Origin of the sequence: Streptomyces sp. NPDC127129 (genome assembly GCF_042671585.1) — a bacterium.
Taxonomy (GTDB): Bacteria; Actinomycetota; Actinomycetes; order Streptomycetales; family Streptomycetaceae; genus Streptomyces.
Window position 1 is genome coordinate 273,884 of sequence record NZ_JBHXTV010000001.1, and the last position, 226,469, is coordinate 500,352.

193 protein-coding genes, 3 tRNA genes, 3 pseudogenes and 1 riboswitch (2 of these 200 running past the window's edge) are annotated in these 226,469 nt (G+C 72.2%); of the genes and pseudogenes, 85 read left to right on the forward strand and 114 right to left on the reverse strand.

Features of this window, described 5'->3' with window-relative positions; genetic code table 11:
• A protein-coding gene (locus ACFVGW_RS01140; RefSeq protein ID WP_385850229.1) for a SpoIIE family protein phosphatase crosses the window boundary here: on the forward strand, window positions 1-1,269 show its end. The gene continues 1,320 nt to the left of window position 1, outside the view; 1,269 of the gene's 2,589 nt are visible here — the last part of the coding sequence; the start codon falls outside the window, past its left edge; it ends in the stop codon at window positions 1,267-1,269.
• Window positions 1,270-1,290: 21 nt separating this feature from the next.
• On the opposite strand, the gene ACFVGW_RS01145 is transcribed toward ACFVGW_RS01140, so the two are convergent.
• From ACFVGW_RS01145 to ACFVGW_RS01155, 3 genes are all read right to left on the reverse strand, one after another.
• Complete coding sequence (locus ACFVGW_RS01145; protein ID WP_385850230.1) at window positions 1,291-2,556, reverse strand: acyltransferase; 1,266 nt, start codon at window positions 2,554-2,556, stop codon at window positions 1,291-1,293.
• Window positions 2,557-2,558: 2 nt separating this feature from the next.
• Complete coding sequence (locus ACFVGW_RS01150; protein ID WP_385850231.1) at window positions 2,559-4,709, reverse strand: bifunctional polysaccharide deacetylase/glycosyltransferase family 2 protein; 2,151 nt, start codon at window positions 4,707-4,709, stop codon at window positions 2,559-2,561.
• Window positions 4,710-4,867: 158 nt separating this feature from the next.
• Window positions 4,868-5,104 (reverse strand): hypothetical protein, encoded by a 237-nt coding sequence (locus tag ACFVGW_RS01155; RefSeq protein ID WP_352191748.1) that lies wholly within the window; start codon window positions 5,102-5,104, stop codon window positions 4,868-4,870.
• Between the two features lie 350 nt (window positions 5,105-5,454).
• Here ACFVGW_RS01155 and ACFVGW_RS01160 point away from each other — a divergent pair, with 350 nt between their 5' ends.
• Entirely contained in the window at window positions 5,455-6,405 is a 951-nt protein-coding gene (locus ACFVGW_RS01160; RefSeq protein ID WP_385850232.1) for a glycoside hydrolase family 16 protein, read from the forward strand.
• Between the two features lie 163 nt (window positions 6,406-6,568).
• On the opposite strand, the gene ACFVGW_RS01165 is transcribed toward ACFVGW_RS01160, so the two are convergent.
• A tRNA-Pro gene (locus tag ACFVGW_RS01165) sits at window positions 6,569-6,642 on the reverse strand.
• Between the two features lie 147 nt (window positions 6,643-6,789).
• On the opposite strand from ACFVGW_RS01165, the gene ACFVGW_RS01170 reads away from it, so the two are divergent.
• Window positions 6,790-7,251: a DUF309 domain-containing protein gene (locus ACFVGW_RS01170; RefSeq protein WP_385850544.1), complete on the forward strand. Its 462-nt coding sequence runs from the start codon at window positions 6,790-6,792 to the stop codon at window positions 7,249-7,251.
• A gap of 18 nt (window positions 7,252-7,269) precedes the next feature.
• Here ACFVGW_RS01170 and ACFVGW_RS01175 read toward each other — a convergent pair whose 3' ends face one another.
• The 3 genes from ACFVGW_RS01175 to ACFVGW_RS01185 form a co-directional block, all read right to left on the reverse strand.
• Window positions 7,270-8,520 (reverse strand): cytochrome P450, encoded by a 1,251-nt coding sequence (locus tag ACFVGW_RS01175; RefSeq protein WP_385850233.1) that lies wholly within the window; start codon window positions 8,518-8,520, stop codon window positions 7,270-7,272.
• A 79-nt stretch (window positions 8,521-8,599) separates the two neighbouring features.
• Window positions 8,600-8,974: a DUF488 domain-containing protein gene (locus ACFVGW_RS01180; protein ID WP_385850234.1), complete on the reverse strand. Its 375-nt coding sequence runs from the start codon at window positions 8,972-8,974 to the stop codon at window positions 8,600-8,602.
• A gap of 29 nt (window positions 8,975-9,003) precedes the next feature.
• Complete coding sequence (locus tag ACFVGW_RS01185) at window positions 9,004-9,621, reverse strand: TetR/AcrR family transcriptional regulator (protein WP_352192047.1); 618 nt, start codon at window positions 9,619-9,621, stop codon at window positions 9,004-9,006.
• A 146-nt stretch (window positions 9,622-9,767) separates the two neighbouring features.
• Between ACFVGW_RS01185 and ACFVGW_RS01190 the strand changes: the two genes are divergently transcribed.
• The 5 genes from ACFVGW_RS01190 to ACFVGW_RS01210 all read left to right on the forward strand — a co-directional run bounded on the left by ACFVGW_RS01190 (window position 9,768) and on the right by ACFVGW_RS01210 (window position 14,511).
• Window positions 9,768-10,688, forward strand: a complete 921-nt coding sequence (locus ACFVGW_RS01190; RefSeq protein WP_385850235.1) for a phosphatase PAP2 family protein — start codon at window positions 9,768-9,770, stop codon at window positions 10,686-10,688.
• Window positions 10,685-11,677 carry a DMT family transporter gene (locus ACFVGW_RS01195; protein WP_385850236.1) on the forward strand — a complete coding sequence of 331 codons (993 nt, stop codon included), beginning with the start codon at window positions 10,685-10,687 and terminating at the stop codon, window positions 11,675-11,677. Before ACFVGW_RS01190 ends, ACFVGW_RS01195 begins: the two co-directional genes overlap by 4 nt.
• Window positions 11,678-11,810: 133 nt before the next feature.
• A complete protein-coding gene (locus ACFVGW_RS01200; protein WP_385850237.1) occupies window positions 11,811-12,485 on the forward strand; it encodes a MerR family transcriptional regulator in 675 nt (224 codons plus the stop codon).
• Between the two features lie 53 nt (window positions 12,486-12,538).
• Window positions 12,539-13,546, forward strand: a complete 1,008-nt coding sequence (locus tag ACFVGW_RS01205; protein ID WP_383220247.1) for an SPFH domain-containing protein — start codon at window positions 12,539-12,541, stop codon at window positions 13,544-13,546.
• Window positions 13,543-14,511: a hypothetical protein gene (locus tag ACFVGW_RS01210; RefSeq protein WP_385850238.1), complete on the forward strand. Its 969-nt coding sequence runs from the start codon at window positions 13,543-13,545 to the stop codon at window positions 14,509-14,511. Before ACFVGW_RS01205 ends, ACFVGW_RS01210 begins: the two co-directional genes overlap by 4 nt.
• 39 nt (window positions 14,512-14,550) lie before the next feature.
• Here the strand turns inward: ACFVGW_RS01210 and ACFVGW_RS01215 are convergent, their stop codons facing one another.
• Complete coding sequence (locus ACFVGW_RS01215; protein WP_385850239.1) at window positions 14,551-15,612, reverse strand: winged helix DNA-binding domain-containing protein; 1,062 nt, start codon at window positions 15,610-15,612, stop codon at window positions 14,551-14,553.
• Window positions 15,613-15,841: 229 nt separating this feature from the next.
• On the opposite strand from ACFVGW_RS01215, the gene ACFVGW_RS01220 reads away from it, so the two are divergent.
• The 6 genes and pseudogenes from ACFVGW_RS01220 to ACFVGW_RS01245 all read left to right on the forward strand — a co-directional run bounded on the left by ACFVGW_RS01220 (window position 15,842) and on the right by ACFVGW_RS01245 (window position 25,395).
• Entirely contained in the window at window positions 15,842-16,705 is an 864-nt protein-coding gene (locus tag ACFVGW_RS01220; RefSeq protein ID WP_383220244.1) for a GNAT family N-acetyltransferase, read from the forward strand.
• A 671-nt stretch (window positions 16,706-17,376) separates the two neighbouring features.
• On the forward strand, window positions 17,377-19,074 hold the full coding sequence (locus tag ACFVGW_RS01225) for a S8 family serine peptidase (protein WP_383220975.1): 1,698 nt from the start codon (window positions 17,377-17,379) through the stop codon (window positions 19,072-19,074).
• A 243-nt stretch (window positions 19,075-19,317) separates the two neighbouring features.
• A pseudogene (locus tag ACFVGW_RS01230) lies at window positions 19,318-22,461 on the forward strand (LuxR C-terminal-related transcriptional regulator); the annotation flags it as partial.
• 22 nt (window positions 22,462-22,483) lie between these two features.
• A complete protein-coding gene (locus ACFVGW_RS01235) occupies window positions 22,484-23,407 on the forward strand; it encodes a DNA/RNA non-specific endonuclease (RefSeq protein ID WP_385850240.1) in 924 nt (307 codons plus the stop codon).
• 157 nt (window positions 23,408-23,564) lie between these two features.
• Window positions 23,565-24,260 carry a type 1 glutamine amidotransferase domain-containing protein gene (locus ACFVGW_RS01240; protein ID WP_385850241.1) on the forward strand — a complete coding sequence of 232 codons (696 nt, stop codon included), beginning with the start codon at window positions 23,565-23,567 and terminating at the stop codon, window positions 24,258-24,260.
• 103 nt (window positions 24,261-24,363) lie between these two features.
• Window positions 24,364-25,395, forward strand: coding sequence for a LysR family transcriptional regulator (locus ACFVGW_RS01245; RefSeq protein ID WP_385850242.1), 1,032 nt, complete (start codon window positions 24,364-24,366; stop codon window positions 25,393-25,395).
• A gap of 6 nt (window positions 25,396-25,401) precedes the next feature.
• Here the strand turns inward: ACFVGW_RS01245 and ACFVGW_RS01250 are convergent, their stop codons facing one another.
• Window positions 25,402-25,794, reverse strand: a complete 393-nt coding sequence (locus ACFVGW_RS01250; RefSeq protein WP_352192072.1) for a nuclear transport factor 2 family protein — start codon at window positions 25,792-25,794, stop codon at window positions 25,402-25,404.
• 138 nt (window positions 25,795-25,932) lie between these two features.
• Window positions 25,933-26,700 carry an SDR family NAD(P)-dependent oxidoreductase gene (locus tag ACFVGW_RS01255; protein ID WP_383291465.1) on the reverse strand — a complete coding sequence of 256 codons (768 nt, stop codon included), beginning with the start codon at window positions 26,698-26,700 and terminating at the stop codon, window positions 25,933-25,935.
• A gap of 326 nt (window positions 26,701-27,026) precedes the next feature.
• Between ACFVGW_RS01255 and ACFVGW_RS01260 the strand changes: the two genes are divergently transcribed.
• The gene (locus tag ACFVGW_RS01260) at window positions 27,027-29,153 is read left to right on the forward strand and encodes a SpoIIE family protein phosphatase (RefSeq protein ID WP_385850243.1); all 2,127 of its coding nucleotides are present in this window, start codon (window positions 27,027-27,029) and stop codon (window positions 29,151-29,153) included.
• Complete coding sequence (locus ACFVGW_RS01265) at window positions 29,150-31,741, forward strand: SpoIIE family protein phosphatase (RefSeq protein ID WP_385850244.1); 2,592 nt, start codon at window positions 29,150-29,152, stop codon at window positions 31,739-31,741. Before ACFVGW_RS01260 ends, ACFVGW_RS01265 begins: the two co-directional genes overlap by 4 nt.
• 93 nt (window positions 31,742-31,834) lie before the next feature.
• On the opposite strand, the gene ACFVGW_RS01270 is transcribed toward ACFVGW_RS01265, so the two are convergent.
• Window positions 31,835-32,632, reverse strand: a complete 798-nt coding sequence (locus ACFVGW_RS01270; protein WP_385850245.1) for a VOC family protein — start codon at window positions 32,630-32,632, stop codon at window positions 31,835-31,837.
• Window positions 32,633-32,876: 244 nt separating this feature from the next.
• Here ACFVGW_RS01270 and ACFVGW_RS01275 point away from each other — a divergent pair, with 244 nt between their 5' ends.
• Window positions 32,877-33,692, forward strand: coding sequence for a DUF899 domain-containing protein (locus tag ACFVGW_RS01275; RefSeq protein WP_385850545.1), 816 nt, complete (start codon window positions 32,877-32,879; stop codon window positions 33,690-33,692).
• Between the two features lie 18 nt (window positions 33,693-33,710).
• Here the strand turns inward: ACFVGW_RS01275 and ACFVGW_RS01280 are convergent, their stop codons facing one another.
• Together ACFVGW_RS01280 and ACFVGW_RS01285 are read right to left on the reverse strand one after the other, a co-directional pair.
• Window positions 33,711-34,232 carry a DUF3291 domain-containing protein gene (locus ACFVGW_RS01280; protein WP_385850246.1) on the reverse strand — a complete coding sequence of 174 codons (522 nt, stop codon included), beginning with the start codon at window positions 34,230-34,232 and terminating at the stop codon, window positions 33,711-33,713.
• 32 nt (window positions 34,233-34,264) lie between these two features.
• Window positions 34,265-34,990, reverse strand: coding sequence for a helix-turn-helix transcriptional regulator (locus ACFVGW_RS01285; RefSeq protein WP_385850247.1), 726 nt, complete (start codon window positions 34,988-34,990; stop codon window positions 34,265-34,267).
• 222 nt (window positions 34,991-35,212) lie between these two features.
• Here ACFVGW_RS01285 and ACFVGW_RS01290 point away from each other — a divergent pair, with 222 nt between their 5' ends.
• From ACFVGW_RS01290 to ACFVGW_RS01300, 3 genes are read left to right on the forward strand one after another with little or no spacing between them, the layout of a single operon-like run.
• Window positions 35,213-39,136 (forward strand): Pls/PosA family non-ribosomal peptide synthetase, encoded by a 3,924-nt coding sequence (locus tag ACFVGW_RS01290; protein ID WP_385850248.1) that lies wholly within the window; start codon window positions 35,213-35,215, stop codon window positions 39,134-39,136.
• 43 nt (window positions 39,137-39,179) lie between these two features.
• Window positions 39,180-40,574: a M1 family metallopeptidase gene (locus tag ACFVGW_RS01295; protein WP_385850249.1), complete on the forward strand. Its 1,395-nt coding sequence runs from the start codon at window positions 39,180-39,182 to the stop codon at window positions 40,572-40,574.
• Between the two features lie 40 nt (window positions 40,575-40,614).
• Window positions 40,615-41,049: a VOC family protein gene (locus tag ACFVGW_RS01300; protein WP_385850250.1), complete on the forward strand. Its 435-nt coding sequence runs from the start codon at window positions 40,615-40,617 to the stop codon at window positions 41,047-41,049.
• A gap of 77 nt (window positions 41,050-41,126) precedes the next feature.
• Here the strand turns inward: ACFVGW_RS01300 and ACFVGW_RS01305 are convergent, their stop codons facing one another.
• The 4 genes from ACFVGW_RS01305 to ACFVGW_RS01320 all read right to left on the reverse strand — a co-directional run bounded on the left by ACFVGW_RS01305 (window position 41,127) and on the right by ACFVGW_RS01320 (window position 46,006).
• The gene (locus ACFVGW_RS01305; protein WP_385850251.1) at window positions 41,127-42,302 is read right to left on the reverse strand and encodes a Gfo/Idh/MocA family protein; all 1,176 of its coding nucleotides are present in this window, start codon (window positions 42,300-42,302) and stop codon (window positions 41,127-41,129) included.
• Window positions 42,299-43,960: a hypothetical protein gene (locus tag ACFVGW_RS01310; protein ID WP_385850252.1), complete on the reverse strand. Its 1,662-nt coding sequence runs from the start codon at window positions 43,958-43,960 to the stop codon at window positions 42,299-42,301. The genes ACFVGW_RS01305 and ACFVGW_RS01310 overlap by 4 nt, the downstream gene beginning before the upstream one ends.
• Window positions 43,961-44,048: 88 nt before the next feature.
• Window positions 44,049-44,981: a carbohydrate ABC transporter permease gene (locus tag ACFVGW_RS01315; RefSeq protein ID WP_383220970.1), complete on the reverse strand. Its 933-nt coding sequence runs from the start codon at window positions 44,979-44,981 to the stop codon at window positions 44,049-44,051.
• A gap of 2 nt (window positions 44,982-44,983) precedes the next feature.
• Window positions 44,984-46,006: an ABC transporter permease gene (locus ACFVGW_RS01320; protein WP_385850253.1), complete on the reverse strand. Its 1,023-nt coding sequence runs from the start codon at window positions 46,004-46,006 to the stop codon at window positions 44,984-44,986.
• Window positions 46,007-46,422: 416 nt separating this feature from the next.
• On the opposite strand from ACFVGW_RS01320, the gene ACFVGW_RS01325 reads away from it, so the two are divergent.
• Both ACFVGW_RS01325 and ACFVGW_RS01330 read left to right on the forward strand, forming a co-directional pair.
• Window positions 46,423-47,571, forward strand: coding sequence for an ROK family protein (locus tag ACFVGW_RS01325; protein WP_385850254.1), 1,149 nt, complete (start codon window positions 46,423-46,425; stop codon window positions 47,569-47,571).
• A gap of 91 nt (window positions 47,572-47,662) precedes the next feature.
• Complete coding sequence (locus tag ACFVGW_RS01330; protein WP_385850255.1) at window positions 47,663-49,570, forward strand: hypothetical protein; 1,908 nt, start codon at window positions 47,663-47,665, stop codon at window positions 49,568-49,570.
• Between the two features lie 333 nt (window positions 49,571-49,903).
• Here ACFVGW_RS01330 and ACFVGW_RS01335 read toward each other — a convergent pair.
• The 3 genes and pseudogenes from ACFVGW_RS01335 to ACFVGW_RS01345 form a co-directional block, all read right to left on the reverse strand.
• A pseudogene (locus ACFVGW_RS01335) lies at window positions 49,904-50,167 on the reverse strand (enolase C-terminal domain-like protein); the annotation flags it as partial.
• 255 nt (window positions 50,168-50,422) lie between these two features.
• Entirely contained in the window at window positions 50,423-51,019 is a 597-nt protein-coding gene (locus tag ACFVGW_RS01340; protein ID WP_385850256.1) for an NADPH-dependent F420 reductase, read from the reverse strand.
• Between the two features lie 42 nt (window positions 51,020-51,061).
• Window positions 51,062-51,880, reverse strand: coding sequence for a 3'(2'),5'-bisphosphate nucleotidase CysQ (locus ACFVGW_RS01345; RefSeq protein WP_385850257.1), 819 nt, complete (start codon window positions 51,878-51,880; stop codon window positions 51,062-51,064).
• A gap of 139 nt (window positions 51,881-52,019) precedes the next feature.
• Here ACFVGW_RS01345 and ACFVGW_RS01350 point away from each other — a divergent pair, with 139 nt between their 5' ends.
• The gene (locus ACFVGW_RS01350; RefSeq protein ID WP_385850258.1) at window positions 52,020-52,922 is read left to right on the forward strand and encodes a LysR family transcriptional regulator; all 903 of its coding nucleotides are present in this window, start codon (window positions 52,020-52,022) and stop codon (window positions 52,920-52,922) included.
• Between the two features lie 38 nt (window positions 52,923-52,960).
• On the opposite strand, the gene ACFVGW_RS01355 is transcribed toward ACFVGW_RS01350, so the two are convergent.
• Entirely contained in the window at window positions 52,961-53,905 is a 945-nt protein-coding gene (locus tag ACFVGW_RS01355; protein ID WP_385850259.1) for an alpha/beta hydrolase family protein, read from the reverse strand.
• Window positions 53,906-54,156: 251 nt separating this feature from the next.
• Between ACFVGW_RS01355 and ACFVGW_RS01360 the strand changes: the two genes are divergently transcribed.
• Window positions 54,157-54,747, forward strand: coding sequence for a TetR/AcrR family transcriptional regulator (locus tag ACFVGW_RS01360; protein WP_385850260.1), 591 nt, complete (start codon window positions 54,157-54,159; stop codon window positions 54,745-54,747).
• Between the two features lie 376 nt (window positions 54,748-55,123).
• Here ACFVGW_RS01360 and ACFVGW_RS01365 read toward each other — a convergent pair.
• Window positions 55,124-55,200: transfer RNA gene (locus ACFVGW_RS01365), tRNA-Pro, on the reverse strand.
• 127 nt (window positions 55,201-55,327) lie between these two features.
• On the opposite strand from ACFVGW_RS01365, the gene ACFVGW_RS01370 reads away from it, so the two are divergent.
• Both ACFVGW_RS01370 and ACFVGW_RS01375 read left to right on the forward strand, forming a co-directional pair.
• Window positions 55,328-56,014, forward strand: a complete 687-nt coding sequence (locus tag ACFVGW_RS01370) for a transketolase (protein WP_385850261.1) — start codon at window positions 55,328-55,330, stop codon at window positions 56,012-56,014.
• A 23-nt stretch (window positions 56,015-56,037) separates the two neighbouring features.
• The gene (locus ACFVGW_RS01375; RefSeq protein ID WP_385850262.1) at window positions 56,038-56,931 is read left to right on the forward strand and encodes a transketolase family protein; all 894 of its coding nucleotides are present in this window, start codon (window positions 56,038-56,040) and stop codon (window positions 56,929-56,931) included.
• Window position 56,932: 1 nt separating this feature from the next.
• Here ACFVGW_RS01375 and ACFVGW_RS01380 read toward each other — a convergent pair whose 3' ends face one another.
• The gene (locus ACFVGW_RS01380) at window positions 56,933-57,301 is read right to left on the reverse strand and encodes an MmcQ/YjbR family DNA-binding protein (protein ID WP_385850263.1); all 369 of its coding nucleotides are present in this window, start codon (window positions 57,299-57,301) and stop codon (window positions 56,933-56,935) included.
• A gap of 590 nt (window positions 57,302-57,891) precedes the next feature.
• Between ACFVGW_RS01380 and ACFVGW_RS01385 the strand changes: the two genes are divergently transcribed.
• On the forward strand, window positions 57,892-59,091 hold the full coding sequence (locus ACFVGW_RS01385; RefSeq protein ID WP_385850264.1) for an acyl-CoA dehydrogenase family protein: 1,200 nt from the start codon (window positions 57,892-57,894) through the stop codon (window positions 59,089-59,091).
• A 122-nt stretch (window positions 59,092-59,213) separates the two neighbouring features.
• Here ACFVGW_RS01385 and ACFVGW_RS01390 read toward each other — a convergent pair whose 3' ends face one another.
• From ACFVGW_RS01390 to ACFVGW_RS01415, 6 genes are all read right to left on the reverse strand, one after another.
• Window positions 59,214-59,783, reverse strand: coding sequence for a GAF domain-containing protein (locus ACFVGW_RS01390; protein WP_385850265.1), 570 nt, complete (start codon window positions 59,781-59,783; stop codon window positions 59,214-59,216).
• Window positions 59,780-60,403 (reverse strand): ATP/GTP-binding protein, encoded by a 624-nt coding sequence (locus ACFVGW_RS01395; protein WP_383291450.1) that lies wholly within the window; start codon window positions 60,401-60,403, stop codon window positions 59,780-59,782. The genes ACFVGW_RS01390 and ACFVGW_RS01395 overlap by 4 nt, the downstream gene beginning before the upstream one ends.
• Window positions 60,381-60,752 (reverse strand): DUF742 domain-containing protein, encoded by a 372-nt coding sequence (locus tag ACFVGW_RS01400; protein WP_352186157.1) that lies wholly within the window; start codon window positions 60,750-60,752, stop codon window positions 60,381-60,383. Before ACFVGW_RS01400 ends, ACFVGW_RS01395 begins: the two co-directional genes overlap by 23 nt.
• Window positions 60,753-60,754: 2 nt before the next feature.
• A complete protein-coding gene (locus ACFVGW_RS01405; RefSeq protein WP_352186158.1) occupies window positions 60,755-61,189 on the reverse strand; it encodes a roadblock/LC7 domain-containing protein in 435 nt (144 codons plus the stop codon).
• A 6-nt stretch (window positions 61,190-61,195) separates the two neighbouring features.
• On the reverse strand, window positions 61,196-63,097 hold the full coding sequence (locus ACFVGW_RS01410) for a sensor histidine kinase (protein ID WP_385850266.1): 1,902 nt from the start codon (window positions 63,095-63,097) through the stop codon (window positions 61,196-61,198).
• Window positions 63,098-63,681: 584 nt separating this feature from the next.
• Window positions 63,682-64,884 (reverse strand): MBL fold metallo-hydrolase, encoded by a 1,203-nt coding sequence (locus ACFVGW_RS01415; RefSeq protein WP_383308259.1) that lies wholly within the window; start codon window positions 64,882-64,884, stop codon window positions 63,682-63,684.
• Between the two features lie 122 nt (window positions 64,885-65,006).
• Between ACFVGW_RS01415 and ACFVGW_RS01420 the strand changes: the two genes are divergently transcribed.
• A complete protein-coding gene (locus ACFVGW_RS01420) occupies window positions 65,007-66,185 on the forward strand; it encodes a Glu/Leu/Phe/Val dehydrogenase dimerization domain-containing protein (protein WP_385850267.1) in 1,179 nt (392 codons plus the stop codon).
• Window positions 66,186-66,265: 80 nt separating this feature from the next.
• Window positions 66,266-66,922, forward strand: a complete 657-nt coding sequence (locus tag ACFVGW_RS01425) for a TetR/AcrR family transcriptional regulator (RefSeq protein WP_385850268.1) — start codon at window positions 66,266-66,268, stop codon at window positions 66,920-66,922.
• 161 nt (window positions 66,923-67,083) lie between these two features.
• Here the strand turns inward: ACFVGW_RS01425 and ACFVGW_RS01430 are convergent, their stop codons facing one another.
• The 3 genes from ACFVGW_RS01430 to ACFVGW_RS01440 all read right to left on the reverse strand — a co-directional run bounded on the left by ACFVGW_RS01430 (window position 67,084) and on the right by ACFVGW_RS01440 (window position 69,493).
• Window positions 67,084-67,899 (reverse strand): SIMPL domain-containing protein, encoded by an 816-nt coding sequence (locus ACFVGW_RS01430; RefSeq protein ID WP_385850269.1) that lies wholly within the window; start codon window positions 67,897-67,899, stop codon window positions 67,084-67,086.
• A 120-nt stretch (window positions 67,900-68,019) separates the two neighbouring features.
• The gene (locus tag ACFVGW_RS01435; protein WP_385850270.1) at window positions 68,020-69,033 is read right to left on the reverse strand and encodes a DUF6745 domain-containing protein; all 1,014 of its coding nucleotides are present in this window, start codon (window positions 69,031-69,033) and stop codon (window positions 68,020-68,022) included.
• 133 nt (window positions 69,034-69,166) lie between these two features.
• Window positions 69,167-69,493: a hypothetical protein gene (locus tag ACFVGW_RS01440; protein WP_352186165.1), complete on the reverse strand. Its 327-nt coding sequence runs from the start codon at window positions 69,491-69,493 to the stop codon at window positions 69,167-69,169.
• 164 nt (window positions 69,494-69,657) lie between these two features.
• Between ACFVGW_RS01440 and ACFVGW_RS01445 the strand changes: the two genes are divergently transcribed.
• Genes ACFVGW_RS01445 through ACFVGW_RS01465 form a run of 5 tightly spaced genes read left to right on the forward strand, consistent with a single transcriptional unit; the run spans window position 69,658 to window position 74,986 of the window.
• Window positions 69,658-70,620, forward strand: a complete 963-nt coding sequence (locus ACFVGW_RS01445) for an STM4015 family protein (RefSeq protein WP_385850271.1) — start codon at window positions 69,658-69,660, stop codon at window positions 70,618-70,620.
• A complete protein-coding gene (locus tag ACFVGW_RS01450; protein ID WP_385850272.1) occupies window positions 70,617-71,909 on the forward strand; it encodes an STM4014 family protein in 1,293 nt (430 codons plus the stop codon). The genes ACFVGW_RS01445 and ACFVGW_RS01450 overlap by 4 nt, the downstream gene beginning before the upstream one ends.
• Before the next feature lie 20 nt (window positions 71,910-71,929).
• Entirely contained in the window at window positions 71,930-72,751 is an 822-nt protein-coding gene (locus ACFVGW_RS01455) for an STM4013/SEN3800 family hydrolase (RefSeq protein ID WP_385850546.1), read from the forward strand.
• Window positions 72,748-74,115 (forward strand): STM4012 family radical SAM protein, encoded by a 1,368-nt coding sequence (locus ACFVGW_RS01460; RefSeq protein ID WP_385850273.1) that lies wholly within the window; start codon window positions 72,748-72,750, stop codon window positions 74,113-74,115. Before ACFVGW_RS01455 ends, ACFVGW_RS01460 begins: the two co-directional genes overlap by 4 nt.
• A 10-nt stretch (window positions 74,116-74,125) precedes the next feature.
• The gene (locus ACFVGW_RS01465; protein ID WP_385850274.1) at window positions 74,126-74,986 is read left to right on the forward strand and encodes an STM4011 family radical SAM protein; all 861 of its coding nucleotides are present in this window, start codon (window positions 74,126-74,128) and stop codon (window positions 74,984-74,986) included.
• Here ACFVGW_RS01465 and ACFVGW_RS01470 read toward each other — a convergent pair.
• Window positions 74,973-75,785: an SGNH/GDSL hydrolase family protein gene (locus ACFVGW_RS01470; protein ID WP_383220049.1), complete on the reverse strand. Its 813-nt coding sequence runs from the start codon at window positions 75,783-75,785 to the stop codon at window positions 74,973-74,975. The genes ACFVGW_RS01465 and ACFVGW_RS01470 overlap by 14 nt on opposite strands.
• Before the next feature lie 159 nt (window positions 75,786-75,944).
• A complete protein-coding gene (locus ACFVGW_RS01475) occupies window positions 75,945-76,889 on the reverse strand; it encodes a peptidoglycan DD-metalloendopeptidase family protein (protein WP_385850275.1) in 945 nt (314 codons plus the stop codon).
• Between the two features lie 4 nt (window positions 76,890-76,893).
• Window positions 76,894-77,080: riboswitch (cyclic di-AMP (ydaO/yuaA leader) on the reverse strand.
• A 361-nt stretch (window positions 77,081-77,441) separates the two neighbouring features.
• Here ACFVGW_RS01475 and ACFVGW_RS01480 point away from each other — a divergent pair.
• Window positions 77,442-78,254, forward strand: a complete 813-nt coding sequence (locus tag ACFVGW_RS01480; protein WP_383566746.1) for a tyrosine-protein phosphatase — start codon at window positions 77,442-77,444, stop codon at window positions 78,252-78,254.
• A gap of 15 nt (window positions 78,255-78,269) precedes the next feature.
• Here the strand turns inward: ACFVGW_RS01480 and ACFVGW_RS01485 are convergent, their stop codons facing one another.
• From ACFVGW_RS01485 to ACFVGW_RS01575, 19 genes are all read right to left on the reverse strand, one after another.
• Entirely contained in the window at window positions 78,270-78,425 is a 156-nt protein-coding gene (locus tag ACFVGW_RS01485) for a DUF6126 family protein (protein WP_352186173.1), read from the reverse strand.
• A 19-nt stretch (window positions 78,426-78,444) separates the two neighbouring features.
• Window positions 78,445-79,092 carry a helix-turn-helix domain-containing protein gene (locus ACFVGW_RS01490; protein ID WP_385850276.1) on the reverse strand — a complete coding sequence of 216 codons (648 nt, stop codon included), beginning with the start codon at window positions 79,090-79,092 and terminating at the stop codon, window positions 78,445-78,447.
• 76 nt (window positions 79,093-79,168) lie between these two features.
• Window positions 79,169-80,554, reverse strand: coding sequence for an aspartate aminotransferase family protein (locus ACFVGW_RS01495; RefSeq protein WP_383220045.1), 1,386 nt, complete (start codon window positions 80,552-80,554; stop codon window positions 79,169-79,171).
• Window positions 80,551-82,434, reverse strand: coding sequence for a 1-deoxy-D-xylulose-5-phosphate synthase (dxs, locus tag ACFVGW_RS01500; RefSeq protein WP_385850277.1), 1,884 nt, complete (start codon window positions 82,432-82,434; stop codon window positions 80,551-80,553). Before dxs ends, ACFVGW_RS01495 begins: the two co-directional genes overlap by 4 nt.
• A 78-nt stretch (window positions 82,435-82,512) precedes the next feature.
• Complete coding sequence (gene hpnH, locus ACFVGW_RS01505) at window positions 82,513-83,535, reverse strand: adenosyl-hopene transferase HpnH (RefSeq protein WP_383220043.1); 1,023 nt, start codon at window positions 83,533-83,535, stop codon at window positions 82,513-82,515.
• A gap of 7 nt (window positions 83,536-83,542) precedes the next feature.
• Entirely contained in the window at window positions 83,543-84,202 is a 660-nt protein-coding gene (locus tag ACFVGW_RS01510) for a 1-hydroxy-2-methyl-2-butenyl 4-diphosphate reductase (protein ID WP_385850278.1), read from the reverse strand.
• Entirely contained in the window at window positions 84,202-86,184 is a 1,983-nt protein-coding gene (gene shc, locus ACFVGW_RS01515; RefSeq protein WP_385850279.1) for a squalene--hopene cyclase, read from the reverse strand. Before shc ends, ACFVGW_RS01510 begins: the two co-directional genes overlap by 1 nt.
• 107 nt (window positions 86,185-86,291) lie before the next feature.
• The gene (locus ACFVGW_RS01520; protein WP_352186180.1) at window positions 86,292-87,392 is read right to left on the reverse strand and encodes a polyprenyl synthetase family protein; all 1,101 of its coding nucleotides are present in this window, start codon (window positions 87,390-87,392) and stop codon (window positions 86,292-86,294) included.
• A complete protein-coding gene (gene hpnE / locus ACFVGW_RS01525; RefSeq protein WP_385850280.1) occupies window positions 87,389-88,798 on the reverse strand; it encodes a hydroxysqualene dehydroxylase HpnE in 1,410 nt (469 codons plus the stop codon). The genes ACFVGW_RS01520 and hpnE overlap by 4 nt, the downstream gene beginning before the upstream one ends.
• An 82-nt stretch (window positions 88,799-88,880) precedes the next feature.
• A complete protein-coding gene (hpnD, locus tag ACFVGW_RS01530) occupies window positions 88,881-89,831 on the reverse strand; it encodes a presqualene diphosphate synthase HpnD (protein WP_385850281.1) in 951 nt (316 codons plus the stop codon).
• Window positions 89,828-90,745 (reverse strand): squalene synthase HpnC, encoded by a 918-nt coding sequence (hpnC, locus tag ACFVGW_RS01535; RefSeq protein WP_383308281.1) that lies wholly within the window; start codon window positions 90,743-90,745, stop codon window positions 89,828-89,830. Before hpnC ends, hpnD begins: the two co-directional genes overlap by 4 nt.
• Window positions 90,746-91,042: 297 nt before the next feature.
• On the reverse strand, window positions 91,043-91,714 hold the full coding sequence (locus ACFVGW_RS01540) for a TetR/AcrR family transcriptional regulator (protein ID WP_385850282.1): 672 nt from the start codon (window positions 91,712-91,714) through the stop codon (window positions 91,043-91,045).
• Window positions 91,715-91,833: 119 nt separating this feature from the next.
• Window positions 91,834-92,619 (reverse strand): ABC transporter ATP-binding protein, encoded by a 786-nt coding sequence (locus tag ACFVGW_RS01545; RefSeq protein WP_361440282.1) that lies wholly within the window; start codon window positions 92,617-92,619, stop codon window positions 91,834-91,836.
• Window positions 92,612-93,541 (reverse strand): ABC transporter permease, encoded by a 930-nt coding sequence (locus ACFVGW_RS01550; RefSeq protein ID WP_352186186.1) that lies wholly within the window; start codon window positions 93,539-93,541, stop codon window positions 92,612-92,614. Before ACFVGW_RS01550 ends, ACFVGW_RS01545 begins: the two co-directional genes overlap by 8 nt.
• A gap of 48 nt (window positions 93,542-93,589) precedes the next feature.
• On the reverse strand, window positions 93,590-94,468 hold the full coding sequence (locus ACFVGW_RS01555; protein ID WP_385850547.1) for a glycosyltransferase family 2 protein: 879 nt from the start codon (window positions 94,466-94,468) through the stop codon (window positions 93,590-93,592).
• Between the two features lie 77 nt (window positions 94,469-94,545).
• Window positions 94,546-95,325, reverse strand: a complete 780-nt coding sequence (locus ACFVGW_RS01560; RefSeq protein WP_352186187.1) for a CDP-alcohol phosphatidyltransferase family protein — start codon at window positions 95,323-95,325, stop codon at window positions 94,546-94,548.
• Window positions 95,303-96,364: an iron-containing alcohol dehydrogenase family protein gene (locus ACFVGW_RS01565; RefSeq protein ID WP_352186188.1), complete on the reverse strand. Its 1,062-nt coding sequence runs from the start codon at window positions 96,362-96,364 to the stop codon at window positions 95,303-95,305. Before ACFVGW_RS01565 ends, ACFVGW_RS01560 begins: the two co-directional genes overlap by 23 nt.
• On the reverse strand, window positions 96,352-97,089 hold the full coding sequence (locus ACFVGW_RS01570; protein WP_352186189.1) for a phosphocholine cytidylyltransferase family protein: 738 nt from the start codon (window positions 97,087-97,089) through the stop codon (window positions 96,352-96,354). The genes ACFVGW_RS01565 and ACFVGW_RS01570 overlap by 13 nt, the downstream gene beginning before the upstream one ends.
• Window positions 97,086-98,909 carry a DUF5941 domain-containing protein gene (locus ACFVGW_RS01575; RefSeq protein WP_385850548.1) on the reverse strand — a complete coding sequence of 608 codons (1,824 nt, stop codon included), beginning with the start codon at window positions 98,907-98,909 and terminating at the stop codon, window positions 97,086-97,088. Before ACFVGW_RS01575 ends, ACFVGW_RS01570 begins: the two co-directional genes overlap by 4 nt.
• A gap of 402 nt (window positions 98,910-99,311) precedes the next feature.
• On the opposite strand from ACFVGW_RS01575, the gene ACFVGW_RS01580 reads away from it, so the two are divergent.
• From ACFVGW_RS01580 to idi, 3 genes and pseudogenes are all read left to right on the forward strand, one after another.
• Entirely contained in the window at window positions 99,312-100,253 is a 942-nt protein-coding gene (locus ACFVGW_RS01580) for a cation diffusion facilitator family transporter (protein WP_385850283.1), read from the forward strand.
• Between the two features lie 170 nt (window positions 100,254-100,423).
• Window positions 100,424-101,673, forward strand: a pseudogene (locus ACFVGW_RS01585) (GNAT family N-acetyltransferase).
• 142 nt (window positions 101,674-101,815) lie between these two features.
• Window positions 101,816-102,424 carry an isopentenyl-diphosphate Delta-isomerase gene (gene idi, locus ACFVGW_RS01590; RefSeq protein WP_352186192.1) on the forward strand — a complete coding sequence of 203 codons (609 nt, stop codon included), beginning with the start codon at window positions 101,816-101,818 and terminating at the stop codon, window positions 102,422-102,424.
• Here the strand turns inward: idi and ACFVGW_RS01595 are convergent.
• Window positions 102,390-102,926 carry an ATP-binding protein gene (locus ACFVGW_RS01595; RefSeq protein ID WP_385850284.1) on the reverse strand — a complete coding sequence of 179 codons (537 nt, stop codon included), beginning with the start codon at window positions 102,924-102,926 and terminating at the stop codon, window positions 102,390-102,392. The genes idi and ACFVGW_RS01595 overlap by 35 nt on opposite strands.
• A gap of 347 nt (window positions 102,927-103,273) precedes the next feature.
• Here ACFVGW_RS01595 and ACFVGW_RS01600 point away from each other — a divergent pair, with 347 nt between their 5' ends.
• Window positions 103,274-104,026 carry an enoyl-CoA hydratase/isomerase family protein gene (locus tag ACFVGW_RS01600; protein ID WP_385850285.1) on the forward strand — a complete coding sequence of 251 codons (753 nt, stop codon included), beginning with the start codon at window positions 103,274-103,276 and terminating at the stop codon, window positions 104,024-104,026.
• Between the two features lie 27 nt (window positions 104,027-104,053).
• Here ACFVGW_RS01600 and ACFVGW_RS01605 read toward each other — a convergent pair whose 3' ends face one another.
• Window positions 104,054-104,695, reverse strand: coding sequence for a DJ-1/PfpI family protein (locus ACFVGW_RS01605; protein WP_352186195.1), 642 nt, complete (start codon window positions 104,693-104,695; stop codon window positions 104,054-104,056).
• Between the two features lie 10 nt (window positions 104,696-104,705).
• A complete protein-coding gene (locus ACFVGW_RS01610) occupies window positions 104,706-105,689 on the reverse strand; it encodes a GlxA family transcriptional regulator (RefSeq protein ID WP_385850286.1) in 984 nt (327 codons plus the stop codon).
• A 126-nt stretch (window positions 105,690-105,815) separates the two neighbouring features.
• Here ACFVGW_RS01610 and ACFVGW_RS01615 point away from each other — a divergent pair, with 126 nt between their 5' ends.
• Window positions 105,816-106,679, forward strand: coding sequence for a hypothetical protein (locus tag ACFVGW_RS01615; RefSeq protein WP_385850287.1), 864 nt, complete (start codon window positions 105,816-105,818; stop codon window positions 106,677-106,679).
• Between the two features lie 93 nt (window positions 106,680-106,772).
• Entirely contained in the window at window positions 106,773-109,205 is a 2,433-nt protein-coding gene (locus ACFVGW_RS01620) for a Tex family protein (RefSeq protein ID WP_385850288.1), read from the forward strand.
• A gap of 70 nt (window positions 109,206-109,275) precedes the next feature.
• Here the strand turns inward: ACFVGW_RS01620 and ACFVGW_RS01625 are convergent, their stop codons facing one another.
• From ACFVGW_RS01625 to ACFVGW_RS01635, 3 genes are read right to left on the reverse strand one after another with little or no spacing between them, the layout of a single operon-like run.
• Complete coding sequence (locus tag ACFVGW_RS01625) at window positions 109,276-109,683, reverse strand: hypothetical protein (protein ID WP_352186199.1); 408 nt, start codon at window positions 109,681-109,683, stop codon at window positions 109,276-109,278.
• Window positions 109,680-110,408 carry a 2-phosphosulfolactate phosphatase gene (locus ACFVGW_RS01630; RefSeq protein WP_385850289.1) on the reverse strand — a complete coding sequence of 243 codons (729 nt, stop codon included), beginning with the start codon at window positions 110,406-110,408 and terminating at the stop codon, window positions 109,680-109,682. Before ACFVGW_RS01630 ends, ACFVGW_RS01625 begins: the two co-directional genes overlap by 4 nt.
• A complete protein-coding gene (locus tag ACFVGW_RS01635; RefSeq protein WP_352186201.1) occupies window positions 110,408-112,045 on the reverse strand; it encodes an ABC-F family ATP-binding cassette domain-containing protein in 1,638 nt (545 codons plus the stop codon). The genes ACFVGW_RS01630 and ACFVGW_RS01635 overlap by 1 nt, the downstream gene beginning before the upstream one ends.
• 162 nt (window positions 112,046-112,207) lie before the next feature.
• Here ACFVGW_RS01635 and ACFVGW_RS01640 point away from each other — a divergent pair, with 162 nt between their 5' ends.
• Window positions 112,208-113,164, forward strand: a complete 957-nt coding sequence (locus ACFVGW_RS01640; protein WP_385850290.1) for an FAD-dependent oxidoreductase — start codon at window positions 112,208-112,210, stop codon at window positions 113,162-113,164.
• 62 nt (window positions 113,165-113,226) lie between these two features.
• Here ACFVGW_RS01640 and ACFVGW_RS01645 read toward each other — a convergent pair whose 3' ends face one another.
• From ACFVGW_RS01645 to ACFVGW_RS01655, 3 genes are all read right to left on the reverse strand, one after another.
• Window positions 113,227-114,897 (reverse strand): BCCT family transporter, encoded by a 1,671-nt coding sequence (locus ACFVGW_RS01645; protein WP_385850549.1) that lies wholly within the window; start codon window positions 114,895-114,897, stop codon window positions 113,227-113,229.
• Window positions 114,898-115,060: 163 nt separating this feature from the next.
• Window positions 115,061-116,380: a M14 family metallocarboxypeptidase gene (locus ACFVGW_RS01650; protein WP_385850291.1), complete on the reverse strand. Its 1,320-nt coding sequence runs from the start codon at window positions 116,378-116,380 to the stop codon at window positions 115,061-115,063.
• Complete coding sequence (locus ACFVGW_RS01655) at window positions 116,377-118,377, reverse strand: Xaa-Pro dipeptidyl-peptidase (protein WP_385850292.1); 2,001 nt, start codon at window positions 118,375-118,377, stop codon at window positions 116,377-116,379. Before ACFVGW_RS01655 ends, ACFVGW_RS01650 begins: the two co-directional genes overlap by 4 nt.
• A gap of 216 nt (window positions 118,378-118,593) precedes the next feature.
• Here ACFVGW_RS01655 and ACFVGW_RS01660 point away from each other — a divergent pair, with 216 nt between their 5' ends.
• The 7 genes from ACFVGW_RS01660 to ACFVGW_RS01690 all read left to right on the forward strand — a co-directional run bounded on the left by ACFVGW_RS01660 (window position 118,594) and on the right by ACFVGW_RS01690 (window position 127,331).
• Entirely contained in the window at window positions 118,594-120,126 is a 1,533-nt protein-coding gene (locus tag ACFVGW_RS01660; protein ID WP_385850293.1) for a M1 family metallopeptidase, read from the forward strand.
• A gap of 96 nt (window positions 120,127-120,222) precedes the next feature.
• Window positions 120,223-121,209, forward strand: a complete 987-nt coding sequence (locus ACFVGW_RS01665) for an ADP-ribosylation family protein (RefSeq protein ID WP_385850294.1) — start codon at window positions 120,223-120,225, stop codon at window positions 121,207-121,209.
• A gap of 112 nt (window positions 121,210-121,321) precedes the next feature.
• Window positions 121,322-122,350: a LacI family DNA-binding transcriptional regulator gene (locus ACFVGW_RS01670; protein WP_385850295.1), complete on the forward strand. Its 1,029-nt coding sequence runs from the start codon at window positions 121,322-121,324 to the stop codon at window positions 122,348-122,350.
• Between the two features lie 159 nt (window positions 122,351-122,509).
• Complete coding sequence (locus ACFVGW_RS01675) at window positions 122,510-123,817, forward strand: ABC transporter substrate-binding protein (RefSeq protein ID WP_385850296.1); 1,308 nt, start codon at window positions 122,510-122,512, stop codon at window positions 123,815-123,817.
• Window positions 123,818-124,036: 219 nt separating this feature from the next.
• Entirely contained in the window at window positions 124,037-125,005 is a 969-nt protein-coding gene (locus tag ACFVGW_RS01680) for a carbohydrate ABC transporter permease (protein WP_383220018.1), read from the forward strand.
• Window positions 125,002-125,841, forward strand: a complete 840-nt coding sequence (locus ACFVGW_RS01685) for a carbohydrate ABC transporter permease (protein ID WP_352186210.1) — start codon at window positions 125,002-125,004, stop codon at window positions 125,839-125,841. The genes ACFVGW_RS01680 and ACFVGW_RS01685 overlap by 4 nt, the downstream gene beginning before the upstream one ends.
• Window positions 125,842-125,963: 122 nt before the next feature.
• Entirely contained in the window at window positions 125,964-127,331 is a 1,368-nt protein-coding gene (locus ACFVGW_RS01690) for a GH1 family beta-glucosidase (RefSeq protein ID WP_385850297.1), read from the forward strand.
• Here the strand turns inward: ACFVGW_RS01690 and ACFVGW_RS01695 are convergent.
• Window positions 127,306-128,133, reverse strand: a complete 828-nt coding sequence (locus tag ACFVGW_RS01695) for an oxygenase MpaB family protein (protein WP_385850550.1) — start codon at window positions 128,131-128,133, stop codon at window positions 127,306-127,308. The two genes, ACFVGW_RS01690 and ACFVGW_RS01695, sit on opposite strands and share 26 nt — an antisense overlap.
• Window positions 128,134-128,388: 255 nt before the next feature.
• A complete protein-coding gene (locus ACFVGW_RS01700; RefSeq protein WP_383289830.1) occupies window positions 128,389-128,877 on the reverse strand; it encodes a hypothetical protein in 489 nt (162 codons plus the stop codon).
• 174 nt (window positions 128,878-129,051) lie between these two features.
• Between ACFVGW_RS01700 and sph the strand changes: the two genes are divergently transcribed.
• Window positions 129,052-130,026, forward strand: a complete 975-nt coding sequence (sph, locus tag ACFVGW_RS01705) for a sphingomyelin phosphodiesterase (protein ID WP_385850298.1) — start codon at window positions 129,052-129,054, stop codon at window positions 130,024-130,026.
• A 373-nt stretch (window positions 130,027-130,399) separates the two neighbouring features.
• Here sph and ACFVGW_RS01710 read toward each other — a convergent pair whose 3' ends face one another.
• Both ACFVGW_RS01710 and ACFVGW_RS01715 read right to left on the reverse strand, forming a co-directional pair.
• Window positions 130,400-130,906, reverse strand: coding sequence for a hypothetical protein (locus ACFVGW_RS01710; protein ID WP_385850299.1), 507 nt, complete (start codon window positions 130,904-130,906; stop codon window positions 130,400-130,402).
• 104 nt (window positions 130,907-131,010) lie between these two features.
• The gene (locus tag ACFVGW_RS01715; protein WP_385850300.1) at window positions 131,011-131,493 is read right to left on the reverse strand and encodes a macro domain-containing protein; all 483 of its coding nucleotides are present in this window, start codon (window positions 131,491-131,493) and stop codon (window positions 131,011-131,013) included.
• Between the two features lie 121 nt (window positions 131,494-131,614).
• On the opposite strand from ACFVGW_RS01715, the gene ACFVGW_RS01720 reads away from it, so the two are divergent.
• Complete coding sequence (locus ACFVGW_RS01720) at window positions 131,615-132,388, forward strand: MerR family transcriptional regulator (protein WP_385850301.1); 774 nt, start codon at window positions 131,615-131,617, stop codon at window positions 132,386-132,388.
• Here ACFVGW_RS01720 and ACFVGW_RS01725 read toward each other — a convergent pair.
• From ACFVGW_RS01725 to ACFVGW_RS01745, 5 genes are all read right to left on the reverse strand, one after another.
• The gene (locus ACFVGW_RS01725; protein ID WP_385850302.1) at window positions 132,385-133,263 is read right to left on the reverse strand and encodes a hypothetical protein; all 879 of its coding nucleotides are present in this window, start codon (window positions 133,261-133,263) and stop codon (window positions 132,385-132,387) included. The two genes, ACFVGW_RS01720 and ACFVGW_RS01725, sit on opposite strands and share 4 nt — an antisense overlap.
• A gap of 498 nt (window positions 133,264-133,761) precedes the next feature.
• Window positions 133,762-135,936 (reverse strand): 3-hydroxyacyl-CoA dehydrogenase NAD-binding domain-containing protein, encoded by a 2,175-nt coding sequence (locus tag ACFVGW_RS01730; protein WP_385850303.1) that lies wholly within the window; start codon window positions 135,934-135,936, stop codon window positions 133,762-133,764.
• A 34-nt stretch (window positions 135,937-135,970) separates the two neighbouring features.
• A complete protein-coding gene (locus ACFVGW_RS01735; protein ID WP_352186220.1) occupies window positions 135,971-137,188 on the reverse strand; it encodes an acetyl-CoA C-acetyltransferase in 1,218 nt (405 codons plus the stop codon).
• Window positions 137,189-137,233: 45 nt separating this feature from the next.
• Window positions 137,234-138,376, reverse strand: coding sequence for an acyl-CoA dehydrogenase family protein (locus ACFVGW_RS01740; protein ID WP_385850304.1), 1,143 nt, complete (start codon window positions 138,374-138,376; stop codon window positions 137,234-137,236).
• Complete coding sequence (locus ACFVGW_RS01745) at window positions 138,373-139,530, reverse strand: CaiB/BaiF CoA transferase family protein (protein ID WP_385850305.1); 1,158 nt, start codon at window positions 139,528-139,530, stop codon at window positions 138,373-138,375. Before ACFVGW_RS01745 ends, ACFVGW_RS01740 begins: the two co-directional genes overlap by 4 nt.
• Before the next feature lie 147 nt (window positions 139,531-139,677).
• On the opposite strand from ACFVGW_RS01745, the gene ACFVGW_RS01750 reads away from it, so the two are divergent.
• Complete coding sequence (locus tag ACFVGW_RS01750; RefSeq protein ID WP_385850306.1) at window positions 139,678-140,175, forward strand: hypothetical protein; 498 nt, start codon at window positions 139,678-139,680, stop codon at window positions 140,173-140,175.
• Window positions 140,176-140,245: 70 nt separating this feature from the next.
• A complete protein-coding gene (locus ACFVGW_RS01755) occupies window positions 140,246-141,451 on the forward strand; it encodes a saccharopine dehydrogenase family protein (protein ID WP_385850307.1) in 1,206 nt (401 codons plus the stop codon).
• Between the two features lie 56 nt (window positions 141,452-141,507).
• On the opposite strand, the gene ACFVGW_RS01760 is transcribed toward ACFVGW_RS01755, so the two are convergent.
• From ACFVGW_RS01760 to ACFVGW_RS01770, 3 genes are read right to left on the reverse strand one after another with little or no spacing between them, the layout of a single operon-like run.
• The gene (locus tag ACFVGW_RS01760; protein WP_385850308.1) at window positions 141,508-141,882 is read right to left on the reverse strand and encodes a VOC family protein; all 375 of its coding nucleotides are present in this window, start codon (window positions 141,880-141,882) and stop codon (window positions 141,508-141,510) included.
• Window positions 141,879-142,013, reverse strand: coding sequence for a morphogenic membrane protein MmpA (gene mmpA, locus ACFVGW_RS01765; RefSeq protein WP_352188190.1), 135 nt, complete (start codon window positions 142,011-142,013; stop codon window positions 141,879-141,881). The genes ACFVGW_RS01760 and mmpA overlap by 4 nt, the downstream gene beginning before the upstream one ends.
• A 57-nt stretch (window positions 142,014-142,070) precedes the next feature.
• Window positions 142,071-142,766: an endonuclease V gene (locus ACFVGW_RS01770; protein WP_385850309.1), complete on the reverse strand. Its 696-nt coding sequence runs from the start codon at window positions 142,764-142,766 to the stop codon at window positions 142,071-142,073.
• A 103-nt stretch (window positions 142,767-142,869) separates the two neighbouring features.
• Between ACFVGW_RS01770 and ACFVGW_RS01775 the strand changes: the two genes are divergently transcribed.
• Complete coding sequence (locus tag ACFVGW_RS01775; RefSeq protein ID WP_352188189.1) at window positions 142,870-143,169, forward strand: YciI family protein; 300 nt, start codon at window positions 142,870-142,872, stop codon at window positions 143,167-143,169.
• Between the two features lie 9 nt (window positions 143,170-143,178).
• On the opposite strand, the gene ACFVGW_RS01780 is transcribed toward ACFVGW_RS01775, so the two are convergent.
• Window positions 143,179-144,288: an oxidoreductase gene (locus ACFVGW_RS01780; protein ID WP_385850310.1), complete on the reverse strand. Its 1,110-nt coding sequence runs from the start codon at window positions 144,286-144,288 to the stop codon at window positions 143,179-143,181.
• A 178-nt stretch (window positions 144,289-144,466) separates the two neighbouring features.
• Here ACFVGW_RS01780 and ACFVGW_RS01785 point away from each other — a divergent pair, with 178 nt between their 5' ends.
• The 3 genes from ACFVGW_RS01785 to ACFVGW_RS01795 all read left to right on the forward strand — a co-directional run bounded on the left by ACFVGW_RS01785 (window position 144,467) and on the right by ACFVGW_RS01795 (window position 148,153).
• Window positions 144,467-144,877, forward strand: a complete 411-nt coding sequence (locus ACFVGW_RS01785) for an SsgA family sporulation/cell division regulator (protein ID WP_361666873.1) — start codon at window positions 144,467-144,469, stop codon at window positions 144,875-144,877.
• Between the two features lie 288 nt (window positions 144,878-145,165).
• Window positions 145,166-146,800, forward strand: a complete 1,635-nt coding sequence (locus tag ACFVGW_RS01790) for an ABC-F family ATP-binding cassette domain-containing protein (RefSeq protein ID WP_385850311.1) — start codon at window positions 145,166-145,168, stop codon at window positions 146,798-146,800.
• Window positions 146,801-147,178: 378 nt separating this feature from the next.
• Window positions 147,179-148,153 (forward strand): acyl-ACP desaturase, encoded by a 975-nt coding sequence (locus ACFVGW_RS01795; protein WP_383220000.1) that lies wholly within the window; start codon window positions 147,179-147,181, stop codon window positions 148,151-148,153.
• Between the two features lie 27 nt (window positions 148,154-148,180).
• Here the strand turns inward: ACFVGW_RS01795 and ACFVGW_RS01800 are convergent, their stop codons facing one another.
• From ACFVGW_RS01800 to ligD, 4 genes are all read right to left on the reverse strand, one after another.
• The gene (locus tag ACFVGW_RS01800; protein WP_383219999.1) at window positions 148,181-148,462 is read right to left on the reverse strand and encodes a WhiB family transcriptional regulator; all 282 of its coding nucleotides are present in this window, start codon (window positions 148,460-148,462) and stop codon (window positions 148,181-148,183) included.
• 143 nt (window positions 148,463-148,605) lie between these two features.
• Window positions 148,606-149,412, reverse strand: coding sequence for a VOC family protein (locus ACFVGW_RS01805; protein ID WP_385850312.1), 807 nt, complete (start codon window positions 149,410-149,412; stop codon window positions 148,606-148,608).
• A 76-nt stretch (window positions 149,413-149,488) separates the two neighbouring features.
• The gene (locus ACFVGW_RS01810) at window positions 149,489-150,238 is read right to left on the reverse strand and encodes a class I SAM-dependent methyltransferase (protein WP_385850313.1); all 750 of its coding nucleotides are present in this window, start codon (window positions 150,236-150,238) and stop codon (window positions 149,489-149,491) included.
• A gap of 232 nt (window positions 150,239-150,470) precedes the next feature.
• Window positions 150,471-151,490, reverse strand: coding sequence for a non-homologous end-joining DNA ligase (gene ligD / locus ACFVGW_RS01815; RefSeq protein WP_385850314.1), 1,020 nt, complete (start codon window positions 151,488-151,490; stop codon window positions 150,471-150,473).
• A gap of 52 nt (window positions 151,491-151,542) precedes the next feature.
• Here ligD and ACFVGW_RS01820 point away from each other — a divergent pair, with 52 nt between their 5' ends.
• Window positions 151,543-152,601, forward strand: a complete 1,059-nt coding sequence (locus tag ACFVGW_RS01820; RefSeq protein ID WP_385850315.1) for an ATP-dependent DNA ligase — start codon at window positions 151,543-151,545, stop codon at window positions 152,599-152,601.
• A gap of 3 nt (window positions 152,602-152,604) precedes the next feature.
• Here ACFVGW_RS01820 and ACFVGW_RS01825 read toward each other — a convergent pair whose 3' ends face one another.
• Complete coding sequence (locus ACFVGW_RS01825) at window positions 152,605-154,527, reverse strand: AMP-dependent synthetase/ligase (protein WP_385850316.1); 1,923 nt, start codon at window positions 154,525-154,527, stop codon at window positions 152,605-152,607.
• Between the two features lie 450 nt (window positions 154,528-154,977).
• Between ACFVGW_RS01825 and ACFVGW_RS01830 the strand changes: the two genes are divergently transcribed.
• Both ACFVGW_RS01830 and ACFVGW_RS01835 read left to right on the forward strand, forming a co-directional pair.
• A complete protein-coding gene (locus ACFVGW_RS01830; protein WP_383289863.1) occupies window positions 154,978-155,229 on the forward strand; it encodes a hypothetical protein in 252 nt (83 codons plus the stop codon).
• Window positions 155,230-155,384: 155 nt separating this feature from the next.
• The gene (locus ACFVGW_RS01835) at window positions 155,385-157,472 is read left to right on the forward strand and encodes an MDR family MFS transporter (protein ID WP_385850317.1); all 2,088 of its coding nucleotides are present in this window, start codon (window positions 155,385-155,387) and stop codon (window positions 157,470-157,472) included.
• 50 nt (window positions 157,473-157,522) lie between these two features.
• On the opposite strand, the gene ACFVGW_RS01840 is transcribed toward ACFVGW_RS01835, so the two are convergent.
• Complete coding sequence (locus tag ACFVGW_RS01840) at window positions 157,523-157,984, reverse strand: YchJ family protein (protein WP_385850318.1); 462 nt, start codon at window positions 157,982-157,984, stop codon at window positions 157,523-157,525.
• 144 nt (window positions 157,985-158,128) lie between these two features.
• On the opposite strand from ACFVGW_RS01840, the gene ACFVGW_RS01845 reads away from it, so the two are divergent.
• Window positions 158,129-159,922: an FAD-dependent oxidoreductase gene (locus tag ACFVGW_RS01845; protein ID WP_385850319.1), complete on the forward strand. Its 1,794-nt coding sequence runs from the start codon at window positions 158,129-158,131 to the stop codon at window positions 159,920-159,922.
• 13 nt (window positions 159,923-159,935) lie between these two features.
• Here the strand turns inward: ACFVGW_RS01845 and ACFVGW_RS01850 are convergent, their stop codons facing one another.
• The gene (locus ACFVGW_RS01850; protein WP_352188176.1) at window positions 159,936-160,322 is read right to left on the reverse strand and encodes a VOC family protein; all 387 of its coding nucleotides are present in this window, start codon (window positions 160,320-160,322) and stop codon (window positions 159,936-159,938) included.
• A 17-nt stretch (window positions 160,323-160,339) separates the two neighbouring features.
• Between ACFVGW_RS01850 and ACFVGW_RS01855 the strand changes: the two genes are divergently transcribed.
• Window positions 160,340-161,683 (forward strand): 6-phospho-beta-glucosidase, encoded by a 1,344-nt coding sequence (locus tag ACFVGW_RS01855; RefSeq protein WP_385850320.1) that lies wholly within the window; start codon window positions 160,340-160,342, stop codon window positions 161,681-161,683.
• Between the two features lie 69 nt (window positions 161,684-161,752).
• On the forward strand, window positions 161,753-163,657 hold the full coding sequence (locus tag ACFVGW_RS01860) for a M64 family metallopeptidase (RefSeq protein ID WP_385850321.1): 1,905 nt from the start codon (window positions 161,753-161,755) through the stop codon (window positions 163,655-163,657).
• 151 nt (window positions 163,658-163,808) lie between these two features.
• Here ACFVGW_RS01860 and ACFVGW_RS01865 read toward each other — a convergent pair whose 3' ends face one another.
• The 3 genes from ACFVGW_RS01865 to ACFVGW_RS01875 all read right to left on the reverse strand — a co-directional run bounded on the left by ACFVGW_RS01865 (window position 163,809) and on the right by ACFVGW_RS01875 (window position 165,793).
• A complete protein-coding gene (locus ACFVGW_RS01865) occupies window positions 163,809-164,615 on the reverse strand; it encodes an SAM-dependent methyltransferase (RefSeq protein WP_385850322.1) in 807 nt (268 codons plus the stop codon).
• Window positions 164,616-164,692: 77 nt separating this feature from the next.
• Window positions 164,693-164,929 (reverse strand): DUF397 domain-containing protein, encoded by a 237-nt coding sequence (locus tag ACFVGW_RS01870; protein WP_137992288.1) that lies wholly within the window; start codon window positions 164,927-164,929, stop codon window positions 164,693-164,695.
• Window positions 164,930-165,793: a helix-turn-helix domain-containing protein gene (locus ACFVGW_RS01875; RefSeq protein ID WP_385850323.1), complete on the reverse strand. Its 864-nt coding sequence runs from the start codon at window positions 165,791-165,793 to the stop codon at window positions 164,930-164,932.
• A 260-nt stretch (window positions 165,794-166,053) separates the two neighbouring features.
• Here ACFVGW_RS01875 and ACFVGW_RS01880 point away from each other — a divergent pair, with 260 nt between their 5' ends.
• From ACFVGW_RS01880 to ACFVGW_RS01890, 3 genes are read left to right on the forward strand one after another with little or no spacing between them, the layout of a single operon-like run.
• The gene (locus ACFVGW_RS01880; RefSeq protein ID WP_352188171.1) at window positions 166,054-166,491 is read left to right on the forward strand and encodes an ATP-binding protein; all 438 of its coding nucleotides are present in this window, start codon (window positions 166,054-166,056) and stop codon (window positions 166,489-166,491) included.
• A 5-nt stretch (window positions 166,492-166,496) separates the two neighbouring features.
• Window positions 166,497-167,003 carry a hypothetical protein gene (locus ACFVGW_RS01885; RefSeq protein WP_385850324.1) on the forward strand — a complete coding sequence of 169 codons (507 nt, stop codon included), beginning with the start codon at window positions 166,497-166,499 and terminating at the stop codon, window positions 167,001-167,003.
• Entirely contained in the window at window positions 166,972-167,685 is a 714-nt protein-coding gene (locus tag ACFVGW_RS01890) for a class I SAM-dependent methyltransferase (protein WP_385850325.1), read from the forward strand. Before ACFVGW_RS01885 ends, ACFVGW_RS01890 begins: the two co-directional genes overlap by 32 nt.
• Window positions 167,686-167,852: 167 nt before the next feature.
• On the opposite strand, the gene ACFVGW_RS01895 is transcribed toward ACFVGW_RS01890, so the two are convergent.
• Window positions 167,853-167,937, reverse strand: a tRNA-Leu gene (locus ACFVGW_RS01895).
• Window positions 167,938-168,209: 272 nt separating this feature from the next.
• On the opposite strand from ACFVGW_RS01895, the gene ACFVGW_RS01900 reads away from it, so the two are divergent.
• Window positions 168,210-169,478 (forward strand): DUF2254 domain-containing protein, encoded by a 1,269-nt coding sequence (locus ACFVGW_RS01900; RefSeq protein ID WP_385850551.1) that lies wholly within the window; start codon window positions 168,210-168,212, stop codon window positions 169,476-169,478.
• A gap of 15 nt (window positions 169,479-169,493) precedes the next feature.
• On the opposite strand, the gene ACFVGW_RS01905 is transcribed toward ACFVGW_RS01900, so the two are convergent.
• The 3 genes from ACFVGW_RS01905 to ACFVGW_RS01915 form a co-directional block, all read right to left on the reverse strand.
• Window positions 169,494-171,101, reverse strand: coding sequence for an aldehyde dehydrogenase family protein (locus ACFVGW_RS01905; protein ID WP_385850326.1), 1,608 nt, complete (start codon window positions 171,099-171,101; stop codon window positions 169,494-169,496).
• Between the two features lie 159 nt (window positions 171,102-171,260).
• On the reverse strand, window positions 171,261-172,163 hold the full coding sequence (gene sucD / locus ACFVGW_RS01910; RefSeq protein ID WP_385850327.1) for a succinate--CoA ligase subunit alpha: 903 nt from the start codon (window positions 172,161-172,163) through the stop codon (window positions 171,261-171,263).
• A gap of 25 nt (window positions 172,164-172,188) precedes the next feature.
• A complete protein-coding gene (locus ACFVGW_RS01915; protein WP_385850328.1) occupies window positions 172,189-173,400 on the reverse strand; it encodes a succinate--CoA ligase subunit beta in 1,212 nt (403 codons plus the stop codon).
• Window positions 173,401-173,545: 145 nt separating this feature from the next.
• Here ACFVGW_RS01915 and ACFVGW_RS01920 point away from each other — a divergent pair, with 145 nt between their 5' ends.
• From ACFVGW_RS01920 to ACFVGW_RS01935, 4 genes are all read left to right on the forward strand, one after another.
• Complete coding sequence (locus ACFVGW_RS01920; RefSeq protein ID WP_385850552.1) at window positions 173,546-175,240, forward strand: thiamine pyrophosphate-binding protein; 1,695 nt, start codon at window positions 173,546-173,548, stop codon at window positions 175,238-175,240.
• A gap of 16 nt (window positions 175,241-175,256) precedes the next feature.
• The gene (gene frc, locus ACFVGW_RS01925; RefSeq protein WP_385850329.1) at window positions 175,257-176,501 is read left to right on the forward strand and encodes a formyl-CoA transferase; all 1,245 of its coding nucleotides are present in this window, start codon (window positions 175,257-175,259) and stop codon (window positions 176,499-176,501) included.
• Window positions 176,501-178,657, forward strand: a complete 2,157-nt coding sequence (locus ACFVGW_RS01930; RefSeq protein WP_385850330.1) for an acetate--CoA ligase family protein — start codon at window positions 176,501-176,503, stop codon at window positions 178,655-178,657. The genes frc and ACFVGW_RS01930 overlap by 1 nt, the downstream gene beginning before the upstream one ends.
• A 112-nt stretch (window positions 178,658-178,769) precedes the next feature.
• Entirely contained in the window at window positions 178,770-180,155 is a 1,386-nt protein-coding gene (locus ACFVGW_RS01935) for an OFA family MFS transporter (protein ID WP_385850331.1), read from the forward strand.
• 18 nt (window positions 180,156-180,173) lie between these two features.
• Here the strand turns inward: ACFVGW_RS01935 and ACFVGW_RS01940 are convergent, their stop codons facing one another.
• The 19 genes from ACFVGW_RS01940 to ACFVGW_RS02030 all read right to left on the reverse strand — a co-directional run bounded on the left by ACFVGW_RS01940 (window position 180,174) and on the right by ACFVGW_RS02030 (window position 203,314).
• Window positions 180,174-181,259 carry a sugar phosphate isomerase/epimerase family protein gene (locus ACFVGW_RS01940; protein ID WP_385850332.1) on the reverse strand — a complete coding sequence of 362 codons (1,086 nt, stop codon included), beginning with the start codon at window positions 181,257-181,259 and terminating at the stop codon, window positions 180,174-180,176.
• Between the two features lie 49 nt (window positions 181,260-181,308).
• Window positions 181,309-182,706 carry an alkaline phosphatase family protein gene (locus ACFVGW_RS01945; RefSeq protein ID WP_385850333.1) on the reverse strand — a complete coding sequence of 466 codons (1,398 nt, stop codon included), beginning with the start codon at window positions 182,704-182,706 and terminating at the stop codon, window positions 181,309-181,311.
• A complete protein-coding gene (gene eboE, locus ACFVGW_RS01950) occupies window positions 182,703-183,872 on the reverse strand; it encodes a metabolite traffic protein EboE (RefSeq protein WP_385850334.1) in 1,170 nt (389 codons plus the stop codon). The genes ACFVGW_RS01945 and eboE overlap by 4 nt, the downstream gene beginning before the upstream one ends.
• A 12-nt stretch (window positions 183,873-183,884) precedes the next feature.
• Window positions 183,885-184,733, reverse strand: a complete 849-nt coding sequence (locus ACFVGW_RS01955; protein ID WP_385850335.1) for a TatD family hydrolase — start codon at window positions 184,731-184,733, stop codon at window positions 183,885-183,887.
• Entirely contained in the window at window positions 184,733-185,287 is a 555-nt protein-coding gene (locus tag ACFVGW_RS01960) for an EboA domain-containing protein (RefSeq protein WP_383219976.1), read from the reverse strand. The genes ACFVGW_RS01955 and ACFVGW_RS01960 overlap by 1 nt, the downstream gene beginning before the upstream one ends.
• On the reverse strand, window positions 185,281-186,171 hold the full coding sequence (locus ACFVGW_RS01965) for a sugar phosphate isomerase/epimerase family protein (RefSeq protein ID WP_385850336.1): 891 nt from the start codon (window positions 186,169-186,171) through the stop codon (window positions 185,281-185,283). Before ACFVGW_RS01965 ends, ACFVGW_RS01960 begins: the two co-directional genes overlap by 7 nt.
• Window positions 186,168-187,178, reverse strand: coding sequence for an SCO3242 family prenyltransferase (locus ACFVGW_RS01970; RefSeq protein WP_385850337.1), 1,011 nt, complete (start codon window positions 187,176-187,178; stop codon window positions 186,168-186,170). Before ACFVGW_RS01970 ends, ACFVGW_RS01965 begins: the two co-directional genes overlap by 4 nt.
• Window positions 187,175-188,287 carry an inositol-3-phosphate synthase gene (locus ACFVGW_RS01975; protein WP_385850338.1) on the reverse strand — a complete coding sequence of 371 codons (1,113 nt, stop codon included), beginning with the start codon at window positions 188,285-188,287 and terminating at the stop codon, window positions 187,175-187,177. The genes ACFVGW_RS01970 and ACFVGW_RS01975 overlap by 4 nt, the downstream gene beginning before the upstream one ends.
• Window positions 188,288-188,369: 82 nt before the next feature.
• Window positions 188,370-192,053, reverse strand: coding sequence for a ThuA domain-containing protein (locus ACFVGW_RS01980; RefSeq protein WP_385850339.1), 3,684 nt, complete (start codon window positions 192,051-192,053; stop codon window positions 188,370-188,372).
• A 302-nt stretch (window positions 192,054-192,355) separates the two neighbouring features.
• The gene (locus ACFVGW_RS01985; protein ID WP_383219971.1) at window positions 192,356-193,360 is read right to left on the reverse strand and encodes a sugar phosphate isomerase/epimerase family protein; all 1,005 of its coding nucleotides are present in this window, start codon (window positions 193,358-193,360) and stop codon (window positions 192,356-192,358) included.
• A 13-nt stretch (window positions 193,361-193,373) separates the two neighbouring features.
• Complete coding sequence (locus ACFVGW_RS01990; RefSeq protein WP_385850340.1) at window positions 193,374-194,600, reverse strand: Gfo/Idh/MocA family protein; 1,227 nt, start codon at window positions 194,598-194,600, stop codon at window positions 193,374-193,376.
• Window positions 194,601-194,689: 89 nt separating this feature from the next.
• Window positions 194,690-195,727, reverse strand: coding sequence for a substrate-binding domain-containing protein (locus ACFVGW_RS01995; protein WP_385850341.1), 1,038 nt, complete (start codon window positions 195,725-195,727; stop codon window positions 194,690-194,692).
• A 93-nt stretch (window positions 195,728-195,820) separates the two neighbouring features.
• Window positions 195,821-196,828, reverse strand: coding sequence for an ABC transporter permease (locus ACFVGW_RS02000; RefSeq protein ID WP_385850342.1), 1,008 nt, complete (start codon window positions 196,826-196,828; stop codon window positions 195,821-195,823).
• Complete coding sequence (locus tag ACFVGW_RS02005) at window positions 196,825-198,345, reverse strand: sugar ABC transporter ATP-binding protein (protein ID WP_383219968.1); 1,521 nt, start codon at window positions 198,343-198,345, stop codon at window positions 196,825-196,827. Before ACFVGW_RS02005 ends, ACFVGW_RS02000 begins: the two co-directional genes overlap by 4 nt.
• Window positions 198,346-198,556: 211 nt before the next feature.
• Window positions 198,557-199,738 carry an ROK family protein gene (locus ACFVGW_RS02010; protein WP_383219967.1) on the reverse strand — a complete coding sequence of 394 codons (1,182 nt, stop codon included), beginning with the start codon at window positions 199,736-199,738 and terminating at the stop codon, window positions 198,557-198,559.
• Between the two features lie 165 nt (window positions 199,739-199,903).
• Window positions 199,904-200,548 carry a class F sortase gene (locus ACFVGW_RS02015; protein ID WP_385850343.1) on the reverse strand — a complete coding sequence of 215 codons (645 nt, stop codon included), beginning with the start codon at window positions 200,546-200,548 and terminating at the stop codon, window positions 199,904-199,906.
• Between the two features lie 74 nt (window positions 200,549-200,622).
• On the reverse strand, window positions 200,623-201,402 hold the full coding sequence (locus ACFVGW_RS02020; protein WP_385850344.1) for a hypothetical protein: 780 nt from the start codon (window positions 201,400-201,402) through the stop codon (window positions 200,623-200,625).
• A gap of 133 nt (window positions 201,403-201,535) precedes the next feature.
• Window positions 201,536-202,213 (reverse strand): GntR family transcriptional regulator, encoded by a 678-nt coding sequence (locus tag ACFVGW_RS02025; RefSeq protein ID WP_383289933.1) that lies wholly within the window; start codon window positions 202,211-202,213, stop codon window positions 201,536-201,538.
• Window positions 202,214-202,366: 153 nt separating this feature from the next.
• On the reverse strand, window positions 202,367-203,314 hold the full coding sequence (locus tag ACFVGW_RS02030) for a beta-ketoacyl-ACP synthase III (RefSeq protein WP_352188152.1): 948 nt from the start codon (window positions 203,312-203,314) through the stop codon (window positions 202,367-202,369).
• Window positions 203,315-203,585: 271 nt separating this feature from the next.
• Here ACFVGW_RS02030 and ACFVGW_RS02035 point away from each other — a divergent pair, with 271 nt between their 5' ends.
• Genes ACFVGW_RS02035 through fdhD form a run of 5 tightly spaced genes read left to right on the forward strand, consistent with a single transcriptional unit; the run spans window position 203,586 to window position 210,356 of the window.
• On the forward strand, window positions 203,586-204,563 hold the full coding sequence (locus ACFVGW_RS02035) for a 2-dehydropantoate 2-reductase (RefSeq protein ID WP_385850345.1): 978 nt from the start codon (window positions 203,586-203,588) through the stop codon (window positions 204,561-204,563).
• The gene (locus ACFVGW_RS02040; protein WP_385850346.1) at window positions 204,560-206,500 is read left to right on the forward strand and encodes a molybdopterin oxidoreductase family protein; all 1,941 of its coding nucleotides are present in this window, start codon (window positions 204,560-204,562) and stop codon (window positions 206,498-206,500) included. Before ACFVGW_RS02035 ends, ACFVGW_RS02040 begins: the two co-directional genes overlap by 4 nt.
• Window positions 206,481-208,646, forward strand: coding sequence for an NADH-ubiquinone oxidoreductase-F iron-sulfur binding region domain-containing protein (locus ACFVGW_RS02045; protein ID WP_385850347.1), 2,166 nt, complete (start codon window positions 206,481-206,483; stop codon window positions 208,644-208,646). The genes ACFVGW_RS02040 and ACFVGW_RS02045 overlap by 20 nt, the downstream gene beginning before the upstream one ends.
• Window positions 208,643-209,503: a 2Fe-2S iron-sulfur cluster-binding protein gene (locus ACFVGW_RS02050; RefSeq protein ID WP_385850348.1), complete on the forward strand. Its 861-nt coding sequence runs from the start codon at window positions 208,643-208,645 to the stop codon at window positions 209,501-209,503. Before ACFVGW_RS02045 ends, ACFVGW_RS02050 begins: the two co-directional genes overlap by 4 nt.
• A 4-nt stretch (window positions 209,504-209,507) precedes the next feature.
• Window positions 209,508-210,356, forward strand: a complete 849-nt coding sequence (fdhD, locus tag ACFVGW_RS02055) for a formate dehydrogenase accessory sulfurtransferase FdhD (RefSeq protein WP_383289942.1) — start codon at window positions 209,508-209,510, stop codon at window positions 210,354-210,356.
• A gap of 86 nt (window positions 210,357-210,442) precedes the next feature.
• On the opposite strand, the gene ACFVGW_RS02060 is transcribed toward fdhD, so the two are convergent.
• The 3 genes from ACFVGW_RS02060 to ACFVGW_RS02070 form a co-directional block, all read right to left on the reverse strand.
• Window positions 210,443-210,859: a (2Fe-2S) ferredoxin domain-containing protein gene (locus tag ACFVGW_RS02060; RefSeq protein ID WP_383289945.1), complete on the reverse strand. Its 417-nt coding sequence runs from the start codon at window positions 210,857-210,859 to the stop codon at window positions 210,443-210,445.
• Window positions 210,856-211,377 carry an isochorismatase family protein gene (locus ACFVGW_RS02065; protein ID WP_385850349.1) on the reverse strand — a complete coding sequence of 174 codons (522 nt, stop codon included), beginning with the start codon at window positions 211,375-211,377 and terminating at the stop codon, window positions 210,856-210,858. The genes ACFVGW_RS02060 and ACFVGW_RS02065 overlap by 4 nt, the downstream gene beginning before the upstream one ends.
• Before the next feature lie 102 nt (window positions 211,378-211,479).
• Window positions 211,480-212,568 (reverse strand): bile acid:sodium symporter family protein, encoded by a 1,089-nt coding sequence (locus tag ACFVGW_RS02070; RefSeq protein ID WP_385850350.1) that lies wholly within the window; start codon window positions 212,566-212,568, stop codon window positions 211,480-211,482.
• 128 nt (window positions 212,569-212,696) lie between these two features.
• Between ACFVGW_RS02070 and ACFVGW_RS02075 the strand changes: the two genes are divergently transcribed.
• The 6 genes from ACFVGW_RS02075 to ACFVGW_RS02100 all read left to right on the forward strand — a co-directional run bounded on the left by ACFVGW_RS02075 (window position 212,697) and on the right by ACFVGW_RS02100 (window position 221,493).
• The gene (locus ACFVGW_RS02075; protein WP_385850351.1) at window positions 212,697-213,587 is read left to right on the forward strand and encodes a LysR substrate-binding domain-containing protein; all 891 of its coding nucleotides are present in this window, start codon (window positions 212,697-212,699) and stop codon (window positions 213,585-213,587) included.
• A 237-nt stretch (window positions 213,588-213,824) separates the two neighbouring features.
• Window positions 213,825-215,648, forward strand: a complete 1,824-nt coding sequence (locus ACFVGW_RS02080) for an AMP-dependent synthetase/ligase (protein WP_385850352.1) — start codon at window positions 213,825-213,827, stop codon at window positions 215,646-215,648.
• Between the two features lie 122 nt (window positions 215,649-215,770).
• Entirely contained in the window at window positions 215,771-217,039 is a 1,269-nt protein-coding gene (locus ACFVGW_RS02085; RefSeq protein WP_385850353.1) for an ABC transporter substrate-binding protein, read from the forward strand.
• A 12-nt stretch (window positions 217,040-217,051) separates the two neighbouring features.
• The gene (locus ACFVGW_RS02090; protein WP_385850354.1) at window positions 217,052-219,799 is read left to right on the forward strand and encodes an ATP-binding cassette domain-containing protein; all 2,748 of its coding nucleotides are present in this window, start codon (window positions 217,052-217,054) and stop codon (window positions 219,797-219,799) included.
• On the forward strand, window positions 219,796-220,548 hold the full coding sequence (locus tag ACFVGW_RS02095) for an ABC transporter ATP-binding protein (protein WP_385850355.1): 753 nt from the start codon (window positions 219,796-219,798) through the stop codon (window positions 220,546-220,548). Before ACFVGW_RS02090 ends, ACFVGW_RS02095 begins: the two co-directional genes overlap by 4 nt.
• Window positions 220,549-220,653: 105 nt before the next feature.
• Complete coding sequence (locus ACFVGW_RS02100) at window positions 220,654-221,493, forward strand: aldo/keto reductase (RefSeq protein ID WP_352188197.1); 840 nt, start codon at window positions 220,654-220,656, stop codon at window positions 221,491-221,493.
• A 117-nt stretch (window positions 221,494-221,610) separates the two neighbouring features.
• Here the strand turns inward: ACFVGW_RS02100 and ACFVGW_RS02105 are convergent, their stop codons facing one another.
• Window positions 221,611-222,567, reverse strand: coding sequence for an NADP-dependent oxidoreductase (locus tag ACFVGW_RS02105; protein ID WP_385850356.1), 957 nt, complete (start codon window positions 222,565-222,567; stop codon window positions 221,611-221,613).
• Window positions 222,568-222,672: 105 nt separating this feature from the next.
• Between ACFVGW_RS02105 and ACFVGW_RS02110 the strand changes: the two genes are divergently transcribed.
• Entirely contained in the window at window positions 222,673-223,707 is a 1,035-nt protein-coding gene (locus ACFVGW_RS02110) for a GlxA family transcriptional regulator (RefSeq protein ID WP_385850357.1), read from the forward strand.
• Window positions 223,704-224,168: an RICIN domain-containing protein gene (locus ACFVGW_RS02115; protein ID WP_352188140.1), complete on the forward strand. Its 465-nt coding sequence runs from the start codon at window positions 223,704-223,706 to the stop codon at window positions 224,166-224,168. The genes ACFVGW_RS02110 and ACFVGW_RS02115 overlap by 4 nt, the downstream gene beginning before the upstream one ends.
• A 14-nt stretch (window positions 224,169-224,182) precedes the next feature.
• On the opposite strand, the gene ACFVGW_RS02120 is transcribed toward ACFVGW_RS02115, so the two are convergent.
• Window positions 224,183-225,046 carry a class I SAM-dependent methyltransferase gene (locus ACFVGW_RS02120; RefSeq protein WP_385850358.1) on the reverse strand — a complete coding sequence of 288 codons (864 nt, stop codon included), beginning with the start codon at window positions 225,044-225,046 and terminating at the stop codon, window positions 224,183-224,185.
• A gap of 62 nt (window positions 225,047-225,108) precedes the next feature.
• Entirely contained in the window at window positions 225,109-226,041 is a 933-nt protein-coding gene (locus tag ACFVGW_RS02125; protein ID WP_385850359.1) for a cupin domain-containing protein, read from the reverse strand.
• A gap of 118 nt (window positions 226,042-226,159) precedes the next feature.
• Here ACFVGW_RS02125 and ACFVGW_RS02130 point away from each other — a divergent pair, with 118 nt between their 5' ends.
• A protein-coding gene (locus ACFVGW_RS02130; RefSeq protein WP_385850360.1) for an NmrA family NAD(P)-binding protein crosses the window boundary here: on the forward strand, window positions 226,160-226,469 show its 5' portion. It continues 527 nt past the right edge of the window; the window shows 310 of its 837 coding nt (coding positions 1-310); its start codon is at window positions 226,160-226,162; its stop codon lies beyond the right edge, outside the window.

Consider the following 226,469-nt stretch of genomic DNA (forward strand, 5'->3'; position numbering starts at 1 on the left):
AAGGCCAGGGGTGTCGTGCTCGGGGTGGTCAACTTCTGGCGGTCACAGAAGCCGGAGCCCTTCGACGAGGACGACCTGTCCCTGGCCGAGGAGCTCGTCGGCCGCGCCGCGGTCACCATGGACAACGCCCGCCGCTACACCCGCGAACACAATCTCGCCGTGACGCTCCAGCGCAGTCTGCTGCCGCAGGATCTGCCCGAGCAGAGCGCCGTGGACGTCGCGCACTTCTACCAGCCCGCCCAGTCCGGGGTGGGCGGGGACTGGTTCGACGTGATCCCGCTGCCGGGCAGCCGCGTCGGGCTCATCGTCGGGGACGTCGTCGGGCACGGCCTGCACGCAGCGGCCACCATGGGGCGGCTGCGCACGGCGGTGCACAACTTCTCCTCCCTGGACCTGCCGCCCGACGAACTCCTCGCCCGTCTCGACAACCTCGTCCAGCGCATGGACCAGGAGGGCGACAGCGCCGCCGTGAACGGTGGCGTCCTCGGCGCGACCTGCCTGTACGCCGTGTACGACCCGGTCTCCGGGCACTGTGCCATGGCGCGGGCAGGGCACATGCCGCCGCTCGTGGTCGCCCCGGACGGCACGACGACGATCTCGGAACTGCCGGCCGGCCCTCCGCTGGGGCTGGGAGGCATGCCGTTCGAGACCATGGAACTGCACCTGGAGGAAGGCAGTCAGCTCGTCCTGTACACCGACGGGCTGGTCGAGGAGCGGAGCCGCGACATCGCTGAGGGCCTGGAAAGGCTGCGCACGGCGCTGAGCCACCCCGACCGGGACCCTCACGCCACCCGCCGCTCCGTACTGGACGCCCTGCTCCCCAGCCGGCCGTCCGACGACATCGCGCTGCTCATCGCCCGGACCCGGATTCTGAGCCCCGACCAGGTCGCCCAGTGGGACGTGCCGTCCGACCCGAGCGAAGTCGGCGCGGTGCGCAGCCTCGCGGCCAAGCAGCTCGAGGAGTGGGGCCTGGAGGAGCTCGCCTTCACCACGGAACTGATCCTCAGCGAGCTCATCACCAACGCCATCCGGTACGGCGCGGCGCCGGTGCGCGTCCGTCTGCTGCACGACCGCACCCTGACCTGCGAGGTGTGGGACGGCAGCAGTACCGCCCCGCATCTGCGGTACGCCGCCACCACGGACGAAGGAGGCCGCGGACTGTTCCTGGTGGCGCAGCTCAGCGAGCACTGGGGCACCCGCTACACGCCGGAAGGCAAGGTCATCTGGGCCGAACAGCTCCTGCCCGCCGACGGCGGTGCCCCCTCCTGAGGCGCGGTCGGGCGGTCCGCGTCAGGCGCCGGCCCGGCGCCTGCCCCGTACGCGGCGCGGGTACGGGAAGAGCCGCGGAGAGCGCTTCGCGGCCACGTCCTCGACCCAGCCGAAGGTCAGCACCAGCAGTCCGGTCAGCGGGATCGCCACCAGCAGCGGGAACCACTGGCTCATCAGCAGCCACTGGAAGTGCTCGTAGAAGAAGCCGACGGACCAGAGGGGATCGATCAGCGGGATGGCGGCCACCAACGCGACCTGGTGCCAGAGGTAGACGCTGACCGCGCGTGCGTTGAGCAGGCTGATCAGGCCGTTCCAGCGTTCCAGCGGTCGGGGCCACTGCTCCCAGGAAGGACTGACGTGGAGCAGGATCGCGACGAAGCCGAAGGACCACAGCGCCTGGGCGATCGGCCAGCTCTCGATGTCGGTGGGCACGGTCGGATCGACCGGCCGGGTCTGCAGGTACCACCAGCCGGCCACCATGATCAGCGGCGCGACGGACGGCACGACGTACTGCGGGATCTTCTTGAGCAGGCCCTCCTGGTGGGCCATGCCGAGGATCCAGCAGGAGCCGAACATGGCGAAGTCGCTGAGGTTCTCCCAGACCCGGCCGTAGAGGAACTCCTGGTCGATGAGGAACGTGTTCAGCACGACCGTCACCGCGAGCGGCACGGACAGCGTCACCACCGGCATCCGCCGCAGCGCCCACAGCATCAACGGGGAGAGCAGGACGTACCAGAGGTACGCGCGGAGGTACCAGAGCGGGACGACGACCTGCACCGCCCAGCCCGGCCCCACGAGACCGTCGAAACCGTTCAGCGAGTCGGCGTACGGCGGAGTGCTCAGGGGCACGAGCCAGAACAGCAGCTTGCCCCACCACCAGTCGGGATGCCCCTCGGCCTCGGGCCCCCAGCCGTCGACGATCTCGAGGGTGAGGACGACCGCGCCGAACAGCCACATCGGCGGCAGCAGTCGGCGCAGGCGGCCCCGGATGACGCCGGGGGCGGGCCGGCTGAGGGAACGGGCCATCAGCGACCCGGCCAGGGCGAACATCACGCCCATCGACGGGAAGACGACGGGCAGCCAGAACCAGCCGAAGTTGTGGTAGAGCACCACGCGAGCCAGCGCCAGGGCGCGCAGCAGGTCGAGATAGCGGTCCCGGCCGCCCTTGGCTCTGGACGGTGCCGTGGGGTCCGGCTCCGGCTGGTGCGCCGGTTCCCGTCGCAGAACGGCGGGGACGCGCAGCCGGAGGGTGTCCTGGGAGCCCCCGTAATCGAAGGATGCGGTCATGGTCAGGCCTCCACCGGTGCGGCGACCTCGCCGGTGCGCCGGAGCTTCTGCCAGCGCAGTCGGCCACCGGTCAGCGCCGTGATCGTGGACTGCAGCAGGACGATGTACATCAGCTGCCGGTAGACCAGCTGCTGGATCGGCAGGCTGATCAGATGCAGGGTCTTCTCGCCGTCGAGCCGGAAGGCGTACCACGACAGCACGGCCTGGAGCAGGATGAAGCCGCCCCAGCTGGTGAGGGTGATCGGGGCGTCCGCGAACAGCACGCCGTACAGCAGGAACATGTCGACCAGCGGCGCGAGCAGCGGGGCGACCACGCCGAACATCACGACGAGCGGCAGCCCGAGCCGGCCGAAGCGTCCCGCCGGGCCGCGGGAGGTCACGGCGCGGCGGTGCTTCCACATCGCCTGCATGGAGCCGTAGCTCCAGCGGTACCGCTGGGACCAGAGCTGCTGGAGGCTGGCGGGGGCCTCGGTCCAGGCGCGGGCCCGCTCGGCGTAGACGATCCGCCAGCCGTCGCAGAGCACCGCCATGGTGATGTCGGTGTCCTCGGCGAGGGTGTCGTCGCTCATTCCGCCGACCCGACGCAGGGCCTCCTTGCGGAAGGCGCCGACGGCGCCGGGGATGGTCGGGATGACGTTGAGCATGTCGTACATCCGGCGGTCCAGGTTGTGGCCGAGGACGTACTCGATGTGCTGCCAGGCGCCGATCAGGCTGTCGCGGTTGCCGACCTTGGCGTTGCCCGCGACCGCGCCGATCGCCGGGTCGCCGAACGGCTGGACCAGCTCGCGCACGGTGGACGGCTCGAAGACGGTGTCGCCGTCCATCATCACGATGATGTCGTGCGACGCGGCCGCGATGCCGAAGTTGAGCGCGGTGGACTTGCCGCCGTTGGCCTTGCGGATCAGCCGGACGAACGGCAGGGCCATCGCCTCGACGATGTCCGCCGTGCCGTCCGTGGAGCCGTCGTCGATGACGATGACCTCGATCGGATAGTCACTGGCGGCCAGCGAGTTGAGGGTGTTCGCGATGCATTCGCGTTCGTTGTAGGCCGGGACGAGGACGGTGACCGGCTCGGTGACGGGTGGTCCCCACGCGTCCCGCCGACGGGAGCGCCGGGCGTGGAGCGGCGCGAGGACCAGCATCAGCGCGAACCGGCCGAAGTTGAGGAAGCCGACGACAGCCAGCAGCGCGACCAGCACCGGCAGGGTGAGCACGGCGGCCTGGCTGGCCCAGATGAAGCACTTGCCCGCCCACAGCTGGTAGCCGTGCACCGGCACGGTGGCGTCGGTGGCGCCGAGCGCCTCGGAGACGGTGGCGAAGCGGTACCCCTCGCCCTGCAGCTTCTCGATGATCTGCTCGAGCGCGGCGAGGGTCTCGGTACGGTCGCCACCCGCGTCGTGCAGCAGGATCAGCTCGCCCGCGCCGGGCTTGCGCGGCATCGCCGCCTTGACGATCGCGTCGACGCCGGGACGCTTCCAGTCGTCGGTGTCGCGGTCGATGAACGCGGTGAGGTAGCCGTGGGAACCCACGTACTTGATCACCGGGTAGTTCCAGTTGTCGAGCGCCGAGGCGTCGGAGGAGTACGGCGGGCGGAACAGGGCGCTGTGGACGCCCGCGACTCCGGCCAGCGCCAGCTGCGTCTGTGCCAGCTCCCAGCTGATCCGGGCTTCGGACTGGTACACCAGATCGGGGTGGGTGAAGGTGTGCACGCCGATCTCGTGGCCGCCCGCGACGATCTGCCGGATCAGCTCCGGGTGGCGCGTGGTCATCGCACCGGTCACGAAGAAGACCGCGCGGATGTCGTGGGCCGCGAGCACGTCCAGGATCTTCGGGGTCCACTCCGGCGAGGGGCCGTCGTCGAAGCTCAGGACCACGGTGCGGTCGGGGACCCGGTAGCTCACCGGGCGCTCGTTCCTGTCGCCGCGCGCGTCGATGATCGGGCCGCCCTTGAGCAGGTGGCGCGGCACCATCGTCTTGTCGACCGAGGTCGCGATCCGGTCGTCGTGGAAGGCCTCGTTGGTGGCGAGGCCGCGCAGGACGAGGAGCGCGAGCAGGCAGGCCAGCAGGGACAGCGGCATGAAGAAGCGCAGCGGCGGCGCAGCCAGTCGGCGCGGTCTCAGCAGGGACTGCCGACGACGCTGGTGGCGGGACAAGGACGCTCCTGGAGATGGGTGGTGCGGAGGATCAGGCACGCTCGGCGGGCCCGCAGGCGTCGCTCCGGGCGGCACGACGGTCGCGGTATGCCGTGGAATGTCACGGTGTCCGGCGTGATGGCCGAACGTGTCGGGTGGGGTGTCGCCGACCGCGCCCTCTAGGGCCAGGAGGGAGACAGAGGTCCCCTGGTGGGCAGGTACGCGGGCTTCGGGGGAATCTCCATCGCCGGGGCGTCCGACTGCATGCCGATCAGGCTGCCGCCCATGGCGGCCGCCAGGATCGCGCCGACCACGGAGACCGGCCAGCCGAAGCGCCGGAACAGACGGCTGCGCAGACCCGACTGGTCGACGAACACCGGTGCCGGAGCAGGCTCCTCCTGACGTGATTCGGCCACGCCGGGCTGTGCCGAGTAGACCGATCCACGCCCGGGATATGTGGCGACTTGGCGCATACTTGTGGCCTTTTTGTGCAGAGTATGGAGACCGCTGAAGCGTAGAGCGGACCGTAACTCATGACCGCCATCGATTGGTGCGCGATGTACGTATTTGGCATAGTCCGATCAAGTGTCGTGACCGGATCGGTATCTCAACGGGCGTCTCCTGACCCTTGGATGGCCAGGTCGCGAACACGAGGCGGGGTGGCTTGAATCCTTCGCTAGGATGACCGCTCGATTCCTGCGATCAGCGATCGATCCGCATGCAACGGGCGTGTCCAGTCACCGCCTCTACGCCCCAAGGAGCCTGTGTGAGCCAGCCTCGCCGCACCTCTCGTCGCCGCGCGTGGACCGCGCTCACACTGCCCGCCCTCCTGTGCGTACTCGCCGCGTGTTCCGCCGACCCCGCGACCGGCGGGGGCGCCGACGCCGCCGGGCCCGCGCACGACGCCTCGCCGACGCCCACCGGACCGCCGGGAACGCTGTTCGACGACTTCAACTACACCGGCGCCGACGACCCTTCCCTCGCCGCGCACGGCTGGGAGGTCCGTACCGGCGGGGGCGGCCCGGGGATCAAGGACACCTGGAGCGCCGACGGCGCCGACTTCCTCTCCGACCCGACGGCCGAGGGGGGCAAGGTCCTACGCCTGCGCTCCTCCACCGACGGCACCGCGCAGGGCACCACGCAGGCCGAGGTGCAGACCACGAGCCGGAACTTCTTCTGGGGAACCTTCGCCGCCCGGGTCCACCTCAGCGACAAGCCCACGGACGGACGCGACGGCGACCACGTCGTCCAGACCTTCTTCCCGATCTCCCCCTCGGACTCCTCGGAGAACTACAGCGAACTCGACTTCGAGTACCTGCCGAACGGCGGCTGGGGTTCGGTGGGTCCGCAGCTCGACAACGTCAGCTGGTACAGGGCCGACCCGCCGGACCGGGTCCACAAGACCCTCGAGCGGCGCCTCGATGGCTGGCACACCATGATGATCACCGCCATGGACGGAAAGGTCACCTACTCCCTGGACGGCAAGAAGCTCTTCACCAGCTCCGGCAAGTACGTCCCGCGCGAGCAGATGGACATCCACTTCAGCAACTGGCTCATCGACCTCCCCTTCGCCGGCGGCCGGCGCATCTGGGACATGAAGGTCGACTGGGTCTACCACAAGGCCGACGAGGCCGTCTCCCCGGCGGACGTCCAGAAGACGGTGGACGGCTTCCACGGCACCGGCACCGACTACGTCAACACGGTCCCGAAGCCCTGACGAACCGAGCGGGCGCCGACGCCCCGCCCCACGGAGCGCACCTCGACCGGGTCGAGGTGCGCTCCGGTCGGTCGACTGCGCTGTCCCGAACAGTCCCCGGAAACGATCGAGGGGCCGTTTCAGATTGCTCTGAAACGGCCCCTCGATCTGCGACTCCTTCGAGTCGGGACGACAGGATTTGAACCTGCGACCCCTTGACCCCCAGTCAAGTGCGCTACCAAGCTGCGCCACGTCCCGATGCCCGTGCCCCCGGTTTGTTCCCGGCGGCGGCGTGCAAGAGAACATTACCCCACTCCGTGCGGCTCCGGGGCGCACCCCCTGCCGGGTCGCGGGTGGTATCCGCCCAGGCGGGGCGGGCTCGGGGAGAATGGGAGCGTGGGCAGGATGCCGAGGGACCGGGACACGGAGGGGCGGGCGCGCAGTGGGCGGCCCCGGGACGGGCTGGGGCGGCCGTTGCCGTACGGGGCCGAGGGGGTGCCTCGGCAGCCCGAGGGCGTCGTGCGGACCCCGGAGGCGACGGTGCGCGAGGCCCAGCGGCTCCTCGACGCGGGGATGCCGTTCCACGCGCACGAGGTCTTCGAGGACGCCTGGAAGAGCGGTCCCGCCGACGAGCGGGATCTCTGGCAGGGGCTCGCCCAGCTGGCGGTGGGGCTGACGCACGCGGCACGGGGCAACGCGGCGGGCGGGGCGCGGCTGTTGCTGCGCGGCGCCGGGCGGATCGACGGGAAGCCCGACCCGTACGGGATCGATGTCGGCGGACTCGTACGGTGGGCCCGTGCGCTGGCCGGCCGCACGGACGGCGTGACGGACGCCGCCGCCGAGGCGCCGCGTCTGCTCGGGGAGTGACGCGGCGCCTCGCGGGGGTCACCAGGTGACCGGGAGTTCCAGGGGCGAGCGGTGGATCATGGTCGGCCGCATCACGACCTCCTGGTCCTTCGCGAGCCGCAGACCGGGGAACCGGCGGGTGAACAGCTCCAGGGTGAGCCGGAGTTGGGTGCGGGCGAGCTGGGAGCCCGGGCAGCCGTGGGCGCCGTGGCCGAAGCTGACATGGCGGGTGGGGCTCGCGGGCCGGGTGATGTCGAAGGTGTCGGCGTCCTCGTGGCGCGCCTGGTCGCGGTTGGCGGAGCCGTAGGCGACGAAGACGGTGGCTCCTGCGGGCAGTTCGGTTCCGGAGAGCACGACCGGGCGGGTGGCCGTACGACGGAATCCCTGGACGGCGGTGTCGAAGCGGGCCGCTTCCTCCACCGCCCCGGGTATGAGCTCGGGCCGGGCGCAGAGCAGCTCCCACTGGTCGCGGTGGGACAGCAGGTGGAACAGGGCGGTGCCGATCAGCGCGGTGGTGGTCAGGTGGCCGGCGATGAGGAGGTTCTGCAGGTTGGAGACGAGTTCGTGCCGCTGGTCGTCGGTGAGTTCACGCGTGCCGGGCCCGAGGCCGGTGTCGGGGGCCAGGGCGGCGACCATCGCGGAGCAGAGGTCGTCGCGCGGCTCGGCGCGCCGGTCGCGGGCGTAGCGGTCCAGGAGGTGCTGGAGCGCGACGACGTCCTCGGCGGCGGCGAGCTGTTCGTCCTCGGGCATCGGGCGGAAGAGGAGTTGCTCGGCGCGGTGTCCTCCGTGCACCGCGGCGGGCACGTCCTCGGGGTCGAAGCCGATGAGCCGGCCGATGACGGCGCCGGGCAGCTCGCGCGCGTAGGAGGCCATCACCTCGGTGCGGCCGTCCGGGGCGAAGCCGTCGGCGAGTCGGCCGGCGACCTCGGCGGCGTACGACGTGAGGGCCGCGACGCGCGCGGCCGAGAGACCGCGGTTGATCGGGCCCCGGTGGCGGCGGTGCGCGGCGCCGTCCGTGGAGACGACGGTGGGCCGCTTCCCGAAGCCGCGGGCGAGGACGCCGAGGACGGCGGGCGCGGGCAGGACGTCGGGCCGCAGGGACTGGGCGGAGGAGAAGTCGTGGGCCCGCAGCAGCACTTCGCGGACGTCGGCGTCCCGGGCGACCAGCCAGGCGTCGAGCTCGGGGACGAAGGTCAGACCGTCGGTCTGCCGCGCACGTGCGTAGAGGGGGTAGGGGTCGCGCTGCAGCGCGTCGAGCAGCTCGTGAGGTGCGGATGTCTTCGGGTCCACGCGGCGCCTCCGGAACGGGAAGGTGCGGAACTCGGGCAGGGTGCTGTCACGTCATGGTGACCGGCCCGCGTGTCCCTGGCTACGACGCGGAGTCGGCCAGCGCGCGTTCGAGGACCGAGGTGTGGCTGACGGAGGGGTCCTTGGCGGCGGTGAGAAGGGTGACGGGTCCCCGGGCGGCGAGGGTGCGCAGCCGGTCGAGCGCCTCGGCGGCCCCGGGTTCGGCGAGCTCGTCCTCGTACCGCCGGCAGAACTCCTCGTACGAGCCCTCCGGGCCGTGGTACCAGCGGCGCAGTTCGGTGGAGGGGGTGAGCGCCTTGGGCCACTCGTCGATCCGCGCGTCCGCCTTGGCGAGGCCGCGCGGCCAGAGGCGGTCGACCAGGACCCGTACGCCGTCGTCGGGCGAGGGGGCTTCGTAGATCCGTCGGACGCGTACGTCGGGGCTGGCGGTAGGCATGGGTCCAGGGTGCCGGAGGGGACGGGCGGTCACACCTCGGCGCGCCCCGCGGCGGGCATCAGGGCGGGCAGGAGGACGGAGTCGACGAAGGCGCGCATGGTCGACGCGTCGGCGAACCTCTCCTCGAAGAGCCGCTCGATGCGGAGCATGCCGAGGAAACAGGGGGCGACGAAACCGACCGCCGGGTTGTCCGGGTCGATCTCGCCGCGTTCCGCCGCCCGCCGGAGGATCTCGTCGAGCGCGGCGATCTCGGGGCTGATGACGGTCTCGCGGAGCGCCTCGCGCAGGTCGGGGTACTGGACGTACGCCTGGCTGACGGCCTCCATCAGCTCGGCGTCGTGGTCGCGGCGGGTCGAGGCGAGGCGGGCGGCCTCGCGGAGGTCGCCGGCGAGCGAACCGGTGTCGATGCCGGCGAAGAACACGCAGCGCTGCTTGGACAGGGCGGCCGTGACGAGCTTCGGCTTGGTCCCCCACTGCCGGTAGAGCGTCGCCTTGCCGCACTTGGTGCGGGCCGCGACGCCCTCCATGGTCACCGCGTCGTATCCGCCCTCGCGGAGCAGGCAGAGCACGGCCTCGTACAGCTCGGTCTCCCGCTCGGGGGTGATCTTGCTGCGGCGGGCGGCTTCGGTCGCGGCCTGCGTGGACATGGCTTCCTCCCGGACAGCTCTCTGCACATACGAGAGTAGGGGGTGCACAATCGAGACGCAAACGTATCGAGACGCTTGCGTCTCGATGAATTCGGATCTAGGCTTCCTCCGTTTGCTGGCGTTTTGACGGAAAAAGGGGCCGCGGCATGGCTGCCGGGATACGCGGGACACGTCCCACCGGACCGGGGCCGGCCGCTACCCCGGACCCGTCGCGCACCCCGAGGCCGCCCCTGGGGCGCGAGCTGCTGCTCGTCTCCGCACTGTTCCTCGTCTACAAGTTCGGCCGGCTCTTCGCGAACGGGCACGAGCTGCGGGCCTTCCACAACGCCGACCGGATCTGGGAGGCGGAACGCGCCGTCCATCTGCCCGGCGAAGGGTCCGTGCAGGCCCTCCTGATGCACGGCGAAGCGCTCGTACGGACCGCCAACACCTACTACGCGGCCGTGCACTTCCCGGCCACGATCGCGTTCCTCGCCTGGCTCTACTGGCGGCGGCCGGACCACTACCTCTGGTCCCGGCGCGTCCTCGCGCTCCTCACCGCCGCCGCGCTCGCGCTGCACCTCCTGATGCCGCTCGCCCCGCCGCGGATGCTCGACGCGACGGGTCTCGTCGACACGGCGCGGGTCTACGGTCCGTCGGTGTACGGCGCGACCCCCGCCACGGACTCGATGGCGAACCAGTTCGCCGCGATGCCCTCGCTCCACTTCGGCTGGGCGCTGATGGTCGCGATCGGCCTGATCGCCGCGACCCGTACGCGATGGCGGTGGCTGTGGCTGCTCCATCCGGCGCTGACCCTGCTGGTGATCGTCGGCACCGCCAACCACTACTGGTTCGACGCCCTCGCGGCGGCGGCCCTGCTCGGTGTCGCGCTCGCGGTCGTCCGGACCCCGGGCACCGGACCCTCCGTTTCCGGACCCGCCACGTCCGGCCAGGCCGCCTCCCGTGCCGCCGCCCCCGGGTCCGCAGCCTCCGGGGTCGCCGCCCCCGGGTCCGCCGCCTCCGCCGCCACCACCCCCGAGCCGGTCCTGCGCGCCGCGGCTCCCCGTCCGGCGGAGGTCCTGCGATGAACGGCCTCCAGGGCACGCTGCTGGCCGTCCTCCTGTCCCTGGTCTCGACGGCCGGTTACGCGCTGGCCGCCGTCGCCCAGTCGCGGCTCGCCTCGTCCACCCACGGCGGAAGCGGCGCGCTCCGCGCGCTGCTCGCCCGTGGCCAGTGGTGGTCGTCGGTCGGCCTCAACGCGGCGGGCGCGCTCGCCCACGTGGCCGCGCTGCACTACGGCCCGCTGACCCTCGTTCAGCCGCTCGGCGCGCTGACCCTGGTGGCCGCGCTGCCCCTGGGGGCGCACTACGCGCGGCGGCGCGTGACCCGGGCGGAGTGGCGCGGCGCGCTGTGGACGCTGGCCGGCCTCGTCGGCCTGATCTCGGTGACCGGACCGGCGACCCCGGGCGACGCGCTCAGCCCCCGGGAGGCCCTCGTCGTCGCGGCGGTGACGGCGCTCCTGATCGCCGCCCTCGCCTCGGGCGGACGGCGTCGGCCGGGCCGCGGCCGGGGGCTGGGGCACGCCACGGCCTCGGGGATCGCCTCCGGGGTCGGCTCCGCGCTGACGCAGACGCTGACGGCCGCGCTCGCGCGCGAGTTGCCGGGCGGACCGGCGGCCTGGTGGCAGACGGCGTTGATCGCCGTCCTGATCTCGGCCTTCGCCGTGGGCGGGCTGCTGCTCTCGCAGACCGCCTACCGGGGCGGCCTCGCCGCGCCGCTGGCCGTCGTGAACCTGTCCAACCCGGCCGCCGCCGCGGTCATCGGCGTGGCGCTGCTCGGCGAGACGTTCCGCGCGGGCGTGTGGGGCTGGCTGGTCGCGGCAGCCGCCTCGGCGGTGGCGGCACGCGGGGTCGTACTCCTGACGACCGGGCCGGGGACCCTGCCCGTACCCCCGAACACCCCGGGCCCGTCTCCGGTCGTCGCCTCCGGACAGCCACTGCCCCTCCCCCGTACGGACGAGGCGACCACCGTCCCGGCGGCCTCCCCCGCCACCGCCCCGGCGGCCGTCGTCGGCTGACGGCGGGGCAGCCCGTCCCGGGCAGCCACCGGCCCCTTTTGGATAGCTGCCCTATCCTCGATGGCCGGAGCGGACGGCCCGGAGCGGAACTCCCCGGTGCGCGTCCCGAGACGACGGGAACGGTGAACCGCTTGTGCGCCTCTCCGAGTTGAGCGACCGCGGGGGCGTGTCGGTGGCCACCGTGAAGTACTACCTCCGTGAGGGGCTCCTGCCCCCGGGAACGCCGGTCACGGCCCGTCAGTCGGCGTACGGCGAGGAGCATCTGCGCAGGCTGCGCCTGGTGCGGGCGCTCCTCACGGTGGGCGGGATGACGGTCCAGCAGGCCCGGGACGTCCTGGCGGTGGCGGACGACCCCGCCTCCGGGCGCCACGAGCGCGTCGCCGTCGCCGCGTACATGCTCGGCCCTCAGATCTCGCCGCCCGAGCCCTCCGACCCCGAGCGTGCGCGCTGGGACGAGGTCTTCGCCGAGATGCGCGACCTGCTCGCCGAGATGGGCTGGCGGGTGAGCGACGGGGCGCCGGCGCTCGCCGCGCTGACCCGGGCGGTCGTGACGCTCCGCGCCCTGGGCTACCGGGGCGGCGTCGAGCACATCCGGCGGTACGCCGAGGTGATGCACCCGATCGCCGCCGAGGAGTACGCGGTGATGGAGGACTACCCGGTCGTGGAGGAGGCGATCGAGGCGGCCGTCGCGTACACGATGCTCTACGAGCCGATCCTGCTGGCCCTGCGCCGCCTGGCGCACGAGGACGTCTCGGCACATCGGCACGACACGGCCCCACCGCCGGAAGCTCCACTTTCGTCACCTTGACGAAAACGAACGGATCCCGCTATCGTCAACATGACGACAAGGGGGAGTTTCTCATGGCCGACATCACCCGCCGCGCCGGCTGGCGCCATCTGCGGTCCGCGCCCACCGCGCACATCCGTCACCACCGGCGCGGACGCCTCGTCCACGACGGGACGGGCCTGAGCTTCTGGTACCGCTCCCTGTCCGCCGCGCTCTCCGAAGTACCGGTGAACGACCGGGAGCTGGCGATGGCGTTCCACGCGCGGACGGCCGACTTCCAGGACGTGAGCGTGCAGTCCACCGTCACGTACCGGATCGGCGAACCGGAGGCGGCCGCCACCCGGCTCGACTTCTCCATCGACCCGGACACGGGCGCGTGGCGCGGTGCGCCGCTGGAGCAGATCGCCACGCTGCTGACCGAGACGGCCCAGCAGCACGCCCTCGACGTCCTGGCGCGCACTCCGCTGGCGGCGGCGCTGGTCGACGGCGTGGCGGCGGTGCGCGACCGGATCGCCGACGGGCTCGCGGCCGAGCCGCGACTGCCGGCCACCGGCATCGAGGTGGTGGCGGTACGGGTGGTGGCGATCCGTCCCGAGCCGGAGGTGGAGCGGGCGCTGCGCACCCCGGCCCGCGAGCAGATCCAGCAGGAGGCGGACCGGGCGACGTACGAGCGGCGGGCCGTGGCGGTCGAGCGTGAGCGGACCATCGCCGAGAACGAGCTCGCCAGCAAGATCGAGCTGGCCCGGCAGGAGGAGCGGCTCGTCGACCAGCGCGGTACCAACGCCCGCCGCGAGGCCGAGGAGAGCGCTGCCGCCGACTCCGTACGGGCGGAGGCCGAGGCGGTACGGAAGGTCCGGCTCGCGCGCGCCGAGGCGGAGGCGGCGCGGGAGGTCGGCGAGGCACGGGCGGCCGCGCAGGCGGCGTGGCTGCGGGTGCACGGGGAGGTCGACGCCGGGACACTGCACGCGCTGGCGGCGACCAGGGCGGCGGAGAACCTGCCGCGGATCGAGAGCGTGACGGTCTCCCCCGACGTGCTGACCGCGCTGCTCGGCAGGCTGGGCGGCGGCGGGTCGTCGTCGTGAGCCTGGCACCGCGCGCGGTGCTCGTGCACCGCGTCACGGAGTACGAGGGGCTGCTCGCGCGTCACGGCACGCACGGGCAGGCGGAGTTCTTCCTGTCCAGCCGGGGCCGGAGCATCGAGGACGTACGGCGGCGGCACGAGCGCAACCGGCGGGCGCTGGCGGAGGTCGCGGCGGCGGTGCCGCTGTCGTGGCGGCAGGCGACGGTGGAGCGGACGGACCTGGACCGGTTCCTGTTCGGTCCCGAGGACGTGGTCGTGGTGGTCGGGCAGGACGGGCTGGTGGCCAACGCCGCGAAGTACCTGGACGGTCAGCCGGTCGTCGGCATCGACACCGATCCGGGGCGCAACCCCGGGGTCCTCGTCCGCCATCGGGCGGCGGACGCGGGGACGTTGCTCCGGTCGGCGGCCGCGTCGGCGGAGAGCACGGGGGTGGACGAGCTCACGATGGCGGAGGCGGTGACGGACGACGCGCAGCGGCTCCTCGCGCTGAACGAGATCTACCTCGGCCCGCCGAGCCACCAGACCGCGCGCTACACCCTCGCGGTGGACGGCGGCACCGAGGGGAGGGGCCCGGCATCGGGCGCGGAGGGGGTGGTGGCGGGTCCGGCGGGTTCGGCGGGTTCGGCGCCGGAGCCGCAGGCCTCCTCGGGTGTCCTCATCGGTACGGGCACGGGCGCGACGGGCTGGCTCCGCTCCCTCTGGCTCGAACGCTCCAGCCCCCTGGCCCTCCCCGCCCCGACGGCCCGCCGCCTCGCCTGGTTCGTCCGCGAGGCCTGGCCGTCCCCGACGACGGGCACCACGCGGGTGGAGGGCGTGTTGAACGCCGGGAACGCCCTCCACCTCACGGTGGAGTCGGACCGCCTGGTCGCCTTCGGGGACGGCATGGAGTCGGACGCCCTGGAACTGACCTGGGGCCAGACGGTCCGCGTGGGGGTGGCGGACACGGCGCTCCGGCTCGTGGGATGAGCGCCGCGGACGGCTCACGCCCCTCGGCCCCTGCCGCGTTCAGCTGCACAGGAACGTGGTGAGGCCTTCGGCCTCGGTGTGGACGGCTTCCCGCTCCGAGGGGGTGAGTGTGCGGAGCGGGGCGACGGCGACCCGGTCGTCGTGGACCGTCCACGTGGCCGCGACGCGACCGTCGACGAGGACCGCCCGCTGACCGGCGACGGAGAGCCCGAGATGGGCGTCGTCGATGATCCGGCTGCGGTCGGCGAAGCCGAGGATCGCGTTGTCGAAGGCCGGGAGGAAGCGCACCGGCGCCGGGGTGTCCGGGTCCGGTCGTGGTGCGCCGGGCAGGTCGAGGAGCTCGCGGCCGCGTTCGTCGCGGAAGGAGACGAGTTCCTCGCGGACCGCCTTGACGGCTGCGGGCAGTCCGGCGAGGCCGCTCCAGGCGCGGAGGTCGGCGGTGGCGGCGGGACCGTAGGCGGCGAGGTACCGCCGTACCAACGCCTGCCCGGTCGGGTCGGTCCCGTCGTCGGAGAGCGGTTCGACGTCGCGCCCGAGCCAGGTGGCGAGGGGGACGTTCCGGACACCGCCCTTGGCGCGCCACAGGCCGCGGGGCGGGAGCTGGACCATGGGGATGAGGGAGGCGACGAGCAGCTCGCCCAGGGCGCGGCGCGGAGGCGTGGGCCGGCGGTCCCCGACCGCCTGGACGAGCTCCGCCATGGTGCGGGGCTCGCCGTCGGCCATGACGGCTCGGCCGGCAGCGGCCACCTCGTCCACGTCGAGGCCCGCGAGTTCGCGTCGGTAGGTGGCCAGCACCCGCTGGCGCAGCATGGTGTCGTGGCGGGCCCGCCAGGCGAGCGCGTCGTCGGCGGTGACCAGGTGGACGGTGCGGCGCATCAGGTGGGTGCGCACGACCAGACGGCCCGTCAGCGCGTCGTCCAGGTGCCGCGGCGCGAAGGCGCGCAGCCGGGACCACAGGCCGGTGAACGGCTCCTGGGGTTCCTGTGCCTGCATGCCGCACAGGTGCGCCACGGCGTCCCGTACGGATGTGTCCGCACGCTCCAGCAGGTACTGGCGGGCGAGGGTGGCGCGGTTGAGGGCGCGATTGTCGAGGACTGTCATGGTGCTCTCAGGTTCGGGGGTGGGCTGTCCGGGCGGCCTTCGCGGGCGGGCCCGGAGCCGCCGGGTCGGTGGCGACTGCGGACATCACCCTCGCAGCAACAGCGGTCAGCTCCTGTCCTGAACTGTGGGCGGGGCGGCATGTCTCGAAAGCATCGGCGCGCACCGGACAGGGCCGGCGTGCTCGCTAGGATCGGACGGCTTCGCCCCATTCGCCCCCTCAAGGATCTCCATGGCCTCCCGCACCCCCGGCACGCTCCACGTCACCCCGGCCACGCTCCAGGACTGGGCGCTCGTGCGCGACTGGGCGGCGGCGGAGGGGTGGAACCCGGGGCTCTCCGACGCCCCGGCGTTCTTCGCCCAGGACCCGGAGGGGTTCTTCCTCGGCCGGATCGACGGGGAGCCCGTCTCCGCCGTCTCGGTCGTCAACTACAGCGACCGGTACGCCTTCCTGGGCTTCTACCTCGTCCGCCCCGACCAGCGCGGCCGCGGCCACGGCCTCGCGACCTGGCGCGCCGGGCTCGCCCACGCGGGCGGGCGGACGGTCGGCCTCGACGGGGTACCGGACCAGCAGGACAACTACCGGCGTTCGGGATTCGCCCTGGCCCATCGCACCGCACGGTACGTCGGGGAGGTCGGCGGCGGCGTCCCCGCTCCGGACGTGGTCCCCGCGGCGCGGGTCGACCCGGCCGTCCTCGCCGCGTACGACGGCACCTGTCACCACGCCGACCGGCCGCGCTTCCTCGCGCCGTGGCTGACCACCCCGGGCCATCGGGCGCTGGCACGGGTCGTCGACGGACGGCTCACGGGGTACGGGGTGGTCCGGCCGGCCGAGGACGAGGCGCGCGTCGGGCCGCTCTTCGCGGACACGCCGGCCGACGCCGCCGCGCTCCTGGACGGGCTGGCCGCCGAGGCGCGGGCCTTCGGTTCGCCGCGCATCGCCGTCGACATGCCCGAGGCGAACCCCTCCGCGGCCGCGCTCGCCCTGGAGCGGGGGCTCGAGCCCACCTTCGAGACGGCGCGGATGTACACGGGCGAGGTCCGGCCGGTGGCTCGGGAGAGGGTCTTCGGAGTGACGACGCTCGAACTGGGCTAGGGCCTGTCTTTCGGATCAGGCCGGATCGGCCCGGCACAGGGTTTCGGTCTTCGGCCGAGCACACCGCCGCAGGGGTTTTGATGCCGGGCAAGCGGCGGGGCTCGTTCCGCAGTCTGGCCGACCACAGGCTTTCCCCTGTACCGAAATCATCCGTCATGTGCGCTTTGCGTAGCGACAATTCCGGCCGGAAGTCGCCTGCCCGGGCTCACCACGCGTCAACCCGCGCGTGCCCTGCACACCCTCCCTCGCCCCCCTCGGGGGCCGACAAGGGTTTTCCCCGTATCGGGTTCATCTCGCCGTTCCCTACTGTCTGCCGCACCGGCAGATCCCATCCCCCGCCCCGCCTGTCAGGTTCATGGGGAGCGGTGGGTAGTGTCCGCCGGTGACGGCCTTGACCCGGGCCGTCGCGTCGCCGGTGGCGGCGCACGGGCCCCCCAAGCCCAGGGACCGACGGACCGCGACCCCACATCGCCCCGTGGCTCCCGCGCCGCCGCCACTGCTCCGCACCTACGTCGTGCCTGAAAGGGAACACCTTGAACAGTTCCAGGCGGAGAGTCATATCCGTCGTGGTCGCGAGCGCCGCGATCATCGGCGCCGCAGCCACCTCCTCCGGGGCGTTCGCCGCCGCCCCGGCCGCTGCCACGCCGAAGCCGGCTCCGGCCGCACAGGCGATGACCGCGCTGCCCAGCGCGCCCGTCGAGAAGGTCATCGTCACCTACAAGTCCAGGACCGCCGAGGCCGGCTCCAACGCCGCCGCGAAGAGCGACGCGGCCGCCAAGGGCGCCGCGACCGGCGAGAGCCTCGCCTTCGAGCGCCGCCTCGCCGGCGGTGGCGCGCTGGTCGACCTGGGCGACAGCGCCACGAAGCAGGACGTGGCCGAGGTCATGGACGCCTTCCGCGCCGACCCGCAGGTCGCCTCGGTCGAGCCCGACATCCGCGCGTACGCGATGGCGGTCGCTCCGAACGACACCGACTACGCCAAGCAGTGGGACCTCTTCGAGGCCACCGGCGGCATGAACGTCCCGACCGCCTGGGACAAGACCACCGGCTCCGGCGTCACCGTCGCCGTCATCGACACCGGTTACGCGACCCACACGGACCTCGCCACCAACGTCGTCGCCGGCTACGACTTCATCTCCGACTCCGCGGACGCCCGCGACGGCAACGGCCGTGACGCGAACGCCAAGGACGAGGGCGACTGGAACGCCACCGACAACGAGTGCGGCCTCGGTTCCAAGGCCTCCAACTCCTCCTGGCACGGCACCCACGTGGCGGGCACCATCGGTGCGGTCACCAACAACACCAAGGGCATCGCGGGCATCGCGTACAACGCGAAGATCCAGCCCGTGCGCGTGCTCGGCAAGTGCGGCGGCTCCTCCGCCGACATCGCCGACGCGATCACCTGGGCGTCCGGTGGCTCCGTGCCGGGCGTCGCGGCCAACGCGACCCCGGCCAAGGTCATCAACCTGAGCCTGGGCGGCGCCAGCTCCACCTGCCCGAGCGTCTACCAGACCGCGATCAACGGGGCCGTCTCGCGCGGCACCACCGTCGTCGTCGCCGCGGGCAACAGCAACGCCAACGCGTCCGGCTTCACCCCGGCGAACTGCGCGAACGTCATCAACGTGGCGTCCACCAGCCGCGAGGGCAACCGTTCGTTCTACTCGAACTACGGCACCATCGTGGACGTGGCCGCGCCGGGCGGCGAGACCCGCCGCGCGACCGACACGCCGGGCACGATCACCACGCCGCAGAACGGCATCTACTCCACGCTGAACTCCGGCACGACGACCCAGTCGGCGGAGAACTACCAGCCCTACCAGGGCACCTCGATGGCCGCGCCGCACATCGCCGGCCTCGCCGCGCTGCTGAAGTCGGCGAAGACCGGCCTCACCCCGGCCGAGATCGAGTCCGCGATCAAGGCCAACGCCCGCCCGCTGCCCGGCACCTGCACCGGCGGCTGCGGCACCGGCATCGCCGACGCCGCGAAGACCGTGGACGCGGTCACCACGACGACGCCGCCCACCGGCACCGTCTTCACGAACGCGACCGACGTGACGATCTCCGACAACACCACCGTGTCGTCGACGATCTCCGTCACCGGCCGCACCGGCAACGCCCCCGCCGCCCTCAAGGTCGGCGTGGACATCAAGCACACCTGGCGCGGGGACCTGGTCATCGACCTGATCGCCCCCGACGGCACGGTGCGCAACCTGAAGGCCTCCTCCGGCTCGGACAGCGCCGACAACGTCGTGACCACCTACACGGTGGACGCGTCGAGCGAGGTCGCCAACGGCGCCTGGAAGCTGCAGGTCCGCGACGTGGCGTCGGGTGACACCGGCTACATCGACTCGTGGAGCCTCACCTTCTGAGCCCCACCTGAACCACCCCCCACAACAGCATAATTGCTGGTCAGCGGCGCGCTCGTGGTCTACACCACGAGCGCGTCCTGGCGTGGTGACCGACATCGACTGTCCGTATGCCGGACAACAGGCCTGGACGGCGCCGGTACGCTCCGTATTCTTCTGCCCCACGGGGCTCACGGGCAGGGCCCGAGTGCCGGAGGGGGTGGACACGTGACGACGACGGCACACGTTCCTCTGCGCCCTGCGGGCGTGGGGGGCTCCCCGGCGCCGGTGGGCCGGGAGGAACTGCTCTCCCGTCTCGAACGCGTCCTGCACTCCCGCGGCCGCGCACTGCTCACCGGGACCGCGGGCGTCGGCAAGACCGAGGTCGCCCTGGCGGAGGCGGCGCGCGCGGAGGCCCGCGGCGAGACCGTCCTCTGGCTCGCGACCCTGCCCGCCGACCGCGACATACCCGGCGCGGCCGCCGCCGCCCTCGTCGCCTCGGCCGCGGCGACGGTGACCTGGCCGAGATCCGCCGACCCGGCGGGCCCCGTCGGGCCGGAGGCACCCCGAGCCGACACGCCGTCCGACGGTGACGCCGCCCGCCCCTCCACTCCCGTCGACTCCCTGACGGGCGACACCGTTCCCGCCGCCCACCCCGGCCATGGCGGCCATTCCGGAAGCACCGGTCATCAAGGGCATTCCGGGCCGCACGGGGCCACCGGCCGTACAAGCAGCAGCGGCCACCCGGGCCACCCCGAGGGCCCCGACGGATTCCGTACCGCCGTCGGCTCCGTCACCGCGTCCGGGGTCTTCGACGGGCTCCCCGGGCCCCAGCGGACCGCCGTCGCGATGCTGTGCCGCGAGGCTCCCCTCTACGACGGCGGCTGGGACCCGATCGCGCTGCGTCTCGGCATCGCCCAGATCCTGCGGGCCCTCACCGCCCGGGGCCCCGCGCTGCTCGTCGTGGACGGCGTGCAGCACATCGACGCCGACAGCGCCGACCTGCTGCGCTTCGCCCTCCACCTGGCCCCGCCCGCGCTGCGGGTCATCGCCGTCGAGACGCCCGAGGCGTACGGCGCCGAGGACGGCCACGACGCCCGGCTCTGGGTGCCGTCGGAGGCCGACATCCTCCTCGTGCCGCCCCTGCACGCGGACGAGATCGCCGAGCTCCTCATCCACCACCGTCTGCCGTCGCGGATGGCCGGGCGGATCCACAAGGCGAGCGGCGGCAACCCCCGCCTCGCGCTCGCCGTGGGCCGCTCGCTGGCCGACGCGCGCAACACCCCCGTCCACCACGCCGAGGCGCTGACCCTGTCCGGCCGCGCCCGCGACCTGGCGCGGCAGCTCCTCGGCGCGGCGCCGCCCGACGTACGGCAGACGCTGCTGCTCGCGGCTCTCGCGCTGCGCCCCACGGCGGCGCTGATACGGCGGGCCGGGCGGCCCAACGCGGAGGCGGACCTCGCGGCGGCCGAGCGCGCCGACCTGGTCTCGCTCGCCGAGGACGGCACGGTCGCCTTCACCGCCGGGCTCCTCCCCTCGACGCTGGTGCACGACGCCTGCTGGGCCGAGCGCAGCGCCGGGCACGCCGCGCTCGCCGGGGTGGTGGACGATTCGGTCGAGGCGGTGCGGCACCGGGCGCTGGCGACCGACATCCCCGACGAGTCCCTCGCCGCCGAGGTCGCCGCCGCCGCGGATCTCGCGCGGCGCCGCGGCAACAGCGCGCTCGCGGCCGAACTGGCCCTGCTCGCGGCCGAGTCGACGCCCGTCCGGCACGCCACGCAACGGATCACGCGGCTCGTGGACGCCGCCGAGGAGGCCGCGCGCGCCGCCCGCGCCGATCTCGCGATGCGCGCCGCCACGGATCTGCTGGCCCGCGACGCGGCGCCCTCGGACCGGGTACGCGCCCGGCTCGCCGTCCTCGACACCGCGGGGCAGGGGCTGACCGGCCTCGACGAGATGTACGTGCACGCAATGGAGGACTCCGAGGGCGACACCGCGCTGCGGGCGGGTGTCCTTCTCCGACTGGCCGTCAAGTACGTGCTGGCCGACGGGGATCCGCTGCGCTCGCGGGCCGCTGCCGTCGAATCGGCCGCGCTCGCGGCCTCGGTGGGCGACCCCCGGACGGCCGCGCAGGCGCTGACCGTGCAGGCGCGGATGGACCGGGCTCTCGGAGCCTCGGACGCGGAGTCGGTCCTGGCGCAGGCGCGTGGCCTGGAGATGGCCGAGCGTCCGCTCGGAATCCGTAACGCCGCACAGATCCTGACGCTCCGCCACGCGCTCTTCGACGACCGGCTGACCGACGCCCGCGACCAGGTGAACGCCCTGCTTCCGCTGGTGCAGCGGCGCGGTTCGGTGGAGGACACGATCGAGCTGTTCTCCACGCTCGCCGCGATCGAGTCCCGCATCGGGGCCTGCCCGGCGGCGCTCGTCCACGCCGGACAGTCGCTCGCGCTGACGCTGGAAGCAGGCCTCTCCCCCGGACCTGCCTGGTACACCCTCGCGCTCGCGGAGACGGCCGGCGGCAGCTTCGCCCGCGCGGCCAGCTATGCGCGGCGCAGCGTCCAGGCGTCGGAGGAGGAGGGCGACCGGGTCTTCCTCTCCCGCAGCCTGTACGCGCTGGGGCGCGTCCAGCTGGTCAACGGGGACGTCGCCTCGGCCCTGGAGACCCTGCGCAGGGTGCAGGCGAACGAGCGGGCGCAGTCGACCGTCGACCCGTCCATGCTCCGCTGGCACGAGGAGCTGGCGGAGGCCCTGCTCGCCAACGACGCGGCGCAGGAGGCGGTGGAGCTGCTGGACAAGGTGCGTCCGGTGGCCGAGGAGCTACGGCGTACGACCGTCCTGCTCGGCTGCGACCGGGCGTACGCCCTGTACCTCGCCGGGGCCGGACGGACGGAGGAGGCGGCGGAGCTGCTCACCCGCACGGCCGAGCGGTTCGCCGAGGCGGGGCTGCCGCTGGAGCACGGCCGGGCGCTGATCGCTCTGGCTCGGGTCGAGCGACGGCGCCGCCGGCGCTCGGCGGCGCAGAGTGCGCTGCAGTCCGCCGCGACGGTGTTCGAGCGGGCGGGTGCGGCGCCCTGGCTGGCACTGGCGAGCGAGACGCCGGCCGGGGAGGACTCCCTGCCCGCGCTCTCCTCGCTCACGGACGCCGAGCTGCGCCTGGCCCACCTGGTGGGGCAGGGCGCCAGCAACCAGGAGGCGGCGGCCAAGCTGTATCTGAGCGTGAAGACGGTCGAGGCGCGCCTCACCCGGATCTACCAGAAGCTGGACGTGCGCTCGCGGGCGCAGCTGGCGACCGCGCTCCACGGCTGACCCGCCCCGCCGCACCCACGCGAGCCGCACCGCCCCGCTCCCGGAGTCCGCGGGAGGCGGCTGATCGAGTGGCCCGCGGGCCCGGCGCCGCACGCGAACCCGTGATGCGCGGTAGTTACGTCGTATGGAACCGACCGATCCCCCGCCTTCCCCGCCGCATCCCCGTGCGGGCGGACAGCGCCACGAGTCGTTCGCGGACCGCTCCGGTTACGACGAGGACTTCCTGGGCCCGACCGTGCCGCTGCCGCTGCCCGTCCGCGCCTCGGTGGAGACGGTGATCCTGCCGTACACCCACTTCACGGTCGTCTTCCGGCCGGACCGACGGCTCGCCGCCGCGACCGCGGTCTGCATCCAGGGCGGCCGGCCGTCCGAGGACGCGCCGAGCGCGCCGGGACCGAACGGGGTGCACGGGGACGACGTCTGGGAGTTCGACCCGCGCCTGCCCGACGAGCAGCAGGCCGGCAACGACGTCTACCGGAACAACAGCCTGGACCGGGGCCATCTGGTGCGCCGGCACGATCCGGTGTGGGGTCCGGCGGCCGTGGCCGCTCGGGCCGGCACCGACACGTTCCTCTACCCGAACGCGGTACCGCAGTCGGACGGGTTCAACCAGAGCAGACAGCTCTGGCAGGGGCTCGGGAACTACTTCCTGGAGCACGCGGCGGAGTTCGACCGGCGGCTGACGGTGCTCACCGGCCCGGTGCTGCACGACTCGGATCCGCCCTACCGGGGCATCCAGGTGCCGCTGCGCCTCTGGAAGGTGGCCGCGTTCATGCAGGAGGGGGCGCTGGCCTCGTGCGCCTTCGTACTGGACCAGAGTCCCGACCTGAGCCGTGACGCCGAGCGGGCGCTCGCCGGGGCGAAGCACGGCGCGCCGCCGCCGCTCGGCCCGTTCCGTGCCTATCAGGTGCCGGTCTCGGACGTCGCGGAGCTGACGGAGCTGGAGTTCGGTCCGCTGCCGGACGTCGATCTGATGCCGGCGTTCCGTTCACCGGAGGATCGCTGGCGGCGCCTGGAGTCGTTCGACGACATCGCTCTGCAGGGCTGAACGTCCGCCGCAGCGCCATTCGCTTCGCCGGGGTATTCCTTGCGACCCATCGGAGTTCCGATGTCGGCCATCGGGTTCCGCATTGGAAACCTCTCGCCGGCGGGCATAGCGTCGAGGACATCACCGCACCGGCGAACCGACCCTCGGAGTGACCCTGATGTCCACGATCCTTTTCGTACTGACCGGCGCCGACCACTGGACGCTCGCCGACGGCACCGAGCACCCCAGCGGCTTCTGGGCGGAGGAGGCCGTCGCGCCGTACGAGGCCTTCAGGGCCGCCGGCCACGACGTCGTCGTCGCCACGCCCGGCGGCGTCGTCCCGACCGTGGACAAGGGCAGTCTCGCGCCCGAGTTCAACGGCGGCCAGGAGGGTGCCGACCGGGTGGCCGCCGCGCTCGCCTCCATCGACGAGCTCCAGCGCCCGATCAGCCTGGAGGACGTGGACCTGGACGCCTACGCGGCCGTCTTCTACCCCGGAGGCCACGGACCGATGGAGGACCTCTCCGCCGACCGGACCTCCGGCCGGATCCTGGTCGACGCGCTCGATTCGGGCAAGCCGCTCGCCGTCGTGTGCCACGGCCCGGCGGCGATGCTCGCGGCCACGAGGGCCGATGGCACGAACGCCTTCGCGGGGTACGAGGTCACCGCGTTCACCGACGCCGAGGAGACGCAGGCCGGTCTCGCCGACAAGGCCACGTGGCTCCTGGAGAGCCGGCTGGTCGAGGCGGGCGTCACGTTCCGGTCCGGCGAGGCGTGGGCACCGTTCGTCGTCGTCGACCGCAACCTGGTCACCGGCCAGAACCCGGCCTCCGCCGCCCCGCTCGCCGACGAGCTGCTGAAGAAGCTGGCCTGAGGCGCCGCGCTGCTCCTCCGCGCCCTCTGCGGCGGCGGGGGCGCGTCGGTCCGGGGAGGTCGGGGGCACATCCCATGCATAGCAGAAGCTATGCTTCACACCCATGAGGCATAGGGATTCCGATGGCAGCCGAAAGGCCCCGCCAGGCCGGGAGACTCCGCCGGGCCGGGAGACTCCGCCGGGCCGGGAGACTGCGCCGGGCCGGAAGACCCCGACGCGCGCCGGGGCGCAGGGCGCGACGGCGCTGGACCTGAATCTGGTCCGCACCTTCCTCGCCGTGTACCGCTCCGGTTCCTTCACCTCCGCCGCGCAGCTGCTCGGCATCTCCCAGCCCACGGTGACCACCCAGGTCAAGGCGTTGGAGCGGCAGTCCGGCCGGGAGCTGTTCGCCCGCCTGCCGCGCGGTGTCGCCCCCACGCCGTACGCCCAGGATCTGGCGGCGAGAGTCGCCGGCCCGCTCGACGCCCTGGCGGCGGCGACCGGACACGACCCGGCGGCGGGGTCGGTGCCCGCCCCCGTGCACCTGGCGGGCCCGGCGGAGCTTCTCTGCGTACGGGTCCTGCCCGCACTCGCCCCGCTCGTCCGGGACGGCGTACAACTTCGCCTCACGACCGGCCTGACGGACCCTCTGCTCGACGAACTCCGAGCCGGCCGTCATGACCTGGTCATCGCCACCGCCCGCCCCCGCGGCCGGACCCTGGCCGCCGTACCGCTCTCCGACGAGGAGTTCGTGCTGGTCGCCGCCCCGGTCTGGGCCGACCGGCTCGGCGGTGGGGTCGCCGCCGAGGGGCCGGGCGCCCTGCAGGCGGTCCCCCTCGTCACGTACGCCGAGGACCTCCCGATCGTCCGGCGCTACTGGCGTCACGTCTTCGAGCAGCGCCTCGGCCGGCGGGCCGACGTGACCGTGCCGGATCTGCGCGGCGTCCTCGCCGCGGTCGTCGCGGGGGCCGGCTTCACGGTCCTCCCGCACTACCTCTGCCGGGACGAACTGGCCTCCGGGGCCCTCGTGGCCCTCCACGAGACCGACGATCCGCCGATCAACACGGGTTACCTCGTCCAGCGCCCCGGCACCCCGGCCAACCCCCACGTCACCCTGGTCCGGGACCGTCTGCTCGCCCTGGGCCCGGCCTGGTGAGGCCCTTCACTCCCCCGCCGCCTCCCGTGCGATGCGGTCGAACTGCGCGCCCATCGCCTCGGCCAGGGCCTGTGCCGCCGACAGCGGCCTGACCATGACGGTGAAGTCGTCGATCAGTCCGTCCTCGTCGAAGTGGAGGAAGTCGCATCCCTGGATCCGGCGGCCGTTCACGGTCGCGGTGAAGACGAGGGCGTGGTCGCGCCCGTCGGGGTTGGCGATCTCACGGACGTACTCGAAGTCCTCGAAGACACGCATCACCCCCCGGAGGATCGCGGCGGTGATCGCCTTGCCGGGGTACGGCTTGAAGGCCACGGGACTGGTGAAGACGACGTCCTCGGCGAGCAGCGCCACGATGGCGTCCTCGTCCCGGTTCTCGACCGCCTTGCGGAACGCGTGCATGGAGAGCCTCGCAGTACTCAACTAATTGAATAGGTGGGGAGAGGCTAGGGACGGGACGGCCCGTTGTCCAGGCCACCCGGATCCGCATGACCCGCCGCAGGACTCGCCGCACGACTCGCCGCAGGACTCGTCCCCGCCTCAACTGCGCAGATGCGAGGCGCCGTTGAGGTCCAGGATCGTGCCCGAAGACCACTCCGCCTCGGGTGAGGCGAGCCACAGCACCGCCGAGGCGATCTCCTCGGGCGCGGCCACGCGGCCGAAGGGGCTCTGGGCGCGGATCGCGGCGCCTTCGGGGCCTTCCAGGCGGGGCGCGACCCGTTCCGTGGCGAAGAAGCCGGGCGCGACGGAGGCGACGCCGATGCCGTGCGGCGCGAGGGAGACCGCGAGGGACTGGCCCAGCGCGTGGACGGCGGCCTTGGTCGCCCCGTAGGCCGGGTGGTCCGGTTCGCCTCGGAAGGCTCCCCGCGACCCGATGTTGACGATCCGTCCTCCCTTGCCCTGGTCGATCATCCGCCGTGCCGCGAGATGGCTGAGATGCGCCGTGGCGAGCAGGTTCACGGACACGTGCCGCTGCCAGACCGCGACCCACTCCTCGTACGAGGTCTCCGCCAGGGGGTGCCGGGTGTTCACCGCCGCGTTGTTCACCAGGACGTCGATTCCGCCGAGCGCCTCCACGGCCGTGTCCACCACGGCGGCGGCCCCCGCCGGGTCCGTCAGGTCCCAGCCGATCAGGACGTGTCCGGTGCCGGTGAGGGAGTCGAGCGTCTCGCGGGCCTCCTCGGCACGGGAGCCGAAGTGGACGGCGACCCGGTCCCCGTTGGCGGCGAACGCCTGCGCCACGGCGCGGCCCAGGCCCCGCGACGCCCCGCTGACGAGGACGCGGCGGCCTGATGCGGGCAGGTTCATGGGAGTTCGCCTCTCTGACGACGACGTTCGGCGGTGCTGCGACGACACGTTCAGCCTTTCACGAAGATCATCGGGGCGGGGAGGCCGATCGTGGCGGGGACGCCGATCGTGGCGGAAGAGCGCGGTACGAAAGGTGCCGCCCCGGTCCGGCGGACGGTCCCCACGGGGTGGTGCGCGGCTCCTGGGCGGCGGTGCCGGTCGCGGCCGTGAAGCCGACGGGCGCCGTCTGACGGATGATGGAGGGGACCCGCGCGTCCGCGCCGTGGACGTGCAGCGGTGGCGTGACGGCCGCGGGCCGGAGGGGGGTGGAGGAGGATGCGGTCTGGATGAGTGCGGCGGCGATTCCCCCTGCCGGCCAGGACCCGGTGAACCCCGAGTTCGCCGTGGAACCCGGCGGGCTTCTCGATGTGCTCGGGGTGGCCGCCGTCGTCGTGGACGCGAGCGGGCGGATCGTCCTGTGGAGCCCGCAGGCGGAAGCCATCTTCGGATATCCCGCCGCCGAGGCGCTGGGCAGCCCGGCGGCCCGGCTGCTGGTCGAGGAGCGCCACCGCGACCAGGCGCTCTCCCTGTTCGAGCGGGTGATGTCGGTCCGGGGACCATGGGCCGGCACCCCCTGGTCCGGCATCTTCTCGGTACGTCACAAGGACGGCCGGACGATCCCCGTCGAGTTCCGCAACACCAGGCTCCAGGACGACCAGGGACAGCTCTACGCCCTCGGGCTGGCCACCGACGCGGGCACCGCGAGGCGCGTCGAACAGGACCTCGCCCTCTCCTCCCGGCTCGTCGCCCACTCCCCCATCGGCCTGGCCGTCCTCGACTCCGACCTCCGGTTCGTCCTGGTCAACCCCGCTCTCGAGCAGATCGACGGCCGGACCGCCGCCGGCCATCTGGGCCGTACGTTCCGCGAGGCGCTGTCGTCACCGGACGGCGACGCCCTGGAGGCGGCGCTCCGTGACGTGCTGGAGACGGGCATGCCCGTCCTGTCCAGGAGCGTGCGGGGCCCCGACCGGCCCGGCGGCCGGGAGCAGATCTGGTCGGTGTCGCTGTACCGGCTGGAGAACTCGGCGCAGCGTGTCGCCGGGGTCGCCGTCTCGGTCGTGGACATCACCGACCAGCACCACGCCGCCCGGGCCGCCGCACGCGCCAGGCGGCGCCTCGCGGTGATCGCGGACGCGTCCGAGCGGGTGGGCACCACCCTCGACCTGGACCTCACCGCTCACGAGCTGGCGGATCTGGTGGTCCCGGAGTTCGCCGACATCGCCGCCGTCGACGTCCTGGAGGACATCCTGACCGGTCCGCACCCCGGCGGGACGCGGGCCTCGGGTCCCGCCGTGTTCCGCGCCCTGGCGGTCAAGGCCGCGTACGCGACCCCCGCGGAGGAGGCGGCCGACCCGGTCGGCCAGCCCGCCCGCTACGGCATCGAGCGGCTGGTCACCCAGTGCGCCCGCACCGGCCGCCCGGTCCTCGTCGAGCACGTCACGGAGAGTGACCTGACCCGCATCGCCCGTGCCGGGCCCGCGGCCGCGCTGCTACGGAAGGCGGGCGTCCACTCGTACCTCGCCGTCCCTCTGCGCGCCCGCGGCATCGTTCTCGGGGTGCTGGACCTCAAGCGGGCGCGCAACTCCGTGCCCTTCGACCAGGACGACGTCCTGCTGGCCGGGGAGCTGGCGGCCCGCGCGGCCGTGGCCATCGACAACGCCCGCTGGTACCGGCACCAGAGCCAGGCCGCCCTGGCGCTCCAGCGCCATCTGCTGCCGCACGGCCCGGCACGGCTGAACGGCCTCGACGTGTCCTACCGCTACCAGCCGGCCTCCGAGGCGGTCGAGGTCGGCGGGGACTGGTTCGACGCGATCCCGCTCCCGGACGGCAAGACGGCCCTGGTCGTGGGCGACGTGATGGGCAGCGGGATCAAGGCCGCGGCGACGATGGGCCAGGTGCGCACGGCGGCCCGGACGCTCGCCGGGCTGGGACTGGCGCCCTCCGTGGTCCTGACCCAGCTGGACCGGACGGTGGTCGACCTGGACGAGATGGCCACCTGCCTGTACGCCGTGTACGACCCCGAGCGGGGAACCTGCCGCCTCTCCAACGCAGGCCATCCACCGCCCGTGCACGTCCCGATGGGCCTGCCACCCCGGTTGCTCGACCTCTCGACGGGTGCGCCGCTGGGCGTCGGCGGCGTCCCCTTCGAGACCGAGGAGATCGATTTCGCGGCGGGCGACGAGCTGGTGCTGTACACCGACGGCCTGGTGGAGACCCGTGACCAGGACATCGATGTACGGCTGACGGCCCTCACCGACCTTCTCGGTCAGTCGTCCCTCCCCCTGGAGGAGACCTGCGACCTGCTCCTGGGCGCGCTGCGGGGCCCCGGCGACCACGACGACGTGGCGTTGCTGATCGCCCGGGCGGAGCCGCCGCACGAGGGCGGACAGAGCCGGGAGGAGGAGGCCCCGTGAACGAGACGTCCTTCCCGGGTGACAGCCTCCTGCCCTTCCCCGAGGGCACGGCCGGGGCGCTGCTCGACGGCCGGGGGCGGATCAGCGGCTGTTCGCCGGAGGCCGGGGCGCTGCTCGGCCGGTCCGCCGCCGATGCCGTCGGCCGCCCGGCGCACGAGCTCCTGGCGGACCCCTCGGCCTGGCCGACGCTCGTGGCGGCGTACACACGAGGGGAGGCCGGCGGCGAGACCGTGCTGCGCGGGGGCGGGGGCGAGGACGTCCCCGTCGTCTACCAGGCCTTCGCCCTCGCCGCCGATGACGAGGGGGAGGGCGGCGAGAGCGCCGGCGGGACGGGCGGGGGATGTCTCGTCCTCGCCGTCCCCACACCGGTGGCCGCCCGCTGGCACCAGGACCGTGCGTTCGTCAGGGAGCTGTTCCTCCAGGACCGCGTGGGGCTCGCCGTCTTCGACGCGGAGCTGCGACTGCTGCGGACGAACACCCACCTCCTTCCGTACACGGGTGTGCCGCGCAACCTCCAGGGCCGGCGGCTGAGCGAGTTCCTCTGGCCCGGGGACGCGGCGTCGATCGAGAAGAAGCTGCGCGAGGTGCTGCGCACGGGCCGGCCGTCGGTCGGGACGGAGGAGATCCTGCGGACCGTCGAGGACCCGGCCGGAGGGGTGGTCATCTCGATCTCGGCCTTCCGCCTGCAGGCACCCGACGGCCAGGTCCTGGGCGTCACGGGCCTCTTCACCGACGTCACCGAGCTGCGCCGGTCGGGAGAGCGCCTCGCACTGCTGCACCGCGCGACGGCGAACGTCGGCGGTTCGCTCTCGGTACGGGACACCGGCAGGGAACTGGCCGACGCTCTGGTGCCGGGCCTCGGTGACCTCGCCGTCGTGGAGATCGCGGACGCGGTGATGCTGGGCGAGGAGCCGGTGCCCGACCGCGAAGGGCGGCTGCGGCTCCGCCGTACGGCGGTTGCGGGGCAGCCGGCGGCCGGCGCCGGCGCCACGCGGGCGGGCACCGCCCTCGTGGCCGTCGACGCCGTGGACACCGTCAACGCCGTGGACACCGTCGACAGCGCGGGCGCCGGTGCGGGCGCCGGCGGTGTCGGCGGGTACCCGACGTTCATGACGGCGCCGCTGCGCGCCCGGGGGATGGTCCTCGGCCGGGTCTCCCTGGGCAGACACCCGGACCGCGGCGCGTACGAGGACGCCGACCGGGACCTGCTGCGCGAGATCGCCGGCCGGGCGGCTCTCGCGCTCGACAACGCACGGCGCTTCACCCGCGAGCGGCGGGCGGCGCTCGGCCTCCAGCGCAGCATGCTGCCGCCCACGCAGAGCGAGACCACCGCGGCGTCCACATCGGGCGTCTACCTCCCCGCCGACACCACGACCGGGGTCGGCGGAGACTGGTTCGACGTGATCCCGCTCTCCTCCGCGCGGGTCGCCCTCGTCGTGGGCGACGTCGTGGGTCACGGTCTCGCGGCCACGGCCACCATGGGCAGGCTGCGCACGGCGGTGCGCACCCTCGCGGATCTCGACCTCGAACCCGACGAGCTGCTCGCCCATCTCGACGACCTGGTCACCCAACTGTTCGCCGAGCCGGAGGAGTCGGACGGCGGGTCCGAGCCTGACGGACGCGATCCCGGGGACACGGACGGGGACGGCGACAGCGACGGGGACACCGACGACGACCGCGACGAGGGCTGGCACATCGGCCACCCCTCCTCCCCCACCGGCGCGACCTGCGTGTTCGCGATCTACGACCCGGTCTCCCTGCGGTGCTCGGTGGCCTCCGCCGGCCATCCGCCGCCCGCCGTGGCGGACCCTGAGGGCCGTGTGTCGTACCTGCCCGTCGATCCGGGTCCCCCGCTGGGTGTCGGCGGGCTGCCCTTCGAGACGACGGAGGTCGAGCTGGCCCCTGGAAGCGTCCTCGCGCTGTACAGCGACGGACTGATCGAGGGGCAGGACGGCGACCTGGACGCGGGCATGGCCGACCTCGCCGCCCGGCTGGGCCGTCCCGGGGCCCTCGCCCGGCCGTTGCGCGAACTCGGCCGGGAGATCGCCACGGCCCGCCGCGGCGACGGCGGCGGGCACCAGGGCGCGAGCGACGGCCACGGACCCGGCGAGAACCAGAGCCGGGGCCAGGGCCAGGGCCAGGGCGAGGGACTGGGAGACGACGTCACCCTGCTGCTCGCCCGCACCCGGGCCGTGCCCGCCGAGGACGCGGTCTCCTGGCCGATCGAGGCCGACCCGGCGGCGGTCGGCACCGTACGGGAGGCAGCCACCGCCCAGTTGCGGGCGTGGGGACTCGAAGAGCTCGTCTTCACCACCGAGTTGGTGCTGAGCGAACTGGTCACCAACGCCATCCGGTACGCCGGAGGGCCGATCGAGGTACGGATCGTCCGCGCGGGCCGGCTGATCTGCGAGGTCTCCGACCCCAGCGCCACCCACCCTCGGATGCGCCGGGCGCGGTTGACCGACGAGGGCGGTCGCGGTCTCTATCTGGTCGCGCAGCTCGCCACCCGATGGGGCAGCCGCTACAGCCGCGCCGGCAAGACCATCTGGGCGGAACAGGACTTCCCGCCGCCCGTCGCCACGGAGTGACGCGACGGCTCGCACCACCGCGTCACGAGCCGCACCACCGCGTCACGGTCGCCACCACCGCGTCACCGGCCACACCGCCGCGTCACGGACCGCTCAACTCGACTCGGGGGCCAGGACCACGAAGTCGGCGTTCGACGGGTCGACACAGACGGCGAGCCGGCCGACGCCTTCCGCGTCGTCCGGTCCCATCTGCACGGTGCCGCCGTTCTCGACGACCTTGGCGACCGCGGCATCACAGTCGGCGACGCCGAAGACCGGGTGCCAGTACGGCTTTCCGCCCGTGAGGACCAGGTCCTTCGCGGTCAGCTTCATGAGGCCGCCCTGCATGCGTTCCTCAGGGAGTCCGGCCGGGGTGATGAGGGTGTACGTACCCCCGCCGCCGGGCATCGCCATGTCGCCGTACTGCCAGCCGAAGACCCCGCCGTAGAACTCCTTCGCGGCCGCGTCGTCGGTGGTGTACAGCTCGGTCCACGAGAGCGAGCCCGTCTCGTCGACGAGTTCGACGCCCTTGTTCGTGCCCGGCTGCCAGACCGCGAACTGTCCTCCCTGCGGGTCGCTGAACTGGGCCATCCGGCCCCACTCGTCGAGGTCCATCGGAGGAACCCGGACCGTTCCGCCCGCCCGCTCCACCGCCTGGAGCGTGGCGTCCGCGTCGGCGACGGAGTAGTAGATCATCCAGGCCGAGCGCGCACCCTCCTCGGTGAGTTTGCCGAGCCCGCCGACGATCTTTCCGTCCTTGCGGAACATCCCGCCTTCCATGTCCTCCCCGACGTCCATGGATTCGTACTCCCATCCGAGCACGGCGCTGTAGAAGCGGGCGGCGGCCGGGACGTCGGGGGCTCCGAGGTCGAGCCAACAGGGGGAGCCGGGTACGAAGTCGGTGGTGATCATTGCTGTGACCTTTCGCAGTTCCGATACGCCCTTCAGCCTTCCACCGGACCCCGGCGATCGCCCGTCGAGTGCCCGTCCGTCATCCAGGTGCCGTACCGCACCGGCCGTGGCGGTGGACGGTGGCGCGGCACCGGCCGGGCCGGCCCCGGCCGCCGGATTGAGTTCCGGCCCGGCCGCGGGTCTCATGGGTCGTAAGGACGCCGTACGGCGCCGCCCCCGGCACGAGCACACCGCGGAGGACACCATGCCGCTGACGTCGGACCGTTCCACCGGTGCGCTGCCCGGGCGCCCGCCCGTGGTCGACCTGGCCACCTGGCAGGCCGCCCGTGACGAACTCCTGGTCCGCGAGAAGGCCCACACCCGCGAGGGCGACGCCATCGCCGCGGCCCGCCGCCGGCTGCCGATGGTGGAGTTCGACGGGACGGTCGAGGTCGTCGGACCGGACGGCCCGGTCCCGTTCCTGGACCTCTTCCAGGGGCGCGACGAGCTCGTGGTCTACAAGCACATGTGGTACGACGGCGCTCCGCACCAGGGCCAGTGCGAGGGCTGCACGACCACGGCCTGGCACATGAAGGACGCGGTCTATCTCCACGCGCGCGGCGTCTCGTTCGCCGTGCTGACGACGGGCCCGTGGGACGAGGTGGCGGCCTACGTCGGGTTCATGGGCTACACCCAGCCCTGGTACTCGGTACGCGACGTGGCGGAACCGGTCGGCGGGGACATGGGCTCCGTCGCCTGCTTCCTGCGCGACGGCGGCCGTACGTTCCTCACGTACTCCACGACCGGACGGGGCAACGAGCCCGTCAACGGGTCGCTGGGCCTGCTCGACATGACGCCCTACGGCCGCCGCGAGGGGTGGGAGGAGAACCCCGAGGGCTGGCCCGAGGCCCCCGACGCCGGGTCACCGGTCGGTGGGCACGGTGCGCCGATCTGCTGGTACTGGCGTACGGACGCCGACGGTGTCGCCACCTGGGGGCCGACCGGCCGGCCCGTACCGCAGTGGACCCGCCCCGGCGCGACACCCGTGGAGACGCTCGGCCGGCGCGGCGACCCCCACTGACGACCCGGGGGCTCGCGCTCAGACCCCCGCCGCGTCACCGGCCGACACCGGCGGGGCGGCCTGAAGCTCCCCGGCGGCCTCGGCCGCGCTGTACGCCGACGCGAAGGTGAACGCGCGCGGGGAGGGCCCGTTCGCCCGCAGCTCGGCCAGCCGCTCCAGCGCCTCGCCGACGGTCGGAAGGTGCCCGGCGGGAACCCACCAGAGCACCAGGTGGGCCTCGACGTGCCGTTCGAACCATTCGCGCCGCCGCCGCATCACCTCGAGGTGGCCGCTGCGGTAGGCGAAGTCCCACAGGGCTTCCTGCGTCCGCCACACCGACAGGTTGACGATGACGTCCTCACCCGCGGGGCGCAGGCCGGTGGCGTCGGCCGCTCCGTCCTCCACGAGCCGCCACACGAAGCCCGGGGCGCCGTCGGCGGCGGCGTTGACCGGATCCAGCAGCTCGACGAACGGCGCGATGCGCGGGTCGTCGAAGGGGTGACGGAGCGTCGCGACGTTGAGTTGGGCGAGGTGGGCGGCAGGAGGCGTGGATGCGGTCATGACCTCATCCCAGCACGGCCCGCTTTTCTATGTCAATCATCATTGTCTTTAGAACCCTCCACGACCACGCAGCACTCCCCCGGCCGCGCGTCCATGCGGGCGCGCACGGGACCGTCCGTGCCGAGCAGCCCCTCCAGCAGCGCGAGATTCATACCGCAGACGAGCGGCGGGAAGCGTTCCGCGACGGCATGGAAGGGACAGTTGCGCATACGGACGACGGGCCCGGTCTCCCCGGGCTCACCCTCGGCACCCGCCCCCTTGGCACCCTCGCCCTCGGTGCCGCCCGCCTCGACGCCCTCCACATGCGGTTCGTAACCGCGGGCGGCCAGCACCTCCATGGCCTCGTCCAGGCTCCCGCAGGGCGCCGCCGAGCCGCGCAGCGCCTCGCCGCGGCGGCGCGCGGCGGCGCAGAGCCCGGCGTCGAGTCCGGCCTGCTCCGCGGCCTCGGCGAGCAGTTCGGCCGCGGTGCGGTAGTCGCGTGCGGGCAGCGACACCGATCGCTCGGCCGGCGCCCGCGTGTACACCTTGGCGGGCCGGCCGGCCCCCGGCCCCGTGCGGCCCGTCAGCCGGCGGCTGCCGCTCTCCAGGAGACCGGCCTCGGTCAGCTTGTCCAGATGGTGCGCGGCGAGCGTGCGCGCCACGCCGGTCGCCTCGGCGGCCTCGTTGCGGCCGACCTCGCGCCCCTGCGCGGCCACGTACTCGTACAGTCGACGCCGCACCGGATCCTGCAGCATCGCGATCGCGTTGATGTCCTCCACCTGGCCATTCTAGGAACGACACGGGTTGGAGATAGAAGGGCGGACCGGCCCGCGCCGAGCACCCCAATACCGTCCCGTACCGGCCACGCGCAAGACATCGACGGGTAAATCCTGGCCGACGCACTAGACTGGCGGGCTGTTTGGCGTCGGAAGGGAACAACCTGGGCAGACCCGGGCTCCACCGGCTACCCGGACGTTGCCGGGAACGAGACACGAGGTCCGATGGCAGCCACACCTGAGCACGGTGAGACCACTCTGCTCCACGACGAGGACGCGTGGGAGGAGGAGACCGGCAAGTTCGCCCGGTTCTCCGCCGGGCCCGCGGCCCCGGTGCGCACCCTCGTCGACATCTTCGAGGCCTCCGTACGGGCCTACCCCGACGAGCTCGCCCTCGACGACGGCAGTGGCCGCCTGACCTACCGCGCGCTCGCCGCCGAGGTCGAGCGCCGGCGGCGCGCCCTGGTGGACGCCGGTGTGGGGCTCGGCGACCGGGTCGGCGTCCGCGTGCCCTCCGGGACCAACGAGCTGTACGTGGCCGTCCTCGCCGTCCTCGCCGCGGGCGCCGCCTACGTACCGGTCGACGCCGAGGACCCGGACGAGCGGGCCGAGCTGGTCTTCGCAGAGGCCGGGGTACGCGCCGTCGTCGGCGCCGGGCAGCGCATCGACACCGTCGCACCCGGGACGGCCGGCCCCGTGGGGGCCCGTACCCCCGGCGCCACCCGCCCCAGCCCCGAGCACGACGCCTGGATCATCTTCACGTCCGGGTCCACGGGCAGGCCCAAGGGCGTCGCCGTCAGCCACCGCAGCGCCGCCGCGTTCGTGGACGCGGAGGCCGCGCTCTTCCTCGTCGAGGAGCCGATCGGCCCCGGCGACCGGGTGATGGCGGGTCTCTCCGTCGCCTTCGACGCCTCCTGCGAGGAGATGTGGCTGGCCTGGCGCTACGGTGCCTGCCTCGTCCCCGTCCCCCGCTCCCAGGTCCGCAGCGGCGCCGACCTCGGCCCCTGGCTGGTGGAGCAGGAGATCACCGTGGTCTCCACCGTGCCGACCCTGGCCGCGCTCTGGGAGCCGGAGACCCTCGACGAGGTCCGGCTGCTGATCTTCGGCGGCGAGGCCTGCCCGCCCGAGCTGACCCAGCGTCTCGTCACCGAGGGCCGCGAGGTCTGGAACACGTACGGCCCCACCGAGGCCACCGTCGTCGCCTGCGCCTCCCTCCTGACCGGGGAGGAGCCCATCCGGATCGGCCTGCCGCTGAACGGCTGGGAGCTGGCCGTGGTCGACGAGTCCGGCGAGCCGGTGCCGATGGGCGGCAGCGGTCAGCTGGTGATCGGCGGCGTCGGACTCGCCCGCTACCTCGACCCCGAGAAGGACGCCGAGAAATACGCCCCGCTGGAGTCCCTGGGCTGGGAACGCGCGTACCGCAGCGGCGACCTCGTCCGCGCCGAGCCGGAGGGACTGGTCTTCCTGGGCCGCGGCGACGAGCAGATCAAGCTCGGCGGCCGCCGCATCGAGCTGGGCGAGGTGGACGCCGCGCTCCAGGCCCTGCCCGGCGTCGCCGGCGCGGCCGCCGCCGTCCGCACCGCGCGCAGCGGCAACCAGCTGCTCGTCGGCTACCTGGTCACCCAGGACGGCTGGGACCACGCGGCGGCGGTCGAGCGGCTGCGCGCCGAGCTCCCCGCCGCGCTCGTACCGCTGCTGGCACCCGTCCCCGAGCTGCCCACCCGTACATCGGGCAAGGTGGACCGGGACGCGCTGCCCTGGCCCCTGCCCGACCTGGAGACCACCGGTCCCGCGGAGCAGCTGTACGGCACCGAGGCCTGGCTCGCCGAGCAGTGGAGCGAGACGCTCGGCGTGGCCGTCACGGGCGCGGCCGACGACTTCTTCGCGATCGGCGGCAACAGTCTCGCCGCCGCCCAGCTCACCACCCGGCTGCGCACCCGCTATCCGAGCGCGGCCGTCGTCGACATCTACCAGCAGCCGACCCTGCGCAAGCTGGCCCGGCGTCTGGAGAGGTCCGTCCAGGACGACGGCGCCGCCCGGACCGTCGAACCGGTTCCGTTCCGGTCCGGGGTCGTGCAGACCGTCCTGTTGCTCCCGCTCTTCACGGTGGTCGGGCTCCGCTGGTCGGTGGCGCTCCTCGCCCTGGGCAACGTCCTGCGGTGGTTCGGGTCCTACCCCTGGGCGCCGACCGCCTCGTGGTGGCTCGTCGCCGCCGGCGCGGCGCTGCTCTTCAGCCCTCCCGGCCGGCTCGCGATCGCCGCCGGCGGCGCGCGCCTGCTGCTGCGCGGGGTGAAGGCGGGACGCCACCCGCGCGGCGGCAGCGTCCATCTGCGGCTGTGGACGGCCGAGCGCCTCGCCGAGTGCGTCGGCGCGACCTCGCTCACCGGATCCTGGCTGGAGCGTTACGCACGGGCGCTCGGCGCCAAGGTCGGCCCCGACGTCGACCTCCACTCGCTGCCGCCCGTCACGGGCATGCTCAAGCTCGGCCGCGGCTGCGCCGTGGAGTCCGAGGTGGACCTGTCCGGCTACTGGCTCGACGGCGACCGGCTGGAGATCGGCCCGGTCAAGGTCGGCGCGGGCGCGGTGGTCGGCACCCGCAGCATGCTCTTCCCCGGGGCGCGGGTCGGCAAGCGGGCCGAGGTGGCCCCCGGGTCGGCCGTGGCCGGGCAGATCCCGACCGGGCAGCGCTGGGCCGGAGCGCCCGCGGGCAAGCTCGGCAAGGCGAAGCGGAACTGGCCCAAGGAGCGGCCGGTGCGCGCGCTGCGCTGGCGTGCGACGTACGGCGTGACCGGCTTCCTCCTCACGGCTCTGCCCGTGCTCGCCGCCCTGCCGGCGCTGCTCGTCGCGAGCCGCTTCGTCCCGGCCGGCGCCGGGCTCGCCGAGGCGCTGCCGGGGGCGCTGCTCGCGGTGGTGCCCGGGGCGCTCGCCTACGGGTTCGCGTACGCGTCGCTGGTGCTGGTCTCGGTCCGGCTGCTCAGTCTGGGCCTGCGGACCGGAAGCCATCCGACGCACAGCCGGGTCGCCTGGCAGGCGTGGACCGTCACCCAGCTCATGGACCTGGCGCGGGAGACGCTCTTCCCTCTCTACGCCGGGCTGATCACCCCGGTCTGGCTGCGGCTGCTCGGGATGAAGATCGGCCGGGGTGCCGAGGTGTCGACGGTGCTCGCGCTGCCGAGCCTCACCACCGTCGGCGAGGGCGCGTTCCTCGCCGACGACACCCTGACCGCGCCGTACGAGCTCGGTGGCGGCTGGGTGCGGATCGGTCACTCCGAGATCGGGCGCCGGGCGTTCCTCGGCAACTCCGGCATGACCGCGCCGGGCCGCACGGTGCCCGACGACGGCCTGGTCGGGGTGTTGTCGGCGACGCCGAAGAAGGCCAAGAAGGGCAGCTCGTACCTGGGTCTGCCCCCGGTCAGGCTGCCGCGGGCCGCCGCCGACTCCGACCGGAGCAGGACGTACGACCCGCCGGCGCGCCTGCTGTGGGCGCGCGGCCTTGTGGAGCTGTGCCGGCTCGTTCCGGTGTTCTGCTCGGCCGCCCTGGCGGTACTGACCGTGGCGGCGCTCAGCGCCCTGGCCACCACCGCCCTGGGAGTCTGGGGCACGGCGCTGCTGTCCGGGGCGGTCCTCCTCGCCGCCGGTGCGACCGCGTGTCTGGTCTCGGCGGCGGCCAAGTGGCTGCTCGTGGGCCGGCACCGGACGGGCGAGCACCCGCTCTGGTGCGGCTTCGTGTGGCGCAACGAACTGGCCGACACCTTCGTCGAGGTGCTGGCCGTGCCGTGGCTGATCGGGTCGGTGCCGGGTACGCCGCTGATGGCCCTCTGGCTGCGCGGGCTCGGGGCGCGGATCGGCCGGGGTGTGTGGTGCGAGAGCTACTGGCTGCCCGAGACGGACCTGGTCGTGCTGGGCGACGCGGTCAGCGTGAATCGCGGCTGTGTGTTGCAGACACACCTCTTCCACGACCGGATCTTGAGGACGGATACTGTGGTCCTCCGCGAGGGCGCCACCCTGGGCCCGGGTGGAATCGTCCTGCCGGGCAGCTCGGTCGGGGCCCGCAGCACGCTGGGGCCGGCCTCTCTCGTGATGGCCGGGGAATCCGTCCCCGCCGACACCCGCTGGCTGGGCAATCCGATCGAGGCTTGGCGGGCCTGAACGGGCAGTACGAGCACGGCACAGCACAGGGCAGGGAGCGGCAGTGAGCGGCGAGCGGACAACGGCATCGGACCCGTACTTTCCGGCCCACGGCGACCCCCGCTACCGCGTGCATCGGTACGAACTCGCTCTGGAGTACCGTCCCGGCCCCAACCGGCTGGCCGGGACGGCCCGGCTGAGCGCCATAGTGGGGCGGGCCGCGCTCACCGAGTTCGATCTGAACCTGGCCGAGTTCAAGGTCGGCCGGATCCTCGTGAACGGCCGGGCGCCGCACTACACGCACCGGGGCGGCAGGCTCCGGGTCCGGCCGGCCAAGCCGCTGCCCGCCGGCGCCGCCTTCACGGTGGAGGTGCACTACGCGGGCAACCCCAAGCCGGTGCGCAGCCCCTGGGGCGGGCTCGGCTGGGAGGAGCTGACGGACGGCGCGCTGGTCGCCAGCCAGCCCGTCGGCGCGCCCTCCTGGTACCCCTGCAACGACCGGCCCGCCGACAAGGCCTCGTACCAGATCTCGGTCAACACGCCCTCCGCGTACACCGTGGTGGCGGGCGGCCGGCTGCTCACCCGTACGACCAGGGCCAGCACGACCACCTGGGTGTACGAGCAGCCCGCGCCCACCTCCAGCTATCTGGTCGGCCTCTCGATCGGCATGTACCAGACGGTGCTGCTCGGCGACCCCGGGCTCGGTGGTGTGCCGCAGAGCGCCCACGTGCCGGCGCATCTCCTGCCGCGCTTCTCCCGGGACTTCGCCCGTCAGCCCGCCATGATGCAGCTGTTCGAGGAGCTCTTCGGGCCCTATCCGTTCGGCGAGTACGCGGTGGTCGTCGCCGACGAGGAGCTGGACGTCCCGGTGGAGGCCCAGGGCCTCTCCCTCTTCGGCGCCAACCATGTCGACGGCGCGCGCGGCTCCGAGCGCCTCGTCGCCCACGAGCTGGCGCACCAGTGGTTCGGCAACAGCGTCACCATCGCCGACTGGCGGCACATCTGGTTGAACGAGGGGCTGGCGAAGTACGCGGAGTGGCTCTGGTCGGAGCGCTCCGGCGGGCGTTCGGCCCACGAACTGGCGGCCGTCGCCCACCGGATGCTGTCCGGGCTGCCGCAGGACATGAAGCTGTCCGACCCCGGACGCAAGCTGATGTTCGACGACCGCCTGTACGAGCGCGGGGGTCTCACCGTGCACGCCATCCGCTGCGCCCTGGGCGACGGCGCCTTCTTCCGGATGCTGCGCGACTGGGCGACCGTGCACCGGGGCGGCCTGGTGACGACCGCGGGCTTCACCACTCATGTGGCCCGCTACGCGGACGGGCCGGTGGACGATCTGCTCAAGGCCTGGCTGCACGAACCGGCCCTCCCGCCGCTGCCGTCGCCCCGGAGGCCCCCGTCGATACCGGAGCGCCCCACGTACCCGCCGACGAACCCCAGGCCTGGTTCGCCCCTGTGAGGTCGCGGGAATCCGCCGGGGCGCGTGCTAGCTTCCGGGCATGGACCAACGCGTCAGTCTGATCACCCTGGGCGTCGCCGACCTCGGGCGTTCCAAGGCGTTCTACGAGAGCCTGGGCTGGCGCGGACAAGAGGTCGAGGAGACCGTCTTCTTCCAGGCGGGCGGCCTCGGCCTCGTCCTGTGGGGACGCGACGAGCTGGCACGCGACTGCGGCCTCGACGACGCCGCGGGTACGGGTTTCGGCGGCATCGCCCTGGCGCACAACGTGAACGCGCCGCAGGACGTGGACGCGCTCCTCGCCGCGGCACGCCAGGCCGGCGGCACCCTCACCAAGCCGGCCGCGACGACGTCGTACGGCGGCTACGCGGGCTGCTTCGCCGACCCCGACGGACACCTCTGGGAGATCGCCCACAACCCCGGCTTCCCCCTGGCCGACGACGGGTCCCTGACCATCCCGGACTTCGGCTCCCCGTAGGAGCGCGCGGCCGGGGCCGGGACCGGGCCGGACGTCCCCGGTCCCGGCCCCTGCCCCGTCATCCGCCGGCTCCGCGCCTAACGTCGCTGGCCGTTCGCGAAGTAGGCGACCAGCGCGGGATCCAGCGGTGGCACGTCGTACGCCGCGCCGCCCTCGCGCAGCGAGCGCGTCGCCATGAATCCGGCCGCGACGCTCATCCGGGCGGCCACCGGCGAGGTGTCGGTGACACCGCCGTCGCGGACGAAGCGGCAGAACTCCTCGATGATCCGCCGGTCGGAGCCGCCGTGGCCGCCTTCCGCTTCGGGCACCTTGTGCACCGCGTCGGCGTCGGCGCGGTAGCCGCTCGGGCCGGTGTTCCAGACGCGGACCTCGTCGCCCGGGCTGTCGCCGAAGTTCTCCAGCCGGCCCTCGGTACCGATGACCGTGTAGTTGCGCCAGTAGTCGGGGCTGAAGTGGCACTGCTGGTAGGCGGCGATGACGCCGTTGTCCAGCTGCATGTTCATCACGGACACGTCCTCGACGTCCACGACGTGGTGCAGGTTTCTGCGCTCCCCCGGCGGCCACTCGAACTGGCGCAGCCAGCCCTCCGGCCGTGGCGTGCCGGGCTCGCGGCGCGGCAGGCCGCCGTAGACCATCAGGTCTCCGAGGGCGTTGACGCGCTGCGTGTATCCGCCGGTCAGCCAGTGGATCACGTCGATGTCGTGGGCCGCCTTCTGCAGGAGCAGTCCGGTGGTGCGGCGGCGGTCGGCGTGCCAGTCCTTGAAGTAGTAGTCACCGCCGTACGAGACGAAGTGCCGTACCCACACGGTCTTCGGCTCGCCGATGTCGCCGCGGGCGATGATGTCGCGCATCAGCCGGACGACGCCCATGTGCCGCATGTTGTGCCCGACGTAGAGGCGGCTGCCGGTCTCGTGCGCGGTGCGCAGAATGCTGTCGCACTCCTCGACGGTGATGCCCAGCGGCTTCTCCACGTACGCCGCCCGGCCCGCCTCGAGGACGTCGCAGGCGATGGCCTCGTGCGTGTCGTCGGGGCTGGCGACGATGACGGCGTCGATGGTGTCGTCGGCGAGGAGTGTCCGGTGGTCGGCGACGGCCGTCGCGCCGGGGAAGCGCTCGGGCACCCGGGCCCGGACCGCCGGGTCGAGGTCGGCGACCGCGGCGACGACCGAACCCTGCCCCGGACGGTGCGCGGAGACGGCGAGGTTGCCCCGGAGGCCGAGGCCGATGACGCCGATGCGAAGGTCGTCGGTCACTTGCCACCGCCCTGGGCGATGGCCTTCTCGAACTCGCGGCGCATGGCGTCGCCCGCAGCCCGCCGCCACGCGGGAAGGATCTCCTTCTTGAACGAGGAGAGCGGCTTGCGGCCGGCCACGAGATCCGTGATGGCGCTGTAGAAGTCACCGGACGCGGACGCGCCCTTGTTGGAGTTGGTGTCGGAGAAGAGGCCTGTCGTCGGATTGACCCGGGCGAGCTTCATCAGCTCGACCTCCGTCTGGTGGATGGCGCTGGTGATCTGCGGCTTTCCGGGCAGGTAGAGCGCCTGTGGCGAATTGCCGAAGAAGGTGATGGCCTGTCGGGTGGTGAGCACCTCGGCGTTCCCCTTGGCGTTGAGCATGACGTCGCCGTCCTTGGAACGGGTGTGATGCGTGCCTTCCATGCCGTAGTCGAGGAAGAGACGCTCCGACGTTCCGAAAGGCGCGCAGAGGTAGTTCATGACCTGGAGCAGTGTGTCGATGCGGTCCTTGGGGACCTTGTTGTTGATGGCGGTGAATCCGACCGAACCGTAGCCGAAGTTGAAGCTCGGCTCGGCGCCCGGCTCGGCGGCGAAGGGGACGATGACCTTGGCCGGCCAGTCGTACATGGCGCTGTCGTTGAGGAAGCCGGGGAAGGACTGGACGTGGGCACCGAGGAAGCCGCCCTCCAGCTTCTCCAGGGTCGTGGCGAGATTGGGGTCGGGCCAGAAGAGTTGTGCCTGCCGGCACTTGAGGGCGAACTCGAGTCCGGCGAGGAACTCGTCCGTCTCGAACATGTGGGTGAGCTTGCCGCCGTCCAGCCGCCAGCCGTTGGGCGCTCCGTACCACAGGGCGAACTGGTTGATGTGGTTGACGTAGGCGGGCTCCAGTACGTACTTCTTGCGCTTGGTGTCCAGGAGTTCCTTCCCCTTGTCGAGGAAGTCCTGCGCGCTGTCGAACCGGGCGCCGCCCACCGGCTTCCAGAAGTCCTCGTTGGCGACGTAGACCTGGCCCATGCGGCCGTACGGTACGGCGACGCCCCAGATCCTGCCGTTGAAGACGGCGGTCCGCCACGCGAAGTCGGGGATGTTCGCCAGGTTGGGGTACTTCTTGACGGCGCCGCCCCCGAGGTGCGGCGTCAGGTCGTGGAACTTGGCCGCGAGGAGCGCGGGAACGTTCTTCAGGCCCTGGTTCGGGGGGAACCACATGAGGTCGTGCATGTCGCCGCCGGCCACGGTCGCGTTGAACTTGGCACGGTAGACGTCCTCGGCGCCGAGTCCGTTCACGATCGTCATGCTCAGCTCCGAGCCGAGCCGCTTGTTGAGCTCCTGCCAGTAGGCGTTGCGGTTCATCGCGGGGGCCGCGGTGGTGAACGTCTCCGTCAGGACGGTGACCGGCTTTCCGTCACCAGGGATCCCCGAGACGCTGCGGGTGGGGTTGGCGGGGTAGCGCAGGTACGCCGGGTCCAGGCCCTGACCGTTGCCGGGCAGGTCGGGCGCGGCGCCCTTCGCCGGCACGTAGGCCGGCAGCTTCAGCCTGGCCGAGGCCTCCGCGCCGCCTCCCGTGGACATGCCCGGTCCGGTGCTGCAGGCGGCCAGGGCGCCGCCTCCCGCCACGGTGATGCCGGCGGCACCGGCCGCGCCGAGGAAGCCACGACGGTTGAGGTTTCTGGAGGACATGACTCTCCTAGCAACGATGAACGGGGGAGGAGGAGGTACGAGGAGGAGATACGAGAGGAGGTACGACGAGCGGCGGCCGGAGGAGGACTCAGGCCTTGATCGCGCCGGTGAGGACACCCTTGGCGAAGTACTTCTGCAGGAACGGGTAGACCGCGACGATCGGCAGGACGGCGAGGATGAGCACGGCCATCGACAGCGAGGTGCTGGCCGGGAGCACGCTGACCCCCATCGCCTTGGCGTTGAAGGTGTCGCCCTGGAGGACGTACGAGCGCAGGACGACCTGCAGCGGCAGCTTCTCCGGGTCGTTGATGTAGAGCATGGCGTTGAAGAAGCTGTTCCAGTAGGTGACCGCGTAGAACATGCCGACCACGGCGATCACCGCCTTGGACAGCGGGAGCACGATCCTCAGCAGCACCTTCAGATCGCTCGCTCCGTCGAGGCGGGCCGCCTCGTGCAGTTCTTCCGGGATGCCCTGGAAGAAGGCGCGCACCACGATGACGTTGAACGCGTTGAGCATGATGGGTACGACCATCGCGCCGTAGGTGTCGAGCAGTCCGAGAGACTGCGCCACCAGGTAGTTGGGGATGATGCCCGGCGTGAACAGGAAGGTGCCCACCACGATGAGGAGCAACGGCTTCCCGGCGAGGGTCCCGGGCCGCGAGAGTCCGTAGGCGAGGCAGATCGTGCAGAGCAGGCTCAACGCGGTGCCGACGAGTGTGATGCCGACGCTGACCAGCGCTGCGCGGGTGACCACGCCGCCGGAGAGCACCACCCGGTAGGCCTCCAGGGTCGGATCCGTCGGGATGAGCACGTACCCGCCGTTCGCGGCCAGTTCGGCCTTGGTGGACAGGCTGGTGCCGATGGCGAGCAGGAACGGATAGCCGACCGCGACGATCATCGCGACGATGACCAGCAGCTTCAGCCCCTGACCCGTCCTGGTGGGCTGCTCCATCCACACGGGGCGCTCGGCGTGGCGCCGGCCGCGCCGGCTCCTGTCGAGAAGCGTCGACAGCGACACCATGCTCATCGGTAGACCCCCTGTTCGCCGAGGCGGTGAGCCAGCTTGTTCGCGAGGACGATCAGGACGAATCCGATGACGCCCTTCATCAGGCCGGCGGCGGTGGACATGCCCCAGTCCCCGTCGACGACGCCGTGGAAGTAGACATAGGTGTCGAGTACCTCCGCCGCTTCCGCGCCGACGGCGTCACGCTGGAGCAGCATCTGTTCGAAGCCGACGGAGAGGATGTCCCCGAGTCGCAGGATCAGCAGCATGATCATGACGGGGCGGATGCCGGGCAGGGTGATGTGCCACATGCGGCGCAGCCGGCCGGCGCCGTCCATGGCCGCCGACTCGTAGAGCGAGTTGTCGATGGACGCCATGGCGGCGAGGAAGATGATCGCGCCCCAGCCGGCGTCCTTCCAGACGGCCTGGGAGGTGAGGAGCAGGATGAACGTGTCCGGGTTGTTCATGATGTTGCCGACGGGGATGCCGTTGTCGTTGAGCAGGCTCGTCACCGTGCCCGCGCCGCCGAAGACCTGCTGGAACATGCCCACGACCACGACCCAGGACAGGAAGTGGGGCAGGTAGACGACGGTCTGCATCAGCCGGCGGGTCCTGCTGCTGATCAAGGAGTTGAGGAAGAGCGCGAGGGCGATCGGCGCCGGGAAGTAGAGGAAGAGCTGGACGACGCTGATCTCCAGGGTGTTCCACACCGCGGACCAGAACTCGGGCTGCTCCAGCAGCGCGGTGAAGTTCGCCCAGCCGACGAACGGGCTCTGCTGGAAGCCCAGATACGTCTGGTAGTCCTGGAAGGCGATGACATTGCCCGCCAGAGGCAGGTAGAAGAACACCGCGAAGTACAGGATGCCCGGCACGCACAGGAGCAGCAGCATCCGGTCGCGCTTGAGGCGGTCACGCAATCGCCGTCGGGCCGCGACCTCTCCGCCCGCCTTCGCGGCCTCGGTACGCGATCGTGTGCGCCGGTCGGGCGGCGGAGCGGGGTGGGTCGTGTCCGAACGGGGTGAAGCCGATGCGGCGGCCGACACGTTCACCTCCTGCGGCGGGTGAGGGCGGGAAGGAGTTCGCCGGGCGCCCGGGAGGTCGTGGGGCCCGGCCGTTCGAGCGGGAGGGTCCGTCGCGCGCCCGGTCGGAGCCGGGTCGTCGACGCAGTCGTCGTACTCATCACAGGTGTTGCGCCTCAGTCGGTCCGGGAACGCGGATGAGGCAGGAGTCAACAGCGCGGGGCGTGACGGGTCAAGACTTATATTAAAATGATTTTGGAAAGTCGCCCTGAAGCTCCCCCGAGCCGCCTCCCGGGCCGAGACCGCCGCACCCCTTGCCGCCCCCGGCATCCCCACGGGGTAAGGCAACCGGGCCTCGGCACCCGGCAGCAGAGCGGGCAGCGGCGAAATCCGCAGCGCACATCGTTTCCCTGTGAACTTTCGTAAGTAGGATGTCCGGCATGAACCAGCACGGCGGTGACGCCTCCCTGTTGCGGCGATTGAACTCCGCCGCCGTTCTGCGCGTCCTGCGGAACCGCACCGCGGCCGCGACCCTGACCGAGCTGGCCCAGCAGGTGCAGGTCTCGAGGCCGACGGTCGAGACGATCATGGACGAGCTGCTGGAGCAGGGGTGGGCCGAGGAGTGCGGCCAGGAACGCGGTCAGCGCGGCCGGCCCGCCAAGCGCTACCGCTTCCGCGCCTCGGCCGGACGCGTCCTCGGGCTGAGCGTGGGCGCCTACCGCCTGCAGGCGGTGGGGGTCGATCTGAGCGGGCAGGTCACGCAGTCCCGCAAGGCCGCGATCTTCCCCGACATGACCGCGGACGAACGGCTGGACGCGATCGAGCGATTCGTCGCCGACTGCTCGGAGGAGCTGGGCCAGCGCCCGATGGCCGTGGGGGTGGGCACCACGGGGGTGGTCGACGGCACCGGGCGGGTCGTGAAGAGCTCCGTACTGCCCGGATGGTCGGGCCTCCCGCTGCAGGAGGAGCTCTCGGGCAGGATCTCGGCGCCCGTGGTGGTCGAGAACGACGTCCGGCTCGCCGTCCTGGCCGAGCAGTGGCGCGGCGCCGCCGTCGAGCGCATGGACGTGCTCTACCTCTTCGCGGGCAACCGTATGTCGCTGGGCATGCTGATCGGAGGCAAGCCGTACCGCGGGGCCCACTCGGCCTCGGGCGAGATCGCCGAGCACGCCACCGGGCTCTGGCAGGTGTTCGGCCCCGCCATGGACTTCGCGACGGCGGTCGAACCGGGAGAGCTGCGCTCGCCGGCGCAGGCGGCCGAGTTCGCCTTCGACAGGGCCGCCGCGGGCGACCAGCGGGCCGCGGAGGCCGTGACCGCGCTCGCGGTCGGGCTGGCGGAGAGCCTGGTGACGGTGGTGGGGCCCTTCGACCCGGAGATGGTCATCATCGGCGGCTCGCTGTCGAGCGGCGGCGCCCTGCTGGTCGAGCCCATCCAGGAGCACCTGAACCGGACCTGCCTCTACCCGCCCGAGGTCGTGGCATCGGGCCTGGGCAGCGACTCGGTCGCCATCGGAGCGGCGCGACTGGCTCTGGAGCTCACGGAATCCGACATCGCCCTGGCCCACAAGCCGGACATCGCGACCGTCTAGCGGCTTTCTCCGGCGCCGAGGACCCGGAGCCGGCCGATCGGGGAAGCATTAAGCCTAGCGATTTTAATAAAGTGCGCTACCCTCCTCGGTCATGACCGGCACGTCGCGCTACCACCTGCGCTATCAGCTCCTTCCCGGACAGGACCCGCGCGAACTGGGCGAGTTCTGCGTCGCGCACGCGATCGAAGAAGTGGTGCTGATCTACGGCTCCGAGGAACTGCACACCGGCCATCCGGTGGGGGCCGACGAGGACTTCTGGTTCGAGCACGTCGCCCACGCGCACAAGGTGCTCACCGAGCACGGCGTCTCACTCAGCCTCAATCCCTGGGTGACGGCAGGCCATGCCGACCGGGGCCGTGCGCAGGACCTGGGATTCGCCCCTCTGGTCTCACCCCGGGGCGAGGTCTCCACCGCCGCGGCCTCCTTCGCGTGTCCGGTCTGGCGCGACTGGATCGCGTCCCACTACGGGCGCTTCGCCGGCCTCGGCTTCCGTGTGCTGTGGATCGAGGACGACTTCCGCTTCCACAACCACGCTCCCCTCACCTGGGGCGGCGGCTTCGAGCCCGTCATGCTCGACCGGTTCGCCGAGCTGGCCGGCGAACGCCCCACCAGAGAGGAACTCGTCGAGGCCGTCACCGGCGCGGGCGTGCACCCGTGGCGCGAGATCCTGCGCCGCACCTGGCGGACGGCGCAGCTGGAAGCGCTGGACGCGGTACGGGACGCCGTCGCGGGTCGCGCCCGGCTCGGCATCATGAGCTCGGGTCTGGGGTCGGCGTCCCTGGAAGGACGTGACTGGAACGCCGTGTTCGCCCGCTGCGACGTGCACCGCCCGCACTTCGCGCCGTACAGCGACCAGCCCGCCGCTTTCCTGTCGTACTCCGTGGCCATGCTCGAACTGCAGAGGCCCCTGCGACCCGACACGATCGAGGTCGCACCCGAGGTCGAGAACTGGACGCACACGGAGTGGAGCAAGTCCGACACCCAGACGTGGTCCGAGATGGTCACCGCCCAGCTCTCCGGAGCCGACGCCCTCCTTCTGAACCTGTTCCCGTTCGTCACCGGTGACCCCGCGCGCCATCCCCGCATCGGCCGCATGCTCGACGCCTCGCGCGCCGCGCTGGACGCGACGGCCACCGACGGTCTCACGACCATCGGCGTGGGAGTCCCCTGGTGGCCCGACACTGCGGCGTCGATCCCGGGCGACGGAACGCTCGGCGGGCTGGAGGCCGATCCCGTGCGCACGGCACGCTTTCTCCTCTCCTACGGCATACCCGTCCAGGCCGGTCCCGCTCCGGTGGCGGCACTGTTCGGCGACACCGCCTGGGGCGTTCCCGACGACGAGCTGCCGCACCTGCTCTCCGGGGGCCTGCTCCTGGACGGAACGGCCGCACGGATCCTCCAAGAGCGTGGCTACGGCGCGTTCCTCGGCGTCCAGGTGGCCGGGGTCGTCGAGCGGGACACTCCGCAGGCGGAGCCGTACAGCATGGAACACGTCCTCGACGGCGACGCGTTGCTGAGCGTGAACGTCCAGCCCGCCCTGGCCAGGATCACCGCCGTGCCCGGGGCCCAGGTCTGGACGCGCATCCTCACGCCACGGCGCGGCCACTGGGGCGACGGCCGGGTCGCGTACACCAACAGCCTCGGCGGGCGTGTCGTGACCATGGCCGCGTGCGCCCCCGAGACACTGGGCCGCTGCGACGACGGACAGCGCCTGGCCCAGCGCATGATCCGCTTCCTCGGCGCCGAACTCCCCCTGGTCACCGGCGGCCCGCACCTCATCCCGCAGTACGGCGAGGTCGACGGCGGACGACGGTTGGCGATCGCCAACGGTTCCGCCGACCCGGCACGCCCTGTGGTGGCGACCGACGCCGATCCGACGGCCCTTCTCCTGGAACCCCTTCGGGCCCCGGTGCCGGTCCCGGTGCGGCGGGTGGGTGCGCACGTACACGTCGAGGCCGACGTACCCCACCGCGGCTACGTGATCCTGCGGTGGACGTGACCGCTGTGGCGTTACAGGGACCACCCGGCTCCTCCGGGTCGTGTTCCTGCATGACGCCCGCCCGCCGTCGCGCTGGGAAGGGTGATCCAGCCGGGTCGACGGCATGGGCGGGCTGCGTGACGTGGGGGAAGCTCGGCGGTTGAAAGCGTCCCGCCGTCACGCGGTGGGGTGGTTCCACTGTGCCGGCGCGACGGCCTCGTCCGTTCGTGTCCGCGGCCGAACTCGACAGGGCCTTTCCGTCCTGGGCGACAAGGCGCGGCAAAGGCGACAGGCTCCCTGGGCGCGATTGCGCCCAGGGAGCCTTCGGGAAGGTCGGATGCCCTCCGCGGAGGACTAGAGCGCGATCCACTCGGCGGACGTGGTGACGTCCTTCAGGACGTCCGGGAGCGGCTTGATGCCGAGCCCCGGGCCCGTCGGGACGTCGAGGTGGCCGTCGGCGAGGACGAACGGCTCCGTGATGTCCGTGGCGAAGTAGCGGCGGGAGCCGGAGGTGCCGCCGGGGAGGGCGAAGCCGGGGAGGGCCGCCAGGGCGACGTTGGCGGCGCGGCCGATGCCGGTCTCCAGCATGCCGCCGCACCAGACGGGGACGCCGTGGGCGGTGGTGCCGACGGGGTCTCCGTAGAAGGCGACGGAGGCGCCGACGAGGCGGCCTTGCTCGTAGGCGCCGGGCACGTAGTTGCCCGCGTGGGACAGGGCGCGCATCACCCCGGCGGAGACCGGCGGGCTGTCGGCGGCCGTACCCCAAATGTCGGCGTACGGCGAGGCCGTGGAGAGGGTCCTCGGCCTGGCCCGCGACACCGCCGCCCTCATCCGGAAGACCCCGCACCTCGAACTCACCGCACCGTGTGCGGCTCAGCGGGCGATCGAGATCGCGAAGGGCGCGAATCCGGTGGACCGCATCACGTGCGGTACGAACAGGATCGCGGCCTCCGTGGCCCGGGCGGTCCGGATCCCGCCGAGGTCGGTGATCCAGTCCTTGTGCCAGCCGAGGTCGGTGAGCAGTTCGCGGACCGTCTGCTTGGCCTGCGGGTCCTCGCCGGAGAGGAACGCGGTGGGCGGCTGGGTGAGCGTGGCCGGCGCGGTCATCACCGGGTAGAGCATGGTGTTGAGCGTCTTGACGACGAGCGTTTCGGGGAGCGCTTCCTGGAGTTGCTCGGCAAGGCTTGAGCCGGGGTGAACCAGGTCGGCGGGCAGCCCGTCCGGTCCGTCGACGGTGGCGTTGGAGACGTCGACGAGGATCTTGCCGCGCAGTTCCTCGCGCAGGGCGACCAGCCGGTCCAGCGAGCCGGCGCCCGGGGTGGCGTTGATGACGATCCGGGCCGTCCGGGCAGCTTCGGCGGCGGCGCCCGGCGCACGGTCCGCCACAGCCACCTCATGCCCTGCCTGAACGAGGGCTGTGGCCAGGTTGCCGCCGACGCGGCCGTTTCCGAGAACTGCGATCGTGGTCATGATGATCTGGTCCTTATCGTGGGTGCGGGGTGTGGTGGGCAGTCAGCGGGAGAGCGTGGTGACGGCCTCGGCGTGGACGCCGGGCGCGGCAGCCAGGAAGCTCTCGCTCTGCGGGGTCCAGGGGCGGCCCTCGGCGTCGGAGATCCGTCCGCCGGCCTCGGTGACAAGCAGCGCCCCGGGCAGCAGGTCCGCGCGGGCGCCGGCGAACTGCCAGAAGGCGTCGACGCGGCCGGCGGCCACGTTCGTCAGGTGCAGGGTCGCGGGCACGGCGGTGCGGACGACGAGTGCGTCGAAGAGCATGGCGGTGATCGAGGAGCCGACGCGCCGCACGACCTTCTCGTCCTCGTCCGGCCGGGCCTGGCTGGTGGCCACGATGCTCAGGCCGAGGTCCGCGACCGGGGAAACGTGCAGCGGCAGGCCGTCGAGGTGGGCGCCCGCGCCGGTGAGCGCGGTGTAGGTCTCGCCGGTCAGCGGCAGGTGGACCACGGTGAGCACCGGCTGGTTCTCACGGACGAGGGTGGCGGTCACCGCCCACTCCGGCAGGGCGTGAAGGTGGTTGACGTTGCCTTCGGCCGGATCGACGACCCACCATTCGCCGGGCGGCAGCGCCCCGCCGTCCAACTCGTCCTCCACCCAGCCCGCATCCGGGCGAAGGCGCGTGAGGCGGGGGCGCAGGATGTCGAGGGCCGTGTCGTCGTTGGCGGCGAGCACACGCATCAGTTCTTCACGGGTCTGGTAGCGGACCACCCTGCCGAAACGCTCGCGCAGCGCCGTACCGGCCTCACGCACGGCGATCGTGGTCTGGGCGAGCAGGTCGGCGTCGGAGGTGGTGACGTCAGGGGTCTGAAGCGCTTCGGACATGGAGGTACTCCCGAGGAAAGAGGGGGATGGTGAGGTCGATCGGGCCGAACTGCGCGGTCCGTCCTGCGCGTTCGTCTCAACGGTAGGCAGCCTCATCATTAACTTCAAATGCATGTCAAGCACGACTAGGATTACTCGCATGCAATTGGATTTGAACCTGCTCGCCGCGCTCGACGCGCTGCTGGAGGAGGGAAGCGTGGCCGGGGCGGCCGCGCGCCTGCACGTCACCGCCCCCGCGATGAGCCGGAGCCTGGGCCGCATCCGGCGCACGACCGGGGATCAGATCCTGGTGCGCACCGGCCGCACGATGACTCCGACGCCGTATGCGATCGCCGTCCGGGAACAGGTGCACCAGCTGCTGCAGCAGGTCCAGGGGGTCCTGGCACCGAGCCGTGAACTCGACCTGGCAACGCTGGAGCGCACGTTCACACTCCGCTGGCACGACTCTCTGGTCACCTTGAGCGGCCCCGCACTGCTCGCAGCCGTGCGCGGACAGGCGCCGGGTGTGCGACTGCGCTTCGTCGCGGAATCGCACATCGACACCCCGGAGTTGCGGCGGGGCGAGGTCGACCTGGAGGCGAACGCCAACCGCCCGAGCACACCGGACATCCGTGCCGAGAAGGTGGGCGAGACCCCCCTCGTCATCGCCGTGAGGCGGGGGCACCCTCTCACCCGCGCAGAGACCGTCACCGCAGAGCAGTACGCCGCAGCTGAACACGTCAACGTCTCGCGACGTGGAAACCTCGGCAATGCCCTCGACGACGCCCTCGCGCGGCTCGGCCTCACCCGCCGCGTGGTGGCGACCGCGCCCACCGAAGCGGCCGCGCTGGAGTTCGCGCGCGGCTCCGATCTCCTGATCAGCGTCCCCGAAGCCACCACGCGGTCAGCGGTTGCCGACCTCGGCCTGGTCGTGCTCCCCCTCCCACTCGAACTGCCCGCGGCACCGGTGTACCTGTCATGGCATCAGCGCTACGACACCGACCATGCCCATGCCTGGCTGCGCGGGCTGGCACGAACCGCGCTGGCCACGCGGGCCCTGTGACGCCGCACGGCCGGCCTTCAGCGGCCCGCCGATGTTGTTCACTTGCTCCGCAGCTCGCCCAGCGGCGCGGGGTCTCCCTTCAGGGCGGTGACTGCCGCCTTCCAGCCGACCTCTTCGCCCATCAGGGAGCTGCGCAGGAACGCCGTGGTGAGGTGCTGGATCAGGGCCACGCGCGCCGGGTTCTCGTCGGTGGTCTCGGCGACCTCATGGCCGGGGATGCCGCCGAGCGAGTGCTCCGCGCCGAACAGGGTGAGCAGGCTCTTGCCGGCGGGGCTGTGGGTGTAGGGGTCGGTGAACCAGTCCGGTCCGCGGGTGGAGAGATGGGACTGGTCGTGGTCGCCGGCGACGATGAGGGCCGGGGTGGTCATGGTGTCGAACGACGGCCTCATGAAGGGGAAGTGCTCGGCGGCGAACGGGGTCAGATCGTCACCCAGGCCGGTCAGGGCCAGCAGCACCCCTGCCTTGATACGGGGGTCGGACATGTCCTCGCCGGGCGTACCGTCCGGGCCAAGGACGCGGGCACCCAGCAAGGTGCTGACGGTCTGGGCTCCCCAGGAGTGCCCCGCGACAGCGATGCGCCCAGGGTCGACCCGCCCGGCGAGGCCAGGGACGGACGCCTCCAGGATGTCGAGTCCGTCGAGTACGCGCGTGATGTCCTCGATGCGGTAGCGCCAGATCCGCGGGGTGCGGGGGTCCTCGGCGGGAACGCCGAGCGTCCGGGAGTCCAGATGGGTCGGCTGGACAACCACGAAGCCGTGAGCGGCCCAGTAGTCGGCCAGCGGCGCGTAGCCGTCCATCGACCAGCCAAAGCCGTGCGAGAACACCACGACGGGCAGATCACGGCCGGCCGTGGGCGCGGACACACGGACCTGCAGATCCTCACCCCGACCGCCCGGGGCGGGCAGGACGACCGGTTTCACGGAGACCACCGCAGTGGTGGCATCCGCAGGCTTCCGGGTGATCAGGGTGTGCGAGTGGGACATGAGGGTGCCTTCCGATCGGAGTCTTCGACTCTCGGCGAGCCGGCGGCGGGCGACAGGCGGCGCCGTGGGAACCGCCGCGGCAGGAGCCGGCGGCACTCGCGCGTTCGTCCGGCTCCCCGGTGGAGCGCGAACACCACGAGCTGGCCACCGGCCTGGTGATCTGACATCATTCGATGAAACGGAACCTTGTTCCATTTACGATACGGAACGCTGTTCCGGTTTGCAAGACCATCACGAGAAGGAGTGCTGCGGTGAACGAGAGCAGCCCGCGCCAGGGAAGTTCGGCCGCTTCCACACGCAAGGACGCCCGCCGCAATCAGCAGACGCTGCTGGACGCCGCCGCCGCAGTCTTCGCCACCTCAGGTGTGGACGCGCCGGTACGCGAGATCGCCGCCAAGGCCGGCGTGGGACTCGGAACGTTCTACCGCCACTTCCCCAACCGGGCCGACCTCGTCATCGCCGTCTACCGCCACCAGGTCGACATCTGCGCCGAAGCCGGAACGGCCCTGCTGGCAGCCGGCCCGACACCCTTCGCCGCCCTCGAAGGCTGGGTCGACCTCTTCATCGACTTCCTGGTCACCAAACACGGCCTGGCCGCGGCGATGCAGGCCGACACCACCGGCTTCGAGACGCTGCACGCCTACTTCCTCGACCGCCTGCTGCCGGTGTGCACCCAGCTCCTCGAAGCCGCGGCCGCCGCCGGTGAGATCCGCCCCGCCCTCGACGCCTACCACCTCATGCGCGGTATCGGAAACCTCTGCATCGGCACCGAGACCGACCCCCGCTACGACCCACGCCGACTGGTCGCACTCCTCCTCGCAGGACTGCGCCAACCGCGCTGACCACGACGTCCGCCCATGTCCGAGCCCCCACCGCGACGCCTGCCGTACCGGTAGAGCTCTGGCCGACGGCCGACCGGCCAAGATCCGGCACCGAAGACCCGGTCGAGTCGCGACCGGGTGGCGTCGCTACCGGGTGGCGTCACAACCGGATGGCGATTGCACCGCGGGTCGCCACCGCGCTCCGGCGCCACGCGCGGACAACTCCTCGCATGCGGGGCGATCCTGACGATCCGCTCCCCCGCGCCGGCCGCCTTCAGCGCCACGGCCGACCAGCCACAGACTGGACGTACGACCGCATGGCGACCGCCATGGCCCCGGACGCACGAAAGGCCGCCCTCTCACCAGTGAGAGAACGGCCTCCGACCTGCTCAAAGCATGGTCGGGACGACAGGATTTGAACCTGCGACCCCTTGACCCCCAGTCAAGTGCGCTACCAAGCTGCGCCACGTCCCGATGCCCGTCTGACCTGGGGTTTCCCCCGGCCGAACGCGCATGAGAACAATACCGCACTTCACCGGGTGGTCACGAACCGCTTTACGGAGTTGACCTCGACCAAGCTTGAGGTTGCACCGTGGGTGCCATGACGAACACGGACGTCGACCGGCTTCACGGCCTCATGGGCCTGATGACCGGCGACGAGAAGCACTCGCCCGCCGCCACCTCCACCCTCGACGCACTCTGGGTCCTCTACGACCGCGTCCTGCGCGTCTCGCCGAAGAGCGCCGGGCGTCCCGACCGGGATCGGTTCCTGCTCTCCAAGGGGCACGGGCCGATGGCGTACTACGCCGTCCTCGCCGCCAAGGGCTTCCTCCCCGAAGAGCTGCTCACCGGCTTCGGCTCGTACGACTCACCCCTCGGACACCACCCCGACCGGACCCTCGTGCCGGGTGCCGAGATCGGCAGCGGGTCACTGGGGCACGGGCTGCCGCTCGCCGTCGGGAGCGCGCTCGGGCTGCGGGCCCAGGGGCTCACCGAACCCCGCGTGTGGGTGCTCATCGGCGACGCCGAGCTGGACGAGGGCAGCAATCACGAGGCCATCGCCTACGCGGGGCCCGCCGGGCTCGAGCAGCTGCACACCCTGGTGATCGACAACAGTTCCGCCACCTACGGCTGGCCCGGCGGGATCGCCTCGCGGTTCGAGGCCGCCGGCTGGTCCGCCGAGACCGTGGACGGCCGTGATCACGAGGCGCTGTACGCCGCCTTCACCGCGCCCCACCCCGGGCGTCCGCGCGCCGTTGTCGCCCGCGTCGAGCCCAAGAACGCCTGACCCCCTCCGAGGAGAACCCCACCATGGACACGATGCGCGACCGCTTCATCTCGACCACCGGCCGACTGCTCGACGAGGACCCGCGTCTCGCGCTCGTCCTCGCCGAGATCAGCATGGACGGCTTCCGGCAGGCGCAGCGGCGGCATCCGCACCGCGTGATCAACGTCGGCATCCGGGAGCAGCTGCTGATCGGCGCGGGCGGCGGGCTGGCACTGACCGGGATGCGGCCCGTCATGCACACCTTCGCGAGCTTCCTGGTCGAGCGCCCCTTCGAGCAGCTCAAGCTGGACTTCGGGCACCAGGGAGTGGGAGGCGTCCTGGTGAGCGCCGGCGGGTCGTACGACTGGCCGGCGGGCGGCCTGACCCACATGGCGCCCGGCGACGTGGCGCTGCTCGACACGCTCGACGGCTGGACGATCCACGTCCCCGGCCATCCGGACGAGGCGGAGACACTGCTGCGCCAGGCCGTCGAGGGCGACGACCTCGTCTACGTACGGCTCTCGCTCCAGTCCAACACCGCGCCCCGCCCGGTCACCCCCGGCTTCAGCACAATCCGGGAGGGGCGCGACGGAGTCGTCGTCGCCGTCGGGCCCATGCTGGACAACGTCCTGGCCGCGACCGAGGGTCTGGACGTGACCGTCCTCTACGCCACCACCGTCCGCCCCTTCGACGCCGTGACCCTGCGCCGTGCGGCCGACGCAGCCCGCCCGGACGTCGTCCTGGTCGAGCCGTACCTCGCCGGCACGTCGACCGCCGCCGCCAACGACGCCCTCGCCGCACTCCCCCACCGCGTCCTCGGACTCGGTGTGGCCCGCCGCGAGCTGCGGAAGTACGGCACGATCGACGAGCATCTGGCGGGCCACGGTCTCGACCCGGCGGGACTGCGCGAGCGCGTCACGGGCTTCCTCGGCCGCTGACTCAGCCCTGCGGCGGCGCGCCCACCTCCGGGTACTGGTCCCGGAGACGGCGCGACGCCGCCTGGCGCCAGGAATCGGCCAGGATGGCGCGGAGCTCGTCCTCGTCGTCGAGGGCCCCGATCCGGACACGTACCCAGGCGTAGTTGTCGTCGTGGCCCTGGCGGATGAAGAACTTGGCGGGCTCGGACGCGAGGAGTTCCGCACGCTCCTCCTTGGGGCATTTCACCCCTATCGCCTGATCGTCGTCGTCCAGCGAGGCGAAGATCTTTCCGCTCGGGCCCGCGCGGAAGGTGGGCATGCCCCAGGCGAGCTTCTCGACCGCCCCGGGCAGGGAGAGCGCGATCCGGCGTACATCGTCGGCAGTGGCCATACGACGACCGTACGACCCACCACTGACACCGACACCCGGGCACGGACGCGAGGCCCTCCTGCTGCGGCCCGCCCTCGCGGCGTACGCGCCGGTGCGCGCGCCCGTCACTCCCCGTCACGCGCCCCGGCGCCGCCCCGGCTCCACCTCTCGTGGCCTCACGCCGCCCGGCACGGCGGTACGCCGTCTCCGCCCGCCGGCGCGAGGGGTCCACCGGCGCACGGACCCCGCATTCCGGTATCACCCGGAACCGGTGCTTCCTCCACGAGACCGCCCCCATGGTGAACAGGTGGCACATGAGGTGATCCGACCGGCCTCACCGCCATATGACCGGCATTTTTTTGCCTTTGGCATGTGGCAGAAAGATGCCCACGGGGAATGCCTTGGCGACCCTCTCTAACTGGCCAACTCCCCAGAAACACAGCCAGTTTCAAACGTCAACCACTCCGGTTTCGGACAAACTCCGTGGCGATATTGATCCGCTCAAGAAAGATCAACACCATGGAGTGTCGGCCTGTTCGGGACGGGGCCACTGCCGATGCACCACCTGCTCGAACAACCGAACGAGCAGGCTTCGCAGGGGAGGTACTCGTATGGACAGCTACTTCAGCAGCCGACTCCATCATCAGCTCAGGGAAACCGTCCGGGACTTCGCCGAGCGTGAGGTCCGGCCGCGAATTGCGGAAATGGAAACATCACGCTCGGTGCACCACGAACTGTCGAGGCTCATCTGCGATCAAGGCTGGCTGGGCGCCACAATCAGCCAGGAATACGGCGGAATGGGCGCCGGGCATCTGGCCAAAACCATTATCATCGAGGAACTCTCCCGGGTCAGCGGCGCAATGGGCGCCATGGTGCAGGCCTCACAGCTCGGCACGGCGAAGATCGTCCACTTCGGCAGCGACGACCAGCGCAAGACCTGGCTTCCCGCCATCTCCACCGGCGAGTGCCTCCCGACCATCGCGGTCACCGAACCCGAATCGGGCGGGCACGTCCTCGGCATGACGGCCGATGCGGTCCGTGACGGCGACGACTACATCCTGAACGGCAGCAAGGTGTTCGTCGGCAACAGTCATGTCGGCGATCTGCACGGCGTCGTGGTCAGGACCGGCCCCGGATCGAACGGCCTCACGGCCTTCCTGGTCGAATCGGACCGCCCCGGCTTCCGGCTCGGACCCCAGCAGCAGGCCATGGGGCTGCACGGCTTCAGCTTCGGCGAGCTCATCTTCGAGGACTGCCGGGTACCGGCGGCCAACCGGCTCGGCGACGAGGGCGACGGCCTGGCCGTCGCGTACTCCTCCAGCGTCCTGTACGGCAGGGCCAACCTCACCGCCGTCTCGCTCGGCATCCACCAGGCGATCCTGGAGGAGACGACCCGGTTCTGCGCGGAGCGCCACCGCTACGGCAAGCCCCTGCACCAGCTCCCCACGGTCAAGCTGAAGCTCGGTCAGATGCAGTCCCGGCTGATGACGGCCCGGCTCGCCGCGTACCACGCCGTGCATCTCCTCGACCAAGGCCTCTCCTGCGACGCCGAGTTGATGAACGCGAAGCTGGTCAACGTCGAGTCGGCGATCGACTCCGGCCGCAACGCGATGGAGATCCACGCGGCCGCGGGCCTCTTCACCAACCGCCCGATCGAGCGCTACCTCCGCGACGCGCACCACATCTTCGCCCCGGCCGGCACGTCCGACATCCAGCTGCTCCGGCTCGCCGAGGTCGCCCTCGGCCAGGACAAGGGCAGTTGGTCCGAGAAGCTCGCGGACCTCCTCCGGCTGGAGCCCGTGCATGCCTGAACGCGTACACGCAGCAGCGCCCCGGCACGACCGCTGAGTCGTCCCGGGGCGCACCCATGACGGTCCCGTACGCGGGTCCGTCGGCACGGGTCCCGCCGGAGCGGGAGATCCGTCCGGGCGGGTCAGATCAGCCCGTCCTCGCGGCGGTGGATCTGCTCCACCAGCTCCGCCGCGAGCGCCTTGATCTTCTCCAGACCGGCGCGGCCCCACGGCCGTACGTCCGTGTCGACCACGCAGATCGTGCCCAGCGCTATTCCGGTACGGTCGATCAGCGGCGCGCCCATGTACGAGCGGATGCCGATCTCGTCCACCACCGGGTTCCCGGCGAACCGCGGGTAGTCGCAGACGTCCTCCAGGACGAGGGCCTTGCGGCGCACCACCACGTGCGGGCAGTACCCGTGGTCGCGCGCCATGTACCGGCCGACGTCGCCACCGGCCGCCGCGGCTCCCAGGTCGCTGCCCGTGTGGGTGCCGGCAGGGGTGTGCAGCCCGGCGAAGAACTGCCGGTTCTCGTCGATGAAGTTGACCATCGAGTACGGGGCGCCGGTCACCTCCGCGAGCCGGTGGGCGAACTCGTCGAACGCCTGCTCCGGCCGCTCCCCGATGCCCAGCTCGCGCAGTCGGCGCACACGGGCGGGCGCATCCCGGTCGACGGGGGTCAGCAGCAGATGACCGGTCGGGTCGTAGGTCATGACGGTGCTCCGTAGCTCGGCACGGGGGCCGGGATGGTGGTGAGCAGATGCTGGACGAGAACGAGAAGGGTGCGGATGCCGGCGCTGGAGATCCGGGCGTCGCAGAGCACGACCGGCACCTCGGGGTTGAGGTCGAGCGCCGCCCGCACCTCGTCCGGGTCGTAGCGGAACGCACCGTCGAACTCGTTGACCGCCACGACGAATCCGATCCCCCGCCGCTCGAAGAAGTCGACGGCGGAGAAGCAGTCCTGCAGGCGGCGGGTGTCGGCGAGGACGACCGCTCCGAGGGCGCCCTCGGAGAGCTCGTCCCACATGAACCAGAACCGTTCCTGGCCCGGGGTGCCGAAGAGGTACAGCACGTTCCTGTCGTCGAGGGTGATGCGTCCGAAGTCCATCGCGACCGTGGTCGTGGTCTTGGACTCCACGCCCTCCAGGCTGTCCGTCGCCGCGCTGACCTGGGTCAGCAGCTCTTCGGTGCTCAGCGGTTCGATCTCGCTGACCGCGCCCACGAAGGTCGTCTTGCCCACGCCGAAGCCGCCCGCCACCAGGATCTTGAGCGCGGTGGGGAACGGGTCGGCCGCGGCACTCTCGTGGCGCTCAGAGCCGTTGTCGTAGGCCATCGAGCACTGCCTCCAGCAAGGAACGGTCGGTTGGGTTGGCGTGGAAGCGGGGAGCGCGGGCGGTGAGCGCCCCGCAGTCCACGAGATCGGAGAGCAGGACCTTGGTGACGACGGCCGGTAACCGTAAGTGCGCCGCGATCTCCGCCACCGAGGTGGGTCCGGCGCACAGTCCGAGGGCGAGGCTGTGTTCGGGACCCATGTGCGGCTGGGGGGAGGAGCCGGTCGCCATCACCATGGAGAGGAGGTCCAGCGCGGTCGTCGGTCGGGTCCGGCCTCCGCTCACGGTGTACGGACGGATCAGCCGGCCCGCCGCGTCGTCGAGCCAGGGCCCCTCCTGTGAGGACGCCACGCTCACTGCCTTGTGATGCCCGCCGCGCCCGCGGCCTGTCTGGCGGGAGTGACGAGATACGGCCGCACGCTCTTGACGAGCATCGCCATCTCGTAGCCGAGGACGGCGGCGTCCGCCTCGCGCCCGGCGAGGACCGCCAGACACGTGCCGGAGCCGGCTGTGGAGACGAACAGCAGCGTGGAGTCGAGCTCGACGACCACCTGCCGGACCTCGCCGCCGTCGCCGAACCGCGCGCCGGCGCTGCGGCCGAGCGAGTACAGCCCGGAGGCCAGCGCGGCCATGTGGTCGGCGGCGTCGGTGTCGAGGCCGTGAACCGACTTCACGAGGCCGTCGGAGGAGAGCAGTACCGCGTTCCGGGTGTACGGGACCCGCTGGACCAGGCCGCTCAGCAGCCAGTCGAGATCCGAGGAATGGCCGCTCGGCACATTGCTCGCCATGGTGATCTACTCCTTGTGCGCGTCATCGGGACGCAGCGCTTCTTGGTGGGGTGCGGGCTGGGCTTCGGCGAGTCCGATGCCGCGCTGGAAGGCGGCCATCAGACCGGGGTCGTGCAGGGCGTGCTCCTCGGGCTGGCGGGCCACGGGCTCGTCACGCAGTTGCGGGACCAGGTGCTCCTGGGCGCGCCGCTTGGGGAGCAGGGGGCGGCCCGGCGGCTGAGCGCGCTCGGCGGCCTCCGCCTGCTGGAGCGGGACGGCGGGGGCGGAGCTGGTGTAGGTCAGGGGGCGGTAGGTCGGTTCGGCGGCCGGGGGCTCGGGAGCGTGCGCCGGGGTGCGTACGGGCACGTGCGGGAGTGACTGTCCGGGCGTACGCACGGGAGGCGGTACGGGGCCGGAGGGCGGAGCCGCCGGTGACGCCGGTACGGGACCGGGTGCGGGTGCGGGTGCGGCTGCGGGCGCCGGGTGGACGGGGCGGGCGGGAGGCTGGGGAGCGTGCTGCGGCCCGGGCTGAGGGATGTGCTGGTGGACCGGCTGCGGGAGTGGCTGGGGGGCGTGCTGCTGGGCCTGCTGGGGGGCCCGCTGCATCTGGGGAGGCTGTACGGCCGCCGTGCCCGCGGCCACGGCGGCCGCCTGGCCCTCGCTGCGCGCGAGCCCCTCGGGGTCGGCGCCGAGGAGACCCTGCGGGAGCACGAGAACGGCCTGGATACCGCCGTAGATGTTGGACTGGAGGCGTACCGCGATGCCGTGGCGCCGGGCGAGCGCGGAGACCACGAAGAGTCCGATGCGGCCGTCCTGGAGCAGGTGGGCCACGTTCACCTGGTCGGGGTCGGCGAGGAGCGCGTTCATCTTGTTCTGCTCGGTGACCGGCATGCCGAGGCCGCGGTCCTCGACCTCGATGGCCAGGCCCGCGGTGACGTACTGGGCCCGCAGCAGCACGGTGGTGTGCGGTGCGGAGAACAGCGTCGCGTTCTCGACGAGTTCGGCCAGGAGGTGGATGACGTCGGCCACGGCGTGGCCACGGAGCGTGCCGTCGATCGGCGGCACCAGCTTCACGCGCGGGTACTGCTCGACCTCGGCGATCGAGGAGCGCAGCACCTCGGTCATCGTGACCGGGTTCGACCACTGGCGGCGGGAGATGGCGCCACCCAGCACGGCGAGGTTCTCCGCGTGGCGGCGGATGCGGGTGGCCAGGTGGTCGACGTGGAACAGGCCCTTGAGCAGCTCCGGGTCCTCGACCTCGTTCTCCAGCTCGTCCAGGAGCTGGATCTCGCGGTGCACGAGGGACTGAAGGCGCCGGGCGAGGTTGACGAAGACCTCGACCTTCTGCTCGTTGCCGACGCTGCTGGAGAGCCGGGAGGCCTGCACCACGGCGGCCACGGCGGCCTCGTGGGAGCGGGAGAGCTCCTGGGCGAGCAGGTCGAACTCGTCGCCGGAGGAGGAGGCGGCGGGCGGGGTGGCCGGGCGGGCCGGGGCACCTTCGCCGCGTCGTAACTGCTCGACGATCGTCCGCAGTTCGCTCTGGCCGCGGGCGCTGGAGCGCCGCAGGGCGTTGCAGCGGTCGAGAACGGACTTGGCCGCCCGGTCGGCCCCGAGCGCGGCCGCGGTCACGGAGGCGACCGTGAGGGCGGCCGCGCCGGTCAGCGCGGCCCAGAGGCCGGGGGTCGGACCGGCTCCGGTGGAGCGGACGGTGAAGATGACGGCGGCGGCGCCGCCGAGTGCGACCGCGACGGCGGGAAGCACGGAGGTGCGAAGGAGTTGGGAGCGTATGCGGGCTTCCGGCGGGAGCGGCGCGGGCTGCTGCGCGGGGTTGGGAGCCCCCGCACCGGAAGCGGAACGAGCGCCTGACCGGCCGTGCCGTCCGCCTTCGCGGCGTTCGGACCGCGCGGCGGGTGCGCGAAGTTGAGACATGAGTGTCCTTGGTACGTGCCCAGGAGTCGGCGTACTACGGGGGTGTACTACGTGGGTCGGATGAGCCTACCGATGATCACCAACCACCCACTCTAGACGTCAACCATTCATGTGCGATGCGCAGTTGGCAAAGTTCCCCGCAGAGGGGACCCACTCTGCTATCACCCTTCGCACGACAGGCCGAGAACCCTTGGCCGGATCCCGACGGGGGCGTGCGGGGCGGGGGAACGGAGGAGGGCGGGGCCGGGCGGAGCCGTATACAGGCCGCCACCCTCGGTGAAACCCGCCCGTGACCGGAATCCGCCTACGGGCTCTCGCACGCGCGCCCGACCGCACCCTCCCCCGCCCGGCACGGGGCACCCCACACACCGGCCCGGCGGGCGATCAGCGGATTTCCGCATTCGCGTTCGCACCGACGCCGTGCGCGCGGGAGCCGGCGACCGCGGCCGGACGCATACCCGGACCAGGTGCAGGCGGCCCTCCGCCTTGTCCCCGGGAAGGGCTGAAAATGGCGGTACTCCCCGCGGGCCGTCAGGCCGAGGACCGCGGCCGCGCTCGGCGGGAAAGCGACGTGGCGCCTGGCGTCAGCGGTCGCCTGCGAGGTCGAGGTCGTTTCCCCGCTTCTCGACCGGGGCCGGCTCGACGCGGTCCGGGCGGCGCCAGGGGCGGGCGATCGGCTGCGACACCGCGCGCCACCAGGGGTCCACGGGGAGCGTTCCGGACGGCTCGAACGGTTCGCCCGGGCGCGGGGACGCGACCGCCTGGCCGAGATCCTCGCCGGCGTCGCCCGTCCACTCCCCCGGCTCCGCCCACGCGTGCGGGGCCAGGTTGAACGTGCCCCAGTGGATCGGCAGGAGCACCCCGTGCGGGCGCCCGCCCTGGAGGTCGAGGTGGGCCTGGACGCCCTCGGCCGGGGTCATGTGGATGTCCGGCCAGTACTCGCTGTACGCGCCGATCTGGATCATCGTCGCGTCGAAGGGGCCGTGCGCGGCGCCGATCTCCGCGAAGCCGGGGAAGTATCCCGTGTCGCCGCTGTGGTAGACGCGGTGCTCGGGGCCCGTGACGACCCAGGAGGCCCAGAGGGTGTGCTGGGTGTTGCGGAGGCCTCGGCCGCAGAAGTGACGGGCGGGTGTCGCGGTCAGCAGGAGGTCGCCGACCTCGGTGGACTCGTTCCAGTCCAGTTCCCGCAGACGCGAGGCCGGCACGCCCCAGCGTTCCAGGTGGGCGCCGACGCCGAGCGGCACGGCGAAGACGGTGTCCGTGGAGGCGAGCGCCTTGATCGTGGGCAGGTCGAGGTGGTCGTAGTGGTCGTGGGAGATCACGACCACGTCGACCGGGCCCAGCGCGGCGAGCGGCACCGGCACGGGGTGCAGGCGCTTCGGTCCGGCGAAGGCGAAGGGCGAGCAGCGGTCGCCCCAGACGGGGTCGAAGAGGACCCGGCGGCCGTCGATCTCCGCGAGCACGCTGGAGTGGCCCATCCAGGTGATCCGGAGGCCCGAGACCGGGGGCTTCGCGAGGTCGGCCAGCGTGGTGGCGTGGACGGGGATCGTGCCGGAGGGGGCACGGTGCGTCCGCGCCTCCTTGTCGAAGTAGACCTTCGCGAACTCGATCGTCGACCCGCTGGGCCTGGTCCGCGCGGCCACGGGGTTCTGGAAGACGCCGTTCGCGAAGTTCGGCGAACGGCGGATGCGCTCGAGGCGCTCCCCTGCCGGGTCGGCGCCGAAGGCCTCGGGCCGCAGGGCGCGCAGCCTGGCCCGCAGCGAATGGTCGGAGCCGGTGCCGGTCACGGGTCCTCCTGGTGGTCGGGGTCGTTCCATTATGGGCGGCCCGCGCGGCTCCCGGCCGTGCCGAATGCGTCATACTGAACCGCCGTTCAGTAGTACACCCCCTCTCACCTCGGAGAACGCCCATGAGCACCCCTCCTCTGTTGTCCATCACCTGGTCGGACCACGTCACCGGGCGGCGGGGGCATCTGGTGGTCGACCGGCTGGTTCGCGGTGTGGCCAGCGGGGGCCTGCGGATGCGTGAGGGCTGCACTCTGGACGAGGTGGCCGGACTGGCGCGGGGCATGAGCATGAAGGAGGCCCTGCACTACGACCCGAGCAGCCGGTACATTCCGCTGGGCGGCGCCAAGGGCGGCATCGACTGCGATCCGCGCTCGCCCGAGGCGTACGGCGTCCTGGTCCGGTACCTGCGGGCGATGCGCCCCTGCATCGAACGCTTCTGGACCACCGGCGAGGACCTCGGCCTGACCCAGGACCTGGTCGACCGGGCCGCGGCCGAGGCCGGGCTGGTCTCCTCGATCCAGGCCGTCTATCCGCTCCTGGACGACGAGGCGCAGGCCCGGCGGAGGCTTGCCGACGCCTTCGAGGCCGAGGTCGAGGGCATCGGCCTCGACGAGCTGGTGGGCGGCTGCGGGGTCGCGGAGTCCGTCCTCGTGGCCCTGGACCGGGCGGGCCGGCCGTACGAGGGCACCCGGGTCTCCGTCCAGGGCTTCGGGACCATGGGCGGGGCCACCGCGCGCTTCCTCTCCCGATCGGGGCTCGCCGTCGTGGCCGTCGCCGACGTGCGGGGCACGATCGTCAACCCCGACGGCCTGGACGTCGAAGCCCTGCTCGCGGCACGCGACCCGTACGGGACCGTGGACCGCAGTGCCCTGCGGCCGGGCGACACGGAGCGGCCGGGCGAGGCGTGGCTCGCGGTCGACGCAGAGGTCCTGGTCCCGGCCGCCGTGTCGTACGCGATCGACAGCGCTGCGGTGGAGGGGATCCGGGCGCGCTGGATCGTCGAGGCGGCCAACATGCCCGTCCTGCCGGAGGCGGAGGTGCTGCTCACCGGGCGCGGAGTCACCGTCCTGCCCGACGTGGTCGTCAATTCCGCGACCAACGCCTGGTGGTGGTGGACCCTCTTCGGCGACATCGGCGCCGACGCGGACGGCGCGTTCGCGCACATCCGCGCGGCCATGCGCGCCCTGGTCGGCCGGATGCTGGACCGCGCGGAGGCGGACGGCATCACCCCGCGCGCCGCGGCGCACGCGCTGGTCGAGGAGCGGCTGCCGGAGATCGCGGAGCGGTACGGCTGCTACTGACCCGCGAACCCCCGCACGGCCGTCTTGCGCGCCGAGAAGATGATCATGATCGGGGGGCGCGCGTGTGTAGGCTGACCGGCGTGACGAGAGTGCGGTTGAGCGTGGCGGAGAGGCGTGAAGAGCTGCTCCGCGCTGCCGTCGAGCAGATCGAGGCGCGAGGCGTGGCCGCCGTACGGATCGCCGATGTCGCGTCCGCCCTCGGGGTCAGCAACGCGCTCGTGCTCTACCACTTCTCGACGAAGGAGAAGCTCGTCGCGGAGGCGTTCGCGTACGCCGCCGAGGGCGACCTCGCCCACCTGCGCCGGCTCCTGGAGCGGCGGACCAGCGCCCTGCGCCGGCTGCGGGCGGCCGTGCGGTGGTACGCCCCGACCGGGCAGGCCAAGGGCTGGCGGCTCTGGATCGAGGGCTGGGCGGCGTGCCTGCGCGAACCGGCCCTGCGCGAGGTCGCCGGGGCGCTCGACCAGCAGTGGAAGGCCGCCCTGACACGGGTCATCGGTGAGGGCGCGGCGGCAGGAGAGTTCCCGTGCCCCGACCCCGCGGCCGCGGCGTGGCGGCTGACCGCCTTCCTGGACGGGCTCGCCGTGCAGATGACGTCGTACGCCGGATCGCTCTCCCGCGCCGCGATGCTGGAGTGGGCCGACGCCGCCCTGGCCAGGGAACTCGGCCTGCCCTCCCTCGACGAAACGGGCCCCCGTCAGCCCGCGCTGGACAGCCCGGGCGACAGGCCGCCGGCGTAGCTCGGCCCGGATTGGCCCGGATGTGAGGCCGCCGTCCCGGCCCGGCTTGGTCCGGCCCGGCTTGGTCCGGCCCGGCTTGGTCCGGCCCGGCTTGGTCCGGCCCGGCTTGGTCCCAAGCTCAGCCCGGCCAGGCGTCGACCGGCTTCCCCGTCCCAGCAGGTTCAGAGGAGCTCGTACACGGCCGTGACCGTCACCTGCTCCTCGATCTCGCCGGGGGCCAGCGGGACTCCCGAGGCGTCGGCGGATGCCTCGGGGGCGGCTCCGGCACTGGGGCGGCCGCTGTCCGTCTCGGTGATCGACACCAGCCGGCCGAGCCGGTGGCCGCTCAGCCGGGCGTGCTGGGCGGCCTTGTCCTGGGCGTCCTTGTGGGCGAGCTCGCGGGCCCTGGCTCGCAGCGCGGCCGGGTCCGCGACGTCGAAGGTCACTCCGTCCACCCGGCCCGCGTCCCCGGTCGCCTTGGTGACGGCCCCGACGACCTGGCCCGTCCTGTCGACGTCCCGGACCGTCGCCGAGACACTCTGCGAGGCCTGGTAGCCGGAGACCCTGCTCTCCCCGTTGGCGGCCTGGGTGTAGACCGGGAACAGGGAGATGCTCTCGGTGCGGATGTCCCGGTCCGCGACGGACTGCTTCCGCAGCGCGGCGAACAGCGCCTCCGCCGCACGGCTCTGGGCCGCCATCGCCTCCTCACCGGTCTTGGCCCGCGCCTCGACCGCCACCGAGATCACCGCGATGTCGGGGGCGGCGCCGGCCCGCCCGGTCCCGGTCACGGTGAGGGTCGCCGGAGCCGGAGCCGCGGCAGGGGCGGGCGCAGGGGCTCCGACGGCCGCCGCGGCAGGGCCGGCCACGGGGGCCACCGCGAGCGCGGGCCCGGCACCGGCGAGCGCGAGCGCGCCGAGCACGACGCCGGCTGCCGTGGCGCGGCGGAGGAGACGGGTGCGGACAGGGGTACGGAAGCGGTGGTGATGACCGGTCGTCACGGGCGGTCCCTTCGGCGGTGTTTGCCGGACAGCCCCGGCGCCGCCCATCCCAGCACCCTCCACCACCCCCGCCCGCGCGCCACTCCTGTCCGGTCACCCGCTCAGGTCTGTCGCCGTCCGTCAGGTCTGCACCACCGGTTCGTACGCCGTCGCGTCCAGCCCGAAGGTCCACGCGACGCCCTCGCGCGCGGACGTCGTCCCGGGCGGCACGCGCAGCCAGTAGGTACGGAACGTGCCGTCCGGTTCCGGGGTCGCGTTGACCACCTCGACCATGACCACGTCCTCGTCGTCCACGAGCTCGATGCGCCAGAGCACACCCGCTTCGTCCCGGCCCACGGGGACGGCCCCCGACTCCGCGAGGTAGCGCTCGTAGCCGTAGTACTCGAGCATCACGCGCCGCAGTTCGGCGTTCTCCTCGGCACGTATCCGCTCGGGGGTGAGCCCGCCCAGTCCGGCGAGGAACTCCTCGGGGACCGCCATGCCGCGCCAGGCGTAGAGCGCGAAGCCGTCGCGGAAGGCGAGCGCGGGGCCGTCACCGCGGTCCAGGCGCCCGGCCTCGTCCCGGTGCAGTTCCTCCGGCCGCTCGCACACCACGGCGACCCTCTCGTACGGCCACCACCAGCCCGCGTGCGCGGCCACCTCGGCGAGCCCCGCGAGCCGCTCGCCCCGGCCGTCGAAGGCGGCGAGCCAGGCCGCGTCCTGCTGGCCGAGGACGGCGTCGAGCAGGACCATGCGTACGGAGGCGGCCTCGACGGACGTCCCGGCCAGATCGTCCACGACGGCGGACCGTATGCGGTCGGCGAGCGTCCGCGACGCGTCCCAGAGCCGGGCGCCGGTACTGGTCCACAGCGCGGTCCAGCCACGAGGGCCGAGCTCGTCGTGGATCCGCCGGCGCTCCTCCGCCCAGGGCCGCGTCCGGACCTCGTCGCGCACCGAGCGCCCGGCGTCGGGCAGTTCACGGAGGAGCGCGACGGCCTCCCGGGGCGAGTCCGCCCAGACGATCCGTTCCGGGGCGGCGAGGCCGGCCGTGCGGTACGCGTGCCGTACCCCGGCCTCGGCCGCCGGACGGTCGGCCGCCCCGGTGGCCGCCGCGACGGCCCGCCACCTGTCCACCGCCGTGGTTGTCCCGTTCATCTCTCCCCCTTGTTCCTGCGCGACTGGTTCTTCTCGACTGCTTCTTCGCGACTGCTTCTTCGCGGCGGCTGCTTCACGACGGTTGCTTCACGACGGTTGTTCGCGACGACTTCTCGGTATCCGCGCCGCCGTGTCAGTCGGCGACGATCCGGTACGCGCCCGGTGTGTACTCCCGCTGGCGCACCACCCGGTACCAGCCCTTGGGCAGCGGGATCGGGGCGTGCTCCTCGTGCACCACCCGCCCTCCCGAGGGCAGTTCGAGCACCAAGGGGCCGAAAGGGCCCGGCTCGGCGACCAGTCGGCCGGGCCCCGGGACCGCGTGGGCATGCCCGGTGACCTCGCCGAGCGCCAGGACCAGCCGGCCCCGCGCGTCTCTCGGCTCCCCCGCCGCGTCCTTCACGTGGTCGGGCACCGCGCTCTCCGCGACGGGCACGATCAGTACGTCTCCCTGCCGGTACATGGCTCTCCCCTCCGTGGTGGACACGCCACGTGTCCACCACGCATTCGACGCTAGAGGCAGCCACTGACAACGGCCTTCCGGCGCCCCCGGCGCGGAGTTGTCGGTGCGGCTTGGTACAACTGCTCGCGTCAGCCGATCAACGCCGTCCGGTGTCTGGAGCACTCATGACCATTTCGGGATACATTCAGGAGTTTCACGGGCTGCCCGTGTTCCACTTCCCGGATCGTGACACCGCCGTCGAGCTGCCCGACGCGGCCTCCGTGGCCTGGCGCGTCTCCGGATCGACGTACTGCGATTCGGACGACGACCAGTGGGAGCGGTTCTTCGACCGCTTCCTGGCGGAGGTCGACACGAACCGGGTCCGCGCGCTGATCGTCGGCGGCTGGGACGAGGCGTACGACACGTCGTCCGCCGCGATCGTCGCTCGGCTCGTCGAGGCGGCGGGCGACCGGCTCTCCGGCCTGGAGGCACTGTTCCTGGGGGACATGACCTTCGAGGACTGCGAGATCTCGTGGATCCAGCAGTCCGACGTCTCGCCTCTGCTCGCCGCCTATCCCCGGCTGCGGGAGTTCGGTGTGCGCGGGGGCACGGAGCTCCGCTTCCCGACGGTCCGGCACGCCTCGCTGACCACGCTCGTGGTGGAGTCGGGCGGTCTCGGCGCCGAGGTCGTCCGCGGCATCGCGGGCAGCGACCTGCCCGCCCTGGAGAAGCTGGAGCTGTGGCTCGGCACGGACGAGTACGGCGGTGACTCCTCGGTCTCCGATCTGGAACCGCTGCTCGCCGGCACCGGGTTCCCCGCCCTGCGCCGTCTCGGGCTCCGCAACAGCGTGATCCAGGACGAGATCGCCGCCGCGGTCGCCGGCGCCCCCGTCGTCGCCCGTCTCGACAGCCTCGACCTGTCGATGGGCACGCTCACCGACGAGGGGGCCGAGGCGCTGCTCGTGGGCCAGCCGCTGACCCATCTCACGCACCTCGACCTCTCGCACCACTACCTGTCGGAGAAGATGAGCGAGCGGATCGTCGACACCCTCACGCCGTACGGGGTGACGGTCGACGTCGGCGACGCGCAGGAGCCCGAGGACGACGGCGACGGCGAGGTCTTCCGGTACGTCGCGGTCGCCGAATGACCCACTCCCCGCCCCCCGGGCAGCCGCCCGCCGGGGAACCGGCCCTCGCGCACCCGCGCCTCGTCGTCGTCGGCAACCCGGCCAACCGCCGGGTCACCTTCTTCCGCGACGCGGTGCGGGCCGCCGGGCTGCCCGAGGCACGGGTCGAGCCCTGGCTCGACGTGCTGCGGGGCGGGGCGCGGTTCCAGCCGGGCGAGACGGTACGGCTGGAGTCACCCGGCGAGGACCCGGACGTCGACCGGCTGTTGCGCGGTACGGACGATCCGACCCGGGTCGAGGGCACGGGCCGCTGGTACACGGCGTTCACGGAGGCTACGGCACGGCTCGCGCGGAACGTGGGCGCCGCCGGGGCGTTCCTCGTCGACGATCCCGCGGAGCCGGCGGTGCTGTTCGACAAGCGGCTCGCCCATGCCCGGCTGCTGCGGGCCGGGGTGCCGGTGCCGGACTCACCGACGTCCGGGGCGGCCGCCCCTCCCGTACGGGGCTGGACGGACGTCCGTTCCCTGATGGCCGCGGCCGGGCTGCGCCGTGCGTTCGTGAAGCTCGCCCACGGCTCGTCCGCCTCCGGGGTCCTGGCCGTGGAGACGAACGGCGCCGGCCGGGTCCAGGCCACCACGTCCGTGGAACGTGGCCCCGAGGGACACCTCTTCAACTCCCTCCGGGTACGGCGCTACACGACGGAGCGCGAGGTCGCCGCGATCGTCGACGCGCTCGCCCCCGACGGGCTGCACATCGAGCGCTGGCTGCCGAAGGCGGCGCAGGGCGGCCGGGTGGCCGACCTGCGGGTGGTGGTGATCGACGGGCGCGCCACGCACGCGGTCGTCCGGACCAGCCGCTCCCCGATGACCAACCTCCATCTCGGCGGCACCAGGGGCGATCTGGGCGCCGTGCGCGCGGCGGTCTCGGCCGCGGGCGGCCGGTGGGCGGACGCGCTCGGGGTGTGCGAGGCCGCCGCCGACGCCTTCCCTGGTATGCGGTGCGTCGGCGTCGATCTGCTGCCGGCCGTCGGCTGGCGGCGCTTCGCCGTCGGCGAGGTCAACGCCTTCGGGGATCTCCTCCCCGGGCTCACCGGCCTGCCGGGCAGCGGCGCGGAGGGCCAGGACACCTACGCCGCCCAGGTCGCGGCGCTCCTCCGAGGAAGGCCCGCCCGAACTCCCGCCCGAACGCCCGCCGGCACAGCAGTCGTCACCCGCACCACAGACACCTCAGACGCGCCAGACACCACAGACACCACAGACACCACAGACACCACTAGCACTACCGGCACCACAGGATCGAGCACCACGTGAACCAGCAGCACCCACCCGACATGAACAAGATCGTGGGCAGCCACGATCTGCTCCTGGTCACGCTCGACACCCTCCGGTACGACGTGGCCGCCGAGCTGGCCGCCGCCGGCCGGATCCCGAACCTGGCCCGGCACCTCCCCGGTGGACGCTGGGAGCGCCGGCACGCCCCCGGCAGCTTCACGTACGCCTCCCACCAGGCGATCTTCGCGGGCTTCCTGCCGACCCCGGCCTCCCAGGGCCCGCACCCCCGCCTCTTCGCGGCGCGGTTCGCGGGCAGCGAGAGCACCGCCGACGGCACGTTCGTCCACGACACCCCCGACCTGGTCTCCGGCCTGGCCGCGGAGGGCTACCGCACGGTGTGCGTCGGCGGCGTGGGCTTCTTCAACGGGCAGGGCCCGCTCGGCTCCGTACTGCCCGGCCTCTTCCAGGAGAGCCACTGGGAGCCCGAGTTCGGGGTCACCTCCCCCACCTCCTTCGCGTCCCAGGTGACCAGAGCGGAGGAGATCGTCGCCGGGCTCCCGCCCGAGCAGCGCCTCTTCCTCTTCCTCAACGTCTCCGCTCTGCACCAGCCCAACTGGTTCCACCTCCCGGACGCGACGCGGGAGTCCGGGGACACCCGCGACTCGCACGCGGCGGCGCTGGAGTACGTCGACCGGCACATCGGCCGGCTTCTCACGGCCATGAGCAGCCGCCGCCCCTGCTTCGCGATCGTCTGCTCGGACCACGGCACCGCGTACGGGGAGGACGGCTTCTCCGGTCACCGGCTCGGTCACGAGGTCGTCTGGACCGTGCCGTACGCCCACTTCGTCGTGGACGGCCCGCAGCGGGAGGCGGCCGCATGACCGAGGAGACCGGGGCGCACGAGACCTCCGAGACACTCGACCTCCCACGCCCGTACGAGAGTTACGTCTACGCCTACCCGCACAAGACGGCGTACCGTCCGCTCCCGGACCCCGCGCCCTCGCTCGCCGAGCTCTGGCGTGACGAGCCGAAGGACGCGCTCTCCCTCTACGCCCACATCCCTTTCTGCGAGGTCCGCTGCGGCTTCTGCAACCTCTTCACCCGCATCGGCGCCCCGGACGAGCTGACGACCCGCTATCTCGACGCGCTCGACCGGCAGGCGACCGCCGTCCGCGAGGCGCTCGGGGACGGCGCACCGGTCCGGTTCGCCACGGCCGCCTTCGGCGGTGGGACGCCGACGTTCCTCAGCGCCGACGAGCTGGAGCGGCTCTGCGACATCGCCGAGAAGCGGATGGGGGCCGACCTGCGCGCCGTCCCGCTCTCCGTCGAGACCTCGCCCTCGACGGCGACCGCCGACCGGCTCGCGGTCCTGGCCGCGAGGGGGGCCACCCGGATCAGCATCGGTGTGCAGAGCTTCGTGGAGGCCGAGGCGCGCGCGGCCGTGCGGCCCCAGCGCCGCGCCGATGTCGAGGCCGCGCTCGCCCGGATCCGGGACACCGGCGTCCCCGTCCTGAACATCGATCTGATCTACGGCATCGACGGCCAGACCGTGGAGTCCTGGACCCGCTCCCTCGACGCGGCGCTCGCCTGGGCGCCCGAGGAGCTGTACCTCTACCCGCTCTACGTGCGTCCGCTCACCGGCCTCGGCCGGCTCTCCCCGAACGCCGACCGGGACTGGGACGAGCAGCGGCTGCGGCTGTACCGACACGGCCGGGACCATCTGCTCGCGCGGGGCTACGCACAGGAGTCGATGCGGATGTTCCGGCGCACCGACGCCCCGCCGCAGGGTGCCGACGACTACGCCTGCCAGACGGACGGGATGATCGGCCTGGGCTGCGGGGCTCGCTCGTACACCTCTTCGCTGCACCACTCCTTCGACTACGCGGTCGACATGAGGGAGATCCGCTCGATCGTGGACGCCTACACCGAGACGGCGGACTTCACCCGGGCGCGGGTGGGCCGGTGGGTCGACGCGGACGAGGCGCGCCGCCGCCATCTGCTCCAGTCCCTCCTCCAGGCCCGGGGCATGGCCACGGCCGGCTACGAGGAAAGGTTCGGCACCTCTCCGTTCGCGGACTTCCCCGCCGAGCTGCGCCGGTTCGAGGCGCTCGGCTGGCTGGACGCGACGGCCCCCGCCGGTCTGCTGCGGCTCTCCCCCGAGGGTCTCGCCCACTCGGACGCGCTCGGACCGGCGCTGTTCTCCCCTGCCGTCCGGGCGGCGATGGCCGCCTACGAGCCGAGGTAGGGGTACCGGCATGGACCTGACCCTCCTCTACCGGGGCCCGCTCTCCTCCTGCGACTACGACTGTCCCTACTGCCCCTTCGCCAAGCGTCGTGACAGCCGCGAGCAGCTCCGCGCCGACCGGGCGGCGCTGGAGCGGTTCTCGGCCTGGGCCGCGGCGCAGACCGGCGACCGGCTCAGGATCCTCTTCACCCCGTGGGGCGAGGGCCTCGTCCGGTCCTGGTACCGGCGGACGCTCGTCGAGCTGTCGCACCTCCCGCACATCGAGCGGGTCGCGATCCAGACCAATCTGAGCTGTCGCACCGAATGGCTGGCGGAGGCCGACCCCGGCACGCTGGCGCTCTGGTGCACGTACCACCCGGGGCAGACGCCGTACGACCGCTTCCTCGCCAAGTGCCGCGAGCTGACCGCCCGGGGTACGCGCTTCAGCGTCGGGATCGTCGGTCTGCCCGAGCACCGGGAGCACGCCCGGCGGCTGCGGGACGAGCTCCCGCCCGAGGTCTACCTCTGGGTGAACGCGGCCGAGGGGCTCACGTACACCGACGAGGAGGCCGGGGCCTGGACGGCCCTCGACCCCCTCTTCCCGTACAGCCGCCGGCCGCACCCCTCAGCCGGTCTCCCCTGCCGGACCGGTGAGTCGGTGATCTCGGTGGACGGTGACGGGACGGTGCGCCGCTGCCACTTCGTCAAGGCCGAGCTGGGCAATCTGTACGACGGCTCGTACCGCGCTGCCCTGCGCCCGCGCGCCTGCCCGCTCTCCGTCTGCGACTGCCACATCGGCTATGTCCATCTGGAGACGCTGCCGCTGTACGACGTGTTCGCCGGCGGCGTTCTGGAGCGGATACCGGCACCCGCCCTGCTCAGAGGGGCATGAGGTCTCCGAGCGGCATGAGATCGGGGCGCTTGGCCGCCACGTGGTCGCCCGAGCTCTCGCCCCGCAGCCGCCGGCCGATCCACGGCACGAGGTACTCCCTGGCCCAGTTGATGTCGTCGCGGCGCACCTCGAGCGTGCCGCGCGGCGGGAGCGGCGGCCAGGGCTGGTCCGGGTCGGCCGGCACGTCCAGGCCGAGGACCTGGGCGGCGCGCAGCGCGACCCGGGTGTGGCCCTCGGGCGAGAGGTGCAGCCGGTCGTCGTCCCAGGCCCGCCTGTCCTGCACCGACCTGAGCGACCAGAGGTCGAGGACCGGGCAGTCGTAGCGGTCGGCGATGGACCGGACGTGGGCCGTGTACGTGGCGATCTTGCCGCGCAGATGCTTCAGCACGGGGACGTCGCGGGTGTCGAAGCCGGTCGTCACCATCACGGTGCCGACGGCGGACGTCAGGTCGGCGACGGCGCGCTCGAAGCGCTCAGCGACGTCGTCGGGGTCGGTGCCGGGGCGGATGATGTCGTTTCCGCCCGCGCAGAAGGTCACCAGGTCGGGGGCGAGTTCCTTCGCCCTGGGGACCTGCTCCTCCACGATCTGGTCCAGCAGGCGGCCGCGTACGGCCAGGTTGGCGTAACGGAATGCGTCGTGCTCCGGCAGTCGGTCGGCGAGGAGCACCGCGAAGCGGTCCGCCCACCCGACGTACTTCCCGTCGGGCCCGGGGTCTCCCACGCCCTCGGTGAAGCTGTCACCGATCGCCGCGTACGACCCGAATACGTGCGTGTCTCTTGTTCTCGAATCGTCTGCCACGGGACCACATCTTTCCCTTATGGATGTGACCTACGCGACCGTAAGGAGGGGTTGACGCCGGGTGAGATACGCCACCGGTCAAGATTCCACCAAGCCGGAATACGCGCGTGGGGGCCCGGCACTGGTAAGTGCCGGGCCCCCACGGGTGCTGTCGGTGCGTCAGATGCTGACGCCGTGCGAGCGCAGGTAGGCCAGCGGGTCGATGTCCGAGCCGTAGCCGGGTCCGGTGCGGATCTCGAAGTGCAGGTGCGGACCGGTGGAGTTGCCGGTCGAGCCGGAGAGACCGATCTCCTGGCCACCGGTGACGGTCTGGCCGGCGGAGACGTTCAGGGAGGAGAGATGGGCGTACTGCGAGAACGTGCCGTCGGCGTGCTGGATGACGACCTCGTTGCCGTACGAGCCGCTGTTGCCCGCGGAGTAGACGGTGCCCGCGCCGACGGCCTTCACCGAGGTGCCGGAGGAGGCGATGAAGTCGACACCGGTGTGGTAGCCGGAGGACCACATGGCGCCGGAGGCGCGGTACGGGGTGGAGATGCCGCCGCCGACGGGGGCGACCCAGCCGGAGGAGGATGCCTGCGCGGGGGCGGACGCCGGGGCGGCGGTGCCGGCCGGGTCACGCTCGGCGGAGCGGGAGGCGCGCGTGTCGGAGGAGGGCTTCTCCGCCTTCGGAGCGGCCTTGGGGGCCTTCTTCGGAGCGGCCTTGGGCGCCGCCTTGGCGGTCGACTTGGCGCCGAGGGTGAGCTTCATGCCGGGAAGGATCAGCGACGGGTTCTCGCCGACGACCTGGCGGTTGTCCGTGTAGAGCTTCTTCCAGCCGCCCGCGAGGTGGTGCTCGGCGGCGATCTTCGACAGGTAGTCGCCACGGACGACGGAGTACGTCTTCGGCTTGGCGGTCTTCCCGGCGGCCGGGGCCTTGGCGGGGGTCGCGGCGACGGAGGCGACGGCCTGGTGGGACGTCACGGACGGGGCGGCCTTGTCGGCGGCGTGAGCGCCGGTCGCACCGAGCAGGGGCAGGGCGACGACGGCGCCACCCGTACCGGCGGCGACGAATCCACGCGTGAGCGGGTTGGCCTTGGGACGGCGGTGCTTACCCTTTGCGGGCATGGCGAATTCCTCTCCGTCGCCTGCGAGGTGAGCTGTCGGGTTCGGACTGGAGATGTCCGGCCGCTTTTCACGCGGCTTCACCCCGAGCCGTCCGGAACGACCGGAACGGCGTACTACCTGGGTCCCCCGCTCCTGCCGTACGTGGGTGGGTGCGGATTCCGGGCGGTGGCAGGATTCGGCGGGTCCGACCGGATTGAGCGTGACGCTAGACGAGCGGGTCGAGGCGAACAAGCCGCCTCTTTTCGTTCGCAATCATGGGATGCAAATTCACACCGGATTCCGGTCACCCTCCGTGGAGGGCGGGACCTCGATCTCCTTTTCCGCTACGGGGATTGCACAAGACGATCAGGCACGGTCCGTCACCTCTATGACGCTGCTCACGCGCCGAATCCCATCTCCCCTGCAACCAGGGCGCGTTATACCTAAGGGCCCAATTCGGACAGAACACCCATTCCCATACCCCGGGGGTAGGCGGAGGCCCGGTCACCCGGGATGATTGGCCCAGGAATCGATCAGCAGTCGATCCCGATCCGCCAACCTTCAGGAGCACTCGTGACGCAGCAGCTGCCGCAGGTCCCGTCGACCGAACCCGAGCTCACCGGGGTGCGCAACTTCAGGGACGTGGGCGGACTGCCGACCGTGGACGGCGGTTCGGTGCGGTTCGGCCGCCTTTTCCGCAGCGGCCACCTGGCGCACGCCACCGAGCAGGACGCGGCGTTCCTCTCCACCCTCGGGCTGCACACGATCTTCGACTTCCGCAATGTGGCCGACCGCAAGATCGAGGGCCCGGACGTCGAACTGCCCGGCGTGCGGAACGTGAACATACCGCTCAACGACCCGGCTGACGGCAAGGAGTTCTGGAGGCTGGTCAGGACCGGCGAGCTGGAGCAGCTCCGCGGCATCCTCGGCGACGGCAAGGCGGCGGCGCGAATGTCCGATTCGTACCGGAAGATGATTGTCGAGCGGACGGCGGAGCACAGCGGCATCCTGCACGCGATGGCCGAGGACAGCGTCCCGGCGCTGATGCACTGCGCGGCCGGGAAGGACCGCGCCGGCCTCTCCATCGCCATCTCCCTGCTCGCGGTGGGCGTGGAGCACGAGGCCATCGAGGCCGACTACGTGAAGTCGAACGACCCGCACCGCCGCTACAAGGTGCAGCGCAGCTCCACCTCCGCGGACGCCATGTCGCCCGAGGTGATGGAGCTGCTCAGCCCGCTCTTCGACGCACGGGTCGAGTATCTGCGGGCCGCGTTCGAGACGATGACGCAGACCTGGGGGACGGTCGAGGGCTACCTCACGGACGGCCTGAAGCTCGCCCCGGAGACGCGGGCGCGGCTGCGTGAGCGTCTCGTCGTCGAGGTGTGACCCGGCCCCCGGCCGCTACTGGTTCTGGCCTCCGAGCATGAAGAGCAGATAGAGGAAGCCGGCGAAGAGGTGCCCGGCCACCAGATAGGCGAAGAGCCGGAGCACCAGCCCCTTGGGGAACTTGCCGGCCTCGCGCTCCTCACCGGTGACCGGTGCGGACTTCTCGGACATATCGACCCCTTTCCAGGGCTCAGCGCAGATGCGGGGCGCCGTCGCCGAGGCACAGCTCGGCGGCGGGGCTCTGCATGAGCGTGTGGACGAAGAGCAGCTCGGCCCCGCCGCGGCCGACGGCGCCGATGCGGTGCGGGGTGAGCGAGTCGAAGTGGGCGCTGTCCCCCGGATCCAGGACGTGCACGGCGTCGCCGAGGGCGAGACGCACCTGCCCGTCGAGGACGTGGAGCCACTCCTCGCCGGGGTGGACGCGCACGATGTCGGCCTTGGTGGCGTACGGGACGTGCACGCGGAGCGCCTGCAGGGCGCGGCCCGGCCCGCCGGCCTGGCGGTAGGTCCAGCCGTCGGCCTCGACGGGTTCGGACCGGTCCGCCCGGACGATCGGATCACGCTCGGGCGGAACCTCGCCCAGGAGCTCGGAGACCGTCGTACCGTAGATACGGGCGAGGGCGAGGAGCATCGGGAGCGAGGGCTGCCGGTGGCCCGTTTCGAGCCGGGAGAGATGGGCCGGGGAGAGCCCGGCCCGCTGGGCGGCGGCCTCCAGGGTCAGCCCGCGGCGTCTGCGCAGGGCGCGGAGCTGCGGCGCGACGTGCGGTGCGTCCGGCAGGGCGTCGGACGCGTCCGGTGCGGCGGGGTCCGCGGCCTGCTCCCCGTGGAGGTGTGCCATGCCTCCATTCCGCCAGGAACTTTCCTCTGAGGCAAGTTTCTTGCCCCAGAGGCAAAAGCCCATGCCGTCCCGGCGGTCAGCGTTGCGCGACCGCCTGCTTGACCAGCGTCTTTCCGAAGTCCCACATCAGCCCGCCGCCCCCGTGGGCGTCGTCCATCACAGCCGTGAAAGCGGTCACGAAGCGGTCCACGTCCGCCTCGTCGATGATCAGCGGCGGAATGAGCTTGATCACCTCCAGGTGGTCCCCCGACACCTGGGTCAGGATCCGGTGGCGCTGGAGCAGCGGCACGACGACCATCTGCGCGAAGAGACCCTTCCGGGCGGCCTGCAGCATCGTCCACCGGCTGCGCAGGGCCAGCGAGGACGGCCGGCCGAACTCGATCCCGATCATCAGGCCCCGTCCGCGGATCTCGTGCAGCAGCTCGTAGCGGGGCACGAGCTCCTTGAGGCGTGCGGAGAGCAGCTCGCCGATCCGGCGCGCGTGCGCCACCGTCCCCTCGTTCTCCATGACCGAGAGCACGGCGAGCCCGGCGGCCATGGCCTGCGCGTTGGACCCGAAGCTGGCGGAGTGGACGAGGACGCGGTCCATGGACGAGTAGACCTTCTTGAAGATCCAGTCCTTGCCGAGCGTCGCGCCGACCGGCACGTACCCGCCGGAGAGCGCCTTGGCGACGCAGAGCAGGTCCGGTTCGACGCCGTCCTCGTGCTGGTACGCGTAAAAGTCCCCGGTCCTGCCGAGACCGGTCTGCACCTCGTCGGCGATCAGCACGGCCCCGTGCCGGTGCAGCAGCTCCTGCGCGGCACGCAGGAAGCCGGGCGGGGCCTCGTGCACTCCCTTGCCCTGGATGGGTTCGACGACGAACCCGGCGACATCGCCCTTGCGCAGCTCGCGCTCCAGAGCGTCCAGGTCGCCGAGCCCGATCGCGGTGTCGGGCAGCAGGGGGGCGAACCCGTCCCGGAAGCCCTTCTCGCCGTTGACCGAGAGGGAGCCGGTGGTCAGGCCGTGGAAGGCGTGGGAGCAGTAGACGATCCTGGGCCGGCCGGTGGCGTACCGGGCGAACTTCAGCGCGGTCTCCACCGCCTCCGTACCGCTGTTTCCGAAGAAGACCCGGTCGAGGTGCGGGCTGTGGGCGAGCAGCTTCTCGGCGAGCAGCCCGGGCAGCGGCTGGCAGTCGAAGCGGGTGAGGTCCGCGAGCGAGGCGTCCAGGACGTCGTGGAGGGCCTTGCGGACGACGGGGTGGTGCCGCCCCAGGCCCATGACGCCGAAGCCGGCCAGCATGTCGAGGTGGTCGCCGCCGTCGGCGTCCCAGAAGTGGGCGCCCTCGGCCCGTACGTAGACCTTGTCGAAGCCGATGGTGTGCAGCATGCGCGGGAGCTGGTGATTGAGGTACCGGGTGTGCAGCTCGTAGCGCTCCGCGCCGCGTTCGGCGAGCAGTGCCGAGAGGTCGAACTCCTTGCTCATCGCCCCTTCTTCCGGGTCAGTGCGGCGCTGATCCGTCCGGCGATCTCCACCGGGGTCAGGCCGAGGTCGGCGAGCACCTCGCCGCGCTTGGCGTGGCCGAGGAACTGCTCGGGGATCCCGAAGGTCCGCAGCGGGACGTCGACGCCGGCGTCGCGAAGGGCCTGTCCGACCGCGGCGCCGACGCCGCCGGTGCGGATGCCGTCCTCGACGACGGCGACCAGCCGGTGCCGCTCGGCGAGCGGGACGAGGGCCTCGTCGACCGGTTTGACCCAGCGCGGGTCGACGACCGTGCATCGGATGCCGCGTCCGGCGAGCAGATCGGCGGCCTGGAGGCAGACGTCGGCCATGACGCCGACGGAGACGAGGAGCACGTCCGCCTCCGGCCCCGAGGGCTCCAGGAGGATGTCCGTCCCGCCGGTCCGCCGTACGGCCGGGACCGGCTCCCCCACCGTCTCCTTGGGGAAGCGCAGCAGGGTCGGGGCGTCGTCGACGTCGACGGCCTCGCGCAGCTGGGCGCGCAGCTCCTCGGCGTCGCGCGGAGCGGCGATCCGGAGGCCCGGCACGACCTGGAGGACGGAGAGGTCCCACATGCCGTTGTGCGAGGCGCCGTCGGTGCCGGTGACGCCGGCCCGGTCCAGGACGAAGGTGACCCCGCACCTGTGCAGGGCGACGTCCATGAGCAGCTGGTCGAAGGCGCGGTTGAGGAAGGTCGCGTACACCGCCACGACGGGGTGGAGTCCCCCGGCGGCCAGGCCGGCGGCCGAGACGACGGCGTGCTGCTCGGCGATGCCGACGTCCCAGACCCGGTCGGGGAACCGCTCGGCGAACGCCGTCAGGCCGACGGGGTGGAGCATGGCCGCGGTGATCGCGACGACGTCCGGGCGCTCCGCCCCGATCTCGGCGATGGCCTCGCCGAAGACGGAGGTCCAGGAGGGTCCGGCCGAGGGGGCGAGCGGTGCGCAGGTGAGCGGGTCCATGGCGCCGACGGCGTGGAACCGGTCCGCCTCGTCCTCCAGGGCGGGCCGGTAGCCACGGCCCTTCTCGGTGAGGCAGTGCACGAGGACGGGCCCGTTGAAGCGCTGGGCGTGGCGCAGCGCGGACTCGACGGCGGCGATGTCGTGGCCGTCGACGGGACCGACGTACTTGAGGCCCAGATCCTCGAAGAGCCCCTGCGGAGCGAACGTGTCCTTGAACCCCTTCTTGGCGCCGTGCAGCGACTCGTAGAGCGGCTGCCCGATCACGGGGGTGTGCTGGAGGACGTCCTTGCCCCAGGCGAGGACGCGCTCGTATCCGTCGGTGGTGCGCAGTGCGGCCAGGTGCTGGGCGAGGCCGCCGATGGTCGGGGCGTAGGAGCGCTCGTTGTCGTTGACGACGATGATCAGGGGCCGGTCCCGGGCGGCGGCGATGTTGTTGAGCGCCTCCCAGGCCATGCCGCCGGTCAGGGCTCCGTCGCCGATGACCGCGACGACGTGGTCGAGGCGGCCGGAGACCTCGTTGGCCTTGGCCAGTCCGTCGGCCCAGCCGAGGACGGTCGAGGCGTGCGAGTTCTCGATGACGTCGTGCTCCGACTCCTCGCGCGAGGGATAGCCGGAGAGTCCGCCCTTGCTGCGCAGCTTGGAGAAGTCCTGGCGGCCGGTGAGCAGCTTGTGGACGTAGCTCTGGTGCCCGGTGTCCCAGAGGATGCGGTCGTCGGGCGAGTCGAAGACCCGGTGCAGCGCGACGGTCAGCTCCACCACCCCGAGGTTCGGCCCCAGATGGCCGCCCGTCCTGGCGACGGCGTGGATCAGGAACTGCCGGATCTCCGCGGCCAGTTCGTCGAGCTGCGCGCCGCTCAGCGGCCGGAGGTCGCGCGGCCCCCGGATGTTCTCCAGAATCGTCATGCTCGGCCCCCTTTCGTCGTTCGGCCGTGCGGGAGGGCCGCGCCCGGTGGTGTCGCGGGCCCTCCCGTACCCGTCACGTCATCCGCGGTTCCCGGAGACGGTCTCGCGGGCCGCCCTCAGGGACTCCTTCAGCGAGCCCATGGTGGCGAGGACGGCGGTCGGCTCGTAGCCGCAGTGGGCCATGCAGTTGGCGCAGCGCGGGTCCTTGCCCCGGCCGTACTTGTCCCAGTCCGTCTCCTCGATCAGCTCCCGGTAGGTGGGGACGTAGCCGTCGCTCATCAGGTAGCAGGGACGCTGCCAGCCGAAGAGCGAGTAGTTCGGGATCGCCCACGCCGTGCAGGGGAAGTCGGCCTTGCCCTCGAGGAAGTCCAGGAAGAGCGGGGAGTGGTTGAGCCGCCACCGGCCCCGGTTGCCACCGGCGAAGGCCTTCTTGAAGAGCTCCCGGGTCTGCTCGACACCGAGGAAGTGCTCCTGGTCCGGGGCCTTCTCGTAGGCGTAGGCGGGCGAGATCATCATCTCGTCGACCTGGAGGTCGTCGTTGAGGTAGTTGAGGACCTCGATGATCGTCTGCGGGGTGTCGGTGTTGAAGAACGTCGAGTTGGTGGTGACGCGGAAGCCGCGCCGCTTGGCCTCCTTGATCGCCGCCACCGCCTCGTCGAACACGCCCTCCTTGGCGACGGACTCGTCGTGCCGCTCACGCAGCCCGTCGATGTGGACGGCGAAGGCGAAGTACCGGGAGGGGGTGAAGTCCTCCAGCTTCTTGCGCAACAGCATCGCGTTGGTGCAGAGGAAGACGTACTTCTTCTTCGCCACCAACTGGCGGACGATCTCGTCGATCTGCGGATGCATCAGGGGCTCGCCGCCCGCGATGGAGACCATCGGCGCCCCGGACTCCAGGACGGCGCCGACGGCCTGGGCGACCGGCATCCGCTGCTTGAGCACGCCGGCCGGGTGCTGGATCTTTCCGCAGCCCTCGCACTTGAGGTTGCAGGCGAACAGCGGCTCGAGCTCGACGATGAGCGGGAACTTGTCCCGCTTGCGGAGCTTCTGTTCGAAGAGATAGGTCCCGACCCGGATGGACTGTCGGAGCGGCATGGCCATAACTCGCTCACCTCCTGGGGAGCAGCAAAGAACGGTGCCATTCGAAGAATGCGGGAAGGACGGCACGAAGAACACGGAAAGCCGATATTCCACCGCGTACCGTGCCGATCCGGACCAGTTCATGTTCTGGAGCGTCCACGACCACCCGTACGGCCGCAACCGGGCGGGGCCCGGCGGCCAGCGCCGTACGGAGCGTGGCGGCGGACTCCATGTCCACCGCGATCGCCCCGGTGGCGCGCAGCTCGGCCCGCTCGTGGCCGCGCACGACGTGGTCGGAGCCGGCCAGCGGGCCGGTGTGGACGGTCCGCCCGGGGAGCGCCCGGATCAGGGCCTTCACCAGGAGCTCTGTCCCGGTGCAGGGCGTGACGCCGTCCGGTCCGCCGCGGGTCTCGTCGGCGACGATCAGGTCCCCGGGGTGCATCCCGGGGGCGAGCCCGGCGCAGAAGCCCGAGGCGACCACGACGGCGTCCCGCCAGGGCTCCCGGCCCAGCACACGGGCGACGGTCCGGCGGGCGTGGGCCGGTCCCATGCCCGTACGGACGACGGTGAACGCGCCCGGAGCGCCGGCGCGCTCGCCGCTGCGCAGGGCGAGCTGCTCGATGCCGAGCGCGCAGGCGATCAGCAGCGGCGCCGAGGAGCCGGCCGGGGGCCCCGGCTCTTCGCCCATCATCCCTCCCTGGAGACGACGGGTTCGCCGTTCACGTAGCGGCCGAGCGCCGTGAGCGGGAAGACCTGCCGGTAGAGGTGGTAGTTGATGGAGAAGTCCCAGGGGAAGCCGGTCCCGGTGAAGTACGGCTCGTCCCAGGATCCGTCGGCGCGCTGTGTCCCGGCGAGCCAGGCGATGCCCCGCTCGACGGCCCGGGAGTCGCGCCGGCCGGCCGCGAGCAGCGCGAGCAGCGCCCACGCGGTCTGGGAGGCGGTCGAGGCGCCGTGCCCGACCCAGGCCCGGTCCGAGTACGAGCGCAGGTCCTCGCCCCAGCCGCCGTCCTCGTTCTGTACGGACTCCAGCCAGGCGACGGCCCGGCGGATCGCGGGGTGGGAGCGGGGCAGCCCGGCCGCGGTGAGCGCCGGGACCACCGAGCCCGTCCCGTACACGTAGTTGACGCCCCAGCGTCCGAACCAGGCTCCGTTCGGGTCCTGTTCGGCGAGGAGCCACTCGATCCCCCTGCGGGTACCGGGGTGGTGGGCCTTGCCCTCGTGGGCGAGCATCTCCACGACATGGGCGGTGACGTCGGCCGACGGCGGGTCGACGACCTCGCCGAAGTCGCAGAACGGCAGCCGGTTGGGGAAGGGGCTGGTGTTGTCGGCGTCGAAGGCGGCCCAGGCGCCGTTCTTCGACTGCATGCCGAGGGTCCAGCGGGCGCCGCGGGCGATGGCCGACTCGACCCGGTCGGGGTCGGGGTGGCGGACCCGGCGGAGGGCGAGGATGACCTCGGCGGTGTCGTCGATGTCCGGGTAGGTGTCGTTGTGGAACTCGAACGCCCAGCCGCCCGGGGGCAGTCCGGGCCTGCGGACGGTCCAGTCGCCGGGCCGGACGATCTCCTCGCCGAGCATCCAGTCGGCCGCGCGGACGAGGGCCGGGTGGTCGGCGGGGAGGCCCGCGTCGGCGAGGGCGATGGTGGCCAGACAGGTGTCCCAGACGGGCGACTGACAGGCCTCGATCATGCGCGAGCCGTCCTCGCGCCAGACGGCGAAGCGGTCGAGTGACTCGAGGCCGGCCCGCATGACCGGATGCTTGAGGTCGTAGCCGAGGAGGTGCAGGGCGATGACCGAGTAGACGGCGGGGGGCTGGATCCCGCCCCAGCAGCCGTCGTTCTCCTGGCGTTCGACGATCCAGCGGGCGGCGACGTTCATGGCGGCCTTGCGCAGCCTGCGCGGGGCGACCTTGTGGTAGAGGTGCAGCGCCTTGTCGAGCCGCTGGAAGACGCCCTCCCAACTCGCCATCGCCGCAGGGGGCTTCACCGGGTTCGGACGGGCCGGATCGGTGTGCAGTTCGTCCAGCGGGAAGGGTGCGGGGCGCACCGGCCGCTTGGCGGAGACCACGGTGAGCGGCACGATGGTCTGCCGGGCCCAGCAGCCGAAGTCGTAGATGTTGAGCGGGAACCACTTCGGCAGGAAGATCAGCTCGGGTGGCAGCTCGGGCAGGTCGTCCCACTTCCACCAGCCGAACAGGGCGAGCCAGATCCGGGTGAAGACCCGGGCCGAGGCGATCCCGCCCCGCTCGCGGATCCAGGCGGCGGCGCGGGCCATGTGGGCGGCCTCGGGCAGGTCCCCGGCGAGGCGCAGCGCCACGTAGGCCTCGATGGTGGCGGAGAGCTCGCCGGGCCCGCCGTAGAAGGTGGCCCAGGCGCCGTCCTCGCGCTGCTCTCCCCGGATGAACTGGGCGGCGGCCCGGGTGGTCTCCGCGTCCAGGATGCCGAGGAACTGGCGCAGCAGAAGGTCTTCGGCGTCCATGGTGACGTTGGTCTCCAGGTCGCCCTTCCACCAGCCTTCGGCGTCCTGAAGGCCGAGCAGATGGTCGACGGAGCGTTCCGCGGCCCGTTTCGCGGCCTCGTCGAGGCCGGTCGCCGGCGCGGTGACGGTGGTGTCGCTGGCCGCGGCTGCCCGGGGGCCCACGGCCCCGGCGCTTCCGTCGGTCGTCGCTGTCATGGCTTCCCCTTCGTGCAGTCGAATGCTTCTGCTTCTTCGGGTCTGCCGTCGGCCGATGCCCGGTGGCACCGGCCGGCGACTGCGCACTCATATCAGGGCGATGGTGATCATCTCTTCCGTACGACGACGAAGTCGGCGAGCGCGGTCAGCTGGGCGCGGACGCGCTCGGGCATGTCCACCTCGTGCAGGGCCCGGATGGCGATGGTGTGCTGGCGACGGGCCTCCTCGGAGGTCCACTCGCGGCCGCCGGCCTCCTCGATCAGGGCCGCGCGGGTGGCGAACTCCTCCTCGGAGAAGGAGTCGAAGTCGCTGCTCTTGGCGTCGGCGGCGAGGAGTTCGCCGAGCCGCTCGGAGGCCGGGCCACCGGCCGCGAGGGCGGCGACGACGGGCAGGGACTTCTTGCGCTGGCGCAGGTCGCTCCAGGTCTGCTTGCCGGTGGACTCGGGATCGCCCCAGATGCCGAGGAGGTCGTCGACGGCCTGGAAGGCGAGGCCGAGGTGGTAGCCGTACTCCTCCAGCTTGTCGGCCGTGCGGTCGTCGGCACCGCCGAGGACCGCGCCGATGGAGACGGCGCAGGCGAGCAGGGCGCCGGTCTTGTTGCCCTCCATCTCCAGGCATTCCTCGACGGTGACCCGCTCGCGGTGCTCGTAGGAGATGTCCTGGGCCTGCCCGTCGATGAGCTTGCGGGTGGCCGTGGTCAGCCGGCGGGTGGCACGGCCGGCCTCGACGGTGCCGAGTTCGAGCAGCAGCTCGTTGGCGAGCGCGAAGAGCGCGTCGCCGACGAGGATCGCCTGCGCGGGGCCGTGGACCTTCCAGACGGTGTCGCGGTGGCGCCGCTGCTCGTCGCCGTCCATCAGGTCGTCGTGCAGCAGCGAGAAGTTGTGGACGAGCTCCACGGCGACGGCACCGGGGACACCGACCTCGGGGGCGACGCCCGCGGCCTCGGCGGAGAGCAGCGCGAGAGCGGGCCGGACGGCCTTGCCGCTGTCCCCCTCGGCGGGGTTGCCGTGGGCGTCGATCCAGCCGAAGTGGTAGGCGGCCACGGTGTCCATGGGCGGGGCGAGCCGGTCGACGGCCGCCCGCAGGACGGGGGTGGACAGGGTCCGCCCGCGCTCCAGCAGAGCGGTGACGTCCGCGGTGTCGACGGCCGGGTTCACCGGGGGCACAGTCGGCACGGTCTCTCCTCTTGTTCCAGTACTCACACTCATGCCGCCTCCTGCAGCGGATGTTCATGGTGGCGGCCGAGGGCGGAGAGCGCGGCGCCCGCGGCGCTGAAACCGCTGCGGACGGCACCCTCCATGGTCGCGGGCCAGCCGGTGGCGGTCCAAGCGCCGGCCAGGTACAGGCCGGGGGCGTGGGTGCGGGCGGCGGGACGGAGCCGGCCGACGCCCGGGGTGGGGGCGAACGTCGCTGTCCGCTCCCGGGTGACGAAGAAGTCCCGGATCCCGGCGCCGCGTGCCGCGGGCAGCAGGCGCTCCAGCTCCGGGAGATAGCGTTCGCGCAGTTCGGAGACGGGCGTGTCGATCTCGTCCTGGGCGGCGGACTGGGAGACGGCCAGGTACTGTCCGGCGCCCTTGAGGCCGGAGGAGTCGGTGCGGTCGAAGACCCACTGCACCGGGGAGCCCAGCGCGGTGAAGAAGGGCTGCCTGAGCACCTTGCGGTCGTAGACGACGTGCACGTTGAGGATCGGCGCGGTGCCGATGTCCAGGAGCCGGTCGGGGTCGTCGAGGGCGCCCTCGGGGATCAGCTCACGGGTCTCGCGCTGCGGCACGGCGAGCACGACGGCGTCGGCCTCGAGGGTCTCGCCCGGCACCTCGACGCTCCACCGGCCGTCTTCGGTACGGGTGATCCGCTCGGCCTTGGTGCGCAGTTCGGTCCGGACGCCGAGGGAGTCGAGGGCCTTGCGGGCGAGGGTGTCGTGGAGCTCGCCGAGGGGGACGTGGGCCCAGCCGATGTCGGCGGCGCCCGGTTCGGAGAGCAGGCCGGTCTTGAAGACCATGGCGGCCAGGCCCATGGAGGCGTGCGGGGCGGTGGCGTTGAGGGTGGCGACGCCGACGAGGTCCCAGAGGGCCTCGACGGCGCGCGGGGACTGGCCGTGGCGGCCGAGCCAGGTGGCGAAGTCGATGCCGTCGAGGGCGGGGTCGGCGGGGTCGAGTCCCTTGAGGGCGAGCGCGGCACGGCCGACGCTCGCGCGCTCGGCGAGGGAGAGGTGGGGGTAGGTCGCCAGGCTCGCGGCGAGGTGCAGCGGTACGGGCAGGCCGGTCCGCCGGAGCCGTCCGAGGCGGGGGCCGCGGGGGTGGGCGACGTCGAGGACGGGCACGTCGAGCCGGTCCTGGAGGGGCGCCAGGCGGGCGCCTTCGACGCGGTCGAGGAACCACCGGTAGGCGGTGCAGCAGCGCAGGTAGACGTGCTGCCCGTTGTCGACGGTGAGGTCGCCGCGCCGGAAGGAGAACGCGAGCCCGCCGAGCCTCGGCCGGCCTTCGAGGAGCGTGACGCGCACTCCGGCGTCGGCCAGTTGGAGCGCGGTGGTGATCCCGGCGAGTCCGCCGCCGATCACGACGGCGGTCGCGCCGGCCCCGGCCGCGCGGTGCGGTGTGGTGCCGTCGGTGGTCACGAGGCCTCCCCTCGGGGGGTCGCAGTCAGGGACGCCGCCCGGCGGCGGAGGGTTGCCCGGTGCCCGGGATCGTACGCGCGCATCAGACACGCCTCCTGACGATCCGTCGGGAGACGTGCCGGGTGTCGAGTCCGGAGAGACCCCGCACGGCGACGTACGCCTTCTCGCGCCCCGGGAGCGAGACCCGGCCGCGCAGCACCGCCTCCGGGTCGCGCTCGATCCGGTCGAGGAGACGGCGGTAGATCCCGGCCATCGCGGCGACGCAGGCGCCGCTGCGCCGGTCGAGCATGGGCAGCAGCCGGTAGCCCTCGGCGAACAGGGCGCGGGCGCGGCGGACTTCGAAGTGGACGAGGCCGGTGAAGTCGGAGCCGGCGGGCGGGGCCGCGCTCCCGAAGCCCTCGCCGCAGCCGAACTTGGCGAGGTCGTCGGCGGGCAGGTAGGTGCGCCCGTTGCCGGCGTCCTCGCGTACGTCCCGGAGGATGTTGGTGAGCTGGAGCGCGAGCCCGAGGGTGTCGGCGTACTCGGGGGCGCGTTCCGCGCCCTGCGCGCCCGGCTGGGTGCCGAACACTCCGAGCGAGAGCCGCCCGATCGCTCCCGCGACGCACCGGCAGTAGATCTTGAGGTCGTCCCAGGTCTCGTACGTCTCGCCGCGGACGTCCATCAGGACGCCGTCGATCAGCTCGTCGAGCCCGTCGAGCGGGATCGGGAAGCGCCGGGAGGCGTCGGCCAGGGCGACGGCGACGGGGTCGGTGTCGTCCTCGTCGACCCCGCCCCGGCGGATCCGGTCCAGCAGCGCGCGGGTTCCTTCGAGCCGGTCCCGCTTGGCCTCGGGGGCGAGCGTGCCGTCGCCGATGTCGTCGACGCGCCGCGAGAACGCGTACAGCGCGGACATGGCCTGTCGCTTCTCGGTCGGCAGGAGCCGGATCCCGTAGGCGAAGTTGCGGGCCTGCTGTCCGGTGACGGCCTCGCAGTAGCTGTACGCGGCCTGTACCGGCGCGGACGTCTCCGTCTGTCCCTCCACGGTCCGGCTCACCCCTCTCTCCGCGCTCTGAGCAAAATCGATCCCGCTTCACGCATCAGACTCCGCCTGGCGGGCCTCGGCGACCCGGCCAGGACGTCGAACCCACCTCCGGCGGCCGCGACGGCGTCGAGCGCCGCGAGTCCGCCGGCCGTGAAGCCGGCGAGCAGCAGTCGCAGTCTGCCGTGCACGCTCCCCACCAGCGGAATTCCGTCGTCGAGCAGGGCTCGGGCGCGCGCCGCCTCGAAGGCGATCAGGGCGCGTACGGAGGCGTTGGCGGTCGGCCGGGCGAGATCGTCCTCGGTGACGTGGAAGCGCTTCATGTCCTCGGCGGGCAGGTAGATCCGGTCCCGGCCGAGGTCCTCGGCGACGTCCTGGAGGTGCTCGACGATCTGCAGGGCGGTGCAGACGGCGTCGGAGCGGCGGACGCGCTCGGGGGTCGCCGTGCCGGTGATCCCGAGGACGAGCCTGCCGACGGGGTTGGCGGAGAGTTCGCAGTACGCCACGAGGTCGTCGTACGTCTCGTAGCGGCGTACGAGCTGGTCCTGGCGGTTGGCCTCGATCAGGCCGAGGAACGGCTCGGGGCCGAGGGCGCGGCGCCGCACGGTCGGCTGGAGGGCGCGGAGCAGCGGGTGGCGCGGGGTGCCGTCGAAGACCCGCAGGAGGTCGGCCTCGAAGGCGTCGAGCAGGGCGAGGCGGTCCTCGGCCCGTTCGGGGGCGACGCCGAGGTGGCGGGCGTCGGCTCCGCCGGGGGCGAGGTCGCCGTCGCCGATGTCGTCGACGAGCCGGGCGTAGCCGTAGACGGCCATGAGGTCGTCGCGCCACGCGCGCGGGAGGAAGAAGGGCGCCACGGGGAAGTTCTCGTCCGCGGCCTTGTCGAGCGTGGCGCGAGAGGAGGCGTCGGGGCGTGCCTGTCGGGTCGGCGTCACTGGCCGCTGCCCGACGCGGGGACGGCGACACCCTCGTGGAGCTGGAGATTTCGCGTCATGGCCGTCATATCTCCTGTTCTACACTGCCGATCCAATCCATCCTATTTCGGACACGCCACCGGGCCTCGCCGGGGCTCGCCGCCCGAGGGCAGGGGACGCCTAGGAGTTATCGACCCACTTGCCACGAATCAGCACCGGTACAGCTTACGTTGTACAGCGCCGAGTGCCTCGTCGGGGTGGTGGACGCTCCGGGGGAGCCTCGCTGCTCGCGTCAACCGTGCGACAGGGGGCGGCAGTTCAGATCTCCGACGGCCGCCGGTCGGCGCGGGCGCCGGAGACCACCAGGGCGAGGGTGGACTCGACGACCGCGGCCCGGCGCTGCTCCGGGAGGCGTCCGAGCGGGCCGTCGAGCAGCAGGAGTGACAGTCCGTGCACGGCCGACCACGCCGCGGGTGCGGCGGCCGGACGGGCGCGGCGCGGGCCGCTGCCCGCCCCCGCCAGGGCGTTCAGGGCGTCCGTGAGCAGGGCGAACGCGCGGATCTCGGGTTCGGGTTCGACCGGACGCCCGGGGGGCGCCCAGGCCTCGCCACAGGCGGGGCGCGGGGTGCAGAAGGCCGCCCGGTAGAGGCCGGGCTGGTCCACGGCGAAGCCGACGTAGCCGCGGCCGAGGGCGGCGAGGCGGAGTTCGGCGGCGACGGTGGGATCGTCGGCGCCCGGGACCCGGGAGGCGGCGCGCTCCATGGACTCGGCGAGCGCCCGCTGGGCGTGGGCCTTGACGGCTCCCAGCAGCTCGCCCCGGCCGTCGAAGTGCCGGTAGGCGGCGGTGGGCGAGACGCCGACCCTGCGGGCGGCCTCGCGCAGCACGACGCGTTCGGGACCGCCCTCGGTGGCGAGGTCGACGGCGGCGCAGATCAGCGCGTTGCGCAGATCGCCGTGGTGATAGGACTTTCCCCCCGAGATCGCTGCCATGCGCTCATCCTGCCCGATGTTGACCGCATGAACATTCCAGGTGGGGCCGGGGCGCGGTCCCGGGAACGCGAAGGCCCCCGCCGGGGTCGGCGGGGGCCGTCCGTACGCGGTTCGGGGTGCTACCTCGCGGTCTCGCGCTCGTACGCCCGCAGGACTTCCTCGGTGGGCCCGTCCATGAGGAGCTCGCCCTTCTCCAGCCACAGGACGCGGTCGCAGGTGTCCCTGATCGACTTGTTGCTGTGGCTGACCAGGAAGACCGTGCCGGCCTCCTTGCGGAGCTCCCGGATGCGCTGCTCGGAGCGGATCTGGAACTTGCGGTCACCGGTGGCGAGCGCCTCGTCGATCATGAGGACGTCGTGGTTCTTGGCGGCCGCGATGGCGAACCGGAGCCGGGCGCCCATGCCGGAGGAGTACGTCCGCATGGGCAGGCTGATGAAGTCGCCCTTCTCGTTGATGCCCGAGAAGTCGACGATGCCCTGGTAGCGCTCGCGGATCTCTTCCCTGCTCATTCCCATGGCAAGGCCGCCGAGTATCACGTTGCGCTCGCCGGTCAGGTCGTTCATCAGCGCCGCGTTGACGCCGAGGAGCGAGGGCTGGCCGTCGGTGTAGACCTTGCCGCTCTCGGTGGGGAGCAGGCCGGCGATGGCGCGCAGCAGGGTCGACTTGCCGGATCCGTTGCTGCCGATGAGGCCGATGGCCTCGCCGCGGTACGCGGTGAAGGTGACGCCGCGCACGGCGTGCACCTTGCGGACGCCCCGGGTGACCTCGGCCTTGCCGCGGCCGAGCATCCGGCTGAGGGCCGCGGTGGCGCTGCCCTTGCCGCCGCCACCGGTGTTGACCCGGTAGACGATGTGGACGTCGTCGGCGATGACGGTGGGAACACGTCCCAGGGTGGGGTCAGCCACGGCCGTACCTCTCCTCGGCCTTCCAGAAGTAGACGAAGCCGCCGATGCCGATCGCCAGGGCCCAGCCCAGGGCGGTCGCCCAGACGTGCGAGGGCAGGTTCTCGGCGCCGTAGCCGTCGATCAGCGCGAAGCGGATCAGGTCCATGTAGACGGCGGCCGGGTTGTACATGAGCACGTCGGCGATCCAGGCCGGCTTGTCCGCGAGCATGACCGGGATCGAGAACATCACGCCGGACGCGTACATCCACGTGCGCATGACGAACGGCATGAGCTGGGCGAGGTCGGGGGTCTTGGAACCCATCCTCGCCATGATCATGGCCAGACCGACGTTGAACACGAACTGCAGGAACAGCGCCGGGATCAGCAGCAGCCAGCTCATGGAGGGGTAGCTGCCGAAGGCGATCGCGACCGCGGCCAGCACGATCATGGAGTAGAGCAGCTGCTGGAGCTGCTGCAGCGCGAACGAGATGGGCAGCGAGGCGCGCGGGAAGTGCAGGGCCCGCACGAGGCCGAGGTTGCCCGAGATCGCCCGCACACCCGCCATGACCGAGCTCTGGGTGAAGGTGAACACGAAGATGCCGGTCACCAGGAAGGGGATGTAGACCTTGGTCTCCATGCCCCGGCCGGCGTCCAGGATCAGGCCGAAGATCAGGAAGTAGACCAGCGCGTTGAGCAGCGGGGTCGCCACCTGCCAGATCTGGCCGAGCTTCGCCTGGCTGTACTGCGCCGTCAGCTTGGCCGACGAGAAGGCGAGGATGAAGTGGCGCCGTCCCCAGAGCTGGCGGATGTACTCGAAGAACCCGGGCCGGGCGCCGCTGACCGACAGACCGTACTTCGCGGCCAGCTCGGCCGGGGGCAGGCCGTCGTCGGCGGATGGCGGGGCGCTGGTCGCGACCGCACCGTCGTGGGTTGTGTCACTCACAGGTCGGAACTTTCGTATTCAGATGCGCGGCAGGTCGGGCACCACGTGTCAGACGACGGGCGGGCGTCCCAGTCGGGTCAGCCGCCACACCGTACGCCATTTCATGGGCCGGCGCGGTCCGCAGGGGGCGGCCCAGCCTTCCCGGAAACCGCCGAGCCACGCCTTGAGCGCGGGGCCCGAGGGGCGGCGCGCGAGGGTCAGCAGCAGCCAGACACCGAGATAGACCGGAACGAGCAGAGCGGGGAGGTTGCGCCGGGCCAGCCATACCCGGTTGCGGGCCACGTTGTAGTGGTACGTCGCGTGCCGGGACGGTGGCGTGGTGGGGTGGAGCAGCACCATGTCGGAACGGTAGTCGATCATCCAGTTGGCGTCGAGGGCCCGCCAGGCGAGATCGGTCTCCTCGTGCGCGTAGAAGAACTCGTCCGGCAGTCCGCCGACTTCGGTGAGGACCTGGCTGCGCACCGCGTTCGCACCGCCGAGGAACGTGGTCACGCGCGAGGACCGCATCGGGTCGGATGCGCGCAGCCGCGGGACGTGCCGCCGCTGGGTGAGACCGGTCTCGGGGTCCGCGATCCGGAAGCTGATGATGCCCAGCCTCGGATCGGCGGCGAAGGCCTCGCGGATCAGCTCGGCGGTGTCGTCGCGTTCGAGCAGACCGTCGTCGTCCAGGAAGAGCAGGGCGTCGACGGGCCCGCAGGGGCCGCCGGGGCCGAACGCCTCGATGCCGACGTTGCGGCCGCCGGGGATGCCCAGGTTCTCGGGCAGGTCGATGGTGTGGACGCCCTCGGGCACCCCCGTGACGGGGGCGCCGTTGCCGACGACGACGACCTCGACCGGCTCGCCCTCCTGCTTGGCCACCGATTCCAGCAGCGCGCGCAGGTCGTCGGGCCGGTTGCCCATCGTGATGATGACGGCACCCAGCTTCATCGCCGTGGTCACGTTCGTCCTCCCCGCGCTTGTCGTCGTCTCGTCTGTCGTCCGCGCCCTCGCCATGTCCACCGGCCTCACTTCAGCCGGCTCGACGCCAGGATCGACACCAGGTGCAGGACCGTCTGGAGCATCGCGATGCCCGCGAGGACCGCGACACCGAGCCGGGTGAAGAACAGCCCGCCCTGGACGGTGTCGAGGATCGCCAGGACCAGGATCAGCAGCGAGGCCTCGATGCCGAGCACCAGGCGGTGGAACTGCAGCGCCGAGGCCGCCCGGCGGGCGAGGGCCATGCCGGAGGAGCGGGGCTCGCTCGCCGCCTCCTTGACGGGCGGCAGCCCGCCCTGGTGGCGGGCGACGCCGACGAGGTCGGTCTCCGCCTTGATCAGGACGGCGCCGAGCGCGGCGAGCGTGCCGAGGAAGGCCCACAGCCAGTCGATGCGGCCACCGCCCCAGAGGTCGGCGGCCCGCAGGCCGAAGCCGACGAGCACGGCGGCGTCGCACAGGTAGGCGCCGACGCGGTCGAGGTAGACGCCGTTGAGCGAGAACTGCTGCTTCCAGCGGGCGACCTCGCCGTCGACGCAGTCGAGCAGCAGGTACATCTGGACCGCGACGACACCGAGGACGGCGCCCCAGATCCCCGGGACGAGCAGCGCCGGGGCGGCGAGCACGCCGAAGAGGGTCATGACGTACGTCAGCTGGTTCGGCGTGACGTTCGTGGTCACCAGGCGGCGGGTGATGCGCAGCGAGATCTCGCGCATGTACAGGCGGCCGCCCCAGTGCTCTCCGCTACGCCGGTCCTTCACACCCGCCGGGTGCACGACCGGGCGGAGTTCAGCTACGGATGGTCTTGGCATAGTCGGCGTACGCGTCCCTGATCTGGTCGTCGGAGAGGTCGAGGTGTTCGAGGATGGTGAAACGGCCGGGACGGGTCTGCGGGGCGAAGGAGACGGCCCGGACGAACTCGTCCACGCTGAACCCCATCTCCTCGGGCGTCACGGGCAGCCCGTGGCGGCGCAGCGTCTCGACGATCCCCAGCGAGCCGTCGGCCGCACCGCGCAGGTGCATCGCGAAGGCGGCGCCGAGGCCGCACTGCTCGCCGTGGCTGGCGGCGCGCTGGGGGAAGAGCAGGTCGAAGGCGTGGCTGATCTCGTGGCAGGCGCCCGAGGAGGGCCGGGTGTCGCCGCTGATCGACATGGCGATGCCGGACATCACGAGGCCCTCGGAGAGCGTGACGAGGAAGTCGTCGTCGCCGACGCCGCCGGGGTGGCGGAGCACCGCCTCGCCGGCGCTGCGGGCCATCGCCGCGGCGAGGCCGTCGACCGGCTCACCGGTCTCGCGGTGGGAGAGCTCCCAGTCCGCGATGGCGGAGAGGTTGGAGATCGCGTCGCCGATCCCGGAGCGGACGTAGCGCACCGGGGCGTCACGGATCACGTCGAGGTCGATGACCAGCGCGATCGGGGTCGGCACACCGTACGAGCCGCGTCCGTTGTCGTTGTCCAGGGTGGAGACCGGCGAGCAGATGCCGTCGTGCGACAGGTTCGTGGCGATGGCGACCAGCGGCAGGCCGACCCGGGCCGCCGCGTACTTGGTCACGTCGATGATCTTGCCGCCGCCGAGGGCGACCACCGCGTCGTACCGCTGGCCCCTTATGGCGTCGGCGAGCTTCACGGCCGCGTCGATGGTGCCGCCGTCGACGGGGTACCAGTCGGCCCCGGGCAGCTCGGGGGCGAAGTGCTCGCGCAGCTTCAGGCCCGAGCCGCCGCTGATCGCGACGGCGATCCGGCCGTTGCTGGAGATCCGCTGGTCCGCCAGGAGCGTGGAGAGGTCCTCCATCGCACCGCGCCGGATGTCGACGACGACCGGCGAGGGGATCAGCCGGGTCAGTACTGGCACGCGATCTCACGGCCCTTCGCGAGGTCGTCGTGGTTGTCGATCTCGACCCACTTGACGTCGCCGATGGGCTCCACGTCGATCATGAAGCCGTCGTCGGCGAGCTTCTGGTAGCCGTCCTCGTAGTAGAGGTCGGGGTCGCGCTCGAAGGTGGCCTTCAGCGCGTCGGCGAGCGCCTCGGCGGCCTCGGGCTCGATGAGGGTGACACCGATGTACTCGCCGGTGGCGGCGGCCGGGTCCATCAGCTTGGTGATCTTGTCGACGCCCTTGCCGTCGGCGACGACGACCTTCATCTCCTCGTCGGCGAGACGCTTGACGGTGTCGATGGCGAGGATGATCCGCTGACCGTCGCCGCGCGCCGCGAGCAGCGTCTTCTCGACGGAGACGGGGTGGACGGTGTCGCCGTTGGCGAGGATCACACCGCGCTTGAGGACGTCACGGGCGCACCACAGGGAGTAGGCGTTGTTCCACTCCTCGGCCTTGTCGTTGTCGATCAGGGTGATCGAGACGCCGTAGGCGGCCTCCAGGGCCTCCTTGCGCGCGTACACGGCCTCCTTGCGGTAGCCGACGACGATGGCGACCTCGGTGAGGCCGACCTCCGCGAAGTTCTTCAGCGTGAGGTCGAGGACGGTGGTGTCACCGTCGACAGGCACGAGGGCCTTCGGAAGCGTGTCGGTGTAGGGGCGCAGACGCCGTCCGGCACCGGCTGCCAGTACGAGGCCGATCATGCGGTTTCTCCTTCGTCATGTACGGCGGGTGCTCCGGAGGACACCCAGAAGCGGATGGACTCCACGAGCACCACGAGCGCGACGACGACCGCCAGAGCGGTGAGCGCCAGGGTGAAGTCGTCGCCGCGGTCCGCCAGCAGGGCGGCGAGTACGACCACCAGCAACGTGCGGCCCTCGTGACCGCCGACGGTGCGCACGAGCCACGCGGGCGGGGCGCCGGTGCCGCCGCGAATGCGGTACACCGTGTCGTAGTGATGGTAGGCGACGGCGGCCACGAGCCCGTAAGCCGCGGGCAGGGCGCCGTTCACGTCGGACCGGGCGGCGACGATCAGGATCGTGCCGTACTCGGCGGCCCGGAAGAGCGGCGGGACGAGCCAGTCGAGGGGTCCCTTGAGCGAGTGCGACACGACGACGCCGGCGACCAGGACGTACACCACGGCGGCGAGGACGACCCAGAGGCTGCCGACGTCCTGGGTGCCCGCCTCCATCAGGACGAGGACCGTGCCGAAGGCGGCCATCAGCGGGGCCACCCAGGTGCCGCGGGCGCCCCCGGGCCGTCCGGCCACGAACTGGGCGATCGGCCCGGAGTCCGCGAGGTCGGCGAGGGCCTGGGCGGCCCGGTCGGTCCGCTTCGCCTTGCGGGTCAGCGAGCGGAGCACGCGCCCGGCGGTGGTGTAGCAGGCGCCGAAGGCGCAGCCGGCGATCAGGGCCCAGAAGACGATCCGCGGGGTGGTGACGGCGGTGAGGACCGCGATCATGGCCCAGCGTTCACCGATCGGCAGGATGATCATCCGGCGGACCCAGACGGTCCAGCCGACGCTGTCGAGCCGGTTGGAGAGGGCCGCGGTGGGGCTGGTGTTCGCCGTGGCGTCGTGGTTCGCCTCGTTGAACGAGAAGTCCACGACGTGCCGGCAGGTCATCAGGACCATCGCGCCGAGCGCGAGCGCCCAGACGTCGTCGCCGTTGCGCGCCGCGCCGAGTGCGAGACCCGCGTAGAAGGCGTACTCCTTGGCGCGGTCGAAGGTGGCGTCGAGCCAGGCTCCCATCGTCGAGTACTGCAGCGAGTAGCGGGCGAGCTGCCCGTCGGTGCAGTCCAGGACGAAGGAGACGAGGAGGAGCACGCCGGCGGCGATGTAGCCGCCGCGCTCTCCCGTGGCGGCGCAGCCGGCCGCGATCAGCGCGGTGAGCAGCGAGGCCGTGGTGACCTGGTTGGGGGTGAGGCCGCGCCGGGCGCACCAGCGCGCGATGTAGCGCGAGTACGGGCTGACGCAGAACGTGGTGAAGAAGCCGTCGTGGGCCTTCACGGCGGAGCGCAGCCGTACGGCCTCGTCGTCGACTGCGGCGACGGCGGCGCGGGCCTCGTGGCGGGCCTCGGCGTCGGTCGGCACGGCGGCGACGAGCGTGCCGAGCTGCGGCCGGTGCACGGCGACGCCGTCGGCGTCGAGGGCGTCGGCGAGCGCGTCGGGCAGGATCTCCCCGGCGGCCGCCGGGGCGGGTGCGGCCGGGGCGCCGGGCACCGCGGCGTAGGCGTCGGTCAGCGCGCGGGCGAGCGCCGGGCGGGCCTCGGGCTGCGCGGTGAGCGCGCCGGGCGCCGCGGCGGCGGGGAAGCGGGGGTCGGTGAGGGCCAGCCGCAGGGCGTGCAGGTGTCCGACGAAGCGAGGATCGACGACGGCGATCCGCTCACCCGCCGGTACGGCGGCGAGCAGTGCGCCCGTGTCCTGCGGGCCGGAGGCGACCCGTACGTCGAAGCCGAGCGACCGCAGATCGCCGTCGAGCGACGATCCGGGTACCGGCGGACCGGTGAGGATGGCGGTCGACAGACGAACTCACTCCTTGGAGCTGACGGGCGGGCCCGCGGGGCCCATGGCACGGCCCCGGGCACGGCGGCTCCGCCCGGCATCGGGCGGCGGCACGTCGGCTGAGGCTATCGGATGGACGAGGGTGGGAGTTCACCGAGGCTTTGCGGTGCGGACTCCCCCGGGCCCACTCGAATCCGCCCGAGTGCGCCATCCCTACGGAGATCATCATGGGTGATCGACCGGCCGCCTCACAAACCGCGTTCCCCGGCGCCCCGGAACCACCCTCGCACGCTCTCCCACCAGGCCCGCATCACCGCAGGTCAGATGATATGACAACGGTCTTCAGTACCGTGTTGCACATACCCCCCACCCGTAGTTGACTTGCCGCTCGGGCACCGCACACGACGACGGGGAGGCCGCGCCATGGGGGCTGGACACGACCACGGACACAGCCACGGAGGGCCACCGCCCACCGGGACGGCGGCCGCGGCCTACCGGGGCCGGCTGCGGATCGCGCTCGCGATCACACTGTCCGTGATGGTGGTCGAGATCGTCGGCGGCGTCGTCGCGGACTCGCTGGCCCTGATCGCCGACGCGGCCCACATGGCGACCGACGCCGTCGGCCTGGCGATGGCACTGCTGGCCATCCACTTCGCCAACCGCCCGCCGACCCAGACCCGGACCTACGGCTTCGCACGGGCCGAGATCCTCGCCGCGCTGGCCAACTGTCTGCTGCTGCTCGGCGTGGGCACCTACGTCCTGTACGAGGCCGTCCAGCGGTTCATCGAGCCGGCCGAGACCAAGGGCGGACTGACCATCGCGTTCGCGCTGGTCGGCCTGGTCGCCAACATGGTCTCGCTCTCGCTGCTGGTCCGCGGCCAGAGCGAGAGCCTCAACGTGCGCGGCGCCTATCTGGAGGTGCTGGCGGACGCGCTCGGCTCGGTGACGGTCCTCGTCTCCGCCGGCATCATCCTGGCCACCGGCTGGCAGTACGCCGACCCGATCGCCTCGATCCTCATCGGCCTGATGATCGTGCCGCGCACGCTCAAGCTGCTCCGCGAGACCCTGGACGTCCTGCTCGAGTCGGCCCCGAAGGGCGTCGACATGGCGGAGGTACGGGCGCACATACTGGCGCTGCCGGGCGTCGAGGACGTCCACGATCTGCACGCCTGGACGATCACGTCCGGGATGCCGGTGCTCTCGGCCCATGTGGTCGTGTCGCAGGCGGCGCTCGACGCCGTCGGCCACGAGAAGATGCTGCACGAGCTGCAGGGCTGTCTGGGCGACCACTTCGACGTGGAGCACTGCACCTTCCAGCTGGAGCCCGCGGGCCACGCCGCCCACGAGGCGAAGCTCTGCCTCTGACTGCTAGCCTTCCCGGACGTACGTGAGTGTGGAGAGGAGCTGAGGTTGATGACCGTCGCGATGGAGGCTGCCCAGTGCGGCAGCGCCCGGTCCTCCCTCAGCTTCCGGGTTTCCGGCTGACCTGACGTTCCGACGTCGGCCGGGGCCCTCTCACACAAGGGTTTCCCACGTTGTCCGACAACGCTCTGCACACCGCTTTCTTCACCCTGCACCACGGTCTTCCGCGGCAGGGTCCCGGCTCCGACGCCACCACCCGCCGTCTGCTCGCGCTCGCGGGCCCGCTCCCCGAGCGGCCTCGCGTGCTCGATCTGGGCTGCGGCCCGGCCGTTCCGCTCTCCTCCTGGCCGCCGAGGCCGGGGCCGAGGTGACGGCGGTCGATCTGCACCAGCCGTTCCTCGACGAGCTGCGGCAGGCCGCCGACGCCCGTGGGCTCGGCGACCGTGTCGTCACGCTCAACGCCGACATGGGCGAGCTGCCGTTCCCGGACGGATCCTTCGATCTCGTCTGGGCCGAGAGCTCGGCCTACGTGCTCGGCTTCGACACCGCCCTGCGCTCCTGGCGCCGGATGCTCACCCCCACCGGCGGCACCCTCGTGCTGACCGAATGCGAGTGGACGGTGGACGAGCCGGGCCCGGAGGCCCGTGCCTTCTGGGACGGGCACTACCCGCTCCGTACCGCGAGGGCGAACACCGCCGCGGCCGTCGAGGGTGGCTATCACGTCCTCGGCACCGTCACCCAGCCCGAGAGCGACTGGGACGAGTACTACGGCCCGCTCGCCGAGCGGGCCGACGCCGCCGACCCGTCCGCCCCGGGAATGGCCGAGGCTCTCGCCGCGACCCGGGCGGAACTCGCCATGCGCCGTGATCACGGCGGCGAGTACGGCTACGCCGGCTACGTACTGCGGCCGGCCGACACCCGGTGGCGGACACGGCCGGAGACCGCGGCCGACGTCCGCGCGGTGTGGGACGTCAACGCGACGGCCTTCGGGACGAGGGCGGAGGCCGATCTGGTCGACGCCCTCCGGGAGGACGCCGAGGCCTGGCTTCCCGGTCTGTCGTTCGTGGCCGAGGCCCCGGACGGCTCGGTCGCGGCGCACGCGCTGATCACCCGGTGCCGTGTCGGCGGTGTTCCGGCGGCGGCGCTCGCGCCGGTCGCCGTCGCACCCGCGTACCAGCGGCAGGGGGCCGGGGAGGCCGTCGTCCGGGCCGTCCTCGACGCGGCGCGGCTGCGCGGGGAGCGGCTGGTGCTCGTCCTCGGGCACCCGGAGTACTACCCCAGGTTCGGCTTCGAACGGGCGTCCGCGTATGGAATCAAGCCGTCCTTCGAGGTTCCGGACGAGGCGATGATGGCGCTCGTCCTGGCCGGATCCGGCCCGGTCCCCACGGGCACGCTCCGCTATCCGGCGGCCTTCGGCGTCTGACGCACCGCCCGCTCCCGTCGCGCCGGATGTACTCCGGTGCGGTGGGAGCGGGCCATGTCCGGCCGCCCAAGTACGGACAAGTGGTTCTTGTGCGGCAGACTGAGGGAGCCCCACCGGGCCGAGACCGAAGCGAAGGACGGTTATGCCGACCACATCAGCCAACGTGGCTCACAGCTCGTCGAACGGCGTCCAGCCGCCCGCAGCCCAGGCGTCGATCATGCTCGAACTCGTCGACGAGAACGGCATCACCATCGGTACGGCGGAGAAGCTCGCCGCCCACCAGGCGCCGGGCCGGCTGCACCGGGCGTTCTCCGTCTTCCTCTTCGACGAGTCGGGCCGCCTGCTGCTGCAGCGGCGCGCGCTCGGCAAGTACCACTCCCCCGGCGTCTGGTCGAACACCTGCTGCGGCCACCCGTACCCGGGCGAGGCGCCGTTCGCGGCCGCGGCCCGGCGCACGTACGAGGAGCTGGGCATCTCGCCCTCGCTGCTCGCCGAGGCGGGCACGGTCCGCTACAACCACCCGGACCCGGCGTCGGGCCTGGTGGAGCAGGAGTACAACCACCTCTTCGTCGGCATGGTCCAGGCCGAGCTGCGGCCCGACCCCGAGGAGATCGAGGACACGGCCTTCGTCACGGCGGAGGAACTGACGGAGCGGCACGCCACCGCGCCGTTCTCCGCGTGGTTCATGACCGTGCTCGACGCGGCGCGTCCGGCGGTCAGGGAGTTGACGGGTCCGGCCGGGGGCTGGTGACCCCCGGCATCGCCCCGGGGAGTGCTTCCGGTGCCGGCCCCGGCGCCGGGAGCCTGGGGATCAGGGGCAGGGCCGCCCAGATGATCTTGCCGCCGCTCGCGGTGTGCTCCACGTCGCAGGCTCCGCCCGCCTCCAGCGCGGTCTCCCGGACCAGGAGCAGCCCGCGGCCGCCGGTCTGCCCGTCGTCGGCCTCCAGCGCCTTGGGACGGTACGGATGGTTGTCCTCGACGGACACCCGGATCCACTCTGCGCCGATCGCCACCTCCACCGCCACTTCCGGGGAGAGCAGCGCCGCGTGCTTGACGGCGTTGGTGACCAGCTCCGAGACGATCAGGAGCAGGCCCTGGACCGTGTCCTCGTGGACCGGTACACCCTGACGGATCAGCAGGTCGCGTACGGCGTGCCGGGCCTGCGGAACGGAGACGTCGACCGCGGGAGCGGTGAAGCGCCAGACCCCTTCGTAGGACGGTGGCCGTGCGGGGACGCTCCCCCGGCTTTCCATAGTCCGGCTCCCACCCTCGTGCTCGATTGTCGCCACGAGTCGAGTCTTGGTAATGCGCAGGTCCGGACCGGGCTACTGACCAGAAGTCGACACTTATCGACCGCATTCCGATCGGGTGAGTATGCCAACGTCAGTTGTTCGACTGCTCCTGACCTTCTTCTGACCTCTTCGGAGGGTCGTCCTGCGCAGCGTCCGGAGGTGTGGCCTGCGGGGTCTCCGCCGCGCCGGCCGGTGGCGCCACCATACTGACGACCGAGGACGTAGCGGCTCGGTCCCGGGCCGTGTACGTCTCCCTCTCGGACCCCTTCTTGATCGTACGGTCGGGGTGCCCGGATAGCATCCGGCGCATGGAGCCCACCGAACCGCGAGTGAAGGTCGTCGTCGCCGACGAGGTCGCCACCGTCGTCGTCTCGAACCCGGCCAAGCGCAACGCGATGACGGCAGCGATGTGGCGGTCCCTGCCCGAGCTGCTCGCGCCGCTCGCCGTCGACCCCGCGGTCCGCGCTCTGGTGCTCACGGGCGACGGCACGACCTTCTGCGCCGGCGCGGACATCTCCACGCTGCGGGAGCCGGGCGACGAGCAGCAGTCGCTCGCGGTGCGCGCCGAGGAGGCGCTCGCCGCGTTCCCCAAGCCGACGCTCGCCGCGGTCCGGGGCTACTGCGTCGGCGGCGGCAGCCAGCTCGCCGCGGCGTGCGATCTGAGGTTCGCGGAGGAGGGCGCGCGGTTCGGGGTCACCCCGTCGAAGCTCGGGATCGTCTACCCCTCCTCCTCGACCCGGCGGCTGGCCGCGCTGGTGGGGCCGTCGGCCGCCAAGTACCTGCTCTTCTCCGGCGAGTTGATCGACGCGGAGCGTGCGCTGCGCACCGGTCTGGTGGACGAGGTGCTCCCGGCGGGCGAACTGGACAAGCGGGTCGCCGAGTTCACCCGGGTGCTGGTCACGCGCTCCCTGCTGACCCAGGCGGCGGCCAAGGAGTTCGCGGACGGGCGCACCGACCGGGACGCGCACTGGGCCGAGCAGGCACGCGGCAGCGGCGACACCGCGGAGGGTGTCGCCGCCTTCCTGGAGCGCCGCGCGCCCCGCTTCACGTACGAGGTCTGAGGCGCCGCCCTCCGGGTGGCCCGGCGGTCAGCCCTGGGGCAGGTCTTCGGTGGCCGTACCGCGCCAGCGGGCGACGATCTCGGCCGGGGCCTTCTCCGGGGAGCCCGCGTCGTAGGGCGGCTGCGGGTCGTACTCGGTCAGCAGCTGAATGGTCTGCGCCGTCGCGTCGCCCGCGATCCTGCCGATGAGGTGCAGCGCCATGTCGATGCCGGACGAGACCCCGGCGGCGGTGACGTACTTGCCGTCGAAGACGACCCGCTCACCGGTGGGCTCGACGCCGACCCCTCGGAGCTCGTCGAAGGCGAGCCAGTGGGTGGTGGCCCGGCGGCCGTCGAGCAGACCCGCGGCCCCGAGGATCAGCGAGCCCGTGCAGACCGAGGTGGTCCAGGTGCTGGTCGCGTCGGCGGTGCGGAGCCAGTCCAGGATCTCCGGGTCGTTCATCGCCGTACGGGAGTCGGGGCCGCCCGGAACCAGGACGATGTCCGGGGTCGGCACGTCCGCGAGGGTCTTGTCGGCGACGAGCGCGAGGCTGCCCTGGTCGTTGCGGACCGGTCCGGCCTCCTTGGCGACGAAGACCGTCTCGGCACCGGGGATGCGGGCGAGCAGCTCGTAGGGGCCGACGGCGTCGAGCGTGGTGAAACGGTCGTAGAGCAGCACGGCGATCTGCATGGTGTTCCCTTCAGCGGGTGTTCTGTGGTGCGTTCGGTACGGGTGCGTGGAAGCGGCGGCGGTACTCCGCCGGTGCGGTGCCCATGGCTTTGACGAAGGCCCGGCGCATGGCCTCGGGGGTGCCGTAGCCGGCGGCCCGGGACACCTCCAGGACGCCGTCGGCCGTCTCCTCCAGGAGCCTGCGCGCGTGTTCGAGCCGGACCTGGTCGACGTACCGGCCCGGGGTCGTCCCGGTCTCCGCGTGGAACGCGCGGGCGAAGTGGCGCGGCGACAGCCGGGCGCGGGCGGCGAGCGCCTCGACGGAGAGGTCTCCTTCGGGATGCTCGGTGATCCACTGCTGGAGGTCCCGCAGCGGCGCGCGCTGGGCGGTCTGGGCGGAGAGCTGGGCGCTGAACTGCGCCTGGTTGCCCGGTCGGCGCAGGAAGACCACCAGATGGCGGGCGACGGTCAGCGCGGTGTCCCGGCCCAGGTCCTCCTCCACGAGCGCGAGCGCGAGGTCGATGCCGGCGGTGACGCCCGCGGAGGTGGCGAGGGCGCCGTCGCGGACGAAGATGGGATCCGGCTCCACCTGGACCTCGGGGTAGCAGCGGGCGAGGTGGTCGCAGACGGACCAGTGGGTGGTGGCCCGGTGGCCGTCGAGGAGCCCGGCCTCGGCGAGCAGCAGGGCGCCGGTACAGACCGAGACCAGCCTCTCGGCACGCGGCGCGGCGGCGCGCAGCCACTCGATCAGCCGCGGGTCCGGACGGCGGGTGCCCTCGCCGCCGGGGACGAGCAGGGTGTGGGGGCGCTCCGCGGCGGCGAGCGTCGTGTCCGGGAGCAGTCGCAGGCCGCTCTGGGTGCGGACCGGGCCGCCGTCGAGCGAGGCCGTCACGATCGGGTAGGCGCTGTCGCCGCCCGCGGCGCGAGCCGCTCCGGCGAACACCTCCACCGGTCCGGTGACATCCAGGCTCTGCACGTCGTCGAAGAGGACGACGAGCACGGGTCGCTTCGTCATGTGATCCATCCTCGGCAGAGCGCCGGATGTCCGCAATGACGAAGAACCCACCTTTCCTGCCATCGGCCACCACCTGGCGGAGCCCGCCCTTCCGGTCGTACCGACCAGTCGGTAACGTTCCGTCCCATGACCTCTCTGCCGCCCCGCGCGGGCCGTCGCTGCCACCACATGCTCAACCCGATGCACTCCACCGTGTACTTCTCGCCCGATCTGGACACCGAGTTCCGTGCCCTCGGCTTCGACGACGTGACGGCCATGCGGCTCGCCTCGCGCAGCGCCGCGATGGGGGCCGTCGGCGCGGGAACCGTCGCCGCGGCCTTCTCCAACTACAACGTCGAGATGCTGGCCCAGCACCTGCCCGCCGTCTGGGACATCGCCTCGCCCACGGAGGTGGTGGCCGCGCGGCTGCGCGCCGTGGACGCCACGATGCTCCGTCTCCTCGGCCCGGACGCCCTCGCGTCGGCCGAGATGGCGGAGGCCGCCGAGCTCGCCCTGCGCGCCACCGAGGCCTGCACCCGGCACGCCCGGCCGCTCTACTCGGCCCATGCCGACCTGCCCGTCCCGGAGCAGCCGCACCTGCGCTACTGGCACGCCGCGACGCTCCTGCGCGAGCACCGGGGCGACGGCCACCTGGCGGCCCTCCTGAGCGCGGGCCTCGACCCGCTGGAGGCGATGGTCAGCCACACCGCCACCGGCACGGGCATGAACCCTCGCTGGGCCCTGGGCGCCCGCGGCTGGCGGCGCACCGACTGGGACGCGGCGGCGGCGCGCCTGCGGGAGCGCGGCCTCCTCGACGCGGACGGCGAGCTCACGCTGGAGGGCACGGCCGTGCGCGACGCGGTCGAGGACCACACGGACCGCCTGGACTCGGCCCCGTACGAGCACCTGGGCGCGGCGGGGGTGGAACGCCTCACCGAGCTGGGCAAGGCCTTCCGCAACGCGGCACTCCTCGCGGGCGCCTTCCCCGCGGACCTCGCCGACAAGGGCTGACACGGCCGGGCCGGGCCGCGTGCGGGGTTCCGGGAGGGGACGCGGCAGAATGCAGTCGCAAGCTTGAGGCACGAGAAGGCGAGTCGGGACACCGTGACGACGTCCATCGAAGGCAGGATCGCCGAGGAACTCGGCGTACGTGAGCGACAGGTGAGGGCGGCCGTCGAGCTGCTCGACGGCGGCTCGACCGTGCCGTTCATCGCGCGCTACCGCAAGGAAGCGACCGAGATGCTCGACGACGCCCAGCTGCGCACGCTCGAGGAGCGGCTGCGCTATCTGCGGGAGCTGGAGGACCGGCGGACCGCCATCCTCGACTCCGTCCGGGAGCAGGGCAAGCTGACCGCCGAGGTGGAGGCCCAGCTCCGGGCCGCCGACACCAAGGCCCGGCTGGAGGACATCTACCTGCCCTTCAAGCCCAAGCGCCGCACCAAGGCGCAGATCGCCCGGGAGGCCGGTCTCGAACCACTGGCGGAGGGGCTCCTCGCGGACCCCTCCGTGGACCCCTCCGCCGCCGCGGCGGCCTTCGTGGACGCCGGCAAGGGCGTCGCCGACGCCGCCGCCGCACTGGAGGGCGCCCGCGCCGTCCTCACGGAGAAGTTCTCCGAGGACGCCGACCTGATCGGCGACCTGCGTGAGCGGATGTGGGGCCGGGGCCGGCTCGCGGCCAAGGTCCGGGACGGCAAGGAGGAGGCGGGAGCGAAGTTCGCCGACTACTTCGACTTCGCCGAGCCGTTCACGGCGCTGCCCTCGCACCGGATCCTCGCGATGCTGCGCGGTGAGAAGGAGGACGTCCTCTCCCTGGAGCTGGAGCCGGAGGAGCCCTCCGACGCGCCCGGCCCGTCCTCGTACGAGTCCCTCGTCGCCTCCCGCTTCGGCGTGGCCGAGCGGGGGCGCCCGGGCGACAAGTGGCTGCTCGACACGGTTCGCTGGGCCTGGCGGACCCGGATCCTCGTCCACCTCGGGATCGACCTGCGGCTGCGGCTGCGGACGGCGGCGGAGGACGAGGCGGTACGGGTCTTCGCGGCGAACCTGCGCGACCTGCTGCTCGCCGCCCCGGCCGGCACGCGGGCGACCCTGGGCCTGGACCCCGGTTTCCGTACGGGTGTCAAGGTGGCCGTGGTCGACGCGACGGGCAAGGTCGTGGCGACCGACACGATCTACCCGCACGTCCCGGCGAACAAGTGGGACGAGTCGCTGGCGAAGCTGGCTCGGCTCGCCAAGCAGCACGCGGTCGAGCTGGTCGCCATCGGCAACGGCACGGCCTCTCGCGAGACGGACAAGCTGGCCGGTGAACTCATCGCCAAGCACCCGGAGCTGGGGCTCACGAAGGTCATGGTCTCCGAGGCGGGCGCCTCGGTGTACTCCGCGTCGGCCTTCGCCTCGCAGGAACTGCCGGAGCTGGACGTCTCGTTGCGCGGCGCGGTCTCCATCGCGCGGCGGCTCCAGGACCCGCTGGCCGAGCTCGTGAAGATCGACCCGAAGTCGATCGGCGTCGGGCAGTACCAGCACGACCTGTCCGAGGTGAAGCTCTCGCGCTCCCTCGACGCGGTCGTCGAGGACTGTGTGAACGGTGTCGGTGTCGACGTCAACACCGCCTCCGCTCCGCTGCTCTCGCGGGTGTCCGGCATCGGCGCCGGCCTCGCGGAGAACATCGTGGCGCACCGCGACGCCAACGGGCCCTTCCGGTCGCGGAGGTCGCTGAAGGACGTGGCGCGGCTCGGACCGAAGGCGTACGAGCAGTGTGCGGGCTTCCTGCGGATCCGGGGCGGGGACGACCCGCTGGACGCGTCCTCGGTGCACCCGGAGGCGTACCCGGTGGTGCGGCGGATGGTGAAGACGACGGGCGGCGAGGTCGCGTCGCTGATCGGCAACACGGGCGTGCTGCGGTCGCTGCGGGCGGACGAGTTCGTCGACGAGACCTTCGGTCTGCCGACGGTCACCGACATCCTGCGCGAGCTGGAGAAGCCGGGGCGGGATCCGCGGCCGGCGTTCAAGACGGCGACCTTCAAGGAGGGCGTCGAGAAGATCGGCGACCTGGAGCCGGGGATGGTCCTGGAGGGCGTGGTCACGAACGTGGCGGCGTTCGGGGCGTTCGTGGACATCGGCGTGCACCAGGACGGGCTCGTGCACGTGTCGGCCATGTCGAAGAACTTCGTGAAGGACCCCCGGGACGTGGTGAAGCCGGGTGACGTGGTCCGGGTGAAGGTCCAGGACGTCGACATCCCGCGCAAGCGGATCTCGCTGACGCTGCGGCTGGACGACGAGGCGACGGCGGATGCCGGAGGCGGTGCGCCGAAGCGGGAGCGTGGTGACCGCGGTGAGCGTGGCGGGCGCGGTGAGCGGGGCGGGCGCGGTGAGCGTGGCGACCGTGGTGGCCGCCCGCCGCAGCAGCGCCGCGGACAGTCCCAGTCCCAGTCCCAGGGCGGCTCGGCCCCGGCGCCCGCGAACAGCGCGATGGCGGACGCCCTGCGCAAGGCGGGCCTGCTGAACCAGGACGGCGGCGGCGGGAAGCGACGCGGCCGCTGACGCGATGCGGGCCCGGCCTCATGGCCGGGCCCGTGGCCCGTTCCTCTCCCCCGCGCCCGCCGGTGCGGGGTCAGCCGTTCGGGAGGAAGCGGAGGGCCCACTCCGCACGGTGGGCGACCGTGAGGTCGTCGTCCTCCGTCAGGGGCTGGAGCAGGGCCCGGGAGCGCTGCGGGTCGGCCTGGACCAGGTCGACGATCTCCGCCGCCAGGGAGTCCTGGTCGTCGCCCAGGTCGACGGAGGAGGCCCGCAGCAGCGCCGGGAGCGCGTCCGGGCCGCCGATCGCGGCGAGGACGCCGCCGAGGAGCTCACGGGCGTAGGCGTTGCGCTCGACGAGGGCACGGTCCAGTTCGGCCTGGAGGCGCGGGAGCAGCGCCGCGTCGCCCGAGGCGGCGATCTCGTCCGCGAGGTCGATGGTCTCGTCGACGTCGGAGTCGAGGTCGTCCAGCATCTCGGTGAGGCGGGTCAGCAGGTCGGTCATGGTGTCTCCTGGAATGCGCCGTCCCTCAGGACGGGGACCGTCTCCGAGGTGTCGGCCTCGGCGGCCACCGCGACGTCCTGCGGATAGCCGTACTCGTACAGTTCACGCCCGGAATCGCACCGGTGCAGCTCCGCCACGGGATCGTCCGTCGCCTCCCAGAGCGTCGCCGCCGCCCGCGCCTCGGGTGTGAGGGCGTACGAGCCGAGCGCGCGCAGGGCCGAGAGCACACCGCCCGCCCCGAGGAGGTCCTCCAGGGCAGGGCGCAGGGAGCCGTCGGGCCAGCGTTCGCCCGAGGCGACGACGGCGAGGGGGCGGGAGGCGGAGCCGTACCCGTGCCGGGCGAGCCAGCGGGCGACGGCCGTGCGGTTGCGGAGCGACGCGGCGACCACGGTCGCCTCTCCCGCCTGCGCGGAGATCGTGGAGCCGTTCGGGGACGGCAGGACCAGGCGGGGGGTGGGCGGGGCCGCCCGCAGGGCTGCCGGGGAGAGGGTCCAGGGCGTCCGGGGCGACGCTTCGCTCCGGCCGACGGCCAGCGCCGCGTCGAGCCCGGCCGCGTACGTCACGGCCGTCTCGTCCCTCCAGCGGTAGGGGAAGACGGCGGTGCCGGACTCCACCGCCACGCCGACCGAGGTCGTGAACGAGAGGACGTCGACGACGACCAGGCACGCGGCGTCGCGGGCGAGGACGGCGGCCTCCGTGGGGCCCCAGCCGAAGGCCACCCCCATCAGAGCTCGGTCACCTTGCCGGCCGCGACCTCGATACGGCGGGTGGTGCGGACCGCGTCCAGCATGCGCCGGTCGTGGGTCACCAGGAGGAGGGTGCCGGTGTAGGAGTCGAGCGCGGACTCCAGCTGCTCGATGGCCGGCAGGTCGAGGTGGTTCGTCGGCTCGTCGAGGACGAGGAGGTTGACGCCCCTGCCCTGGAGGAGGGCGAGCGCGGCCCGGGTCCGCTCCCCCGGGGAGAGCGTGGTGGCGGGGCGCAGGACGTGGTCGGCCTTGAGGCCGAACTTCGCCAGCAGGGTCCGCACCTCGGCGGGCTCCGTCTCGGGGACGGCGGCGCAGAACGCGTCGAGCAGCGACTCGGAGCCGTGGAAGAGCTTGCGGGCCTGGTCGACCTCGCCGACGACGACGCCCGAGCCCAGCACCGCGTCGCCCGCGTCGAGCGCCAGACGGCCGAGGAGCGCGGCGAGCAGCGTCGACTTGCCCGCGCCGTTCGCGCCGGTGATCGCGACCCGGTCGGCCCAGTCGATCTGGAGGGTGGCGGGCCCGAACCGGAAGTCGCCGCGCCGGACCTCGGCCTCGCGCAGGGTCGCCACGACCGAGCCGGAGCGCGGGGCGGAGGCGATCTCCATCCGCAGCTCCCACTCCTTGCGGGGCTCCTCGACGACGTCGAGCCGCTCGATCATCCGCTGCGTCTGGCGGGCCTTCGCGGCCTGCTTCTCGCTCGACTCGCCCCGGAGCTTCCGGCCGATCTTGTCGTTGTCGGTGGCCTTGCGGCGGGCGTTGCGTACGCCCTTGTCCATCCAGTTCCGCTGCATCAGGGCGCGGCCTTCGAGGGCGGACTTCTTGTCGGAGTACTCCTCGTACTCCTCGCGGGCGTGGCGCCGGGCGGTGTCCCGCTCCTCCAGGTAGGCCTCGTAGCCGCCGCCGTAGAGCGTGATCTGCTGCTGGGCGAGGTCGAGTTCGAGGACCTTGGTGACCGTGCGGGTGAGGAACTCGCGGTCGTGGCTGATGACGACCGTCCCGGCGCGCAGGCCCTGGACGAAGGTCTCGAGCCGTTCCAGACCGTCGAGGTCGAGGTCGTTGGTGGGCTCGTCGAGCAGGAAGACGTCGTACCGGGAGAGGAGGAGCGAGGCGAGACCGGCGCGGGCGGCCTGGCCGCCGGAGAGCGAGGTCATCGGCTGGTCGAGGCCGACGGTCAGGCCGAGGGAGTCGGCGACCTCCTCGGCCCGCTCGTCGAGGTCCGCACCGCCGAGGCCGAGCCAGCGCTCCAGGCTCACGGCGTACGCGTCGTCGGCGCCGGGCGTCCCGTCGACCAGGCCCTGGGTGGCCTCGTCCATGGCGGTCTGCGCGGCCGCGACCCCGGTGCGGCGGGCCAGGAAGTCCCGGATCGTCTCCCCCTCGCGCCGCTCCGGTTCCTGCGGGAGGTGGCCGACGGTGGCGGTGGGGGGTGAGAGCTTCAGCTCGCCGTCCTCGGGGGTGTCGAGTCCGGCGAGCAGCCGCAGCAGGGTCGACTTGCCGGCGCCGTTGACACCGACGAGGCCGATGACGTCGCCGGGGGCGACGACGAGGTCGAGGCCGGCGAAGAGGGAGCGTTCGCCGTGGCCGGCGGCGAGGTCCTTGGCGACGAGAGTGGCAGTCATCAGGAAACGAATCGTATGCCACCTCTCAGGGCAGGACCGGGACGGCCGTCTCACCCCCGGTGGTCCGGGCCACCAGGAACGTCCTTCCTGTTCCGCCTCGGTCTCGGGCGGGATCCGATGCGTGCCCGTCTCGCGGCACCGGGGTCGGGGTAGCGTCCGTCCATGAGCGACGACGTGATCGTGGTGGGTGGCGGGGTCATCGGTCTGACGACCGCCCTGACGCTGGCGGAGCGTGGACTCCGGGTACGGGTGTGGTCGCGGGACGCGGTGACGGGGACGACCTCCGCGGTGGCGGGGGCGCTGTGGTGGCCGTACCGGATCGAGCCGGCCGACGAGGTGGCCGGCTGGGCTCTGGAGTCGCTGCGGGTGTACGAGAAGCTCGCGGGCGACGCGGCGGCGACCGGCGTGCGGATCGTGGCCGGCGTCCACGCGGACATGGTCCTCGGCGACCTGGGCGACTGGGCGCGGGAGGTCCCGGGGCTGCGGCAGCTGTCGTCGGCCGAGGTGCCGGGGCCGTACGGAACGGGACTCGCGGCGCGGCTGCCGCTGATCGACATGCCCGTCCATCTGGCGTGGCTGCGCGGCCGCCTGGAGGCGGCGGGCGTGGTCGTGGAGCGCCGTACGGTGACCGGGTTCGCCGAGGCGGCCCGGGCGGCACGGGTGGTGGTGAACTGCACGGGTCTGGCCGCCGGAGAACTCGTGCCCGACCCGGGGATGCGGCCGGTGCGGGGGCAGTTGGTGGTGGTCGAGAACCCGGGGATCGGGGAGTGGTTCACGGCGGCCGACGCCGCGTCGAGCGAGACGACGTACTTCTTCCCGCAGCCGGGGCGGCTGATCCTGGGCGGAACGGCGCAGGAGGACGACGAGCGGCAGGATCCCGATCCGGCGGACGCGGCGGCGATCGTGGCGCGGTGCGCCCGCGTACGGCCCGAGATCGCGGACGCCCGGGTGCTCGGGCACCGGGTGGGGCTGCGGCCGGCGCGGTCGGGTGGGGTGCGGATCGCGGCGGAGCCGCTGGCGGGCGGTGGACGTCTCGTCCACAACTACGGCCACGGAGGCGCGGGGGTGACCGTCGCCTGGGGCTGCGCCCTGCGGGCGGCGGAGCTGGCCGTCGGCTGACGGTCGGGGAGCTGCCGGCTCCGGCCCGGTCCGGGGATCGGGCCGGAGCCGGCCGGCACGGGTCAGGGTTCGTCCCCCGGCGTCCGCGCGCCGGGCCCGATCCGCAGCTCGAAGTCGCCGTCGTACTTCTCGTGGCCCGCGATCACGGCGAGTTCGACGACCTCCTCGCCCACTTCGCCCCGGACGATCAGCGGGTCGTGCCGGAGGTCCCGCATGAGCGCCACGCACATGCCGATCATCACGAGGACGAACGGCGCGGCCACCAGGATCGTGAGGTTCTGGAGGCCCGCGAGCGCGTCACCCTGCCCGTCCCCGATGAGGAGCATGATCGCGGCGACGGCCCCGGTCACCACGCCCCAGAACACCACCACGGGACGGGTCGGTTCGAAGGAGCCGCGCTGCGAGAGCGTGCCCATGACGATCGAGGCCGCGTCCGCGCCCGACACGAAGAAGATGCCGACGAGGATCATCACGAGCAGACTCATCGCGCCGGTGAGGGGGAACTCCTGGAGAAGGCCGAAGAGTTGCCCCTCGGGAGTCGTCTCGTCCCCCAGCTGGCCGCGTTCGCTCAGCTTCATCGCCGTGCCACCGAAGATGGCGAACCAGATGAGGCTCACCGTGCTCGGCACGAGGATGACCCCGCCGACGAACTGACGGATCGTCCGGCCCTTGCTGATGCGGGCGATGAACATGCCGACGAAGGGCGTCCAGGAGATCCACCAGGCCCAGTAGAAGACGGTCCAGCTCCCCAGCCAGTCATGGACGTCCTCCCCGCCCGTGACCTCGGTGCGGCCGATCAGCTGCGGCAGGTCGCCGATGTAGGCGGCGATCGAGGTGGGCAGCAGGTCGAGTACGACGATGGTCGGGCCGGCCACGAAGACGAACACGGCGAGCACCAGGGCGAGCACCATGTTGGTGTTGGAGAGCCACTGGATGCCCTTCTCGACACCCGAGACGGCGGACAGCACGAAGGCCACGGTCAGGACGGCGATGATCCCGACGAGCAGCCCGGTGCCGGTCGTCTCCAGCCAGCCCAACTCCTCGACGCCGCTGCCGATCTGGAGCGCGCCGAGGCCCAGCGAGGCGGCCGAGCCGAAGAGGGTGGCGAAGATGGCCAGGATGTCGATGACCCGGCCCGGAGCTCCGTTGGCCGCCTTCTTCCCGATCAGCGGCACGAAGACGGCGCTGATGGTCTGCCGCCGGCGGCGCCGGAACGTGGAGTACGCGATCGCGAGGCCCACGACGGCGTAGATCGCCCAGGGATGGAGCGTCCAGTGGAAGAGGGTGGTCGCCATGGCGACCTGCATCCGCTCCGCCGAGTCGGCGGGGCTGGTGCCGGGCGGCGGGGTGCCGTAGTGGGCGAGCGGTTCGCTCACGCCGTAGAACATCAGGCCGATGCCCATGCCCGCGCTGAACATCATCGCGATCCACGACACGGTCCGGAACTCCGGGCCCTCGGTCTCGTGGCCGAGCGTGATCCGCCCGTACCGGCTGATGGCGAGCCACAGCGCGAAGACGACGAAACCGGAGGCGGCGAGCATGAACGCCCATCCCCAGTTGCGGATCAGGCCGTCGAGGAGCTTGCTGGAGACGCTCTCCAGGCTGTCCGTGGCGGTGGCGCCCCAGACCACGAAGGCGACGGTGAGGACGGCGGTGACACCGAACACGATCCAGTCGGTCCGGGCCCTGGGTTCGTGGCCGGGGTGGCGCGGGAGGGCCGCCGTCACCGGCAGCCCCTCACGGCCCCCACCCCGGCCCCCGCCGCCGCGGGGTTCGCCCGCTCTCTGATCTTCCTGCGACACAGGTGGCACCTTTCACGGCATTACGGACAAACTCAACTCGCTCCGTAAGGCAGTACCACAGGTGACGGGCTACTTCCGGGACCAACTCAGCCGATCAACAGACCTCCACCGGCACGCCGGTGGTGAGCCGGTAGGTGGCCCGGCCGTCGAGCAGCAGCGGGACCAGGGCCCGCTGCGACTGGCGCAGGGGGACGAACGCCCCGCCGCCCTCCCTGCGGACCGTGACCCCGTGCAGCGCCAGCTCGTCGCCGAACTCGGCGTACTGGGCGGCGTCGAGGCGATAGCCGCAGGGCGGGTCCTGGAGGATCTCCGCGGGGTCGGCCGGGTCGTTGTCGGCGCCGCCGAGAAGCACGGGCCCCCGGTCGGCGAACCCGGCGTGGCGCGCCAGTGCCGTCGCCGCGCCGAGGCGGCCACGCCGCTCCGCCACGTAGGCGAAGGCACCCTTCAGCGCGCTGAGTTGGGTGGCGACGCGGCGGCGCTGGTTCCGGGCGGCGTCGTCCTTCTCGGCCTCGGTCAGGGCCTCGATCCGGGTCTCGACGAGCAGACCGACGGAGTGCTTGACGCCGGCCGTGTTGCGCAGGATGCGCTCCTGGCCGTCACCGGCCACCTGCCTCACCGGCTGCCCGGTCAGGGGATCGGTCCAGATGCCGTAGATCCCGCTGCTGAAGCCGGCGAGCCCGGCCGCCGGCCGGACGTAGGACTCCGACAGGGTGCGGGCCTCGTCGTGCACCTGGGCGTCGGCGTTGAGGTTGCGCGGCCAGAGGGCGAGCAGGTCCTTGTCGTAGTACGGCGAGGTGCCGTCGTACTCGTGCAGGTCGTAGATCAGCTCGGGGCGCCGGTCCCGGACGAGGGCGGCGAGGGCACGGCCCTCGGAGGTCTCCAGGGCGATGTGGTCACGGTTGACGTCGATCCCGTCGGCGTTTCCCCGGGTGTCCGCCTCGCGCCCGTCGGGGTTGGCGGTGGGGACGACGAGGACGGTCGTACGGGAGAGGAAGCGGCGGGTCTCGGCGTCCCGGGCGAACGCCAGGTCACGCAGGGTGGTGAGGCAGGCCTCCCGGCCCGAGGGTTCGTCACCGTGCTGGGAGCAGACGAGCAGCACGGTGGTGGGGGCCGCGCTCGGGCCGCGGGTGCCGACCGTGGCGAGCCGGATCGGGCGCCCCTGCTTCGTCGTCCCGACGGTCCGCACGGCGACACGGTCACTGCCCCGGTCGACGGCGGCGAGGAAGTCGGTCTCCTGCCGTTCCGTGGTCCACCGCGCCCCCTGGCTCAGCTCGAACCCGGTCCGCGGGGGCGGGGCCGGGGCCGCGCCGCCGGCCGCCTCGGCGGGCACGGCGACGAGCGGGAGGGCGAGGGCCGCGACCCCCGCCACGAGGACGATCGTGCGCCGGGAGCGGCGGCTCGGTGCGCGGGTCATCGGGCCTCACCCGGGACAGGGATGTCCGACCGCGCGGGCCCGACACCGGTGAGCGGCTGCCCGGCCTGTGCCGAGCGAGCGCCGACGGTACCGGCCGTCGCCCGCGCGAAGGCCGAGGCGCCGCCGACGAGGGGAAGTTTCGCCCACGTACGAGTGAGGTCGAGGGTGAGGGTCGGCGTGGTGGACGGAGGGTCGAGAAGGTCCCGGTCCGTGCCGCCGACGATCAGGGCGAGCCGGTGGCCCGCCGGCACGACGTGGTCGGTGGCCGCCAGCTTCAGCGTGATCGTGTAGGCCGTGCCGGGTGTCAGCGGCCTGCCCTTGCGCAGATCGGCCCAGGTGCCCAGGTCGGCCCAGCCGCGGCTGACGACGGTGAGGTCCACGTCCGCCGTACGGGCCTCGGTCTCCTTGAAGCAGGCGCTGTCGCCGCTCGTGCTCGCGCCCCAGCAGGACCGCTGGGCGAGGGTGGTGATGCCCTCGCCGGGCGCCGCGTAGTCCCTGATGGTGTCGGGGCCGAGGTCGACGAGAACGGCGGTCAGGTGCGCGGTCGCGGTGGACGGGGTGGCCGTGACGGTCACCGTGGAGGGGCCGGAGAGCCGCAGGTCGCGGGTGAGCGGCCGGCTGGTGAACCCGGCTTTGGCGGGGGTGGGGTCGTCGATCCGCGCGGCCCAGTCGGTCTCGCCCAGGGTGGGGTCGTCGGTGAAGGTCTCCGTGGCGCCGGGGGCGGCGGGGGTGCGGGTCAGCGTTCCCACGCCGGGTGCCCGGCCGGTGCCGGGGCGCAGGGTGGTGGGCTCGGTGGCGCGCGGCGGCCAGACGCGGTCGGTGGTCCAGCGGTCCGGCGCCCGCTCGATGTCCGCCATCGGCTCGCGGTCGATGCCGTTGTCGTGGCCGAGGAGGTAGTGGTCGAACCAGCGGTGCAGGGTGCGGACCCAGTCGGCGCGCCGGAAGTCGAAGGGGTCGACGTGGCCGGTCTGGGAGAGCCAGATCTTGCGCTCGACACCGCGGGCGGCGAGGGCGTCCCACCACTGGCCGAACTGGTTGGCGCGGACGTTGAGGTCCTGCTGCCCGTGCACGACGAAGACGCTCGCCCGCACCTTCCCGGCGTCCGGGACGTGGTCGCGCTCGCTCCAGGCGCGGGTCCAGTCGCCGCTGTACGGGGTGGCGGCGGTGATGCGGTCCTGGACCGCGCCGCAACGCCCCTGCGCCTCGGGGCTGTTGACGTAGTCGGAGAGCCAGCTGGGATTGGCGTTGTAGAGCGGGGCGCCCTGCGAGTGGAAGTAGTCGTACCAGGAGGAGATCGCGCCGATCGGGACGATCGTCTCCAGGCCCTCCACACCGGTCGCGGCGACGCCGTTGGCGATGGTGCCGTCCCAGCTCTTGCCGATCATGCCGACCTTGCCGGTGGACCAGGTGGTGGCGCGGGCCCGTTCGGAGCCGGTGCGGGTGGTGTAGCCGCGGGCGCGGCCGTTCAGCCAGTCGACCACCGCCTTGGCGGACCGGACGTCGGAGCGGCCGCCGACGTCGTCGCAGCCGTCGGAGCGGTTGGTGCCGGCGAGGTCGACGGCGACGAAGGCGTAGCCGCGGGGCACGAAGTAGTTGTCGTAGAAGAGCGGGAACTGCACGGGGTCGCCGGCGGAGTCGTAGGTCTTCTTCTGGCTCTCGTTGCCCCGGCCGCAGCAGGCGTAGTACGGGCTCGCGTCCATGATGACCGGGATCTTCCGGCCGGTCGCCGCTGCCTCGCGGGGGCGGATGATGTCGGCGGCGACCCGGTCGGTACGGCCGTCGCCGTCGCCGTCGAGTCCGGTGTCCACCCAGACGGATTCCCGGACGGCGTCGCCGTAGGAGTACACCGGCCGGGACTCCCGTACCCCTGAGGCGTCCGCCCGGGTCGTGGCGCCGGCCGGGGAGACGAGGGCGGACATCAGGGCGGCCGTCGCGGCCACGGCCAGGGTTCTGAACGACAGACGGACTCCGCGGGTTCTCCGCTCACGTATCGCCATGGGGCGGAACGTACCCCCGTCAACTCCCGCGCAAAAGAGGGCCGTCGGGTCCGGACGGGCCGCCTGCGACGCGAGGGTTCGTTTCGGCCGAATGGCGATCGTGTGAAAGGAGGTCCTCTGGACGTGACGGGGCGTCGAGTTGCTGAATAGCGTCGCTAAGGACCGAACACCCTTCGGACGCCTTACGTTCTCCCTCCCTACCGACTTGGAGCTCTCGTGCACCGCAGACTTGTCGTTCCGAGCGCGCTCGCGGCCTCTCTCCTGCTGGCGATCCCGGCATCGGCCGCCGACTACGTTCCCGGCGCATCGGGCATCGGCGACCCCTACTACCCGGCCAGTGGCAACGGCGGCTACGACGTCTCCCACTACGACCTGAGGCTGACCTACCAGCCCGCGACCGACCTTCTGGAGGGCACGGCGACGATCGTCGCCACCACGAAGCAGAACCTCTCCCGCTTCAACCTCGACCTCGGACTGAAGGCCGGCGAGGTGCGGGTGAACGGCAAGAAGGCGCGGTTCACCACGAGCGGCGAGCAGGAGCTGGTGGTCACCCCGGCGACCCCGCTGGAGAAGAACCGAACGGTCACCGTCGTCGTGCGGTACGCGGGCAAGCCCTCCGAGGTGAAGATCGGCGGCTGGACCGCCTGGCACCGCACCCCCGACGGCGGTGTGGCCGCCCAGGAGCCGGACTCGGCCGCCTGGTGGTTCCCGTCCAACGACCACCCCCTGGACAAGGCGACGTTCGACGTCTCGGTCGCGGTGCCGGACGGCACGCAGGCGATCAGCAACGGTGTGCTGCAGTCGCAGTCCTCGCGGCTCGGCTGGACGCGCTACAACTGGCGGTCCAACAAGCCGCAGGCGACGTATCTGGCCACGCTCGCGGTGGGGAAGTTCGACATCACCACCGACACGACGGCGGGCGGGCTCCCCGTCCTCAACGCCTACAGCAAGGACCTCGGCGACAACGCGGGCGCGGCGCGGGCGTCGATCGAGCGCACGGCCGAGGTCACGGAGTGGCTGGAGGAGGTCTTCGGACCGTACCCGTTCAACGCGCTCGGCGGCTACGTCCCCAACGTGACCAGCGGATACGCCCTGGAGACGCAGACCCGGCCGTTCTACAGCCCCCGGCAGTTCGCCAACGGGGCGAACGTGTCGGTGGTCGTCCACGAGCTGGCGCACCAGTGGTACGGCGACAGCGTCTCGGTCGACCACTGGAAGGACATCTGGGTCAACGAGGGCTTCGCCCGCTACAGCCAGTGGCTGTGGTCGGAGAAGGAGGGCGAGGGCACCGCCCAGGAGCTGGCGGACTACGTCTACGGCACGCGGACGGCCGAGGACCCGTTCTGGACCGTCAAGCCGGGCGACCCGGGGCCCGACAACCAGTTCCACATCGCCGTGTACGACCGGGGCGCGCTGGCGCTCCAGGCGCTGCGCAACGAGATCGGCGACGAGGACTTCTTCGCCGTCCTGAAGGGCTGGCCGACGGAGTTCCGGTACGGCAACGCCGACGTGGCGGACTTCGTCGCGTACGCCGAGCGGGTCTCGGGCAAGCCCTTGGCCGAGCTCTTCGACACCTGGCTCTACCAGCCGGTCAAGCCGGCCACGTCGACGGCGGGCGGTGCGGGCGCTTCGGCGCGGTCGGCCGACGCGGGGCCCGCGGCGGCTTCCGCGGCCGCCACCGCCGCTGAGCCGGTGCAGCCGAAGTCGTGGAAGAAGATCGCGGAGACGAACACGATCCACGAGCACTGAGTGCGCGGGCGCGCCCACCCCCGTCCCGGGGCGGGCGCGCCCGTCCGCCCTGGATAGGCTCGCCGGCAGTACGGATACGGCAGGCGGGAGCGGACGGTGGCGGTGCAGGCGGAGCGGTACGGCGATCCGGCGGTGCGGGAGGCCGTCGCGCGGCGGGTCGAAGCGGAGTGGGGGCTCGAACTGCCCGACTCCTTCTTCCGGTTCACCGACTTCCTCGCCGCACTCGGCCCCGTCGAGCGGCGGGCGCTGAGTGACCTGGAGCTCTCTCCGTACGGCGTGACGGACCTGTTCGCCGACCCGTCGGCGCTCCCCCGGGAGGGCCTCGACATCCGGGTGCACGGGCGGTACTACCGCGATCCGCCGGAGTTCCTCACCTTCCTGCACGGGGGTAGCGACGGCTTGCACTTCGGCCTCTGGTCCGACGACGGGCGCGTGTGCGACGCCGTCGCCTCGTACTACACCAACGACGGCGAGGGGATCGAGCGGTGGCACCGCACCCCTCTGGAGGCCGTCCGGGCCCGGATCGAGGCAGCACAGCGCGATCTCGCCGACTACGCGGCCGACGGGGACGAGGAGGAGCAGGCGCGCCTCGACGGTCTCGGGCACCTGCGGACGGCGCTGACCGGCTTCGAGACCGGGGAGCGTACGGAGCAGGGGCTCGCCTACTCCGAGGCGTACGTCTTCCGGCGGAGGCCCGTCGACACCGCCCGGACCACGACCATGGACGGCGCGGGGGCCCTGGTCTCCGGGGCGACGGCGCTCGACCGTCCGCCGCTGGGCGCGGCCGACACGTACCGCCTGGCGACCTCCCTGGAGAGGCTCTTCGACGACGCCGAGGCGGTCCGGGAGGCCCGTGACGAGGCCCTGCGACGAGCGGACGGCGGCGATCCGGCCGAGGCCCTGGCACTGGGCCGGGACCTGCACTGGGCCTCGTACGGCCGCGCGGAGCACGAGGCGTACGCGCACGAGCTGCTCGCCGTGGCCTACCGGGAACTGGGCCGCCCGTCGCTCGCGGGCATCGCGGATGCCCACCACCGCCACCGGGGGCTGCGGAGCGTGGACGTCCTGCGAGCGGATCGCTGAGCGGGGCCCGGGTGACCGAGAGCGCTTTCCCCGCCCCCCTGGCCCGGCCGACCAGGCGTTACCCTCGACGCTGTCAGCACTGTCGCACCACCATGCCCGTGGGGAGCCAGCCTTGAGCGAAACGACGACCGGGACGCGCCCGACCCTGGAAGCCGTCGCCGCGCGCGCCGGGGTGTCACGGGCGACGGTGTCCCGCGTCGTCAACGGCGGGGCCGGAGTGCGGGAGGCGCTCGCGGAGAAGGTGCGCGAGGCCGTCGAGGAGCTCGGGTACATCCCCAACCACGCCGCGCGGACCCTGGTGACCCGGCGCAACGGCGCCGTCGCCGTGATCATCGCGGAGCCCGAGTTCCGGATCTTCTCCGATCCCTTCTTCGAGCAGCAGGTGCGCGGCATCAGCCGAGAACTGACCGCCCATGACACCCAGTTGGTCCTGCTCTGGGTGGAGGGCCCGGGCGATCACGAGCGGATCGCGCGATACCTCGGCGGCGGCCATGTCGACGGGGCGCTCGCCTTCTCGCTCCACAACGACGACCAGCTCCCGGAGATCGTCCGGCGCGCGCAGGTGCCCACGGTCTTCGGCGGGCGGCCCGGCTGGACGGGGCCCGCGGGCGAGCCGCCCGTCCCGTACGTCGACTGCGACAACCGCGGAGGCGCCCGCACCGCGGTGCGTCATCTCCGGTCGCTCGGCCGCCGGAACATCGCGCACATCACCGGGCCGCGCGACCAGACCTCCGCGCTCGACCGGCTCGACGGATACCGGGACGAACTGCCGGACGCCGGGGCGGACCTGGTCGCCGAAGGGGCGTTCACGGAGGAGAGCGGGGCGCGCGCGATGGCCGAACTGCTGCGCCGCCGCCCCGATCTGGACGCCGTCTTCGCCGCCAACGACCTGATGGCGTCGGGCGCGCTGCGCGTCCTGCGCGAACACGGCCGGCGGGTCCCGCAGGACGTGGCGCTCGTCGGCTTCGACGACATGCTCCCGGTGGCCGAGTCGACCGACCCTCCGCTCACGACGGTCCGTCAGGACATCGAGGGGATGGGCCGGTTGATGGTCCGGCTGCTGATGCGGACGCTGAACGGCGCGGGCGTCGCGGAGCCGGTGATCACCGAGACCCGGCTGGTCCGCCGGGCCTCCGCGTGACCTTCCCCGGCCGGTGTCGCGTCGCCTACGGCTCCTGAAGCGGTCGGACAAGTTCCAGCGTACTCCGAGCTGTTACGCGTTCGACTCTTGACGGGAACCCGCCCCGGAAGGCACGCTCCAGACGCATTCCTGAGAGCGCTCTCAAGACGGAGGCCTTCCATGCCCACAGCCCGAGCCGCCAGAACGACCGCCGCCGTACGGATCGGCGCGGTCGTTCTCACCGGGGCCCTGCTCGCCGCCTGCGGATCCGGGGGGTCCGACGGCTCCTCCGACAGCGCGGGCGGAAAGGTCACGATCACCGTCGACCTCTTCGGCTCGTTCGGCTACAAGGAGGCCGGGCTCTACGCCGCGTACGAGAAGCTGCACCCCGACGTGACGATCAAGCAGTCCGACACCGAGGACGAGCAGGACTACTGGAAGTCGCTCCAGACCCGGCTGGCCGGCGGGGGCGGGCTCGCCGACGTCCAGGGCATCGAGGTCGGCCGGATCGCCTCCGTCACCCAGCAGCAGTCGGACAAGTTCGAGGACCTGACGAAGTACGGCGCGGACGCCCTCAAGGGCGAGTTCGCCGAGGCCAAGTGGTCCGCCGCGACCACCAAGGACGGCAAGGTCCTGGGGCTCGGCACGGACGTCGGCCCCGAGGCCATGTGCTACCGCACGGACCTGTTCAAGCAGGCCGGACTCCCCACGGACCGCGCCGAGCTGGCACAGAAGTGGTCCACCTGGGACGGCTATCTGGATCTCGGCAAGCAGTACAAGGCCAAGGCTCCGGCCAAGAGCGCCTGGGTGGACAGCGTCGGCAGCCTGTACGCGGTCATGATCGGCCAGGAGAAGGAGCGGTACTACGACGCCTCCGGGAAGCTCGTCTACGCCGACAGCCCCGCCGTGAAGAACGCGTGGGACACCTCGGCCAAGGCCGCGCAGGAGGGGCTCAGCGCCAAGCTCGACCAGTGGTCGCCGCAGTGGAACCAGGCGTTCTCGACCGGTTCCTTCGCGACGCTCCCCTGCCCCGCGTGGATGCTGGGCTACATCAAGGGCCAGGCGGGTGACGCCGGCAAGGGCAAGTGGGACGTCGCCAAGCTGCCCGGCGGCGCCGGCAACTGGGGCGGTTCGTACCTCTCCGTACCGCGTGCGGCGAAGCACAAGAAGGAGGCGTACGAGCTGATCAAGTGGCTCACCGCCCCCGAGCAGCAGGCCGTGCTCTTCACCAAGCAGGGGAACTTCCCCTCGTCGACCGGTGCCATCGCCAAGGTCGCGACGGCGACGGACCCGTACTTCTCGGGTGCGCCGATCGGACAGATCTTCGGCGACGCGGCCAAGGCCGCGCCGGTGCAGGTGCTCGGGGTCCACGACAAGAACGTCGCCGACCAGATCACCAACGCGCTGAGCGAGGTGGAGCGCAAGGGCACCTCCCCCGACAAGGCATGGTCCAACGCCCAGAAGGGCGTCGAGAACGCGGTCGGCTGACGCCTGCGGGGTGTGGGGCACGGGACGCTCGTGCCCCCCACCCGCAGGCCCGCCGACCGACCGCCTCCGTCGACCGGCCCGTCCGCCGGCCGATGCGCCTCCGCCGACCGGCCCGTCCGCCCGCAGACGCGCCCGCCGGCCGACGCGCCCGCCCGCCGGAGAAGCCGCCGCAGCGTCGCGGCGCACCGCACCCGATCATCCGACTCGAAGGGCCGCACCGTGACCCTGACCGCCTCCGGGCCGACGAAGGCGCCCGTCCCGCCGTCGTCGGCCCGGTCCTCCGGACCGGCCCGCCGCCGCAGACGGTCCGCCCTCGTGCCGTACGCCTATCTCGCCCCGTTCTTCACCCTGTTCGCGGCGTTCGGTCTCTTCCCGCTGCTCTACACCGCCTTCGTCTCGCTCTACCGCGTCGAGCTGCAGACCCCCGGCGAGATGGAGTGGCGCGGATTCGGCAACTACGCGGCGCTGCTGACCGACGAGTTCTTCTGGACCGCGCTGCGCAACACCTTCACGATCGGTGTGCTGTCCACCGTGCCGCAGCTCGCGATGGCGCTCGGCCTCGCCCATCTGCTCAACTACAAGCTGCGCGGCCGGACGTTCTTCCGTACGGCGATGCTGCTGCCGTACGCGACCTCCGTCGCCGCCGCCACCCTCGTCTTCGCCCAGCTCTTCGGGCACGACTACGGGCTCGTCAACTACGCCCTCTCACTGGTCGGTTTCGGCCCGGTCGACTGGCAGAACGGCACGCTCGCCTCGCAGATCGCCGTCTCGTCGATCGTGATCTGGCGCTGGACGGGCTACAACGCCCTGATCTACCTGGCGGGCATGCAGTCCATCCCCGCCGAGCTGTACGAGGCGGCGGAGGTGGACGGGGCCTCCCGCTGGCGCCAGTTCTTCCACGTGACCCTGCCCGGTCTGCGTCCCACGATCGTGTTCACCACCGTCGTCTCGACGATCGGGGCGACCCAGCTCTTCGGTGAGCCGCTGCTCTTCGAGGGGTCCATCTCGGGTGGCATCTCCCACCAGTACCAGACGCTCGGTCTCTATCTGTACGAACAGGGCTGGGGCTTCTTCCACCTCGGACGCGCCGCCGCCATCGCCTGGCTGATGTTCCTGCTCATCCTCGTCGTCGTCGGGGTCAACGCCCTGATCGTGCGCCACCGTTCACGGAAGGAGGGCCGGGCATGACCACGCGTGTCGCCGGCCGTACGGGCCGCGGGGGCCGGATCACGTACGCGATCCTGATCCTCGCCGTCCTGGTCTCCGCCTTCCCGTTCTACTGGACGATCGTCGCCGCCAGCCGGTCAAACGCCGATCTCGCGCAGGTGCCGCCGACGCTGCTGCCCGGCCCGAACCTCTTCCGCAACTTCGAGGCGGTGATGGAGGAGGCGGACATCGGCAAGGCCCTCTTCAACTCCCTCGTGGTCTCGGGCTCCATCACCGTCGGCACGGTGCTCTGCTGCACACTGGCCGGGTTCGCCTTCGCCAAACTGCGCTTCCGCGGCCGGGGCGCGCTGCTCGCGATCACCGTCGGCACGATGATGATCCCGCCGCAGCTCGGGGTGATCCCGCTCTTCATGCTGATCGCCGAACTGGGATGGGTGAACCAGCTGCAGTCGGTCATCCTGCCGGGACTCGTCTCGGCCTTCGGGGTCTTCTTCATGCGCCAGTTCCTGGTCCAGGCACTGCCGGACGAGCTGATCGAGGCGGCCCGGGTCGACGGGGCCTCCTCGGCGCGGATCTTCTGGTCGATCGTGGTGCCCGTGGCCCGGCCCGGGATGGCCGTGCTCGGGCTGCTGACCTTCATGGCCGCGTGGAACGACTTCTTCTGGCCGATCATCGCGCTCTCCTCGCAGGAGCCGACCGTGCAGGTCGCGCTCCGCCAGCTCGGCGGCGGATACGTGCACGACCAGTCCGTGATCATGGCGGGCACCCTGCTGGGCACGCTGCCCGTCCTGCTCGTCTTCGGCCTCCTGGGCCGGCAGATCGTCGGCGGCATCATGCAGGGCGCCGTCAAGGGCTGAAGCACTCCTCCGCCCGGGCTCCGCCCACCCGGGCCCGCCCACCCGGCCTCCGCCCCGCACGGGCCCGCCGGCCGGCTCGGGCAGCCCTCTCCTTCTCTCCCTCTCACAGGAGGTCTCCGTCCATGAACGCTCTCTTCCCCGACGGCTTCCGCTGGGGCGCGGCGACCGCCGCCTACCAGATCGAGGGCGCCGCCGCCGAGGACGGCCGCACCCCGTCCATCTGGGACACCTTCAGCCGTACGCCCGGCAAGGTGCGCAACGGCGACACCGGTGACATCGCCGCCGACCACTACCACCGGATGCGCGAGGACGTGGCCCTGATGAAGGAGCTGGGCCTCACGGACTACCGCTTCTCCCTCTCCTGGTCCCGGATCCAGCCGACCGGACGCGGCCCGGCCGTCCAGAAAGGCCTCGACTTCTACCGCGGGCTGGCCGACGAGCTGCTCGACGCCGGAATCCGGCCGGTCGCCACGCTCTACCACTGGGATCTGCCCCAGGAGCTCGAGGACGCGGGAGGCTGGCCGGAGCGGGCGACGGCGGAGCGGTTCGCCGAGTACGCGGCGCTCGCCGCCGAGGCGCTGGGCGACCGGGTCACCACCTGGACGACCCTCAACGAACCCTGGTGCTCCGCGTTCCTCGGTTACGGCTCCGGTGTCCACGCGCCGGGCCGCACCGACGACGCGGCCGCCCTGCGCGCGGCCCACCACCTCAATCTGGCCCACGGCCTCGCCGCCGGTGTCCTGCGCGCGGCCGTCCCCGCCTCGGCGGAGCTGTCCCTGACGCTCAACCTCCACGCGATCAGGCCGCTGTCCGACGCACCCGAGGACCGCGACGCGGCCCGCCGCATCGACGCCGTCGGCAACCGGATCTTCCTCGATCCGGTCTTCCACGGCCGTCTCCCCGCCGACCTGGTCGAGGACACCGCGGACATCACGGACTGGTCCTTCGTCCGGGACGGCGATCTGGAGGCGATCGCCACGCCCATCGACTCGCTGGGGATCAATTACTACTCCCCCTCCGTCGTCTGCGCCGGCGTCTCGGAGTCCCCCTCGCCCTGGCCGGGCGCGCCGGAGCAGGTGCGGTTCGTTCCGGCAGCGGGACCGCGCACCGCGATGGACTGGCCGGTGGACGCGGACGGCCTGTACGAGCTGCTCGTCCGGCTCCGTGACGAGCTGCCGGAGGTGCCGCTGCTGATCACCGAGAACGGCGCCGCGTACGACGACTACGCCGACCCCGAGGGCGAGGTCCACGACCCTGAGCGGGTGACGTACCTCGACGCCCATCTCGCGGCCGCGCACCGCGCGATCGCCGACGGTGCGGACGTGCGGGGGTACTTCCTCTGGTCGCTGCTGGACAACTTCGAGTGGGCGTACGGCTACGGCAAGCGGTTCGGGATGGTCCACGTGGACTTCGCGAGCCAGCGCCGTACGCCCAAGGACAGCGCGCGCTGGTACGCGGAGGTGATCAGGCGCGGCGGGCTGGCCCGCTGAGCCGGGCCTCGAGACGGGCCTCCCGCCGGGCCTTCCTGGCCAGGGGCAGGTAGCGCAGCCGCTCGGGGAGTACGGGCACCACGGCCCGTACCACCCGGGTGAAGCGGCGCAGCCGCCGCTCCTGTTCGTCGGTCCACTCCAGGCCGAGGGCCTCGCGGGCGTCCGGCGGCATCAGACCGACGGTGACGAAGGAGCGGAACCGGGTGTACCGGGGCATGATCACCGGCCAGAGCGCCCTGAGCAGCAGCCGCAGCGGCAAGGGGCCCCGGTCGGGCGGCGGGACCTCCTGGTCGGAGGCGACCAGCTCGCGTACGACGGGGGTGGCCTCCACCTCCTCGGCGAGCATGGCGCGGTAGTACGGCCAGAACTCCTCGATCGTCGGGGGCATGTCCCGGTCGTGGATGCCGAGGATGCGGCCGACCTGGAGCCACTCGGCGTAGAGCTGCCGTTCCTGCGCCTCGGTGAGCGGGCGGGCGAGGTAGCTCCGGCCGTAGTGGAAGACCGGAAACCCGGTGGCGTGCACCCAGGCGTAGGTGGCGGGGGTGAGCGCGTGGTAGGGGCGGCCGCGGGTGTCGGTGCCCTGGATGGTCCGGTGCAGCCGCCGGACCCTGCGCCCCTCCTCGATCGCCGCCTCGCCGCCGTACACCCAGAGCTGCAGGGAGCGCAGGGAGCGCTCGCCACGGCCCCAGGGGTCGGTGCGGAAGACGGAGTACTGGTCCACACCGGCGCCGACGGCGGGGTGGGCGACCTGCAGGGTGAACGCGGCCGGCAGCATGAGCAGCCCCCGGATGTCTCCGGCCATGCCCCAGAGGACCCCGCCGACGGGCGGCGGTGCGGGAGACCCGGCCGTGTCGGGATCCGCCCGGCGGCCGCTGCCGGTCGTCCCGCTCGCCGTCGTGGCGGCCTTGCCGGCGTCCTTCGGTCCGCTCACGTGCGTTCTCTCCTCACGTTCTCAGCCTGCCTCGCTCGGGCCGCTGCGGCAAAGACCCAAAAGTCCGGGGCCGTGCGCCGGGCCGAGGCCCGGGGCACGGCCCCGATCTGGTGGTACGTGGGTGCGTCAGCCGCGGTCGGCGCCGACCGGCTCGCCGACGATGCGGCCGGCCAGGGCGCGGGCCCAGGCGTCGACGTCGGCGGCGAGCTCGCGCTCGGCGGCGGCGCGCTCGTCGGCGATACGCTCGGCGCCGGCGGCGAGGATGGCCTCGCGCTCGCGGATGCCCTCGGCGCGGGCGGCGGCGATGGCGGTCGCGCCCTCCTCGGTCGCCTGGGAGCGGATGCGGGCCGCGTCGTGGCGGGCCTCGGCCAGCTCGGCCTCGTACTGCTCGCGGATCTGCGTGGCCTCGGCGCGCAGGTCGTCGGCGCGCTCGGTGCCGCCGGCGATGGCGTCCTCGCGCTGGGCGAGGGTGCGGTTGATCTTCGGCAGGATGCCCTTCGCCAGGATCAGGAAGGTGAGGGCGAACAGGACCACGCCGAGGATCAGCTCAGCCGTGACCGGGTTGAGCGGACCAAGGTCCATGTCGAAGATCGTCGAATTCTGCGCGAGGGTCATGCGCGCATGATACCCGCTCGGACATGGGGCCCTTTCCCCGGTGGCCGCTCCCGGTGACGGTTCGTGCTGACATGACCGCGCAAGATTCCCGGCACCCAATGGCTACCGCAAGGTAACTACGGCTGATTTGATGTGCGGCGCCGCTCCAACCCCCCACCCGCAGAAGGAGTTTCTGTGCCGCTCGCCGCACACCGCCGTGTCTCCGGCGCCGCCCTGTCGCTGGCGCTCGCTGCCGCGACCCTGGCCACGGCAGCGCCGTCGGCCTCGGCCGCCGAGGCCCCGCGCCTGAAGGTGCTCAGCTACAACGCCTTCCTCTTCAGCAAGACGCTCTACCCGAACTGGGGCCAGGACCACCGGGCCAAGGCGATACCCGCCGCCTCCTTCTACCAGGGCCACGACGTCGTCGTGATCCAGGAGGCCTTCGACAACTCCTCCTCGGACGCGCTCAAGGCGAACTCGGCCGCCCAGTACCCGTACCAGACCCCCGTCATGGGCCGCAGCAAGTCGGGCTGGGACGCGACCGGCGGGGCCTACTCGGCCACCACGCCGGAGGACGGCGGCGTGACGATCCTCAGCAAGTGGCCGATCGTCCGCAAGGAGCAGTACGTCTACAAGGACGCCTGCGGCGCGGACTGGTACTCCAACAAGGGCTTCGTCTACACCGTCCTCGACGTGAACGGCAGCAAGGTCCACGTCGTCGGCACCCACGCCCAGTCCACGGACCCGGGCTGCTCGGCGGGCGAGGCGGCGCAGATGCGCAGCCGGCAGTTCAAGGCGATGGACGCGTTCCTCGACGGCAAGAACATCCCGGCGAACGAGCAGGTCATCGTGGCCGGCGACATGAACGTCGACTCCCGGACGCCCGAGTACGGCACGATGCTCGCCGACGCGGGCCTGGCCGGGGCGGACGCCCGCACGGGTCACCCGTACTCCTTCGACACCGAGCTGAACTCGATCGCCTCCGAGCGCTACCCGGACGACCCGCGCGAGGACCTCGACTACGTCCTGTACCGCTCGGGCAACGCGCGCCCGGCGAACTGGACGAACAACGTGGTCCTGGAGAAGAGCGCGCCCTGGACGGTCTCCAGCTGGGGCACGCGCTACACGTACACCAACCTGAGCGACCACTACCCGGTCACCGCGTTCTGACCGGCCTGACCTGACCGGCCTGACCTCAGGCCCTCGGCCCGCCGCGCCTCCGAGCGCCGGCGGGCCGAGTGCGTGGCACCGGCACCGGACCGGCCGGGCCCTCCGCGGGGGGCGCGTGTGGTTCGGCCGGACAGCTGCACCCGGCTGGTGACCGTTTTCGGGAGGCGGTGCCGTGGACGAGGATGCGCGCCGACGCTCCCCGAGCAGCGGGCGGCGGGCTCGCGTCCCCAAAGGCGAACGACCCATGCCCCTGGCCGTGGCCGACGGATCCTCCACCCCGTCGGTGTCCACCCCGGAGCTGCGCAGGAGACGACCGCGAAGGCGCCTCTCGCGCAGGTGCCGCGGTGACCGCTGAGACCCGATGAGGACGGCGCTAGTACCCGTACCGGCCGAACTGGGTGTACGCCCAGAGCCCCACGATGCCGGCCACGCAGAGCACCACCAGCCAGGAGCCGAGGCTCGTGTGGCGCCTCGTGGCCGGGCGGGCGGGTTTCGGCGGGCGTTCGGAGCGGGGCGGGCGCCCGGCGCGGCGCGGGCGCTCAAAGCGGGGCGGGCGTTCGGAGCGGGCCCGGGAAGGGGCCGGCGAGTCCGCGGCGGCGACGTCGGCGAGCAGCCGGCGACAGACCGCGGCCAGCTCCGCCGTCCCGGCCGAGAGGTCGACCACGGTCTCCGAGCGCGCCGGCGCCGTGGTGCCACCGTCCAGGAGGCGCCCGGCACGCAGCCGGGCCTGGTTCCTGCCACCGGTCGGGGCCAGGCTGATCCAGCGCTCCACGTGCTCACCCCGGATCACGACCCCACCGCCCCGCTCGCGGTACACGGTGTGTTCACGCCACAGGACCCCGGCCAACTCCGTGGCCGTATCCCTGAGTTCCGCGTACATGACCCTCCCCAGTAACCCATCCCCGAATTCGAACAAGCACGTGACTCTAGCGGCAGGTACACGCCAGACCGCGTGCGGGGCGGACGGTGCACCCGTACGCCCGCCTAAGCGTCGAAGTCGTACACGGTGACCGGTATCCCCCGCGCCGTGAGCCGCTCGGCTATCAGCGGCTCGACCCGTGACCACGTCCCGCCGGCCAGCCCGCAGCCGATCCGGGGCATGTGCACGGAGGCCCCCAACTCCCCCGCCTTCGTGGCGAGCAGGCCGAGCGCCGCGTCGATCGCCTCGTACCGCACGGGCACCCCCGCGCTCCGGCCGGTGCGCATCCCGCGCTGGCCGACCAGGTTGGCCACCCAGACGTACGGTCCGACCTGCACGAACTGGGCCGCGCCCAGCGCGAAGTCGTTCCGCGCGCGCTCCCGGTGCCAGCGGCGGTAGGCCGCCTCCGGCTCCGGCCAGCGGCGAGACAGCGCGAGGACGAACCCCTTGCCCCAGCCGCCCAGGTCGTTGCAGACATGCGCGATGATCTTGACGCCCTTGCCGTGCGGCGCGGTGGCGTCCCCCCGTACGTAAGAGATCCCCGTCATGTCACCACCGTAGGGGTCACCACCGACATCGACCGCACGCTTTTACATCGCTGGTGAGACAGCAATACTGTTGCACCGAGGGACGCACGTCAGGCACGGCACCGGAAGCGAGGCACCTCAGATGGCCACCGAGACCGAGGCGCAGCCGCCCGGGCAGCCCGAGCAGACGCCGACGTTCACCGTCGACGAGCTGGCCGCACGGGCGGGGGTCACCGTGCGGACCGTCCGCTTCTACAGCACCAAGGGGCTGCTGCCGCCGCCCGCCATCGGTCCGCGCCGGGTCGGACACTACGGGCCCGGGCACCTGTCCCGCCTGGCCCTGATCGAAGAGCTCCAGCGGCAGGGGATGACGCTCGCGGCCATCGAACGCTATCTGCACCAGCTGCCGCCCGACCTCAGCGAGCGGGACCTGGCCGTCCACCGGGCCCTGATCGCCGCCTGGGCACCCGAGTCCGCCGAGGAGACCACCCGGCGCGAGCTGGAGCGGCGCGCAGGACGGGCGCTCACCGACGAGGACGTCGACCGCCTCGCGGCCATGGGCGTCCTCGACAAGGGCGCCGACCCCGAGGTCTTCCGGCTCGACGCCTCGCTGCTGCGGCTCGGCGTCGAGCTGCTCGACGTGCCCATCGCCCACGAGACGATCCTCGCCTCCCGCACGGTCCTGCTGGAGCACGCGCGCGTGGCGGCCCAGGAGTTGTCCCGCCTCTTCCGGGAGGAGGTCTGGAACCCGTACCGGGAGCGGGCCGAGGACCCGGACCACCTCGCCGCGATGAAGTCGCTCTCCGCGCACATGCAGCCGATGGTGATCCAGGCCCTCGTGACGGCCTTCCAGCGGTCCCTCCGGGAGGAACTGCGAGCGGCCTTCGGCACGGAGTCGGGGGCGGGGACCGACTAGCCGAGCAAGCGCGGCTGGGTACCCGGCGTGAGGCCGATCCACACGGCGTCGCTCTCCCGGACGATGTACATCGCGTCACGCTCCACGTCCCAGCCGAGGGGTACCACGTAGTACCGCCCATCGTGTTCCAGGAGCAGGCGCAGCCCGGTGTAGCGGTAGCGATGACGCAGCCCGCTCGCCAGGACCTCCCGCTTGACCTTGCCGGTGGGGAGGGCGAGCGGATGACTGCTGAGGATCATCACGCCGGTCCAATCGGTGACATGGTCGGCGCGGGCCCTGGCGTCCCGTTGGGCCGTCTGGACGGTGACCTGGGTGAGAGTCCAGAAAAGAAAGGCCCCGGCCGCGAAGACCGGGAGCGCCTTGCGTCGCAGCCCCTTCGGCCGCCGGCCCTGGGAATCACGGCACTGGCCCATGAGCAACCCGACGGCGATAAGGAGGGGTGCGGTCCAACCGTACGGCTGGATCTCGCTCCACAGGGCGAGCAGCACCACACCGATGACCACGACGGGCACGGACAGGCGGGCGGCGAGGGCTTCGGCCCTGGCGGCGGTACGGCGCTCCCCGCCCCGGTACGTCCGGGCCCGGGACCGGGCCCAGGGCGCCGCCACGACCAGCACGATCAACCCGGCGGCCACCAGGACCTCGAGCTTCAGCAGCCGCAGGCTCTGGGTCACCAGTTCACCGAAGCCCAGGTCGAGGGTGCTGAGGGAGATGTGGAAATACGCGTAGAACGTGCTCATGTACATCGCGCCGAGGTAGAACAGGAGCGCGGCGATGAACGTTCCTTGCGCGACGACCATCCGGAGGAGCGCGGTGGGGCGGTAGGGATCGGCCTCCGGTTCCTCGGACGGGTCGTCCAGGGGCGGCTCGCTCACGTGCTGTCAGGACCGGGCTGTTCGATCGGCTCCGAAGGCCCGTCGGGCGTCGGGGGCGATGGCGGTTGCGTCTCGTCGAAGCTCGGGGCGGACGTCGGGTCGCCGTCCTCGTCTCCGCTCTTCACCGGTGGCTGCGGTTCGGGCGGAACGTATGGCGCCCCGGTGTCCGCCGGCTGCGGTTGCTGGGACTGCTGCGGCTGCACCGGCGGAGAGGCGGGCGGACTGGACACCGCGTCAGGCGGCGATGGGGAGTCCGCGGGGTCGGGCTTGTCGGAGTCGCACGCGACGAGCCCGGCCGCACCCAACACACCGAGCACGGCCAGCATGACGCCCCGGATCCAGCGAATGGTCCTGTTCCGCATCCGACCTCCTTGATCGTCTGCGAGCGTAGAGGGACCCGGGGCTTCGTCCCCGGCCCCACGCGACGCGGCCCCGCCGCACCGCTCGATCGGATGATCGAAGGGTGGTGCGACGGGGCCGTTCAGCGGATCAGAGGTGTCAGGCGTCCGTGAACACCTCGCCCCGCTCCGCCTTCTCCACCAGCAGCGCCGGGGGCTGGAAGCGCTCGCCGTACTTCTCCGCCAGCTCACGCGCGCGTGCCACGAAGCCGGGCAGACCGCCCTCGTAGCCGTTGATGTACTGGAGCACACCGCCGGTCCAGGCGGGGAAGCCGATGCCCATGACGGAACCGATGTTCGCGTCGGCGACCGAGGTCAGGACGTTCTCCTCCAGGCAGCGGACCGAGTCCAGCGCCTCGGAGAAGAGCATCCTCTCCTTCATGTCCTCGAAGGGGATGTGGACGTCGGACCGGGTGAAGTGCTCGCGGAGTCCGGGCCAGAGACCGACCCGCTTGCCGGCCTCGTCGTACGCGTAGAAGCCCGCGCCCCCACTCCGTCCCGTACGCCCGAACTCGTCGACCAGCCGGTCGATCACCGCGTCCGCGGGGTGCCCGGTCCAGGTGCCGCCGGCCTCCTCGATCGCGCGCCGCGTCTCGTTCCGGATCTTCCGGGGCAGTGTGAGGGTCAGCTCGTCCATCAGGGAGAGCACCTTGGCGGGGTAGCCGGCCTGTGCGGCCGCCTGCTCCACCGAGGCGGGGTCGGCGCCCTCGCCGACCATCGCCACGCCCTCGTTGATGAACTGGCCGATCACCCGGGAGGTGAAGAAGCCGCGCGAGTCGTTGACGACGATCGGGGTCTTCTTGATCTGCCGTACCAGGTCGAAGGCGCGGGCCAGCGCCTCGTCGCCGGTCCGCTCGCCCTTGATGATCTCCACCAGCGGCATCTTGTCGACCGGTGAGAAGAAGTGCAGTCCGATGAAGTCGACCGGGCGGGAGACGCCCTCGGCGAGCACGGTGATCGGCAGGGTGGAGGTGTTGGAGCAGAGCAGCGCGTCGGGCTCGACGATGTCCTGGATCTCCTCGAAGACCTTGTGCTTGAGCGCGGTGTCCTCGAAGACGGCCTCGATCACGGCGTCGCAGCCGGCCAGGTCGGCCGGGTCGGCGGTCGGGGTGATCCGGGCGAGCAGCTCGTCCGCCTTCTGCTGGGTGGTCCGGCCACGGGAGACGGCCTTGGCGCACAGCTTCTCGGAGTAGCCCTTGCCCTTGGCCGCCGCCTCCGCCGTGACGTCCTTGAGGACGACCTCGATGCCCGCGCGGGCGCAGGAGTACGCGATGCCGGCGCCCATCATGCCCGCGCCGAGGACCGCGACCTTGCGGACGGGGCGCGGCTCGATGCCCTGGGGGCGGTTGGCGCCGGAGTTGACCGCCTGGAGGTCGAAGAAGAAGGCCTGGATCATGTTCTTCGCCGTCTGGCCGGTGACCAGCTCGGTGAAGTAGCGCGCCTCGATGGTGAGCGCGGTCTCGAAGTCGACCTGGGAGCCTTCGACGGCACAGGCGAGGATGTTGCGCGGAGCCGGGTAGGGCGCGCCGTTCAGCTGCTTCTTCAGATTGGCGGGGAACGCCGGGAGGTTGGCGGCGAACCGGGGGTTCGACGGGGTTCCGCCGGGGATCTTGTACCCCTTGACGTCCCACGGCTGCTGCGACTCGGGGTGCGTGTCGATGAAGGCGCGCGCCTTGGCGAGCATCTCCTCGGGCGTGGCGGCCACCTCGTGGACGAGGCCGTTCTCCAGGGCGCGCTGCGGGGAGTACTGGGTGCCCTGGAGCAGCACCTTCAGCAGGGCGTCGGCGATGCCCATGAGGCGTACGGTACGGGTGACGCCGCCGCCCGCCGGGAGGAGGCCGAGCGTGACCTCGGGCAGGCCGATCTTGGAGCCGGGTGCATCGAGCGCCACGCGGTGGTGCGAGGCGAGGGCGATCTCGTAACCGCCGCCCAGCGCGGCCCCGTTGATGGCCGCGACGACCGGCTTGCCGAGCGTCTCGATCCGGCGCAGCGAGCGCTTGATCTCGGTGCCGGTGTCGAAGGCGATCTGTGCGTCCTCGGGACGCAGCCGGATCATGTCCTTGAGGTCGCCGCCCGCGAAGAAGGTCTTCTTCGCGGAGGTGTAGATGATGCCGCGGATGGAGTCCTTCTCGGCCTCGGCACGGTCGGCGATCGCCGCGATCGACTCCTTGAACGCCTGGTTCATGGTGTTCGCGGACTGGTTCGGGTCGTCGAGGACGAGGGTGACGACGCCGGACTCGTCCTGCTCCCAGCGGATGGTGGTGCTCTCGCTCATGGTGGTGTCTCCGAAGATGGAAAGGGACGGACGGTCAGACGCGCTCGACGACGGTGGCGATGCCCATGCCGCCGCCGACGCACAGCGTGGCCAGGCCGTAGCGCTTGTCCTGGCGCTCCAGCTCGTCGATGAGGGTGCCGAGGATCATCGCGCCGGTCGCGCCGAGCGGGTGGCCGAGCGCGATCGCGCCACCGTTGACGTTGACCTTGTCCAGGCTGATGCCCATGTCCTTGACGAAGCGGAGCACCACGCCCGCGAAGGCCTCGTTGATCTCGACGAGGTCGATGTCGTCCATCGTGAGGCCCGCCTTGGCGAGCGCCTTGCGGGTGGCGGGCGCGGGGCCGGTGAGCATGATCGTCGGCTCGGAGCCGGAGACGGCGGCGGCGACGATGCGGGCGCGCGGGGTCAGCCCGTACCGCTCACCGACCTCCTTGGAGCCGATGGCGACGAGCGAGGCGCCGTCGACGATGCCGGAGGAGTTGCCCGCGTGGTGGACGTGGTCGATCTTCTCCACCCAGTGGTACTTCTGCAGCGCGACGGCGTCGAAGCCACCCATGTCCCCGATGGCGGCGAAGGACGGCTTGAGGGCGGCGAGCGAGTCCGCGGTGGTGCCGGGGCGCATGAACTCGTCGTGGTCGAGGACGAGCAGGCCGCTGTGGCGGTCCCTGACGGGGACGACGGAACGGTCGAAGCGGCCGTCCTTCCAGGCGGCCGCGGCACGCTCCTGGGAGAGCGCGGCGTACTCGTCGACGTCGCGGCGGGAGAAGCCCTCGATGGTGGCGATGAGGTCGGCGCCGATGCCCTGGGGCACGAAGCCGGTCTCGTAGTTGGTCATCGGGTCGGCGAACCAGGCACCGCCGTCGGAGGCCATCGGGACGCGGGACATGGACTCGACGCCACCGGCGAGGACGAGGTCCTCCCAGCCCGAGCGGACCTTCATCGCGGCCATGTTGACGGCTTCGAGGCCGGAGGCACAGAAGCGGTTCTCCTGCACGCCGGCGACGGTGTCGGGCAGACCCGCGGCGATGGCGGCGATCCGGGCGATGTCGGAGCCCTGGTCGCCGACCGGGCCGACGACGCCGAGCACGATGTCGTCGATCGCGGCCGGGTCGAGTCCGGGGAACCGGGCCCGGATCTCGTGGATGAGTCCGACGACCAGGTCGATGGGCTTGGTGCCGTGCAGGGCGCCGTTGGCCTTGCCGCGGCCGCGCGGGGTGCGGATCGCGTCGTACACGTACGCTTCGGTGCTCACGAGAAGCCTTTCAACGATTCAGCGATGAGGGTGAGGAGAGAGGGGTCAGCCCAGCAGGGAACGTCCGATGATCTCCTTCATGATCTCGGTCGTCCCGCCGTAGATGGTCTGGATGCGGCCGTCGGTGAACGCACGGGCGACCGGGAATTCGGCCATGTAGCCGTACCCCCCGTGCAGTTGCAGACAGCGGTCCGCGACCCGCTTCTGCAGCTCGGTGGCCCACCACTTGGCCATGGAGGCGTGGACGGCGTCGAGTTCCCCGTCCGAGTGATCGACGATGCACCGGTCGAGGAACGTCCGGGTGACGGCGCACTCGGTCGCCATCTCCGCGATCTCGAAGCGGATGTGCTGGAGCTTGGCCAGCGGGCGCCCGAAGGCCTCGCGCTCCTTCACGTAGCGCGTGGTGATCTCCAGGAGGTGTTCGGCGGCGGCGATGCCCGCCACGGCTATGGCCATCCGCTCCTGGGCGAGATTGGTCATGAGGTGGACGAAGGCGCCGTTGAGCTCGCCGAGGAGGTTCTCCTTGGGGACCCGGACGTCGTGGAAGAACAGCTCGGCGGTGTCCTGGGACTTCTGGCCGATCTTGTCGAGGTTCCGCCCGCGCTCGAACCCCTCCATGCCCCGTTCGACGACCAGCAGCGACAGTCCGTGCGCGCCGCCCTCGGGGGTCGTCCTCGCGACGACGATGACCAGGTCGGCGAGGATGCCGTTGGAGATGAAGGTCTTGGAGCCGTTGAGCACCCAGTGGTCGCCGCGGTCCTCGGCGCTGGTCCTGATCCCCTGGAGGTCGGAGCCGGCGCCGGGTTCGGTCATCGCGATGGCGGTGATCAGCTCTCCGGTGCAGAAGCCGGGAAGCCAGCGGCGCTTCTGCTCCTCGGTGGCGAGCGAGGTGAGATACGGGCCGATGATGTCGTTGTGCAGGCCGAGGGCTATGCCCGGCGCGCCGGCCCGGGTGAACTCCTCGGCGAGGACCGCGCTGTAGCGGAAGTCGGGGTTGCCGCCGCCGCCGTACTCCTCGTCGACGGCGAGACCGAGCAGCCCCTGCCGCCCCGCGGCGCGCCAGGCCTCGCGCGCGACGATGCCGTCCTTCTCCCACTGCTCGTAGTGCGGCAGCACCTCCTTGGCGAGGAAGGTGCGGACGGTCTCGCGGAACGCCTCGTGGTCGGCGGTGTAGAGCTGGCGCTTCATGCCTGCGGCTCCTTGGAGGTGAGGGAGGGGACGGCCCAGTCGCGGGCGACCTCGTCGGTGTCGGCGCCGGGCAGGGCGGGGCCGGTGCGCACGGTGCCGGGGGTGGCGGAGAAGCGGGGCGCGGGTGCGGGCTGGGTCTGGCCGGCGTGCTCGACGAAGGTGGCCCGGGCGGCGAGGTGCGGGTGGGCGGGGGCCTCACGGAGCGAGAGGACCGGCGCCACGCAGGCGTCGGTCCCGTCGAAGACAGCCGTCCACTCGTCTCTCGTACGGGTGCGGAAGCGGTCCGCGACGGCGGTGCGCAGTTCGGTCCAGCGTCCGAAGTCCCTGCGGGCGGGGGCCAGGTCCTCGATGCCGAGGAGGCGTACGAACTCGTCGTAGAACTGCTGCTCCAGGGCTCCGACCGCCATGTACCCCCCGTCGAAGGTCTCGTAGATGCCGTAGAAGGGACAGCCGCCGTCCAGCAGGTTGACGCCGCGCCGGTCCTGCCAGCCGCCGGACGCCAGCATGCCGTGGATCATGGTCGCGAGGTGGGCGGCGCCGTCGACGATGGCCGCGTCGACGACCTGCCCCTCGCCGTGCGCGCGGGCGTGCTGGAGCGCGGCGAGGACGCCGACGACGAGGTAGAGCGAGCCGCCCGCGTAGTCGCCGACGAGGTTGGCGGGGACGGTGGGCGGGCCCTCGGGGTCGGGGCCGATCATCCCGAGGGTGCCGGTGATCGCGAGGTACGCGATGTCGTGTCCCGCGGTGGTGGCGAGCGGCCCGTCCTGTCCCCAGCCGGTCATCCGGCCGTAGACGAGCTTCGGGTTGCGGGCGAGGCAGGCGTCCGGGCCCACACCGAGGCGCTCGGCGACGCCGGGCCGGTAGCCCTCGATCAGGATGTCGGCCCGTTCGACCAGGTCGAGGACGGTCGCGGGGCCGCCGTCGGCCTTGAGGTCCACGAGGACGGAGCGCTTGTTGCGGTTGGTGAGGTCGTACGAGGGGTCGATGCCGAGCCCCGAGCCGCCGGGCCGGTCGATCCGTACGACGTCGGCGCCGAGGTCGCCGAGGAGCATGGCCGCGAACGGCCCCGGGCCGATTCCGGCCAGCTCCACCACGCGCACCCCGGCGAGCGGCCCGTTCCGGGCGGTCCGGGTCGGTTCCGTCGACGCCGCCATCAAGCCCCCAGCTGTGTGACACCAATGATGTAACACCGGTGATGCTAGGAACACGTTCCACTCCGCACAAGCCCCCCGGCCGAGCAAGCGCTTGGAAATTCCGCCCCTGGAGGAGAGATCCCGATCTTGCGCCGGTAGGGTCCGGACATGCCTGTATCCGGACGAGGGCTGACCGCCCTGCTCGCAGCGCCGCTCGCGGCCGTGCTCCTGGTCTCCTGCTCCTCGGCGGAGGAGCGGCCCGGCAGCCCGGCCCCCACCACGGCCGCCGCGGCCCCGCTCGCGGACGACGGCTCACGGGCGGAGGATGCTCCCGCTCCGGAGGAAGGAATCCCGACCCCCGCGCCCGTGCAGGTCAGGGACGCCTTCGCGGGACTCCAGGCCACGCTCGGCGGGAGCTGCGCCACCGACTGCGCCTACTTCCTCGGCCGCGTCCACGACGAGCTCGACCGGCTCGACGCCGCCATGAAGGCGGATCCGAAGGGCCCCGGTCACTTCCCCGAACCGATCGCCTGGATCGAGAAGCTGCGGACCACGCTGGGCGGCGACCGCTCGTTCGCCAACCTGAAGAAGCACGAGACCCTGCTCCTCGGCACGCGGGACCGGGTCAACACCTGGATGCAGGGCCACCCCGACGACTACCGCTGACGGACCACGCGGGAGCTACCGCTAGGCTCCGCCGTCTCAGGGGAAGCCGTAGGTGAAGGCGAGGGGCTGGATGGAGACCGGGAACGGCACGGGACGGGACGCGAGGGAGCGGACGTACGACGTCGTCCTCTTCGGGGCCACGGGGTTCGTGGGCGAGCTGACCGCGGAGTATCTGGCGGAGCACGCGCCGGCCGGGTGCCGGTGGGCGCTCGCCGGGCGCAGCCGCGCCAAGCTGACCGCGCTGCGGGAGCGGCTGGCGGCACGATGGCCCCGGTGCGCGGAGCTGCCGCTGCTGGTGGCGGACTCGGCGGACGCGGACGCGGTGCGTGAACTGGCCGCGTCCACGCGGGTGGTGGCCACCACCGTGGGCCCGTACGTCTGGTACGGCGAGGGCCTGGTGGCGGCGTGCGCGGAAGCCGGCACGGACTATGTGGACCTCACCGGCGAGAGCGAGTTCGTCGACGAGATGTACGTGAAGTACGACGCGCGCGCCAGGGAGACGGGGGCGCGGATCGTGCACGCGTGCGGCTTCGACTCCGTACCGCACGACCTGGGCGTGTACTACACCGTCCAGCAGCTGCCGCAGGACGTGCCCCTGCGGATCGACGGATTCGTCCGCGCCGGCGCCGTCTTCTCGGGCGGCACGTTCGCTTCGGCCCTGACGGCGATGGGACGCGGCCGGGAGATCCTGCGCGCCGCGCACGAACGCCGCCTGCACGAACCCCGGCTGGTGGGCCGCCGGGCACGTGCGCCGCTCGGCGGACCGCGCTTCAGCCGGGAGACCGGCACGTGGGCGCTTCCGCTGCCGACCATCGACGCCCAGGTGGTGGAGCGTTCGGCACGGGCTCTTGAGGCGTACGGGCCCGACTTCCGCTACCGGCACTACGCCTCGGTCAAGACCCTGCCGATGGCGCTCGGCGGCACCGCCGTCGTCGGCGCCGGCTTGGCAGCGGCCCAACTGGCGCCCGTACGGAGCTGGCTGATGGACCGTTACGAGCCGGGGCAGGGTCCGAGCGCCGAGCGGCGGGCCCGCAGCTGGTTCTCGGTGCGCTTCGTCGGCGAGGGCGGCGGGCGGCGCGTCTTCACGGAGGTCTCGGGCGGCGACCCGGGGTACGGCGAAACGGCGAAGATCCTCGCCGAGGCGGCGCTCTGCCTCGCCCTGGACGACCTGCCGAAGACCTCGGGGCAGCTCACCACGGCCGTGGCGATGGGCGACGCCCTGCTCGGCCGGCTCCGCGAGGCCGGCATCCGCTTCCGGGTGGCGCACCGAAGCTGAAACCGGGCGCCGGGGCTGCCGGCCCCGGGCTCAGGAGCCTCCGGGCGACGCCCGCCTCAGTGGCGTACGAGACAGAAGGGGTGGCCGGCCGGGTCGGCGTAGATCCGCCAGGCCCGGTCGCCGCCCCCGTCGTCGAGCAGCCACGCCCCGAGCTCGACGACCGCGTCATGGGCTGCCGCGAGATCGGCCACCCGGATGTCCAGGTGGAACTGCTGCTCCGCCGCGCCCCAGACGGGCGGCCGGTGGTCCGCCACCCCCTGGAAGGCGAGCACCGGGGCCCCGGCGGCGTCGTGGAGCGTGGCCCAGGCGTCGCCGACGGCCCACTGGGCGTCGGGCCGGTTGATCTCACCGCCGAGCAACTGCCGGTAGAAACGGGCCAGTTCCATGACGTCGGTGCAGTCCAGGACGACGCACTGGAGCGTGCCGATCACGCCGCCACCCACGCGGCGACGACGTACACCATGGCGCAGAGCCACGCCAGGGCGGCGATGCCGGCGGTGGCGAGCATCGCGACCAGGCCGCGGTCGGTGGATTTCGGCGGGAGGGGTACGGGGGTCGTCATGGACCCCAGCCTGCCGTCCATGATCGTGCCCCGCCATCCGTAGGCCTACTCAGTCGCCTACTCAGCTCCCAGGGCGTCCCGCAGGGCGCGGCGGCAGAGGGAGTCGGCGTGCCGGGTGGTCTCGGGGATGCGGTAGCGCGGGGCGAGCAGGAGCGTGTGGGCGCAGGCGTTGGCCAGGGAGACCCGGTGGCCGACGGAGACGAAGACGGGCTTGACCCCGGCCTGGGTGCGCAGGGCGCGGCCGACCTCCTCCTCGCCTGCCATGAGCGGGCTGAAGTCGCCGCGGTCGGGGCCGGGTTGGTCGAAGGCGAAGGTGAAGGGGTTCTTCGCGACACCGATCGCCGGTCGCCCGGTCAGCACACCGAGGTGGCTGGCGAGACCGAAGCGGCGCGGATGGGCGAGTCCGTATCCGTCGCAGACGAGCAGCCCGGGGTCGGCGGTCAGCGAGGCGAGCGCGGCGAGCACGGCCGGGATCTCACGGAAGGCGAGCAGTCCGGGGACGTAGGGGAACGACACCCGGCCGACCGCCGTCGCCTCCTCCACCACGTCGAGCGTCCGGGCGTCGAGCACCACGGCCGCGGCCGCGACGAGGTCGCGCTCGTCGTCGTACGCGACGTCGAGCCCGGTCACGTGCCCCGTGCCGGGCGCCGGTCCCGGCTCGTCGAGCACGAGCTCGGAGCGCAGCTCTCCCTGCACGGCGCGGGCCGCCGTCTCGTCGGTGGGCCAGCCGTCGGGAAGGTCGATGATCGTCATGATGACGGTCACCCTACGACCCCGTCACCGGGCGCCCGGCACCCCTCCGTCCGACAGGCGAGCGTGCTCCCGCCCTTCGCGGGCCGCCGGGTAGCCTGCGGGCATGTTCGTACTGGAATTGACCTATACCGCCCCTGTCGAGCGGGCGGACGCGCTGCTCGACGCGCACGTCGAGTGGCTCGACGCGCAGTACGCCGCCGGCGTGTTCATCGCCTCCGGGCGCAAGAACCCGCGCGACGGCGGCATCGTCCTCGCCTCCGGGGTCGACCGCGCGACGATCGAGAAGATCGTGGCGGCCGACCCGTTCACGGTCGAGGGCGTCTGCGCCTACCGGATCACCGAGTTCTACGCGACCAAGACGGCCGACGCACTCGCCCCCTACCGCGAACAGCTTCCTTCCTAGCCCTCCCCGCTAGCGCCTGCCGAGGTGGGCGATGCGGCCCTTCTCTCCGGAGGCCCAGCACGCGCCGTCCCGCGTGCAGTCGACGGTGTCGTACGAGCCGGTGTCGACGGTCCGCCAGGTGCGGCCGCCGTCGGTCGTCAGGTCCGTTCCGGTCGGGCCGACCGCGAGGGCGGCCGAGGAGGAGTGCGGGAGCCAGGCCACGCCCGAGCGGTACGCGGGCGGCGGGGCAGAGGCCGCGCGCCACCGGCGTCCGCCGTCCCCGGTGACCGCGGCCGCCTGCGGCGACGGCTGGTCCTTGCGGTCGTCGCCGCCGACCGCGAGCCCGTGCGTACGGTCGCGGAAGGCGAGCCCGAAGACGCCCCGCGCCGGGTCGCCCGCCGGGACGGTCGTTTCGGTGACCGTCCAGTTCAAGCCCCGGTCGCGGGAGTGCAGCACGCGTGCGGTGGCGCCGCCGCCGGTCGCGAGCCACACGTCCTTCGGCCCGGAGGAGACCAGGCACTGCCCGCTCGCCGCGAACCCCGCCTCGCCAGGCAGCGCGGCCGGCATCCCGGCGTCCGGGAGCACCGCCCAGGACCGGCCGCCGTCCCGCGTGGAGAGGATGCGGTACTTCCCGTCGACGGGGTCGCTCATGGCGAGTCCGTGCCGGTGGTCGAAGAACGTGATGCAGTCGTAGAAGGCCCGCGGGTCGGTGTTGCGGAAGGACTCCGTCCAGGTCGCGCCGCCGTCATCGGTGCGCAGGACCCGTGACGCCTCGCCCTCGCCGATCGCGAGGACCACGGCGCGCCGGGCGTCGAAGGCCTCCACGTCGCGGAGTTCCAGCTCCGCCGCGCCGGGTGGCGAGACGTTCCGCCAGCTCCGGCCGCCGTCCGTGGTGCGCAGCACCGTCCCCTTCGAGCCCGCGGCCCAGGCGGTCCTGCGGTCGACGGCCGCGAGCCCCCGGAAGCGGGCGTCGGTGCCGGTCTCCGTCAGCTGCCAGCCGGCACCCCGCGCCGTGAACGCAGCCTCCGCATCCGGTGCGGGCTGCGGCGCGCCGTGCGCGGGGGCCGTCAGGGCCAGTGCGAGGGCCGCCCCGCTCAGCCCCGCCGACATCATTCGTCTCGTCTTCCCCTTGGACGTCATGGCGCCGGAAGCTAGCCCACCCCGTGGAGCCCGTCCAGAGCGCCTCGTGCCGCGCGCGGAGGTGACGCGGCGGTGACACAGGTCACGTGACCCTCCAGTGCACGTTCCGGCCCCGTCGTTCGTCTCTCCTTGTGTCAGGGAGACATCAGGAACCGAAGCCGCGCGACAGGAGCTGGCCTTGTCCACCGTCATCGAGCAGGCCGTTCAGGCCCGTCTGGTCGCATCCGCTCCCCGGATGGAAACCGTTCCCGCCACGCTGCGGTACGACCGCGAGGATCCCTTCGCGGTGAGCATGGCGTTCCCGCCGCCCGCGACGCTGGAGGGCGTCGAGGTGTCGTGGGCCTTCGCGCGCGAGCTGCTCGCCGAGGGTGTCGACGGGCCGGCCGGGCTCGGGGACGTCCGGGTGCGTCCGTACGGCTACGACCGCACCGTCGTCGAGTTCCACGCGCCCGAGGGCGTGGCCGTGGTGCATGTCCGCACGTCCGAGCTGCGGCACTTCCTGAAGCGGTCGCAGCATCTGGTGCCGGCCGGCCGCGAGCACCAGTACCTGGACTGGGACCAGGATCTGGCGCAGCTCCTGGACGACTGACCCCCCGGCGGCCCCGTCCGCACCACCCGCGTACCCGGACCGCCGTTAAACCGATTGCCGCCACCCGGCCTCAGGCGTACCGTCCTGACCTGGCCCTGTTGTCGCCCGATCGGAGAAGGCCGTTGCTCGTCTGAGGATGCGAGACACCGTGCCGCGCGTGCCCCTGAGCTGCTTCACGCAGCGCCGCGTGTGCCGTCTTCGCCCTCGGCGTACGAGCATTCCCGCCTGCCCGCGCCCCGGTGTCTCACCCGTTGCCCCAGCCCGCGCTCATGCAACAGGGAGGCCCCCATGGCGACCCATCCCACTTTCATCACCTGCTCCTCCGTCTCGTTCTCCTGGCCGGACGGCACCGAGGTCCTGGACGACTTCCGGCTCGCGGTCGGCCCCGGCCGCACCGGCCTGATCGGCCTGAACGGCTCCGGCAAGTCGACGCTCCTCAAGCTCTTCGCGGGTGAACTGACACCCGCCGAAGGCACGATCCGTAGGGTCGGAGAGGTCGGCTATCTCCCGCAGAACCTCGTCCTCGACACCGGGTTGCGGGTCGACGAGGCACTCGGCATCGCGGCGACCCGTGCCGCGCTGCACGCCATCGAGGCGGGCGATGTCGCGGAGGAGCACTTCGCGGCGGTCGGCGACGACTGGGACGTGGAGGAACGGGCCCGCGCCACGCTCGATCAGCTCGGTCTCGGGCACATCGGCCTCGACCGGACCATCGGCGAGGTGTCCGGCGGCGAGTCGGTCCTGCTGCGGCTCGCGGCGCTACTGCTCGCCCGGCCGGACATCCTGCTGCTCGACGAGCCGACCAACAATCTCGACCTGCACGCCCGCGCCCGGCTCTACGAGGCGGTGGACGCGTGGTCGGGCGTGCTGGTGGTGGTGAGTCACGACCGTCAACTCCTGGAGCGCGTCGACCAGATCGCCGATCTGCGTGAGGGCGAGGTGACCTGGTACGGCGGCACCTACTCCGCCTACGAGGAGGCGCTCGCGGCCGAACAGGAGGCGGCGGAACGGATGGTGCGGGTCGCCGAGGCCGACGTCCAGCGCCAGAAGCGCGAACTCTCGGACGCCCAGATGAAGTTGGCCCGACGCAAGCGGTACGGCCAGAAGAGCTTCGAGAACAAGGTCGTACCGAAGATCGTCGCCAACAACCGCAGGGCCGCCGCCCAGGTGTCGGCGGGCAAGCACCGCGCCCTGCACACCGAGCGGCTGGCCGAGGCGCGGGAGCGGCTCGACCTGGCGGAGGAGGCGGTACGGGACGACGACGAGATCAGGATCGAGCTGCCGCGCACCCTGGTCCATCCCGGCCGCGAGGTGCTGCGGCTGAGCGGGCTGGAGCTGCGGTACGGCGCCCGGGTCGCCGGCGAGTTCGAGCTGCGCGGACCGGAGCGGGTCGCGCTCGTCGGGCGGAACGGCGCCGGCAAGTCGACCCTGCTGCGGACGATCGCCGGAGAACTGGAGCCGGTCGCCGGCACGGTCGAGACCCATGTGCCGCTCCGGTTCCTGCCGCAGCGGCTCGACGTCCTCGACGACGAGCTGAGCGTGGTGGAGAACGTGGCCCGGTTCGCGCCCGAGGCGACGGCGAACACCGTCAGGGCGCGGCTCGCGCGGTTCCTGTTCAAGGGCGCGCGGGCCGACCGGCCGACCGGGACGCTGTCGGGAGGGGAACGGTTCCGCGCGACGCTGGCGGCGCTGCTCCTCGCCGAGCCGGCACCACAGCTGCTGATGCTGGACGAGCCGACCAACAACCTGGACATGGCGTCGGTGCGGAAGCTGACGGCCGCGCTGGAGGCGTACGAAGGGGCGTTGATCGTGGCGAGCCACGACGTGCCGTTCCTGGAGTCGCTGGGGATCACCCGCTGGCTGCTGCTCGACGGCGAGCTGCGGGCGACGAGCCCGGAGGAGGTGGGTTCGGCGGTCCGGTGACGCCCGGAGGGCGCTCGCGGCGGTCCGGTGACGCCCGGAGGGCGCTCGCGGCGGTCCGGTGACGCCCGGAGGGCGCTCGCGGCGGTCCGGTGACGCCCGCGAGGGCGGTCGCGGCGCTCGGCGGCGCCGGTCTGCGCGGTGCGCGCCGCGGAGACCGGGCCGCCTGCGCTCAGTAGCCATGATCACGCCACCCCCGGTGTGCCCGGGGCCGTGACCTGCCTCTCCGTACACCGCCATCAGCAGCGCACATAACGGAACGTAACCGGACATCGCCCGGACGGGCTTGGCCGAGGCCTTACGGGGCCTTAACCTACGGTCTCGTAACCTACGAATCCGTAGGTAATCCCGTATGCCCTCTCTCCGTCCCCAGGAGTTCCCGTGACGCTCACCTCTCCCCACCTCGGCAGCTCGACAGGGTGGACCGACGCGCGGCTGCTCTACGCGTTGGAAGAGGTGGTGGAGAAGGAGCTCAACCGGCACCTCAAGGTCACCAAGGACTGGATGCCGCACGAGTACGTCCCGTGGTCCGACGGCCGGAACTTCCCGGGCTTCTTCGAGGACGGCGAGGCCTGGGAACCGTCCCAGTCCAAGGTCACCGAGGTCGGCAAGATCGCCCTCGTGGTGAACCTGCTCACCGAGGACAACCTGCCCAGCTACCACCACGAGATCGCCACCCTCTTCGGGCGCGACGGCGCCTGGGGTACCTGGGTGCACCGCTGGACCGCCGAGGAGGGCCGCCACGGCATCGTGATGCGCGACTATCTGCTGGCCTCGCGCGCCGTGGACCCGGACAAGCTGGAGCAGTTCCGGATGGCGCACATGAGCGAGGGCTTCGAGTCGGACAACCGGCACTCGATGCTGCACTCCGTCGCGTACGTCGCCTTCCAGGAGCTCGCGACCCGCATCTCGCACCGGAACACCGGCCACCAGTCGGGCGACCCGGTCTGCGACCGGATGCTGGCGCGCATCGCCACCGACGAGAACCTGCACATGGTCTTCTACCGCAACCTCCTGGGCGCGGCCTTCGAGCTCGCCCCCGACCTGACGATGCAGGCCGTGCGGGACGTCGTCGTGAACTTCCGGATGCCGGGACACGGCATGCCCGGGTTCGAGCGGGCGGCTGCGCAGATGGCGATCGGCGAGATCTACAACATGCGCATCCACCACGACGACGTGCTGCAGCCGGTGCTGCGCTTCCTCAAGGTGCTCCAGATCGAGGGTCTCGGCCCGGAGGGCCTGAAGGCCCAGGAGGAGCTGGGCCTCTACATGAACGGCCTGGACAGCGAGGCCTCGAAGTTCGACGAGAAGCTGGCGGCGCGCAAGGCGCGCATGGCGGCCCGCGCCGCAGGCTGACCCGAGTCCCGTATCCCGTATTCCGTATCAGGGAAGCAGGTGGCGGCCGGCGCCTTCCGTGCGCTTGAGCCGCCCCCGCTCCTTCTCCGAGAGGCCGCCCCACACCCCGAACCGTTCGTCGTGCTCCAGCGCGTACTGGAGGCACGCCACCCGGCCCTCGCACGCCCCGCACAGCTGCTTCGCCTCGCGGGTCGAGGAGCCGGGGGCGGGGAAGAAGAACTCGGGCCCGGCCTGGGCGCACAGCGCGTTCTCCTGCCAGGACATGTCGGGGGCGGCCGGGGCGGTCATCACGATGGTGTCGGTCTGCATGGCCGATACGCTGCCGTTCGGCCGTAAACGGTCCATCAACGTTCGATCAATGCGGCGCGCCGGGCGGCCCCACCCGCCGCTCGCGACCGCCTCGATCGCTCTCCGCGGCGCGCAGCCTCGGCGCTTCACGCCGCTTCGGAGCTTCACGCCGCCTCTTCGAGCGGTGCGCTCGTGATCACCGCGAAGCGCGCGCCGAACGGGTCGGCGAGCTTCGCCATGCGGCCGACGCTCTCCAGCTCCACCGGGGCGAGCCGCACCGTTCCGCCGAGGCGCTCGGCCGCCGCCACCGCCGCGTCGGTGTCCGGGACCTCGAAGTAGACCAGCCAGCCCGGACCGCCTTCCGCCTCGACGGGGTCGAGGTCCAGGGGGACGACGCCCCCGAACATCCCCTCCTCCCCCAGGCCCGCCGGGTACAGCGTGAGGTACGCCCCGGTGTCCTCCGGCATCGGCATCTCGGCGCTCTCCAGGCCGAAGACGGAGTGGTAGAACGCGACGGCCGCGTCCACGTCCGGGGTGTGGAGCTCGGCCCAGGTCAGGGAGTTCGGCCCGTCGACCAGGTCGAGGCCCTGGAACGTACCGGGCTGCCAGGTGGCGAAGCCCGCGCCCGCGGGGTCGGTGAAGACGGCCATTCGGCCGAACTCGAAGACGTCCATGGGCTCGAACAGCACCGTGCCGCCGCCCGCCTGGACCGCCTTGGCGGTCGCCTCCGCGTCCGCCGTGCGGAAGTAGACGGTCCAGGCGGGCGGGCCGCCCTGTCCGGGCTCGACCTGCATTCCGGCGGCGACCGTCCTGCCGTCGGAGCGGAACATCCCGTACCCGCCCGCCTCGGGCCCCGCGGAGACGAAGTCCCAGCCGAAGACGCCCTGGTAGAAGGCGGCCGCCCGATCGATGTCCGGAGTGCCGAGGTCGATCCAGTTCGGCGATCCGGTGACGTAGCGCGTGGTGAGCATGGCGCTGCTCCTTCGGAGCTCCCGGGGAGAGGGGTGACGTCTCCGAGTCTCCCCCGGACATGGGGCCCGCGCGCGGTCAGAGGAGCTGAGCCGACGTGTCTTCCCGGCGGAACAGGGCCGTCCAGAGGAAGTCCTCGCCGAAGTACGGGGAGTCGGCCGGCTCGTCCCGCATGCGGCGCAGTTCGACCTCCGTCAGATCGGAGAAGATCCAGCGCAGGGACTCCGGTGTGTAGGCGAGACCGCCGTGCAGTCCCGGCTCACGGTAGAAGTCGGCGTCCGCGAGCTCCGAGCCCATCGCCCCGGACGCGAAGCACGTCAGGGCGAGCTGCCCGCCGGGCGCGAGCAGCCGCTCGACGAGGGCGAGATAGCTGACGCGGCGGTGCGGAGGCAGATGGTGGAAGCAGCCCGAGTCGTAGATGAGGTCGTACGGGCCGGCGAGCGCGCTCCCGGCGAGTTCGAAGGCGTCTCCGTGGTGGAACCGGATCTGCGCGCCGGCCTCCTGGGTGCGCTCCCGGGCCCAGGCGATCGCCTCGTCGGAGAGGTCCACGGCATCCACCTCGAAGCCCTGGGAGGCGAGGTACAGGGAGTTGCGCCCCGGGCCGCAGCCCAGATCGAGGGCCCTGCCGGGCGCGACCCACCCCCGGTCGACGTACGCGACGAGGCTCTCGTCCGGCTTGGCGACGAAGAACGGCACCGCCTTCGTGCGGTCGCCGTAGAAGCCGTTCCACCAGCCGGCCGCGTCGGCGGTCCAGCGGTCGGCCTCCGGCGCGAAGAGCCCGTCGAGAAGCTTCAGCACATCGTCGACGTCACGTATGTTCCGGTCCATCCGGCACCCCTTTCCCGATGCCTCGAACGGTAGTGGGAATCCCGTCGAAAGCCCAGGTCAGAGCCGGTTTCAGAGGTGCCGGGGAAGGCCGTGTACGGCCTTCCGCGGGGAGCAGACGCGGAGGCCGGTCCGCCCACTCGTGATCACCCGTGCGCGCCTGCGGAGACCCCCGCCGAGAGCCGTCAGGCGGCCTTCCCGAGCCGCTCCGGGCCGGGTTTCCCGGCGGTCTTTCTCAATCGGTCTTCTTCGCCCTGCTCGGCTGGACCCGCTTCGGTTCGCCCGGCATCTTCGGGTACTCCGGCGGGTACGGCAGATCGCCGAGTCCGTGCTCCGCCTCGTCACGGCGGGCCAGTTCGAGCAGGCTCTCCAGGCTGAAGCGGTGGTCGTCCATGCCGGCGTGGACGTCGCCCACCTCCGCGTACCGGGCCGGCATCGTCCTGATGTCGAAGTCCCGCGGTGTCGCGTCGTCGATCTCGTCCCAGTTCAGCGGCGCGGAGACCGGGGCGTGCGGGCGGGGACGCACGGAGTAGGCGGAGGCGATCGTGCGGTCGCGGGCGGTCTGGTTGTAGTCGACGAAGATCCGCTCGCCGCGCTCCTCCTTCCACCACTTGATCGTCACCCGGTCCGGCATCCGGCGCTCCAGCTCACGGCCGACGGCGATGGCGGCGCGGCGGACCTGGGTGAACGTCCACTGCGGCTCGATCGGCACGAAGACGTGCAGCCCGCGCCCGCCGGAGGTCTTGGGCCAGCCGCGCAGTCCGTGCTCGTCCAGGACGGCGCGCAGCTCGTGGGCGGCGCGTACGGCGTCGGCGTAGTCGGTGCCGGGCTGGGGGTCGAGGTCGATGCGCAGTTCGTCGGGGTGGTCGGTGTCCTCGCGCCGTACCGGCCACGGGTGGAAGGTCACGGCGCCGAGGTTGGCGGCCCAGATCACGGCCGCGGGCTCGGTCGGGCACATCTCGTCGGCGGACCGGCCGCTGGGGAAGGTGATGTGCGCGGTGGGGATCCACTCCGGGAGGTACTTGGGCGCCCGCTTCTGGAAGAAGGACTCGCCGGTCACCCCGTCGGGGTAACGCTCCAGGGTCGTGGGCCGGTTCCGCAGCGCGCGGGTGATGCCGTCGCCGACGGCCAGGTAGTAGCTGACCATGTCGAGCTTGGTGTAGCCGTGTTCGGGGAAGTACACCTTGTCCGGATTGGAGACGCGTACCGTCCGCTCTCCGACTTCCAGCTCCACCGCTGCCGCCTTGGTCGCCATGCGAGTCAGCGTAGAGCTCGCCGACATTCCCCGCATACCGGACAATCGATCCATGGATCTGCCGGTGATGCCGCCCGTGAAGCCGATGCTGGCCAAGGCCGTGAAGAAGATTCCGCCGGGCATGCAGTACGAGGCCAAGTGGGACGGCTTCCGGGCCATCGTCCACCGCGACGGCCCGGAACTGGTCATCGGCAGCCGCACGGGGAAGCCGCTGACCCGCTACTTCCCCGAGCTCGTCGAGGCGCTCCTCCCCCGGCTCCCGCAGCGGTGCGTGGTCGACGGCGAGATCGTGATCGAGCACGCCGGCCGGCTCGACTTCGACCGGCTCACCGAGCGCATCCACCCCGCCGACTCCCGTGTGCGGATGCTCGCCGAGAAGACCCCGGCCCGGTTCATCGCCTTCGACCTGCTCGCCCTCGGCGACGACTCGCTGCTCGACACGCCCCTCACCGACCGGCGGGCCGCCCTGGAGGAGGCGCTGCGCGGGGTCGACGCCCCGGTGCATCTGGCGCCCGCGACGACGGACCCGGAGCTGGCGTCGCGCTGGTTCGAGCAGTACGAGGGGGCGGGCCTCGACGGGGTGATTGCCAAGCCGCTGGACCTGCCGTACCAGCCGGACGCCCGGCTGATGTACAAGGTCAAGCACGAACGCACGGCCGATGTGGTCGTGGCGGGCTACCGCTTCCACAAGAGCGGGCCGGTGGTCGGCTCGCTGCTGCTCGGTCTGTACGACGACCGCGGCACCCTCCAGCACGTCGGGGTCTGCGCGGCCTTCACCGCCAAGCGCCGCGAGGAGCTGATCACCGAGCTGGAACCGCTGCGGATGAACCCGCCCGACGGACACCCGTGGGCGGCCTGGGCGGAGGAGGCGGCACACGCGGGGGCGCGGCTGCCGGGCGCGCCGAGCCGCTGGTCGGGCAAGAAGGACCTCTCCTGGGTGGCCCTGCGCCCGGAGCGGGTCTGCGAGGTGGGGTACGACCACATGGAGGGCGACCGGTTCCGGCACACGGCCCAGTTCAAGCGGTGGCGGCCGGACCGCGCGCCGGAGTCCTGCGGCTACGCGCAGCTGGAGGAGCCGGTCTCGTACGACCTCTCCGAGGTACTGGCGTAGCCGTCAGCGGTACAGCGCCTCGATCTCCGCGGCGTACGCGGCCGTGACCGCGTGCCGCTTCACCTTGAGCGAGGGGGTGAGCATTCCGTTCTCCTCGCTGAACTCCCCCTCCACGACACGGAACCGGCGGATCGACTCGGCCCGGGAGACGGCGCGGTTGGCATGGTCGACGGCCTTCTGGATGTCGGCGAGCAGCTCGGGATCCTCGCGGAGCACGGCCGTGGGGGTGTCCGCCGGCCGCTTGCGTACGGCCAGCCAGTGCCGCATCGCCTCCGGGTCGAGCGTGACGAGCGCCGCGATGTACGGACGGTTGTCACCGACGACGAGGCACTGGCCGACCGGCGGGCGGCTGCGCAGCCTGTCCTCCAGGACGGCCGGGGAGACGTTCTTGCCGCCGGAGGTGACGAGGATGTCCTTCTTGCGGCCGGTGATGACGAGGTATCCGTCGTCGTCGAGGGCGCCGAGGTCGCCGGTGGCCAGCCAGCCGTCCCGCAGCACCTCCTCGGTGGCCTCGGGGTTGTTCCAGTACGCGGTGAAGACGATGGGTCCCTTGATCAGCACCTCCCCGTCGTCGGCGATCCGCACGGTGATGCCGGGCACGGGGCGGCCGACCGTCCCGGGGCGCGGGTGCAGCGGCGGGGTGACGGTGGCGGCCGCGCTCGTCTCGGTGAGGCCGTAGCCCTCGTAGACGAGGACACCGGCGGCGTAGAAGAACCGGCTGAGGCGCGCGTCGAGCGGGGAGCCGCCGCTGATGGCGTAGCGGAGGTTCCCGCCCAGCTCCTTGCGGATGCGCCGGTAGACGAGCAGGTCGTAGAGCGCCCAGGCGGCGGACAGTCCCGGGCCGGGGCGGGGGCCCTCGCCGAGGACGTGGCGCAGGGCCGTCTCGCCGTAGCGGACGGCGATGGCATCGGCCCGGTCGAAGGAGGCGCCGCGGCCGAGCTTCTCTGCGGTGGCGCGGCCGGTGTCGTGGATCTTCTCGAAGAGGTAGGGCACGCCGACGACGAAGGTCGGCCGGAACCGGCGCAGTTCGGGCCGGAGTTCGTCGGGCGTGATGCTGGGGAAGTGGCCGATCTCGATGCGCGCCATGAGGCAGGCGAGCTGGATGACGCGTCCGAGGATGTGGGCGAGCGGCAGGAAGAGGAGGGTGGAGGCCGCCTGGCCGGTGACCGCCTTGAAGACCGGATGGAGCAGCTCGACGGTGGCGCGGGCCTCGGCGTGGAGGTTGCCGTGGGTGAGGGCGCACCCCTTGGGGCGGCCGGTCGTGCCGGAGGTGTAGCAGAGTGTCGCGACGGTGTCCGCCGTCAGGGCCGCGCGGCGCTTGGCCGGCTCCTCGTCCGCGATCTCCGCGCCGAGGGCGGCGAGTTCGGCCAGGCCGCCGGAGTCGGTCTGCCAGGTGCGGACCGGCTCGGACGGTGCGGGCAGCGCGGCGGCCGCCGCGCGGACGGTGGTGGTGTGCTCGGCGGTCTCGGTGACGACGTGGCGGGCACCGGAGTCCTGAAGGATCCAGGTGATCTGCTCCGCGGAGGAGGTGGGGTAGACAGGGACGGTCTGCGCGCCGGCCGACCAGACGGCGAAGTCGAGCACCGCCCAGGCGTAGCTCGTACGCGCCATCAGCCCGACGCGTCCGCCCGGTTCGACTCCGGCGGCGATCAGCCCCTTCGCCACGGCCAGGACGTCCCCGGCGAACTCGGCCGCGGTGACGGCCCGCCAGTTCCCGTGCTCCTGGCGGCGCATGACAACCGCGCCGGGGTCCACGGCCGCGTGGGCGAAGGGGATGTCCGCAGGGGTACCGGAGGGCGGCGGCCCGGCCGGGAGAGCCGTGCGCGCCTCGCGTACGGCCCCGCCCTCGCGCACGAGCTCGACGGGGAACCGGTCGCGCAGATCGGGGCGCTTCCTGGCCTGCCTCAAGTCCTTGCGTACGCCCATGACGTGGCTCCTGTTCGCGGCGAGCGGGCGGGAAGTGTGCGGGACCTCCGGACTTACCGACAAGTCAACTTACTGGACCGTAACCAGATTTCAACCGTCCTCACACGATCGCTCCGCACGAGAAGCACATGCGCCGGGCCGCGATGTCGGGAGTGAGATGCTTCACACTCCCACCCGACCGTCCGAGCCCGCGTTCGGTGGACGACCGAGCGATACAGAGGATCGTTTCAGAAGGAAGATCGCCCCCCGCGGCGCGCACCTGCGGGAACGCCGGGAGACGTGGTGCGGCGGGGACCGGGGCCGGGTCCGGGCCGTCCGTACACCTCGCCGAACGAAGGACACGCCGTTGCCTCACGGAGACATCCCCGTCTCCGAACCCGGAACACCATCCTGTACGTATAGGGAGAGGGAGACCCCACCCCCGACATCCGTACCCACAAGGACTCGCCCGTGATCACCTCGCCCTCGCCCCTCGTACCCGTCCCGATCCCCGACCGTGTGGCCGCCATGATCGGGTCCTGCCTCCCGCTGCACGTGCTGCAGGCGGAGATCGACGCCGACTGCGCGGCGCGCGAGGTCCTGCGCTTCCGGGGCCCGCTCTGCGCGGAGGACCGGGCCGACCGGGAGCACGCGCTGTCCACGCTCGCCCGGGCGAACAAGATCCTGGCCAAGCACCACCCGCTGCTTCCGGTCACCCGTTAGGCCCCTTGGTCTGGAGGGCCCTGGGCCTGGAGGGCCTGGGCCTGGAGGGCCTTGGTCCGAAGGGCCCTTGCTCCGTTCGGGGCGCGGACCCGGCGCCGCACCGGTTCGGGCGTCCCCCGCATGCGGGCCGCGCCCCCCGGTGTGAGGCTGCGAGGGTGACGACCACCAGCGAAGCCGCCCCCGCGCCCCCGGCCGCCGGGCCGCCCGTGCTCGACAGCCGTCGACGCAACATCGTCTTCGGCACGATCATGCTCGGCGTCCTGCTGGCCGCGCTGGACCAGACGATCGTCGGCACCGCCCTGCCGACCATCGTCTCGGACCTCGGCGGCGCCGCCCACATGTCCTGGGTGGTCACCTCGTACCTCCTGGCCGAGACGGTCGCCACCGTCCTGGTCGGCAAGTTCGGTGACCTGTTCGGCCGCAAGGTGATCTTCCAGATCTCGGCGATCGTCTTCATCACCGGCTCGTTCCTCTGCGGGCTCGCCACCAACATGACCCTCCTGATCGTCTGGCGGGGGCTGCAGGGCATCGGCGCCGGCGGACTGATGGTCACCTCCATGGCTCTCATCGCCGATGTGATCCCGCTGCGCGACCGAGGGAAGTACCAGGGCGCGATCGGCGCCGTCTTCGGCGTGTCCACCGTCATCGGGCCGCTGCTCGGCGGGCTCTTCACCGACCATCTGACCTGGCGCTGGGCGTTCTACGTCAACGTCCCGATCGCGATCCTGGTCGTGATCGCCGCCGCCCGCACGATCCCCTCCGTACGCTCCGCGAGCAAACCGGTCATCGACTACACGGGCATCGCGCTGGTCGCGGCCGGCTCCAGCGCCCTGATCCTGGCCACCAGTTGGGGCGGGAACGAGTACGCCTGGGGCTCCCCCGTCATCATCGGGCTCTTCGTCGGCGGTCTGATCGCGCTCGCCCTGTTCTGCTGGGTGGAGACCCGGGCAGCCGAACCGATGCTGCCCATGCGGCTGTTCGCCAACCCGGTGTTCACCGTCTGCTCCGTCCTGAGCTTCGTGGTCGGCTTCGCCATGCTCGGCTCGATGACCTTCCTGCCGTCCTACCTGCAGTACGTCGACGGGGACTCGGCCACCGTCTCCGGCATCCGGACGCTGCCGATGGTCCTCGGCCTGCTCATCGCCTCGATCTACAGCGGCAACGTGGTCAGCAAGACCGGCACGTACCGCATCTTCCCCATCGTGGGCTGTGCAGTGATGGGCGTCGGCCTCTTCCTCCTGTCCCTGATGGACACCGGGACCAGTGCCTGGCTGGAGTCCCTCTACATGTTCGTGCTGGGCACCGGCATCGGTCTGTGCATGCAGGTGCTGACCATCGCCGTGCAGAACACGGTGGACTACGCCGACCTCGGCACCGCCACCTCGGGCGTCACCTTCTTCCGTACGCTCGGCAGCGCCTTCGGCACGGCGGTCTTCGGCACGATCTACGCCAACTCCCTGAGGCCCAACCTGGCCCAGGGGGTCGAGGAGGCGGCGGCGGTCGCCGGGCCTGCCATGGACCCGGCCGCGATCGCGGCGGCCTCACAGAGCCCGGACGGGGTGCACGGGCTGCCGGACGACGTGGCGGCGCCGATCGTCCAGGCGTACGCGGACACCCTCCACACCGTCTTCCTCTGGACCGTGCCGGTCGCGGCGATCGGCTTCGTCGTGGCGCTCTTCCTCAAGCAGGTCGCGCTCCGGGACACGGCCCGCGCCTCGGCGCCCGACATGGGCGAGGGCTTCGGGTCTCCGACCATGACGGGCGACTCGGCGAAGCTGCTCGAACTCGCCGTCGGAAGGATCCTGCGGAAGACGGATCTGGCGACCGCGCGCCGGATCGTCTCCGGCTCGGACACCCGGCTCGACACGGCGGGCGCATGGGCGGTGATGCAGGTGGAGCTCTTCACCCGTACGGTCGGCCACGCCAGTCTCGGTCTGATCTCCGCCGGACGGCGGGTCCCGCCGGAGGTCCTGCTGCCGGTCTTCGACCGCATGGTCGACGAGGGGTTCCTGACCCGGGACGGGTCGCTCCTCTCCCACACCCAGGCGGGGCGGAGGGAGGCCGAGGTCATCACCCACGCCTGGGGTGACTGGCTCAGCGACCGGGTCGAGCGGGAGACCGGCCGGCCGAGCGGCCCGGAGCTCAGGGCCGCGACGGACGCGATCACGAAGAAGCTGATCGCGGAGGACCTGGCGCAGGGGATGCCGCGACGCGACAGGGAGCCGGTGGGCGTCACCTCCTGAGACCCGTAGGCACAGCAGGACCCACCCGCTCGGACCGGCCGGCGCTCCGTTCAGGGCTCGTCGATGAAGTCGCCGTCCACGTAGACCCAGGCGCCCTCGTGGCGGCGGAAGCGGCTGCGTTCGTGGAGCGAGCCAGGCTCGCCGCCGTGGGTGTAGCGGGCGACGAAGGTCACCGTCCCGGACCGGTGGAAGGCCGTGCCGTCGGCGGTGTCGCGGATCTCCAGCCCCGCCCAGCGCATCGAAGGGTCGAAGTCGACCTCGCCGGGGCGGGTCTCCGGGGCCCAGGTCCGCAGCAGATACCCGGCGTCGCGCACGACGAAGCCGCTGTAGCGGGAGCGCATCAGCAGCTCGGCGGTGGGCGCGGCGGCGGGCCCGGAGTGGAAGCGTCCGCAGCATGCGCCGTACGTCGCGGACAGGCCGCACGGGCAGGGCGAGTCCGCGGTGACGGCGGGCGCGGAGGGTGCGGTGGGGGTGGCGGGGCGCCGCTTGGGGCGGGTGGTGCGTCGGGACATGACGTCATTGTCGCGTGTACGGAGGGGCGGGATCGCGCCATGTGGGGGCTGTGGCCCGCGCGATGCTTCCGGGGGCGAAGGGGGGCCCTTATGCTCCTGCGCCGGACGTGACAGTTACCGCCGGTAAGCCAAAGGGGCTGGGGCATGAACCGTACGGGTACCTCGCGACGCACCTTCGTGACCACAGCCGCCGCCGTCACCGCGGCCACCGCCACGGCCACCGTCGGTGCGGCACCGGCCCGGGCGGCTGCCGCGACCGCGTCCCCGCCGGCCGCACCCCCGTCCGTCGCGGTCCTCGGCGGCGGCGTCGCCGGCCTGACCGCCGCCCACGAACTGGCCGAACGCGGGTTCCGCGTCACCGTCTACGAGCGCCGGGCGCTCGGCGGCAAGGCCCGCTCGATGGACGTGCCCGAGAGCGCGCGCGGCGGCCGGCGGCCGCTCCCCGCCGAGCACGGCTTCCGTTTCATCCCCGGGATCTACCACAACCTCCCGGACACCATGCGGCGCATCCCCTTCCCCGGAAACGTCCACGGCGTCTGGGACAACCTGGTCGCCCCCGCCGAGATGTCCTTCTCCCGCACCGGCCGCGAAGACCTCCGCATCCCGCTCCCCTGGCCCGGTCACCGGCCCGCCGAGCTCACCCTCGACGAGATCCGCCGGGCCCTGACCGCGCTGCTGGAGACCGCCCGGTCCATCCCGCTCCACGAGGCCGCGTACTTCGTCAACCGCTTCCTGGTCTTCCTCACCAGCTGCGACGAGCGCCGGAACGGAACCTGGGAGGCCACTCCATGGTGGGAGTTCCTGCGGGCCGAGCGGATGAGCTACGACTACCAGCGGATCCTCGCCGTCGGGCTCACCCGCAACATCGTGGCCACCAAGGCGGAGGAGGCCAGTACCCGTACGGTCGCCACGCTCCTCGAGGCCTTCGCCTTCAACGCGCTCGGGCGCGGCGCGGACGGCCCTCTCGACCGGATCCTCGACCTGCCCACCAACGAGGCCTGGATCGACCCGTGGGTCACGCATCTGACGGGTCTCGGTGTGCAGTTCCGCGTCGGCTGGACCGTGCGGGAGATGGCGTACGACGCCGCGGGCGGCCGGATCTCCGCCGCCGTGATCGAGGACCCGGACGGCGTGCGCCGTTCGGTGACGGCCGACCACTACGTCTCCGCCATGCCGGTGGAGCACGCCCGGCGGACCTGGGGCGCCGCACTGCGGGCGGCGGATCCGCAGCTGGCGCGGTGCGACCGGCTGGAGACGGACTGGATGACGGGCATCCAGTTCTATCTGACCGAGCGGGCGCCGCTGCTCGCCGGGCACGCCAACCTGATCGACTCCCCCTGGTCCCTGACGTGCATCCAGCAGGCTCACCACTGGCCTACCCGTGACTTCGCCGCGGACTACGGCGACGGCTCGGTCGTGGACTGTCTGTCGGTGGACGTCTCGGAGTGGGACGTGCCCGGCGTCCTCTACGGGAAGACCGCCAAGCAGTGCACCCGTACGGAAGTCGCGCGGGAGGTGTGGGCGCAGCTCAAGGCCGCGTTCAACGACACGGGCCGTACGGTGCTGAAGGACGGCGCCCTGCACTCGTGGTTCCTGGACCCGGGCGTGGACGGTCTGGGCACACCGGACCCGACCAACGACGACCAGCTCCTCATCCACCCCGTCGGCACGTTCCACAACCGCCCCCAGGCCGCCACCAAGGTGCCCAACTTCTACCTGGCCGGCGACTACGTGGCCGTCGACATCGACCTGGCCACCATGGAAGGGGCCAACGCCTCGGCCCGGCAGGCCGTCAACGCGCTGCTCGACCGTACGGGTTCGACCGCGGCGCGCTGCACCGTCGAGCCCCTGTTCCGTGCGCCCGAGATGGAGGCGCTCAAGCGGCACGACCGGCTCCGGTACCGGCTCGGTCTGCGCAACGCCCTCGACGTCGGGTGATCCGGCGCGCCGCTCAGGGGCGGTAGCGCAGCGGATGGTCCTCGGGGACCTCGACGACGACGATCTCCACGCCGTCGGGGTCCGCGATCCACATCTCGACCAGCCCCCAGGGCTCTGTCAGCGGCTCCCGCAGGATCTCGACGCCCCGGTCCACGAGCTCCCGGTGAGCCGCCCGCACATCCGCCATCTGGAGCCAGAGCCGGAGCCGTGGCTGGGGCTCGGTCGGGGCGGCTCGGCCGGAGATCTCCAGGAACCCACCACCGAGGAAGTAGACGGTGCCCCGGTCGGGTCCGGTGCCGAACTCGCGGTACACCGTGAGTCCGAGCAGCTCTCCGTAGAAGCGCCGGGAGGCCTCGGGGTCGGACGGCCGGAGCAGAATCCGGCTGCTCAATACGTGCATCGCAGTAGCGTACGACCATGAAACTGACGATTCTCGGAGGCGGCGGATTCCGGGTCCCGCTGGTGTACGGCGCGCTGCTCGGCGACCACGCCGAGGGGCGGGTCACCCGTGTGACGCTCCACGACCTCGACGGCGGCCGGCTCTCGGCGATCGCCCGGGTCCTCACCGAGCAGGCGGCGGGGGTGCCGGACGCGCCCGAGGTGACGGCGACGACGGATCTGGACGAGGCGCTGCGGGGAGCGGACTTCGTCTTCTCGGCGATCCGGGTCGGCGGCCTGCAGGGCCGGGCGGCCGACGAGCGGATCGCCCTCGCCGAAGGGGTCCTCGGCCAGGAGACGGTCGGCGCGGGCGGCATCGCGTACGGGCTGCGGACCGTGCCGGTCGCGGAGCACATCGCCCGGCGGATCTCCGTACTCGCCCCGGACGCCTGGGTCATCAACTTCACCAACCCGGCCGGGCTGGTGACGGAGGCGATGTCCCGGATCCTCGGCGACCGGGTCGTCGGCATCTGCGACTCCCCCGTCGGGCTCGGCCGCAGGGTCGCCCGGCTCCTGGGCGCCGATCCGGACGAGGCGTGGATCGACTACGTGGGCCTCAACCACCTCGGCTGGCTGCGGGGCCTGCGCGTCGACGGGCGGGACGAGCTGCCCAGGCTGCTCGCGGACGAGGAGGCCCTCGGCGCATTCGAGGAAGGACGGCTCTTCGGCCCGGAATGGCTGCGCACGCTGGGCGCGATCCCCAACGAGTACCTGCACTACTACTACTTCAACCGTGAGGCCGTGCACGCCTACCAGCGGGCCGAGCGGACGCGGGGCGCCTATCTCCGCGACCAGCAGGCCGGTTTCTACGGGGAGATGGGCAAGCCGGACACGCCTGCGCTGGCCACCTGGCACCGTACGCTCGCCGACCGCGAGGCGACCTACATGGCCGCCAACCGGGAGGCGGCGGGGATCGGCGAGCGGGACGAGGAGGATCTGGAGTCGGGCGGGTACGAGAAGGTGGCGCTGGCGCTGATGCGGGCGATCGCGCGCAACGAACGGGCCACGCTGATCCTCAACGTCCGTAACGGCACGACCCTTTCGGTCCTCGACGCGGACGCGGTGATCGAGGTGCCCTGCGTCGTGGACGCGGCCGGCGCCCATCCGGTCGCCGTGGCACCCCTGCCGTACCACGCGGTGGGTCTGGTCACGGCGGTGAAGGCGGTCGAGCGCGAGGTGCTCGCGGCCGCGGCGAGCGGATCGCGGGCCACGGCGGTGAAGGCGTTCGCCCTGCACCCCCTGGTCGACTCGGTGTCGGTGGCCCGCCGTCTCGTCGACGGGTACACCGCCGAACACACGGAGCTGGCGTATCTGCGACGCTGATTCGGCGGTCGGACGACTGTCCGGCGAACATCTTTACGTCCCAGAGGACGCGGCCTACGCTCGCGCCCCATGGACTCACCTGGCACACGCTTTCGAAGGGCGACGGTCCGTCTCGTCGCGGGCTGTCTGCTGACCGCCGGACTGGTCGGCACCGGACCGGCGGTCGCCGAGTCAGCCGTGCCCACGGACGCCGGCCTCGCCACGGCGAAGGTCGTCCCCGTCCAGCTCACCGGTCCCGCGGACAGCCGGTTCAACCTGGTGATCATGGGTGACGGCTACACCGCCGAGGAGGCGGCCGAGTTCCGGGCGGACGTCGACACCCACCTGGGCGTGCTGTGGAGCATCGAGCCGTTCGCCTCCTACCGCTCGTACGTCAACGTCTGGGCGGTGGAGGTCCCTTCGCCGGAGTCCGGGGTGGACTGCGATCCCGGGCTCGACGCGCCCCGGCGCGACACCCCGCTCGACATGGGCTTCTGGGGCGGCTGCAACCCGGCGAGTGTGCAGCGGCTGCTGACCGTCGACAGCGCGAAGGCGGCCGCGCTCGCCGGCCTCGTCCCGGGCACGAGCGCCGCCAACCGCCAGATCGTGGCCCTCGCGAACAGCGACACCTACGGCGGCGCGGGCGGCAGCTACGCCACGGCGTCCGGCGGGAACGCGCTCTCCTCGCTGATCACCCCGCACGAGATCGGCCACTCCCTGGGCAGACTCCAGGACGAGTACGACTACTACGCGCGCGGTGTCGCGGGCGGCACGTACGAGGGCACGGAGCCCGCGTCCGCGCACCACACCCTGCTGACCGAGGAGCGGATGCGGGAGCAGCGCGCCAAGTGGTGGCGCTGGCTGGGCGAGCCGAGCGAGGCGGGCGGTGTCATCGGCCGGCACGAGGGCGGGCTGTACAGCACGAAGGGCGTGTGGCGGCCGAGCAGGCACTCGATCATGAAGACGCTCGGTTACGCCTTCGACCAGGTCGAACGCGAGGTCATGGTGCAGGCGATCTCGGCGAAGGTGAACCTCGTACAGGGACACACGGGCAACACACGCCCGATCGGAGCCGATCGGACGGTCTGGGTCGACACCCTCCATCCGCTCGGCGGGGAGCTCGACGTGGTGTGGCGGCTGGACGGCCGGACGCTCCCCACCCACAACGCCCGTACCGTCGACCTGCGTCTCCTCTCCCTCTCCCCCGGCGCCCACACCCTGACGGCGACGGTCAGCGACCCGACACCCTTCGTACGCGACCCGGCGGTGCGCGGCTCGGCGGCGCTGACGCGTACGGTGAGCTGGACGGTCGACCGCTCCGTGACCACCCCGGTGGAGAATGCCGCCCCGGCCTTCACGGGCCACACCCCGACGACGTCCCCGGTCGGCGCGCGCTCGGTGGTCCACGCCGACACCACCCACCCGACGCACCGGACGCCTTCCGTCCGGTGGCGCCTCGACGGCCGGCAGGTCGCCAACCCGGGCAACGACCGTGATCTGGAACTGCGTTCCCTGCGGCTGTCGCCCGGCACCCACACGCTGACAGCCGGGATCCCGGGCACGGAGGCCGAGTTGAGGTGGACGGTGGACGCCCGCCCGGCGACGGGAGCGTACGAACTGTCCGCACCCCTGCGGACGGTGAACCGGCCGGGCCGTCCGGTCGAGTACGTCTACGACGGCGAGTTCACGATGAGGCTGACCGCACGCGACGATCAACCGGGCACCGTCGTGCGCCAGTTCCGTGTGAACGGCGATGGCTGGTACACGTACTACGGCTGGCCGACCGACGCCGAGGCGCCGTTCCGCTTCTCGCCGGGCGGCACGGTCGTCGACGACCTCGTCTACGGCAAGCTGGGCCGCAGCCGGGCGGTGCCGTGGGACGACGCGACGCCGGACTACGGCACGCACACGGTCGAGTACCGGACGATCGACGCGGCGGGCAATGTGGGCAGGGCGAAGTCGTTCCTGGTGACGCTGGTCGAGCCGCGCGGCTGACGGCGCTCACGGCGGGTGCGAAGGCCCGCGGGACCCACCGTGCGCGCGCGAAGGCCCGCGGGACCCACCGTGCGTGCGCGAAGGCCCGTGGACGGGAAGAGTCCGCGGGCCTTCGTCCGTACAGGGATCCCGTCTCGAGCGGTGGGCGCCGTCAGACCTTGCGGCCGACGGCGGCCCAGCCCGGGATCGGGTCGTCGCCCTGGACCGGGACGACCTCGCCCAGCTCCGGATGCCACTCGGCGGTGAGCGTCACCCCGGGCTCGACGAGCTCCAGACCGTCGAAGAACGCGGCCAGCTCGTCGCGCGAGCGCGGCCGCAGCGTCAGCCCGCGGGCCTTGTACATGCCGACGGCCTTGGCGGCGCCCTCCGGGTCGAAGTCCCCGGTGACGTGCGAGAGCACGAGGTAGCTGCCCGGCGCCAGCTGGTCCACGAGCTTACGGACCAGCTCGGACGCCCCGTCCTCGTCCCCGACGAAGTGCAGCAGGGCGAGCATCGACAGGGCTATGGGCTGGTCGAAATCAAGTACCTTTCCAGCCCTTTCCAGGATGACCTCGGGGTCGCGCGCGTCCGCCTGGATGTACTCGGTCGCCCCTTCGGGCGTCGAGCGCAGCAGCGCGGCCGCGTGCGCGAGCACGATCGGGTCGTTGTCGCAGTAGACGATCCGCGACTCGGGCGCGGCCTCCTGGGCGATCTGGTGCAGGTTCGGCTCGGTCGGGATGCCGGTGCCGATGTCCAGGTACTGGCGTACGCCGTTGGCACTCAGCCAGCGGATCGCCCGGTGCATGAAGGCCCGGTTGACCCGCGCCATGTCCCGGCCGCGGGCGTCCACGGTGAGGAGCTGCTTGGCCATCTCCTCGTCGACGGGGTAGTTGTCCTTGCCGCCCAGGAACCAGTCGTACATCCGCGCCGGGTGCGGCTTGCTGGTGTCGATCCGTACGGTTGCGGGGTCCTGGGTCATCGGGGCTCCTGGTCCTGGAGTGGAACTACTGGCACTGCAGCAAGAGTTACGCGACGGTAGGGGTGCGACGGAAGGGGTCAGGTGAGCAGAAAGTCGGCCTGACCGGATTTCGCCCCCTGGATGAACGCGGCGATCTCGCCGTGGGTGTAGATGAGCGCGGGTCCCTCAGGGTCTGCGGACTGTCGCACGGCGACTCTGCCGTCGGCCAGCTTCATGGCCTCCACGCAGTTGCCCCCGTTCCCGCCGCTCCACGGCTTGTGCCATCCCTCGGCACCGAGATCCGCGGCGGGCATGCCGTTGTATATGCGATCCATTCACAGCTCCTTGCGGAGACCCCTAAGGATCTCCTTCGTGCGTTGTGCAGTCGCGGCCTGGGCCGCCATTCGGTCCATGACCTCGAGGTGGGAGGCCACCTCCGGGCGCGCGTCGAGATAGACGGCGCCCGTGAGGTACTCGCTGTAGACCATGTCCGGGAGTTCGGGCACGGCGTAGCGGAAGAGGACGAACGGTCCGTACGTGCCGGGGTGATGGCCGGACGAGAACTCCGCGATCTGCAGGGTGACGTTCGGCAGCTCGGACGCTTCGAGCAGCCGGTCGAGCTGGTCGCGCATCACTTCGGGCCCGTCGCCGACCGGTCGGCGGAAGACCGTCTCGTCCATGATCACCCAGAACTTCGGGGCGTCCTCCCTGGTGAGCAGGGACTGACGCTCCATCCTCAGGGCTACATGGCGCTCGATCTCCTCGGCATCGCTGCCGCCGACCGCCCCGCTGCGCAGAATGGCGCGGGCGTACCCCTCGGTCTGCAGCAGACCGGGGACGAATTGGGGTTCGTACTCCCGGATGAGGCTCGCGGCCCCCTCCAGGCTGACGTACATGGAGAACCAGCCGGGCAGCACGTCGTGGAACCGCTGCCACCAGCCGGGAAGGTTGGCCTCCTCGGTGAGGGCGACGAACGCCTCGGCCTCGGAGTCCGTGATGCCGTACGCCTTCAGCAGGAGCTGTACGTACGGGATCTTCAGCGCGACTTCCGCGGTCTCCATGCGGCGGATGGTGGCCGGGGCGACACGGAGGATCCTCGCGGCCTCCTCCCGCTTCAGGCCGGCCCGCTCGCGCAGATCCTGCAGACGCTTGCCGAGAACGACCTGTCCCACCGTGGGGGCGGACCGCGGCTCGCTCACTCTCAGACCTCCCCGACGCGCTGTTTCGCCTGAGTGTGCCACGAACATGGCCAGAGAGAACACCGCACTCTGCAATTTTCAGAGTGCCACTTGCCAAGTGTCCGACTCGGGAGCAAAGTATTCCGGTGAACCAGTACGCGCTGCTGTCGCGCGCCCGCCTCGGGGGGAGGCGGATCGCGGCGCTGCTTACCCACTGTTGTGAGGAACCGGTCGTGGCTTCTGGTAACGCGCTTCCCTCAGGTCTTATGAGCCCCCGCGTCATGCAGCAGCGCCCACGCACCGATGCTCTCCGTCACGACGTCCGACGGTTCGCCTTCGAACTCCCCGCCCGCACGGAATCCGTCTCGCGCGCCCGCAGACTGGCGGAGGAGCGGCTCATCCTCTGGGGATGCGCCCCCGACATACGCGAGACGGTGACGCTGATCGTCTCCGAGCTGGTCACCAACGCGGTCGTGCACACCGCGAGCAGCCAAGTGGTCTGCGAACTGCGCGAGGGGGAAGAGCAGTTGCGCATAGCGGTACGGGACGAGGGCGGCCTGGGTGACCCCCGGATCCGGGACTGCGGCGAGGAGGAGCGCGGCCGGGGCCTGGTGCTCGTGGAGGCGCTGTCCCACGCATGGGGGGCCGACAGCACGGGGCACGGCACGGCACGGATCGTCTGGGCCGAGCTGGCCCACGGCATGGGGTACACGTGCTGAGGTCGATGGCGACCCTCCTGACCCCACGGTCGCGCCGGACCTCGGAGTCGACCGGCTCCTCCACCGGCTCGCCGACCGGCTCGTCCCTCGACACGGTGCTCGGCACGGCGGCGTCGACGCGGCTGGTGGTTCCGCAGGAGTTCCGTACGACACTGGGCTGCGACGCGGTCGGCGTGCCGGCGCGCTACGGCTTCCGGATCCTGTCCCGGCTGCCCGCGAAGGGCTGTGTCTACGCGGACACGGACTGGTGGTGGTGGCTGGTCCCGACCGGCTCCGACCTGGACGTGAGCTGGCCGCTGCCGTCCTGCTACGCCCCCGGCGCGGAGGTCCCCGACCGCCGCCCCCGCCTGATCCACCACCCCGACGGCACCTCTCCGTACACCCCGCCCATCCCCCTTTATCTGCTGACCTGCCAGCTGACCGGGATCGCGCCCTCCTGGACCGCCCTGCACACGGCGGGTGACGGCGTAGTGTCGGGGCATGTTCACCCCTCAGGGCCCGACCGCCCGTGAGCTGACCGTCCAGGCCCTCTCCTCGGTGGAGCACGGCTACGACCTGCTGGCGACGAAGTTCGACGCGACGCCGTTCCGCACGCCGGACCCGGTGCTGTCGGCGGTGACGGACGCGCTGCGCCCCCTCGGCCCCTTCGAAGCGGGCCTCGACCTCTGCTGCGGGACCGGCGCCGGTCTCTCCGTCCTGCGGCCGCTGTGCGCGGGCGGCCGGATCGCGGGTGTCGACTTCAGCGCGGGCATGCTGACGGAGGCCCGCCGGGCCCACCCCAAGGCCACGCTGATCCGCGCGGACGTGCTCGCGCTCCCGTTCGCGCCCGCGTTCGACCTGGCGGTCAGCTTCGGCGCCTTCGGTCACTTCGTCCCGAAGGACCAGCTCACCCTCTTCCGCCAGGCCCACGCGGCCCTCCGCCCGGGCGGCGTTCTCGCCTTCCCGCTCCCGGCCCCGCCCCGGGTCGGCTCTCTCGCGTACTGGACGCTGCTGGGCTTCGACGCGGCCATGCGGGTACGGAACGCGCTGTGGCGGCCGCCTTTCGTCATGTACTACCGCACGTTCCGCCTCGCGGACGTCCGGGACCGCCTGACGCGAGCGGGCTTCACGGTGGAGACGCAGGCCCTGGAGACCCTGGGCCGCCAGGAGAACGGCAGCCCGAGATGCCGCCTGGTGGTGGCCCGGAAGGCGTAGCGATGCCGTGGAGGGCGCGAGCCCGACGGGGCTCCGAGGGCCCGATGGGGCTCGGAGGGCCCGATGGGGCTCGGAGGGCCCGATGGGGACTCCGAGAGCCCGACGGGGCGCTCCCCGGGGCGGAAAAGCGGAACGGCCCCAGATGAACTGGGGCCGTATCCGATCTGTGTCCGAGGGGGGACTTGAACCCCCACGCCCGATAAAGGGCACTAGCACCTCAAGCTAGCGCGTCTGCCATTCCGCCACCCGGACTAGGTGTTTGTGTCGTCCCGGGGTGTTCCCCGCGGCGACATGGATAACTCTACCAGGGGTTTGAGGTGCCTTTCACCCACGTTTCCCGTGGTCAGTGAGGTGCGGCGACCCCGGAGTCCTTGATCGGGCCCGGGCGCGCCGCGTCGGCGCACAGAGTGTCGTCGTACGCATACGAGAAGTCGCGACCCCCGCCGCCTAGCCTGCGCTGGGTGAGCAACCTCTTCGAAGACAACGGGGCGCCCGGCCGCGGGACCACGTACCGCCGGCCCCGGATGCTGTCGCCCATGCGGGAGCATCTGCGGGACACCTTCTGGTTCGCCCCGGTCGTCGCGCTGGTCGGCATCTTCGTGCTGTGGCTGATCGCCTCCGCGGTGGACTCCGCCATCATCGGCCATCTGCAGGACGAGGGGGCGTACGAGGAGGTCGGCGAGCTGATCGGGATCGTCGAGGACGCCAGGACGATCGTGACGACGATCAGCTCCGCGATGATGACCTTCATCGGCGTCGTCTTCTCCATCTCGCTGGTGGCCGTCCAGATGGCCAGCGGGCAGTTCAGCCCCCGGATCGTCCGGATCTTCATCCGGAGCCGCATCACCAAGGCGGCCTTCTCCGTCTTCCTGGCGACGTTCGCGCTCTCGCTGCTCGTCCTCACCTCCTACGACAGCGAGACCGACCCCCGGTACGTGTCGACCGTGCCGCTCGTGTCGTCGCTGCTGACCCTGTTCATGGTCGCGCTGAGCCTGCTGCTCTTCGTGGCGTACGTGAACTCGACGCTGCGGCTGATGCGGGTGGGGCACGTGGTGGACCTGATCACCCGGGAGTCGTTCGGCGCCCTCGCCAACCAGCCGTGGTACGTCGGTGAGCTCGCCGATCTCGGCGAGGCGACCGACCACCTCCCGCACCGGGGGCGCGCCGGGGTGCTGCGGGACGTGAACGTCGCGCTGCTCGTGCGCATCGCCGAGCGTCACGGCGTGGTGCTGCGCGTGCTGCCACGGATCGGGGACTTCGTGGTGCCGGGGACGCCCATCCTGGCCGTGCACGGCGGAACGGTGCCCCGCCGGATCGGGGCGGCGGTCTCCATTGGGGTCGAGCGGACGTACCACCAGGACCTCGGCTTCGGCCTCCGGCAGCTCGCGGACATCGGACTGCGGGCCCTCTCCCCCGCCGTCAACGACCCGACGACGGCGGTGCAGTGTCTCGACCGGATCACCCAGATCCTGGCGGCGGTGGCGGAGCGCCCGCTGGGCGCCGTCCACCACCGCGACCGCAAGGGCACGGTGCGACTGGTGCAGGACGTACCGGACTGGACGGACCTGGTCGATCTCGGTCTCACCGAGATCCGGGGCTGCGCGCCGGGCAGCCCCCAGGTGTCGCGGCGCATGCTGGCGGGGATCGACGACCTGCTCCTGCTGGTCCCGGACGTGCGCCGGGAGCCGCTGGTCCGGCACCGCACGCTGTTGACGCACCTGGTGGAGCGTACGGAGCCGGAGGCGGCCGACCGCGCGTTCGCGCTGGAGGGCGACCGCCAGGGAATCGGGTGACCGTTCCGGCGCCCCCTACGGCATCAGGTGGTGGTCGGGGAAGTTGCCGGGGAGCCGCTCGCCGTCGGGGCCTTCGGTGACGGCCTTGACGAGCAGCTCGCCGCCGACGAAGGCGCCGCGCCAGGAGGCGCCGAAGCCGCCGAACAGCTCGTCGCGGTCGCCGCGGGAGCGCGGGGTGCCGTGGCCCGTCTTGAAGGCCCGGATCTGCGGGGCCAGCCGCGCGTACGTCTCCGGGTCGTCGGTGGCGAGCGTCGCCACGAGCGCCCCGTTGGAGGCGTTCATCGCGGCGAGGAGTTCCGCCTCGGTGTCGACCAGGACGATCGTGTCGACCGGGCCGAAGGGCTCGGCGTGGTGGAGGGGTGAGGACGGGGGCGGGTTGAGGAGGGTCACGGGCGGCAGGTACGCCGAGGTGTCCTGGCCCGGCAGGAAGCGGCCGTCCGCGAGGGAGCCGCGGTGGAGCGGGATCGCGCCCCGGTCGACGGCCTCGGCGACCTGGTCGTCGAGCTCCTTGACCTTGGCCGCGTTGATGAGCGGTCCGAAGTCGAGGTCGGGAAGGTCGTCGTCCGGGCTCTCGACGGCCAGCGGGTGCCCGAAGCGCAGCGCGCGGACGGGTGGGAGGTAGGCGGCGAGGAAGTCGGCGAACCGGCTGCGCTCGACGACGAAGCGCGGGTAGGCGGTGCAGCGCTGCTTGCCGTAGTCGAAGAGCTTGGGGATCACGGCGGTGAGGGCCGGCCAGTCGGAGTGGTGCCAGATGCCCCAGGTGTTGAGGCCCTCCTGTTCGAGGATGTGGCGCTTGCCCAGGTCGGCGACTGCGGTGGCGATCCGGGCGCCCGTGTCGCGACCGCCGACGAACGAGACGCAGCCGATCTCGGGGGCGCGGACGAGGGCCTCGGAGAGCTCGCCCCCGCTGCCGCTGACCAGGGTGACCGGAACACCTTCGCGGGCGGCGAGCGCGGAGGCGAGGGTGAGGCAGGCGAGGCCGCCGTCGGTCGGGGTCTTGGCGATGACGGCGTTCCCGGCCAGCGCCTGCACCAGCAGGGCGTGGACCAGCACGGACATCGGGTAGTTCCAGCTGGCGATGTTGGAGACGGGGCCGGGCAGCGGGGTACGGCCTTCGAGCATGGTGTCGATGCCGTCGACGTACCAGCGCACGCCGTCGATCGCGCGGTCGACGTCCGCCCGGGCGAGCCGCCACGGCTTGCCGATCTCCCAGACGAGGAGGAGGGCGAGCAGTTCGCGGTGCTCGGTGAGCGCGTCGAGTGTGGCGGAGACGCGGGCGCGCCGCTCGGGCAGCGGGATGTGGCGCCAGGCCCGGTGCTGGTCGAGCGAGGCGCGGACGGCCCGGTGGGCGGTGGCGGCGTCGAGCCGCGGCGGGCTTGCGACCGGGCTGCCGTCCACGGGGCTGGTGGCGGGGACGGCTCGGCCGTCGGCCTGCCAGGTGCCGGCCCAGAGGTTGAGGACGGTGTCGTCGCGGAACGCCTCCGGGACGACCGTCAGACTGCGCTGCCAGGCGTCGGCCCAGGCGGTGCCGGGCTTGAGGATGAGGGTCGGGGCCGGGGATGGGGATGGGGATGGGGATGGAGTCGCGGACCCTTGCGGGGTCGGGGGCGGGGTCGGGGCCATGGGTGGTCTCCGCTCTCGGTGCACAGTCGGGGCGGGAGGGTGGGACGGCTTGGGCCCGGCGCGGTGGGGCGCGATCGGGGGACGGGGGCGGTGGGGTGCGATCGGGGACGGGCGCGGTGGGGTGTGTGGGGTGTACGGGGCGCGCGTTCGGCGGGCGCGTCAATCGTGGGCGCGGTCCTGCGGGCTCGCCAGCCGGGCGAGTACGAGGGCGGCCGTCTCCGTGGGGGTCGCGCCGACCTGGACTCCGGCCGCCTCCAGGGCCTTCCTCTTCCCCTCCGCCGTACCGGACGATCCGGAGACGATGGCTCCGGCGTGGCCCATGGTCTTGCCCTCGGGGGCGGTGAACCCGGCGATGTAGGCGATGACGGGCTTGGTGATGTGCGCTGCGATGTGGTCGGCGGCGCGCTCCTCCGCGTCGCCGCCGATCTCGCCGATCATGACGATCAGGTCGGTGTCGGGGTCGGCCTCGAAGGCGCTGAGGCAGTCGATGTGGGTGGTGCCGACGACCGGGTCGCCGCCGATCCCGACCGCCGACGAGAAGCCGTGCTCCCTCAGCTCGTACATGAGCTGGTAGGTGAGCGTGCCGGACTTCGAGACGAGTCCGATCCGGCCGGGCTCGGCCGCGATGTCGGCGGGGATGATGCCCGCGTTCGACTGGCCGGGGCTGATCAGCCCCGGGCAGTTGGGGCCGATGATCCGGGTGCCGTGGGCGCGGGCGTGCGCCTGGAAGGCGACGGTGTCGTGGACCGGTATGCCCTCGGTGATGACGACGGCGAGCCCGATGCGGGCGTCCACGGCTTCGAGGACGGCCGCCTTGGCGAAGGGCGGGGGAACAAAGACGACGGTGACGTCCGCTCCGGTGGCGTCCACGGCCGCGCGCACGGAGCCGAAGACGGGGATGCTCCGCCCGTCGAGGTCGACGGTGGTGCCCGCCTTGCGCGGGTTGACTCCGCCGACGACGTCAGTGCCGGCGGCGAGCATCCGGCGGGTGTGCTTCATGCCTTCGGCGCCCGTCATGCCCTGGACGAGGACCTTGCTCTGCTTGGTGAGGAAGATGGCCATGGCGTTCACATCCCTTCAGCGTGCGTCAGCGGTTGGCGAGTTGCGCGGCGCGCGCGGCGGCGCCGTCCATCGTGGTGACCTGCTCGACGAGCGGGTGGGCGCGGGCGTCGAGGACGGCCCGGCCGCGGGCCGCGTTGTTGCCGTCGAGGCGTACGACGAGGGGCCGGGTGAGGTGGACGGAGTCCAGGGCCCGGACGATGCCTTCGGCGACGGCGTCGCAGGCGGTGATGCCGCCGAAGACGTTGACGAGGACGGCCTTGACGTCGGGGTCGGAGAGGATGACGTCGAGACCGTCGGCCATGACCTGGGCGGAGGCGCCGCCGCCGATGTCGAGGAAGTTGGCGGGACGGGCGCCTCGCCCGGCGACGACGTCGAGGGTGGACATGACGAGTCCGGCTCCGTTGCCGATGATGCCGACCTCTCCGTCGAGCTTGACGTAGGTGAGGCCCTTGGCCGCGGCGGCCGTCTCCAGCGGCTCGGCGTCGGTGTCGCGTAGTGCTGCGTCGCGTACTGCTGTGTCGTGTACTGCTGTGTCGTGTACTGCTGTGTCGTGTACTGCTGTGTCGTGTACTGCTGACGCCTCGCCCCAACGGGCTTGGCGGAAACGGGCGTTGTCGTCGACGGTGACCTTCCCGTCGAGGGCGAGGATCGTGCCGTCGACGGTACGGACGAGGGGGTTCACCTCGACGAGGAGGGCGTCCTCGCGGACGAGGACCTGCCAGAGGCGGGCCAGTACGTCGGCCGTCTCCGTCGGGAGCCCCGCGGCGGAGGCGATCTCGGCGGCCTTGGCCTCGGTGACCCCTTCGGCCGGGTCGACGGGGATGCGCGCGACGGCCTCGGGGCGGGTGGCGGCGACCTCCTCGATGTCCATGCCTCCTTCGGCGGAGGCGATCGCGAGGAAGGTGCCGGCCGCCCGGTCGAGGACATAGCTCACGTAGAACTCGTCCTGGATCTGGACGGGTTGGGCGAGCATGACCCTGCGTACCGTGTGGCCCTTGATGTCCATGCCGAGGATCTGGCGCGCGGTGATCTCGGCGGCAGCCGGGTCGGCCGCGAGCTTGACGCCGCCCGCCTTGCCCCGGCCACCGGTCTTCACCTGCGCTTTGACGACGACGCGGCCGCCGAGGAGTTCGGCGGCGTGACGGGCCTCGCGGGGGTGGTCGACGACGGCCGCGTCCGGGACCGCGATGCCGTAGCTCTTGAAGACTTCCCTTGCCTGGTGCTCGTACAGGTCCATCTCGGCTCCCTGACTCGAAAGTGCCGCACACCCCCTGGACACCATCCGGGCGATGCGGGATAACAAGCTTCATACAGTATTCGTCGACTGTATGCAATCAACCGCGATCACCCTCAACTCCCCTACGAAGGGACAGGACTTCGCCATGCCCGACGACAGCCAGCAGCCCCAGCAGGAACGCATCTCCGGTGGCCATCTCGTCGCCAAGGCCCTCAAGGCGGAGGGCGTCGACGTCATCTACACGCTCTGCGGCGGCCACATCATCGACATCTACGACGGCTGTGTCGACGAGGGCATCGAAGTCGTCGACGTACGCCACGAACAGGTGGCCGCGCACGCCGCCGACGGGTACGCCCGGATCACGGGAAAGCCCGGCTGCGCCGTGGTCACCGCCGGACCCGGCACCACGGACGCGGTCACCGGAGTCGCCAATGCCTTCCGCGCCGAGTCACCGATGCTCCTGATCGGCGGTCAGGGAGCGCACACCCAGCACAAGATGGGGTCGCTCCAGGACCTCCCGCACGTCGACATGATGACCCCGATCACCAAGTTCGCCGCGACCGTGCCGGACACGGCCCGCGCGGCCGACATGGTCTCCATGGCGTTCCGCGAGTGCTACCACGGTGCTCCCGGTCCCTCCTTCCTGGAGATCCCGCGCGACGTCCTGGACGCCAGCGTCCCGGTGGAGAAGGCGCGGGTGCCCAAGGCCGGGCAGTACCGGGCCTCCACCCGCAGCGCCGGCGACCCCGAGGCGGTCGAGCGGCTCGCCGATCTCCTCGTGCACGCCGAGAAGCCCGCCGTCCTGCTGGGCAGTCAGGTCTGGACGACCCGGGCCACGGACGCCGCCGTCGAGCTCGTACGGACCCTGAACATCCCCGCGTACATGAACGGCGCCGGCCGTGGCACCCTGCCGCCGGGCGACCCGCACCACTTCCAGCTCTCGCGGCGCTACGCCTTCTCCAACGCGGATGTCATCGTGATCGTCGGCACCCCCTTCGACTTCCGGATGGGCTACGGCAAGAGGCTCTCCCCGCACGCCACGGTGGTCCAGATCGACCTCGACTACCGGACCGTCGGCAAGAACCGGGACATCGACCTCGGGATCGTCGGCGACGCGGGGCTGATCCTGAAGTCGGTCACGGAGGCGGCGAGCGGCCGGCTCGACGGCGGCGCCACCCGGCGCAAGGCCTGGCTGGAGGAGCTGCGCACCGCCGAGCAGACCGCGCTGGACAAGCGGCTGCCGCAGCTCCGCTCGGACGCCTCGCCGATCCACCCGTACCGGCTGGTCAGCGAGATCAACGACTTCCTGACCGAGGACTCGATCTACATCGGCGACGGCGGGGACATCGTCACCTTCTCCGGGCAGGTCGTGCAGCCCAAGTCCCCCGGGCACTGGATGGACCCGGGGCCGCTCGGCACGCTCGGTGTCGGCGTCCCCTTCGTCCTGGCCGCCAAGCAGGCACGCCCGGACAAGGAGGTGGTGGCGCTCTTCGGCGACGGCGCGTTCTCCCTCACCGGCTGGGACTTCGAGACCCTCGTCCGCTACAACCTCCCCTTCGTCGGGATCGTCGGCAACAACTCCTCCATGAACCAGATCCGCTACGGCCAGGCCCAGAAGTACGGCCTGGAGCGCGAGCGGATCGGCAACACCCTCGGCGACGTGCACTACGACAAGTTCGCGCAGATGCTGGGCGGTTACGGCGAGGAGGTGCGGGACCCCGCCGACATCGCCCCTGCACTGCGCCGGGCCCGCGAGTCCGGGCTGCCGTCGCTGATCAACGTCTGGGTCGACCCCGACGCGTACGCCCCCGGAACCATGAACCAGACCATGTACAAGTGAGAGGCCGGTCTCCCTCATGACCAAGGCACAGGGCACCAAGGCACTCGAAGGCATTCGCGTCCTCGACATGACGCATGTGCAGTCCGGTCCCTCCGCCACGCAGCTGCTCGCCTGGCTCGGGGCGGACGTGGTGAAGCTGGAGGCACCGTCCGGTGACATCACCCGCAAGCAGCTGCGGGACATCCCGGACGTCGACTCCCTCTACTTCACGATGCTCAACTGCAACAAGCGGAGCATCACCCTCAACACCAAGTCGGAGCGGGGCAAGGAGCTGCTCACCGAGCTGATCCGTCGCAGCGATGTCATGGTCGAGAACTTCGGCCCGGGGGCCGTCGACCGGATGGGCTTCACCTGGGATCGCATCCAGGAGATCAATCCGCGGATCGTCTATGCCTCCATCAAGGGGTTCGGGGACGGCCCGTACACCGACTTCAAGGCGTACGAGGTCGTCGCACAGGCCATGGGCGGCTCGATGGCCACCACCGGGTTCGAGGACGGGCCGCCGCTGGCGACGGGCGCCCAGATCGGTGACTCCGGCACCGGCATCCACGCCGTGGCCGGCATCCTGGCGGCGCTCTTCCAGCGCGAGAACACCGGGCGGGGGCAGCGGGTGAACGTCGCGATGCAGCACGCGGTATTGAATCTCTGCCGGGTGAAACTGCGGGACCAGCAGAGGCTGTCGCACGGGCCGCTCTCCGAGTATCCCAACGAAGATTTCGGCGAGGAAGTCCCCCGATCGGGTAATGCTTCCGGCGGCGGCCAGCCGGGCTGGGCGGTGCGGTGCGCCCCCGGCGGACCCAACGACTACGTGTACGTCATCGTCCAGCCCGTCGGCTGGGCGCCGGTCTCCGAGCTCATCGGCCGGCCCGAGCTCGCCGAGGATCCGGAGTGGGCGACGCCGGAGGCCAGGCTGCCCAAGCTCCCGAAGATGTTCCAGCTGATCGAGGAGTGGTCGTCGGCGCTGCCCAAGTGGGCGGTGCTGGAACAGCTCAACGCCCGGGGCATTCCGTGCGGGCCGATCCTCTCCACGAAGGAGATCATCGAGGACGCCTCCCTGGTCGCCAACGAGATGGTCGTCGAGGTCCCCCACCCCGAGCGCGGCAGCTTCACGACGGTGGGCTCCCCGCTCAAGCTCTCCGACTCCCCGGTCGAGGTCCTCACCTCACCCCTGCTCGGCGAGCACAACGAAGAGGTGTACATCGGCGAGCTCGGTCTCGGCGACGAGGAGCTGCGGCTGCTCAAGACGAACGGGGTGATCTAGTGACGGCGCACAGCTTCGACCGGCAGGCCGTACGGGACCTGCTGGACGCGGTCAGGGCGGAGGGGCGCACCGCGCTCACGGCGCCCGAGGGGAAGACGATCGCCGACGCGTACGGGATCGCCGTCCCGGGCGAGGCGCTCGCGCGGGACGTCGACGAGGCGGTGGCGCAGGCCGACCGGCTCGGCGGGCGGGTGGTCCTGAAGATCGTCTCCCCCGACATCCTGCACAAGACCGACGCCGGCGGTGTCGTCGTCGGGGTGGAGGGAGCGGCCCAGGTCCGTGAGGCGTTCTGCCGGATCGTCGAGAACGCCCGGGCCTACGCTCCGGACGCCCGCATCGACGGTGTACAGGTGCAGCAGATGCTGCCGCCGGGCCAGGAGGTCATCGTCGGCGCCGTGACCGACCCGGCCTTCGGCAAGGTCGTCGCCTTCGGGCTCGGCGGGGTACTCGTGGAGGTGCTGAAGGACGTCACCTTCCGGCTCGCTCCGGTGACCGCCGACGAGGCGGTGTCGATGCTGGACTCGATCCGGGCGGCGGAGATCCTGCGTGGGGTGCGCGGGGCGCCGGCCGTGGACCGGTGGGCGATCGCCGAGCAGATCCGGCGCGTCTCCCGTCTTGTCACCGACTTCCCTGAGATCGCCGAGGTGGACCTCAACCCGGTGATCGCCACGCCCGAGGGCGCGACGGCCGCCGACATCCGCGTCATCCTCGCCTCCGACGTACCGGCGCCGCGCCGGACGTTCGGCCGCGACGAGATCCTGCGGTCCATGCGGAGACTGATGCAGCCGAACGCGATGGCGGTGATCGGCGCCTCCAACGAGACCGGGAAGATCGGCAATTCGGTGATGCGCAACCTCATCGACGGCGGCTTCCCGGGGGAGATCCATCCGGTGAACCCCCGGGCCGATGACATCCTCGGCCGCAAGGCGTACAAGAGTGTCACGGACGTTCCCGGTGAGGTGGATGTGGCGGTCTTCGCGATCCCCGCTCCGTTCGTCGCGTCGGCGCTCGAGGAGGTGGGCCGCAAGGGCATCCCCAACGCGGTGCTGATCCCGTCCGGCTTCGCCGAGACCGGGGAACACGCCCTGCAGGACGAGATCGTGGCCGTGGCGGAGCGGTACGGCATCCGGCTCCTGGGCCCGAACATCTACGGGTACTACTCGACCTGGCAGGACCTGTGCGCGACGTTCTGCACGCCGTACGACGTCAAGGGAGGTGTGGCGCTGACCTCGCAGTCCGGCGGGATCGGGATGGCGATCCTGGGCTTCGCCCGCACCACGCGGACGGGTGTGTCGGCGATCGTCGGGCTCGGCAACAAGTCGGACATCGACGAGGACGACCTGCTGACCTGGTTCGGCGAGGACCCCCGTACCGACTGCATCGCGATGCACCTCGAGGACCTCAAGGACGGGCGGGCCTTCGTCGAAGCGGCCCGCCGGACCGTGCCGAAGAAGCCGGTGGTCGTCCTCAAGGCCGGGCGTACCAGCGCCGGGGCACGCGCGGCAGGCTCGCACACGGGCGCGCTGGCGGGCGACGACGCGGTGTACGACGACATCCTGCGGCAGGCGGGCGTCATCCGGGCGCCGGGGCTGAGCGACATGCTGGAGTACGCGCGGGCCCTGCCCGTGCTGCCGGCGCCTCGGGGGGACAACGTCGTCGTCATCACCGGAGCCGGCGGGTCCGGGGTGCTGCTGTCGGATGCGATCGTCGACAACGGACTCCGGCTGATGGAGATCCCCGACGATCTGGACGCCGCGTTCAAGGCGTTCATCCCGCCCTTCGGCGCCTCGGGCAACCCCATCGACATCACCGGCGGCGAGCCGCCCTCCACGTACGAGGCGACCATCAGGCTCGGTCTGGAGGACCCCCGGATCCACGCGCTCGTCCTCGGCTACTGGCACACCATCGTCACTCCCCCGATGGTGTTCGCCGAGCTCACCGCGCGCGTGGTGGCGGAGTTCCGCGAACGGGGCATCGAGAAGCCGGTCGTGGCCTCCCTCGCGGGCGACGTCGAGGTCGAGGAGGCGTGCCAGTACCTCTTCGAGCGCGGGGTCGTGGCCTACCCGTACACGACCGAGCGGCCCGTGGCGGTGCTCGGCGCGAAGTACCGGTGGGCGCGGGCCGCGGGGCTCCTGGGCGGTGATGCGGTGAGCTGAGCGACAGCTCGAACCACGGGGCTCGCGGTGGCCGCAGGCCGCGGGCCCCGGTGCGAAGGGAACGGACAGGGGGCGCTGGCCAGACTTCTTCCACGCGAGGGGTTCGATCTCCATGACGACAACCGACATCACCACCTCCCTCCCTTACAGGGAGGTGACGGACGGCAACGGCCGCACGTACCGACTCGGTGAGACCGACGTCGACCTGATGGGCCGCACACGCAAGTGGATGGTCATCCTGCCCTGGGTGGGCATGATGGGCATCAGCTCGGCGGAGTACGCGTTCGCGTCCGCCGAGGACACGCTGCACACCGCGCACAGCTGGAGCAGCGCGCACATCTTCTGGATGCTCGGGGTCTGGGTGTTCTTCCAGGCCGCGGTGGCCTTCCCGGCCGGAAAACTGCGCGAGAGCGGGCGCCTGCCGGCCCGCTGGGCGATGATGCTGGGCGCGCTCGGCACGCTGCTCGGCTACGTCTCGCTCGCCTTCGCGCCCCATGTGATCGTGGCCTACATCGGCTTCGGCATGTTCAGCGGCATGGGCGCGGGGATGGTCTACGCGACCTGCGTCAACATGGTCGGCAAGTGGTACCCGGAGCGCAAGGGCGGGAAGACGGGCTTCGTGAACGGCGGCTTCGCCTACGGATCGGTGCCGTTCGTCTTCATCTTCACCGGCTACATGGACCTGACGAACTTCCGCTGGGTGCTGGTCTCGGTCGGTGTCTTCCTCGCCGCGACGGTCGCGGTCGCCGGGTACTTCTTCCAGGACCCGCCGAAGAACTGGTGGCCGGCGACGGTGGATCCGCTGAAGAAGCCCGACGACCCGCGCACGCGGCGAGCGCTGGAGAAGAACCCGCCCGCGGTGAAGCAGTACACACCGGCCGAGGCCTGGCGCACCGGGCGGGTCGCGCTGATGTGGTTCTGTCTGCTCTGCACCTCGGGCGTGAACATCTTCGGGATCGCCTTCCAGGTGCCGTTCGGCGACGAGGCGGGCTTCGCCGGCGGGATCGTGGCGACGGCGATGTCGCTGAAGGCCATCGTCAACGGCACCGGCCGTGGTGTGATCGGCTGGCTCTCCGACCGCTACGGCCGCAAGCAGTGCCTGATCTTCGTCTGCATCGTCCTGGGCCTCGCCCAGTACGGCATCCTCTGGTCCGGCAACATCCACAACCTGCCGCTGTTCCTGGTCTTCTCCAGCATCTCCGGCTTCGGTGGCGGCGCGATCTTCCCCATGTTCGCGGCGATGACGGCGGACTACTTCGGGGAGAACAACAACGCCTCCAACTACGGGCTCGTCTACAGCTCCAAGCTGGTCTCGGGGCTGCTCGGCTCCGGTATGGGCGCGGTCGTGGTCGCCGCCTGGGACTACTCGGGAGCCTTCGTGCTCGCCGGGTCGATCTCGCTGTTCGCCGGCTGCGTGGCGGTGTTCCTGCATCCGCCGGGGCGGCCGCGGGCCCGCCGGACGACGGCGAACCCGCGGCCGATCAGCCGGGACGCGTGAGCGTCACGGGCCTTCGGTTCAGCGGTGCTTCTCGCGCAGGGAATGCAGGTGCGCGCTGGATTTGCGGGCGAACGCGAAGGACTCGGCCGGGTTGTCGTGTTCGGCCTGCCAGTGGTGGGACCGGTACCCGTGGTGGGTGCGGTTCACCGCGGAGATGAAGCGCCGGTAGTCGATGTCTCCGTCCCCGACGTCCGCCATGCGGTAGCCGTCGCGGACGGATTCGTCGCGCTCGCCGTCCTTGACGTGGAAGAGCGGATAGCGGTGGGGCTGGGCGAGGACGTAGCGCAGCGGGTCGAAGGGGGCGGGGGTGCCGTCGACGCGGCGGGAGAAACGATGCTGCGCCACGTAGGCCCAGTAGACGTCCATTTCGAGGTGGACGAGTTCGGGGTCGGTCTCGGCGAGCAGGACGTCGTAGAGACGGACGTCGGGGCGGTCGGTGGCGAAGGAGAACTCCTCGGCGTGGTTGTGCTGGTAGAACTTCATGCCGCGCTTCTTCGCCTCGGCCCCGTACTGGTTGAACTCCTCGGCGCAGCGCTTCCATCCGTCCACGGTGGAGCCGTACCGCCACGGGCCGGAGGCGGTGCCGATGTGCGGCAGACCGAGTGCCTGGGCGTCGTCGAGGACCTTGTCGAGGTTCTGCGCGAACGTGTACGCGTTGGGGTCGGAGGAGTAGTAGCCGACGTGGCTGCCGATGCCGCGCAGGCCGTGATCGCGGGTGAGCCGCCGGAGTTCGGCGAGGGTGATCGGGCCCGCGGAGCCCTGGGTGTAGCCGGCGAACTCCACCTCGTCGTAGCCGTACTTGCTCAGTTCGGCGAAGACGGTGGCGAAGCCGAGCGTGGCGACCTTGTCGCGCAAGGAGTAGAGCTGGATGCCGAGGCGGCCGGGCGGCAGGACGGGGCGGCCCTTGCCGTGGCCTTGGTCGTGGCCTTGGCCTCGCTCGGCGTCCGTGGTGCCGGCTTCCGCGGCGGCGGCGGTCGGGACGGTGGCGCCGAGGAGGGCCGCGGCGGTGGCGCCGGCGGCGACGCCGAGCATGTTCCGTCTGCTGAGCTTCTCAGTGAGCTCGGGGTCCGGGGTCGGGTGCGAGAGGCGGCGGGCGCGGGTCATCTGCGGATAACTCCTTGTTGTCGGTGAGGTCTGCTTCACTGGAGTCCGGTCAGTGAAGACCGGCCAGGTGGAGCAAGAGGGACTTCACATCGGTGGCCGCTACGCGGCCGCTCACAGCGCGGGGGGTGGAGCACAGAATGAGCGGACTTTCGTCGTCGCTCGTGGGGAGGCGGCCATGGCTGCCGCGAATAGGTGACGGGTCCAGGGGGACCACCGCCAGCCGGTAGCGCATGCCCAGCTTCTTGCGGGCGATCGCCGTCGCCGCCTTGATCCGTACGTAGGGGTCGAGCGGGTCCATGAAGAGCTCGACCGGGTCGTAGCCGGGCTTGCGGTGGATCTCGACGAGCTGGGCGAAGTCGGGGGCGCGCGCGTCGTCGAGCCAGTAGTAGTACGTGAACCACGCGTCGGGTTCGGCGAGGGCGACGAGTTCTCCGGAACGGGGGTGGTCGAGGCCGTTCTCCTTCTTGCCCTCGTCGTCGAGGAGCCTCTCGATACCGGGGAGTTCGGCGAGCGTCTCGCGGACGGCGTCGAGGTCCTCGGGACGTCGGACGTAGACGTGGGCGAGCTGGTGGTCGGCGACGGCGAAGGCCCGCGAGGTCATCGGATCCAGGTATTCCATGCCGTCCTGGGTGTGGACTTCCAGGAGGCCGGCGCGGCGCAGGGCGCGGTTGATGTCGACGGGGCGGCTCACCCGGGTGATGCCGTACTCGGAGAGCGCGACGACGGTTCGGCCTTCGGCTCGGGCGTCGTCGAGGAGGGGGGCGAGGGCGGTGTCGAGTTCGGCCGCGGCTCGGAAGGCGCGCGGGTCGTCAGGACCGTATCGCTGGAGGTCGTAGTCGAGGTGGGGGACGTAGGCGAGGGCGAGGTCGGGGCGGCGGGTGCGCAGGATGTGGCGGGTGGCATCGATGATCCACTGGCTGGAGACCAGGTCCGCGCCGGGGCCCCAGAAGTGGAAGAGGGGGAAGGTGCCGAGTTTCTCGGTGAGTTCGTCGTGGAGGGCCGGGGGCCGGGTGTAGCAGTCGGGTTCCTTGCGGCCGTCCGCGTAGTAGACGGGACGGGGGGTGACGGTGATGTCGGTGTCGGCGCCCATGGCGTACCACCAGCAGATGTTGGCGACGGTGTAGCCGGGGTGCGAGCGCCGGGCGGCGTCCCAGAGACGGTCGCCGGAGACCAGGCCGTTGTGCTGGCGCCAGAGGAGGACGTCTCCGAGTTCGCGGAAGTACCAGCCGTTGGCGACGATGCCGTGCTCGGAGGGGAGGGTGCCGGTCAGGAAGGTGGTCTGGGCGGTGCAGGTGACGGCCGGCAGGACGGTGGAGAGGGCCGCTTGTGAGCCCGCTCGGCCGAGGGCGCGCAGATGGGGCATGTGCTCCAGGAGGCGGGGGGTGAGTCCGACGACGTCGAGGACGAGAAGGGGGGTGGGTCGCGTGTCGCTCCGGGGGCTGGTCATGGCAGTTCCTTGAGGCCGAGGTCGGTCAGCAGGTCGCGGGCCAGGACGAGTTCGGCGGCGATGCCGTCGGCGAGGCGGGCACGGTTGCGGGGGCGCCGGTCGGCCGGGAGGGCCTGCCAGGTGTAGGTCTCGACCTCCAGGTGGTGGGTGCGGGGACGGGGGCCGCCGACCAGGTGGGCGAGTGTGGCCCTGAGCACGGGGAGAGTGGAGGTGAGCGGAGGCTCGGGCGGGGCGTGCAGGGGGACGTGGAAATGCGCGCGCCAGGGGGCGCCGTCGGGAAGGGCGCGGCCGGAGACGGCTTCGGGGAGGTCGTCGGTGCCCCGTAGGCCGGCGGCGGTCCGGGTGCGGGTCTGGTGGAGGAAGCGGGGTTCGGCGAAGGCGGCGAGTGCGGCACGGACTTCGGGGAGGTGAGGGTGCTCCGCGTGCAGGGCGGCGGAGAGCTGGGCCTTGACCACGGGGATGGAGGCGGCGCCGAGGGCGTCCAGGGCGGTGTGCGGGTCTTCGAAGGAGGTGGCGAGATGACAGGTGTCGACGCAGACGCCGATGCGGGGGCTTGAGACGGCGGTGAGCGGGGCGATCGCGTCGGCGGTGGTCTCGACGGTGCAGCCGGGTTCCGGTTCGAGTCCGATCCGGATGCTGTTTCCGGTGAGTTCCTCCAGCGCGTCGAGACGTTCGGAGAGGGTGGTCAGGGCGGCCAAGGCGGTGTCGGCGGCCCGGGAGTCGAAGGGGGTGCGCCAGGCGAGCGGCAGGGTGGAGACGGAGCCCTGGGTGACGTCGTCGGGCAGGAGCGCGGAGAGGAGACGGGCGAGGTCGGTGGTGTGGGCGAGACGTTCGGGACGGGTCCAGTCCGGTTGGTAGACGCGGTACTTGACCTCCTCGGCGCCGAATCCCTCGTAGGGGAAGCCGTTGAGGGTGACGACTTCGAGGCCGCGGCGGTCGATCTCGGCGCGTAGCGCGCGCAGGGAGCCCGGGTCGGTGATCAGGGCCTGGGCGGCGCCACGGGCGAGCCAGAGTCCGATGCCCAGCCGGTCCCGGCCGAGCCGCCGGCGGACGGGTTCGCAGTGGTCACGCAGCTGGGCGAGGACGCCGTCGAGGGTCTCGGCCGGGTGGACGTTGGTGCAGTAGGCGAGGTGGACGGTGGAGCCGTCGGGGTGGCGGAAGCGCATGGGCGGGCCGCCTCATTCCCCGCCGCGGAGGATGGAGTTGCCCTCGTGGGAGGTGTCGGGTGAAGGGGGGTCGAGCCGCAGGCGGCCGCTGAGGCCGTAGAAGGCGACGGGGTTGCGCCACAGCACCTGGTCGACGTCGTCCGGGGAGAATCCGGCGGCGAGCATGGCGTCGCCGACCTTGCGGGTCTTGAGCGGGTCGCTCTTGCCCCAGTCGGCGGCCGAGTTCACGAGGACGCGGTCGAGTCCGTGGTCCTTGAGGACGGCGACCATGCGGTCCTCGTCCATCTTGGTGTCGGGGTAGACGGAGAAGCCCAGCCAGGCACCGCTGTCGGCGGCCTCCTCGACGGTGGTCTCGTTGAGGTGGTCGAGCAGGACCCGTTCGGGGGCGAGGTCGGACTCGCGGACGACGTCGAGGGTCCTGCGCAGGCCGGCGAGCTTGTCGCGGTGCGGGGTGTGGACGAGCGCGGGCAGGCCGTGGTCGGCGGCGAGCTGGAGCTGCGACGCGAGGGCGGTGTCCTCGGCGGGGGTCATGGAGTCGTAGCCGATCTCGCCGACAGCGACGACGTTGTCCTTGACCAGGTAGCGGGGCAGGGCGTCGAGAACGGGGGTGCACCGGGGGTCGTTGGCCTCCTTCGGGTTGAGGGCGAGGGTGCAGTGGTGGGCGATGCCGTACTGGGCGGCGCGGAAGGGTTCCCAGCCGAGGAGGGAGTCGAAGTAGTCGAGGAAGGAGGCAGGAGAGGTGCGGGGCTGGCCGAGCCAGAAGGAGGGTTCGACCAGGGCGCGGACTCCGGCGTCGTACATCGCCTGGTAGTCGTCCGTGGTGCGCGAGGACATGTGGATGTGGGGGTCGAAGATGCGCATCAGGACTCCTCGGTGGGGGCGGTGAGGGCGAGGACGCGGTGGAGGTCGGCGGGGACGGTGCGGCCGGCGGCGGTGCGTTCGGCGGCGTAGTCGGTGAGCATCCGGGCGAGTTCGGTGTCGCCGGGGGCGCGTTCGTGCAGTCCGGCGACGGTGTCGACGGGGACGCCGGTGAAGAGGCACTTGAGGACGGCGTGGCGCCAGGCGTGGGGGGCGAGGTGGGTGGCCGCGTAGGTGCCGAGCGCGGCGGCGACGAGGTCGGTGTCGTGGGCGCGCAGCGCGTCCTCGACGAGGGGCAGGGCCTCGGGCCCTGTGACGAGTGAGGGGAGGGCGAGGAGCACGGCGCGGCGTTCGGCGGCCGAGCCGTGGTGGTAGAGGCGGGTGAGGACGGGGATGTCGGCCCGGGCCGCCTTGAGGAGGAGGACGCGGACGGAGTCGGCGTGCTCGGCGCCGCAGTGCCGGCCGGCGGAGGCGAAGCGCAGCTCCCAGAGGGTGGTGCGGGCGGTGGCGGCGGCGAGGGCCTCGTCCAGCCAGGCCTGGGCGGTGGTGGTCAGCATGCCGGGGCCTCCCGTGGGGCGGAGTGGTGGTGCAGGAACGCGAGGGAGGAGTGGGCGAGTTCGGGGCCGGCGTGGGAGTGGCGCGGCAGTTCGACGACCGTCAGACCCGGGTAGCCGGCGGTGGTGACCTCGGCGAGGGCGGCGAGGACGGGCGGGAAGTCGATCTCGCCGTCGCCGAACGGGAGGTGCTCGTGGACGCCTCGGCGCATGTCCTCGATCTGGACATGGTGGAGCCAGGGCGCTGCGGCGCGGACGCAGTCGGCGGGGGACGCGGGTTCCAGGCACTCGCAGTGGCCGAGGTCGAGCGTGAGGCCGAGGTGCCGCGGGTCGGGGTCGCCGAGGAGGCCGCGGAGCGTGTGGAAGTCGTCCAGGGTGGCGAGGAGGTGACCGGGTTCGGGTTCGACGGCGAGGGGGACGCCGGCAGCGGCCGCGGCCTCGAGAACGGGGGTGAGGGAGGAGGCGAGTCGCTTCCAGGCGGTCTCGTCGGAGGTGTCCGCGGGAGTGATGCCGCTGAAGCAGTGCACGGCGTGGGCACCGAGGTCGGCGGCGACGCGGACGGCGCGCAGGAGTAGGCGGACGCGCGCGGCCCGGCCGTCGGGGTCCCCGTCGAGGAGGGAGGGGCCGTGCTTGCGGCGCGGGTCGAGGACGTAGCGGGCGCCGGTCTCGACGGTGACCCCGAGGCCGAGCGCGTCGAGGCGACGGGCGACGTGGGCGGTGCGGGCGGGGAGGTCGGGGGCGAGGGGGTCGAGATGCATGTGGTCGAGGGTGAGACCGACGCCGTCGTATCCGAGGTCGGCGAGAAGGGCCAGGGCGTCGTCGAGCCGGAGGTCGGTGAGGCCGTTGGTGCCGTAGCCGAAGCGGACGGCGGGCGGGCGGTGGCTCATGTCGGGCTCACCTTCCTGGCGAGGGCGCGGGCGAGCGGGGCGAGGCCGAGCACCAGGAGCGCGGTGCCGGGCGCGCCGGCCCGGGCGGCGAGCGCCGCCTGGAGGGGGATCAGGGCACGGATACCGGCGCCGACGGAGCGCTGGGTGAGGGGAGGGGACGGATTGAGGGCCGCGTGGAGGAGCGGGACGGCCGGGGTCCGGGCGTAGGCGGCGGCCAGGGCGGCCGTGACGAGGGGGGCGATCGCGGCGGCGCCGCGTCCGGCCGGTCCGGCGTGGGCCGGCTGCCCACCCGGTCCGGCACCCATCGGCCCAACGCCGGCGGCGCGCCTGCCCGGGGCGCGTCCGGCTGGGGCTCGGGGGCGGGAGGTGACGGCGGCCAGGGCCGTGGTCGTGGCGAGGGCCAGGAGGGGGGTGCGGGTCGAGCCGCCCTGGGCCTCGTGGCGGGAGACCGAGGTCACGGCGTAGGTGTGGGCGCCCAGAAGCGCGGCCGACGGGAGGGCGGCGGGGAGGGGAGCACGGTCACCGATTCGCGCGGCCGGGCAGCCTGTCGTGGTCGCGATCGTGCCGAGGAGGAGGTTCAGGGCGCGGGCCGTCGCCATGGTCGCGGGGGCGGCGGGGGTGTGTTTGAGGCGGAGGTCGTAGGACCAGACCGTCGCGGCGAGGGCGGTGGCGGTCGCGAGGGTGGGTCGTCCGGCGCGGGCGGCGAGGGTGAGACCGGCGACGGTCAGGGCGGCGGAGGCCGCGAGGGCGGCCCGGGGCGTGACGCGGCCGGAGGGAAGGGGGCGGTGGGGTCGGTCGACGGCGTCCTCCTCGCGGTCGGCCCAGTCGTTGAGCGCCATGCCGGCCTCGTACAGACAGAGGGAGGAGCCGATGGCAAGCAGGGTCGAACGGTTGGGGCGCAGCCCCGCGGCCGCCGCGCCCGCCAGGGCGTCACCCGGCACCGTGGCCAGCGCGGAGACGCGCAACAGCTCCGCCCAGGCGGCCGCGCGCCCGCGCGCCCGGCTCACCGGACCTCCCCCAGGCGCGCGGCGAACGCGACCAGGCGGGCGTACTGGTCGGCGAGGCCGGCGGGCGGGTCGCCCTCCGGGTCCTTGAAGTAGAAGGCGAGGTCCTCCAGCGGGCCGGCGAGGCCCCGTTCGTGGGCGCGGGCCGTCAGCCGGGCCAGGTCGAGGACGAGGGGTGCGGCGAGGGCCGAGTCGCACCCCTGCCAGGTGGTCTGGAGCGTCATCCGGGAGCCGAGGAAGCCGTCGAAGGCGATGTGGTCCCAGGCCGTCTTCCACTCCCCCAGGGCCGGGACCTCGTCGATGTGGACCTCGCCCTGGGGGACGTGGCCGAAGACGTCCGCGAGGACGCGTTCCTTGCCGGCGTTCTTCGCCGCGGCGGCGGCCGGGTCGGCGAGGGCCGCGCCGTCGCCGCCGCCCAGCAGGTTGGTGCCCGACCAGGCCCGTACGGTCAGGGCCCGTTGGAGGAACATCGGGGCGAGGACGGAGCGCAGGAGGGTCTGGCCGGTCTTGCCGTCGCGGCCCGCGTGGGGAAGGCCGCTCGCGGCGAGCGCGGCGGCGAGGGCGGGGTGGCGCAGCCCGGTCGAGGGGGTGAAGTTGACGTAGGGGCAGCCGGCGCGCAGGGCGGCGCCCGCGTACAGGGAGCTGGGTGGGAGCGCGGCGCCCCCCGGCGCCGGCTCCGTGGACGCCACGTTCACGACGACGACCCGGTCCAGGCCCTGCCGGGTCCGGAAGTCCGTCATGTCGGCGGCGAAGGAGGCGATGAGTTCGCCTTCCTCGTGGCCGTCGCCGGGAGGTGGTCCGCCGGGGCGGATCTCCGTATCGGCGGCGGCGAGTTCGGTGGCCACGGCGGCGGTGAGGCCGTGTGGGAGGACCCCCGCGGCGGTGAGTTCCTCGGCGCGTTTGGGCAGCGGGCACGTCGCCGTGTCGTGTCCGCCGAACACGAGGGAGGTGAGCGGTGGGAGGCCGGCCACCGCGAAGGCGTCGGTCTCGGTCACCATGCCGGTCGGTGGGTGGAGGCCGGCCGTGGTCGCGGCGCAGCCGGCGACCGCGGTGGTGGCCACGGAGCCTCTCGCCCCGATGAGCCAGACTCCCGTACGTGTTCCTGTGGTCACGACCCTGCCTCCCTGGACTGTGGTGGAGACGGCGGGCGGGGGGTACGGCGCCTCCCCGCCCGCCGCCGGCTGGGCGGGAGCTCTACGAGGGGAGCTCCCTGAGCTTGATGTCGCGGAACGACACCTGGTCGTCGGCCCCGTGGTTCTGGAGGCCGATGTGACCGTCCTTGAGGCTGCGGGCCGGGTCGGTGTTGGTGAAGTCGTTGATCTTCACTCCGTTGAGGAACACCTGGAGCCGCTCGCCGCGCACGCGGATCTCGTAGCTGTTCCACTGACCGGGCGGTCGCAGCACGCTGTCCCTGGCCGCCAGGTCGGCGGACTTGAAGCCGTAGACGGCTCCGGTGGTCCGGTCGGCGGCGTCGGTCGCGTCGATCTGGATCTCGTAACCCTTGTTCACGGCGGACCAGGGGTCGTCGGAGGCGGGGAAGCCGACGAAGATGCCGGAGTTGTCGTCGCCCGCCGCCTTCCAGTCGAGCGTGAGGGAGTAGGAGGAGAACTCCTTGGCCTGGTACCAGAGCATGCCCATGCCGCCTACCGAGCGGATTTCACCGTCGACGATGTCGAAGCCGCCGGGTCCGGCCTGCTTCCAGCCCTCGCGGGTCTCGCCGTTGAAGAGCGCGCGGTAGCCGGTCTGCGGCCGGCAGTCGGCCGCGGTCTGTCCGGTGGCGTAGGCGAGTCCGCCGAGGAGGTGCTGCCGGAAGGCCGGCTCGGCGTACGACTCCTTGGTGTGGCCGCCGCCGGTGTAGAAGGAGCGGCCGCCGCCGTAGGTCTTGCACCAGGCGATCGGGTGGTCGCCCTTCATGGTGCCGCCCTCGTAGGTGGTCTCGTCCAGGGTGGCGAGGATCCGGGCCTGACCGCGCGGGTTGGTGCGGTAGTTGTACCACTCGTCGGTCCGCTGCCAGGGGCCGTCGAGGTGTGCGGTGGCCGGGTGGCCGTGGTCCTCGACGCGTACGGTCGCGGGCTGGATCTGCGGGTGCGAGGCGAAGTGGGCGCCGACGAGACCGCCGTAGAACTCCCAGTCGTACTCGGTGTCCGCGGCGGCGTGGATGCCCATGTATCCGCCGCCGGTGGAGACGTAGTTCTCGAAGGCCGCCTGCTGTTGGGCGTCGAGGACGTCGCCGGTGGTGGAGAGGAAGACGACGGCGTCGTAGCGGGCGAGGTTGCTGGTGGTGAACTGGCGGGGTTCCTCGGTGGCGTCGACGGTGATGCCGCTGCCGGCGCCGAGCTCCCTGAGTGCGGCGATGCCGGTGCCGATGGAGTCGTGCCGGAACCCGGCGGTCTTCGAGAAGACCAGGACCCGCTTGGCGTCGCGGTTCACCGGGGCGTTGGAGATCGTGAAGTCGTCGACGTCGTAGAGCGCGCCGGAGCCGCCCTTGAAGACGAGGAAGAGTTCGGTGGTGCTGCGGGGGACGGTGCGCAGCGGTACGTCGATGTCCTGGAACGTCTCCCAGCTGCCGGTGACGGGGACGGGCGCGGAGCCGTGGAGCGTGCCGGTGGGCGAGCCGGTGCGGACTTCGAGGAAGCCGCCGACGCCGCCGGAGGAGACGCGGGCGGTGAGCTTGGTGGCGCCGCTCAGGTTGTAGGGCTTGAAGGAGATCCAGTCGCCGTCGTGGATGTCCCCGACGGTGCGTCCGCCGTTGGCCTCGGCCTTGTCGAAGACGTTGACGCCGTTCTGGGCGTCGAAGTGCTCGGCCTGGCGGTGGCGGGGCTGGAGCTTGGCCTGGTCGTGGGTGGTGAGGGCGGCCTGGCCGCCGCCTCCGCCGTCGGTGTACTCGGCGTCGAAGACGGCGAAGATGTTGGCGTCGTCGTCGTGGCCGCCGTCGGAGGACGTCTTGATGGTGCCGGAGCAGCCGTTGGCCGAGGTGACGGGGTGGCCGTGGCTGTCGTGGCCGAGGACGTAGGTGACCTTGACCTTGGCGCAGTCGATCGTGCCGTCCTCCGGGTCCGTGACCTTCACCTTGAAGGGGACGTCGTCGCCGAAGGAGAAGAGGGCGCCCTCCGCGGGGAGTTCGAGGGTGACCTTGGGCGCGGTGTTGCCGACGACGACGTGGACGGAGGCGGAGCCGGTGCGCCCGCTCGGGTCCTTCGCCGTCACGGTCGCGGTGTAGGTGCCGTTCTTGCGGTAGGTGTAGGCGGGGTTTGCGGCCGTCGACGTACCGCCGTCGCCGAAGTCCCAGCTGTAGGTGAGGGTGTCGCCGTCGCCGTCGGTGGTGCCGGCGGAGGAGAAGGTCACCTTCAGCGGGGAGGTGCCGGAGGTCTTGTTCGCGCTCGCCTCGGCGACCGGGGAGCGTCCGCCGGTGGCGTTCTCGATGCGGTAGAGCCCGGAGTTGTGGTCGCCGCCGAACCAGGCGGTGCCGTAGTCGAGGACGTACAGCGCGCCGTCGGGTCCGAAGGCCATGTCCATGACCTGGGTGCCGGTCCAGGGGACGGAGTTGATGGACTGGACGGCGCCGTCGGCGCCCTGCTCGATGCGCTTGATCCAGCGCCGGCCGAACTCACCGGCGAAGAAGTCGCCGTCGTACGCCTCGGGGAACTTGACCGGGGAGGTGGAGGCTGCGTCGTAGCGGTAGACGGGCCCACCCATGGGTGACTCGGAGCCGGTCCCGAACTCCGGTACGGAGCCGCCGTTGTACGGGATCCAGGCCGCCTCGGCCGGCGGGAGGTCGACGAGGCCGGTGTTGTACGGCGAGTCGTTCTTCGGGGCGGCGCAGTCGAAGGCCGCGCCGGACACCTTGGTCGCGAAGTCGTAGTCGAGGTAGGCGTCGTTCTTGCCGGTGCAGAAGGGCCAGCCGAAGTTGCCCGGCTTGGTGATGCGGGCGAACTCGACCTGGCCGGCGGGTCCCCGCTTGGGGTCCGCGGCGCCCGCGTCGGGGCCGTAGTCGCCGACGTAGAGGACGCCCGTCGCCTTGTCCACACTGAAGCGGAAGGGGTTGCGGAAGCCCATCGCATAGATCTCGGGACGGGTCTTCGCGGTGCCGGGGGCGAAGAGATTGCCGTCGGGGACGGTGTACGAGCCGTCCTCGGCGACCTTGATGCGCAGGATCTTGCCGCGGAGGTCGTTGGTGTTGCCGGAGGTCCGCCGGGCGTCGAACGCGGGGTTGCGGCCGGGGCGTTCGTCGATGGGGGTGAAGCCGTCGGAGGCGAAGGGGTTGGAGTCGTCGCCGGTCGAGAGGTACAGGTTGCCCTGGGCGTCGAAGTCGATGTCGCCGCCGACGTGGCAGCAGATGCCGCGGGTGGCGGGGATGTCGATGACCTTCTTCTCGCTCGCATTGTCGAGCGTGCCGTCGGCCTTCAGCGTGAACCGGGAGAGGCGGTTGACGCCGTCGTACTTCTCGAAGTCGGCCGCCGTGCCGTTCTCGGGGGCGTCTCCGGCGGGAGTGTCGAGAGGCGGGGCGTAGTAGAGGTAGATGGCCTTGTTCCGGGCGAAGTCCGGGTCGAGCCCGATGCCCTGGAGGCCTTCCTCGTCGTGGGAGTAGACGGGGACGGTGCCGATGACGGTGGTGTTGCCCGCCGCGTCGGTGCGGCGCAGCTCGCCGTTCCGCGAGGTGTGCAGGACGCTGCGGTCGGGGAGCACGGCCAGCGACATCGGTTCGCCGACCTCCTCACCGCCCTTGGCGAGGGTGACCTGCTGGAACTCCTCGGCGGCCGCGGCGGTGCCGGCGCCGCCGTCCGTCTCGGCCGCGAGGGCCTGTTGGCCCCCGAGGGTGAGGAGTCCGACGGCGAGGAGGGCGAGTGTCTTTCTGGCTCGGAGTCGTTTGCTGTGCACGGATGTCCTCCGGAGTAGGGCCGGGTGTGCGGGTGTCCGGGGACCGGCGCGCGCCGTCACGCTGGTCTCAAAGCACGGTCGAGCGAAGTGGAACGAGGTGGAGCGAAGGGCTGGATGGAACGAGGTGGAGCATCGTTACGCCATGAACACATCAGGGACCGTAGCGGGGTTCGTCCTCAGCGGAAAGCCCTTGCGCACGGACCTCGTCTAACTTTTCACCGCGACAGGACAAAGCCTGCCGAGGGCACGGCGGAGCGACCCGGTGGCGACATGGCCGCCGGGCGGTCACCTGCCATGTCGGGTCAGTCGCGGCCCCCGAAGGCCGCGTCGAAGGAGGCGGTCGGCGGGTCGAAGTCGTACCGCTTGAGATGAGAAAGCGCTTCCGGTGCGCCGGTCAGCCGGTCCATCCCGGCGTCCTCCCACTCCACGGAGACGGGTCCCGCGTAGCCGATCGAGCGGAGCATCCGGAACACGTCCTCCCACGGCACGTCACCGTGCCCGGCCGAGACGAAGTCCCAGCCGCGCCGCGGATCGCCCCACGGCAGGTGCGAGCCGAGCCGCCCGTTGCGCCCGTCGAGACGCTTGCGGGCCTCCTTGCAGTCCACGTGGTAGATCCGGTCGCGGAAGTCCCAGAGGAAGCCGACCGGGTCCAGGTCCTGCCAGACGAAGTGGCTCGGGTCGAAGTTCAGCCCGAAGGCGGGACGCCGGTCCACCGCCTCCAGTGCGCGCTGCGTGGTCCAGTAGTCGTACGCGATCTCGCTCGGATGGACCTCGTGCGCGAAGCGGACGCCCTCGGCGTCGAAGACGTCCAGGATCGGGTTCCAGCGCTCCGCGAAGTCCTCGAAACCGCGCTCGATCATGCGCTCGGGGACCGGCGGGAACATCGCCACGAGATGCCAGATCGACGAGCCGGTGAAGCCGATGACGGTGTCGACGCCGAGTGCGGCGGCGGCCCGCGCGGTGTCGGCGAGCTCGCGGGCGGCCCGCTGCCGTACGCCTTCGGCCTCTCCGTCGCCCCAGATCCGGGCCGGCACGATCGCCTGGTGCCGCTCGTCGATCGGGTGGTCGCAGACCGCCTGGCCCACCAGGTGGTTGGAGATCGCCCAGCACTTCAGGCCGTACTTGTCGAGAAGGGCGCGGCGGCCGTCGACGTACGACGGGTCCGCCAGCGCCTTGTCCACCTCGAAGTGATCGCCCCAGCAGGCGAGTTCGAGGCCGTCGTAGCCGAAGTCACGGGCGAGCCGGCAGACCTCCTCCAGCGGCAGGTCGGCCCACTGGCCGGTGAAGAGGGTGAAGGGACGGGTCACGGTCGAAGGCCTCCTAGAACTGTACGGGGGTGTAGACGGCGTTCTTCTCGGCGCTCTCCTCCACCGCGGCGAGCACGCGCTGGACCTGCAGACCGTCCGCGAAGGTCGGCGCGGGCGCCGTCCCGGACGCGACGGCGAGGACCAGGTCACGGGCCTGGTGGGCGAAGGTGTGCTCGTATCCGAGCGCGTGGCCCGGCGGCCACCAGCCCTCCAGGTACGGATGGTCCGGCTCGGTCACGAGGATCCGGCGGAAGCCCGCGGAGGCGGCCGGCTCCGTGTGGTCGTGGAAGGAGAGCTCGTTGAGCCGCTCCAGGTCGAAGGCGAGCGAGCCCTTCTCGCCGTTGATCTCCAGACGCAGGGCGTTCTTGCGTCCCGCGGCCATCCGGGTCGCCTCGAAGGAGGCGAGCGCCCCGGAGGCGAGCCGTCCGGTGAACAGCGCGGCGTCGTCGACCGTCACCGCCCCGTACGTCCCGCCCGTCGCCGCGCCGGAGAGTCCGGCCGACACGCCCGCGAGCAGCGGACGTTCGCGTACGAAGGTCTCGGTGAGCGCCGAGACCCCGACCAGGAGCTCCCCCGCGAGGTACTGGGCGAGGTCGACCGCGTGCGCGCCGAGGTCCCCGAGGGCCCCGGACCCCGCGTGCTCGCGCTCCAGGCGCCAGGTCAGCGGGAAGCCGGGGTCGACGAGCCAGTCCTGCAGATACGTGACCCGTACGTGCCGCAGGGCGCCGAGCCTGCCCTCGGCGACGAGCCCACGGGCGTACGCGATGGCCGGCACCCGCCGGTAGTTGAAGCCGACCATGGCGACCTGGCCACGGGCGGCCGCCGCCTCCGCGGCGGCGGCCATGGCCTCGGCCTCGGCGACGGAGTTGGCGAGCGGCTTCTCGCACAGCACGTGCTTGCCCGCCTCCAGGGCGGCGATCGCGATCTCCGCGTGGCTGTCGCCCGGGGTGCAGACGTCGACGAGCTGGACGTCGTCGCGTGCGACGAGGGCGCGCCAGTCGGTCTCGGCCGCCGCCCAGCCGTGCTTGGCCGCCGCTGCCCGGACGGCCGTCCGGTCACGGCCGGCGACGGCGGCGAGCACGGGCCGCAGCGGCAGGTCGAAGACACGCCCCGCGGTCCGCCACCCCTGGGAGTGGGCGGCGCCCATGAACGCGTAGCCGACCATGCCGATGCCGAGTGACGGCGCCGTGGCCTCGCCGGCCTGACCGGTCGGGCCGGCCTCGCTCTCCCGCTGTTCCATACGGTTCCTCCTCATCGGTTGCACGGTGGGGGGTGCCGGGCTCGGGGGGATCCGCCGGCCACCCCCGAGGGCCGGCGGCCGGACCCCGGTCAGCTGAAGCCGGTGGGCAGGTACTCGTCGACGTTCTCCTTGGTCACCACGGCCGAGTAGAGGGTGAGGGAGGCCGGGATCTCCAGCTCGGCGAGTCCCCCGACGCCCTTCTTCTGGCCGAGGGCGCGGGCCAGGTCGATGGCGGAGGCGGCCATGGTCGGCGGGTAGAGGACGGTGGCCTTGAGGACCCCGTCGTCGGCCTTGATGGCGTCCATCGCGGACTTGGCGCCCGCGCCGCCGACCATCAGGAAGTCCTTGCGGCCGGCCTGCGCGATGGCCCGCAGTGCACCCACACCCTGGTCGTCGTCGTGGTTCCAGAGAGCGTCGAACTTGGGCTGCGCCTGGAGGAGTTGGGCCATCTTGGCCTGGCCTGACTCGACGGTGAAGTCGGCGGCCTGACGGGCCACCTTGCGGATGTTGGGGTAGTTCTTGAGGGCGTCGTCGAAGCCCTGGGTGCGCTGCTTGGTCAGTTCCAGGCTGTCCATGCCGGCGAGTTCGATGACGGTGGCGCCCGGCTTGTCCTTGAGCTTCTCGCCGATGTAGCGGCCGGCGTTGAGGCCCATGCCGTAGTTGTCGCCGCCGATCCAGCAGCGGTAGGCCTGCGGGGAGGCGAAGACGCGGTCCAGGTTGATGACCGGGATGCCGGCCTTCATGGCCTGGAGGCCGACCTGGGTGAGTGCCTTGCCGTCGGCGGGCAGGATGACCAGGACGTCGACCTTCTTGTTGATGAGGGTCTGGATCTGGCCGATCTGGGTGGCGGTGTCGTTGGAGCCCTCGGTGATCTCCAGCGTGACCTCGGAGTACTTCTTCGCGCGCTCCTTGGCGTTCTGGTTGATGGCGTTGAGCCATCCGTGGTCGGCCTGGGGACCGGCGAAGCCGATGGTGACGGGGGTGCCGGGCTTGTCGTCGGCGGCAGGGGCGTTGCTCGCGGCTGGGGCCGCGTTCTTGGGCTCGTTGCTGGTACAGGCGGTGAGGAGCGCGCCGGCCGAGACGGCGGCGGAGCCGAACAGCAGGCCTCTGCGGCTGGTTTCTGGCATGGCGATGAATCCCTTCGGGAGTGAGGGAGGAACTCGGGGGGCGGGGGGATGGGGCGGATGGGGAGGACGGGGCGGATGAGGTGGGGGGGGAGGTCAGGTCTCGCCGTGGCGCGCGGTGCGGTGCCGGACCAGGACGGCGGCGACGATGATCGCGCCCTTGGCGATCTGCTGGACGTCGCTCTGCAGGTTGTTGAGCGCGAAGATGTTGGTGATCGTGGTGAAGACCAGGACACCGAGGACGGAGCCGACGATCGTGCCGCGGCCGCCGGTGAGGAGCGTGCCGCCGATGATCGCTGCGGCGATGGCGTCGAGTTCGTACAGGTTGCCGTTGGTGTTCTGGCCGGAGCCGGACAGGATGATCAGCAGGAAGGCCGCGATGCCGCAGCACAGACCGGAGAGCAGATAGAGGTAGAGGCGCTGCCGGCGTACGTCGATGCCGGCGAGGCGGGCGGCTTCCGCGTTGCCGCCGACGGCGACCGTACGGCGGCCGAAGGTGGTCCGGTTGAGGATCAGCCAGCCCGCGACGGTCACGGCGCCGAAGACGAGGACGAGCGGCGGGACGCCCAGGATGTAGGCGTCGGGGATGCCGAGGTCGAGGACGGAGTCCACACTGACGATCTGCGTGCGCCCGTCGGTGATCTGGAGCGCGAGACCGCGGGCCGAGGCGAACATGGCGAGGGTCGCGATGAAGGGGACCATTCCGCCGTACGCGATGAGCAGCCCGTTCACCAGGCCGCACCCCACGCCCACGACGACTGCGGTGAAGAGGATGCCGGCGAATCCGTACTCCTGTGTCGCCAGTGTGGTCGCCCAGACGGAGGCGAGGGCGACGATGGCGCCGACGGAGAGGTCGATGCCGCCGCTGGTGATGACGAAGGTCATGCCGACGGTGACGACGCCGATCACGGACGCCTGGGTGAGGACGAGCTGCAGGTTGGAGACGGCGAGGAACTCGTCGGGCCGGGTGAAGCCGCCGACCGCGATCAGCACGGCCAGTACCCCGAGCAGGGAGAGGTTGCGGACGTCGGCCCGCAGCCCGAGCGGGCGCCGGCCGCCCTCCTGCGCAGGCGCCGTGGTGTCCTTGGCGGTGGACAGCGTCATGACGTGGGGCTCCCTTCCATCACGAGGTCGAGTACACGGTGTTCGTCGAGCTCGCGGGCCGGGGCCGTGTGGACGACACGGCCCTCCCTGAGCACCAGGACACGGTCGGCCAGGCCCAGGACCTCGGGCACTTCGCTCGACACGAGGAGGACGGCGAGGCCGTCGTCGGCGAGGCGGCGGATGACGGCGTACAGCTCGGCGCGGGCGCCGACGTCGACGCCCCGGGTCGGCTCGTCGAGCAGGAGGACGCGGCAGCCGCGCAGGAGCCAGCGGGCGAGGACGGCCTTCTGCTGGTTTCCGCCGGAGAGGGTACGGATCGGGGCGTCGGGGTTGTCGGGCCGCAGGGACAGTTCCCTGGTGGCCGCCCGGGAGGCCTCGCGTTCGCCGGTACGGTCGATCCAGCCTGCGCGCGAGAAGCGGGCGAGCGTGGAGACCGAGACGTTGCGGGTGACGGACTCCAGCATGAGCAGCCCCTGCGCCTTGCGCTCCTCGGGAGCGAGACCGAGCCCGGCGCGGACGGCGTCGCGGACGCTGCCGGGGCGCAGGGCGCGGCCGTCGACGACGACGCGTCCGGCGGTGGCCTTCCGGGCGCCGTACACCGTCTCCAGGATCTCGGAGCGGCCCGAGCCGACGAGCCCGGCGAGGCCGACGATCTCCCCGGGCCGCAGTTCGAGGTCGACGGGGGCGAACTCGCCTTCCCTGGCGAGGCCTTGGAGCTGGAGCACGGGCGCGCCGGCCGGCGGTTCGGCGGGGCGTGGCGGGAAGACGTACTCGACGTTGCGGCCGGTCATCAGGGCGACGATGTCCCGGGTGGGTGTCGAGGCGGCGGGCAGGCCGCCCGCGACGGCTCGGCCGTCCTTCAGGACGGTGACCCGGTCGCCGATGCGGCGGATCTCCTCCAGACGGTGGGAGATGTAGACGACGGCGACCCCGTCGGCGGTGAGGTCGGCGACGATGCGGAACAGGTTGTCGACCTCGTCGGGGTCGAGGGCGGCCGACGGTTCGTCCATGACGATGAGACGGACGTCGTGCGAGAGGGCGCGGGCCATCGAGACGATCTGCTGCTGTGCGGCCGACAGGTCGCCGACGCGGCGGGCGGGGTCGATCTCGGGATGGCCGAGCCGCTTGAGGAGCGACGCCGTGGACGCCTTGGCGGCGCGGCCGCGGACGACGAATCCGGCGGTGGTGGGTTCGTGGCCGAGATGGACGTTCTCGGCGACGGAGAGCCCTTCGACGAGGTCGAGTTCCTGGTAGATGGTGGCGATGCCGAGGCGCATGGCGGCGATCGGGGAGCGGAGCTGGACGGCTTCACCGCGCCAGGTGATGCTCCCGCCGTCGGGCTGGTGGGCGCCGGCGAGGACCTTGATCAGGGTGGACTTTCCGGCGCCGTTCTGGCCGAGGAGGCAGTGGACCTCCCCGGGGGCGACGTCGAGGTCGACGCCGTCGAGTGCGCGGACGCCGGGGAAGGACTTGGTGATGGCGGACATGGTGAGCAGGGGTGGCTGTTCTGGGGGCATGACGGGGTTCCCCTCGGCGGGTGCGGGTGGCGCCTGGGCGAGTGGTGACGGGTGGGGCTGGATGGGGCTGGATGGGCGGGCCGGCTGACGCGGGTGTGCGCCTGAGCGGGTGCGGGGTGAGGAGGCACGGGCGGGCGCGGGCCGGCGGGGCGGGGCGCGCCCACCCGTGCCGCCCCGGCGGCACGGGTGCCCACGACCACCCGGGAGACGGCTACGCCGGGGAGAAGACGTGGTCGCTGATGAGGCGGGCCGCGCCGATCACTCCGGCGGTCGGGCCCAACTCGCCCAGCACGATGGGGAGGTTGCCGGTGGCCAGCGGGAGGGACTGGCGGTAGACCTGGGTGCGGACACTGGCGAGAAGGTTGTGACCGAGGCCGGTGACCCCGCCGCCGATCACCACCAGACCGGGATTGAAGAAGCTGACGAGTCCGGCGATGACCTGCCCGACCCGGTTGCCGCCCTCACGGATGAGGGCGAGTGAGGTGGCGTCGCCCGCGGCGGCCGCCGCCGCGACGTCGACCGCCGTGAGCCGGCCGGCCGCCGCGAGGCGTCCGGCGAGCTCGTCCGACCGGCCCGCGCGCGCCGCGTCCTCGGCGTCACGGGCCAGGGCGGCGCCGCTGAAGTGGGCTTCCAGGCAGCCCTTGTTGCCGCATGCGCAGGAGCGGCCGTCGGGTTCCACCTGGATGTGCCCGATGTCCCCGGCGCTGCCCGTCGTACCGCGGTAGACCTGCCCTCCGACGACGATGCCGCAGCCGATGCCCGTACCGATCTTGACGCAGAGGAAGTCGCCGACCGAGCGGGCGACGCCGGCGTGCTGCTCCCCCATGGCCATCAGGTTCACGTCGTTGTCGACCATGACCGGACAGCCCAGTTCCTGGCTGAGCGCCTCCCGTACGGGAAAGCCGTCCCAGCCGGGCATGATCGGAGGCGCGACCGGGACGCCCTCGGGGAAACGGACCGGACCGGGGACGCCGATGCCGGCCCCGTCGAAGCCTTCGGCGAGGCCGGAGGCGCGGAGCTTGGACGCCATGGCGAGCGCCTGTTCGAAGACCGCGACCGGGCCCTCGCGGACGTCCATGGGGTGGTTGAGATGCCCGAGCACCTCCAACTCGGCGTTGGTGACGGCCACGTCGACGGACGTGGCTCCGATGTCGATGCCGAGGAAGCGGAGTTCGGGAGCGAGCCGGATGTTGTGCGACCGGCGGCCACCGCGGGAGGCGGCGAGTCCGTCGGCGACCACGAGGCCGGTCTCCAGGAGCCGGTCGACCTCGACGGCCAGTTTGGAGCGGGACAGGTCGATCTGATCGCCCAGCTGCGCACGGGAGTTGGGACCTCCGTCGCGCAGTAGGCGGAGCAGCCGCGCCTGGTGCGCGTTGGCGGGTCGTGCCGTCATGCGTCTCACGCGCCCCTCCCCTGACGAGTCGGCGAAGCCCTTCGGTCGGCTCGCCGCCGGGCTTTCGAGGGGAACGTAGCAGTGGCGTCCGGGACTGGGAAGAAGTTGCGCAGCAATCCGGTCCGACTTTTTCCCGAGTGAGGACAAAGCCTTCCGGCCCAGGGGTCAGCGCACCTCGACGAGGCGGGCGGAGACGACGACGTTGCCGTCGTAGCCCTTCTGCCGGGAGAAGCCTCCGCCGCAGGTGAGAAGGCGCAGCTCGGGGTGGGCACCACCCTGGTAGATCCGCTCGGCCGGGAAGCCCTCCTTCGGCACGACCTCGATGCCGTACACGGAGAAGACGGCGGTCCGGCCGTCCTGACGGGCGATCTCGACGCGTTGGCCCTTGGCCAATGCTCCGAGTTCGTAGAAGACGCTCGGCCCCTCCGGGGTGTCGACATGGCCGACGACGACCGCCGTGCCCTTCTCGCCGGGCGTGACGGCGCCGGTGAACCAGCCGGCGAGGTTGGTCTCGTGCGCAGGCGGGGTGTCGATCCAGCCCTCGGTGTCGAGCCCGACCGGCGTCACGGGCGCGTCGATACGGACGCCGGGCACGCGGACGCGCGTGGGGCGGGAGGCGCGCAGTGCGCCGGGGCCGGGCGCGGGAGCGAGGGCGGCGGCGCGCTGCGGGGCCGCGGCGGCGAGCGGCTGCGGGGGGCCTCCGGCGCGCCACTCCTCCGTACCGCCCCGGACCAGATGGACGCCCACGAGCAGGACGACGGCGACGACGCCCCAGGCGCCGCGCCTGGACAGTCCGCTCGACCCGTGCACGATCCGCACTCCCGTCGTACGTGGACGACGCTCCCCCGCCCCGGATCTCGTCACACCGGGGCGAAGGAGCCGTTTCAGGCGAGGTCGTCGGTACCGCGACGGCGTGTCAGGAGCACACCGCCGCCGCCCAGCGCGCCCGCGATCAGCGCGGCGCCGATGGCGACCTCCGTGGCGCCGAGCTCTCCCGCGCCGCCGCCGAAGCCGGCCTTGACGCCCTTGTGCGCGCCGGTGTCATGGCCGCCCGTCGAGTGACCGGGGGAGCCGGCGGCGATGACGAGAGGAGCGGTGCCCTTCTCGCCCTTGCAGTCGAAGGTCACCTGGTACTCCGCGGCGATCTTCGCCTCGACGTCGATGGTGGCGGTGCCCGCCCGGCCCTCGGTGAGCGTGACGGTGTCGAAGACGCCGGAGGAGACGGTCACGGAAGAGGCTTCGCAGCCGTCGGACTTGAGGGTGACCGAGCCGCCGGGGGAGACCGTCGCGGGCGTGACGGAGAAGCCGAAGGAGGTGACGTTGCTCGCGGTGCCGTCGGCGGACGGCACCCCGTCGCCGGACGCGCCGGCCCCCACGGGGCCGAGGGGATCGGCCGGGTCCAGCGGGTCCACGGGGACGGCCGGATCCAGCGGGTCCACGGGGACGACCGGATCCACCGGGTCCACCGGGGCGACCGGGTCAGCGGGGTCCGCCTGAGCGCCGCCGGCGTCCGTCGGGTCTCCCTTCGCACCGCCGGCCCGCGCGCCCACGCTCGGCGTCGCGTCGCTCCCGGTCCCCTCGTCGGCCAGGGCGGACGTCGCCGCCCCGAGCGACAGGGCGGCCGTGGCGAGCAGGGCCGCGGAAGCAACACGTATCGCGCGCATGGCGATCCTCCAGATCACACGAGGAACGCCCGGCGGCCCGTTGCCGCGTACGGCGGGTGATGTCCCTCGCCCCGTCCGAAGCTAGGGCGGCCCCGGGCGCGCCGCCACCGGGCTCCGCCGAACGGGGAACACCTCAGCCCTGGCTGTGCTCGCGGTAGGTGGCGCGGGTGTGCTCCGTGTGGGCGCGCATGACCGTCGTGGCGCGGGCCTCGTCACGGGCGGCGATCGCGGCGATCAGCTCCCGGTGTTCCTTCCAGGACTGCTCGCCGCGCTGCCGGGCGACCGGCGTGTAGTACCAGCGGACGCGGCGGTCGACCTGACCGGCCAGCTCCGACAGGACGAGGTTCCCGGCCAGCTCCATGACCTTGGCGTGGAAGGCGGCGTTCGTCGCCACGGCCAGATCGACGTCGTCGTCCGCCACGGCCCGCTCCCCCTTCGCGCAGAGCTCCTCCAGGGCGGCGATCCCCGCCGAGCCGGAGTTCGCGGCGGCGAGCCGGGCGGCTTCGGCCTCCAGGAGCGTACGGACGGAGAGCAGTTGGTCGGCCTCCTCGTCGGTCGGCTCGTGGACGAAGGCTCCCTGCGCGGGCCGGAGGTCGACCCAGCCCTCGGTGTTCAGCCGCTGGAGCGCCTCGCGGACCGGCTGTCGGGAGACCCCGAGGTGTCCGGCCAGTTCGCTCTCGACCAGGTGCTGACCGGGGCGCAGGGCGCGGGTGGTGATCAGTTCGAGCAACGCCTCGTAGACCCGGTCGCGCAGCGGCCCGGGCCGCTCCAGCCTGGGCACGGCCCCTTGCGGCAGTCCTGCGGACAACATCGCGGCCCCCTCGTACGCCGTAGGCGATCAGCACAGATTGGCTATCGTCTACAGTCTACCGGCGCTCATGTCCAGGCATACGGCCCCGCGTGATCTCGGCCGGAACACGAGCCACGGAACCCGCGCCCCAGCAGGCGAGTCGCGGCACGCGAGCTACGGAACGCGGACGACCTGCCCGGCGTACGAGAGGTTGCCGCCGAAGCCGAACAGGAGGGTCGGCGCGCCCGACGGGAGCTCCCCGCGCTCGACCAGCTTGGCGAGCGCCATCGGGATCGAGGCGGCCGAGGTGTTGCCCGACTCGACCACGTCGCGGGCGACGACCGCGTTGACCGCGCCGATCTTCGCCGCCAGCGGCTCGATGATCCGCAGGTTGGCCTGGTGCAGCACGACGCCGGCGAGCTCCTCCGGCGCGATCCCTGATCGCTCGCACACCTGGCGGGCGAGGGCCGGCAGCTGCTGGGTGGCCCAGCGGTAGACGGTCTGGCCCTCCTGCGCGAACCGCGGCGGGGTGCCTTCGATACGGACGGCGTGGCCCATCTCCGGTACGGAACCCCAGAGCACCGGGCCGATGCCGGGCTCGGCGCCGTCCTCCACGGCCTCGACGACCGCCGCGCCCGCGCCGTCCCCCACGAGTACGCAGGTGGTGCGGTCGGTCCAGTCGGTGATCTCGGTCATCTTGTCGGCGCCGATGACCAGGGCGCGCCGGGCCCCGCCCGCCCGGATCGCGTGGTCGGCGGTGGCGAGGGCGTGGGTGAAGCCCGCACAGACCACGTTGAGGTCCATGGTGGCGGGCGAGCCCATGCCGAGCCGGGCCGCGACGCGGGCCGCGGTGTTGGGCGAACGGTCGATCGCGGTGGAGGTGGCGACGAGGACCAGGTCGATGTCGTCGGGACCGAGACCCGCCGCGGCGAGCGCCTTGCCCGCGGCGTGGGCGGCGAGTTCGTCGACCGGTTCGTCGGGTCCGGCCATATGACGGGTCCTGATGCCGACGCGGCTGCTGATCCACTCGTCGCTGGTGTCGACCAGCTTGGCCAGGTCCTCGTTGGTCAGGACCTTGGCGGGCTGGTAGTGCCCGAGCGCGGCGATACGAGTGCCCGTCATGCCCGGGACCCCCTTGGTTCAGGTGACGCATGGTGCGCTTGCGCGGTTCAAGCGGAAGCAGGACCACCCAGTCTTGCCAGCGACTGATCGGTAACCGGGCACGTAAACCACCAAGATTCGCCCGTACCTGTTGGGAGACCGTGACAACGGCGGGGAACGGGCGGCCTCCCGACCCCTTGTCGACCCTCACTCCATACTGTAGACAATATTTCGTCGACACATACTCGCACGTCCTCCCTCACGGTTCCCTCGACCGAACGGAGATCCGCACGTGAAGGTCGCAGTCCTCGGCGCCGGTGCGATCGGCGCCTACGTCGGAGCCGCGCTCGACCGCGCCGGCGCCGATGTCCATCTGATCGCCCGTGGACCGCATCTCGCGGCCATGAGGCAGCACGGTGTACGGGTCGAGAGCCCGCGCGGCGACTTCACCGCCCGGGTGCACGCCACCGCCGACCCGGCCGACGTCGGCCCCGTCGACTTCGTCTTCCTGGGCCTGAAGGCCAACGCGTACGCGGCGTGCGGGCCGCTCATCGCGCCGCTCCTGCACGGCACCACGGCGGTCGTCGCCGCGCAGAACGGCATCCCCTGGTGGTACTTCCACCGCCACGGCGGCCCGCACGACGGCCATCGCGTCGAGAGCGTCGACCCGGGCGGCACGGTCTCTGCCGTCCTCGCCCCCGAACGGGCCATCGGCTGTGTCGTCTACGCCGCGACCGAGCTCAGCGGCCCCGGGGTCGTCCGCCACCTGGAGGGCACCCGGTTCTCCATCGGCGAGCCCGACCGCTCGGTCTCCGCACGCTGCGAGGTGTTCGCCGAGGCGATGCGCGCCGGAGGGCTGAAGTGCCCCGTCGAACCCGAGCTGCGCCACGACATCTGGATCAAGCTGCTCGGCAACATCTCCTTCAACCCGATCAGCGCCCTCGCCCGGGCGACGATGCGTCAGATGTGCCTGCACGACGGCACACGACAGGTGATCGAGCAGATGATGCACGAGACCCTGGCCGTCGCCGCCGCCCTCGGCTGCCGCCCCGACATCTCCGTCGAGCGCCGCCTCGCCGGGGCCGAGCGGGTCGGCGACCACCGGACCTCCACACTCCAGGACCTGGAGCGGGGCAAGCCGCTGGAGCTGGACGTGCTCCTCGCCGCCGTGGTGGAGCTGGCGGACGTCACCGACGTGCCCGTGCCGGCGCTCCGTACCGTCCACGCCCTGTCGGACCTGCTCGCGACCCAGTCCAGGAGCACGGCATGAAGAAGCGGAACCGCGAACCGAAGACGTACACCCGGCTCACCCACCCGCTCGTACGGGACGAGAAGGGCGGGCCGCTGCGGCCGGCGAGCTGGGACGAGGCCCTGGAGCGGGCGGCGGCCGGGTTCCGCGCGGCACGGGGCGCGTTCGGGATGTTCTCCTGCGCCCGCGCGACCAACGAGATGAACTACGTGGCGCAGAAGTTCGCGCGCGTGGTGATGGGCACCAACGACGTCGACTCGTGCAACCGTACGTGTCACGCGCCGAGCGTCGCCGGTCTCTCGGCGGTCTTCGGCTCGGGCGGCGGCACCTCCTCGTACGAGGAGATCGAGCACACCGACGTGATCGTCATGTGGGGCTCCAACGCCCGCTTCGCGCACCCGATCTTCTTCCAGCACGTGCTGAAGGGGATACGGAACGGAGCGCGGATGTACGCCGTCGATCCGCGCCGGACCTCGACCGCCGAGTGGGCCGAGAGCTGGCTCGGGCTCGACGTCGGTACGGACATCCCGCTGGCGCACGCCATCGGCCGGGAGATCGTCCACGACGGCCTGTACAACCGGGCGTTCGTGGAGCGCGCGACGACCGGCTTCGAGGAGTACCGGGCGCTGGTGGAGCCGTGGACGCTGACGGCCGCCTCGAAGGTGACGGGCGTTCCGGCCGCCGCGATCCGGGAGCTGGCGCACGCCTTCGCGCGGGCGGAACGTGCCCAGCTCTGCTGGACGCTCGGCATCACCGAGCACCACAACGGCACCGACAACGTCCGCGCGCTGATCAACCTGGCGCTGCTGACCGGGCACGTCGGACGGTACGGCTCGGGGGTCCAGCCGCTGCGCGGCCAGAACAACGTGCAGGGCGGCGGGGACATGGGCGCGATCCCGAACCGGCTGCCGGGCTTCCAGGACATCCTCGACACGGAGGTGCGGGAGAAGTTCGAGTCCTTCTGGGGCGTGGGCATCCAGCCGCGCTACGGGCGGAACCTGACCGAGATGTTCGACGCGATGGAGAGCGGCGAGCTGCGGGCCGTGTACTGCATCGGCGAGAACCCGGCACAGTCGGAGGCGGACAGCGCGCAGGCCATGGGGCGGCTCGCGAAGCTGGACTGCCTGGTGGTGCAGGACATCTTCCTGACGAAGACCGCGGAGTTCGCGGACGTGGTCCTGCCGGCGACGGCGGCCTGGTGCGAGACGGACGGCACGACGACCAACAGCGAACGGCGGGTCCAGCGGGTACGGAAGGCGGTGCGGCCGCCGGGCGAGGCCCGCGAGGACATCGACATCATCTGCGAGCTGGCGCGGCGGCTCGGCCACGAGGAGTGGGGGTACCCGGACGCGGAGGCCGTCTGGAACGAGCTGCGCGCGCTGTCGCCGGACCACTGGGGGATGACGTACGACCGCCTGGAGGAGCACCAGGGCATCCAGTGGCCGTGCCCGGACCTGGAGGGGCTCGAACCGTCCTTCCTCCACGGCCGGTTGTGGGAGCCGGATCCCGGGCGACGCGGCAGACTCGCGCCGTTCGGGATCGTCCGGCACGACCCGCCTGTCGATCTGACCGACGAGCGGTATCCGATCCGGCTGACGACCGGCCGGCGGCTCGACTCGTACAACACCGGTGTGCAGAGCGGGAGTTTCGCGTCCCCGCTGCGGCGCGGTGAGTACGTGGAGCTGTGCCCGGAGGACGCGGAGCGGTACGGGGTCGCGGTGGGCCAGGAGGTACGGGTGACCTCGCGGCGCGGGTCGGTGGTGGCGCCGGTGTGGGTGGACCCCGCCCTGCGGCCGGGACTCGCGTTCATGACGATGCACTTTCCGGACGAGGTCGACACCAACCAGCTGACGATCGAGGCGAACTGTCCGATCGCGGGCACGGCAGAGTTCAAGGCGTCGGCGATACGGATCGAGAGGGTGACGGAGGTGGCGGAGGATGGATCTGCGCTTCGGTGACGCCAGGCCGACGGACGAGGAGCGGGAGGCGGTCGACGCGGTCCTCGGTCCCCCGCGGTCGGCGTGGGAGGGCGCGGACGACCGTTCGGCGGCGGATCTGCGGTGGGCGCGGGGCGGACGGGAGGCCCGGGAGCGCAGGGACCTGCTGCTGCCGGGGCTGCACGCGCTCAACGACCGGGTGGGGTGGATCAGCGAGGGCGGCCTGGACTATCTGTGCCGGCGGCTCACGGTGCCGCCGGCGGAGGCGTACGGGGTGGCCACGTTCTACGCGATGTTCGCGGTACGGCCGCGCCCGGCGCAGGTCCTCCACGTCTGCACGGACCTGACGTGCGCGGCGCGGGGATCGGCGGCGGTGACGGCGAGCCTCACGGCCGAGGGCGTCGCCTTCGAACCGAGCCCGTGCCTGGGCCTGTGCGAACGGGCCCCGGCGGCGCTGCTGGTACGGGCGGGGGCGGACGCCGCCCCCGTCGAGATCCCCGGCCCGCCCGGGCCATCCGAGATCCCCGGCCCGCCCGGGCCATCCGAGATCCCCGGCTCGTCCGGGCCACCCGGGACCTCCGCCCTGCCCGGGCCACCCGCGCCACCCGAGCCCCCTTCCCTGCCTGGGCCCACCGGGACCCCCTCCCCGCCCGGGCCACCCGAGCCCCCCTCCCTGCCCGGGCCCGAGACCGACGGCCCGTCCGAGCGCCCTCCCGGCCCCGGCACCGCCCTGCTCGGCGCGCTCAGCGGCCAGGAGCCGACAGCGGCCGCCTTCCAGAACTCCGTCGCACCGGGAGGCACGACCCGCGGCGCCGGGTCCACCACCGTCGCCCCGGCCTTCCCCCGCACCCGCCTGGCCGTCGTCGTCGCACCAGCGACGGCCGACGAGCTCGCCCGGGCCGTCCTCCGGCCCGAGGCCACCGCGCCCGAGGCACCCGCCGTCATGGCCGTCCCGCAGGCCGGACACCCTGGGCTCACGCTCCTCGGGCGGGTCGGGGTCGTCGATCCGGGCAGCGTGGACGACTACCGGGCGCACGGCGGATACGCCGCGCTGCGGCGGGCCTTCGCGCTCGGGCCCGCCGGGGTCGTCAGGGAGGTCACGGAGTCCGGGCTCGTGGGGCGCGGCGGGGCCGCGTTCCCGACCGGGCGGAAGTGGCAGGCGACGGCCTCCCAGCCCGAATCCCCCCACTACGTCGTGTGCAACGCCGACGAGTCCGAGCCGGGCACCTTCAAGGACCGCGTGGTCATGGAGGGCGACCCGTACGCGCTCGTCGAGGCGATGACCGTCGCCGGGTACGCCGTCGGTGCCCACCGGGGCTATCTGTACATCCGCGGCGAGTATCCCCGCGCCCTCGGAAGGCTCGGTCACGCCATCCAGGAGGCCCGGACGCGCGGGCTGCTGGGCGACGACGTCCTCGGCAGCGGCTTCGCCTTCGACATCGAGATACGCCGCGGCGCCGGCGCGTACATCTGCGGTGAGGAGACGGCCCTGTTCAACTCCATCGAGGGGTACCGGGGCGAGCCGCGCTCCAAGCCGCCCTTCCCCGTGGAGAAGGGGCTGTTCGGCAGGCCGACGGCCGCCAACAACGTGGAGACGCTCGTCAACGTCCTGCCGGTCCTCACCCGCGGCGCCGAGGCGTTCCGCGCCACCGAGACCAAGCTCTTCTGCGTGTCGGGCAACGTCGGCCGTCCCGGTGTGTACGAGCTCCCGTTCGGGGCGACCCTCGGCGAGCTCCTCGCTCTCGCGGGGCGCCCGGACACCCTGCGCGCGGTGCTGCTCGGCGGGGCGGCGGGCGGGTTCGTCCGCCCGGACGAGCTGGACATCCCGCTCACCTTCGAGGGCACCCGGGCCGCCGGCACCACGCTCGGCTCCGGGGTCGTCCTCGTCCTCGACGACTCCGTGGACCTGCCCCGGATCCTGCTGCGCATCGCGGAGTTCTTCCGCGACGAGTCCTGCGGCCAGTGCGTGCCCTGCCGGGTGGGCACGGTCCGCCAGGAGGAGGCACTGCACCGGATCAAGGACCGCACCGGCGCGGCGGCGGCCGGTGACATCGCGCTGCTGCGCGAGGTCGGCCAGGCCCTGCGCGACGCCTCGATCTGCGGTCTCGGCCAGACCGCGTGGAACGCCGTCGAGTCCGCCATCGACCGTCTGGGGGTCTACCGGTGACCACGATTCCGCTCGCCCCGCCCCGCCGTCTTCTGGAGTTCACGCTCGACGACGCCCCCGTGCGCGTCCCCGAGGGTGCCACGGTCCTCGACGCCTGCCGCGCCGCCGGGAAGGACGTGCCGACGCTCTGCCACGGCGACACGCTCACCCCGAAGAACGCCTGCCGGGTGTGCGTCGTCGAGGTCGAGGGAGCCCGGACCCTCGCCCCGGCCTGCTCGCGCCGCGCCGAGCCCGGGATGGTCGTCCGCACGGACACCGAGCGGACCCGGCACAGCCGGAAGGTGGTCCTGGAGCTGCTCGCCTCCTCGGTGGACCTCTCCACGACCCCGCGCGCCGCCGAGTGGATCAAGGAGTACGGGGCGGAGCCCGACCGCTTCGGCCCGGAGGCCCGGCGTCTCGGCGAGGAGCCGCGCGTCGACAACGACCTCTACGTCCGCGACTACGACAAGTGCATCCTCTGCTACAAGTGCGTCGACGCGTGCGGCGACCAGTGGCAGAACTCCTTCGCGATCTCCGTGACGGGCCGTGGCTTCGACGCCCGGATCGCCGTGGAGCACGACGGGCCGCTCACCGAGTCCGCGTGCGTGTACTGCGGCAACTGCATCGAGGTCTGCCCGACGGGCGCGCTGAGCTTCAGGCGGGAGTTCGACATGCGCGCGGACGGCACCTGGGACGAGGCCGCGCAGACGGAGACGACGACGGTCTGCGCGTACTGCGGGGTGGGCTGCAACCTCACCCTGCATGTTCAGGACAACGAGATCGTCAAGGTCACCTCCCCGCACGACAACCCGGTGACCCATGGCAACCTCTGTATCAAGGGCCGCTTCGGCTTCCAGCACGTACAGAATCGGGTGTAACCACATGGGACGGGTCACCGAGCGACGGCGCGTCATCCGGATCCGGGGCGCGGCCGTCAACGCACGCCCGGACACGCTGGTGGCCGAGGAGCCGCTGGAGATCCGGCTGAACGGCCGGCCGCTGGCCATCACGATGCGCACGCCCGGCGACGACTTCGCGCTGGCCGCCGGTTTTCTGGTCAGCGAGGGCGTGCTCGGCGCCGCCTCCGACGTACGGAACATCGTGTACTGCGCGGGCGCCAAGGACGACGGCACGAACACCTACAACGTGGTGGACGTGCAGCTGGCGCCCGGTGTCCCCGTCCCGGACATCACTCTGGAGCGGAACGTCTACACGACGTCGTCGTGCGGGCTGTGCGGCAAGGCCAGCCTGGACGCCGTACGGACCACGGCACGCTTCCCGATCGCCGACACTCCCCCCGTCCGGCTCACGCCCGAGCTGCTCGCCGGGCTCCCCGACCGGCTGAGGGCGGCGCAGCGGGTCTTCGACCGGACCGGAGGTCTGCACGCGGCGGCGCTGTTCTCCGAGGACGGCGAGCTGCTCGACGTACGGGAGGACGTGGGGCGCCACAACGCGGTGGACAAGCTCGTGGGCCGGGCCCTGAGCGACGGGCGGCTGCCGCTGGAGCGGGCGGTGCTGCTGGTCTCCGGGCGGGCGTCGTTCGAGCTGGCGCAGAAGGCGGTCATGGCGGGCATCCCGGTGCTCGCGGCGGTCTCGGCGCCGTCCTCGCTGGCGGTGGACCTGGCCGCGGAGACCGGTCTCACGCTGGTCGGCTTCCTGCGCGGCGAGGACATGAACGTGTACGCGGGCGAGCACCGGATCGCCCTCGGGGCCGCGGCCCCCCGGCGCTGACGGGCTCCGCGCGCTGCACGGGTCGGGCCATCGGCCGGCGGGGAGCGCCCCCTGCGCCGGCCGGTCCCGCACCTCCCGGAAGCTCTCTACCGGGCGCGGCGTCCCGCACGGGTGCTCGTCGTCCCGGTCGGCGGGTCGATCATCTGGAGCGTGAGGGTCGCGGGGGGTTCGGCGATGCCGGGGCCGCCCGCGGCCGTCCAGGCGAGGATGTCGTCGAGGCAGTCGTCGTCCGCCGTGAACCCGATCCAGGCGGCGCGTCCGCCGCGGCGGCGGCCCTCCGTGGAGGGCTGGACCACGACGATGTTGGCCTGTGCGCAGGGGCCGAGGCAGTCGCTCGTACGGACGGAGAGCCGGCCGCCGGACCGTGCCGCGGCCTCGCGGAGCCGGGCGAGCTGGCCGTCGTGGTCGACGCCCGGGTTCTTTCCGGCGTCGCCGCAGCAGCAACCACGGCAGACGACCAGGGAGCAGGGGCGGGCGCCGTAACGTATCGGAACGCGGGTCACTCGGGTCCGTCCAGGGTGATCGTGCCGACGAAGGCGACGGTGCCGAGGCGCGGGAAGTCCAGAGTCACCGAGGCGTGGTGCTCGTCGGCGGTGAGGGCGGTCATGGCGTCCTCGGCGAAGACCGGTTCGTAGCCGAGGTCGCAGGCGGCGCGGGCGGTGGACTCGACGCCGAGGTTGGTGGCGATGCCGGCGAGGACGAGGGTGGTGACCTCGTGCGCGGCGAGGAGTTCGTGCAGGCCGGTGTCCTGGAATCCGCCGATGGTCCGCTTGACGACGACGTGGTCGCCGTCGTGGACGAGGGAGGGGACGAGGTCGCTGCCGGGCGGCTGGGTCCCGACGTTCGGACGCTCGACCCTGATGTGGACGACGGGCGCGCCGGCGGCCCGGAAGGTGTCGGCGAGGCGGTCCGCGGCGGCGACGACGTCGGTTCCGGGACGGGGGGCGAGCGGCAGCGCGACGATGCGTTCCATCAGGTCGACGAGGACGAGCGCGGTGCGGCCGGGATCGAGTGCGGGCATGGGAGCACGGTAGCGGGCGGGATGATCATCGCGGTGGGTCCGGGGACGTGATCCCGCCAACCCTCACGCCGGTCGCCCGGTGCCCGCGCTCCCCGGCCGGCCTCAGCTCCTTGCGGCCGTACCGGCCGTCGCGGCCTGCGGGGCTCGTTCGGGCAGAGCCGTCCCGGGCTCAGGAGCCGGTTCCGGAGCCCGTTCCGGAGCCCGTTCCGGCGCCCGTTCCGGGTCACCGGCGCGGCGTCTGGCGAGGACCGCGCAGACCATCAGCTGCATCTGGTGGAAGAGCATCAGGGGCAGGACCGCCAGCGAGGCCTGCGCACCGAACAGCACGCTCGCCATCGGGAGCCCCGCCGCCAGGCTCTTCTTCGAGCCCGCGAACTGGATCGCGATCCGGTCCTCCCGGCCGAAGCCCAGCCGCTTCGCTCCGTACCAGGTCAGCGTCAGCATCACGGCGAGCAGCACCGCCTCGACGGCGAGCAGCAGTCCGAGCCGCGCCGGGGTGACCTGGTGCCAGATGCCGGCGACCATGCCGTGGCTGAAGGCCGTGTAGACGACGAGCAGGATCGAGCCCCGGTCGACGTACCCCAGCACCTTCTTCCTCCGGACGACGAATCCGCCGACCCAGCGCCGCAGCGCCTGCCCGGCCAGGAACGGCACGAGGAGCTGGAGCACGATCTTCAGGAGCGAGTCGGCCGAGAATCCGCCCGCGCCACCGCCGAGCAGGGCGGCGGCGAGCAGCGGGGTGAGCACGATGCCGGCCAGGGAGGAGAAGGAGCCCGCGCAGATCGCGGCGGGAACGTTGCCCCGGGCGATCGAGGTGAACGCGATCGAGGACTGGACGGTGGACGGCACCAGGCAGAGGAAGAGCAGGCCGCTGTGGAGCGGGGGCGTGAGAACGGCCGGGACCAGCCCCTTCGCCGCCAGTCCGAGCAGCGGGAAGACGGCGAAGGTCGCCGCGAGGACCGTGACGTGGAGCCGCCAGTGCTTGAGCCCGTCCAGCGCCTCGCGGGTGGAGAGCCGCGCGCCGTAGAGGAAGAAGAGCAGTGCGATGGCCGCCGTCGAGGCCCCGTCGGCGACGGTCGCGGCGGCGCCGGAGGCGGGCAGCAGCGCCGCGATGCCGACCGTGGCGAGCAGGGCCGCGATGTACGGGTCGACCGGCAGCCGGGACGGCAGGAGGGTGGTACGGCGGCTCATGTGCTCCACTGCTCTCGGGCGACAGATCGTGCCTCCCCATCCTGCTCCCGGGCCCGGCGATCGGGAATCCCGTACAGCGCTCTGACTGTCATCATGGATCGCGATGACCGCGCGCTAGCCTGGACGGTGTGTACGATCCCGCGCAGCTCCGCACCTTTCTCGCCGTCGCGCAGACGCTGAGCTTCACCCAGGCCGCCCGGCGGCTCGGGGTGCGGCAGTCGACCGTGAGCCAGCATGTGCGGCGGCTCGAGGACGCCACCGGGCGTCCGCTGTTCACGCGGGACACCCACAGCGTCGAGCTCACGGAGGACGGCGAGGCGATGCTCGGCTTCGCCCGGACGATCCTCCAGGCCCATGAGCGGGCGGCCGCCTACTTCACCGGGACCCGGCTGCGCGGGCGGCTGCGCTTCGGGGCCTCGGAGGACTTCGTGGTGACCCGGCTGCCCGAGATCCTGGAGTCGTTCCGGCGCGAGCACCCCGAGGTGGATCTCGAGCTGACGGTCGAGCTGTCCGGGACGCTCAACGCCCGGCTGGAGGCGGGCCGGCTCGACCTGATCCTCGCCAAGCGGCGTACGGAGGAGAGCGCGGGGGAGCTGGTCTGGCAGGACTCGCTGATCTGGATCGGCGCGCCGCGGCTGCGTCTCGACCCGGACCGTCCCGTGCCGCTGATCGTCTTCCCGCCGCCGGGCATCACCCGCGCCCGGGCCCTGGAAGCCCTGGAGGGGCAGGGGCGGGCCTGGCGGATCGCGTGTACGAGCAGCAGTCTGAGCGCGAACATCGCGGCGGCCCGGGCCGGTCTGGGGGTGATGGCGCACACCCGTGGGCTGGTTCCGCCCGGCCTGTCGCAGCTGCCGGCCCGTGCGGGGCTGCCGGACCTGGGTGACGTCGACTTCGTCCTGCGCAAGGGGCGGCAGCGCGGAAAGGCACAGGAGGCGGCCGACGCGCTGGCCGCGGCGATCCTCGCGGGTGGCGACCGCCTGCACCGCCCGCGCCCGGCCGCCGGGACTCTCGACCCCTGAACCCTGGGCGAGCGAGTGAGCGGCCGGTACAGATTCCGTGGAGATTCCCTCCCGCCGTACTTACCGCACGGTCAGTAACGGCCCCCGGCCACCCGCCACTTGCCTCCCTTCCCTCCTCTGACCTGTGACAACACCCAATGTCCCGGGTTGGTGAAGGCCCTCCCGCCCGCCAGTCGGGTGGGGTACCGTCACCCGCGCCGTACGGAGCGCGACAACGAGCGGTCGAGGAGCAGGTCTTTGCGCGAGTTCACCGTGCCGCCCATCGAGGCGGCGCCTCAGGTCGGCGGTCTGGCGGACGCCGTGTTCGACCACGCCGAGCAGGCGCCCGACCGGGTCGCCTTCGGCCGCAAGGACGCCGCGGGCCAGTGGCAGGACGTGACCTCGGCGCAGTTCAGGGACGAGGTGCTCGCGCTCGCGAAGGGGCTGATCGCCCACGGCGTACGGTTCGCCGACCGGGTCGCCATCATGGCCAGGACCCGCTACGAATGGACCCTGTTCGACTTCGCGCTCTGGACCCTGGGCGCCCAGTCGGTGCCGATCTACCCCACCTCCTCGGCCGACCAGGTCTATTGGATGCTGCACGACGCCGAGGTCACGGCCTGCGTGGTGGAGCACGAGGACCACGCGATGACGATCGGTTCGGTGGTCGACCGGCTGCCCCGGCTCCAGCGGCTGTGGCAGCTGGACGCGGGCGCGGTCGACGAGCTGATGGCGGCGGGTACGGAGATCGACGAGGACGTCGTGCAGCGGCACCGCCGCGCGGTGACGCCGGACTCGGTGGCCACGATCATCTACACCTCGGGCACCACGGGCCGCCCCAAGGGCTGCGTGATCACCCACTCCAACTTCATGTTCGAGACGGACATGCTGGTCGGCCGCTGGGAGCCGGTCTTCCACTCCAAGCCGGGCGACGAGGCCTCGACCCTGCTCTTCCTCCCCCTCGCCCATGTCTTCGGGCGGATGGTGGAGGTCGCGGCGGTGCTGAGCGGGGTCAAGATGGGGCACCAGCCGGTGCTCGCGGCTTCCGCGCTCCTGCCGGACCTGCAGTCCTTCCGGCCGACGTTCATCCTGGCGGTCCCCTACATCTTCGAGAAGGTCTTCCACGCCGCCCGCCGCAAGGCCGAGAGCGACGGGAAGGCGGGCCCCTTCGACAAGGCCGTCGACGTGGCGGTGAAGTACGCGGAGGCGATGGAGCACAAGGCGTTCGGCATCGGCCCGGGGCCGTCCGCCGGGCTGCGGATGCAGCACCAGTTCTTCGAGAAGGTCGTGTACGGGAAGGTCCGTGACGCCATGGGCGGGCGGGTCCGGCACGCGATGTCGGGCGGCTCGGGCATGGACCGGCGCCTCGGCCTCTTCTTCGAGGGCGCCGGGGTGACGGTCTTCGAGGGGTACGGCCTGACGGAGTCCTCCGCGGCGGCGACGGCGAACCCGCCCGAGCGCGTCAGGTACGGGACGGTCGGGCAGCCGGTGCCGGGGACGACGGTGCACATCGCCGAGGACGGGGAGGTGTGGCTGCACGGCGGCCAGGTCTTCTCGGGCTACCTCAACAATCCGCAGGCCACCTCGGCCGTCCTCAACGACGGCTGGCTGGCCACCGGCGACCTGGGGATGCTCGACGAGGACGGCTATCTGACCATCACCGGGCGCAAGAAGGAGATCCTGGTGACCTCCGGCGGCAAGAGCGTCTCGCCCACCGGCCTGGAGGAGCGCGTTCGGGCGCATCCGCTCATCGCCCAGTGCATCGTGGTGGGCAACGACCGGCCGTACATCGCCGCACTGGTGACGATGGACCAGGAGGCCGTGGACCACTGGCTGGCGATGCAGGGCCGGGCGCCGCTGCCGGCGGCCGACCTGGTGCGCGACCCGACCCTGGAGACGGAGATCCGGCGGGCCGTGGTGGCGGCCAACACCCTGGTCTCACAGGCGGAGTCCATCCGGACCTTCCGGATCCTGGCCCACCCGTTCAGCGAGGAGCACGGACTGCTCACGCCCTCCCTCAAGCTCAAGCGCAAGGCGATCGAGAACGCGTACGCGGCCGAGGTCGAGGCACTGTACGGCTGACCGGGGCGGCGGCCGAAGCCGCCCGATCTCAGCTGACACATCATCAATTGACGCTGTATCAGTTATTGACGGTTCATCAGCCCGGTCACAGAATGCGGTCACCCGACGGAGGGACGACCGACGTGCCGCGACCGATCCGCACCCTCGCCGCCGCTGCGGCGGCCCTGCTCCTGGCCACAGCCTGCAACTCCGCCTCCACCGGGGGAAGTTCGGAGAAGCCCGGCTCCTCCGGCTCCTCCGTACGCGGAGTCACCGCCGAAGCGATCAAGGTCGGCGGGATCGTCTCCATGACCACCGCGAGCGGCTACTCCAAGAAGGACACCGACCTCGGCGCCAGGGCCCGCTACGACCGGGCCAACGCCGAGGGCGGGATCAACGGCCGGAGGATCGACTACCTGGGCGTCGAGGACGACGGCCAGGACCCGGCGAAGAACCTGGCGGCGGCTCGCAAGCTCGTCCAGCAGGACAAGGTCTTCGCGGTCTCCCCCATGAGCTCGGTCACCTTCGCCGGAGCCGACTTCCTCGACGGGCAGAAGGTCCCGACCGTGGGCTGGGGCACGCTCCCCTCGTTCTGCGGCCCGAAGCACATCTACGGCTTCAACGGCTGCCTCGTCCCCACCCCCGGCGGCACGCTCAACCAGACCTGGCCCGAGGGCCTGGCCGCCGTGCTCGGCGGGGCGCGCGGCAAGTCGGTCGCGCTCATCGCGGGAGACAACGACGCCGGAAAGTTCGGCATCCGTACGTTCACCCAGGGGTTCAAGGCGGCGGGCTTCGACGTCCCCTACGCGAAGGCCGTGGTGCCCGCGACCTCGATGCCCAGTGACTGGTCGGCGTACACCAAGGAGATCCTGCGCTCGGGCCCGGGCGGCGGGGCCCCCGACGCCGTCGTCTCCGTGATGCAGACGCCGTACAACATCGGCCTGTTCACCTCCCTGAAGCGGTCCGGGTACAAGGGCCTGCTCTCCGACCCGACGGACTACGACCCCGGGCTGCTGGCGAAGGACGCGACGAAGCAGGCGCTCGACGGAGTCCATGTGCTGCTGCAGTTCCAGCCGTTCGAGGCCGACAGCCCCGCGATGCGGCAGTTCAAGGCGGACATCAGGAAGGCGGCGGGCGGCAGGGACGTCCCGCTCAACATGCACATGATGACCGGCTACATGAGCGCCGACCTCTTCCTCTCCATCGCCGAGAAGGCAGGCGAGGACCTCACCGTGGAGTCCTTCCAGCGGGCCGCGAACGGCTTCTCCGACACCGGGACGCTCGTGGGCGACCGGGCCGAGCCCAAGGGACAGAAGGAGAGCTTCGGCTGCGGGGCGCTGGTCCGGCTGAAGAACGGACGGTACGAGGTGGCGGTGCCCTTCAGGTGCTACCCGCCGATCCCCTTCGGGTGAGGGGCGCGTCGCGTGGGTGACCTGCTGGGCTTCGTCCTGAGCGGGCTGGTCTCGGGCGCGCTGTACGCGCTGCTCGCGACCGGGCTCGTCCTGTCGTACTCCGCCTCCGGACTCTTCAACTTCGCGCACGGCGCCACGGCCTATCTCTGCGCACTGGCCTTCTACGAGCTGCACTCCGGTTTCGGCTGGCCGGCCGTGCCCACCGCCCTGCTGCTGGTGTTCGTGGTCGCGCCCGCGCTCGGCTGGGGCCTCGACCGGCTGATGTTCCGCAAACTCGCCGGGGTCGGGGAGACGGCGCAGATCGTGGCCACCATCGGTCTGCTGGTGGCGCTGCCGGCGGCGGGGCTGTGGGTGGTCGAGCTGCTGGAGCGGGCCGGTGCGCCGGTCCTCCCGGCGGAGAACCAGTTCGGGCTGCCCGGTGTCGGGCCGAGCCCCGCGGTGTCCTGGCAGCCGTTCGATGGCGTCGGCATCGACTCCGACCAACTCATCACCTGGGTCGCGACAGCGCTCGCGGCTGCCGGGCTGTGGGTGCTGATGCGGCACACCCGGCTCGGGCTGCTGCTGCGGGCGGCCGTGGACAACCGCTCGCTGGCCGAGCTGCGGGGCGTCAGCGCGGACCGGCTGTCCTCGGTCGCGTGGATGCTCTCGTCCGGTCTCGCGGGGCTGGCCGGTGTCCTCGCGACCCCGCTCCTCGGGCTCTCCGCCCACGACTACACCCTGTTCCTCTTCGTCTCCGCGACGGCGGCGGTGCTCGGGCGCTTCGCCTCGGTGCCGCTGGCGTTCGCGGGCGGGCTCGGACTCGGCGTGCTGCAGAACCTGGTCGCCGGGTACTCCTCCTTCGCCGAGGACATCACCGGATTCCGTACCGCCGTACCGTTCCTCATCCTCTTCGCCGGCCTCGTCGTCCTCGCACAGCGCCGGCGCGCGGCGGGCACGGCCGCCGCGGACCCGCCGCCGGTCGACCCTCTGGCCGGGAAGGGCCGTGGGCGCCGCTGGGGGGCCTGGATCGTGGCGGCGGTGCTGCTCGGTACGGCCTTCTACACCGTCACCACACCGTTCTGGAGCGGGATCCTGGCCCAAGGGCTGGCGATCGGGCTGGTGTTCATGTCCTTCACCGTGGTGACCGGCCTCGGAGCGATGGTGTCGCTCGCCCAGGCGACGTTCGTGACCGGGGCCGCCCTCGTCGCGGGGCTGCTGATGAGCCACGGCTGGCCGTTCGTGGCCGCCACGGCGGCCGGCACGGCCGCGGCGGCGCTCCTGGGTGCGGTGGTCGCGCTGCCCGCGCTGCGGCTCGGCGGCCGGTCGCTGGCCCTCGCGACCCTGGCCCTCGCCTTCCTCGCGGACCAGGTCCTCTTCCAGCTGGGGTGGCTGCGCAACGGCGACACCGGGTGGGAGATCCCCCGGCCGGTGGTGGGTCCGGTGGACCTGGCCGACGACCGGGCGCTGGGGGTCGCGCTCGTGGTGCTCTGCGGCGGGGTGGTGGCGCTGCTGACCTGGCTGCGCGGCTCCCGGTGGGGCCGGGCGATCCTCGCGGTCCGTTCGGCACCGGAGGCCGCCGCGGCGTCGGGCGTCTCGGTGGTGCGGACGAAGCTCCTGCTCTTCACGGTGTCGGCGGGGCTCGCGGGCTTCGGGGGCGTGCTGTACGCCTCGTACAGCACACGGATCACGGCGACGGACTTCACGGCGATGACGGGGCTGGTGTGGCTGGCCGTCGTCGTCGCGGCGGGGGTCCGCAGGCCGCAGTACGCGGTGGTGGCGGGGCTGGTCTTCGCGGTGGTCCCGCACCTTCTGGCGACATACGTCACGGAGTCCGCGCATCTGCCGGTGATCCTCTTCGGCCTGGCTGGACTCGCCCTCGCGAACGACCCGGACGGGTACTGCGCGGCGCTGCCGTCCAGACGAGCGGCGCGGGCGAGCGCCCGCACGGCCGCGACGAGCACGACGGGCGGAGCCGGGACGACGACCGGCACGACCGGCACGACCGGGCTCGCCCCGGGCGGCGCCGCCGAGCCCGTTCCGGCCGGCATCGCCGTCGCCGCCACGGGCGGCCCCCTCGCGGAGCCGTACGCGCTCGAACTGCGGGGTGTGCGGGCCGGATACGGCGGCGCGTCCGTGCTGCACGGCGTGGATCTCGCGGTCCGCGGCGGTGAGGTGCTCGTCCTGCTCGGCCCGAACGGCGCCGGGAAGTCCACCCTGTGCCGGGTGGCGGCGGGCCTGCTGCGGCCGGCCGGCGGTCTGGTACGGGTGCGGGGAGCGGACGGCACACGGGACGGCGCGGTCGCCCGGGCGCGGCGCGGGGTGCGGCTCGCGCCCGAGGGGCGGGGGATCTTCGCCGGGCTCTCGATCGAGGAGAACCTGGCCGTGCAGCTGCCGGCCCCCGAGGACCGGGAGGCGGTCTACGCCCGCTTCCCCGTGCTCGCCGCCCGCCGCAGGGTCCACGCCGGGTCGCTGTCGGGCGGGGAGCAGCAGCTCCTCGCGCTCGCGCCGCTGCTCCAGCACCCGCCCGAGGTCCTCGTCGCCGACGAGCCCTCCCTCGGTCTCGCCCCCCGTGTGGTGGACGAGGTCTTCCGGCTCCTCACCGAGCTCCGCGCGCACGGCACCGCGCTGGTCCTGGTCGAGGAGAAGGCGGCCGAGGCGCTCGGTGTCGCCGACACCGTCGCGTACCTCTCACAGGGCGGGATCGCCTGGTCCGGGCCTCGCTCCGAGGTGGATCCGGACCGGCTCGCCGAGGCATACCTGGGGACGGGAGTCCGCCGATGACCCGTGCGCTGCTCCGCGCCGAGGGGATCGACGTGCGCTTCGGCGGCGTCCAGGCCCTGCGCGACGTGACGATCGCCGTACGCCCCGGTGAGATCTGCGGTCTCATCGGCCCCAACGGCGCGGGCAAGACGACGCTCTTCGACGTCCTGTCGGGGATCAGACGGCCGGACGCGGGCACGATCGGGTACGGCGACACGGACATCACCCGGCGCTCCCCCGTCTGGCGGGCCCGTCACGGCATCCGGCGCACGTTCCAGCGCCAGCAGCTCTTCGGGCAGTTGACGGTGGCGGACAACCTGGTCGTGGCCCAGGACTGGCGGGGCGGGCCGCGCCGGGGTGGACGCGGCCACCGGGAGCGGGCCGCCGCCGTGCTCCACGAGTGCGGGATCGACGCGCTCGCCGGCTCGTACGCGGGTGCGCTGCCCGTGGGGCAGGCCCGCATGGTCGAGCTCGCCCGGGCGCTCGCCGATCCGCCCCGGGTCCTCCTGCTGGACGAGCCCGCGTCCGGCACGACCGCCGAGGAGCGCCGCCGGCTCGCCGCTGTCGTGCGCCACGCGGCCGACGAGGAGAACTGCGCGGTGCTGCTGGTCGAGCACAACGTGGCCTTCGTGATGGAGCTGTGCTCGCGTGTCGTGGTCCTGGACCTCGGCCGGGTCCTCGCCGAGGGGAGCGCGGCCGAGGTCCGGGCCGACGCCGCGGTGCGGGAGGCGTACCTCGGCTCCGCGCCGGGAACGGTCATGGACACGTGATCGAGGAGACCGACACGGCCCCCGGACCGGCGGAATGCGACAGCGCCTCCGACCGTTGACGTGGGGAGTACCCCCCGACGACGTAAGGACCGACCGCACGTGAGCATGGAAAGCAGGGTCCCCTCCCTCACCCTGAACAACGGCGTGGAGATGCCGCAGCTCGGCTTCGGCGTCTGGCAGGTGCCGGACGACGAGGCGACCCGGGCGGTGGCGACGGCCCTGGAGGCCGGCTACCGCTCCGTCGACACGGCCGCGATCTACGAGAACGAGACGGGCACCGGCCGGGCGATCGCCGAGTCCGGCATCCCCCGCGAGGAGCTGTTCGTCACCACCAAGCTGTGGAACAGCGAGCAGGGCCACGACACGACGCTCCGGGCCTTCGACGCCTCGCTCGACAAGCTGGGCCTGGACTACGTCGACCTGTACCTGATCCACTGGCCCGTGCCGGCGAAGGACGCCTACGTCGACACGTTCCGGGCGTTCGAGAAGATCTACGCCGACGGCCGGGCGAAGGCGATCGGCGTCTCCAACTTCCTTCCGGAGCACCTGGAGCGGCTGATCGGCGAGACCTCGGTCGTCCCCGCGGTCAACCAGATCGAGCTCCACCCGCATCTGCAGCAGCGCACCTCGCGCGAGGCGCACGCCCGCCACGGCATCGCGACCGAGGCCTGGTCGCCGCTGGGGCAGGGCCGGGGCCTGCTGGAGGTGCCGGCGATCGTCGCCGTCGCGCAGAAGCACGGCCGTACGCCGGCCCAGGTGGTGCTGCGCTGGCACCTGCAGACGGGGAACGTGGTCATCCCGAAGTCCGTGACCCCGTCCCGTATCCGGGAGAACATCGACGTCTTCGGCTTTGAACTGGACGACGAGGACATGGCGGCGATCGCCGTCCTCGACGAGGACCGGCGCCTGGGTCCGCACCCGGGCGAGTTCAACGCCGGCGCCTGACCGAACGGGGGCGCGTTCGGCGAAGACCCCTGACCGGACGAGTTCGGCGCCGGCCCCGACCGGACGCGGGCCGCGAGGGAGCGCCGGATGTCCGGCGCCCCCGCGGGGCGTGGCGGCTCAGACGGTCAGGACGATCTTCCCGCGCGTCCGGCCCGACTCGCCCAGCTCGTGGGCCTTGGCCGCGTCGGCCAGCGGCAGGACGGTGTCGACCTCGGGCCGCAGCCGTCCCGTCTCCACCAGCTCGGCGAGGGCGAGCAGCCCCGCGTAGTCCGGCTCGACGAGGGTGAACCCGGTACGGATGCCGCGCCCGGGGGCCGCCGGCACGGCGTCGGGTGACGGCAGCGTCACCAGGGTGCCGCCGTCGCGCAGCACCGGCAGCGAGCGGGTGCCGTAGTCGCCCCCGATGGCGTCGAGGACCACGTCCACGTCCCGTACGGCCTCGGCGAAGTCGGTCGTGGTGTAGTCGATCGGCTCGTCGACGCCGATACCGCGCAGGAAGTCGTGCTTGGCGGCGCTCGCCGTCCCGATGACGTACGCCCCGCGAGCCTTGGCGATCTGCACCGCGAGGTGGCCCACACCGCCGGCCGCCGCGTGGACCAGCACCCGCTGTCCGTCGCGCAGGGCGGCGGTCCCGACGAGCGCCTGCCAGGCGGTGAGCCCGGCGAGGGGCAGCGCGGCCGCCTCGACGTGGGTGAGGGCGGCGGGCTTGCGGGCGAAGTGACGGGCGGGGGCGGTGACGTACTCGGCGTAGCCGCCCGCCTGCTCCGGGAAGCGGGGCATGCCGAAGACCTCGTCGCCGGGCTCGTAGAGCGTCACGCCGAGTCCGACCGCCTCGACGACGCCGGAGACGTCGTAGCCGAGGACCGGGGTCTCGCCCCACATGCCGAAGCCGCCGGTGGCGCGGGACTTCCAGTCGACCGGGTTGAGGCCCGCCGCGTGGACCCGGACGAGGATCTCGGTCGGGCCCGGCTCGGGCCGGGCGATCCGGGCCTCGGTGAGGACCTCGGGTCCGCCCCACGTGGTGGCGGTGATGGCGCGCATGGTGGCGGGGGCTGCGGTGGCGGTGTCGTTCATGGGGAGGGGCTCCTGGTGCCGGGGTTTCCTGGTCTGCTCCCAGCCTCGGCGAGATTCCCGCCCACCGGTACTGGCCAGAACGCCATGATGTGACAGAATCTGGCCATGGCCACGTTCGTGTCAGCAGCAGAGAACCCCCCGCGCGAGTCGCCGCCGCCCCACCGGGTCGCCGTGCTCGCTCTGGACGGGGTGATCCCGTTCGAGCTGGGCATCCCCTCCCGGATTCTCGGCGCCGCGTACACCAGGGACGGCACACCCCTCTACGACGTCCGCGTCTGCACGCTCGACGGCGCCCCGGTCCGCACCTCCGACGGCTTCTCGATCGTCGCCGAGCACGGACCCGAGGAACTGGCCGCGGCCGACACCGTCGTCGTACCGCCCACGTACGAGCTGCGGAGGCTCGCGGACGAGGGCAGCCTGGCCGACGGGATGCGGGGGGCGCTGGCGCTGATCCGGCCGGGCACACGGGTGGTGTCGATCTGCACCGGTGCGTACGCGCTGGCGGCGGCCGGGCTGCTCGACGGCCGCCGGGCCACCACGCACTGGTGGGAGGCCGCCCACTTCCGCTCGCTCTTCCCCGATGTACGCCTCGACGAGGACGTGCTCTTCGTGGACGACGGGGACGTCCTGACGTCGGCGGGGGCGGCGGCCGGGGTGGACCTCTGCCTGCACCTGGTACGGAAGGACCACGGCAGCGCCACCGCCAACGCGGTCGCCCGGCGCTGCGTCGTCCCGCCGTGGCGGGACGGCGGCCAGGCGCAGTACATCGAGCGCCCGGTCCCCGAGCCGGCCACCACCACCACGGCGCCGACCCGCGCCTGGGCGCTCGAACGGCTCGACCGGCCACTGACGCTGACCGAGCTCGCGGAGCACGCCCGGATGAGCGTACGGACCTTCACGCGCCGCTTCCGGGACGAGGCCGGGACGACACCCGGGCAGTGGCTCACCGCCCAACGGGTCGAGCTGGCGAAGCAGTTGCTGGAGACCAGCGACCTGACGGTCGACCACATCGCGGACCGGACGGGGTTCGGCAGCGGGAACTCGCTGCGTCAGCACATGCGCGCCCTGGTCGGGATCTCCCCGGCCGCCTATCGGCGCGCCTTCCATCTCACCACCAGGGAAAAGGAGTTCGCACAGTGAGCGGTTCGCCCACGCCGGTCGACGAGGGGCTCTACCGGGTACGGAACGTGGCCAGCGGGCTGCTTCTGGAGGTGTTCGAGGGATCGAGCCGCAGCGGCGCCAACGTGCAGCAGGGCAAGGAGAACGGAACGCCCGGCCAGCACTGGCACATCGTGCCCGTCCCGAACGGCGGCGGCCTCTACCACCTGGTGAGCGCGGCCAGCGGCAAGCGGCTCGACGTCGCGAACGCCTCGACGGAGAACGGCGCCAACATCCAGCAGTGGAAGGCGAACAACTTCGGCGCGCAGGAGTGGATCATCGAGCAGGACCTCCAGTCGCCGGGCACGGTCGCGCTGGTGAGCTTCATCAGCGGGCTGCTCCTGGAGGTGGAGGACGGGTCGATGGACGACGGGGGCAACGTACGGCAGTGGGAGGACACCGACTCCCCCTCCCAGTGGTGGCAGTTGGAGCCGGTGTCCTGACCTCGGCGGGCCGCTCAGCCCTTGCGGGCGGTGTGGACCGTCGAGGCGGAGAGATGGAAGAGGTCCGTGCGGCGGTGCAGGGAGAGCGGGTCCGCCGGGTCGAGCAGCCGGTCGAGGGTCGCGACGTCCTCGGCGTCGATCCGCTCAGCGAGCGGGTGCCGCAGGCGCGTGTAGTGGGCGACGACCTGCTCGCGCACGAAGGGCGGCACGGGCGCGGGGACGTCGGTGAGGAACGAACGGGTGCCGCTGGGCGTGAGTCCGGCGGAGGCGAGGAGCTCGCGCCAGTCGTCCGGCTCGTCCTTGCTGCCGGGCAGGTCGGTCCGCATCTCGGCGAACCAGTCGGCGTGCGCCGCCTCGATCCTGGTCTCCAGGCCGGGCCGGCCGAAGCCGATGTTCGCGGGCAGATGGCGGGCGTAGAGCCCGCCCTCGACGAGGGCGATCAGACCGCCGGGCCGCAGCACTCCGGCGAAGGAGGCGAGAGCGGCCCGCTGGTCGCCGATGTGGTGCGTGGAGTTGCCGGCCCAGATCAGGTCGGCCTCGCCCAGGGAGTCGAAGTCCTCGGGCAGTTCGGCGCGGAGCGTGGTGACCCGGCCCGCAAGGCCACGGGCCTCGGCGCGGTCGCGGGCCCGCTCCAGGAGCTCCGGGGACGCGTCCACGGCGACGACCTCGGCGGCCGGGAACGCCTCGGCGAGCAGGGCGGAGACGACGCCGGGACCGCTGCCGACGTCGAGGACGCGGCGGACGCCGACGGCCGGGACGAGTTCGCCGAGCCAGGTGGCGGCCCGGGTGTACAGGGGGCTGTGGAGTTCGGCCTGGCGCTCCAGGAGCGGTGCCATCGCGGCCCAGTCGAGGTGGGTGTGCTGGTGGTCGTGAGTCATGGTGCCAGCGTGCGGCCGGCGCCCGGAGAACGCGAGAATTCTTGCCGTTCCGGCAAAAGGGATCACTCCAGACGGCGGTATTCCTGCGGGCTGACGCCCCGCACCCGCTTGAACGCGGCGCTCAGGGCGAAGGCGGTGCTGTAGCCGACCTGGCGGGCGACGGACTCGACCGTCGCGTCCGTCTGCCGCAGCAGGTCGGCGGCGCGCGCGAGCCGCCAGCCGGTCAGGTACGCCATGGGCGGCTCGCCGACGAGCTCGGCGAAACGGCGGGCGAGGCCGGCCCGTGAGGCGCCGGCCTTGGCCGCGAGGGAGGCGACGGTCCAGGGATGGGCCGGGTCGTCCTGGATCAGCCGCAGGGCGCGGCCGACGACGGGGTCGGCCATGGCGCGGTACCAGGCCGGGGCCTGCCCGCCGGGCCGGGAGAACCAGGTCCGGACGACGGCGATCAGGAGCAGGTCGAGGACACGGTCGAGGACGACGCTCTGGCCGGGATCGTCGCGGGCGATCTCCTCGTCGAGGAACGGCATCAGGGGGCAGCTCCAGGCGTCCGCGGCCAGATGGAGCAGCGGCGGCAGCGCGTCGAGGAGGCGGCGGCTGACCTCGCCGTCCATCTGGTAGGTGCCGACGAGCACGGTGGTGGAGCCGTCGAGGGCGTTGCCCCAGGTCCGTACGCCCAGGTGCATCGACTCCGAGAGCGGCTCCCCGCTCAGGGTGGTGCAGACGCCGCCGGGGCCGATGGTCGCGCGGGGCGGTGCGTCCGGGGCGTGGGCGACGGTGTACGGCTCCGGGCCCCGGGCGACGGCGACGTCGCCGGGCCGCAGCAGGACGGGCTCGCCCCGGTCCGGGACGATCCAGGCCTCGCCTTCGGTGACGCACATCAGACAGAGCGGCGCGCGGTCCTCGATCCGGACGGACCACGGCGGCTCCATGATCATGCGAAGCAGGAAGGCCCCTTTGGCCCGCGGTCCGTCGAGGAGTCCGGCGAGAGCGTCCATGGGGCGCAAGCGTAGACGGAGGGCCGGCGCGCGGACGACGGGCGGACGTGGACGGACGCGTATGGGACTGAGCCTGTGGAACATGGGAAACGCATCCGGATCCCGCGAGTCTTGAGCCATGACGACGAACACGAACGACACGCGGACGATTCTGGTGACGAGCGCGACGGGCAAGACGGGACGGCGGGTGGCGGAGCTGCTCGCGGCCCGCGGCGCGACCGTCCGGGCGGGCTCCCGCTCCGGTACGACCCGTTTCGACTGGGAGGACGTGACCACCTGGGCCGAGGCGCTGCGGGGCGCGGACTCCGCGTACGTGAACTACTACCCGGACCTCGCCGCACCCGGCGCGGTCGAGGCCATGAAGACCTTCGGCGAGCTGGCCGTGGCGAACGGCGTGCGGCGGCTGACGCTGCTCTCCGGGCGCGGCG

Excerpts from the sequence above, each read along its gene's own strand:
- ACFVGW_RS01610 (WP_385850286.1), bottom strand. The coding sequence starts at position 105,689 with ATGACGAAGCGACCCGTGCTCGTCGTCCTCTTCGACGACGTGCAGAGC.
- frc (WP_385850329.1), top strand. The coding sequence starts at position 175,257 with ATGACCAAGGCACAGGGCACCAAGGCACTCGAAGGCATTCGCGTCCTC.
- ACFVGW_RS01450 (WP_385850272.1), top strand. The coding sequence starts at position 70,617 with ATGACCCACTCCCCGCCCCCCGGGCAGCCGCCCGCCGGGGAACCGGCC.
- ACFVGW_RS02040 (WP_385850346.1), top strand. The coding sequence starts at position 204,560 with ATGAAGAAGCGGAACCGCGAACCGAAGACGTACACCCGGCTCACCCAC.
- dxs (WP_385850277.1), bottom strand. The coding sequence starts at position 82,434 with ATGACGATTCTGGAGAACATCCGGGGGCCGCGCGACCTCCGGCCGCTG.
- ACFVGW_RS02095 (WP_385850355.1), top strand. The coding sequence starts at position 219,796 with ATGACCCGTGCGCTGCTCCGCGCCGAGGGGATCGACGTGCGCTTCGGC.
- idi (WP_352186192.1), top strand. The coding sequence starts at position 101,816 with ATGCCGACCACATCAGCCAACGTGGCTCACAGCTCGTCGAACGGCGTC.
- ACFVGW_RS01345 (WP_385850257.1), bottom strand. The coding sequence starts at position 51,880 with ATGTCCGAAGCGCTTCAGACCCCTGACGTCACCACCTCCGACGCCGAC.
- eboE (WP_385850334.1), bottom strand. The coding sequence starts at position 183,872 with ATGCGCTTCCGCCACCCCGACGGCTCCACCGTCCACCTCGCCTACTGC.
- ACFVGW_RS02070 (WP_385850350.1), bottom strand. The coding sequence starts at position 212,568 with ATGAGCCGCCGTACCACCCTCCTGCCGTCCCGGCTGCCGGTCGACCCG.
- ACFVGW_RS01810 (WP_385850313.1), bottom strand. The coding sequence starts at position 150,238 with ATGGACCGGAACATACGTGACGTCGACGATGTGCTGAAGCTTCTCGAC.
- ACFVGW_RS01555 (WP_385850547.1), bottom strand. The coding sequence starts at position 94,468 with ATGAAGCTGGGTGCCGTCATCATCACGATGGGCAACCGGCCCGACGAC.
- ACFVGW_RS01900 (WP_385850551.1), top strand. The coding sequence starts at position 168,210 with ATGCTGTCGCCCATGCGGGAGCATCTGCGGGACACCTTCTGGTTCGCC.
- ACFVGW_RS01440 (WP_352186165.1), bottom strand. The coding sequence starts at position 69,493 with ATGTACCGGCAGGGAGACGTACTGATCGTGCCCGTCGCGGAGAGCGCG.
- ACFVGW_RS02005 (WP_383219968.1), bottom strand. The coding sequence starts at position 198,345 with ATGCCCCCAGAACAGCCACCCCTGCTCACCATGTCCGCCATCACCAAG.
- ACFVGW_RS02010 (WP_383219967.1), bottom strand. The coding sequence starts at position 199,738 with ATGACGGCACGACCCGCCAACGCGCACCAGGCGCGGCTGCTCCGCCTA.
- ACFVGW_RS01290 (WP_385850248.1), top strand. The coding sequence starts at position 35,213 with ATGGCAGCCACACCTGAGCACGGTGAGACCACTCTGCTCCACGACGAG.
- ACFVGW_RS01205 (WP_383220247.1), top strand. The coding sequence starts at position 12,539 with ATGGCCGACATCACCCGCCGCGCCGGCTGGCGCCATCTGCGGTCCGCG.
- ACFVGW_RS01170 (WP_385850544.1), top strand. The coding sequence starts at position 6,790 with ATGCCGAGGGACCGGGACACGGAGGGGCGGGCGCGCAGTGGGCGGCCC.
- ACFVGW_RS01275 (WP_385850545.1), top strand. The coding sequence starts at position 32,877 with ATGCCGCTGACGTCGGACCGTTCCACCGGTGCGCTGCCCGGGCGCCCG.
- ACFVGW_RS01410 (WP_385850266.1), bottom strand. The coding sequence starts at position 63,097 with ATGTCTCAACTTCGCGCACCCGCCGCGCGGTCCGAACGCCGCGAAGGC.
- ACFVGW_RS01820 (WP_385850315.1), top strand. The coding sequence starts at position 151,543 with ATGGATCTGCCGGTGATGCCGCCCGTGAAGCCGATGCTGGCCAAGGCC.
- ACFVGW_RS01905 (WP_385850326.1), bottom strand. The coding sequence starts at position 171,101 with ATGGCCCCGACCCCGCCCCCGACCCCGCAAGGGTCCGCGACTCCATCC.
- ACFVGW_RS01855 (WP_385850320.1), top strand. The coding sequence starts at position 160,340 with ATGAAACTGACGATTCTCGGAGGCGGCGGATTCCGGGTCCCGCTGGTG.
- ACFVGW_RS02045 (WP_385850347.1), top strand. The coding sequence starts at position 206,481 with ATGGATCTGCGCTTCGGTGACGCCAGGCCGACGGACGAGGAGCGGGAG.
- ACFVGW_RS01915 (WP_385850328.1), bottom strand. The coding sequence starts at position 173,400 with ATGGACCTGTACGAGCACCAGGCAAGGGAAGTCTTCAAGAGCTACGGC.
- ACFVGW_RS01880 (WP_352188171.1), top strand. The coding sequence starts at position 166,054 with ATGCAGCAGCGCCCACGCACCGATGCTCTCCGTCACGACGTCCGACGG.
- ACFVGW_RS01775 (WP_352188189.1), top strand. The coding sequence starts at position 142,870 with ATGTTCGTACTGGAATTGACCTATACCGCCCCTGTCGAGCGGGCGGAC.
- shc (WP_385850279.1), bottom strand. The coding sequence starts at position 86,184 with ATGACAGCGACGACCGACGGAAGCGCCGGGGCCGTGGGCCCCCGGGCA.
- ACFVGW_RS01180 (WP_385850234.1), bottom strand. The coding sequence starts at position 8,974 with ATGCCTACCGCCAGCCCCGACGTACGCGTCCGACGGATCTACGAAGCC.
- ACFVGW_RS01310 (WP_385850252.1), bottom strand. The coding sequence starts at position 43,960 with ATGTCCTCCAGAAACCTCAACCGTCGTGGCTTCCTCGGCGCGGCCGGT.
- ACFVGW_RS01445 (WP_385850271.1), top strand. The coding sequence starts at position 69,658 with ATGACCATTTCGGGATACATTCAGGAGTTTCACGGGCTGCCCGTGTTC.
- ACFVGW_RS01850 (WP_352188176.1), bottom strand. The coding sequence starts at position 160,322 with ATGCACGTATTGAGCAGCCGGATTCTGCTCCGGCCGTCCGACCCCGAG.
- ACFVGW_RS02000 (WP_385850342.1), bottom strand. The coding sequence starts at position 196,828 with ATGACGCTGTCCACCGCCAAGGACACCACGGCGCCTGCGCAGGAGGGC.
- ACFVGW_RS01380 (WP_385850263.1), bottom strand. The coding sequence starts at position 57,301 with ATGGCCACTGCCGACGATGTACGCCGGATCGCGCTCTCCCTGCCCGGG.
- ACFVGW_RS01220 (WP_383220244.1), top strand. The coding sequence starts at position 15,842 with ATGGCCTCCCGCACCCCCGGCACGCTCCACGTCACCCCGGCCACGCTC.
- ACFVGW_RS01870 (WP_137992288.1), bottom strand. The coding sequence starts at position 164,929 with ATGGATCGCATATACAACGGCATGCCCGCCGCGGATCTCGGTGCCGAG.
- ACFVGW_RS01635 (WP_352186201.1), bottom strand. The coding sequence starts at position 112,045 with ATGACTGCCACTCTCGTCGCCAAGGACCTCGCCGCCGGCCACGGCGAA.
- ACFVGW_RS01770 (WP_385850309.1), bottom strand. The coding sequence starts at position 142,766 with ATGACGATCATCGACCTTCCCGACGGCTGGCCCACCGACGAGACGGCG.
- ACFVGW_RS01495 (WP_383220045.1), bottom strand. The coding sequence starts at position 80,554 with ATGAGCAAGGAGTTCGACCTCTCGGCACTGCTCGCCGAACGCGGCGCG.
- ACFVGW_RS01995 (WP_385850341.1), bottom strand. The coding sequence starts at position 195,727 with ATGCCAGAAACCAGCCGCAGAGGCCTGCTGTTCGGCTCCGCCGCCGTC.
- ACFVGW_RS01740 (WP_385850304.1), bottom strand. The coding sequence starts at position 138,376 with ATGAAGCGCCAGCTCTACACCGCCGACCACGAGGCGTTCCGCGAGACC.
- ACFVGW_RS01865 (WP_385850322.1), bottom strand. The coding sequence starts at position 164,615 with ATGACCCAGGACCCCGCAACCGTACGGATCGACACCAGCAAGCCGCAC.
- ACFVGW_RS01675 (WP_385850296.1), top strand. The coding sequence starts at position 122,510 with ATGCCCACAGCCCGAGCCGCCAGAACGACCGCCGCCGTACGGATCGGC.
- ACFVGW_RS02105 (WP_385850356.1), bottom strand. The coding sequence starts at position 222,567 with ATGAACGACACCGCCACCGCAGCCCCCGCCACCATGCGCGCCATCACC.
- ACFVGW_RS01730 (WP_385850303.1), bottom strand. The coding sequence starts at position 135,936 with ATGAGCGAGAGCACCACCATCCGCTGGGAGCAGGACGAGTCCGGCGTC.
- ACFVGW_RS01845 (WP_385850319.1), top strand. The coding sequence starts at position 158,129 with ATGAACCGTACGGGTACCTCGCGACGCACCTTCGTGACCACAGCCGCC.
- ACFVGW_RS01370 (WP_385850261.1), top strand. The coding sequence starts at position 55,328 with ATGACGAACACGGACGTCGACCGGCTTCACGGCCTCATGGGCCTGATG.
- ACFVGW_RS01940 (WP_385850332.1), bottom strand. The coding sequence starts at position 181,259 with ATGACCCGCGCCCGCCGCCTCTCGCACCCGACCCCGGACCCCGAGCTC.
- ACFVGW_RS01885 (WP_385850324.1), top strand. The coding sequence starts at position 166,497 with ATGGCGACCCTCCTGACCCCACGGTCGCGCCGGACCTCGGAGTCGACC.
- ACFVGW_RS01405 (WP_352186158.1), bottom strand. The coding sequence starts at position 61,189 with ATGGCGAGCAATGTGCCGAGCGGCCATTCCTCGGATCTCGACTGGCTG.
- ACFVGW_RS01825 (WP_385850316.1), bottom strand. The coding sequence starts at position 154,527 with ATGGGCGTACGCAAGGACTTGAGGCAGGCCAGGAAGCGCCCCGATCTG.
- ACFVGW_RS01245 (WP_385850242.1), top strand. The coding sequence starts at position 24,364 with ATGAGGCATAGGGATTCCGATGGCAGCCGAAAGGCCCCGCCAGGCCGG.
- ACFVGW_RS02030 (WP_352188152.1), bottom strand. The coding sequence starts at position 203,314 with ATGACGGGCACTCGTATCGCCGCGCTCGGGCACTACCAGCCCGCCAAG.
- ACFVGW_RS01715 (WP_385850300.1), bottom strand. The coding sequence starts at position 131,493 with ATGACGGGGATCTCTTACGTACGGGGGGACGCCACCGCGCCGCACGGC.
- ACFVGW_RS01225 (WP_383220975.1), top strand. The coding sequence starts at position 17,377 with ATGACCGCGCTGCCCAGCGCGCCCGTCGAGAAGGTCATCGTCACCTAC.
- ACFVGW_RS01570 (WP_352186189.1), bottom strand. The coding sequence starts at position 97,089 with ATGATCGGCCTCGTACTGGCAGCCGGTGCCGGACGGCGTCTGCGCCCC.
- ACFVGW_RS01745 (WP_385850305.1), bottom strand. The coding sequence starts at position 139,530 with ATGGCGGCGTCGACGGAACCGACCCGGACCGCCCGGAACGGGCCGCTC.
- ACFVGW_RS01630 (WP_385850289.1), bottom strand. The coding sequence starts at position 110,408 with ATGGGGGTGGCCTTCGGCTGGGGCCCCACGGAGGCCGCCGTCCTCGCC.
- ACFVGW_RS01890 (WP_385850325.1), top strand. The coding sequence starts at position 166,972 with ATGTTCACCCCTCAGGGCCCGACCGCCCGTGAGCTGACCGTCCAGGCC.
- ACFVGW_RS01615 (WP_385850287.1), top strand. The coding sequence starts at position 105,816 with ATGACCTCTCTGCCGCCCCGCGCGGGCCGTCGCTGCCACCACATGCTC.
- ACFVGW_RS01720 (WP_385850301.1), top strand. The coding sequence starts at position 131,615 with ATGGCCACCGAGACCGAGGCGCAGCCGCCCGGGCAGCCCGAGCAGACG.
- ACFVGW_RS01990 (WP_385850340.1), bottom strand. The coding sequence starts at position 194,600 with ATGGAACAGCGGGAGAGCGAGGCCGGCCCGACCGGTCAGGCCGGCGAG.
- ACFVGW_RS01800 (WP_383219999.1), bottom strand. The coding sequence starts at position 148,462 with ATGCAGACCGACACCATCGTGATGACCGCCCCGGCCGCCCCCGACATG.
- ACFVGW_RS01600 (WP_385850285.1), top strand. The coding sequence starts at position 103,274 with ATGGAGCCCACCGAACCGCGAGTGAAGGTCGTCGTCGCCGACGAGGTC.
- ACFVGW_RS01340 (WP_385850256.1), bottom strand. The coding sequence starts at position 51,019 with ATGACCACGATCGCAGTTCTCGGAAACGGCCGCGTCGGCGGCAACCTG.
- ACFVGW_RS01375 (WP_385850262.1), top strand. The coding sequence starts at position 56,038 with ATGGACACGATGCGCGACCGCTTCATCTCGACCACCGGCCGACTGCTC.
- ACFVGW_RS02020 (WP_385850344.1), bottom strand. The coding sequence starts at position 201,402 with ATGCGCGCGATACGTGTTGCTTCCGCGGCCCTGCTCGCCACGGCCGCC.
- ACFVGW_RS02110 (WP_385850357.1), top strand. The coding sequence starts at position 222,673 with ATGGCCACGTTCGTGTCAGCAGCAGAGAACCCCCCGCGCGAGTCGCCG.
- ACFVGW_RS01690 (WP_385850297.1), top strand. The coding sequence starts at position 125,964 with ATGAACGCTCTCTTCCCCGACGGCTTCCGCTGGGGCGCGGCGACCGCC.
- ACFVGW_RS01805 (WP_385850312.1), bottom strand. The coding sequence starts at position 149,412 with ATGCTCACCACGCGCTACGTCACCGGATCGCCGAACTGGATCGACCTC.
- ACFVGW_RS01485 (WP_352186173.1), bottom strand. The coding sequence starts at position 78,425 with ATGTCCGAGAAGTCCGCACCGGTCACCGGTGAGGAGCGCGAGGCCGGC.
- ACFVGW_RS01260 (WP_385850243.1), top strand. The coding sequence starts at position 27,027 with ATGAGTGCGGCGGCGATTCCCCCTGCCGGCCAGGACCCGGTGAACCCC.
- ACFVGW_RS01935 (WP_385850331.1), top strand. The coding sequence starts at position 178,770 with ATGACGACAACCGACATCACCACCTCCCTCCCTTACAGGGAGGTGACG.
- ACFVGW_RS01185 (WP_352192047.1), bottom strand. The coding sequence starts at position 9,621 with ATGTCCACGCAGGCCGCGACCGAAGCCGCCCGCCGCAGCAAGATCACC.
- ACFVGW_RS01510 (WP_385850278.1), bottom strand. The coding sequence starts at position 84,202 with ATGGGCGAAGAGCCGGGGCCCCCGGCCGGCTCCTCGGCGCCGCTGCTG.
- ACFVGW_RS01780 (WP_385850310.1), bottom strand. The coding sequence starts at position 144,288 with ATGACGTCCAAGGGGAAGACGAGACGAATGATGTCGGCGGGGCTGAGC.
- ACFVGW_RS01460 (WP_385850273.1), top strand. The coding sequence starts at position 72,748 with ATGACCGAGGAGACCGGGGCGCACGAGACCTCCGAGACACTCGACCTC.
- ACFVGW_RS01945 (WP_385850333.1), bottom strand. The coding sequence starts at position 182,706 with ATGACCAGCCCCCGGAGCGACACGCGACCCACCCCCCTTCTCGTCCTC.
- mmpA (WP_352188190.1), bottom strand. The coding sequence starts at position 142,013 with ATGACGACCCCCGTACCCCTCCCGCCGAAATCCACCGACCGCGGCCTG.
- ACFVGW_RS01435 (WP_385850270.1), bottom strand. The coding sequence starts at position 69,033 with ATGAACGGGACAACCACGGCGGTGGACAGGTGGCGGGCCGTCGCGGCG.
- ACFVGW_RS01640 (WP_385850290.1), top strand. The coding sequence starts at position 112,208 with ATGAGCGACGACGTGATCGTGGTGGGTGGCGGGGTCATCGGTCTGACG.
- ACFVGW_RS01235 (WP_385850240.1), top strand. The coding sequence starts at position 22,484 with ATGGAACCGACCGATCCCCCGCCTTCCCCGCCGCATCCCCGTGCGGGC.
- ACFVGW_RS01580 (WP_385850283.1), top strand. The coding sequence starts at position 99,312 with ATGGGGGCTGGACACGACCACGGACACAGCCACGGAGGGCCACCGCCC.
- ACFVGW_RS01190 (WP_385850235.1), top strand. The coding sequence starts at position 9,768 with ATGGCTGCCGGGATACGCGGGACACGTCCCACCGGACCGGGGCCGGCC.
- ACFVGW_RS01325 (WP_385850254.1), top strand. The coding sequence starts at position 46,423 with ATGAACCAGCACGGCGGTGACGCCTCCCTGTTGCGGCGATTGAACTCC.
- ACFVGW_RS01195 (WP_385850236.1), top strand. The coding sequence starts at position 10,685 with ATGAACGGCCTCCAGGGCACGCTGCTGGCCGTCCTCCTGTCCCTGGTC.
- ACFVGW_RS01595 (WP_385850284.1), bottom strand. The coding sequence starts at position 102,926 with ATGGAAAGCCGGGGGAGCGTCCCCGCACGGCCACCGTCCTACGAAGGG.
- ACFVGW_RS01490 (WP_385850276.1), bottom strand. The coding sequence starts at position 79,092 with ATGGCACACCTCCACGGGGAGCAGGCCGCGGACCCCGCCGCACCGGAC.
- ACFVGW_RS01700 (WP_383289830.1), bottom strand. The coding sequence starts at position 128,877 with ATGACCCTCGCGCAGAATTCGACGATCTTCGACATGGACCTTGGTCCG.
- ACFVGW_RS01390 (WP_385850265.1), bottom strand. The coding sequence starts at position 59,783 with ATGACCTACGACCCGACCGGTCATCTGCTGCTGACCCCCGTCGACCGG.
- ACFVGW_RS02065 (WP_385850349.1), bottom strand. The coding sequence starts at position 211,377 with ATGCCCGCACTCGATCCCGGCCGCACCGCGCTCGTCCTCGTCGACCTG.
- ACFVGW_RS01960 (WP_383219976.1), bottom strand. The coding sequence starts at position 185,287 with ATGCTGACCACCACCGCCCAGGCCTGGCTGGACGAGGCCCTCGCCGCC.
- ACFVGW_RS01350 (WP_385850258.1), top strand. The coding sequence starts at position 52,020 with ATGCAATTGGATTTGAACCTGCTCGCCGCGCTCGACGCGCTGCTGGAG.
- ACFVGW_RS01475 (WP_385850275.1), bottom strand. The coding sequence starts at position 76,889 with ATGCCCGCAAAGGGTAAGCACCGCCGTCCCAAGGCCAACCCGCTCACG.
- ACFVGW_RS01145 (WP_385850230.1), bottom strand. The coding sequence starts at position 2,556 with ATGACCGCATCCTTCGATTACGGGGGCTCCCAGGACACCCTCCGGCTG.
- ACFVGW_RS01270 (WP_385850245.1), bottom strand. The coding sequence starts at position 32,632 with ATGATCACCACCGACTTCGTACCCGGCTCCCCCTGTTGGCTCGACCTC.
- ACFVGW_RS01330 (WP_385850255.1), top strand. The coding sequence starts at position 47,663 with ATGACCGGCACGTCGCGCTACCACCTGCGCTATCAGCTCCTTCCCGGA.
- ACFVGW_RS01255 (WP_383291465.1), bottom strand. The coding sequence starts at position 26,700 with ATGAACCTGCCCGCATCAGGCCGCCGCGTCCTCGTCAGCGGGGCGTCG.
- ACFVGW_RS01605 (WP_352186195.1), bottom strand. The coding sequence starts at position 104,695 with ATGCAGATCGCCGTGCTGCTCTACGACCGTTTCACCACGCTCGACGCC.
- ACFVGW_RS01710 (WP_385850299.1), bottom strand. The coding sequence starts at position 130,906 with ATGTACGCGGAACTCAGGGATACGGCCACGGAGTTGGCCGGGGTCCTG.
- ACFVGW_RS01655 (WP_385850292.1), bottom strand. The coding sequence starts at position 118,377 with ATGGCGATACGTGAGCGGAGAACCCGCGGAGTCCGTCTGTCGTTCAGA.
- ACFVGW_RS01250 (WP_352192072.1), bottom strand. The coding sequence starts at position 25,794 with ATGCACGCGTTCCGCAAGGCGGTCGAGAACCGGGACGAGGACGCCATC.
- ACFVGW_RS01280 (WP_385850246.1), bottom strand. The coding sequence starts at position 34,232 with ATGACCGCATCCACGCCTCCTGCCGCCCACCTCGCCCAACTCAACGTC.
- ligD (WP_385850314.1), bottom strand. The coding sequence starts at position 151,490 with ATGGCGACCAAGGCGGCAGCGGTGGAGCTGGAAGTCGGAGAGCGGACG.
- ACFVGW_RS01695 (WP_385850550.1), bottom strand. The coding sequence starts at position 128,133 with ATGGCCGGAGACATCCGGGGGCTGCTCATGCTGCCGGCCGCGTTCACC.
- ACFVGW_RS01420 (WP_385850267.1), top strand. The coding sequence starts at position 65,007 with ATGAGCACCCCTCCTCTGTTGTCCATCACCTGGTCGGACCACGTCACC.
- ACFVGW_RS01965 (WP_385850336.1), bottom strand. The coding sequence starts at position 186,171 with ATGAGCCACCGCCCGCCCGCCGTCCGCTTCGGCTACGGCACCAACGGC.
- sucD (WP_385850327.1), bottom strand. The coding sequence starts at position 172,163 with ATGGCCATCTTCCTCACCAAGCAGAGCAAGGTCCTCGTCCAGGGCATG.
- ACFVGW_RS01455 (WP_385850546.1), top strand. The coding sequence starts at position 71,930 with ATGAACAAGATCGTGGGCAGCCACGATCTGCTCCTGGTCACGCTCGAC.
- ACFVGW_RS01465 (WP_385850274.1), top strand. The coding sequence starts at position 74,126 with ATGGACCTGACCCTCCTCTACCGGGGCCCGCTCTCCTCCTGCGACTAC.
- ACFVGW_RS01315 (WP_383220970.1), bottom strand. The coding sequence starts at position 44,981 with ATGGTGTCGCTGTCGACGCTTCTCGACAGGAGCCGGCGCGGCCGGCGC.
- ACFVGW_RS01395 (WP_383291450.1), bottom strand. The coding sequence starts at position 60,403 with ATGGCCTACGACAACGGCTCTGAGCGCCACGAGAGTGCCGCGGCCGAC.
- ACFVGW_RS01215 (WP_385850239.1), bottom strand. The coding sequence starts at position 15,612 with ATGACAGTCCTCGACAATCGCGCCCTCAACCGCGCCACCCTCGCCCGC.
- ACFVGW_RS02025 (WP_383289933.1), bottom strand. The coding sequence starts at position 202,213 with ATGTTGTCCGCAGGACTGCCGCAAGGGGCCGTGCCCAGGCTGGAGCGG.
- ACFVGW_RS02100 (WP_352188197.1), top strand. The coding sequence starts at position 220,654 with ATGGAAAGCAGGGTCCCCTCCCTCACCCTGAACAACGGCGTGGAGATG.
- hpnH (WP_383220043.1), bottom strand. The coding sequence starts at position 83,535 with ATGGCCATGCCGCTCCGACAGTCCATCCGGGTCGGGACCTATCTCTTC.
- ACFVGW_RS01385 (WP_385850264.1), top strand. The coding sequence starts at position 57,892 with ATGGACAGCTACTTCAGCAGCCGACTCCATCATCAGCTCAGGGAAACC.
- ACFVGW_RS01750 (WP_385850306.1), top strand. The coding sequence starts at position 139,678 with ATGCCTGTATCCGGACGAGGGCTGACCGCCCTGCTCGCAGCGCCGCTC.
- ACFVGW_RS01520 (WP_352186180.1), bottom strand. The coding sequence starts at position 87,392 with ATGAGTGTGAGTACTGGAACAAGAGGAGAGACCGTGCCGACTGTGCCC.
- ACFVGW_RS01860 (WP_385850321.1), top strand. The coding sequence starts at position 161,753 with ATGGACTCACCTGGCACACGCTTTCGAAGGGCGACGGTCCGTCTCGTC.
- ACFVGW_RS01685 (WP_352186210.1), top strand. The coding sequence starts at position 125,002 with ATGACCACGCGTGTCGCCGGCCGTACGGGCCGCGGGGGCCGGATCACG.
- ACFVGW_RS02120 (WP_385850358.1), bottom strand. The coding sequence starts at position 225,046 with ATGACTCACGACCACCAGCACACCCACCTCGACTGGGCCGCGATGGCA.
- ACFVGW_RS01355 (WP_385850259.1), bottom strand. The coding sequence starts at position 53,905 with ATGTCCCACTCGCACACCCTGATCACCCGGAAGCCTGCGGATGCCACC.
- fdhD (WP_383289942.1), top strand. The coding sequence starts at position 209,508 with ATGGGACGGGTCACCGAGCGACGGCGCGTCATCCGGATCCGGGGCGCG.
- ACFVGW_RS01240 (WP_385850241.1), top strand. The coding sequence starts at position 23,565 with ATGTCCACGATCCTTTTCGTACTGACCGGCGCCGACCACTGGACGCTC.
- ACFVGW_RS01790 (WP_385850311.1), top strand. The coding sequence starts at position 145,166 with ATGGCGACCCATCCCACTTTCATCACCTGCTCCTCCGTCTCGTTCTCC.
- ACFVGW_RS01920 (WP_385850552.1), top strand. The coding sequence starts at position 173,546 with ATGCCCGACGACAGCCAGCAGCCCCAGCAGGAACGCATCTCCGGTGGC.
- ACFVGW_RS01300 (WP_385850250.1), top strand. The coding sequence starts at position 40,615 with ATGGACCAACGCGTCAGTCTGATCACCCTGGGCGTCGCCGACCTCGGG.
- ACFVGW_RS01955 (WP_385850335.1), bottom strand. The coding sequence starts at position 184,733 with ATGCGCATCTTCGACCCCCACATCCACATGTCCTCGCGCACCACGGAC.
- ACFVGW_RS01840 (WP_385850318.1), bottom strand. The coding sequence starts at position 157,984 with ATGTCCCGACGCACCACCCGCCCCAAGCGGCGCCCCGCCACCCCCACC.
- ACFVGW_RS01625 (WP_352186199.1), bottom strand. The coding sequence starts at position 109,683 with ATGACCGACCTGCTGACCCGCCTCACCGAGATGCTGGACGACCTCGAC.
- ACFVGW_RS01540 (WP_385850282.1), bottom strand. The coding sequence starts at position 91,714 with ATGGCAGCGATCTCGGGGGGAAAGTCCTATCACCACGGCGATCTGCGC.
- ACFVGW_RS01650 (WP_385850291.1), bottom strand. The coding sequence starts at position 116,380 with ATGACCCGCGCACCGAGCCGCCGCTCCCGGCGCACGATCGTCCTCGTG.
- ACFVGW_RS01560 (WP_352186187.1), bottom strand. The coding sequence starts at position 95,325 with ATGCCAAGACCATCCGTAGCTGAACTCCGCCCGGTCGTGCACCCGGCG.
- ACFVGW_RS02125 (WP_385850359.1), bottom strand. The coding sequence starts at position 226,041 with ATGGACGCTCTCGCCGGACTCCTCGACGGACCGCGGGCCAAAGGGGCC.
- ACFVGW_RS01755 (WP_385850307.1), top strand. The coding sequence starts at position 140,246 with ATGGAGACCGGGAACGGCACGGGACGGGACGCGAGGGAGCGGACGTAC.